Origin of the sequence: Winogradskyella psychrotolerans, assembly GCF_018860565.1 — a bacterium.
In the GTDB taxonomy this organism is placed as follows: domain Bacteria; phylum Bacteroidota; class Bacteroidia; order Flavobacteriales; family Flavobacteriaceae; genus Winogradskyella; species Winogradskyella damuponensis.
The window spans coordinates 578,894-809,579 of the sequence record NZ_JAHKPS010000022.1; the positions used below are offsets into that span (position 1 = coordinate 578,894).

The window sequence follows — 230,686 nt, forward strand, 5'->3', positions numbered from 1 at the left end:
AAAAGAATTAAAAAACTAATGTTTTTAAGTGAAAATGAATCATTTTTCTTTAAAAATGCAATAAATTCATTGAGTTGTAAATTCTCATTTTCAGAAAGTTTAGAATAGATAAAATAAAATGCACTAAAGACAATACTCAATTTAATAAGTACAAACAAGAATTGTTTAGTTTTGTAAGGCGCATTAGAGTACATATTACAAATAAAACCAAAAACTTACAGATGCAACATTATTTTAAACATTACCTTTTCTTTTTTATTGTCGTTTTTATAAGCTTTAAGAGTCAGGCACAATTTAAAGATACAGCCAAGTGGAAAGCACTTTTTGCAGTGGGTGTTAATTACCCAACAACCGATGGTTTTGTGAAAGGCTCTTATGCTAAATCCGTAAATTTTCCAACGATAAATTTAGGACTTCAGCATATGTTAACTAAACGCTATGGTGTAAAATTAGATTACGGATTTAATCGGTTCTCTAATGATGATAGTACGCCAGAATTTAAAATCAACTATTCACGTATTAATGCACAATTTGTATATGATCCTACAGAATATTTTACTTTTTTGCCAATGCGATTACGCACAGTTGCACATGCAGGACCAGGTATAGCAATGGTAAAACCGTTAGGTACATTGCGCGATAATAAACAGACGTATTTAAATCTTAATGCAGGATTAGAAGTGCATTATGCCATAAACGAAAAAGTAGCTATTTACGCAGATATGGCTTATTTATACGGAGTAACGTCTTTAGATGATTACAATCCGGTGTTAAGTGGTTTGGGAGCTTTTAATGGAAGCGTTTTTAACCTTACCTTTGGCTTGGCAGTTTCATTAAGTGGTTGCCAGTATTGCGATTAATTATATGAGCAAAGAAAAAATTATTTTAGGCATAGATCCAGGTACAACAATTATGGGCTTTGGACTCATAAAAATTGTAGGTAAAAAAATGGAATTTCTGCAACTTAATGAACTGATGCTCAAAAAGTATGACGACCATTATTTAAAACTCAAACTTATTTTTGAACGTACGGTAGAACTCATAGATACCTATCATCCCGATGAAATAGCAATTGAAGCTCCATTCTTTGGTAAAAATGTACAAAGTATGCTCAAATTAGGTCGTGCACAAGGTGTTGCTATGGCAGCAGGCTTATCTCGCGAAGTGCCGATTACAGAATATGCTCCTAAAAAAATTAAAATGGCGATTACCGGAAATGGAAATGCCAGTAAAGAGCAAGTCGCTAAAATGTTGCAAAGTATGTTAGGGCTTAAAACAATTCCTAAGAATTTAGATTCTATGGATGGTTTGGCTGCCGCCGTTTGCCACTTTTATAACGAAGGACGTGTTGAGGTAGGTAAAAGTTATTCGGGTTGGTCTGCTTTTGTGAAGCAGAATGAAGGTCGAGTTAAAAAATAAGCCAATTGCAATCGGATTATTCCGTTAAAAACAGAACATGAGAATCATCATTTTACTTGTTGTATTACTTCAATCTTTAGTAGGATTCAGTCAAGGGCAAGTTGAAATGAATGATATTGCTCATGAAAACTATTATCAATCTCAAAAATTAAAAGATTCATTAGTTATTGAATTGAAGCTTATAAATAGTGAGGATTCTACATTTATAACAGCTTTTAAAACTTCAGAAAAACTTTGGGAAACTTTTGTTGAAGGCCAGTTTCAATTGAAATTTCCAGAATATGAATCTTGGGAAACGAGACGAGAAATTTATGGCAGTCAGTTTGATATGCTCTATTATAATTTTTTGAAATTGTACAGCGATTTAAGGATTTCAACCTTATATGACTTGTTTGAAGAATAAGATAAAATTTGAATGTAATTGATTTTTAAAATCTGATTGAATACTAAAAATTAAAATGAGCGGCATCTACATCCACATACCATTCTGCAAGCAAGCGTGTCATTATTGCGATTTTCATTTTTCCACTTCATTAAAGAAGAAAGATGATCTTGTTAATGCTTTTGCCAAAGAATTAGAACTCAGAAAAGACGAATTTAAAAACACTACAGTCGAAACCATTTATTTTGGAGGAGGAACACCTAGTATATTGACGAATGACGAATTACAATTTTTGATTGATTCGGTTTATAAAAATTATAACGTTACTGAAAATCCAGAAATTACGCTTGAAGCGAATCCAGATGATTTGTCTAAGGATCGCATCATTGCATTGTCTAAAAGTCCAATCAACCGACTTTCAATTGGCATTCAATCCTTTTTTGAATCCGATTTAAAGCTCATGAATCGTGCTCATAATGCAGAAGAAGCGAAAACTTGTTTAGAAGAAGCTACAAAATATTTTGAAAATATTTCCCTTGATCTCATTTACGGCATTCCAGGAGCCTCAAACGTGCAATGGTTGGCAAATATAGAAATGGCTTTAAGTTTTGGAGTACCTCATATTTCAAGCTATGCATTAACCGTTGAGCCTAAAACGGCTTTGGCGTCTTTTATTAAAAAAGGCATTATAGATAATGTGGATGACGAGCAAGCGCATGAACAATTTCATATGTTGAAAGAGAAACTAGAAGCTTCAGGTTTTGTACATTATGAATTATCTAACTTCGGAAAAGACGGGTATTTTAGTAAAAACAATTCGGCCTATTGGCAAGGGAAATCTTATCTCGGAATTGGACCGTCGGCACATTCGTTTAATGGAAAACAACGTGGATGGAATGTGAAAAATAATTCTAAATACATAAACGCTATAGCACAACATGAGTTGCCCATTGAGATTGAAACGTTAACACAAACCGATCAGTACAATGAATATATAATGACAGGTTTGCGTACTATTTGGGGAGTTTCATTTCGTAAAGTAGAAGAAGACTTTGGTCTTGTTTTTAAAGATTACTTAATTGAGCAATCAGAAGTTTTTATAAATCAACAATTATTGTATATTGATGATGGACATTTACGCGTCACAAAAAAAGGACAGTTTTTGTGTGATGGTATTGCCAGCGAATTATTTAAAATCAATTAAGCGTGTTAGCAACAATACAATTCAAATCGAAAAAAAGAACTATAGATTTATCACAACCTTTAGATATTTCAATACCTCTAACAGGAAAACCTAATAATGTAAATGCATGGTATTTAGATCCTCCTAAAATTGAACCTGAAATTATAGATGGTGAAATTGTAAGTGTGGCTAATGGCGCTGTGGTAAATTTTAATACCATTACTTTTAATCCGCATTCGCATGGTACACATACAGAAACTGTGGGTCATATTACAGAAAAAGTCTATTCTATAAACCAACATTTAAAACAGTTTTTCTTTTTAGCGGAAGTGGTAACGGTTGCTCCAGAAAAGCAAGGCGACGATTATGTGATTTCTAGAAAACAATTACAGTTTGCCTTAGGCAATAAAAAACGCGAAGCCATTGTGATTAGAACCATGCCCAATACACGTGATAAATTCACCAAACAATATTCTAATACCAACCCAACGTATTTGTTAGAAGATGCCGCAGAGTATCTAAAAAACAAAGGAGTAAAACATCTTCTTATTGATTTGCCTAGTGTAGACAAAGAGCAAGATGGAGGCGAACTCTTAGCGCACAATGCGTTTTGGAATACTAAGGGGAAATTACGATTAGATGCTACAATTACAGAATTTATTTATGTGTCTAATAAAATATCAGATGGTTGTTATATGCTTAATCTTCAAATTGCACCATTTGAGAATGATGCGAGCCCGAGTAAACCTATTTTATATAAAGTTATAGACTAATATACATGTGACATTAGCCTTAAGCTGGTGTCATATATTTAAAGACGCATGGAAACATTTTTTATAATCATTATTAGCATTTTAGTGACTTTAGGTTTAGTAACCATATATAAACAATGGAAGACTAAAAAAATCACTAATGAACAGTCCATTTTAATATTAGACAAAATAAAACGCGTCTGTAAATTTGTTACCGTTGAAGGTGATTTTGCAGAGATCTATCATTATGAAGATGTAAAAGAAAAGTTCTTAAAATTAATTTCTAGTCGAAAAAAAGCTTTAGTCGTCATTAATGCTAAAGCGCATGTTGGCTTCGATTTGGGTAAAGTACAAATGTCTTCAAACGCTAAAACAAAAACAGTTCATTTAACACATTTTCCACAGCCAGAAGTACTATCTATTGAGAGCAATATAAATTATTATGATAAGCGAGATGGTATGTTTAATAAGTTTGAAGCTGCCGATTTAACGGAGTTACAGACTAGAGCTAAAACGCATATTATGGAAAAAATTCCAGAAAGTGGTTTGTATAATATCGCAAAACAAGAGGCTTTAGAAGCCATTCATCTTATTGAAAATTTAGTAGAGACTATTGGTTGGAAATTAGATTATACGGCATTAAAAATTGAAGGTGGAGACGACAATAAACTATTGAAATGAATATAGAAGACTACAGAAATTATTGCCTAAATAAAAAAGCAGTCACCGAACATTTTCCTTTTGATGAAGATACCCTTGTGTTTAAAGTTTTAGGAAAGATGTTTGCTTTAGCATCTCTAAAGCGTTGGGAAAATGGGGAAGCCTTTATAAACTTAAAATGTGATCCCGAATACGCTCAAGAATTAAGAGCAGAATACGACAGTATAAAACCAGGTTACCACATGCACAAACAACAATGGAATAGCGTCTATGTGCATTCTGGAGAGCTCTCGGTCCAACTTATTAAGGAATTAATAGACCATTCCTATGATATGGTAGTGAAAGGACTACCAAAGAAATTGAGAGAAAGACTGTAAAGGTGGCCTTTCCATTCGTCGACACTTATCTACCATCCGTCTACACTAAATGGCCCTCAACCGAATTATAAAATGCAATCTCGTTAATTGAATTATCTTGCCATGATACATAAAAATTAGTTGTAGATGAAAACCCTCAATATTTTGTTAATAGAAGATGATATGATAGAAGTGATGAAGCTCAATAGAGCCATCAGTTCACTTCAATTACACCATAAAATCACCGAAGCTAATAATGGAGAAGAAGCTTTAAAATTATTAGAGCATAAGGACAGTTTACCAGATATCATTTTGTTAGATTTAAACATGCCAAAAATTAGCGGTCTAGAGTTTTTAAAAATTTTAAAGGCAGATGATCGCCTAAAATATATACCAACCATCATTCTAACCACCTCTAATAATCAAAGAGATTTACTAGAATGTTATAAAATTGGGATTGCCGGTTATGTACTTAAACCTTTAAAATATGAGGATTATGTGTCTAAAATCGAAAAATTATTGTCATATTGGAGTATTAATGAATTAATAACAGTGTAATGAAAGGAATTGTTTTTACTGAGTTTTTAGATCTTGTAGAAGAAAAGTTTGGCTTAGAAATGGTCGATAGAATTATTTCAAGTTCAGAGTTAGAATCAGAAGGTGTTTATACATCTGTTGGGACGTATAGCTTTTCTGAAATGTTGCAATTACTTCAGCATCTTAGTGAAAACACAGGGATTTCAATTGATAATTTATTACTGGTCTATGCCGAACATTTTTTTAGTGTGATTGAAAAAAGTTATCCTGGACTTTTAGCAACCTATAAAGATCCTATAGAAATGATTTCATCTATAGAAAATCACATTCATGTAGAGGTAAGAAAGATTTATCCAGACGCAGAACTGCCAACGTTTGAGGTCATAGAGAAAACCGAAAATTCCTTAATAATGGACTACACTTCAAGTAGAGCTATGCATCATTTTGGACTCGGTTTAATGAATAAAACTTTTGAGCATTTTAATGCTACGGCAACTATAGCATTAGAAAAAATAAAAGAGGATGGCACTCAGGTACGGTTTATTATTCATAAAAATTAATGAGCCAAGACCAAATCGATATACTAAAAAGAGCCCTCGAAAGGGAAAAGAAAGCTCGAAAAGCTGCTGAAAAAATTCTTGAAGAAAAATCAAGAGAACTCTACTTTACATCGCAGAAATTAGAAAATTTATTAGACGAAAAATCATCACAATTAGAAGGTGTTTTTGAGAATATTGTAGATGCCTATGTCGTAATGGACATTCAAGGGGATATTATAAAATTTAATGAAGCGGCAACCCGATTATTTGGTTACGATATCGGTAGAGATAACGTCAATGTTAAAGACCTCGTATTTAAAGACGATCATGAGTACGCTATGGCTAGCTTTATGCAGCTTCATACGCAAGGTTTTTTTAAAGATTACGAAGCCAGAATTTACACCAAATCTAAAGAAGTCAAATGGGTGCATATCAATGCTAGTGTGGTTTATGATAAAGATAAAAAACCAATTGCAGCCCAAGGTATTGTTAGAGATATTACCGCAGAACGCGCTTCTGAAGAAAAACTGATAGAATCTGAAAATAGATTAGCAACATTAGTTTTAAATTTAGATAGTGGTATTATTCTCGAAGATGAAAATCGAAATATTGTACTTACCAATAAAAAGTTTTGTGAGCTTTTTAATATTGATGCAGAACCAAGCGATTTATTTGGAATGGATTGCACAGATGCCTCAGAACAAAACAAATTATTGTTTAAAAATCCGGAAGCATTTATACAGCGGATGGACGAAATAGATAGCGCTAAAAAGGTCGTTATTGGTGACGAGCTCGAAATGGTAGATGGTAAGATTTTAGAACGTAACTATATGCCTATCACCATTGGTAAGAAATCGAAAGGATTTTTATGGACATTTACAGATGTGACTCTAAAACGTACTTATCGTAAAAGTTTAGAGGTTCAAAAACAAAAATATTACAGCATTATAGCCAATATGCATTTAGGTTTGGTTGAGGTCAATAACCATGATGAAATCTTAATGATTAATCATAGTTTTTCTGAAATGTCTGGCTATAGTGAAGAGGAATTGCTAGGTAAAAAAGCAGGAGAGATTTTTCCAATAGAAGGAGGTTCAGAAATCATTGCTATTGAAAATGAAAAACGGAAAAACGGAGAATCTAATTCTTACGAAATAAAAATTGAAACCAAACAAGGTGAGGTGAGGTATTGGCTTATTAGTGGAGCACCTAATTACGATATCAATGGACATGTTGTCGGATCAATTGGTGTTCATCTTGATATTACTAACTTAAAAGCTTTAGAACTTCAGAAAGAAAAATTACTGTTGAAGCTCGAAAAAAGTAATGATGAACTGCAGGAATATGCCCATATTGTATCTCACGATTTAAAATCACCATTACGAAGTATAGATGCTTTAGTGAGCTGGTTAAAAGAAGACAATAAAGGGAAATTAGATGCGACGAGTCTAAAGAATTTTGAACTCATTGAAGCGACTCTAGAAAAGATGGAGCAACTCATTTCAGATGTACTCGATTATTCAAGCGTAGGAACAGATACCACTGTAAAAGCAGATGTTGATCTTAATAAAATGCTTCAAGACCTAACCACGATTTTATACATTCCAGATCATATAAAAATTACAGCATTACAGCAATTGCCAATTATAAAAGGAGATGCGACCAAGTTGCAGCAGTTGTTTCAGAATTTAATCAGTAATGCAGTTAAATTTATTGATAAAGAAAAAGGGAGTATCACTATCGATTTTGAAGATTTAAAAAGTCATTATAAATTTTCAATTCAAGACAATGGTATCGGTATAGAAAAACAATTTCACGATAAAATATTTAAGATTTTTCACGCTTTAAACAAAAGCAAAGACTCTACAGGTATTGGTTTGTCTATTGTTAAAAAAATTGTCGATTTACACGAAGGACAAATCTGGTTAGAAAGTCAACCTAATATAGGAACGACCTTCTATTTTACACTTAAAAAATAACTATGAAAACAGTACAATTAGTAAAACAAAACAACAAAGATTGGACTTATGTTGGTAAACAACAGCAATTAAATCAACCTTTGGTGTTAGTTTTTGGTAATCGTTATATGCTAGAATCACCTTCAATTTACGAAGAGATAAAAGCGCTATTTCCAGATGGTCATATTGTGTTTGGTTCGGCTTGTGCAGAGATTTCTTCGAGTACGGTAAATGAAGATAGCATTACGATTACGGCTATGGAATTTCAGAAAAGTCAATTTGCAATTAGAACGAGTAATGTCTTAGATGCCGATTTAGATAGTTTTAAAACAGGAAAAGAATTGATTCAACAATTTCCTGCCGAAGGTTTAAAATGCGTGTTCGTTGTCTCAGAAGGTAGTTTTATTAATGGGAGTCAACTTACCAAAGGTATGAGTTCGTCTAATGACGATAATTTATTAATCACAGGAGGACTTTGCGGTGATGATACCCGTTTTGAAAAAACATTAGCATCCTACAACGAAAATCCAAAAGAAGGTGAAATTGTTGCTATTGGTTTTTATGGAGAGAGCTTAGAAGTCACATTTTCCATTCACGGCGGATGGACGCCTTTTGGACCAGAGCGTACAGTAACCAAATCGGAAGGCAATATACTTTTTGAATTGGATGGTCAACCAGCTTTAGATTTATACAAAACCTATTTGGGTGATAAGGCTAAAGATTTACCTGGTGCGGCATTGTTATATCCATTGAACGTAAAATCAGATGATGAAGAACAATCTATTGTCCGTTCCATTCTTAATATTAATGAAGATGACAATAGCGTTATTTTGGCCGGAGATATTAAAGAAAATTCAAAGGTGCAGCTTATGATGACTAACGTCGATAATATCGCCAATGCTTCAGAACGTGCAGCCAGACAAGCTTTAGAATACAGAAAAAACAAACCAGAAATAGCCTTTTTAGTCAGTTGTATTGGTCGTAAATTAGTTTTAGATCAACGTGTAGAAGAGGAGATTGAAGAAGTTATCGAGGTTTTAGGTCAAGGCACTACGGTTAGTGGATTTTACTCTTACGGAGAAATAGCACCTTTCCATGGTGAAATGGCTTGCCAGTTACACAACCAAACCATGACCATAACTTTAATAAGTGAATAATGAATTCATTACTTAAACGCCAAATACGAAAATATTTAAGTGAAGAATTAGAACACAGTGAAGACTTAACAAAATTTCTTGAAGCTGTTAATCGGTCCTACGACAATTTTGACGAACAGTCATCAATGATTCAACGCGCTATGTCTATTAGCTCTGATGAATTGTACAATGCCAATAGAAAACTACAAAAAGAAGCTAAAGCGCAAACCGAATTAATTGATAAACTAAAAGACGTCATTAATACGCTCAAATTTTATAATTTAAAAGAAGAAGAAAAGGCAGATGCTGTAGAATTAACAGGATCTGATTTGGTGGCGTTTATTGATAATCAAACCAAGGAGATTATTGAAATGAACAAACAAAAAGAAGCGCTTCTAAATGAATTGGCACATCAAAACCAAGAGCTGAGCGACTATGCACATATGGTGTCTCACGATTTAAAATCACCGCTACGAAGTATTGATACACTGACTGCGTGGTTAAAAGAAGACTATAAAGAAGCCTTTGATGCAAATGGACAAAACACATTAAACCTCATTAGAAATAATGTGGAAAAAATGGATACTTTAATTAACGGTATTTTAGAATATTCTACAATTGGTAAAAATCAAGTTGAGGTGTACGATGTGGATCTTAATAATCTTATAGATAATATTTTAACCATTATAGAAGTGCCTAAACATATTAAGATTTCAAAAGCTGATTTACCAATTATTCAAGGAGATAAATATCGCTTACAGCAACTATTTCAAAATTTAATAGGCAATGCCATTGCTTATAATAACAAAGCTAAGGGAACGGTTGATATTGGAGTAGAAGATCAAGGTGCGTTTTGGCAATTTCATATAAAAGATAACGGAAAAGGTATTGAAGCCAAGTACTTCGAAAAAATCTTTAAAACCTTTGAAAAGCTTGAAAATAACGTAGAATCTTCAGGAATCGGATTATCTATCGTTAAAAAGATTGTAGATTTATATGGTGGTAAAATTTGGTTAACTTCTAAAATTAATGAAGGCACTACCTTTTATTTCACTTTAAAAAAACAACGTCATGGAGAAGCCTAATATGTCTTACATTCAGAGTATGTCTGGTGGAGACAACGCTTTTGAACAAAAGTTAATTGCAATTATAAAGGCTGAGTTTCCCGAAGAAAAGAAGGTGTATTTTAATAACCTTGAAGCTCAAAACTATAAACTTACAGCAGAGAACGTTCATAAACTTAAGCATAAAATTAGTATTTTAGGCCTTGAGAAAAGTTATGAGACTGCAGTGGCATTCGAAAATAATTTGCTAGAAGGCAGTACAACACTTCAAGACGAATTTGAATCTATTTTAAGGATCATGACTAATTATTTACAACAGTTATAATTAGGAAGGCATGAATTGTATTATTATCGATGATGAAGCTACAGCAAGAGCAATCATAGGGCAACTGTGCTCTAACGTAGATAGCTTAACCGTTTTAGAAGAATTTCCAAATGCAATGCAGGCTATAAAATATTTAAATCAGAATGAAATTGATTTAATATTTTTAGACATCCACATGCCCGATTTTACAGGTTTCGACTTTATTGAAACATTAAAAAATCCACCGAAAATAATTTTAACCACTTCCGATCCTAATTTTGCAATTCAGGCTTTTGAATACGATTGTATTGTCGATTATTTAGTAAAACCAATTACACCAGAACGTTTTAAAAAAGCCATACAGAAAGCCGAAGCAACACCAAGTAAATCTTCAAAATCATCAGCATCTGCTTCAGAGAAAGTAGAAAGTACTTCAGGTAACGATTTGTATGTTAATATCGATAGACGTTTAATAAAAATAGATATCCCAAGCATTTATTTGGTAGAAGCAAAAGGCGATTACATTCATGTGAAAACCGAAGATAAAAACTACACAGTTCATTCTACATTAAAGAAAATAGCAGATAAGCTACCAGACGATTTATTCTTAAAAGTGCATCGCTCTTATATTATTAATGTCGATAAAATTATTGATATTGAAGATAATAGTGTGCTTATCAAAAAAGACGTGATTCCTGTGAGTCGTTCTAACCGACCAGAACTAATGAAACGTCTTAATTTACTATAACCCTTACAAGTCCATTTTAGAGCTACTTCGTCAAAGGATTTTCTGCTTTGATTAGACGATTTATTTATAAAAATAAACGGTACTACATTTAATGAGGTAAACGATATGTTTTGCTTTTTTTATAATTTGGAGCATTTACAAACTACTATTCATCGTTATAAAACCGCAAGCGACCTTAGCGAATGGTGACGTCATCGAAAAAAATATTAATAGAAATCATAAGCTATATTTTTGTTCTTTCATCATGTGTTGAATGATTGATGATTAGTGATTAAGTTTGAGGCAAGAGAGAAATCTTTTGCCTCTTTTGTTTTTAGCAGTCGTCATTAAAAATGGCCTTAAAACCACTCGTCGACAGTAAAATGTAAACTAACGTTGTATAGCTTGCTTCAATCGAAAAACTAAAAATAAGGCTAAGTTATCAAGTAGTTTTGCTTCAGAATCTAAATAAGAAACTGAAGATGAATACACTTTACACTTTAAAAAATCAATTACTACTTATCGTTTTAGCATTATGTAGTTTTAGCAGTACAGCACAAGATGTACCGTTTAATTGCGATTTCAATGCTTATCTATTTCAGTATAACGATGTTTATGCTATTGATTTAGCATCTGGTAATTCGTATCAGGTTGCTACAGATGTAACGCCAGGAAGTATCAATGCTACGGCTTACAACCCTGCAGATGGTTTTATTTGGGGATCATTAAATACACCGGCCAAATCAATTGTAAGAATCGGAAAAGATTTTAATACTACAACTTATTATATAGATGAATTGCCAACAAGCAACCGTTATGTTGGTGATGTAAGTTCAGAAGGTATTTATTATTTAAAAGCTGGTGGAACCACCTATTATAAAATAGATCTAAATCCAGACTCAGAAAATTATACCCAATATCAAGCTACAGGGAATTTATCTCAAAACATTAGTATTCACGATTGGGCGTTCAATGCCGTAGATGGGCAATTGTACGCGGTAGAAAAAAACACCAATATTTTATACCGTATTAATCCTGAAAATGGTGACGTTTTAGTTTTGGGTGTGGTGCCTATTCTTTCGGGTTTAAGCTATACTTACGGAGCGGTTTATTTTGATAATGAAGGACGTTTTTATATTTCAGCTAATCAAACTGGAACTATTTATGTAGTTCAAGCTGTTCAAGATTTAGATGGGATTAATCTTATAGACGCTAACTTATTTGCCTTCGGACCGTCTAGTGCTAGTAATGATGGGGCGCGTTGCCCAACAGCACCAGTATTACAAGAAATTTGTGATAATGGTATTGATGATGATGGAGATGGTCTTATAGATTGTGAAGATCCATCCTGTTCTGGTTTTGGAATGTGTGATGTGATAGTTGCACCAACATCGAGCTCTAATGCAGGTGGTTTAGAAAGTAATAGTAGATTATCTGAGCAAATTAATGCACGTAACTTTAAAAGAGCTAAAACCGGTTATAAGTTTAATGCCGCAGCAGCACCTAGAGTAGAGCGCGGATTGATGTATGCAAGAGGAATGAACTCTAGTTTTACATTACAAGATTTTGTACCACTGACAAGTATTAACGAAGATGAAGCTATTGAAGCATCGCCTTCAGACTTAATTGGGATTACTAATGCTACTGAAATCTACGCGGTAGATTACTTAAAAAATAATAGTGCTGTCGCTTCTGTATTAGCCTTAAAAACTGAAAACGGGGTTTATGAACATACCAAATACATTTGCGACCGTTTGTTAGGAGCCGAGTTGATCTCGGTATCTACCATAGATATCAACGAACAGCAATTTATAAAATCCATTATTAAAAACGCAGATGGTACCTATGAATTTGTATTAAGCTTATCTGCTAAAGTTGTAAACAACGATGCTAATTTTGCGATAGAGAGCCACTGGAATCTCGATCAGTATGAGGAGAATGTTACCTTTTATAATTTTCAAATTTGGTCTAATACTATAGATGATTTATATGTGTTAGGACAAGAAGTATTGAATTTGCTAGAGGTTCAAAAACCGATTGAAAGTTATAACAACTCAACACCACCAACAGTATTTGTTAGAAAAGGAAGCTACACTAACGGAGGTTTAGATTTACAAATTATTAATACCAATGCTACGGAAAGCGTCACTTTAGATGCGGGTTATAGAGGTACTGAAACGGAAGATTTTGATAATCTTAATGCTATCATCGATTTAAACGGTAGTTATATTACGAATATTAGAGTGGATACAGGAAGTCTTTTTGATATCGGATTTAGAATTGGAGATGGTATGGCTACACCAGATGATTTGTTTATGTCTGATGGCCCTTGGGGAATTGATGATTCGCAGGATGGTACTAATGTTAGCTTATACAATGTTACGCGCAATGACTTTGATTTTGAAACCGCAGATTACCCAATAGAACGTAATGTGCAATTAACAGCTACGACCAATAGCTACGTTGGTGCTTACAGAGCATTAACACCACGATTTAAAGCTGTAGATCTTACCGATTATAACAGTTTCAAATTTAGTGCGCAAGGCACCGGAAACCTAGAAATCACTTTTGTAAAACAAAGTATTACCAACTGGGAATCACAGTATAAAACCACAGTGGTTCTAACGAATACAACTCAAGATTTTACAATTAATATAAACGATTTACAAAACAATACTACGAATGCAGCCAGCTTAAACGATGTGGTAACCTTAGTCTTTACGATGGTTGCCGATAATGGAGTAACAACAACCAAAACAATGGAGTTAAGTAACCTACGCTTTTCTCAAACAAGTGCTCTGTCTATAGACGAGTATAACACAGATTTAAATAGAATAATTGCAAGCCCAAATCCAATGACAACACATACCACAATAAACTTTACAGCCAATTACAGCGAAGATGTACAGTTTGTTATTTACGATCAAACCGGCAAAATAGTATATACCGCACCTTATACGGTAAAGCCAGGAAAAAACACTATAGAAGTTAATAGAGGTAATTTAAGCTCAGGCTTATACTTCTGTAAAATTCTGAGTAGTCAGTTTAACTACGATACATTTAAATTAATTATTAAATAACCCTTGATTTATAACCCTTGCATTAGGCAAAAGCGAAAGCTTTTGCCTTTTGTTTTTTTTATATATTTAGCTTATGAAAGAAGCTCCTGATGAATTAAAAGAATTCTATAACTCAATTGAGAATCTCAATTCATTGAACACTTGGAATATTCATAGAGAAGTTAAACAAACAACAAGAGTTGATGGAGACTGGGAGGATAAGTTAATCATCGAAAGAAAATCATTAAACTATAATTTAAATAAAGGTGAACTAAAAACTAATGCTCAAGTCACGGATACGAAAGGTCAAATTGTAAGGTTTGGATTAGAAAAGAAAGACCTAGAATATTTAAAAAACAGATTAGATGAAACTCAAAATACTTGGCTAAAATCTAGATATTCACATCTATTGTGGCAAGAAACAAAACACAATAAATATGCAGAAATAGCAATTGAAAATTATATTCAAACTATAAACAGAATAAAATCAGAGGAAGCTAATGAATTACCAATTATTCTTTCTGCAATTCTGTACATATCAAAAAGGTCAAAGAAGAAAATAGAACAAGCTAAAGAAACTGCGATTATATTAATTAATGACTTACCAAATCGGTTTAAACCGAATATTCTAAATTCAATTTTAGATAATAATATACTTTCAAGTGAAGAATTAAATGACCTAGCACAAGAATTACCGTATTGGATAGAAGGTGACAAACCTGTTTCATATTTTTCTAATAAAAGAACACTAGATTCCGGAATTAGACTTTATAATTCTCTTGAACTTCCATTGAATAAATTATATGAGTTATTAGCTAAAAATGAAGATATCATTATCGAGCAACATCCTGAAGATACTGACTGTGTAAAATACACAACAATTGGAACTAAAGCTAAATATTTAAGACTAGCAGGGAAATTAGATGAAGCTGAAGAAGTTTTAAAAGAATATAATAAATTAAAACAAACTGTAAAACTTGGAAAAGTAAGTTGGCAACTTGGTGAAAAAGAAACAGATATGTTTAACGAATATCTTAATATGAAATCTAAAATCATACTAGATATGCCAACAGAGGATATTCTTGCTTTCTTTTCAATTAATGAAGACATACTTGTTGATCCAATTGAGAATGAAGAAAACGCAAAAAAATCAATAAAAAAATCAATTAGTCATCTCTTTAGTACAAGTGTTTTTGATATAAACAGCAACTTTAAGGACTTAAAAGATTCAGAGAAAATTGACAAAGAAATAATTCAAAGCTATACCATTTCTCACGGAGTTAAATGTTCTAGTCTTTTTTTAAAAGTATTTGTTGATGGTATCTTAACAGGTAAATTAAATTATTACAAAATATTTGAGTTCTTGGAAACTCATACTTGGTATGGTCTTAAATTTAAGAGAGGAATGACTGACAATGAAATTGATCAAAACTCATCTTGGTTGACAATGCTTGCACCCGGAATTCATAATTTATTCGCCCAATTTGAACTATCAGTATTGATGAGTACTAATAAAATCAATAATTTTATTTTGGCTATGGATTCTTTGACAGTGAAATTTGAAGGAGCTTTAAGAGATTTTATTCGTTTATCAGGTGGAAATACGTCTACATCAAAAAGAGGAGAAATCAAGGAGCAACTTCTAGAGGAATTACTTGACAACCCAACAACAAAAAAGTATTTCACAATAAAAGATATTGAGCTTTTTAAGTACACATTCACATCAAAAGGTAAAAATTTACGGAATAGTATAGCACATTCATTTTTACAATACTCTGATTATAACTTACAAGCTGTTATTTTAGTTTTTTTCTGTATCCTTAGACTTGGCAAATATACATTTGACGAAAATCCTACTTCCTAAAACCCGCCTTATTCAAAAACTGCCATTTAAAACGTAAGCCAACTTCGGTGAATGTAAAACCAGCAGCCGTTGCAGAAGCAATATTACTATGGGTTCCGTACACATTTAATAAACTACGCTCAGAGAATTTATAGCCAAAAGCTCCTTGAAAACGGTACGTGGTTTGTTTGGCATCGTCTTCAATAAACTGGTAACCATAAGCCGCCGTTACATTGTAAAACCATGTGTTTGGTTTGGCGCTGTCTTCATTCTTAATCACATTCATAAAAACTTCATACACGTTAAATTTTTCTGGACTAAAATAAATCGTTGGTACTTGGTCCTTAAATGTAATATGTTGGTAATTTACACCGACTTTTAAAGCTGGTTTTGGCAGAAGATTATAATATAATGAGGTAAATAATAGGTTTCTTTTATTGCCATCATTTTGTGACGTATGCATCAACTGTGTAAACCATCCTAAGTTAAAATTAGTACTTAAATTATAGTTAGCGTAATAATTGTTTTGTACCAATTCGCGGTCTAATAATTCGGCATTAAAACTTTCTATTTGGCGTTTGTATCCAATATCTAAAGTTTGAAGTTTAAAGGATTTAATATGAAAAGAAAGATCGGCTAAAAGTTGTGTGTAATCTGTGCTTTCGACTTTTGCAGATGTCATACCAGCTGTGCCTTTAAACGTAATGTTAGGTAAGAGTTGGTAACCCAATCCTAAGGATAAATTGCTAGAGGTGGCACTAATATCGGTAACCGTGTTGTTGGTCGTTCTGTAATTGTAATTTCCTAAAAGTTTAAATTTAGTTGATAAAGGGTATTCTACCGTATTAGAAAATGCAAAGGCTTTGTTGTCTCCATTATCAAACGTGTGCGAGGCGTTGGATTCTAAAACTGGTGCAAAGTTAATATCTAATTTATTAATAAAGTTAACCGCATCTTTTTGGTTGTCGTAAAACTTTAAAGTGTTTTCGGCTGAGGTGTAAGCATCGTCATAATGACCTAAGGCTTTTAGCACGTTGGCTTTTCCAAGGTTACCATCAAAAGATGTACTGTCGTTTGCTAGTATGCTATTGTAATCACTTAAACTTTCTTTAAAATTACTCTTGTAAATGTTTAAGGTGGCGCGTAAGGCTAAAACCCAATTTTCGTTTGGGTGCTCCGTAATTAAAGTATCAATTAAGTTGGTTGCCGCTTTATATTTCTTGTTCCAGATTAAAGCTTGTGCGTAACGTTCGGTGGTTTGCTTAGTGATCGCTTTGTCTGTGTCTTTGTTTAGGCTATTAAACGCTTCAGTACTGATGCTTAACGCTTGCTTCTCTTTACTGTTTAAGTGTTCTACCAAAGCCAAACCGTTTAATGCCAAAATTTTGTGTTCAGGTTGTTCAGCTAAACGATTATACATGGTTTTTGCACTCTCAAGTTGGTTCCATATTAAATACAAATTTGCAAGATTTAATAAGGTGTCTTTATCGTCTCCGTATAATTCAAGATTTTTGGTTAAAAGTAGTTCAGCTTTATCATAATTCTGTGCTTGTTGATTTTGGTAAGCATACCCTAAATAGATGTATTTTTTAGAGACTAAAGCATTTGGATTTCCTGGTGAAACTTCTAAAGCGTTATTCACCATGGTTAAAGCCGCCTCATATTCTTTTAAGTTAGAAAGGGTGTTAGCAAAACCTAATAGTGCAGCAAAACTTGTTGGATCTTCATTTACTAAACCTTGGTAATACACTTTAGCGTCGGTAAAGTTGCTGTTCCATAATAAAGACTCACCGTAATTTAGTTTTACTTCAAAATCATTTGGGTAATCCGCAAGTAAGTCAGTGAATAAGGTATAGGCTGCTTCGGGTTGTCCATTCAGTCCAATAGCACGACCATAACACAAACGTGCCGTCTTATTATTAGGAAAGTCCTTTAATATGATATTAAAAAATGTTTCGGCCTGCTTATATTTTCCGGTTTCTAAATAGGTAAAACCCTCTTGCATGTTTTGTGCCGACACACTACATACGATAAAAAACAAGGCTACATTAATAAGTGATTTCAAAGTCATAATTTCTCTTTGTTTAACTAAGTGCAAGTTACGGAGCATATGTCTCCCATTCACCTACAGCAACATGCCATCCATCGAAATATAAAGAGCGTACATGGAAATACCTTGGATATTTGCGTCAGATTTAAACGAATACCTAAAGAAAATATGCAATTATTAAGCGTCATAAAATCGAGAAAATTAACACCAGAACAGCTATTTATGGTCAGTGTTTTGGCCGTTAATGGTGGTAACTATCTATACAATCTTATATTGGGGCGTGTACTTGGGCCAACACAGTTTGCCGATGCTGCTGTGCTCATAACATTTTTATTGGTGCTCTCTTTTATGGCCATGACGTTTCAATTGGTAACGGCAAAATTCTCGGTGTTGTTTGAGAACGCTGTGTTTACAAATTTTATAGCCAAAGTATACAAACAAGCTTTTGCTGTGGGTGTAATTCTAGGCCTATTGATTATCGCATTTTCCTCGCAATTAAAAGCGTTGTTTAATACCTCATCGTCTACCATGTTTATCATTTTTGGTTGTGGTGTACCACTTTACTTTTTAATGAGCGTGAATAGAGGGGCCTTTCAGGGAAAAAAAGCATATAAATCTTTATCAATAACCTATCAAGGGGAAATGTTAAGCCGATTGATCATCACTTTGGGTTTAATATTTCTATTTAGTATACAATCATCAGCAGTGATTGCTATAGGTATTGTAATTTCTTTTGTTTTTGGAATGTTTCCTTTTAAAATGAAAGACATCACGCTAAAGAAAACAAAACCACTAGCGCAAGATTATAGCAAACAAATTAAAAATTTCTTTTTGCTAACAGCGTTTTACGAGCTGACTCAAATCATTATTAACAACAGTGATATACTATTAGTAAAGCATTATTTTGAATCTTACGAAGCAGGTTTATATGCATCCTTAGCCTTAATTGGTCGTATTGTATATTTTATAGCTTGGATGTTTGTGATGTTATTATTGCCAGCTGTCGTTGAGTTGAAAAAAGAAGGCAAAGAAACGGCTTCCGTATTGTTTAAGTATGTTGGTTATATTGCTGTGATCTCTATCGTTATTGTATTAACCTGTTTAAGTTTTCCAGAATTAATAATTAAAATACTTTTTGGAGAGCAATATATTGCCATGGCACCGCTTTTATGGAAATATGCTATTGCCACTTCTATGTTTGCTATCTCTAACATCTTTGCGTATTACTATTTGTCTTTAGATAAATATGTGCCAGTTATTATTTCTGGTGTCTTCGGTATGCTACAAATGCTATTAGTCATCTTTTTTCACGAGAGTTTAGAACAGGTGGTAGATATGCAAATTGTGACTATGACTTTGTTGCTAATCATACAGTTAGTGTTTTTTAAGCTCGAAATAACGACGCAGAAAAAAGCTTTATCTAAGGATTAATTCCATTCGTCTACACTAAAAGTCGCCCTATCGAAACTCTCAAAAATCTGCCGAATAAAATCCCAAATTTGCATTGTAATTAATTAAAACATTTAAAAATACCATTATTATGAAACTAGCAATTGTAACCGCATATCCACCAAGTAAAGTCACTTTAAACGAGTATGCTTATCATTTAGTAAAGCAGTTTAGACAAAAGGAAGCTGTTACAGAATTAATCTTATTAACCGACAGAACTGAAGGAGCAAAGGATATAGAATTTACGGAAGAAGGTTGTAAGATTACTATAAAAGAATGCTGGTCGTTTAATAGCTACAAAAATTTGTTTTCAGTAACAAAAGCCATCAATACCACAAAGCCAGACGCTGTATTATTCAATCTACAGTTTATGAAATTTGGTGACAAAAAGATAGCAGCAGCCTTAGGGTTAATGTTACCATTAGTATGCAAGTTGAAAAAGATTCCTAACATCGTGTTACTACATAATATTCTAGAAGAAGTCGATTTAGGAAGTGCAGGATTTACCTCAAATAAAATCATGCAGAAGATCTACGGATTTATTGGAACCACTTTAACCAAGCTTATTTTAAAAGCTGATATCGTTGCAGTAACCATGCAAAAGTATGTGAATATTTTAGAGATAAAATATTTGTCACCTAATGTAAAATTAATTCCACATGGCACCTTTGAAATACCAGAAGAACCAAATTATAGGTTACCAAAAGGACCATTACAAATTATGACCTTCGGAAAATTTGGAACCTACAAAAAAGTAGAAGGTATGATTGAAGCTGTTGAAATGGTGAGAGCTAAAACAGGTTTAGATTTAGAAGTGGTTATTGCCGGAACAGATAACCCAAATGTACCAGGATATTTAGCTAAAGTAGAAGAAGATTATAAACATGTGCCTCAAGTCCGTTTTACGGGTTATGTTGAAGAGCACGAAGTCCCAACCTTATTTAACGAAAGTGCTGTGGTTGTTTTCCCCTATACGTCTACAACTGGAAGCTCAGGCGTATTGCACCAAGCCGGAAGTTACGGAAAAGCCGTAGTAATGCCAGATTTAGGCGACTTAGCCTTATTAGTCAAAGACGAAGGTTATAGAGGAGAGTTTTTTGAACCTACAAGTGTTGAAAGTTTGGCCTCTGCTATAGAAGCGATAGTAACAGATGAAGCATATAGAGTTAAGCTTTCTAAAATTAATTACGATGCTGCAACAGCGCATCCAATGTCTCAAATTGCAGATATGTATTTAGAGCATTTTCAAGATATCATAGATGAAAAATGCATAACATTCCCTAATGTTAATGCTGCTGCGCAGAAGGCTTCTTATTAGTAATAAATAAAAAAGAAGGTTTTCTAATTCCATTTTTATCTATAAATCCAAAGTGCTTTTGAGCATTTTGGCGCCAAGGAAGTCTCCCTACGACTTCTTTTGGTATTTTACCAAAGTCGTAAAGTGTCCACGACATAAATTGAATATCATGTTCAGAAAACATAGATTGTATCGTTTTATGATATTCGGCTTGGCCTTCTTCCGAATTACCAAAAGGATTCCATAAACCATGATAAGACGACATTCCATATTCAGTAATGACGATTGGTTTATCGGTAATCTTAGTTTTTAAAGTTTCAAAAGTGGCATCAAGCGCCTCTAAATCTTCGTAATAGTGAAAAGACACCAAATCTAGCTTGTCTTTTAGAAGGGTTGCGCTTTCAGCATTAGACCATCCTATCGTAACGGCATGATTAGGATCTTGCGCTTTTACAAAATCAATCATATGCGCTAGCCAAGCGGTAACTAAAGATGTACCACGTGATTCAAAATCTAAATTCGGTTCATTTTTAATGTCCCAAACTGCCAATGCCTTATGGTCTTTTAAAGCTTGTATAATGGTTTTGGCATGACGTTGCGTAAGTGTCCAATCGAGGACAGAATAATCACCATAGAAATCAAAAAGCGTTACCATCACCTTTAAATTAGCAGTTTCTGCAAGATCTAAAAGTGTGATTAGTTGGGTTAATTTGTTTTGGTCAATATCCGATTTTCCAAAATCTTCATAAGGCACAAATACACGAATACTATTAAGTCCGGTTGATTGTATCAACTCAAAATCTGACCCTATAATATCAGCATCAAAATTATCGCCAAACATAGCCCAAGGTGTGGCTTGTGGATAGTAATTAATACCGTTTATTGTAGTTGTATTAATAGGTTGAGACAGCTGTGAAGCTGTACATGGTTCCGATTTTATTTTTACCATATGGCGTACACGCCAAAAGCCATCTTCTAATAACAGCGTGACTTTGTAACTTGATTTTTCGGTAATTTCCGTGATCAGTTCGTTGTCTTTAAAGATTTGTTTATATTCTATAACGTCATTGTCCGTGAGAACCACAAGTTGGCCGTCTTCACTAAAAAACTCTAAAGTAGGATGATGCTCTAAAGTCGTACCAACAACAGTAGTGTTGTTCTCACTATTAATCGCGATAATGTTAAACAGGTTTTGTCGTGCACTTTCGGTGTAATAATCATCAATACCAATAGTCGTATTGGTTTTGTAAGCTACATGTTTTACAAACCAACCGTCTAAGTAATCATTTTCAATAGCAGTTAATGTTTGTGTATCTACTGGTCGTCCTTCATTGGTTAGAGGTTGCCATGTGATTTCAGGAAGATATTGATCGATTTGTTTAACTTCAGTATGAAGCATTTTACTACGATCGGCACCAGTGTTGAGGTAACTGTAAACCGCGCCAAAAGCGTAAATCACCAATGCTATTATTAAAACATAGGAAAACAAAAGTGCGCCTCTTAATATGTTTTTGTTAATCTTACTCATAGATTAATTGTTTTGTAAGATTTAACAATGCCAGCAGTTTTAAGCTCAACGTCATACACACCTTTTGGGTAACGATCCTTGTCTAAATAAAATTCAGCCATACCATTAAAGGTGTCTTTTGTGGGTTGGTGTACTAACATACCATCTTTGTATATCGACAACTTTATCGTTAAACCATCTGGCACACGTTGATTCATAAAACTTTGTATAGGGCCAAGCGTTAGCGTTCTGTTATCTTCAGAAAAGGCGACTTCAAAATCTGAAATGGCTTGTTTGTAATTTAAAACGATCGTATCACTATTTGCCATACCTTCAACATAAGCTTTTATACTCCATTGGTCTTCAAAATCTGGATGTAACATTTTTGCACTCGCTATACCATTGATGGTGGTGCCAGATGTTTTTGATTTATAACCTGCTGTATTGGTAATAAAAAAGGTGACAAATGTCCCATCGCTTATAATATTATCATAGCGATCTTTAATTACCGACGTTTTAAAAGTCGTTATCTGGTTGCCATCTGCATAATCATGAATGCGTTCCGAAGCGATTTTAAAATTCGTTGGAATAGCAGGCATTACATTAACATCAAATTCTTTAGAGTTGAGGTCTAGACATGCTGAACTGATAAGCATTCGTCCTTTTTTAGTTTCAGAATAAATGTTTTTATAAGCAAAACCATTTTTTGTTATGACGTCTGAAGCATACGTATTGGTTAGAAATTGATGCTTTATTGTAACGCTGGTATTATCTGCTAATGGATTGTCTAAATCATCTGTTGGAATAACGACGAGCATGGTGTAATCCGTGCCTCCAGCTTCAACACTTGGTGGCCCTAAATAACTTTCTATTGCTTCGATTTTCGATTTTGGATGAATGGTTATGTGTCCGGAAATTGGATGCGATGTTGTTTGTAATTGCCAGTTGAACACACCCGATTTATTAGATATAACTCTAGGTAACACAAACGTGAGTTCTTGGTCATTAACCTCAGGTTCTAATAAAATAGAGCCATAACTGTTAGAACCATAGAGTAAGATTTCTGGGTCGCCTGTAAACGCAAATCTTAAGGTAATAGATTCGCCAGCAATAAATTCACGCTTTGTTGTAAGAAGTGTATATGTCGCATCGTTTTCTATGGTATTAACAACTATTGTTGAAGTTAGCAACAGTAAAGAAATGAATGATATGTAGAGATACTTAAATGTCATTAATTAGGGTTTCCGATATAAGTATTGATTTCTAGTTTTATAAATTTATAAATAGGATGATCTATCTTCTGAAATTCGTCATCGTGATGATTCCAGATTCGATTCGGTACAATTTTACTCGCAATAGCCGTATTAGGTAAGCCATTGACAAAACAATTACTCATATCTTCATTAATAACCCGAACGGTTTCATTCGTCAATAAGGGGAAATCAAAAGTCTGCGACCGCTGTTGTCTAATGCCTTCTTTTACAAAAAAGTGATCTACCCAAACTAAATTTTTGTCGGCATCATAATACGACATTAATAATTGCGGAATCGTGACTTCTTCAATACCAGTATTAAATAAGGTTCCTGAAACATGTGTGTCGTTACTTTCAGAAATTGTAATAGTGGTATTTTTAAATAAGTCGGATCCCGAAATATTCCCAGCAACCTGAAGATTAAATTTTGTGGGTTGTTCTTCTAATTCAATGGGTGTAAACTCATCGGGATTAAAGGTCTTCGGAATAGAATCTTGAGTCTTAGACCAGGCGATGCCTTCAAAATTAATTCGAAACGAACTGACTTCTTTTGGCATCAGCTTATGGTTAACGTGATATTTGGCATTGTAAGTGGCTAAAAATTTGTTGTCATCATTATACAAAGTCCCTTTTAAAACCACATCTGCTGGGACATTGTCTATATTCTGAATTTCTCCAATAATGGCATAATGATTTTCAAACTTAACGAGCTTCGCTTTTAAGATTTCTAAAACGGGTTGCTTTAAAATGTCCTCGTGATGTGTTTCTTCTGTCGTGATGCGTCGTCTACCTTGATTAAAATAATTTGTAGAATTACTAGAATACAATTGGTCTGGTGGTAAATCTAAATCGATATCCTCGGGTTGAATGTACCATTTGTTATCGAGTTTGACTAGGGTTTTATAATCGACACGTTTAATTTTTTCGAGCGGTGTAATCCAATCGGTAAAGACTTTTAAACTGGCTAAGCTATCTGTTTTGCTTAGTGTTTCGGTGGTAATAGCATCTAACTTTGCATACGAACTTAATAATCCATCAGTAACCGATATTTCTAACATATACTGCGCAATTGGTATATCACTTTTAGGGTTGATTAAACTGTGAGCGGTTTCAAACTCTTTAAAATCTAAAGCATCGTAATAGGCAAGTATGGCATTTTCGGGAGAATGATGCGATTCATTTTTTATGTAAAATATGTAAGTGCCATAACATACAATTAAGGCAAGAATGAAGGACCAAATATGTGTAATTTTTAAAACACCACTAGAAAATTTTGAGTAATCATTTTGAAACTTAAGATACGCCGGAAGTTTTTTAGCCTTCGTTTTTAGAAGTCTAATCCAAAGCATTTGTATGTTTAGGACAAAAGCGATTAAAACCGTTAGAAATGGTATAATTCCCCAGAGGATTTTTTGCCACGTAGACACATCGTCTTTGGGCAATATGGATGATAAAGGTGGAACGTTTAATTTTTCCCAAACCATAATGCCGTTTTCGAGTTGTCGTAAGCGTTGCCAACCGCAGAAATACAAAATAGGGTCGTAGAATTTATCGTTAGAGAAGATATATTTAAAATTATACTTCTCTGGTGTGGTTAAAAATTGTTGTAACGAGCCAATACCTTCAACTCCTTTAAATTTCGAATTTTCTAAACGTTCAATTGGTCGAGTGGTTAATTCTGGTAATCGTCTTGCCGAGTGGTAATTTCCATCTACAGACATGGCATTGGTTTGTGCCGATAGCCAAGCCATTTGATCGCCAAAGCCTAAAGTCATGTACCTCCATTGATCGTGATTATCTTGATTTAAAAAATTAACAATAGGAAGCATCTCGATGCGCTGCGGTTGTGAGGGTTTAAAGTAGCTTAGACTCATGGTGAAAATCGTCATGAATAAAAAGAGTCCAGCTAAAAGTCCACCTATTAACCGATGGTAAATAGCACCAAATTTATTTTGAATTAAGGTTTTTAAATCTCCTTCAACAAACCGATACGTAAACTCACCAAATAAAGGCAGTGACATAATAGAAGCCCAAAGTGTAAAACGATCTAAGGTTAAGATATTAAAAGCCGTTTCGCCAAGTAATAGTCTTGGAATTGGAGTGGTGCCACCAGTGCCTAAAACAACAAGAATTGTCATCGATAAACCAAAAAACAAATAGCGTTTGGTATAATATCTGTAAAAAATATACGGTAATAATATGAGTAAAATGCCCCAAGGAATTAGAAAGAAGACCAATCCGGAAGAAGTGATTTCTAAAAAATTATCTCTCGAGCCATGCGGAATTGGCACCTGTGTTATAGGGTTGTTTTTAGAGTTAATCCAATACGGCAAAATACAACCCACAATGATAACTAAAGACAGCATCCCGAAACTAATAATACGTTTAAAGAGTTTAAAGAAACTATTTAAAAAGACTTTAAAGGTTATGGCTTTTACAGAATCGACTTGGTCTCTAGAATGATCCATAATCACCATGCCTATTAAAGGAAAGATAAAGAATATCATCCCAAATATAGGGGTTACATGATGTGATGTTACGGTTACGGCAATTAAGGATAAAGAAGTGGCTAAATAACTCCATTTGCCTGTTTTTAACCATAAATAGATTTCAGGCAAAGCATGCATTAATACGGATATGCCAATGATACTAGGTAGTTGACCAAAGACATGAAGTGTTTCAACAAAAGACGAAGAAAACACGGCAAGTAGTGCGGCATAACCAGCAGCTGTTCTATTAGAGGTGATTAATAATGAAAAGCGATAAACACCAGTTATAAATAAGACAATGGCGAGTAAGGCTACGGTAAACATGCCAAACTTTAAACCACCAATTAACGATAACACAGCAATAGATTGATGTACCAAAGGAGGATAGCTCATTACGGTAAAACCGGTGTACCATTTATAATTCCAAGGTTCAAACCAGCTCGTTGCATAATGATCTGCAAAAAACAAATGTATTAAGGCATCATAAGTGGTTTCTAAGGTGAAAAATATAGACGTACCATGAAATGCAATACCTATAAGTAAAGCTGCAATTAAATATTTGTTTGAAGTGTTTTTCATGTAAAACCTTGACAAGGCTATCAATACTGTAAAGATATATAATTTAAATAGGGCTTCGTTTTTTAATTATCTATAGCAATCTGCCATTCGTCTACACTTACCTATGGGTTAAGCTAAATTAAAAAAATAAAGACGTCATCTCAGGTACTTTTGTGCTGTAAATAACAAATAAAAACAATTATTATGAAAGTTTTAGCCATAGATGATCAACAGTTAGTATTGCTTCCGCTTGAGAAACGATTATTAGAATTAGGATACGAAGTAAAGATTGAAACGGATGCATCAAAAGGATTAGAATTATACGATACGTTTCACCCAGATTTAGTTATTGTAGATGTCAATATGCCAGGTGTTTCGGGTTTAGATGTTGTAAAATACATCAGAATTGCAAAGCACTCTGATACACCAATTATGATTTTATCTGGAAATACTAAAGATGATACTATTACTGAAGCTTTCGAATTAGGGATTAACGATTATATGAAAAAGCCGTTAAGTCTCAATGAAATCTGTGCTAGAGTAAAACGATTAATAGGTGTACCACAAATAGATAATGCGATTCATTCTAATAGCAATGTGATGATTCAACAACGTTGTGTTGGAGTTGTTATTCCTTGTTATGACGAAGAAGAGCGATTATTAAGTAATGAGTTTTTGAATTTCGTTGATGAAAACTCAGGATATCATTTGTGTTTTGTCAATGATGGTAGTAAAGATAAAACCTTAGAAGTGCTCCATGAATTACAAAAAGGAAGAGAAGATTTTATAACGGTTTACGATTGTGAAAAGAATGGAGGCAAAGCAGAAGCTGTACGTTTAGGAATGCTTCATATGGCTAAAAAAGAGGATTTAGATTATATAGGATTCTTAGATGCAGATTTATCTACGGACTTAACCGATTTTGATGATTTAGTCAAGACGATTGAAAATTCAGATTTTAAAATTGTGAGTGGTTCTCGTATTTCTAGAATGGGAGCAGATATCACTAAAGAGTCGGCCAGAAAAATAATCAGTTTAACCATCAACTTTATTATTAGAAAAATCTTAAGAATGGATTTTAAAGACACACAATGTGGTGCTAAAATTTTTAGTAAAGATGTTATTGGTATTGCGTTCGCTGAAAAGTTTGTAACACAATGGATTTTTGATGTGGAAATCTTTAAAAGAATGACTATTCATTTCGGACTTAAAAAAGCAAAAGCAATGCTTTGTGAACAACCTTTAAAACGTTGGATTCATGCAGATGGTTCTAAATTATCGATGAAAGATTCTGTAAAAATTGTTGGGCAATTAGCGCAAATAGCTTGGGTGTATCGCTCTAAAAAGGAAAACATAAAAGCAACAGCATCAAACAACTTAAAGGTAGCCTCTTTATAATCTTTATTAAATGCCTTAATCATGAAAACAGGTATCATTATAATCTTTCATAATAATGAAAAAGAAATGGACACGGCATATTTTATTGAACAAATTAAGCAGACTTCAAATTTAGAATTGTGTTTAGTTAACAATGATAGTAAGGATAATACCTATGATTTGTTAAAGGATATAAAAGACGAGTGTAATAATGTTTCTATAGTTAATGTTAGAAAGTTTAAGTCAGATATAGCTGCAGTAAAAGCAGGCGCAAGATTTATGTTTAGTGAATTTGATTTAAAGCATTTAGGTTATGTTTCTATTAATATGTTAAACATTAAATACCATGGGTTAAATGGTTTAATTGAAGTTATAACTGAAAATCAAGATGCGATTTTAAATTATAAAATCAAGACTCTAAAAAAGAAACAAACCTTGTTTCAAAGCTTATTTTCATTACTGGATTATTTAAAAAAGCTCACAGAAAACAACCACTTTATTAACCTTCAATATGAAAACAATCTTCTAAAATAAAAAACTCATGCAAGCATATCCAATAAAATTTAGTCCAATATTAAAAGAAAAAATCTGGGGAGGCGAAAAGCTTTCTAACATTTTAAATAAAACATCAGATTCTAAAAATCTTGGTGAAAGCTGGGAAATTTCTGGAGTAGAAGATAATATTTCAATGGTTTCTAACGGGCTTTATAAAGGCAAATCCTTAAATGACCTTATTAAATCTTACAAATGTGAGTTCCTGGGAAAGGATAATATTGCTGCTTTTGGTGAAAACTTCCCGCTATTAATTAAGTTTCTAGATGCTAAAACAAGCTTATCAGTGCAAGTACATCCAGATGATGAAATGGCAAAAGCAAATCATAACGCTTTTGGTAAAACCGAAATGTGGTACATAATGGATAGCGATGATAATGCTGAGATTGTTTTAGGATTAAAAGAAAATGACTTAGATAAAAATGTATTAGGTGATATTAACGCTTCTAATGTTAATGCGATTTTTAACACAGAAAAAGTAAAACAAGGCGATAGCTATTTTATACCAGCCGGAAAAATACACGCTATTGGTGCAGGTGTTTTAGCAGCAGAGATTCAGCAAACCAGCGATATAACTTATCGTGTTTATGATTGGGATAGAACAGATACTAATGGTCGTCAAAGAGATTTACATACAGCAGCTGCCATAAAAGCGACCAAATCGTTTCCTTCTAACGGAAAACGTAATTACCAATTAGAAGCAGATAAAACAAGTAATTTAGTGGATTGTGATTTTTTTACAACAAATATTTTTGAAGTGAAATCAAATCAAAAGAGAGATTATAGAAATTTAGATTCGTTTGTTATATTTATGTGTGTTGAAGGCACTACTGAAGTAACTATAGGTAATAAAACCGAAATTGTAGCTATGGGTGAAACCATTTTAATACCAGCAAATACTGATGCTGTAACCTTTAATTCAGAAGGGTCAAAACTCCTCGAAGTCTTTATATAAACGAGTTTGTGCTATAGTTGTAAAAGGCTTTCTGAAAAAAGGAGAAAAAGTCTTAATTAATTTTACATTTGCATAATAATTATACTTTATTATGTCATTAGAAAGAGAACTACAAAAGCGCAGTGGCTCCAAATGTGAGCTTTGCGGCAACGAAGAAAAATTATCGGAATATACAGTTTCGGATATTAAAGAAAACGGATTAAAAACAGTTCTATATGCATGCAATGTGTGTACAGAGCAAATGAACGATTCAGATGCTATTGACGCCAATCATTGGAGATGTCTTAACGATAGTATGTGGAGTGAGCACGATGCCGTAAAAATTATGGCTTGGAGAATGCTAAACAGAATAAAAGCAGACTGGACACAAGATTTGTTAGGTATGATGTATATGGAAGAAGACATCTTAGAATTAGCAAAAGCCTCTGGAGATGGTGAAGATGAAGAGAATAAATTAATTCATAGAGATGTTAATGGTGTTATCTTAGAACATGGAGACTCTGTAGTTTTAATAAAAGACTTAAAGGTTAAGGGTTCTAGCATGGTAGCTAAACAAGGTACAGCCGTTAGAAATATAAGATTAGATCACGAAAATGAAACCTATATTGAAGGTAGAGTAGATGGACAGCAAATTGTTATTATTACAGAATACGTTAAGAAAACTTAATCCGAATCTTTTTTGTTAAAAAAGTCAAAGCTTAACGGAATTAAACACACCATAAATAAGTACTGCCCAGTTACTAAACCATAAATTGTAATTCCGGCCAGTAGTACCATTAATATTACTTTGTACTTGTATTTCATGTGTTAGTTTTTATTTTTTATAACGTTATATCTTGTAAAAATAGAAATTTTGCGGTGTACTTATATAAAAATATACGGTTTCATAAGTGTGGTTTCTAAACTAGGAAATCTAAATACGCATTTTGATATGCTTGATTATAACTGATTTATCCTTTATTTTTCCTACATTTTTGTTGTTAAAAAACGTGTAGTTGGTCGAAAAAATAGACAGACCTATTCGAATAATCTAGTCAAATTACCATTTATCGATTATATGGCTAGTGACCTAAGGATATGTTAGATATTGTGGTCATCCCTCTAAATAATAGCACAAGTTTTACTGATTAATAGCTCAAATTAGTATTAACAATTTAACATTATTTATTATGGATTTAGAAATTACAAACTACAATAACCGCTATCAAATAAAAGGAACTTTAAATAAGTTAAGTTTAAAAACTTTTAATGAGCATTTTGCTAACATTTTTGATAAGTTAGACGACGTGTTACTAGATATAGAGCGTGTAAAAGGTATAGATAGAGCTGGAGTTATGGCATTAGCTAAACTGCATAATGAATCTATTACTAAATCTAAACGATTATCTATTATAGGATTAGGATGTAAAGAATTATATCAGCATTTTAAATCTGAAGATCAACCACAACGATCAGAAGAAAATGATACAATGGCTAGTGCTATTGTAGCAGCTTAAGTCTATTTCTATTATACATTTAATAAAGTGTTTCCAATTCATTTATGGTGATAGATAAATGTTTCGGACACACTTTATTTTTTAATGTTCACTTGTGTTTTTAGCAAGACATATCAGCTACAATTTTCCATTTCCCATTTATCTTTTTGAAGATAATAATGAATACTCCATTCGCATCACCAATTTTACGTTTTAGGTGATACTCACCCATTACCCAATAATTATCTCCTTCAATTTTTGAAATATCATTAATAACAAATTTTAGCGTACCACTTTCTGATTTTGTAGGATAAGCTTTTTTATAATTAGCTAATGTTTGCTCCCATCCTTTGGTGAGTCCATTACTTCCGTAGAATTTTAGTGAATCACTTTTCCAATAGCCTTGCATAAAACCTTCCATATCGTGATTATTCCACGCGATTTCTTGGTCGTGCATTACTAAACGTATGCCTGCCTCAGCAAGTTCGTTAGATTTACTTTTGTGCGTTGTTTCTGTGATAACATCAGCCTTTATACTAATACAGCTAAAACATGATAAGGCTATGGCAATGGCGGCAAAATATTTCATAAGAATTGGTTGTTATTTATCATCTAAAAATAAGAACAATTTAGAGAACACTATTTAAATTAATTTTCGCGGTTTGTTCAGGGAATAACTAAACACCCCTAAGAGCTTCGCTCGGTAGTTTCAAAACAAAAAATATTTTGTTTCTCACTAATCCTCTAGGGGACAATCCACTCAATATAAATTATTAGAAAATTACAATTTAAAAAATCAATGGATAGACGGTTTACGATGAAAGCAAAAATAGTCTAGGTTACAATTGTCCCCTTGAGGGGACTTTAGGGGTGTAACATTATAGTTTACAGGCTAAAAAAGATTGATTAAACCTTAACAAGTTTAAAGGCGTTTTATAAAATACCCTTTTGTTGTTTTAAAAACGCATCTGCTTGATTTTGCATGAGAATTCTTGCCTGCTTTCGCTTATAGTTCATCACCGCTTCTTCATCAGCAATTTCAGTGTAGACTTTATTGTTAATTTCATTATCGGTTTTTAAAAGGAGTTTACGTTCAGCAACCTTTTGCATGGTCCACGTTTTAATTGTTGTTTCTTGGTCTTGTAATCTATAATCAAATTCTCCTTTTGGTGTCAATAATTTTGCAATGATTGGTGAGGTCTCAATAGCTAAAAACAAAAGAAAAATAAAAAAGGACGGTAGCCAAGGTAATTCACCCAAAGCGGTAATACGTGCCATAAGACCATCAAAATTATCAATAACAGGCTGTGTCTTTGTAATATTAGTGGTGTAATCTTTTTGAAGCATTGCTATTTGTGTTTCAATCGCTTCTATTTTTGTTTTATTATCGGATTTTAACTGTTGTAATTCGGCCAAACTAGCATCATGTTTATCTCGTTTTTCTTTATAAACAGGCCCTTTTCCTAAACGTTTAGAGCCAGCGGTGCCTTCGGCTTCCGAAATGTAAGTATTGTATAACCCATTGACTTCTGCTTCTTTTAAGTTTATTTGAGCGTTTAAGCCTAAAATCTCATTTTCAAGTTCTGCAATTTTAGGATTAAACTGTTTAGCGATTTGGTTTTGATTGGCTAGAGTTAAATCATTTTTTTGCTCTAAAAGCACTTGATTAATTTCTTTTTCAAAAATCTTTAATTCTAAAGGTTTTGAAATGACTATGGCAATAATAAGTGCTAATAAAATTCGAGGTGTAGCTTGAAGAATTTCGTCTAAAATATTGTCGCGTTTTTTAATAGTTGAAACAATATAACGGTCGAGATTCAAAATGAGTAACCCCCAAATTAATCCAAAAAATATTGAAGTATAGAGATTGTCAAAAACGGTAAAGAGCGCATAGCTGGCAGCTATAGTTGCCATAACGGCTGTAAAGAAAACGGTAGCTCCAATACCAGCATATTTGTTCTGTTCGCCAATAGAACACTTGTTTAAAATATCGGTGTCAGCGCCAGAGCAAAGGATAAAGAATTGCTTTAACATAAGTGATTGATTTTTGATTGATTACCTATTAGAACGCTAAAAGTTTCCATTTGTTACAATAAATGGCTAATTTGGATGAAAATTTGTCATCGTATTGTATTTGATAATGATGATTTATTAATAGAATTTAGCGAAATACAGATTTATAACCAATCATAAAATACGAGAGATGAAAAAACAATTATTCATTAGAAAAAAGCGTCAATTCCGAGCTTTGCTTAAGCAAATTGAGACTTTGAAACAAGAAGGGTCTTGGGGGGATTTAGCTTCTAAAACGCAAACCAATTTATTACATAAATTAAACAGACTTTATAAAGTATTGAAGTCGCATTTTACATTCTCAGAATGGAGACGATGGGTGTACCCAAGTTTTGCGATGTTAGGTTTTTTATCCATGTCAAATTCACTTTCAGCGCAAACACTAAACACGTTTGAAGCAGGTGTTGTATTGCAATCAAACGGAGCTGATATCAATGCTGCTGCGGCAAATCCTACTTTTGCAGATTTAGATAACGATACAGATTATGAACTGTATTTAGGTCAGTTTGGTGATGCTGCAATTATTGTAGAAAACTATGGAGAGTTTGATGTTAATACGATGGAGTTTGGTGCGCCAACAGGTTTAATAAATGCTACAAGTTCAAGTTGGTACGATTATAGTTCTCCTGTATTTGCTGATTTTGATGCTGATGGTGATTTAGACCTTTTAGTGGGTGTTTATGGTGGAGGTATAGATGTGTTTCTTAATGACGGAAATAATGCTTTTACATTTGATTCAGCATTATCAGCAGACGGATTAGCTATTAGTGCTGGTAACGAAGCAAAACCTGCAATTGCAGATTTTGATGGCGATGGTGATTTAGATTTAATTGTTGGTGTACATACAGGTACGCTTTCGTTTTTCGAAAATACAGCAGGTTCAGGTAATGCAATGGTTTTTGCAGCAGGAGTAAACGTTCAAGCTAATGGAGTAGATATTGCTTTTGAACCCAATGGTCCTGTTCAAGCTTATCCATCACCAGATTTTGGAGATTTAGATGAAGATGGAGATCTAGATTTAATTGTTGGTGAAAATGCTGGGTTTGTAACTTTCTTTGAGAATACAGCAGGCGCAGGTAATGCTATGGTTTTTAATGCAGGTGTTAAATTACAGGCAGCTGGAGTTGATATTGAAACAGGTCTTGCCACAGTAGCGGTTGTAGATTTGGATAAAGATGGTGTCGTAGATTTGGTTATAGGAGAAGCTTTAGGTGATGTAACTTTCTATAAAGGAGTGAGTTCTAATTTAAGTGTTTCAGACTTTGATAGTCAAGCATTATTACATATATTTCCTAATCCTGTAAAAGATGTTTTTACTATTGAAACAAGCCTTGAAATCAGTAGCGTAGAGCTATTTGATATTTCTGGTAAACAAATAGAAATTCAACTGGCAAACACTAATGAAGTTGATATTTCTAATTTGGCTTCAGGTATTTATCACATTAAAATTTATGATAATAACAACAGAACGACGACAAGAAAACTAATAAAAAATTAATTTTCATTTTTAACTTTTAATAAGATGCTACTCTAATTTGGGGTAGCTTCTTTTTTGTTTAAATATTTACAAAGAATGAATCCAGAACAACCTATCTCACCATTTCAATTAGAACATACACCTCAAGTTCCTGAGCTTTTATATAAGTTACAATGTAGTATTGTCCTTTCTACTTTTCAAGCTGGTAAAATTGTGACATTATCTCCTATCAATGAAGATAGAATAACACAATTGGCTAGGAATTTTAATAGACCCATGGGTATTACTTTTACAGATAATTATGAAAAATTAGCTATTGCATGTGAAAATGAAGTTATTCAGCTTAAAAACTCAGAAATACTAGCTAAAAACTATCCTAAGAAACCCAATACGTATTCTAATATGTACTTTCCTATGAGTACAAATTATACAGGGAAATTAGATTTACACGATTTGTCGTACGGAACAGACAACGAGCTATATGCGATTAATACCTTGTTTTCTTGTATCTCTACGTTTGATAATGATTACAACTTTAAGTCATATTGGAAACCTGATTTCATTACTGAATTAAAACCTGAAGATAGATGTCATTTAAACGGTATGGCGATGAAGGATGGTAAGCCAAAGTATGTCACAGCATTTAATACCGGAAATACAGCCAAGAGTTGGCAGAAAGATTTAACTAAAACAGGTGTGTTAATAGATGTAGACACTAATGAAATTATTTTATCTGGTTTAGGTATGCCACATACACCAAGATTTATAAACGGAAAACTGTATTTGCTATTATCTGCAACTGGTCAATTGGTAGAGGTTGATATTGAAAACAAATCGTATACAGAAGTTATTAATTTAAATGGCTTTGTAAGAGGGATGTCTTTTTATAAAGATTATATATTTATTGGTCTCAGTAAGTTACGTCAAAACTCCTCTAGTTTTGCACATTTAGATGTCGCAAAATTTTCTAATTATGCAGGAGTTGCTATAGTCCATTTACCAACTAAGAGCTATCAAGGGCTATTAAAATACAAAACATCAGTAGACGAAATCTACGATTTAGAGATTCTACCAGACTTTTTACGGCCTAATATTTTAAACAATTTCACTGAAACGCATAGGCAAGCTATACTTGCAGACGATAGCTGTTATTGGATTGGATAATGTCGTTTTTTTAAGAAGAATAGCAATATAAGAATTAACGGTTAGAATTAAACAATCCATATACTTAATATCAATGCATAGAAAAGCCTCGGTAATCGAGGCTTAGCTTATTCTATGTTATGGTTTTTAAACCTTAATAATTCAATCCGTGACAGTAATAACCATAGGTGCTATCTTTGAGTTAGAACCATCTTTGAGCGCAAACAGAGCAAGCAGATCATCTTTTTTTGCATTTTCAAGATTTTTTATAGCATCAATATCTAGCATATCACTCTTTATATACTGCGTTGGTTTACCAGGAATTTTAAACTTAAATTCGGTTACTTTTCCATTTTTAGTACTGAGTATTATATCCTTAATCTCATTTCTTGTCAAAGCTATTTTTCCTGTTTTAATTATTTCACCATTAACAATTGGTAAGATACTTTCTTGTTTTTGAGGCTGAGGGTCTTCTACAACTTCGATGATTTCTCCACTTTCGGTTTTAAATTTATAAGTTTGCTTTTGTTTAGTTGATGGAACTGGTGGAGCTGGTGGTGGAGGCAGTCCTTCCGATTTCTTTTGTTGCTCTTCTGTCATTAGGTTATAAATGCCTGTGAAGTATTCATAATGTTCTTTTTTAACCATGAGATGGTTGCCATTTGGGTCTTTTAAACTTTTAACCCAATTATTGTATGCCTCAATTTGGCTGTCACTTACCTTTCCCGTTTTAATAGTTGGTGGTGGAGGCGGAGGTGGGGATTGAGGAAAAGGTTCAGCAATTTTTTTCTGTTCCGTTGTCATAGAATTATAAATACGCTTGTGTTTGTCAACATCTTTTTGTCTAACGATAGGGTAAGTGTTTTTATTAGGGTTTGCCTTTGCCTTTGCGACAGCAGTATTTATTTTCTTAGCCCAAGCATTATATTCGGCGATTTGTTTTGCTGATGGTGTTTGTTGGTCTGAAAAATGGCTTTCAATTGCAAAAGGCGTGTTGCCTTTAGCTCTGTTTATTTCCTGATTTGGTGTAACAATGCGATAAAATCCGTAATCTTGAAGTGAATTGTAGATAAACCATGTTTCCTTATTAGAAATTTCTTTGGTAGATTTTACATGAATATTCATCATATTATTTCGAATTTCAGGCGTAATGTCTTGATGTAATTGATTAAATACATCTACAAATGTGCGTTTCGTTGCTTTAATACCATCAATTAAGTAAGAATCGTTATTTAAAATTTTTAGCTCAATACTTCTAGCGTAGATTTTCTTATTCTCAGCACTAGATAGTTTTACTATATAGTTACCATTAGAATCTTTTTGGGTTGTCATTTCTGTACGCTTGTCCTGATGGTTTGTGGCAATAGATTTTGCTTCTTTAGCAGAAATTTTTTCATCATCTAAATAGAAAGACGCACCTTCTTGTTCCATTTCAATAATGTATTCTAAAAAAGAAGGGTTGTATGTACGCTCGGTATCTCTTATGTTTGGACCTCCTTTAGATGTTTGTTGCGTTGCAGGTGCTGGAGGTGGAGGTGGAGGTGCTATTTGAGATGCATCTGCTTGAATCATTTTAAAGTTGTACTTTTTAATTAAAGATTTAACGTCTTTAATGATTTTATATGAGTTTTCTGTACCATCATATTTAATATAAACAGCTCTAGACTTATCAAAAGATTTCGATAATGTTTTTAGTTTAGATTCAATATCTGAAATTGATTCTTGTTCGTCATTTATTAATAAATCTCCTTCCCTATTTATTAGAATTACCATTATAGGTTTCTCTTGGATTGAAATGTAAGATTGAGAGTTTTTAGCAGGAGGTGGAGGTGGTGGTAAAGTGGCTTTTTCTTCAGCTGTTAACTCCTTATACTTTTTGTAATATGTTTTATCTTTAAGTGTAATCTGAACATAAGGTTTAATAGGTGAAATAGGTCGCTTTACTTTTGCTTTATTCTCTTTAGACATTCTAAAGTATATACCTCCTAGATCTGAGAACAAATCTTCCATTTGATTTTTTTCTGATTCAGATTTGTGGATATAATGTGGTTTATCATTTCTTAAAATTTCATATTGGTTGAATTTTTCCAAATAAATTTCAACAATATTGTCTCCAACATACTGATGCTTATAAACATCTACTTCTTTTAATTCCTCTTTAATAGCATCAGCAATATCTGTTGTTTCTTTTTCAACATATTCTTTTTCAGCAAAACTGTAAAAAAGAATCGCAATAATTGGCAATACAAATAAGGTACTTAGCCAAATTCTGGTTTTTGATGTTTGTGTTTTCATAACTGTAAATCGTTTTTTGATTGATGAATAATTGATGGCACTCGATAGGTGATGATTTTGAGTGTTTGATGAAAATTGTAATAAGATGTTCTGATAGGTTTTAGCATCAGAACCATGTTTTAAAACGGCTTGATCTGCTAAAAATTCGTGATTGAGTTTTACATGATGTTTCAAAATGTAAATTAAGGGATGAAACCAAAATGCAATTTGAAGTAATTCTAAAATAATAATATCTAAACTATGCAGTTGCCTGGCATGCGTTTCTTCATGAAGCATTACTTCTTTTGGGATGTTATGAGATTCGTATCGATTTTTATTATAAAAGATATATTTAAAGAATGAATGCGGAATGAGATGTTCTTTTAATAGAACATAAACAAAAGAACGTTTGACTATATTCTCATTGGAAGAAATTCTTTGCTGCATTTTTACGATATTAATCACAAATCGAATTGAAAATAGCAAAACACCAATACCATAAATAAACCAAAGTGTAGTTTCTAGATTAAAAAAGGACCTGTCTTCAATAGGCATTTCAACAAATGACGGTTCTATTGGGATAAATAGTGGTGCAGTTTCTAAATTGCTAATTACAGGAGCAATGTATTCTGTTACTGTTAATGTTGGAATAATTAAGGCTAGAGCGACTGTTCCTAAAAGATAAAAACGTTTAAAATGATGCATGTTTTGCTGCTCTAAAATAAGAACATATACTAGCCAGAATACTAACAAACAAGCCGAAAATTTTAGCACAAAGATTTCCATGATTATTTATTTTTAATTTCTTTATCTATGATAGCCTTTAAAGCTTCAAGCTCTTCTTTTGTTAGATCCGTTTTACGCGTAAAAAAAGAGGCAAATTGAGAAGCGCTATCATTAAAAAAGGTTTTAATAAGCCCATTAACATGTTTAGAAAAATAATCTTCTTTTTTAACTAGTGGATAATACTCTCTAGATTTACCATAGGTTTTATAATTTACAAAGCCTTTGCCAATCATGCGTTTAAGTAGTGTTGCAACAGTTGTTGTTGCTGGTTTTGGTTCAGGATAGCTATCTAATAAATCTTTCATAAACGCTTTTTCCAGCTTCCATAAATATTGCATTAGTTGTTCTTCGGTTTTTGAAAGTTGCATGCTCTACATTTTTAGAATTAACTCTACAAATGTAGAATTAAAAAATGAATTATCAAAATTTTCAATTCTTGAGGGTTCTAATTGGCTATATTTGCTAAGTATGAAAACCCAAGTTTCAATGAATTTTAGAGTTATTTTCCCCTTTTTAGTAGCATTTCTTTTTTTTAATGTTTCATTTTCACAATCTATTCAAAACATTATAAATGAAGTGAGTAACGCTAATTTACAATTAACGGTTAATGAGCTTACTGGCGAACAACCTGCAGTAATTAACGGAACCTCACAAACAATTATAAGTCGTGTACAAAGTTCTAATGATTTGGCTGCAAATTATATTGAAGAACGACTTGCAGCTTTTCCAAATCTTACGGTTGAGCTTCAAAATTTTAATACAACAGGAAAAAATATTATTGCAACACAGCTAGGTAAAACCAATCCAGAAAATATTTATATCGTATGTGCGCATTATGATTCTGTTGCGGCATATTGTGCAGATGATAATGCTACAGGTGTTGCAGCTGTTATAGAAACTGCAAGAATATTATCACAGCAATGTACAGATAATACTATTGTTTATGCCCTTTGGGATGAAGAAGAAATAGGTTTGCGAGGTGCTAATTATTACGCAACGCAGGCAGCAGATGAAACTAACGGAAACACTAGAGATAATATTTTGGGTGTGATAAATATGGATATGATTGGTTATGATGGTGATGCACCAGGAACCACAGGTGATAATGATTTTGATATTGATGTGCGTAATATTTCAAATTCTCTTGAGATAAAAGATGATTTATTAACCATTTTAAATACGTATACACTAGACTTAAATGCTATAGTTGTTAATCCAGGAACAACTGCAAGTGACCATTCTAGATTTTGGAATCAAGGCTATCCTGCTGTTTTAGTAGGTGAGTCATGGGAAACGGATGATGTAACCCCTAATTATCATTCTTCTAATGATAGAGCAGAGGATATCGACTTTCAGTATATGACAGAATTGACCAAACTAGTCACAGCTTATATGGCAACAAAATCTGGATTGCTAGCATTAAATAATACAGTTACAAAAGTAGGCACCAATTTAATTGCAAACGAGACTTCTGCGACATATCAATGGTATAATTGCGATACTGAAACTGAGATTTTAGGTGCAACTAATCAATTATTTTCTCCAACAGCCAATGGTAATTATGCGGTAGAAATTTCTACTGGACTTTGTACAGAAATAAGCAATTGCATTACTTATAATGCCTTATCTACTGAAGAATTTACAGAAGAAGACCTCTCATTTTATCCAAATCCTGTAACTTCAGTTTTAAATATTGACAATCTAAAACAAAAAGAACTCATCATTACAGTGAATGATGTTTCGGGTAAAATGATTTACAAAAATACCTTTAGACAAGGAAGCTTTGAAATTGACTTTAAAAATAAACCTTCTGGTGTTTATTTTATTAATGTTGTTTCTAAAACAAAGGCTTCTACCTTTAAAATTGTAAAAGATTAATTAGCTTTTTAATTCTGTAAAATATTTATAAAACCAAGGAATAGTTTCAATACCTTTAAGGTAGTTCCACACCCCAAAATGTTCATTAGGTGAATGAATAGCATCGCTATCTAAGCCAAAGCCCATTAAAATAGTTTTACTTTTTAGCTCTTGTTCAAAAAGAGATACAATAGGAATACTACCACCACTTCTTTGAGGAATTGGTGATTTTTCAAAAGTTTGTTCATAAGCTTTAGAAGCCGCTTTATAACCCACACTATCAATTGGAGTAACATACCCTTGTCCACCATGATGAGGTGTAACTTTTACTTTGACACCATTAGGCGCAATGCTTTCAAAGTGCGATTTAAATAATTGTGTTATGTCTTCCCAACCTTGATTTGGTACTAAGCGCATAGAAATTTTTGCATAGGCTTTACTTGCAATAACTGTTTTAGCACCTTCACCAGTATAGCCACCCCAAATACCGTTGACATCTAATGTAGGTCTAATTGAATTACGCTCGTTGGTAGAATAGCCAGCTTCCCCATAAACGGCATCTATATCTAATGATTTTTTATACGCATCTAATGAGAATGGAGCTTTTGCCATTTCTGCACGTTCTGTATCTGAAAGATTTTCAACCTTATCATAAAAACCAGGAATTGTAATATGGTTGTTCTCATCGTGAAGCGATGCAATCATTTTTGTTAGTACGTTAATTGGATTTGCTACTGCTCCTCCATAAAGACCAGAATGTAAATCTCTATTTGGTCCTGTAACTTCAACTTCAACATAACTTAAACCTCTTAAGCCTGTAGTAATTGAAGGAACATCTTTTGCAATCATCCCTGTATCTGAGATAAGAATAACATCATTAGCGAGTTTTTCTCTGTTAGATGCCACAAATTTTGCCAAGTTAACACTACCAACTTCTTCTTCACCTTCTATCATAAATTTCACATTACAAGGTAATTCATTATTAGATGTCATATATTCCATGGCTTTCACATGCATATACATCTGGCCTTTATCATCACAAGCACCTCTTGCGAAAATAGCTCCTTCAGGATGTAGTTCTGTTTTTTGAATCACGGGTTCAAAAGGAGGTGAGTTCCATAAATCTAAAGGATCTGGTGGCTGTACATCATAATGACCATAAACTAAAATAGTTGGTAAATTTTTATCTATTATTTTTTCACCATATACAATTGGATATCCTTCGGTTTCGCATATTTCAACATGGTCGCATCCTGCTTTTTCAAGACTAGTCTTAATAGTATCAGCAGTTTTTAGGACATCAGATTTGTAAGCTGAGTCAGCACTGATAGATGGGATTTTTAAGAGTTCAATAAGTTCGTCTAAAAATCGTTGTTTATGTTCTGTTATATAAGAATTAATACTTTGCATATGTATTTTGGTTTGTATCAAAAGTAAGAATTATAAGAGTAATAAATTAATGAGATAGGAATTTTAAGTTTTTATTTAGAAAAAGATTTAAAATAAATTAAGACTTAAAACCACTAGAAATGCGGTTATTCTAAGAATATGAGAAATATTATTTATTGATTTGTAATTCTTGAAAATTTACTATTTGTATATTCAAACTATTGTTTATATTTGCAACCCAATATTTATTGGATAGTTGCAGGCGTGGTGGAATTGGTAGACACGCTAGACTTAGGATCTAGTGCCGCGAGGTGTGAGAGTTCGAGTCTCTCCGCCTGTACAAAGAAGAAAAGACTCTAATGTTTCATTAGGGTCTTTTTTATTTTAACGAACTTCAATTTTTGTTGAAACTCAACGTATTGCTATTATTTAGTATGGCATTTAATTTCCCAATCTAGACTATAGGTTTTTTCAGGTTCTAAAATTTGTAAACCTATCTTATTATTAAAACTATCTGATACTCCTGTCATGGGTTCAATAGCTATTGTATTAGCTCTTGAAGGTGTGAATAATTGTAAAAAAGTTTCGCTTGACGATGTATGTATTTCCATATCGTAACTTGGCGTTGTGAATTTTACCGTATTAGTATTTAAAATAAAACAGTCGTCTAAGGTTTTGTTTTTAACTTTAAATGGTTCTTCGTTTTTAAAGTCTTTGACTCTTGTTGTAATTAATTTGTTATCTAAAATCAATTTTTTATTACTATCAAACTCTAAACTACTTTCATATAAATTTTTACTTATAAAATAAGGATGCCAACCCAAAGTGAAAGGAAATGCTTTTGAGTCCGTATTCTCTAATAAAACATTCAGTTTTAATCCATCTTTATTTAGAATGTAATTTAACCGAATGGTATACGTAAAGGGGAACCCTTTAGGTTTGTTTAATTCTTCATACTCAAGTTGTATTGAAGCTTCATTTTCTGATGCGTTTTTGTTTAAAATTTTAAATGTTTTATTGTAAACCAATCCATGTATCGCATTATTTTCTTCTTCCTGATTAATTTCTAATTGATAGTCTTGATTATTATAAGTGTAAAACCCATCTTTAATTCTATTTGCAAAAGGGAATAGTATAGACGACGCATACATGTCGTTATATTGTAAAGGAGATAGGTCTTCTATTATTACAGTATTATTTATACATAATTCTTGTAAACTTGCTCCATCATTTAAGGCTATTTTGGCGTAAGAGGAGGTGTTACTATTTGTTAACTTAATATGGTTTGACTGGCTGTCTTTTATGTGTTCTATTTTGTACATTTTGTAGTGTGATTGTAGATTGTTTATCTATTTCCCCTTCAAAAGGTCCATACATTTCCTAATTGTTAAAAATGATTACCGTTTCTTATTTAGAATTGTCAAAGTTTAAAAATTTCAGATTTGGATTGTTATTAAATGTCTAGTTTTTTTACATATGAAAACTTCTCTTGTTTTGGTGTTAGAAATAAATGCCAATAGCTGATTTAAATATAAATGAGAAGTGAACTCGGATTATACTTAGTCATTTAATGAAGCATTATAAAATTTCATACCAAGAGTAGCTTGGTTATTGTTGTCAAATAATGTTGCATTATCCCAATGCGATCCTTGTGCCCATAAGGTAGAACAATCTGTAGAAACCCAAGCAGGTTCCCAATAGACTAAACCCTGTCCGCCAGCATTTTTAATAACTAATTTTAATTGATTAAGATAATCTAGTTGACCTTGTTGAGAAGCAGGATAACCATTAATAAGGGCATCAGGCCCTAAAATATTATTGGCATTATCTACATTATTTAAAGTAAAAGGATATGCTGTTTCTACAATCATTAATTTTTTGTTGTACGTGTTTTTTAGAGTTGTAAGTGGTGTTTGTACATCATCTAAGCTGTAATCAGACCAAATAGGGTAATATGAAAGTCCAATCCAATCAAAATCTATAATACCATTAGCAGTGGCTTGCTCAAACCACCAAAGTCCGTTTTCTGGTTGTGCAATATGAAGCATTATTTCAATGGTTTCATTGTTATCATTTGCCATTGTTCTTACAGCTTCAATGCCTTTATTAATTAAATGTGAATTTCGATTCCAATCTATAGGCCAAACTAAATCACCATCCTGAAGAATCATAGAATTAATCTCGTTACCAACTTGTACTATATTAGGTAATAGGTTTTCATTAGATAATTCTACTAAGGTGTTATAAGTGTAATTATATAGTAAATTTCCTAGGGCTTCAGTATCGTTTATAGAATTAATCCAAGCTGCAGGTATTTGTTGCTGAGTCGGGTCTGTCCAAGTATCGGAATAATGAAAATCTAAAAGTACCTTCATGTTGTGGCTTTTAGCGTGCATAATGGACCGTTTTACATCTTGTAGATTAGAATAGTTGGTCCACGTAGGATTATGCCATAATCGTAAACGTATCAGATTTGCTCCTTCATTTTTAAAAATTGAATACGGATCTTTTTCAATCCCGTTACTGTTTTTATAAATGGCGCCACAGTCTTCCATTTCATTCACATAAGATAAGTCTGCGCCATAATAAAATGCAATAGGAGTGTCTAGTATATCATCTGAAGAATCCATAGTAGAATTGCTATTGTTACATGAAAGATTAAAAAGAATAGCGATGATAAAAAGAAACCAATAATTTTTTTTTAATGCTGAATTTAAAACTGTCATGAAATTGATTTTTTATAAACCGTAGGCCAATTTATGGATTATGATAATTACACCCTAGAAGTAGCTATTAGTTTTTGCTTTAAAACATACCACAAAAAAAGAGTTTCTCGCTAGAGAAACTCTTTTATGCTCAAAAAAGACTCAATTTTAGAGCTTGACTAACTTAGTTGTTTTAATTTGGTTATTATTGTTTTCTACTTTTACGATATACATTCCTGTATTTAACTGAGAGATATCAAAACTATCTGTTCTGTTAAACTCACCTTTATAAGATTTAACTAGTTTTCCTGTTAAATCATAGATTTCAATATCAGAAACATTTGTACTTACATGAAAAGAAGTTGTAGCAGGATTTGGATAGATTGAAAATCCTAATAGAATTTCTTCATCTATACTTAATGCTTCAGCTTGTTTATTTCCTAAGATTCTGAATTGACCAGCAGGAATTGTTATTGTAGTTGTTGAGTTACTTACAGTTGTATTTCCTGATGGGTCCATTAAATCGTACCAAGTCGCGGTAACACCAGAAGGGAAATTAGTGTTCACAGTTTGAGAAACAACATCAAAATTAGCTAGGATAATTACATTTCTTAATTCTGTAGAAGGAATTGTAGTATCAAAAATATCAATTCTTGGAGTAAAATCTCCAGAAGTAATGCTATAGTCACCTTCAAAAACAGGTTCATTAATTTTAAGGGCATGTAGCCTAGACCAATCATTGTAGATTTCGCTTCTAAGTGCGTCGGTTATCCAGTTATTCGTCCATTGAGGTTGAGGTTTAGTATCTAGTTTACATCCATCATTGTTATAAGTACCATTAAAACATGTAAATATTGAGTTTTCCATTCCTAATTCACCAAAATGCCAAATCATTTTTGGTCCAGGAATCATTACAGATACGGCGCCTAATGCAGACATTCTGGATAAAGCCGTATTTAGATCTCTAACGTCATGTGAAGAATTACTATTATTTCCATATTGTAAATTCTTGTACATTAAACGTTCTTCATCATGACTTTCAGCATAACCAACAACTCTTGGTCCGTTAAAGCCTGAATGAGCTGTGTGTCCCATTCTGCTAATGTTTTTATTACCACTTTGTCCCATTGTAAGTTCATTATAAACGGAATTCATAATGCCCCACATCATAACTCCTTTACCTTCATCGAGACGATAATTTGCCCATTCTTTTTCTTCGTTATCTTGTCCTAAATGTTCGAAAATAACATAATGTGTTGGGTCTACGCTCCAAGAAAAATCAGCATATTGTTTTAAGATATCTACGCGGTCTTGTTGATAGCCATTGGTACAACCGTCATCACTAGAGGCACAATTTTGTGTAAATCCTTTGGTTAAATCCCAACGGAAACCATCAATTTTAAACTCTTCTATCCAATGTTGTACAACACGTTCAGTGTAATATTGGGTTCTTGATTGTTGGTGATTAAAGTCTGAACCAACACTATAACTGTGTGTAGCCACTTGATTAAAATAAGGGTTCTCACTACTAGGTTCTCCCCAGCCATCACCATCTGGATCATCCATCCACATTCTATTCATTGGGTTTCTTCCAAAAGCATGGTTAAGTGCTAAATCTAATATTACAGCAATGTCATTTTGGTGGCATAAATCAACAAATTCTTTGAATTTTTCTTCAGTACCATAAAATTTATCAAGAGCCATATGAAATGAGGTATTATATCCCCAACTTTCGTTGCCTTCATATTCCATTATAGGCATTAATTCTATGGCATTAATATTTAAGTTTTTAAAATAATCTATCTTATCAATTAAATCTTGAAAATTTCTATCTTGATCAAAATCACGTATTAATACTTCATAGATAATTAAGTCTTCCTTTTTAGGTTTTTCAAAATTTGTTACCTGCCAATTGTATGGTGTCTGACCTGTTTGTAAAACGGTTACTTCACGTTCTTGACCACTAGGATAATCGGGTAAGTTAGGATACGTTGATGCCGAAATATATGGATCATCAAAAGGCGATAATACTAGAGTAGAATAGGGATCAGCTGTTTTTACTAGTTTTGGTGAATTTGTAACAGGTGATATTGCACCAACCCAATACTGATAAGTTTCAATTTCTCCAGATGTTAAGCCTGTTAGCTCTAACCAAAACTTACTAGTAGCAGTATCTTTTTTCATTGCATAAGAACTCGTGGGAGTCCAGTTATTAAAGCTACCAGCGACATAAACAAAGTCTTTATTTGGAGCATCTATAACTAAAGTTGCTTTTGTAGGATCATTAGGATTATAATTAATACCATCTTCCATATTTGCAGGCATGGCAGTCGGAGTTGTATTGTTTACTATAATTGTAAACTGTTTTGTAATAGTTGATGCTCCTTGTGTAATTACTAATTCGCAAAATTGATTTTCAGTTAAGCTTGAAAATAAATAGCCATTATAAAACGTGGTATTATTTTGCGTATGAACACTAGATCCATTTGCAAATAGTTCATAATTAGCAGGTCCTCCAGTGTTTTGAGCTAAAATTTGAGTATTAGCACCACTATCTACTACAATTATTCCATTTCCACTTGGAGAAGGGTTAATCATGTTCACTTGAAATGCTCCAATATTAAAAATAAAATTGGTACAACCCGTTGCTTTTAGTTCTTGGGTACCATCAGCATTTCTAAACACCATTCCCATTTTAGTAACAGTGCTTTCTTCTGCACTAGTTAAGCTAAAATACGTATTAGGTGTAAAAGTAATACTCCATGTACCATCTCCATTATTGGTCATTTCACCTATACCATCATCTTGTCCCCAGTTTCCGACTACAGCTATTCCATATTCGTCAGAATCGTTACCAACTCCTAAGTGGGCATAAACTTTTGTTGGATTACTGATACCATTACAATCTGTTTCGGTACTATTTATATCTACTGTTATTGTTAGAGACTGATCAACAATTATAGGACTTGGGTTGGTTGTAACTTGTGCTAAGGCTACTAAAGGAAGCAGCAATAAAAAATTAAGTAATATTTTTTTCATAGTATATTTTTAAAAATCTAAAAAAGGCTATGATAATTCATAGCCTTTTTTGTTGTTATTAAAATTAAATTATTCTACAGGTATTAGGATATAACCACCATCTAGATCGTTAAACCAAATGTTGTAAGTACCTCCTGTGACAGGTATATTTGCGCCATCTTGAGTACCAAAACCACTATTAGCAGTATCGCTACCCCAATTTATAGGCCAATCATTATCTGCTCTGAATTTTAATTCACCATCTACTAATTCTACACCGTTAATATTCCAAATGTGTGGGTCAAAAGTTGATTGCGTCATGTCTGTATCTGCATCCCAGCCACCTGGTGTTGAATCTCCAATAATACCAATAGTTGTTTGTGTAACTGCAGCAGATGCATCATAAGCTTCTAAACTATAAGTCATGTCTTCAATGTTTATAGTAAATGAATAATAACCATCTGTAGCTATAGGAAATGCAGAAGGATCTTCTCCTGTACCGTCATTTACAGCAGCTTCGCCAGTTGCAGCACCAACACCCCATTGTGGTTGCCATTGTCCTAAAGTTTCTAGTAATTTAAATCCTTCACCTCCTCCAACAAAATAAGCTTTATAGCTATATATGTTTTCGTTATCAGGATGTCTAATTATAGCTGGGTTGTTATTGTTTTCACTCCAACCTGGTGCAGTTGCATCACCAACTAAGAAAAGATTTTTTAACGGCTCTTCCACAACAACATCATCTCCACCAATAAGTCTTAGTGTTAAGGCTTGTGCTTCAGAAATTATATCTAAAGAATTTTCTGTACCAACAGAAGCTTTAACTCTAAAATAAACATTTCCAGTATCTGGCATGTCTTCAGTACTAGGGTCACTATCTAAGCCTGCTTCCTCAGCATATTCTAATAAATTACCTATAGTAACAGCATAGTCATTTTCACCTGTAGTACCTACAACTTCCATGTCACTAAAATCACCAGTGATAGATTTTTGTAATTCATAGTTGATACTTGTTTCTATATCAAAATCAGCATCATTCCAAGTGAAACGCTCACCTAAGTTTCCTGCAGCAGAAGGAATTAAAATATATTCTGCTAAAAATGAATTTGTAAAGGCTAATTCACCGTTTGGTTGCGCTGTATATGTTAAGCTGTCATCGCTTTCACATGCATTAAAGCCAATTACTGTTATTAGCAATAAAGCTAGAAATTTTATTGTTTTCATTGTTTTATTTATTTTATTAATATCCTTCATTTTGAATTAAATTAGGGTTAGTTAAAATGGTATTAGTAGGAATAGGGAATATGTTCCTAAATGGGCTCACAGATGTTCCATTTATTTGATTTCCTTTAAATGGCCATAGGTAATTGCTTGTTGTAAAATAATTATAACGGATTAAATCGGTACGTCTTTGACCTTCCCAATATAATTCTCTAGAGCGTTCATCCAATACAAAATCTAAAGTTAAATCGCCAGAAGAAATATTTCCGCTAGTATTGCCATAAGCTCTTTCTCTTAATTCATTTATATTGTCAACAGCTGTTGCTAAACTACCTCCGCCACCTCTTAGATGAGCTTCTGCATAGTTTAAGTATATTTCAGCAAGACGAATAATAGGCAAGTCTGTATCCACAAATTCCCCAGTTCCATCATTCCCCTGATTACCATTAGAATCAATATTTTTAAACTTGGTTACTGCATAGCCTTGATCAAATGGAGGAATATTTTCAATTTCTAAGCTTTGTCCGTCTGTATAAAACATGGCTCTTTTATCTCCTTCAGCAACAACTTCAGTAAGCTCATAAGTTAAATTGTCTAGATCAAAAGTAACTAAGTACGTACCTGCGGTTACTTCAATATTTGCTCCACCTGCTTCTAATATACCATCAGCATCATTATCTCCATAATTAACACCCCAATCTTCGTTAAACCTGAATTTAAAGAATCCATCAGCTAACTCTATATATATAGCATATTGATTTGTTGAAGTTTCATACATTTCTATATCAGCATCTTCATCAGGATTGCCATCTTCATTTGGATCTCCCCAATTATTTAAATCCCCTACTAACCCCCAATCAGATAAGGTACCGCCAAGACTACTGTTTAATGCTGGAAGATCAATTTCTCCAGTTTCAAACTTTTCCACTAAAGCTTTGGTTGTTCTGTAACCTCCCCAGCCACCGTTAACTCCTGAAGCTAGTGGGTCCATACTTCCTCCAATTGAACCATGAACTAAAAATGTTGAACCACCATAGGTTTGAGACTGTATACCATCAAAGTTTAAAGCGAAAATAAATTCGTTTTGTGAACCATTACTACCATTATCTGCTAAAAATAGCTCATCATAAGCAGAGCCGTTTCCATTAAGATCAGTGGTGTTTATAATGTATGATGAATTTATTACGTTTTCAGAATATGTTACGCAGTCTGAATAGCGAGGTGTACCTGTCCATACTTCAGCATTCAAATATAATTTAGAAAGTAATGCCCATGCAGCTACTTTGTCTACACGTCCATATTCATTTGAATCTAATAGTAGATCTTGAATATCTAATAATTCAGATTCTACAAAATCAAATAATTCTGTTCTAGAGCTTTGAGATGGTAATTCAGTTGCAATTTCTGTGGTTAAAGGCACATTTGCATAAAAATCTATAAGATTATAGTATGCAAAAGCTCTTAAAAACCTTGCTTCAGCAATAAAACTTTGGGCTTCTTCACTTGGTAAAGCTGATGCATTTTGAATAAAGGCATTCGTGAAAGATACCTCTTGTGCTAGACGAAGATACATAGCTCCCGTAAAGTCATTGCCAGCAGACCAATATAAACCATGTAAATCTGGTAGTCCTGCATCACCCCAACCTACAACAGCATGGTCTGTAGTTAATTCATTTAGATTGAATAACATACGTGTGTATTGTGAAAACCCTTCATCAATTCCTGATATATCAGCATCTCCAGCAGGACCTTTCTGCCCAGTTAATGCTAAGCTGGCATACAATTTAGCTAATGCATTTTTCGCTTCCGCTGCATTAGCAAAAACATCTTGCTCTGTAAAACTATCTGGATCAATTGGGTTTTGATCTAAATCATCATGACATGAGGTCATAAAAAATGAGATAGAGACGATAAAAATTAGTTGTTTCATTTTATTTTTCATAATTCATTTTTTTAAAAATCTACATTAACTCCAAATACAAATGATCTTGGTCTAGGATAGAAATTACTATCTATACCGCCAGTGATTTCTGGATCTAAACCGTTGTAATCTGTAATAGTTGCCACATTTTGAACTGAGCCATATAGTCTTAATGTTACATTTTTAATAGCGTTATCTAAGGTGTATCCTAAGGTAATATTATCAATTTTAAAGAATGAAGCATCCTCTATGTAGTGACTACTTCTGAAGGTGTTTTCATTAGATTGACTAATAAATCCATTGTCTAAATAACTCGAATGTAAATTTGATAAGAAGTTGTTCGATGTTGGAATAACCCCATTTAAATAAGAATTTCCAGCAGAAACATCATTGTAAGCATAATTACCAATATTGGCTCTAGTGACTACAGCTAAGTCCCATTTTTTATAACTAAGATTGGTGTTTAATCCCATGATAATATCTGCATAAGGGTCTTTATAGATGTACTTGTCAGAATCGTTAATTACATTATCTCCATTTCTATCTACAAAGGCTCCTTCAATTGGGTTTCCGCTTGTATCATAAACTTGTTGATACACATAAAAACTATATGGTGCTTCTCCTTCTGCATGTAATTGTACATTATTTCCAGTTCCGGCAGAGACACCACCAGTTTCTTGTACAAATGGAAGATTCGTTATTTCATTGTCGTTAAATGCTATATTGTAATTAACAGACCATTCAAAATCTTCAGTTTTAATAGGTACTAAGTTTAAGGCGAATTCAATCCCTCGGTTTTCCATGTCACCTATATTTGATTTAACTTCGGATCCAAAATTTGTAAATGGGTCTACAGATGCAGAGGCAATTAAGTCTTTAGTAAGTTTTTGATATACATTAACAGAACCAGATATTCTTCTGTCAAATAAACTGTAGTCTAAACCTACGTTAAAAGTATTACCTACTTCCCATCTTAAATCTTTATTAAAAGGATTTGGTCTATAGGTTTGGTAGAATGTGTTTCCAAATTGGTAATTCGCAGACGATTCACTCCCTGTATATCGGGTTAAAAACAAGTAAGGATCTAAGCCATTTACATTACCTACTTCACCGTAACCTAGACGTAGTTTAAGTTCATTAATATTTTTACTATTAAAAAAATCTTCATTGTTTATATTCCAAGCTAATGCTACAGAGGGGAAATAGCCCCAACGATCCTCGGGGTTAAGAACAGAAGATGCATCTGCTCTTAATGTTGCTGTTACTAAATATTTACCATCATAATCGTAATTTAACCTTCCGAAATAGGATAGTAATACATTTTTAGACTTGTCAATAAATTCGAAATCTATACCAGCACTAGGATCTGCTATTGCGCGTTCTTCTGCTTCACTATCATAACTAAAATTATCATATTCAAAAGATTGGTATGAATAACCCGCAACAGCAGTAATATTATGTTTATCATTTAAGGATTTGTTATACGTTAAATAGGCATCAAATAATTTATTTGAAGATTCATTGACATAAGAACTTCTTGAGCCATTCCACGTAAGGTTTGATGTCGGAATAAGTTCCGAAACAATCGTTCTGCCATGGCTATTAGATTCATCAATACCTGCGCTTAATGTAGCTGTTAAATCAGGAAAGAAATGGAATTTATAATCTGCTTTAACATTTAAAATATAACGTCTTACTTCAGAAGTGTCATCCCTTAAATTTAATAATGCCACAGGGTTAGTTCCTGCTAAATTTGGTTGTTGTCCTGTAGAACTATCAATCCAAGAGAAATACCCACCATATTGAGAACTAGAGTCATAAACGGCTTGTGTTGGGTCAAACGTATTAGCATTGCCAATAGCTCCTCTATCAGCAAAGACATTTTCAGTATAATTCCCTCTAGCAGAAATGTCAAGTTTAAGATGATCATCAAATAATTTTGGTGAGAAATTAAGAGAAGCTGTAGTTCTTTGGAAGTTATCACCAATTAAATTTCCATCGTGATCTGAGTGACCTATAGATGCTCTCATAGGCACACCATACAAGCTACCTAGCGCACTAAAGGAATGGTCTTGGCCAAATGCTGTTTGGTATATTTCATCTTGCCAATTGGTGTTTGAATTTCCTAAAAGCCCAATTGTAGTAGCATCTGCATTAGGATGATTAGTAACAATATCTCTAAATTGATTGGCATTTAAAACATTAACTCTATCTACAGAAGTATGAACTGTTGTAGAGGTTGTAGCATTAAATTTAAATTCGCTGTCTTTACCTTTTTTTGTGGTTATAATTATAACACCATTTGCACCTCTAGAACCGTATATAGATGTAGCAGAAGCATCTTTTAAAATGGTCATGTTTTCAATATCATTAGGGTTGATAAGGTTAAGCGGATTTCTAGATCCACCTACACCACCATTATCCAAAGGTATTCCGTCTAAAACGATTAATGGATTACTCGATAAAGATAATGAACCATTACCTCTAATAAGGATGTTTTGACCTTCTCCGGGTGCTCCACTTCCAGAGGTAACTGATACACCTGCTATTTTTCCGGAAATTAATTGTTGTGCAGATACAACAGGACCTTGATTAAAATCTTCAGCTTTTATTAAGTCTACAGCTCCTGTAACATCTTCTTTTTGTACGGAACCGTAACCAATTAAAACAACTTCGTCTAGTATGGAAGCATCTTCTTCAATAACGACATCAATACGAGTTTGACCAGTGAATACAATCTCTTGTGTGGTATAGCCAACATAAGAAAATACAAGAACTTCACCATCACTTAGTTCTATTGAATAATTACCATCGAAATCTGTAACGGTTCCTCTGGAAGTACCTTTTATAATAACATTTACGCCTGGCATAGGCATGGCATTTGCTTTATCTGTAACAGTACCTGTAGCAGTAGATTGCGCTAGCAATGTTGCTGGTAGCATTATGAGACAGAATAGTAAAGCATTTAAAACTGTTTTCATACAATGTTTTTAAGTTAATTGCTTAGTTAATAGATTTATATTTTCACTTCTCGGGTTAAATCTATGTAAAAATAATGTGTTTCTACTGTTAAATAATATGACGAAAGTCACGAAAACGTTTTCGTGTTAAAAACTTTTCTTTAGATATTGAGATTAGTATTAAAATAATGAAAAACTAAGAATATTTAAATAATGTGTAGCTGAAATTGTGAAATCGAAAATCGTAAAACTAAGTTTTTAACTTATATTCGTTTTCTCATAAAACTAATTATGAAATAAGCGTGTTAAAAATTTTATCGTCAAATTCGATAATTATATAGGGATAAAAAATTAATATTACCACATGAAACGAAAGATAACCCTTAAACAGATTGCAAGAGAACTAGATGTTTCTATCTCTACAGTGTCTAAAGCATTGCGTAATAGCGCTGAAATTAGTGAAGATACTAAGCAGAAAGTTCAAGCTTTTGCAAAACTGTATAATTACAGGCCTAATAACATAGCATTAAGCTTAAAAAACAGAAGAACTAATACTATTGGGATTATAATACCTGAGATAGTTCATCATTTCTTTTCTAAGGTTATTAGAGGTGTAGAGCTAGTTGCTAATAAAAGAGGATATAATGTTATTATTGGGTTGTCTAATGAGTCGTTTTCTAAAGAGGTAATCAATATGGAAATGCTTGCCAATGGTAGTATTGATGGTTTCATATTGTCTATGTCCAAAGAAACATTAAAACTACAAGACTACCACCATTTTAATGAAACGATGACGCAAGGTATGCCTATTGTAATGTTTGATAGAGTGGTATCAGATATTAAATGTGATAAAGTTATTGTTGATGATTTTAATGGTGCAAAAAAAGCAGTCGAAAAATTAATAGATAATGGATGTAAATCTATAGCCTTAATTACTACCAAAGACTATGTTAGTGTTGGTAAGCTTAGAACACAGGGATATCTTGAAGCCTTAGAAGAACATAAAATTGCGCCAAAGGCTGAATTGATTTTAAAAATAGATGATTCGCTTGATTATGAAGTGCATTTAGAAGCTTTAGAAAAAGAAATTGAGCAACTTTTTAAGTTAAATTCTGCGATTGATGGAGTATTTGCGGTTAATGAATTATATGCGTTATGCGCCATGAAGGTTGCTAGAAAGTTAGGGTTAGAGATTCCTGGAGATGTTCAGGTTATTGGGTTTACAGATGGTGTGTTGTCAAAGCACGCAACGCCTAGTCTTTCTACGGTTAGTCAGCATGCTCAAGATATGGGAGAAAAAGCTGCAGACTTATTAATAGATAAGTTAGAAAGTGAGTTTACTACCCATGAAGAGGAGTTTCAGATTGTTGTAATTCCAACAGAATTAATAGAGCGAGAATCTACCAAATAGAAATTTGTTATTGTTAGTTTAAAATCTTTTTTATCTTTACCGCATATTCAAAACTTATATTTTCACTTCTCACATAAGTTTTGATAAGCTAAGCTTGTCAGAATAGTATTAATTTAAATATACTATTTTATGAAAAAGCGTATTCTCGGGTTCTGGGAAATTTGGAACATGAGTTTCGGGTTTTTAGGAATTCAATTCGGTTTTGCTTTACAAGGTGGCTTCATGTCACGAATTTTTCAAACACTTGGTGCAGATAAGCATGATATTCCACTTTTATGGATAGCAGCGCCTTTGACAGGTTTACTTGTACAACCCATAATTGGTTATATGAGTGACAGAACTTGGAGTCCAAAATGGGGAAGGCGACGACCTTATTTCTTAGTTGGCGCCATTTTAAGTTCAATAGCCTTATTTTTTGTGCCTTATTCACCAACGTTATGGATTGCTGCTGGTTTTCTTTGGATTCTTGATGCGTCTATTAATGTATCAATGGAGCCCTTTAGAGCTTTAGTTGCAGACAAATTAGATGAGTCACAAAGAACCTACGGTTTTGTAATGCAAACTTTAATTATTGGAATCGGTACTTGGGTAGCCAGTAATTTACCTTGGTTGGTTTCAGAAATGGGAGTGAGCGATGCTGCAGATTTGGGTGTTGTCCCAGATTCTGTGAAAATTGCATTTGCCATAGGCGCATTTGTATTCTTAATAAGTATTCTCTATACCGTTTTTACTACAACTGAATATCCGCCAGAGGATATGGAAGAATTCGAAAGAGAGAAAGCTCAAAAAAGTAGTTTCGTTTCAGATATTACTAATAATATAGGAAATATGCCTTCTACAATGAAGAAATTAGGTGTTATCCAATTCTTTAGTTGGTTTGCCTTTTTTACCATGTGGAGTATGGCTAATCCTGCTTTAACGGAGCATGTTTATAACACACCAGCACCAATTGAAGCTAACTTTGATATGACAAATGCTGCGGATAAAGAAGCATTTGATATTCAGAATACGGCTTTTCAAAAAGCATCAAATTCAGTGGGTTCTGCGATGGGAGTTTATGGATTGTCATCAATGGCTTTTGCTTTATTATTTGTGTTTTATACTAGAAAACGAAATATCAATAGAAAATATGTGCACATGTTATCCTTGTGGATTGGTGGAGCAGGATTTCTATTAATGATGGTCGTTTCTCCTGAGCAGCTCAAATACTGTTTTATGTTAATAGGTATTGCTTGGGGAAGTATTCTTTCCATGCCGTATGCTATGCTATCTAGCTCAGTAGACCCAAAGAAAATGGGCATGTTTATGGGGATTTTCAATATGTTTATTGTAATCCCTCAAATTATTGCTGCACTTGGAGGTATTAATTTTGTTTCCGGACTTTTAGGAGACGATGCCATTAATGCTATGATTATTGCAGGCTTAAGTTTAATTATCGCTGGTTTATGTAATTTCTTAATCACTGAAAAAGCAGCAATCTCATATCAACCTACAGAATAAAATATTAAAATGAACAAAAAAGGATTCATATTCGATCTTGATGGTGTAATAGTAGATACCGCAAAATATCACTTTTTAGCATGGCAGCAGCTGGCTAAAGGTTTAGGTATCGATTTTACAGAAGAAGAAAACGAACAATTAAAAGGAGTTAGCCGTGTGCGCTCTTTAGAAAAAATATTGGCTTGGGGAAATAAAACCATTTCCCAAGAGTTGTTTAATGAACTTATGGGTAAAAAGAATGAAGAATACCTGAGCTATATCGCAGAGATGGATGAAAATGAAATTCTACCCGATGTTCCAAGAGTTTTACAAACACTAAAAGAAAATAATCAACCGATCTCTTTAGGCTCTGCAAGTAAAAATGCAAGAACCATTTTAGAGCGTGTCAATTTATTAGCAGACTTCAACGCTATTGTAGATGGTAATGATGTCAGCAAAGCAAAACCAGATCCAGAAGTGTTTTTAATTGCTGCTAAGGAGATACATATAAAACCAGAAGACTGTATTGTCTTTGAAGATTCTGTTGCTGGAGTTGAAGCAGCAAATGCAGCTAATATGATATCTATAGGTATCGGAAGCAAAGACGTATTAGGTCATGCAGACTACGTATTCAATGATTTTACAGAAATATCAGATGATTTTATAAAATCATTAATAGAAAACTAAACATAAAAAAATGTCTTATAAAGAGACTTTTAAATAATATTATAAATGAACCTAGATTACATCATCCCAAACAACTGGTCAATTTTAGAAGAAGGATTTGAGCCAGATCAGGTTAAAGCATCAGAAAGTTTATTTAGCATTGGAAATGGTGCTATGGGACAACGTGCTAATTTTGAAGAAAAATACTCAGGCCCTACATTTCAAGGGAGCTACATTGCAGGCGTTTACTATCCCGATAAAACTAGAGTTGGTTGGTGGAAAAATGGGTATCCAGAATATTTTGCTAAAGTTTTAAATGCACCAAGTTGGATAGGGATTAATGTCATTATTAATAACGAACAACTCGATTTATTTACTTGTAAAAGCGTAAAAAACTTTCGTAGAGAACTAAACATGAAAGAGGGTTGGTTGTCTCGTAGTTTTGTTGCAACGCTTCAAAATGATATTGAAGTTGAAGTGAAAACGACCCGATTCCTAAGCTTAGATTTAGATGAAGTTGGAGCGATTAATTTCAACATTACACCTCTAAATGCAGCTGCAGAAATTACCTTCGAACCATATTTAGATTCAAGTATAACAAATGAAGATACCAATTGGGACGATAAGTTTTGGGATACTTTAAAGGTGAGCCATGAGAATCATCAAGCCTTTATAGAGGCTAAAACCATGAAAACCGATTTTTATACCTGTACGTTTATGGAATCTGAGGTGTTTATTGACGGTAAATCCGTTTTAACAGAACCAGATTTTACCTCAGATGCCAATTTAGCGTCTTTTAAATATTCGTATAACGTAAAGCAAAACGAAACCTATACCATTCATAAACTTGGTGGGTATACTGTAGATCGTGATCATAACAAAAATGAATTAGTGTCCGCTGCAAAAAACACCTTAGACAAAGCGAAATCAGCTGGCTATTCAAAGTTATTAGATGATCAAAAGCAAGCTTGGGCTCAAATTTGGGATATGGCAGATATTACTATCGAAGGAGATGTCAAAGCACAGCAAGGTATTCGATTTAATATTTTCCACCTCAACCAAACATATCTTGGTACTGATGAAACGTTAAATATTGGTCCAAAAGGATTTACTGGAGAAAAATACGGAGGAAGCACCTATTGGGATACCGAGGCCTATTGTATTCCTTTTTACATGGCTACAAAAGATCAAAGCGTAGCCAGAAAATTATTAGCATATAGACATAACCACTTACAAAAGGCTATAGAAAACGCCGAAAAATTAGGATTTACTAATGGAGCAGCATTATATCCTATGGTAACAATGAATGGCGAAGAATGCCATAACGAATGGGAAATTACCTTTGAAGAAATCCATAGAAATGGGGCAATTGCTTTTGCTATATTTAATTATTATAGATATACAGGAGATTTTAGTTACATTCCTGAAAAGGGACTTGAAGTCTTAATTGGAATTTCACGTTTTTGGCATCAAAGAGTTAATTTCTCTTCACAAAAGAATAAGTATGTAATTCTTGGAGTAACCGGACCAAATGAATACGAAAACAACATTAATAATAACTGGTACACTAATTACATTGCTAAATGGTGTATTGATTACACTTTGGAAACCATTGAAAAAGTGAAAGAAGGTTATGCTGATGATTATGAAAGAATTTTAGGTAAAACAAAAATCACACACGAGGAATTAGCACTTTGGAAAAAAGTTGCAGATAATATGTATTTTCCTTATTCGGAAGAACATAATGTATATCTTCAACAAGATGGTTTCTTAGATAAAGAATTAATTACAGTAGCCGATTTAGATAAATCACAACGCCCAATTAATCAAAAGTGGTCATGGGACAGGATTTTACGTTCTCCTTATATTAAACAAGCCGATTTGTTACAAGGGATGTATTTCTTTGAAGATCAATTTACCAATGAAGAATTAGAACGTCATTTCGATTTTTATGAACCATTCACAGTTCATGAAAGCTCACTCTCTCCTTGCGTGCATAGTATTCAGGCAGCGAAGTTAGATCGCATGGATCAAGCTTATACGTTCTATTTAAGAACATCGCGTTTAGATTTAGATGATTATAATCACGAAGTTCATGAAGGTTTACACATTACCTCAATGGCTGGTACTTGGATGAGTATTGTTGAAGGGTTTGGAGGTATGCGCGTTAAAAATGATACCTTATCTTTTGAACCTAAAATTCCAAAACAATGGGAGGCGTATTCGTTTAAAGTGAATTTTAGACATCAAATTATCACTGTAAGTGTTAGTCAAAACGAAACACAATTTATATTAGAAGGCGATAAAGATTTAACCATTTACGTGGATGGAAAAGAAGTGGCTATAAGTCCTAATAATATGGTTACTGTTTAATTTAACTGACCTTGCAGGTTTTAAAACTTACAAGGTCTAAAATAAAAAATAAATATCCTGCAAGGCATGTATTGAACTTGATTCAGTATCTAACTTGTAGGTATTTGTTTAAGGTTACAATAACAACTTGTTTCTTTTTTAAAATAAAATACAATGAAAACACTAAAATTAACTCTATTAACGCTACTAGTTGCAATCGTGTTTTCGTGTCAAGAAACCACATCTGAGGAAAAAGTGGTTTCAGAACCTATAACTGAAATTCAAAATGATATTGAAAAAGTTGAGCCACCTCATTGGTGGATTGGCTTCAAAAATCAAAGCCTTCAACTTTTAGTTAAGCATCCTAATATAGGGAAGGCTACACCTAAAATGTCTTATCAAGGTGTTTCTATAATTAAAGTTCATAAAGCAGACAGTCCTAATTATCTCTTTCTAGATTTAGAGATTTCTGAAACGGCAAAAGCAGGGCAATTCAATATTAAATTCCAACAAGAGGACGGTTCAGAATTAATTCAAACTTACGAACTAAAATCTCGTGAAAAACCGGCAGAAGATTACGTTGGTTTTGACAGTTCAGATGCCATTTACTTAATCACTCCTGATCGTTTTGCGAATGCCAATCCTCAAAATGATAGCGTAGAAGGATTACTTCAACAAGGCATTGATAGAACAGATAATTATGCAAGACATGGTGGAGATATTCAGGGCATCACTAATCATTTAGACTACATTGAAGATTTAGGATTTACTGCCGTATGGCCGTGTCCACTATTAATTAACGATATGCCAAGTGGATCCTATCATGGTTATGCCATGACGGATTTTTATAAAGTAGATCCACGGTTTGGGACCTTAGATGACTATCGAAAATTAGCTGATGATTTAAGGTCGCGAAATATGAAACTCATCATGGATCAAGTCGCTAATCATTGTGGATTAGAGCATTGGTGGATGAAAGATTTACCATTTAAAGATTGGGTAAATTACCAAGATCTATACGAAGAAAATATAGATAACTGGGATTGGAAAGTTACTAAAACCTCAAATCATAGACGGACTACAAATCAAGATCCGTACGCGTCTCAAATAGATCATCGCGAGATGTCCGATGGTTGGTTTGTATCTAGTATGCCAGATTTAAATCAACGCAACCCGTTTATGGCCAACTATATTATTCAAAATAGTATTTGGTGGGTAGAAACATTAGGTTTAGGAGGCATTCGTCAAGATACTTATCCCTATCCAGATAAAATATTTATGAGTCATTGGGCAGGAGCTATTATGACCGAATACCCTAATTTTTCTATAGTAGGTGAGGAATGGAGTTATAATCCACTACTAATTGGGTACTGGCAAGAAGGCCATGAAAATAAGGATCAATACGATTCTAACTTAAAATCGACTATGGATTTTGCCATGCAAAAACATATAGTTGACGCCTTAAACGAAGAAGAGTCGTGGGACAAAGGTCTTGTTAAAATGTATGAAGGCTTAGCTAACGACTTTGCTTATAAGTCGCCAAAAGATATTATGGCATTTTTAGATAACCATGATAAGAGTCGTGTGTTTACAGAATTTAATGGTGATGTAGCGAACACCAAAATGGCATTGAGTTATCTATTGATGATGCCAAGAATTCCACAGATTTATTACGGAACAGAAATCTTAATGGACGATTTTGATAATCCTGGAGATCATGGTTTAATCCGCACAGACTTCCCAGGAGGTTGGGAAGGTGATACTGTAAATGCGTTTTCAGGCGAAGGGCTAACTGCAGCACAAAAAGATATGCAAGTCTATCTCAAGCACATCTTAAATTACAGAAAAAACAGCAAGGCCATTCACAATGGAAAAACCATGCATTTTGCACCAGAAAATGGAGTTTATGTTTTAGCTAGAATTTTAGACAATGAAACCATTGTGCATATTATTAATAAAAATGAAAATCCGCTAGAACTAGATTTAGATAGATTTGAAGCGTTAGGTTTAAATGGAAAGAGCTTAAAAAATATTATTTCAGATGAAATAATAATTTGGGATACTAGCATAAAAATAGCTAATAAAGGAAGTGTTATATTAACTACCAAATCTAATTAAGATGAGAATTGTAATATTAATTTTGCTGTGTAGTTTATTCATGGTTTCATGTAAAGAAGACACAAAAACAACTGAGGTTAATGATACTGAATCTGAAATTGTCGTAAATACGCCAACACCAAATTTTATACACGTAAAGAGTGCGACCCTTTTTAAAGGAGAAATTTTGCGTGTCGATAGTTTTCCTTCTAAATATATTCAACCAAGAGCGGTAGATATTTGGATACCTGAAAGCTATGTTGAAAATAAAAAATATGCCGTATTGTATATGCACGATGGTCAGAATTTATTCGATGCTACTACCACTTGGAATAAACAAGAATGGAAAGTAGATGAGTGGGCATCAAAGTTAATGGATGAAGGAACAGTAAAAGATTTTATAGTTGTTGGGATTCATAATATTCCTAAAATCCGCTGGCAAGATTTGTTTCCTGAAAAGGCATTTGAAATGTTAGATGAATCTGTTCAAGAAAACTTATTAAAGGAGGCTGTGAATGCTAATGCAGATTCAGAATTTAATGGCGATAATTATTTGAAATTTATAGTAGAAGAATTAAAACCTGCTATTGATAAATCCTATCCCGTTGCTACAGACAAGAACAATACGTTTGTAATGGGGTCTAGTATGGGAGGTTTAATGTCTATGTATGCTGTGAGTGAATATCCAGATGTTTTTGGAGGTGCAGCATGTTTATCTACACATTGGGTTGGTGCAGCACCAAGAGAAAATAACCCTTTTCCTGAAGCTATTTTTAAATATATGGAAGCCAACTTACCACAAGCGGGATTGCACAAATTATACTTTGATTATGGTAATAAAACCTTAGATGCCCATTATCCACAGTACGCTCAAAGAGTAGATGGCATTTTAAAAGCAAAAGGCTATACAGAATTAGATGCTAAGAACTTATTTTTTGAAGGTACAGATCATTCTGAAAATTCTTGGAATAAACGATTAGATCAACCTTTAGAATTTTTACTAGGGACATTAACCAAGAAAACGAAATAGATATGAAGATGGATGGAATGCGTCTGTCAGAATTCAAAAACTTAAAAATGAAAAACATAATTTTATTTATTGTAACCCTCTTTTCATTTACTCTTTTAAATGCTCAAAATACTAATAGGGTTTTTAAAAGCGCTGTAAAACAGGGCTTAGATTTAAAAGTTGAAGTCAACGATGGCTATTATATTATCAAACCCTATTCTTCAAATATTATTGAGACCACTTTTGTGCCTAAAGGCGAATACTTAAAAGCACAATCTCATGCTGTAGTTGCAAAGCCTTACAATTCGTATTTTGAAATGACCGACAGAGGCAATGATGTTGTTTTAAAAACCAAAGGTTTATACGTTTCCATTACAAAAAGCCCTTTTCAAATTTCATATTATTACAAAGACAAATTTATTGTTTCAGAAAAAGAAGGTTATGTGAAAAATGACAGTTTAGAAACTATAGATTTCAATCTTACAACAGATGAAGTTTTATATGGTGGAGGTGCCAGAGCATTAGGAATGAATCGTCGTGGCAATCGTTTGCAATTATACAATCGCGCACATTATGGATACGAAACTCATAGTGAATTAATGAATTATACCATGCCAATTGTGATATCATCAAAACAATATATGTTGCATTTTGATAATGCACCAATTGGTTTTTTAGATTTAGATAGTAACGGAGATAATACCTTAAAATACGAAACCATTTCGGGTAGAAAAACTTACCAAGTCATCGTTGGTGATTCTTGGTTAGATATGATAGATCAGTATACTAATTTAACCGGAAAACAACCTATGTTACCACGTTGGGCATTAGGTAATTTTTCAAGCCGTTTTGGCTACCATTCTCAAGAAGAAGTAGAACAGACCATCGCTAAATTTAATGATGAAAAAATTCCTGTAGATGCTATTATTCTCGATTTATATTGGTTTGGAAAAGAATTAAAAGGAACCATGGGGAATCTGGAAGTCTTTAGAGATTCTTTTCCAGATTTTGAAGGCATGGTAAAACGCCTCAATACTAAAGGTGTAAAAACAATAACCATCACAGAGCCGTTTATTTTATCAACGTCTAAAAAATGGGATGAAGCTGTTGAAAAAGGCATTTTGGCCAAAGACTCTATTGGAAACCCTGCAAAATATGATTTCTATTTTGGGAATACAGGGCTCATTGATATTTACAATCGTGATGCTGAAAAATGGTTTTGGAATATTTATAAAGGATTAGCCGATAAAGGAGTTGCTGGAGTTTGGGGCGATTTGGGAGAGCCAGAAGTACACCCAAACTGGGTACAACATAAAACAGGTAGTGCAGATGAAGTTCATAATATTTACGGCCATGATTGGGCAAGATTAGTTTTTGAAGGTTACCAACGCGATTTTCCAAATACAAGACCTTTTATTTTAATGCGTGCGGGTTATTCTGGTTCACAACGTTATGGATTAATTCCTTGGTCTGGAGATGTAAATAGAACTTGGGGTGGTTTACAAAGTCAACCTGAAATTGCACTACAAATGGGAATGCAAGGTTTAGCCTATATGCATAGTGATTTAGGTGGTTTTGCAGGTGCTAATTTAGATGATGAGCTTTATGTGCGTTGGTTGCAGTACGGAGTATTTAATCCAATATTTAGACCACATGCGCAAGAAGATGTACCAAGCGAACCTATTTTTAGAGGTGAAAAAGCAAAAGCATTAGCTAAGGAAGCTATTGAGTTACGTTATAAGTTATTGCCATATAATTACAATCTGGTATACGAAAATAATAAATATGGTAAACCTTTAATGCGACCATTGTTTTTTGAGGAAAGCGATAACTCAGAACTGTTTAACTATTCAAAAACCTACTTATGGGGAAATGATATGTTAATCTCACCTGTTTTAGAAGCAGCGATAACAGAACAAGACGTGTACTTCCCAAAAGATAATGTATGGTTTGATTTTTATACGGATGAAAAAATAAGCGGCGGACAAACAAAATCGGTAGCATTAAAAGAAAACTCAATTCCGACATACGTAAGAGCAGGAACTTTTCTACCGCATACAAATGTGATTCAAACCACTGCAAAATATGATGATACGGTTTATAAAATTGATTATTATCATGATGCATCAGTTTTAAAAAGTAGCCGACAAATTTATATCGACGATGGACAATCCGCAAATGCCATTGCTAACGAAGATTATGAAATTTTAAATTTAGAAATGAATACTAAAGGTTCTACGCTAGAATTTACTATAACTGATAAAACAGGAAAGAATTTTAGCCCCCAATCCAGAACTTATTATCTAACCATTCACGGATTAGATAAAAAACCCAAACGCGTTATGGTTGGAAGATATGACGATTTTGATTGGTCTGAAACATTAAAAACAGTAAGAATTCCAATAGAAAAGAGTTATGATGAAATAGCTGTAATTACAGTTAAACTGAAAAAATAATCCTAATGAAAAATAGTAAAAGAATCATAGCATTGTTAATTGTATTAAGCTTTTTTGCGTGTAAGAATGAAACGAAGAAGCTAGACATTGATCATAGTCGTAATGAAAGTGAAATAAAAGAAAGCATGAAGAAGAAAGAAGTCGTATACCAAGTGTTTACACGTTTATTCGGAAACACAAATACTACTAATAAACCATGGGGAACACTCGAGGAAAATGGAGTTGGAAAATTTAATGACTTTACAGATAAAGCTTTAAATGAAATTAAAGATTTAGGAGTTACATATATTTGGTATACAGGGGTGCCACATCATGATGTAATTACTGATTATACAGCATTCGGAATTTCAAACGACGATCCAGATATTGTAAAAGGCAGAGCAGGTTCGCCTTATGCAGTTAAAGATTATTACAATGTTAATCCAGATTTAGCTGTAAATGTAGACAACAGATTAGAAGAATTTGAAGCTTTAATAGAGCGCTCACACAAAGCCGGATTAAAAGTGATTATTGATATTGTTCCAAATCACGTAGCGCGTAATTATCAAAGTTTAACTAATCCTGAAGGCACAACCGATTTTGGAACCGAAGATGATACAACTAAAACCTACGACGTCAATAATAATTTTTACTATAATCCAGGTGAAGCATTTAAAGTGCCAGAATGGAAAAATGGCTACCAACCATTAGGAGGTGAGCAACATCCTTTAGCAGATAGTAAATTTGAAGAAGTGCCAGCAAAATGGACAGGAAATGGTTCAAGAGCATCGCAACCAGACATGAACGATTGGTACGAAACGGTAAAAGTTAATTATGGAGTAAGTCCTGACGGAAGAAAAGATTTTGATGAGTTACCAGATGGTTTCGACAGTGAAGATTATAAAAAGCATTTCGAATTTTGGAAAGATAAAACCGTTCCAAGCTCTTGGATAAAATTCAAGGATATCGCTTTGTATTGGACGGCTAAAGGTGTCGATGGTTTCCGTTATGATATGGCGGAAATGGTGCCAGTTGAATTTTGGAGTTATATGAATTCAGCTATAAAAATGGAAAATCCAGATGCGTTTTTATTAGCGGAGGTTTATAATCCGAGTTTATATAGAGATTATATCCGAAAAGGAAAAATGGATTACCTCTACGATAAAGTTCAGTTATACGATACCTTAAAACACGTGATGCAAGGTCACGGTAGCACCAATAATGTGCCACCAATTTTAGATGAATTACGGGATATTGAACATCACATGCTTCACTTTTTAGAAAACCATGATGAGCAACGTATTGCAAGTCCAGATTTTGCAGGTAATGCAGAAAAAGGAAAACCTGCAATGGTCGTTTCTGCAACGTCATCCACAGCACCAACGATGATTTATTTCGGTCAGGAATTCGGAGAACCAGGCGCTGAAGATTTAGGCTTTGGCGACCCAACAAGAACGTCTATTTTCGACTATGGTTCAGTGCCTAGCTTAGTCCGTTGGGTTAACGATAAAAAGTTTGATGGCGGCCAATTAACTGAAGCAGAAAAAGAACTTCGTGATTTTTATAAACGACTGTTGAATTTTACGATAAATAGTTCGGCTTTAATGGGAGACTATCAAGATATTCAACATTACAATCATCAACATACAGAATGGTATAATGATAAAGTCTTGTCGTTTGTGCGTTGGAGTGATAATGAAAAATTGATTATTATTTCAAATTTCAATGCAGAAAACACCTATGGCTTCGAATTGCAATTACCAGAAGATTTGGTTCAGAAATTAGGACTTCAAGATGGTGAATACGACGTAAAAGACCAATTGTATAATCAATATACGTCAACCTTAAAAGTTGAAAACGGAAAAGCGCAGGTAAGAATAGATATTAAACCATTGGAGTCATTTATTTTAAAAATTAACTAAGTCCTAGCGGGATTTATAAACCTAGCAGGACGCACAATAATAAAATAAGCAATCGTCACTTCGAGTGAATTTGCGAAGTATGAGCAAATTTGTATCGAGAAGTCATTAAAAAAATATGCAAGACTTTGCAGGTTTTAAAAACCTAGCAAGTCTAAAACTATAAAACATGAAAAAACTAATTTTATTAACCCTAATCCTATTCACTTTGAGCTGCAAAAATAAGGAGACGGAACACAAAATCGCTACTGTAGAACCAGTGCAAACTATGGAAACACCTTTCGTTTGGGAAGGAGCTAATCTCTATTTTTTATTAACAGACCGCTTTAATAACGGAGATACGACTAATGATGTTAATTTCGATAGAACCAAAGAAACAGGAAAACTTCGTGGTTTTGAAGGAGGAGACATTAAAGGAATTACTCAAAAGGTAAAGGAAGGTTACTTTACAGATTTAGGTATTAATGCCATTTGGATGACACCAATCGTTGAACAAATTCATGGAGGTACTGATGAAGGTACAGGGGTTACATATGGTTTTCATGGCTATTGGGCTAAAGATTGGACAAAAATTGATCCAAATTTTGGAACCAAAGAAGATTTACACGAGCTTGTAAACGAAGCACATGACAGAGGTATTCGTATCGTTTTAGATGCTGTTATTAATCATACAGGTCCTGTAACAGATAAAGATCCGGTTTGGCCAGAAGAATGGGTAAGAACCGATAAACAATGTAGTTACGATAATTATGAAAACACCGTTAGCTGTACTTTAGTTGCCAATTTGCCAGATATTAGAACGGAAAGCAATGAAGATGTCGCATTACCATCACAATTAGTAGAAAAATGGAAAGCCGAAGGTCGTTACGAACAAGAGGTAAAAGAACTTAATGAATTCTTTGAAAGAACAGGGTATCCAAGAGCTCCACGTTTTTATATTATGAAATGGCTAACGGATTACATCACAGAATTCGGTGTCGATGGCTATAGAGTAGATACTGTAAAACATGTTGAAGAATACGTTTGGGAAGAGTTTAAAGTAGAATGTGATTATGCATTTGCCGAATACAAAAAACAAAATCCAGAGAAGGTGTTAGATGACAACCCTTTTTACCTCCTTGGCGAAGTCTATAATTATGGTGTAAGTTCTGGTCAGGAATTTGATTTTGGTGATCGAAAAGTAAATTACTTTAATCCACCTAGTTTTCAAAGTTTGATAAATTTTGAGTTTAAATACAATTCAAAAGATAAAAATTATGAAGAGTTATTTAAACACTATAATACCATATTAAATGATGAGTTAAAAGGCTTTGGAACTGTAAATTATTTAAGCTCTCATGATGATGGAAGACCATTTGATGCTCAAAGAAAAAAGCCTTTTGAAACAGCTAATAAATTATTGTTATCGCCAGGAACATCTCAAGTTTATTATGGAGATGAATCATCGCGTTCTCTCATAGTAGAAGGAACCGAAGGGGATGCAACATTACGCTCAATGATGAATTGGGATGCTATTGCTAAAAGACAACATACCAAAGACGTATTAACACATTGGCAAAAATTAGGTCAATTTAGAGCAAAACACCCAGCAATTGGTGCCGGAAAGCATCAAATGATTACAGCTTCTCCATATTATTTTTATAGAAGCTATCAAAAAGGAAATTATAAGGATTTGGTCGTAGTTGGCTTAGACTTAGAGCAAGGAGAAAAAATAATCGATGTCTCTAAAGTTTTTGAAGATGGAGACACTTTACATGATGCTTATTCAGGACAAACTCAAGTGGTAGAAAAAGGAACAATTACGATTCAATCACCATTGGAAATAGTGTTGTTAGAAAAGAAATAATCTACGAACTAGATCTCTAAGGTTTTAAAAACTTGGTAGATCTTAAATAATATTGTTCAACTTATGAAGACGTATTTATTAACCTTAGTTGTCGCATTTGCATTGCTTTCTTGTAATGATAATGTAATACAGGCTACAGAAATCACATCGCCAAATAAAAAGGTCGTTGTGAATTTTAGTTTGAACAAAGCAGGACGACCATTTTATAAGGTTAAATTCAATACTAAAACAGTTGTAGATACTTCGTATTTAGGATTTGAATTTAAAGATATACCAGCATTTCATAAGAATTTCATTATTAAAAATACAAGCACTTCAACTTTTAATGAAACTTGGCAGATGCCTTGGGGAGAACAGTTAGATGTGGTTAATAATTATAATGAATTAAGAGTTGAGCTTCAAGAGAAAACCACACCAGAGCGTTTTCTAAATATTGTATTTAAAGTTTACGATGATGGTATTGGATTTAGATACGAATTTCCAGAACAAGCACGATTAAAAGGAGAGGTTTTAATTACTGAAGAACACACCGAATTTAACCTAACAGAAGACTATAAGACCTTTTGGATTCCCGGAGATTGGGATATTTATGAGCATTTATATAGTACTACAAAGCTTTCTGAAATTGATGCATTACAATTTGCTAACCATAAAAATCTAGCACAGACATATATTCCAGAAAATGCGGTGAATACACCAGTAACTATGGTTGGAAACGATGGAATACATCTAAGTTTTCATGAAGCTGCCTTGGTTGATTATTCCGGTATGACCTTAAAAGTTGATACAGAAAACCTTAATCTAAAAAGCAATTTAGTAGGTTCCAAAAACAACGATTATAAAGTAAAACGTACGGTTCCTTTTCATACTCCATGGAGAACCATTCAAATTACAGATAATGCCCCAGATTTAATTGAATCTAAGCTTATTGTTAATCTAAATGAACCCAATAAACTCGGAGATGTGTCATGGTTTAAACCTATGAAATATACCGGAGTTTGGTGGGAAATGCATTTAGGGAAATCGTCTTGGGATTATGGTATGGAAAAGGTGGATGCTAAATGGACAGATACAGGGAAAGCACATGGCAAACATGGAGCAACGACAGAAAACGTTAAGAATTTTATTGATTTTTCTGCCAAAAATAACATTGGAGGTGTTTTAGTTGAAGGCTGGAATACAGGTTGGGAACATTGGATTGGATTTGAAGATAGAGAAGGCGTTTTCGATTTTGTAACTACATATCCAGATTATGATATTGATGAGGTGGTGCGTTACGGAAAGAAAAAGGGGGTCGATATTATTATGCATCACGAAACTTCCGCAGCTACAGAAACCTATACCAAACAACAAGACACCGCTTTTACGTTGATGCAGAAATACGGTATGCATACGGTTAAAACAGGTTATGTTGGTAAAATATTACCAAAAGGCGAATATCATCATGGGCAATACATGGTGAATCACTATAATCATACAGTAGAAAAAGCAGCAAAGTATCAAGTTGCTATCAATGCACATGAACCTATAAAAGCAACGGGTTTAAGAAGAACCTATCCAAATACAATTTCGCGAGAAGGTTTAAGAGGTCAAGAATTTAATGCTTGGTCTAGTGATGGTGGTAATCCTCCAGAGCATTTACCCATTGTAGCTTTTACAAGAATGTTATCTGGACCAATAGATTTTACGCCAGGTATTTTCAATATAAAATTCGATGAATATAAAAAGGATAATCAAGTCAATACAACCATAGCTCAGCAATTGGCTTTGTATGTGGTAATCTATAGTCCTGTGCAAATGGCAGCCGATTTAGTAGAACATTATGAAGCTAACCCAAAACCTTTGCAGTTCATCAGAGATGTTGGTGTAGATTGGGATAAATCAGTAGTTTTAAATGGTGAAGTCGGTGATTATGTTACTATTGCAAGAAAAGAAAGAGAGACAGGGAATTGGTTTGTAGGAGGTATTACAGATGATAATGCAAGATCTTTAAAATTAGATTTTAGTTTTTTAGACGAAGATCAATCCTATGAAGCTATAATTTATAAAGATGGAGAAAATGCCCATTGGCATAATAACCCTTTAGATATTGAAATAGAAAAATTAGAGTTGAATCGTAATTCAAAGTTAGCTATAAAATTAGCTGAGGGTGGAGGTTTCGCTATCAGTTTAAAAAAGAAATAATATTAATGTAATTTTTTATCCCTTATGAAAAATATACTTCTAATAATCGTATTAACATTTTGTTTTAATAGTATTAATGCTCAAGTGGGCATTGGGACAACAGATCCTAAAAGCACTTTAGATATTAATGGTAATTTATCAATTAAAGTTGTTGATTATAATGGAGGTCCTAATGGTGCTGCAACACCAATTGATGATGGTGTTTATATTAATTTATCACCAACAGCATTCAATGTAGAGTTCATATTACCCAATGCGACAACCGTTCCAGGTAGAATATATGTGCTTAGAAATATTTCTGACTCAGAAAATGCTGTTATTTATACATTTGGTGCTAATGCTACAGCAGGTGCTGGAGTAGAGTTTTTTCGTGGAGATGGTAGAAATAGTCAAGGGCCTTTGGGTTCGGTAACAATGACAGCAGATGTGGGAAATGATGGAGGAGATATTACTAAAACTCTAATTTTTATTAGTGATGGTGCTAACTGGACTTATGGACATTTGGGACTTTAGTATTTCTTTTTTTTATCATTAAAAAAAGTATTAGTCTATTGACGTATAAGATTGTAGTTTTATCTTTTTTAAATCACAACATTGAATAATCACAAAGATATCATTATCATAGGAGGAGGAGCTGCAGGTTTTTTTGCTGCTATTAACATTGCAGAACAACATCCAGACTTATCTGTTGCCATATTAGAACGTGGTAAAGAAGGTTTGCAAAAAGTAAAAATTTCAGGAGGTGGACGATGCAATGTGACGCATGCCGAATTTATTCCATCTGAATTGGTCTTAAATTATCCAAGAGGAGAAAAAGAACTTTTAGGCCCTTTTCATAGGTTTATGACAGGAGATACTATTACTTGGTTTGAAGAACGTGGAGTGGAGTTAAAAATTGAAGAAGACGGCAGAATGTTTCCGGTTTCAAATTCTTCACAAACCATTATAGATTGTTTTTTAAACGAAGCAGAAAAGCATCGTGTTGAGGTATTGTATAATCATGCTGTAAAATCTATTGACACTTTAGCCGATGGTTTTAAAATTGAAACATCGCAAGGAGTTTTTCAATCTAAAAAGGTATTAATGGCTACAGGAAGTAATCCTAAAATCTGGAAATTACTCGAAGATTTAGGGCACACCATTATACAACCAGTACCATCGCTATTCACTTTTGATATTAAAGATGAACGCATTAAAGATATTCCTGGAGTTGTAGCAAAACAGGTAGAAGTTAAAGTTGTTGGTACAGATTTAGAGTCTAATGGACCATTACTAATTACACATGTTGGTATGAGTGCGCCAGCGATTTTAAAGCTGTCTGCGTTTGGTGCTGTGGAATTAGCAAAGCGGAATTACAACTTTCAAATCGAAGTTAATTTTATAAGCTTGGCTACTGAGAGCTGTTTAGACGAACTCAAAAATTACAAACAACAATATGCCAAAAAGACCCTTATTAATTCAACACAATTTGACTTGCCAAAACGCCTTTGGAAACAGTTAATTCTGGCAGCCAATATTGGAGAAAATGAACGTTGGGCAGATATTAATAAACAGCAATTAGAAGATTTAGCAGAGCAATTAACAAAAGCGATTTTTCAGGTTACAGGAAAAAGCACGTTTAAAGAAGAGTTTGTAACAGCTGGAGGCGTAGATTTAAAAGAAGTAAATTTTAAAACTTTTGAAAGTAAACTAATTCCTAACCTTTACTTTGCAGGCGAAATTATTAATGTAGATGCCGTTACAGGTGGTTTTAATTTTCAAAATGCATGGACGGGAGCTTATATTGCTTCTGCATCTATAATATTGGATTGATTATACATTGTGCGATAAGATAGAATTATAGCTTTAAAATCTTCAAAAATATAAGGTTTGGTAATAATTTGGTTTATTCCTGAAGTTTCAGCTTTTGCAGAAATTTCAGAAGAATTTAAAGCTGTAAGTGCTAAAATAGGAATGTAAGGATTAAACATTCTTATATGCTTTGTTACTTCATAACCATCCATATCTGGCATGTTAATATCCATCAATATTAAATCAAAATCTTTCTCTTTTACAAGACATATCGCTTCTTTACCATTAGAGATTGTTTGACAACTGTAACCTTCAATTTTTTCAATATTCTTTTTTGTGATTAATAGATTAATTTTGTTGTCATCAACAATTAAAACACGCATGTCTCTATGTGTGAAAAGTGTGGGTGTACTTTTATTTTCTTTAGACATAGAAAGCTGAAATGTTATTTCAAAGAAAAAGCAAGAGCCTTTATTAGGTGTAGATATAAAATCGATATCAGCATTGTGGCTTTTTAATAAGGTCTTTACAATATATAATCCTAAACCAGAACCACTGCTATTTTTATTTAAAAACGTCTTGTTTTCAAAAGCACTAAAAACAACAGATCTGTGTTCCTCTTTAATGCCAATACCAGTATCTTTAACTTCAAAGCGTAAAGTGATTTCTTCATTATTTCTGCTTTTTTCTATAACATTAATCGTAATAGAACCCTTTTTTGTGTAACGTATAGCGTTATAAGCCAAATTGATTAATATTTGACTAAAAGCTACTTTATCGACCAAAATATTTTCATTTTTGTCTGATTTGTCAATATTAACAATCAATTCTAAATCTTTATTTTTAGCCGCTACTGCAATTGTGCTCACAACGTGACTAACAATTTTTTCGATTTTATCTGGTTTTAATCTAAGGGTTTTATTGTCAAATTTAAGTCTGTTGGCTTGTAAAATATTGTCTATTAATATGGATAAATAGTTGCTTGACGATATTAATGAATTTAAATACGATTGCTTTTTAATAGCATCATTTTCTTGATCTATAAGTGTTGCTAAACCACTAATACCATAAATTGGCGTACGTAATTCATGGCTGAGTATTGAGAAAAACTCTAAGCGGTCTTTGTCAATGGCAATAAGTTTAGAATTAGAAGCTTTTAATGCTTCGTTAATCTTTACAATATTTTTTCTGGCCTTAAAATAAAAGTAAAAAACAGTAAGTATTATGGCTAAAGTAAGGCTCATAATAATAGTACTTACTAAGAATATTTGTGAGTTTAGTGCTTCTTTTTTACGGGTTTCATTTGCTGTAGCTAGCTTTTGCTCAGCATTAATAATTTTATCTACTAGCTCACCATTTCTAATATTCTTTAGCTCTATATTATTAAGTGCGGTGTATTTATAGGTATCAGATTTTAAAAGATATTTATTGGCAGAATCTAAATTTTTATTGCTATTGGTATAATAAAGGTATTTGTAGTAATTTAAAGATGCTATTTTTCTATAGGAATTAATATCTGTAGAAAGAGAAGCTTTTAGCTCATCTTCGTTTATTAAAAACAATGGTTTATAATCTTCTTCTACTTTAAAGTTAGATAATTTAACATGTGCAATAGCATTGTAATATTGGTAAGATTGATGTAAATTCTTTTTCAGATTTTCTATTCTATAATTCTTAGAATAATTTAAGGAATCAAAATTAGTAGTTTTTAAAGCTCTTATGCCTATGTTGCTAGATTCTAACATGCTAGTATTATCAAAGCTGTAGTAGTCTTTTTTTATTTTGTACCTAAGATTTATAAAATATATTTCACTGTTAAGTTGTTTTGATATGTCTTGAGCTATTGGATATAGACTATCAAATTTTGAATAGTTCTTTCCTGAAACATATGAATTTAGTATGCCTGAGTAAGAGAGGTCTCGTCCTTTGTCTTGGCTAAGAGAATCGTATATTTTTAATGCTTTTACATGGTAGCTTTCAGCCCTCTTGAAATTAGACATTTTGGTTAATACTTGCCCTAAAGCATTGTAGGATTTGGCTTCAGTGTCCTTAAAATTGTATTTTTTAGAAAAACGTATGGCATCATTAAGTAGAACAGTTGCCTTATAAAGACTGTCGTTTTTTACGAGCATATCCAGCTTATAACTGTTAAAGGTGCAAGAACTGTTATTTATGTTTATAAGTGATTCTTGTGCTTGTGCAAAAGAAACATTTGTAATTAGGGCTATAAACAAAATAATAACAGTGTTCAATTTGGGGAAACACATGTAATTAGTCTATTAGTGGGCAAAATTACACTTTTTCACAAAACTATTGTTACTTAAACGTTTTTTATTGCTTTTTATAGATTTTTTTTGTTGTGTTAGTTTAAGTTATAGCAAACCTTCTTTTTTTCTAATTCCATTCTATTGTTTGTTTAACATTGTAAGAAGCGCTAGTATTATTACATTTGTTTACCAAGCTTAAGACTATTAATTTATGATTACATATATCGCATTGTTACGAGGGATAAACGTTGGTGGACACAAAAAAGTTGTAATGGCTGAGTTAAGAGAATTACTTTTAAAATCAGGATTAAAAAATGTAACAACTTATATTCAAAGTGGAAATGTTATTTTTCAATCTTCAAATAATAATGCAAAAGCTTTAGAAGAAAGTATTCAGAAATCTATTTTAAATCACTTTGGGTTTGTAGTTCCTGTTACAGTTAAAAGTAGAGTTGAATTATCTGTGATTTTTGATAATAATCCTTTTGAAACAATTAATAAAGCCGAAAGTTATTTTATAGTACTTAATAAAATTCCGGAAAACCATTTAGTAAAAGAAGCATCTCAAAAAATATATCCAGATGATGAGTATATTATTTTCAATGATTGTATCTATCTGTTTTGCCCAAAGGGGTATGGGCGAGCAAAATTCAATGTTAATTATTTTGAAAAAAAATTGAAAGTCAATGCAACGTCAAGAAACTATAAAACAATGGTAAAACTACTTGCATTGTCAGAAGAATAAAGTAAGAACCTTTAGAATTTACTTATTTTTGCAGATAATTATAAGATGCAATTGAAAAGGCTGCCTCTAGGCAGTCTTGGTCAGATATTTAGTACGCAATGACAGAACAAGACTTTATTCTTAAATCCTACAATTCCAATATTGATAAGGGTTCCGTAAAATGGGCTTCACCAAGTAATATTGCTTTGGTGAAATACTGGGGAAAGCAAGCACATCAAATTCCCGAAAATCCGTCTATTAGTTTTACACTTTCAGATTGTAAAACCATTACCGAAATGACTTATACAAAGAAGGATAACCAAGGGTTTAGTTTTGATATTTATTTTGAAGGCGAAAAAAACGAAGCTTTCAAACCAAAAATTCAAACCTTTTTTGAGCGTATTGAAATTTATATGCCTTTTTTAAAGGATTATCATTTTAAAATAGAAACATCAAATACCTTTCCACATAGCTCAGGTATTGCGTCTTCAGCATCTGGTATGAGTGCTATTGCCTTATGCTTAATGAGTATTGAAAAGGAGCTTTCTGTACCTGAGAGCGACAATGTAGAGTCCCAAGATTATTTCAATCAAAAAGCATCATTCCTTGCGCGTTTAGGTTCAGGAAGTGCATGTAGAAGTATTGAAGGAGAACTTGTGGTTTGGGGAAAAAATGAAAGTATTGAAGATAGTTCTGATTTATATGGTGTAAAATTTGAAGGAGATGTACATGCAAACTTTAAAAATTATCAAGACACTATTTTATTAGTAGATAAAGGAGAAAAACAAGTGAGCAGTACGGTCGGTCATCAATTAATGTATGGTCATCCATTTGCAACAAAACGTTTTGCCCAAGCGCATGATAATTTAGCAAAACTGAAAACAATTCTAGCTTCTGGAGACCTAAATGCCTTTATCAAAATTGTAGAAAGTGAAGCCTTAACGCTACATGCTATGATGATGACAAGCATGCCTTATTTTATATTAATGAAACCAAATACATTAGAAATTATTAATAAAATTTGGGCATTCAGAGAAAAAACAGATTCAAAAATTTGTTTTACGCTAGATGCAGGAGCAAATGTTCATGTTCTTTATCCGGAAAAAGAAAAGGATGATGTCTTGCAATTCATTAAGAATGAATTAGCTAACTATTGCCAAAATGAACATTATATTTGCGACCAAATTGGTTTAGGCGCCAACCAATTATAATTTTAATACGTATATTTGTTAAAGTAATAGTTTGCAATACATGAAGGGACCACTATTTTATTCTAAAATTCTTTTATTCGGTGAGTACGGAATTATTAAAGATTCTAAAGGCTTATCTATTCCATATAATTTTTATAATGGAGCATTAAAAGCAGAAAATAATTCTACACCAGAAGCTATAAGCTCAAATGAGAGTTTAAAGCGTTTCGCATTGTATTTAAAGGAGTTAGATAAAGATTTAGTGACTTTTGATATTGATACATTACAAGATGATGTTGAGGCAGGAATGTACTTTGATTCTTCCATTCCACAAGGATATGGCGTAGGGAGTAGTGGAGCGTTAGTAGCTGCGATTTACGATAAATATGCCAATGATAAAATTACTGTTTTAGAGAATTTAACACGAGAAAAACTGCTAAAGTTAAAAGCTGTTTTTTCTGAAATGGAATCATTTTTTCATGGTAAGTCTTCAGGATTAGATCCTTTAAACAGTTATTTGAGTCTTCCAATTTTAATAAATTCTAAAGATAATATAGAAGCTACCGGAATTCCGTCTCAAAAGACTGAAGGAAAAGGAGCGGTATTTTTAATAGATAGTGGTATTGTTGGTGAAACAGCACCTATGGTTAGTATTTTTATGGAAAATATGAAAAATGAAGGTTTCCGTAGTATGCTAAAAGACCAATTTATCAAGCATACTGATGCTTGTGTTGATGATTTCTTAAAAGGCGATATAAAATCGTTATTTAAAAATACAAAGCAATTATCTAAGGTTGTATTAAACAACTTTAAACCTATGATCCCTTCTCAATTTCATGAGCTTTGGAAAAAAGGTATTGAAACTAACGATTACTACTTAAAATTATGTGGTTCTGGTGGTGGAGGCTATATTCTTGGATTTACTGAAAATATAGATAGAGCCCAAGAAGCTTTAAAAGGCCAAAAGTTAGAGGTAGTCTATAATTTTTAAGTCCAAATGTTGCCACAACACTGAGCACAGTCTAAGTGTTTTCTAAAAATCAGTCATGTTATCAAGACGACAGAAACACATTCTTCTCAAATTTTTTAGCCTATTTTCAGTAGTTAGGGGATACAATATTTTAGTTGTTGTAATTGCTCAGTATTTAGCTTCAGTTTATATTTTTGCTCACGATAAGCCCTTAAAGTCGGTTCTATTAAGTCTTAACCTTTTAATGCTAGTGCTAGCTTCTTCTGCTACCATTGCAGCAGGTTATATTATTAATAATTTCTATGATTCTGAAAAAGATTTAATAAACAAACCCAGAAAAACCATGTTAGATCGTTTGGTGAGTCAAAACACCAAACTGTCCTTTTATTTTGTACTTAATTTTATTGCCGTTGTTTTTGCTAGTTATGTGTCGTTTAAAGCCGTAATATTTTTTGCAGCATATATTTTTGCTATTTGGCTGTATTCGCACCGTTTAAAAAAGCAACCAATAATAGGTAATATTGTATCAGCAATTTTAACAGTAACTCCATTTTTTGCTGTATTTATTTATTATCAAAATTTTGAAAAAGTTGTTTTTGCCCATGCTATATTCTTGTTTTTATTAATCTCAATGCGAGAACTTACTAAGGATTTAGAAAACATTAAAGGAGATTTAGCACTTAATTATAGAACGGTACCTGTTGTTTATGGAGAAAAAGTATCTAAGGTTATGCTTACCGTAGTCGCGATTTTAACTATAATTTCAGCAGCCATTCTTGTCTTATTTTTTAAGATTGGGTATATGTATTATTTCTTTTATCTCAGTATTGTGTTGCTCTTCATCTTTTTACTCATTCTGTGGAAATCTGAAAATAAAGCCCATTATCTTATTCTTCACAACATGCTTAAGTTTATTATTGTTGCTGGTGTGTTTTCTATTTTATTGATTGATGTATCTATTGTTCTAAATAGGATATAAACTTCATTAATAGTGCTTTGTACTTTTATATCAATACCTAGTATTTAAACTACTCTACTATTTAAGTAAAAAATGTGAACTATTGTTATACCTTTGCAAAAATTTATATACCATGAGCAAACAACAAGATAGCAAAGGAAAAGGAAAGACTTCAGGAAGAGGAAACGCTAATAGCAAAACAAGAAGTTTTGCTAAAGGAAATGCTCCTTATAAAAAGAAAACGAAGTCTGAAAAACCATCTAATTCAGATGAAATCCGTTTAAATAAATACATTGCTAATTCAGGCATGTGTTCACGACGTGAAGCAGATGAAAATATAGCCATTGGTTTGGTTTCTGTTAATGGTAAAGTCGTAACCGAAATGGGTTATAAAGTAAAACGTACTGATGAAGTTAGGTTTGATGGTAGTCGTATTACACCAGAAGCCAAAGCGTATGTATTATTAAATAAACCTAAAGGGTTTGCAACTACAACTGCAGAAAGCAAAGGTAAAACGGTTATGGATTTGGTAGCCAATGCTACAAATGCAAATATAAAGCCAATTGGCCGTTTGGGCAGAAACTCGTTAGGTCTATTATTATTTACAAATGATGATAAGATTGTGCAAAAATTCACCAATTCTAAAAATGGTGTCGCAAGATTATTTCAGGTAGAATTAGATAAGAACCTAAAATATGAAGATTTAAAAAAGATTCAAGAAGGTTTTAAAGTCGAAGGCAAATTAATTACAGTAGAGGAGATTAGCTATATTCAAGGTGAGTCTAAAACTCAAATAGGAATCAAAATTAAAAACACGGGAAATACCATTTTACGTACCATATTTGACCATCTCAATTATGATATTGTAAAAATTGATTGTGTAGCTATTGGTCATTTAACCAAAAAAGATATTCCTCGCGGTCACTGGAAACACCTAACAGAACAAGAGGTGAACACCTTAAAAATGCTTTAATTTTTAAACGACATTTTTTTAAATAATTGCCGTTTATCGAATAAATAGTACATTTTAACGACTGAGTTATTTTTTTTTCTATATTGCAGCCCCAAATAGAATGAAAAATAACCTACTTATGAAGAATGTAAAACTACTTTTAGTGCTTTTACTTATAGTAAATTGTACAACAAACTTACCTAATGAAGTTAATGAAACTTCAGAAATCTTAGCCCCTGAAGCACAAAATTGTTTTGATGATTTGCCCCAAGTTAGAATAACTAACAATGGAGTGCATGGCTACAATTTTCTTATTTACGATATAGATGATAACTATACCACGCTATATTCTGGGAGTATTCCTCTTGGATCAGATAGTGATTGGATTGAATTGTCTAGCGACAATGTTGTAGTTATAGCCTCTAATGAATTTGATTATGGTCAAAAAGTACAATTAAGCTTAGAGAATTGCGATACTATTGAGGTAGAGATAGATACTAATGATACCTTGACAGTATTATAATCAAAATATCATTTTATCAATCCAAACAATCGTTCGTTTTACTCTAAATAGTAAAAGTTAAAACAATTAAGTGACCTCTCAAATAAAGGTGAAAATTATAAAAACCATGTATTAAAAATTGGTGTTTTAGGATTAATAATTCGCTTTAAATTGGAGTTAATACTGTATTTGTTTTAAAATTATTAAAACCATTATCAACTAGAAGACTCATGTGTTCTAGTTTAATGGTTTTTTTTATTGGTGTAAAAAAAAATAAAAAAAAGTTTTCCATATTAAAAAATAAATTACATTTGTTCCGCATTTAGCTGAACAATTGAAACGTGTTTTTACGTTCGGGTTTTTGAAAATTAGGAAGTCATATTCAAAAGCCGCTTATAAGATAAGTAACCGAATTTTAGAGCTAACTTCCGCTTCTACAATTGCTGCCAGTCAGCATATATATGGTTTTGTTCCTACGACACAAAGCCAAATTCAAGTATGATATAACGTCAATACAACTTGTACCACGCTTATATTTTATTAATCTATACTTGACATTTTTTACAACATGAACAATAAATACATTGATCTTATCGATCAATCTTTCGATTTTCCTCAGCCAGAATTTAAGCTAGAGGATAAAAACTTACAGTTTCACGATATTGATCTTATGAAACTAGTAGAGCAATATGGAGCACCATTAAAATTTACGTATTTGCCACAAATCTCTAATAACATTCAACGGGCTAAAAAATGGTTTGCTGATGCATTTGAGAAGTACGATTACAAAGGCAAATACAATTACTGCTATTGTACTAAAAGTTCGCATTTTAAGCATGTGTTAGATGAAGCATTAACTAATGATATTCATATTGAAACCTCTTCTGCTTTCGATATTGATATTATTAAAGCACTTAAAAAAGAAGGTAAAATCACCAATAAAACCTACGTATTAAGTAATGGCTTTAAACGCGAACAATACATTACTAATATTGCAGACCTTATAAATGATGGACATAAAAATGCCATTCCTATTATAGATAATTATGAAGAAATAGATTTATTATCTCAAGAAATTAAAGGCAAGTTTCAAGTAGGTATTAGAATTGCTTCAGAAGAAGAACCAAAATTTGAATTTTACACCTCACGTTTAGGTATTGGGTATAAAAATATTGTGCCTTTTTACAAAAATCAAATACAGAAGAATAAAAAGGTAGAGCTTAAGATGCTACACTTTTTTATTAATACAGGTATTAGAGATAATGCCTATTACTGGAACGAATTGCACAAATGTTTAAAAGTCTATACAGCTTTAAAGAAAATTTGTCCAACTTTAGATAGTTTGAATATTGGTGGAGGATTTCCAATTAAAAACTCATTGGCTTTCGATTTTGATTATGCCTATATGGTAGATGAAATTGTAAACCAAATTAAAATTGTTTGCGAAGAGGAAGAAGTAGCTACACCAAATATTTTTACAGAATTTGGCAGTTTTACAGTTGGAGAAAGTGGAGGAGCGATTTACAAAATCTTATACCAAAAACAACAGAACGATCGTGAAAAATGGAACATGATTAATTCTTCTTTTATCACAACACTACCAGATACTTGGGCTATTAACAAACGTTTTGTGATGTTACCAATAAACCGCTGGCAAGATAGTTATGAGCGTGTGCTTTTAGGAGGGTTAACTTGTGATAGTGATGATTACTACAATAGCGAGCAACACGTAAATGCTATTTATTTGCCAAAATACAATAAAGACAAACCTTTATATATTGGCTTTTTTAATACAGGAGCTTACCAAGAAACCATTGGAGGATTTGGAGGGTTACAACATTGTTTAATACCTACACCAAAGCATGTTTTAATTCAAAAAGATGCCGACGGTAATTTAAATACTAAGGTATTTGCAGAGCAACAGAAAAGTGAGAACCTACTCGGTATTTTGGGCTATGAGCCAGAAGAAAAGGTGAAGTAACTTTTCGAAAATAAAATTTAAAAGAAAAGATAAAGTCCTAGTTTAAATGGTCCCATTGAGCGGATTTTAGGGGTGTTTTTTCGAAAATAAAATAAGTATAATTTAATAAGATTCCCGTTTTCACGGGAAATAAACATGAAAACAAAAACTTACGCTGGTATTCCAGAAGAATTAGCAAAATTAGAAACGGCTAAAATTGTATTAATTCCTGTACCTTATGATGGTACAAGTACATGGCAAAAAGGAGCAGACAAAGGTCCTGATGCGTTTTTAGATGCTTCGGCAAACATGGAACTTTACGATATTGAAACCGATTCTGAAGTGTATCAACAAGGTGTGTTTTTAGCAGATGCTGTCACAGAAAATGATTCTCCAGAAGCTATGGTAGAAGCAGTTCATCAAGCAACAAAACAATACATTAAGAAGAATAAATTTGTTACTGTTTTTGGTGGTGAACATTCTGTGTCTATCGGAACCATTAGAGCATTTAATGAAATGTTTGATGATTTAACGGTTTTACATATTGATGCACATGCCGATTTACGTGAAAGCTACGAAGGTTCTACATGTAACCATGCTTGTGCCGTTTATGAAGCGAGTCAAACGACAAACTTAATTCAAGTGGGTATTCGTTCTATGGATATCCTTGAAAAAACGATTATGGATGATGAGAAAACTTATTTTGCTCATGAAATGGCAGAAGATGATAGTTGGATGGATGCTGCAATCGATCAAATGACAGATAACGTGTTTATTACTTTTGATTTAGATGCTTTTGATCCTTCAATTATGCCAAGTACGGGCACACCAGAACCAGGTGGTTTACTATATTATGAAACATTAGAATTCTTAAAACAAGTGTTTGAAGAAAAGAACGTAGTTGGTTTTGATATTGTAGAGTTATGTCCTAATGAAAAGGAGAAATCTTCAGATTTCTTAGCGGCTAAATTGTATTACAAAATGTTAAGTTACAAATTTCAAGATCAAAATATAGAAGATGATTTTGAAAGTAATTTTAACAATTCAACTAACGAAGGAAACAAAAAATCTAAATTCAATACAGAAGATGACTACTAATAAAGGAGAAATTTCAAAATTTATAGAAAAGTATTACTTACACTTTAACGCAGCAGCTTTAGTTGATGCGGCAAAAGGGTATGAAGAACAACTCAATTCTGGTGCAAAGATGTTAGTCTCTTTGGCTGGAGCTATGAGTACTGCAGAATTAGGTAAGATTTTTGCTGAAATGATTCGTAAAGATAAGGTGCAAATTGTGTCTTGTACTGGTGCAAATTTAGAAGAAGATATCATGAATTTAGTAGCACATAGTCATTATAAACGTGTGCCTCATTATAGAGATTTAACACCTCAAGACGAATGGGATTTATTAGAAAAAGGGTTAAATCGTGTTACAGATACTTGTATTCCTGAAGAGGAAGCGTTTAGACGTATTCAAGAACATATCGTTAAAATATGGAAAGATGCCGAAGCTAAAGGAGAGCGTTACCTGCCGCATGAGTATATGTACAAATTATTGTTATCTGGTGTTTTAGAGGAGCACTATGAAATAGATTTAAAAGATTCTTGGATGTATGCAGCAGCAGAAAAAAACCTTCCTATTGTATGTCCAGGTTGGGAAGACAGTACTATGGGGAATATTTTTGCTAGTTACGTTTTAAAAGGCGAGTTAAAAGCAAGTACCATGAAATCTGGAATAGAGTACATGACATTTTTAGCAGATTGGTATACCGATAACTCTGAAAATGGTATTGGATTTTTTCAAATAGGAGGAGGTATTGCAGGAGATTTTCCTATTTGCGTAGTACCTATGTTATATCAAGATATGGAACGTACAGATACACCATTTTGGAGTTATTTCTGCCAAATTAGTGATAGTACAACCAGTTATGGATCTTATTCTGGAGCTGTTCCAAATGAAAAAATAACATGGGGAAAATTAGATATTAACACCCCTAAATTTATTATAGAAAGTGATGCGACCATTGTAGCACCATTAATTTTTGCTTATCTTTTAGATATGTAATGGAAGAGCATAGAATTGAAAATATAGAATTAAAGTTTTTAACCGTTGATGATTTTGAGGAATTAAAATCTGCAACCTTAGAATCTTATGGAGGTGTTTTAGATTCCTATTGGAAAAAACACCACATAGAGCGCTTAACATCTATTTTTCCTCAAGGGCAAGTGGTAATAAAAATTGATGGTAATATTGCAGGTTGTGCCTTGTCGCTTATTGTTGATTATGATAGTATTGATGACGAACATACGTATGCAGATATTATAAAAGGCGATTCGTTTAAGAAACACGACCCAAATGGTGATGTACTTTACGGAATTGATGTTTTTATAAAACCAGAATATAGAGGTTTACGTTTAGGAAGACGGTTATACGATTACAGAAAAGAAATCTGTGAAAACCTAAATTTAAAAGGTATTGTTTTTGGTGGTAGAATGCCAAATTTTCATAAATATAAAGAGCTTACACCAAAAGAATATATTGAAAAAGTAAAGCGCAAGGAAATTCACGATCCGGTTTTAAATTTTCAAATTTCTAATGATTTTCATCCCGTTAGAGTTCTAAAAGGCTATTTAGAAGGAGATACAGCTTCAAATGAATATGCAGTTTTAATGGAATGGGATAATATTTATTATACCAAAAAAAGTAAAAGAGCAAGTGCTATAAAAACAGTTGTTAGATTAGGCCTTATACAATGGCAAATGCGTACCTACAATAGTTTGGACGAATTAATGCAGCAGGTAGAATATTTTGTAGATAGTGTTGCGGCCTATAGGTCTGATTTCGCCTTGTTTCCAGAATTTTTTAACGCACCATTAATGGCTAAGTACAATCACATGTACGAACCTGATGCAATTAGAGAGTTGGCAAAATATACAGCTATTATTGTTGAAAAAATGCAACAATTATCAATCTCTTATAATATCAACATTATTACAGGTAGTATGCCAGAATTAATTGATAACAAGTTGTTTAATGTTGGGTATTTGTGTAGAAGAGATGGGAGTTTAGAGCGTTATGAGAAAATTCATATAACACCAGACGAAGCTAAAGTTTGGGGAATGCAAAGAGGCCATAAACTACAAACTTTTGAAACTGATGCAGGAAAAATAGGGATTTTAATTTGTTACGATTCAGAATTTCCAGAATTATCAAGGTTATTGGCAGAAGAAGGTATGGATATTTTATTTGTACCATTTTTAACCGATACACAAAATGGCTATTCTAGAGTACGCTTATGTGCTCAAGCCAGAGCTATTGAAAATGAGTGTTATGTTGCCATTGCTGGTAGTGTAGGAAATTTACCTAATGTAAATAATATGGATATTCAATATGCACAGTCGGCAGTATTTACACCATGTGATTTTTCATTTCCTAGTAATGGAATAAAAGCAGAAGCGACTACTAATACAGAAATGATTCTAGTTGCAGATGTAGACTTGAGTTTATTAAGAGAATTACATTCCTTTGGAGCTGTAAAAAATTTAAAAGATCGAAGAAAAGATGTATATGATGTTATTCGTGTAAATAAATAAGTATTATATTTAAAAAAAAAATAGCTTCAGAAATAGTATTAAAGAATGACATATCCATTGCTAAAAGTTTATCATGGAAAATCATTTTTAAAATGGATATAACATCTGATATATAGAAAAAAATAGAATTTACCTAATGAAACCAAAAGACGCACATTTAAAACGAGTTATAGTTGATTTTAAAAAATTAACACCAGAAATTTTAGCACTTCTGGTAGAGAAATATCCTGATGGCTATGACGACGATAATGTTATCTCGTTTAAAAATGCAAAAAACGAAACAGTCGAAGCCGTAGAAGTCACTACAGAAGACACTAAGTATTTAGTAAAAGTAAGTACTAAGTTAGAACAGACGATGGAAAACTATGATGAAGATGATTATGAAGACTTTGCAGATGATGATCCAGATGCTGTAGTTGACCCAGATTTAGAGCCAGGAGCCGAAGGTGAAGATTTTGACTAAATTAGTGTTGCTACGTTAAGAATATGTTGTAATTTACTGTATATTAAAATGTTATAAATTTTAAAATGGTTGAATTATGGAAACATCATTTCACATGTCGTTACCTTGTTTAAGTGTAGAAGAAACTAAAAATTTTTACATTAATAACATTGGAGCTTCCTTGGGAAGAGCTAACGAAAATTGGATAGATATAAATTTATTTGGTCATCAACTAACATTTATTCAAGCCGAGAAATTCAATTTCAATAGCCCAAATTATGTCTTTGAAGGTAAGATGTTGCCTTCATTTCATTTTGGTGTTATTGTAGATGTTGAAAAATGGGGAGAACTCTATGCAAAACTGAATAATCTGAATTTAAAAGTGGTAACTCAAACCACGTTTTTAAAAGATCAAACAGGTGAACATTTATCGTTTTTTATTAAAGATTCAAACGATTATATGTTAGAATTTAAGAGTTTTAAAGACTCTGATGATATATTTAAAGTATAATGAATTACTTTTTATTTTAAAACAGAAATAGACAAAAAATAACGTCTTTTAAAGTTCCACAGTACTTATAACCAAGAGGTTGTAATCTAAAAGCATTTGGGCTTGAGGTGGCAAAATCCCAAAACCACAAACTGAAAATTTTAATTATTACTGAATTATTTCAGTATAAAATTTAATGCGATGAATACTAAAAAAATAACAGTATTTGTGCTTATGGTAATGGTTTTAAGCGCAAATGCATTTTCAATTACAAATCAAATTAATCAAAATAAGATTAAAGTAACTAAGGTTGCGACTTTTGATGGTTACGATGCAGAAGATGGCTATGCTTTTATTATTAGAGAAGATGAAGATGATGAAGACAGTGAGGCAATTGTTTATTTTACTGAAATCACAGAAGCTGCTCTAAAAGCAGTGAATCTAAAATCTAATGACCTTATTGGTAAGCGTTTTGAGATTATATATGAGGTTACAGAATATGAAGAAGAAGATGAAAACGGTTTTATAGAAACCTATGAGAGTTATAAATTAATACAGGTTAAGAGGTTGTAATTATAACATCAAACCAATAGCCAATAAAAAAAGACTGCTAGGAAACTTGCAGTCTTTTTTGTTTTAAAACTTCCCCAACAAAAACGGAAATTACAATACTGTATTCTAAAGCAATAACCCACAAATTTTCAGAATTGTTAGTATTAGAATAGGCCAAATAACTTAGTACAATTACCAAAGACCAAACTAGTGGAAACTTATAATTGGTAAAAACACTTAATATTATTAAGGTTGCAATGTACCATGGGTGAACAGTTGTGCTTAAAAAAAAGTATAGGGTAAGTACTAAAAGCATTGAGGTTATTAAGTTTGGTAAATTAGTATTCTTTTTAAAGAATGTAAATCCTAAAATAATAAACACTGAAATTAAGGGTAGAATTTTTCCAATAATGGCAATTTCATTATAACCCGTTATAGCATAACCAATGGCTCTTGCCAGATAATAAACACTAGCATTGAATTCAAAATTTCCAAACCAAAGTCCAACAGTTTTTGAGTAGTTATTCAAAAAATCCATAGAAAAGAACGGTAAGAATAATAGCAATGTAGTTGCTCCTACAATGGCGTAGAATGTAATTAATTTTATGAATCCTAATGTATTATTTTGTTTATCTATGGTATTAGATGTAAACCATCCAAAAAATAAGGGCAACAACATTAGGGGGATTAATTTTACAGAAATAGAACAAGCCAAAACTACAGCAGCCCATTTCCATTTTCCAGAGAGTAATAAATACAATGACCAAATGAAAAAGAAAATCATGACACCTTCAAAATGAAGATTCCCCGTTAATTCTATGATAATAAACGGATTTAAAATGTACCAAAATATTCTACTTGAAGGTAATTTTAAGCGTTCTAAAAGTTTCTTTCCAAAATATAGTGTGCCAAGATCAGCTGCTATAATAACGAGCCTTAATCCAATAACTGAGCTTAGAATACTCTTTCCTGGTAATAGGTTGGCCAGAACAAAACAAAATTGATTTAAAGGAGGATAATTAGAAAAGTGAGAGGAGCTTAAGCTTCCCATGCCATTGTACAACTCTTGAGCTTGATTTATAGGGAATTTTAGATTATTAATAAAAGAATCAGGTGTGTATAGGTAAGGATTAAAACCTTCTAAAATCATACGGCCATCCCAAATAAAGCGATAAAAATCTTGAGATAAATTAGGGATAGCAAAAAGAAATAGCAATCTAAACAGAATAGAAAAACCAACTAAAAGTTTAAAGTTAAAACCGGTTTTCTTAATTATTTGAAAAGCTAAAAAAAAGAGAGTAATGTAAATTAATAATAGTTCTATGGTGTCCCAACGCATTAAATCATACGCAAACCAAGCATAGAAAGCACTACTAATAATAAAAAATAGAAATGGAATTTTGTGATATTTCCAAAGCGCAATCACACTTTAGATCTTAATGATTTAAAAAATACATACCCAAAGCCAATAAATAACATTAAGTGAAACGGAAACAGTCCAAAGTCACCACCTTGGTCACCAACCACAAATGCACTGTACATACCAAAAGCAAAATAAAGCATTAAAATGCCTTCAATAATAACATGAGGAGACATCTTTTTTATAATGTATTTGTTGCCTTTCCATGAATCTCTAATAGTGCTAATATTAAATTTAGGAGTCCTTACAAACTCGCTTCGTTTCCCTATGTGGCCTTCGATTACAGCAATAGAATTATGTAAAGAAAAGCCCATGGCAATAGAGAAAAAGGTAAAAAACATTCCTATATAACTAAAGAATTTTTTAAAACCACTACCATAAATGTTACGGTACATAAACCAATAACACACAAAGAAAATAATAGTACTCATTACAAAGAAACTCATAATATAAAAGTAGTTTCTTAAATGCGCATATTCATTTTTTATATATAACATTGGAATACTTAAAATAGCCACTGTGAATATGCTTAAAAACATTGTACTATTTAATAAATGTAGTAAACCGTGAACTTTTGTTTTTGTAGAAATATTATCAGACTTTATAACACGCCAAAGCATTTTTCTAAAGTTTTCTGCTCCACCTTTATTCCAACGAAATTGTTGAGAACGTGCAGCACTAATAACAACTGGTAATTCAGCTGGAGTTTCTACATCTTCTAAATATTTAAATTCCCAGTTTTTTAGTTGTGCTCTATAGCTTAAATCTAAATCTTCAGTAAGGGTGTCACCTTCCCAGTTACCTGCATCTATAATGCAAGTTTTTCTCCACACACCAGCGGTGCCGTTAAAATTTATAAAATGGCCTTTACTATTTCTACCTACTTGTTCTAAAGTGAAATGAGCATCTAAAGCAAAAGCTTGAATTTTGGTTAATAAAGAATAATTTCTATTAATATGTCCCCAACGTGTTTGTACAACACCAATTTTTTCATTTTTAAAATAAGGAATGGTACGTTTTAACCAGTTAGGTTGTGGTAAAAAGTCAGCATCAAAAATAGCAATATACTCACCTTTAGCTATTTTTAAACCTTCTTTAAGCGCACCAGCTTTAAATCCGCTTCTATCTGTTCTCGTAATATGTGTAATATCTAAACCTGTTTTGGCCAACTGCTCTACATGTGCTTTTGTAGTTGCAATGGTTTCATCAGTAGAATCATCTAAAACTTGAATTTCTAATTTATCTTTTGGGTATTCTAAAAGCGCAATATTATCTAATAAACGCTTCATTACATACATTTCGTTATATACGGGAAGTTGAATGGTAACGAAAGGAATTTCTTCAGAATTGGAAAAATCAAAGGTTTCACAATCTTGCCTTTTCTTTTTCGAAGATAAATAATTATAAAGTAAATTTAGTTGCGCCAAAGCGTACATAAATATAAGTACAATGGCAATGGTGTATATAACAATAACGATTGATTCGAGAATCATTTTTTAAAACTGTATTTAAAAATCCAACCTAAGATTTTTATGCCTGCAAAGATAGCACCTTTTATCGTTCCTGAAACTTTTGAGACACCTATTCTGTTTCTATAATTAACAGGAATTTCCCTATAGTTTAATTTCTGTTTTAAAGCTTTTAATTGCATTTCAACAGTCCAACCATATGTTTTATCTTCCATATTTAAGCCTAAAAGGCTCTTGTATGTAATGGCTCTAAAGGGGCCTAAGTCTGTAAATGTTGAGCGGAAAAACAAGGCCATTAAGTTTGTTGCTAGCCAATTACCAAAAATTTGCGGAGAGGTCATAGAGCCTTCTTCTCGTAATTCTTTAACACGAGCACCAACTACAAAATCAATATTATCCTCTAAGATAGGTTGAATGATTTTTGTTAATTCTTCAGGGTAATCACTGTAGTCACCATCTAAAAAAACAACGATATCTGGTTTTTTTTCTAGTTTAGAAATATAATCCATGCCTTTTAAGCACGCATAACCATACCCTTTTCTGTTTTCGACTAAAACTGTTGCACCTGCATTTTTGGCGTTAATTTCAGTGTTGTCAGTAGAATTATTACTAACCACAATAATTTCATCGACAATAGAAGGTATGTCTTTTATGACGAGAGGAATTGATTCTTCTTCGTTATAAGCAGGAATAATAACTTTTATGTTGGGCATTTAGTGTATTTGAAAGTGCAAAAGTAATCTTCTTATTTTTGATTTACTAAATCCATTAAATCAACATCGTTTCCTAAAAGGACTTCTGTTGGATTAATACGGCCTTTCATAGAGTCATTTTCTAATTTTAAAACACCTCTTGGACAAACAGCAGAACAAATACCACAACCCACACAACTAGAGCGTACGATGTTTTCTCCTTTTTGCGCATAGTGTCTTACATCAATACCCATTTCACAACTGTTAGAACAGTTACCACAAGAAATACATTGTCCACCATTAGTCGTAATCCTAAATTTTGAAAATAAACGCTGTTGGAATCCAAGAATTGCTGCCATAGGGCAACCAAAACGACACCAAGAACGGTTTCCTAAAATGGGATAAAATCCTGTACCAATAACTCCAGAAAAAATGGATCCAATATAAATGCCATACGCAGATCTTAAGGCGCCAGCTTTAATATAAAATAGATGATCTGTGGTGCCTGTAAAATGCATAATCAGTAAAAGAGCAATGACAATGAAAAATCCTATAGCTCCGTATTTTGCATCTTTTCCTAATTCTTGTCGTTTAAAGAACATCACTGCGGCAAATACTAAAGTTAAAAAGCCAATGACTAAGCTTATAAAAACACCTCTGGTTAGCCAGAAATCATTTTTATCATAGCCTAAGTAGGTGTACACCATGGCAACAGTCATTACAATAGAAAATACTAAAACGGTATGGATTAACCAACGTTCTAATTTCCAAGCCGACATTTTTTTAGACGATAATTGTCTAAAAGAATCACCCGCAGTTTCTGCTAAGCCACCACAACCACAAACCCAAGAGCAGTACCAACGTTTTCCATATTTATAGGTTAAGATTGGAGTTATAACAAAGATGGATAGGATACCAAATATGAGTAACGCCAAACCAATATTTCCATTAGATAAAAATCCTTTTACAGACCATTCATCAAAAATGTAATAATTAAGAGGCCATATACTTTTAAGGTCGTAGTATGGTAAATCATTGTTCATAACGTACATAAATTCAGGAATCAAAAAGGCAAAACCCAATTGAAAAAACATTACTGAAACGGTACGTAATTGTTGGTAACGATTATGTCTGTATTTTAGAATAAATTTATATCCAAAAGCTAAAATAGCAACGGTATACAAGGTGCCGTAAACAAACCATTGGCTCGCATTTCTGCCACTTAAGAGTTGACTTAAAGGGTCAAATAAACTAATTAAACCCGTGTTTTCTGCTCCATCTGTACCCAAACCTAGATATTTAGGAAAGAAATAAAGTACAATATAGAAGGTGGTTAAAATTACACCAACAATCCAACCCCAAACTCCACGAGAGGAAATAGATTTAAACCAAACACCATCATTCTTTATGCCTTCTAGTTTTGTAAGGTAAGCTTCTCTAGAATACATGATAATACCGCCAATTATAGATCCTAACGACAGTGTAAGAAATAAACCTTTATTGGGGAAATTAGTATTAAAAAGTGCTAAGGCTAAAATAAATAAGCCAATAACACCTATGGCAAGAGCTACTTTTTGTTTGTTATTAATATCTAAAGCATCCGGTTTTGCTAAAGACATACTGTGGTTTAATTTATTGCTCATTTTTATACTGGTTGTAACTGGTTAGTGTAGGCTTTTAAAATTTTGGTTTCAAATCTTGAGTAAAATTCAGGATCAAAGTTGGCTTCAGAGAGGTGATTCATCACGTAATCTACATCGCGTTTCTCAGTAAGCCATTGATCAAAAACGTCATGGCGCATTCTAATGCCGAAGGTATTGATACCTAAAAATTCGTTAGTGTCTTTATGATAAGCAACAGTTATACATTTGGTGTCGTCTTCATGTTTCCAATGAAAATGTTGTTCGTATTCTGGTCGTCCGCGTTCGCCAAATACCCAACCATAGGTTTGATATTCGATATCTAAAAATTTAGCAGAATTAAACCAATGACCTGGTTTGTATTCCATTTTATTTCCGCAAATGGTTTGTGCTAAGGTTTCACCCATCATACGGCCAGTGTACCAAACGGCTTCAATTGGTCTTCGGTTTCCAATGGCTTCATGCTGTTCGGCACAATCACCAATAGCATAGACATCTGGAATGTTGGTTTCTAAAAAACGATTCACTTTAACACCACGCCCTATTTCAATATCAGAATCTTTTAAAAAATCAATATTTGGTGTAACTCCTGCAGTTAAGCCAACCACATTACATTCTAGTTCTTCTCCGGTTTCTTCAATAATAACCGATTTTACATTGCCATTATCGTCTGAGTTAATGGCTTTCAGATTTGTAGAAAGTCGTAAATCGATATGATGATTTTTAATGTGCCTGTTAATCATTTCACTTTCTCCTTTGGGCAATACACCATTCCAAAAGCTGTCTTCCCTAACCAGAAATGTTACAGGAATACTTCGGCTATTCAACATTTCAGCCAATTCAATACCTATTAATCCACCTCCAACAATTACAGCACGTTTGCAGACCTCATTATTGGGTGCATGTACTTCTAGATTTTCTAAATCTTGCTTGTGGTACATGCCCATAACACCGTTTAAATCTTGTCCTGGCCAACCAAATTTATTGGGTTTACTTCCTGTTGCAATAATTAATTTATCGTATTGCAAAGTGTCTCCTTCAGCAAAATGAAGGGTTTTAGTATTTGTTTCAACCTGTTTTACATACCCTTTTTTAAGTTCAATTCTGTTTTTTTTCCAGAACCAATTCTCGTAAGGTTGTGTGTGTTCAAACTTCATATGTCCCATATAAACGTACATTAATGCGGTACGAGAGAAGAAATAATCGGCTTCGGCAGAGACGATGGTTATTCTTTTATCGGATAGTTTTCTGATGTGTCTTGCAAGTGTAACTCCAGAAATGCCGTTGCCAATAATAACGATGTGTTCCATATAATTGAGGTTGTTGATATGGACTATAGGTCGAAGCTTTTGTTAAAACCTTAATCTATTAGTCGAATTTCTTTAAATTTAGGCATAATTTTATAGTATGCGATATCTTATTTACTTTCTTTTGAGCGTTATTGTTATAAGTTGTGCTGCTGCAAAATACAAGCCTTTAAAAATAAATGGTGTCAGTTTTGTTGCAGCTAAAGATGCTATTGATAGTACACATACCAAACCTGTTGTTAATATAAATGCTAATGCTGCAGCCGTTATGCCTTTTGGTTTTATAAAGGATGTTAATCACCCTGAAATAATTCATAATACAGACCGTCAGTGGTTTGGTGAGACTAGAGCTGGTGCTAAGCAATACATAGAAACGTTACATAAAGACCATGTTGAGGTGATGATAAAACCTCAAATTTGGATTTGGCATGGAGAATTTACAGGTTTATTAAAAATGAATACTGAAGCAGATTGGAAGTTGTTAGAGTCCTCATACTCTAGTTTTATTCTTGAATATGCAGAATTGGCAGAAGAGCTAAACGTAGAAGTGTTTTGTATTGGTACTGAACTTGAAGAATTTGTTAAAAATAGACCAGAGTATTGGCAGCAATTAATTAAGGAGATTCGAGCAGTTTATTCAGGGAAACTAACTTACGCTGCTAATTGGGATGAATTCTGGACCACACCGTTTTGGTCAGAATTAGATTATGTAGGCATTGATGCTTATTTTCCGGTGAGCGATATGCAAACACCAACAATTGAAGATTGTATTAAAGGCTGGGAAAAACATAAACAAGGTTTAAAAGCATTTTCTGAAAAATTAGACCGACCTATTTTATTTACAGAGTTTGGTTATAGAAGTGTTGATTATTCTGCTAAAGAACCTTGGCGCTATGATCGCTCTATGACTTCTGTGAATTTTGAAGCTCAAAACAATGCCACCCAAGCTTTATTTGAAGCCGTATGGCAAGAAGATTGGTTTGCTGGTGGTTATTTATGGAAATGGTTTATAGAACATCATAAAGCTGGAGGATTGGAAGACAATCAGTTTACTCCACAGAATAAGCCCGTTGAAGACATTATAAAGGCGCATTATAGTCAGTTTTAATTTAAAGTTTTGTAATGCTATAAGGTATTTAACGTCTGAGAGTTCAATTACTAATATGTATGAACTTAAAATCAATATTATTTATAGTAATACTTTGTTTAGGGTGTTTAAGCTATTCACAAGATATCGTCATTGCTGAAGTTGAAATTGAAGGCAATAAACGTACTAAGACTAAGTTTTTAAAACGTTTAGCTTTTGTAAAGAAAGGAAGCATGGTAGATTCTACTATAATAGCTGCAGATGTAAGACGTTTTAAGTTGTTAGCTTCTGTTGCTAGTGCCTCGTCAAAATTAGAAAAAATTGAAGATGAAAACTACAGACTTATCTATACGATTGTTGAAAATTTTGCTATTATTCCTGGGCTAAATGTATCTCAAGATAATAATGATGATTTTGCATTTAGAACATCTGTTTTCGATTTCAACTTTCTTGGGCAAAACCAAATATTGGGTGGGTTTTATGCGAGAAATGTGTTTGATTCTTATGGGTTTTATTGGGAGGCACCCAATTTATTTACAAGAAAATTAGGAGTCGGTATTAATTACCAAAACAATGTATTACAAGATCCTATCTTTTTTGAAGATGGACGTGATGTTAATTATAAATCCACAAGTAGTGCCTTTGAATTAAGATTGATGTATGAACATAATTTTAAGAATAGATTCGAAATTGGTATAAACGTCGCTAATGAAGATTATAATTATTTGAGCGGAAATCTACCTCAAAGCATTCCAGAAAAATTAGGTGTCGATAGGGTAAGGGTTGTTGGTGAGTATGAGCATAACAATATTACCAATGAGTATCAATACATAGATGGGTTTAGAAGTGTTTTTACTTACAGTTTTACATTGCATTCTAATGGTGACAACGCATTGTTACGTAACTTTTTTATTGGTAGAAACGATTTTGAATATTTTAAACGTATTGGTAATAAAGGAAATTGGGCTAATAGACTTCGTTTAGGATATGCTACTAATGATACAACTCCATTTGCACCATTTGCATTAGATAATCAACTTAACTTAAGAGGAGTTGGAAATACCATTGATAGAGGTACGGCCTCTGTAGTATTAAATACAGAATACAGACATACAATACTAGAAAAAGGATGGTTTGCCATGCAAGCGAATGCATTTATCGATGCTGGTACGTGGCAAGAGCCAGGTGGTAATCTCGGAGATTTAATTGAAGGAGAAAAAGCAAGCGGATTCACTGGTTTAGGTGTTCGGTTTATTCACAAGCGTATTTTTAATGCTGTCTTTCGTATAGATTATGGTGTTGGAATAGGAAAAAAAGCGAATAATGGTATTGTCTTTGGAATAGGGCAGTATTTTTAACGAGACTCAAAACAAGCAAGAGCTCTGCTCGAAGCTTGTTTTGTTATCTCAATGTATTGTTCTTATTTATTACTCGATATCAATGGCCTTAAAATCTTTTAAAGCTTTATTAGGTTCAATAATATTATAACCCTTCCAAAACTCAGGATCGTATTGGTTTAATTGGGTTGGAGTAACAAGTGATTTTTCTTTGAAATTTTTAAAATCTGATTCAGATATAGCATCAGTTTCAAAAACTACAAGTTCTGTTTTTTCAATATTTCTAACGATAAAGTGAATGTCTCCTTTTAATTCATTTTGTTTACGTCTGCCTTTTACATTTTTATTTTTCTCTACAATTTTAAAAGGTCGTTTAATGCCAACGCGTTCGCCTAAAGACTCATCTCTGTATTTTAAAGTGTATTTATCATTGTCATTTTTTTGAAAGATTATTGTGCCTTCCTTTAAGTATTTTTTCATGGAAATGCCAAGAAGAGAAAACTTACTTAGTGGTTTTACATTTTTATAATCAACTCTTACAACTGCAAAATCTTCAGTATTCACATACATGGTGCCAGAAAAGTCTTCACTGCGTTTGGGCTTAAACGGAATCACATACACAAACATATCATTGATATACGCATAATCTGCAATTTCAAATTCATAACGTCTCGATTTATGAATAAAGTTAAGATCATTATCTTCATCAATAAAGTTGTTGTTTTCAAAATTATGAATCATCATTTTTCGCCAATGTAAAAAGCCAATTTTACGAATAGAATCTCTTTTCTTTTGTTCGGCAAGTAAGGCATCTGTCGCGGCTTCATTTTTTTTATTTGTATCTCCAAATAAAGAAGAATCCATTTCCTCTTTTACACTAAACCAACCCGATTTTATTTTAAAATACGAATCGCGTTTTACATACTTTTTAAAGATGTCATTAAAACGTTTTTCATAATTATCTAGGTTAATGTCTTTAGATTTATCATATAAACGACAAGCTTTTAGAATCTCCATTTTTTGAGAGGCCTTTGGTTCAATTTCACCGTAGATCTCACCTAAAATTTCAGTGTGATTACTATTGTTTTTAGGCATTATATGAAGCAAACTATCTATGAATTGCTGGTTAAATTCTGGTATGGTCGATTTTTCTAAACTCACATCGTATTTGTCCATTTCAGTATAATAGGATGTCCTATAAAAGAGCTTGCGTTTGTTATAGCTGAAGTCATAATTTACCGTTAAGCCTTCTTTTATTTTATCTAAAACTTCGTCGATGGTGTAATTTTTATTGGTGACTAGCACTTCCGATAAATCCACAGATTTTGACTCTAAATAAATAGAAGAATTGTTGAAGTTAAATAGTGAAATTCGTTTTTCTTCATACCCTAAACAACTTATCATTAATGAGTCTGTTGCTCTAATAGCACGTTTAATTGTAATATTAAATTCCCCATTATCATTACTAATAACACCTGTTTTTGAGTTAAATTGAATAGTTGCAAAAGGAATGGGTTGTTCTGTTTTTGCATCTAATAATGTTGAAGAAAAAGTTTCCTGTCCGTAAGATTGCGACACTATGCATAGGATAATCGCAATGATGATTTGATTGATTTTCATGATGAAGGATTGATTGGTTGATTTACAGCCAAAGTATAAGATTGATAGATTTTATAAACCCGATTTAAACTTTTATTAAGTAAGATTTATCTTAAATTTAACAACTTTAAGAATATTTAAGAGTGATTTTTAATTAAAATGAACTTTCAGCTTTAATAAAAATAGAAATAAAATGCGAACATTAGCCGTTGGAGATATACATGGAGGATTAAGAGGTTTAATTCAAATTATAGAAAGAGCAAACGTTAGCTCAGAGGATACATTGATTTTTTTAGGAGATTATGTTGATGGTTGGAGTCAATCGGCTCAAGTCATTCAATATTTAATTGAGTTGTCTAAAACCAATACCTGTATTTTTATAAAAGGAAATCATGATGTATGGTGTCAAAATTGGTTGGCTTCGGGTGTTGTAAATGATATTTGGTTTAATAACGGAGGAAAAGAAACTATTGAAAGTTATGAGACATTTTCTAAAGAAGAAAAACTAATACATCTCGATTTTTTTGATGCTATGGCCTTATATCACATTGATGCCGAAAACCGCCTATTTCTTCATGCTGGTTTTACATCTATGCATGGTGTGGAGCGCGAATTACATAAAGAAAACTTCTATTTTGATAGAACGCTTTGGGAAATGGCATTAACGCTAGATAAAAATATCCAACAAGGTTCAGTGCGTTATCCTAATCGCTTAAAGCATTATTCTGAAATTTATATTGGTCATACACCAACCATTAATTTTGGTGAAAACCAACCAATGCATTGTGCTAATGTCTGGAATGTTGATACAGGAGCCACCTTTACAGGGAAATTATCTGCTATTGATATAGATACAAAAGCCATTTTTCAAAGTGATAAACTAATGGATTTGTATCCAAATGAAATAGGACGAAATAAGAAAAAGTAAGCAATACTTAACAAATATTTTTTTTGTAATAATAGAGTAGGTCTTGAGCAGACGCACCAAACCATTTCTTTACATAAATCGTCCAAAAATGATATTGTAGTTTCCAAACTCCGTGCTTACGATAAAGTCGTGCTGAGGTTGTCAATTTTTTATTGATGACTGTAAATTCATTCCGAGCGTACAATTCATTAATCAGAATATTGTCTTCGTAGATAATATAGTTCTCGTTATAACCACCAATATCGTAGAACAGTGTTTTTGTAATAAACTGACTTTGGTCGCCACCTCTACTAGCACGCCAAGAAAATTGGGTAAGCCAACTGGCTAAACGTAACCACCAATGGTTACTGTCAAACTGCATTCTAAAACAACCTGCTTGATTACCTTTTTGAACTTCATTTAGAATAAATTGATCAAAATCTTTAGGTGGAAAAGAATCGGCATGAAGAAAATATAAAATACTTCCAGTTGCATGCTTTGCACCAAAATTCATTTGTTTTGCTCTTCCTTTGTCTGAAGATAGTAACTTTATGTCTGGTCGAGCGCAGTCGAGACCTTTTAATTGGTTTGAATTCACTTCAGACCTGTCAGGTTTCAAAAATCGGACAGGTCTAAGTATGTCCAAAGTACCATCTGTACTACCTCCATCAACCACAATAATTTCAGAAATGTTCTTAGACGACGAATTCTCTATTAAATGTGTTAACAAACGGCTAATAGTATCAGCCTCATTTAAAACAGGAATAATAATACTAATCATACAGTACTTACGATAAGTTAATGATCATAGTTTTAATCATTTAAATTCCAATTGTAATCGGTATAGCTTTTTTTAGCAGATGAAGAAATGGTAATGTCTGAGTATTGATTTAAGAAATCAATTAAGCTACTATCTTGCTCAAAATCCTTTTTAAACCACTTAAATATTTTTGAAATCTTGATGTTGTCTTTAGACAATTCGTTTTTAGACGTATCCGCTAAAAATTCTTTTGTAGCATGGGTTAATTGTGCATCTAAGTTTGAAGCTGTAAATGCTGTATTCTGAAGTTTAGGACATGATACAGAAGCACAAACAATAGCAAAATGAATTCTAGGTTCATTCATTTTTCTTAGTATTTTATGCTCAATATCGTTTAGATTTTGCCAAGTATCACCCAATTTCCAAAGCCTTTGATCCCAAGGATCTTTAATGTCTTTAATACTTTTTGTTGGGTAATTTCTGAGGATTAAATCTATGGTTAAAGCGTTGTAAGCATTAATCCAATAGGCGAGTTTGTCGTTCTTAGTCCAATCATCATTAGGTTGATGTGATTTTAATAAATCAATATAACGTTGTAATGTTTTTGATTCAGCTTTAAGACCTTTGTAATTTACATTTCCATTCTCTGAAACATACTTTTTTAACAATGCATTAAAAATAGCATGATCAAAAGCTTCCGTATAAATAAGCTCTGTAGTTATTGTAATGCCATCATTACTGATGCTACCATCTTCTCCTAAGTTTCTTTTAGTATAATTATTGTCTTTTTTTTGTTCTGTAAAAACAACATCAGAAGCATTCGCTTCTATAGCTTTATCTTGAGTTATCTGCTGCAATCCACTACACGATAACGTAAATATTAAAGTGACAATTAAGGCTGATAAATATTTCATGTATGGTGTTTTTAGGTGTTAGATTTACTATTCTGAACTCTTGATGTCCTGTTTTTTTGAAAACGCAGGATACAATTCTTGTTTTAAAAAATCTTTAGGAAAATTTTCATCACCTTCAAAACCGAGTTCAATATCTCTACCATCGTGTGGTATATAATCGGTTTTAAAAATGTAATCCCATAGACTTAACGTTAGTCCAAAATTTACACCATACCTTACATCTTCAGGTAATTCTTTGACATGATGCCAAATATGCATCTTAGGATTATTAAAAATGTATTTTAAAAATCCATAATCCCAACCCAAATTAGCATGGTTAAGATGACCAATAGCAATACTAAAGAAATAAACAATAGCCACATCTTGTGCGTCAAAACCACCAATGATAGCAATAGGAATATAAAGTATAGATTTATAAACCACAGGTTCCATCCAGTGGTAGCGCAAGTGTGCCGCAAAGCCCATTTCTTTTACAGAATGATGCACTTTGTGGAAATTCCAAAGCCATTCAAAACGATGCAAAAGGCGATGCGTATTCCATTGTACAAAATCTGAAACAATAAAAAAGATAAATAAGCCTAACCATTTAGGAAGTTCATCAACATCAAAAAGTTGAAAGTTAGAAACAGATAGTCCAATAAGCCCTAAAACATCATTAAATAGTTCTGAAGCCGTATTAGATAAGGCAATAAAAACAATTAGATTCAATAAAAAGAAATTGAAAAACATGTAAAAGGTATCTAACCAGAAATCTTTTCGGAATAAGGCTTGGTCTTTACGCCAAGGAAATGCAATTTCAAGAATCCAAACTAAAACAGAAATAAGGATAAGACCATAAAAAAAGTTGTCCCAATGATTGAGGTCAATGAGTTCGTATTTGAGGTAATTCCAGTATCCTGAATAGGAATTTTTAATGAGGTCTATATACTTTTCCATAGGTGCTTCCTGAGTAGGCAGGAATGTCTTTTGTTATCCTGCAAGGTTTTTAAATCCTTGCAGGTCTTTTTTTATAAGGTCTTAATCAGTTCTTTAAAAAGCGTAATCATATTTGGTTCTGCTTTTTCGGCCATAGCAATGATTTCAGAAATATCAACGGGTTTTAAATTATCTGGATCACATTCGTCTGTTAATACAGAAACGGCAGCAACTTTTAAATTCAAGTGATTTGCCACAATAATTTCAGGAACCGTACTCATGCCAACAGCATCAGATCCCATGATTTTCAACATGCGATATTCGGCACGTGTTTCAAGTTGAGGGCCAACCACACTAGTATAAACACCTTTGTGTAATGTTATATTGTGTGCTTGAGCAATGCTTTCAAATTTCGCATTAATTTCGGCATCATAAGGAGCACTCATGTCTGCAAAACGTTCTCCTAATTCTGAAACGCCTTTAAACGCTAAAGGTGAACCTCCTTGAAGGTTAATATGATCGTCAATAAGCATTAATTCTCCTTTTTTATAATTGAGATTAATGGCTCCGGAAGCATTAGAAACCAATAAGGTTGTTATACCCAACTTCTCCATAATTCTTACAGGAAACGTTACATCTTGTAACGTGTAACCTTCATAAACATGAAAACGGCCTTGCATAACAACTACCTTTTTACCTTCTAAAATGCCGTAAATAAGTTTGCCTTTATGAAACTCTACGGTTGCTGTAGGAAAGTTAGGAATGTGATTATAACTTGCTTCGGCTATGATTTCAATTTCATCAACTAATTGTCCTAAACCGGTACCTAAAATGATGCCGATTTCGGGTTGATCAAAGCCTTTACTTTGTAAATATTCTGTGCTTTCTGTTATTTGGTTAATCATTGAGTTGCTGTATTTTTTCTTGTAATTTGATGTTCGATTTATAAAAGTCTGAAGCAATTAAATCTTCATAGGTGTCAATATCGTTTAAAGTGTCCAAGATACCAACTGAAATTTGATTACTCTGTAACTCTTGTAAGGTTAACTGAAATAAATTGGGTTGACTCCATGGTTTGTTGGTGAAAATTTCGGTATTCAATTTAGACATGCCTACCAAATAATAGCCGCCATCTTCTGCTGGACCAAAAACCACTTCATTCGTATTTAAGGCTTCTAATCCATTTTTTATATGCGTAGAATGAATGTCTGGTAAATCAGAACCAATCAATACGATATTGTTATAGCCAGCATCAAATCCATCTTTAAAAGCATTAAGCATGCGCTCACCTAAATCAGCTCCATGTTGCACTGCTTTAAATTCACCTTTCCATTGGTCATCTACAATAGCATTAGAAAAATAAATGCGTTTATCTATGTCTAATTGTTTGGTTGCTTTTTCAGTAATTTTTACCAATTCGGTGTACACTTCAAACGCACCAAAATCGCCAATAGTTTTAGCGAGTCTTGTTTTTACAGTTCCTAATTTTATGTTTTTGACAAACACAATAACAAGTGATTTATTCATAGATTTTAATGCCTTTTAATAACCATTTACTCCAGTCTTTAGAGTAAGCGTGTACGTGATCTGTTTCCTTTTCTTCAGAATTATATACGGGAAAATTGTTGTTCTTCCATTCAAAAATACCACCAAATAAATTGTAAACATTGGTGTAGCCTTTCTTTTTAAGTTGTTCCGCAATGTCTTCAGAACGAATTCCTAACGAACAATACACCACAATAGTTGATGTTGTGTCAGGTAGTGTTTTTACAACAGTATCTAAATCGAAATCATCATAACCAACATAAGTTGAGTTAGGTATATGACTTACGTTATATTCTTTAAGTTCTCTAGCGTCCAATAAAATAGCATCAGTTTTTGGCATGGCCAATTCTTTAACAGAGATATAAGGAACACTTTCTTTATTATGAGCTTTTAATAACTCATGAAGGGTTTCTTGGCTATTTCCAAAGCAACTTAAGAGTAAAAATGATAAGATAAAGAGGTTTCGCATTTCTAATTAGTATAAATAATTTGGTTAACCTTACAGTTCTAGTGGTTTTCCTTGTTGCTGTTTTTCGGCTTCAGGTAAAATTTCCATGTTGTCCCAAAGACCAGAAACGATTGTTTTTGCATAAGATTCTGGAAGTAATCTGTTTAGCATTAATTTGTTAGTGAGCGTATGGTTGTAGTCTAACTTACGAAAATTTATTTGTAAGGGTTTTTCTGAGTCATCTAAAATAGCAAACCAAACATTAGGTTTTCCGTCATTGGCAGGCATACCAATCACACCAGGATTTATCCAAAGTTTATCACTGTTTTTGTGTTCGAAAGGTAGACCACAATGGCCCGCAATAATGATATCACTTTCGGTAGCTTCAAAATTAGATTGCTTAGTAGCCCAAGGTGTCGATTTGAAAATAAATTCTGAAACATTGAAATACGAACCATGTACAACAGTCACCTTTTGATTTCCCATGGTGAATTGTATATGATCTGGAAGCGTGTCAAGATAGTCAAGTGAATCTTTTGAGAGTTTGCTCTTGGCATACGGATACCATTGTTGTGAAAAACCATCGCATCGCGACCCTTCTCTAAAATCACAACCGCAATCGTCTTCATCATCACGTAATTGTATTTCAACATTACCAACAATGCTTCTGGCATTCCAGTTTTTAAAGGTCTGAATGGTTTCTTCAGGTTGTGCGCAATAGCCTATAATATCGCCAGTGCAAATACAATTTTCAGGTGGAATACCTTCAGATTCTGCCACAGCAATTAGTGCTTCAAGTGCTTGAAGATTACTGTAAACACCACCAAAGAGTAGTACTTTACCTGATAATTTTCCTATGTCAATTATGTTTTTATCCATAACATTTTCCACGAAAGTGGACATCTCATTTTTTTGATTTCAACCATTTCGGTATGAAATATAAAATATTACAACTTAAAATGCCCCAAATATTCACCCAAAGTAAATCGGCATACTTGCCTTCTGTAAAAATTAAGGCTTCTGGAAACACCTCAAATACGAGTAAAAATCCAAATACGAGTCCTGCAATCACACTAAGATAAAAACTCAATTTTGGAACTTTAATATTCCAGAATAAAAAAACCGGTGTTAAACCAATGACCATCGTTCCTGATATGGTGGTTGCGGATAAAATTTCGGCTTCAAGAAAAACAGGAAGTGTGCCTAAAATCGCTATGGCAGCCATGGATGCTCTTCCAAAGGTTAAATCGTTAACCATGCCTAAATCAATCGCCAATAATTTTGAAAAGGACGAAAACGTAGAGTCTAGAGTGGAAGCTGCCGAGGTAATCATTATAAAATTAATGACTAATAAAATAACCACACCAAAGGCTTTGCCAACTTCTACGGCGGCTTGACCTTTAAAACCTTGGGTTTGCGCATAGACACCAATGACGCTAAATAGTATAATGCAAATCGCACCTAATAAACTCGCCCATAAAAAACTTTTTCGGGTGACTTTAGGTGAACTGATAAAGGCTCTATCGGTTAAAACCGGATCGTGAAATGGATAACTAAAGGATTGGATAATGGCTGCAAAAAACAAATTTAAGCCCAACTCAAAACTCCAAGTCCCAGATGTAACGACATCAGTAACGCTAAAAGTGTCTATTGAAAAGATATTCCATAGAATTACCATAAGTAGAATACCAAATAATACCATTTGAATCACATCAGTAAAAATAGAACTACTTAAACCTCCTTTAATCGCATACGCTAAAGTTAAAACAGTAAAAACGATAATGGCCCAATAATAATTGGAACTTCCTGTTTTACCAAAATAACTACCAATAACCATAGTGTTACTCCAGACTTCATTAAATAATCTGATGGCAATTAATATAGAAAACAAAGCCATAGCTCCTTTTCCGAATTTGGTGATTAAAAATTGATGAATACTTTTAAATCCGCCAACAACGCGCATTTTGTAAATCAATAAACCAGCGACAGCAAACGATACATAATAACCAGCATAAGCCACACCTCCAACAATACCAAAGCTTAAACCTAGATTTGCGGCATTGGTAATGCTCTTGGCAAAAATCCAAGAAATAATAAGGCTTCCGGTAAGCACTAAAGCGTTTGGTGCTTTCTTTTTATGAACCGCCTTAAAAAATTCCTCCGTTGTCTTTGCTAATGGAGATAATATAAAGAGTATTAAACTCGATGCAATTATCAATGTCCATTGCCAGTTAATTATATCCATATTCCATTATTCATTCCACCAAACCGGCACGTTTATACTATTGTTGTCTGTTGCGGTTGCAGCAACAGTGTAATTTTCAAAATTTAAAGCTGCTTCTTCAGCAGGATAAGGCATTCTAATCGGGATTAAATCATTGTTTAAACTTGCAGAAATGGTTTGCAATTCTGGGAAACCTGTTCTTCGGTATTCTATCCAACCTTCGTAACCATTAATCACATTGGCTATCCATTTCTGCGTTAAAATTTGTTCCATCGGACTTGTCCCAAAAGCATTATAAGCAGCAGGACCAGAAAGGTAATCTGTAGGTAGTTCCGTGTTCCAATACTCAAATGCTAACGTAACTCCAGCGTTGTATAACGTCTGTGTATCTGCAGAAATAATGCCTTTGGCAGCTGCTTCGGCTAAGGCGAATTGTACTTCCCAAGCGGTTATAAAATTAGCATCTAAAGTTGACGTATCTTCTCTGAAAGCTGTGCTTGCTAAAGAATAATCTGCTAAAGCAATAGAGGTCGAAGATGCATCAATACCATTTAATAAACCATTAAATTCATTAGTGCTTGAATTTGAGAACGGACGAAATAAACTTGAAAGTCTCGTGTCATTCAAGCCAATTAAAATATCTTCCATAGTTTCGGATAAGACAAAATTGTTGAAATCACCAATGCGTAATTGTGCTAGCCTAAAACTGTTTGGGTCTGTGTTGGTAAAATTGAAAATAGCATTTTCACTGTTTGAAGTGATATAATTGCCTTCATCAAAAAGTGTTTGCAATTGACTTGAAACATCTACTTTATCCGAAATACGAACTAAATGCTTAATTTTTAAAGCATTCGCGAATTTTATCCAAGCCTCTAAATCGCCGTCAAATAAAATATCGCCTTCCAATGGAATCAGATCAGAATAGGCTTCAATTGCAGCAATACCTTTATCTAAATTATCTAATATACCGTTTTCATTAAGATAGATGTCTTCTTGTGAATCGTATGATGGTGTTACGGTGCCTTCAACACCATTGAACGCTTCAAAATAGGGAACGTCTCCAAATAAATCAGTTAAACCAGCAGCCATATAAGCCTTGAGAATTAAAGCAGGACCTTCATAAACAGCAAAGGTTTCTGTTGTTCTAGCTTGATTTAGGATAATTTCATTATCTCTCAAATTGGTATAAAAAATAGGCCAAGGATTACCTCCTAATTGTGGTGATTTTAAAGCATGTCTATCAAATAAATTGAAATCTAAAGCGGTTCTATGTTGTGCTAGTAAATCGCCAGCAACAAAGCCTTCGTAACTCATGTTTTCTCCAAAATCGTAAATAACCTGTCTTAGCAACAAACTCGGTTGGATCGAACTGGGTTGGTTTGGATTGGTATTTATGTCTTTAAAATCTTTGGTACAACTCATTGTTGTTGCAATAAATAAAACCGAAAGTATATAGGTGAATTTTTTCATTTAAAATTTTATTTTCATTCCCTTAAAAAAGGGAAGCTTATTATTTTTGTTTTCTCTTCTTGAGATTCCCATTCTTGTGAGAACTAGAAGTTAAATCCGGCTTTAAAACCAATACTTCGTGTTGTAGCATAACTCATATCTTCAACACCACTTACAAATCCATTGCCTTGAACGGCCAATTGTTCTGGGTCAAAATGCGGATTCTCAGTAATGGCAAATAGATTATTTCCAACTAACGAAAGGCTTAAATCAGCACCTTCTTTCAAACTTAAAAAGCCATTTTTTAAATCAAAAGTATAGCCAATAGCGAATTGGCGTAGCTTTAAAAAGGAAGCGTCATAAACGTTATTCTCTTCGTGATTTCTATCGTAAAATTGTCGGTAATAACTTTCTGCAGTAATCGCAACGGTATTTACTTGTCCAGTATTTACATTAACACCTTGTGCAACAATTCCGGCATCTGGTCGGTAACTGGTTTCAGCTAGTTGACCACCAACATTTCCTAAAGCGCGTGTTCTCGAAACGATTTCGCCTCCTTGTCGCCAATCGAATAAAAAGCTCATATTCCAATTTTTATAATTGAAATTATTACTCCAACCTAATGTGAAATCTGGATTATAATTTCCTAGTTTTTTTAAGTTGTCATCGGCAATGTAGTTACCATTATCATCAATTAAAAATTCATCATTTTCATTTTTTAGATAACCAGTTCCGTAGAAATCTCCAACACGTCCACCTTCTTCCATCTGAAACCAAACCGTTTGGTTGGCGCTATCATAAATCCTGCTATAAGCAAGTGTTAACCTTCCGTCCGACTGTGGTAAGTTTTTAATAACAGAGCGATTAGTGGCGAAGTTAAATGTGCTATTCCAATTGAAGTAATCCGTTTGAATTGGTGTAATCCCTAAAACAATTTCTACACCTTGTGTATTCACGTTTCCGCCATTAACTACTTGTTGACTGTAGCCTGAAGAAATGGCAACAGGTAATGAAATAATCTGGTCTTTTGTATTGGCATTGTAATATGTAAAATCGAATCGTAATCGATTATCTAAAAATCGTACATCTGTACCAAATTCATAAGAGGTGGTACGTTCTGGTTTTAAATTGGCATTGGGAATAAAGTCTTGGTCGCTAAAAGTAGGTTCGCTATTGTATGGTGTTTGTGATACAAAAGCACCAGAAGTTTGGTAAGCACTTGTGTCGTTTCCAACTTGTGCCACACTCGCTCTCAGTTTTGCGAACGATACAGCATTTGGTAATTCTACAACATTAGATAAAATAAAACTTGAAGAGATAGAAGGGTAGAAAAACGAAGTGCCATCTACCGAAAAAGGTGTGGCTAATGCACTAGACCAATCATTCCGTCCTGTAATATCTAAGAATAAAAAGTCTTTATAGCCCAGTTTTGTAATACCGTAAAATGAGTTGATACGCTTTTCACTTTCAAATTGAAAGACTTCAATAGGTGAAGCTGCATTGTTTAAATTGTAAATTCCGGGTTGTGCCAAACTAACCGTTTGTGATTGTTTAGTGGTTGCGATTTGATTCAATCTATTTCCACCTAAAAACACATCTACAGAAATATTATTAAACTGATTTTTATAGTTGATTAAAAAATCGGTATTCACTTCTCTAAACATGACATCGTGTTCGGCATATGCACCATTACTAAAACGATTACTACTGTAGGCTCTTCGTAATTGTCTAGTTTCGGTACTGTAATCCATTCCTGTTCTAAGAGAAACACTTAAGTTTTTAGTTAGGTCTTGGGTAATGGAAATATTACCGAAAATACGGTCGCGATTAAAGGAATTGGTATTCTCATTTAAAATGAAATACGGATTATCAAAAAACGTATAGTTAAATGAATATTGTTGCGTGCCTTCTAAACCAGGTTGCCAATAATTTTTAAGATTTTCAATGTTTAAAGAACGTGGTCCCCAAGCTACTAAAGAGTAATTCGCATTTTCACTTCCATAACCATTAGAAGGTCTATCGTCACTATTAGAATTTATATAACTGAAAGATGAATTGATTTCGGTATTGTCACTTGGTTGAAAGTTTAATTTAGCAGCAATGGTTTGTCGGTCTAAATTCACTCCAGGAATAATCGATTCACTTCTCAAGTCGGTAAAAGATAATCGGTAATTTCCAGAATCAAACCCATTAGAAACTGAAATATTATTAATAGTTGTAACGCCAGTTTCATAGAAATCTTTCAAGTTATCCGGATTCGATTTAAAAGGTGTTGCTGTGATGTCTAAGCCATCATAAAGTGCAGTATCTCCACCTCTCACAAAAGTGCCGTTAGGTAATTGCACAGGACTGTCAAATTGTGGAATTAAAAGTCCAGCATCTAAACGTGGTCCCCAAGAATAGGTGATATTATCATTGATACCACCACCAAGACCGTCACCATATTCAAACTGACCAGAATTACCTTGACCGTAAGAATTTTGAAAATCGGGCAACCTAAAAGCAGTGTCCACAAAAAGCGAAGAATAAAAACTAATGCCTAAACCTCTTTTGTTTTTTCCGTTTTTGGTTTCAATAACAATAACACCATTAGATGCTCTTGTGCCATATAATGCGGCAGCACTTGGTCCTTTTAAAACGGTAACAGAACCAATATCATCCGGATTGACTTCCATGCCACCATTACCAAAATCAATTTCTTGAAATCCGGCAGCAGCTTCATTGGTGAAATTAAAAACCGTTTCGTTGTTAATCGGCACGCCATCTACCACAAATAAAGGATTGTTGTTAGAAAAGGACGCTTCGCCTCTAATCGTGATTTTAGAAGACGAACCAACACCTGTAGCACCTTGTGTAACCGTTATTCCAGCTAATTTACCCTGTAAATTGTCTAAAAAATTGACTGTTTTTACTTCCGTTAGTTTTTTAGAAGAAATGGCTTGCACAGCATAACCCAATTCTTTGGTATCGCGTTCTAAACCTAGTGCGGTAATTACGACTTCGTCTAAAGCAGCAGAATCTTCTTGTAATTTAATATTGATAATTGTTTGATTTGCGACCTCAATAGTTTGTGTTTTAAAGCCTAAAAATGAGTAGGTGAGTTTATCTGTAGTTGAATTAACGACTATTGTGTAGGTGCCATCATCACTTGAGGTCGTTCCATTGCCGTTGCTAGATGAAATGTTTACAAAGGGCAAAGGTGTTTTAGAACTAGCTTCCGTAACTGTTCCGGTAATTGTAATTTGGGCATTACTGAAAAAGCAAAAGCATAACAGTAAGCATAAGTAAATGTGCTTCATATGTAGACCACAAGCATGGCTATTTTTTAAAATGTGAGATTATTTAGCTGAAAAAATCTTTAGGTATTAATGACATTAAAACCCAATTTTAAATATGAAGTAAGGCAGGTGAGCCTTTATTGTAGTGTTTGTTGAAAACGGTTCTACCTTGAAAAACAGACGCGACTATTGCAATTGTTTTTACTTTTTTTAGAATTTTTAAAAGCAGTTTTCTAATATTGAAATCTAAAGATTTAAAACTCTTTAAGACCAATTCTATATCTGAAGTGTCATCAATATCGGTTAGCGTTTCTAAATAGGAAACACTTTCGTTTTGCTTTAGTAATTTTTGATGTAAACAACGTCTTAATTTAGATGTTTGCCAAGGTAAATTTTGGATGTCTGTTTTACTGAAATGTGCTTCCTTGAAACCCATTAAATAGAAACCTCCATCGGTTGAAGGTCCTAAAACAAAATCTGAATTCTCTAATTTATCTTTAGCTTTTAAAATAAGATTAGCGGTAAGGTTGGGAATGTCATTACCAAGTGTAATCACATTTTGAAACCCTTTATTAAAAACGGTTTCAATAGCGTTGGTAAAACGTTCTCCAAATGAATGTCCTTTTTGCGCTTTCTCAGAAATATGAAAATAAGGTAAACTCGCTTTTTTTACTGTTTTTACAGTATCAGAATCAAGCAAATTAAAGAAGTCAGAAGAAACAACTGATTTTGAAGTCAATTCTTTTTCTGCAGAATTTGCAAAGATTAATATGGCGGTTTTGTTATTCATATGTTATTCCTGCGAAAGCAGGAATCTTAATTTGTTTAAGTCTGAGATTCCTGATTTGGCAGGAATTTGTTTATGCTACAACACCTTGACAACTACTTCCTGCACCAGCAGTACAGCCATAACAATGTTGAGAAATAACGATATTACGTCCTTCTAATAATTCTTCGTTAAAATCAGAGATATGTCTCGATTTACTATTTACAGGTAACTCTAACATTTGATTAAAATCGCAATCAAATAAATAACCATCCCAACTAATCGATAAGGTATTGGTACACATCACATTTTCTACGGCAGCCGGATTATAAGCCTCGACTAAAGAATACATATAATCTTCATAGTTTTCTGAAGCAATTAAATAATCTAAAAAACGCGCGATAGGTAAATTCGTAATCGCAAATAGATTATGAAATTCAATTCCAAAATCTTCCATTAAGGCCTTTTTAAAATCCTTTTCCATAGCAGCTTGGTCACCTGGTAAAAAAGCGCCTGATGGATTGTAAACTAAATCTAATTTTAAATCACTTCCTGGCATGCCGTAACCCACAGCATTTAATTCTTGCAACGCTTTTATAGATTTATCAAAAACACCATCTCCACGTTGTTTATCCGTTTTTCCACGTGTCCAGTGTGGCATAGAACTTACCACGTGTACATTGTGCTTTTTAAAGAATTCTGGTAAATCGTAATATTTTTTATTGGCTCTAATAATAGTTAAATTAGAACGTACTATAAAATCTGTAATACCAACCTTTGAAGCTTCTTCTACAAACCATCTAAAATCCGGATTCATTTCTGGTGCTCCACCTGTTAAATCTAGCGTGTGTGCTCCAGAGTTTTTGATTACCTCAAGACATTGTCTCATGGTGTCTCTAGTCATTATTTCTTTTCGGTCCGGACCAGCATCTACGTGGCAATGGTCGCAAACTTGATTACACATGTAGCCAACATTAATCTGTAGAATTTCTAGTTTTTTTGCTTTAATTGGAAATTGACTCGTTTCTGAAATTTTATCTTTAAAGGTTGGTAATTCACCACTTTTAAAGATACCATTAGAGAGTATTTCTATTTGTTTATTGCTTTGAGCTAAATCGTTTCCGAGTTTTTTTAGGGACTTTGTTGCCATTAATCGTTTCTCTTGTTTGTAATTCTTACGAAATTAATGCGGTTGAGGTTTTTATCTTAACCGTCTAATTTGTTGACTTTATTCATCATTTGTACACCATGTACTAAAGTGGCGCCGCTTTTTATGGCTGCACCAACATGTATGGCTTCCATCATTTGTTCTTTGGTAATCCCACGTTGTAATGTGTCTTTTGTATAGGCATCAATACAATATGGACATTGTTCGGTATGCGCTACAGCTAAAGCTATGAGTGATTTTTCACGAGCAGTTAAAGCGCCTTCTTCAAATACTTTTCCGTAATAATCGAAGAATTTTGTTCCTAATTCTTCACTCCATTCTGTGATTTTTCCAAATTTGCGTAAATCCGCAGCATCGTAATATGGTTTTGACATATAGTTGTATTTTGATTAAAAAAATCAATATACAATCTTATGTCGAAGTTAAATCTTAAAGATTACAGAAAATTTTAAAAGTTTGACTGCTATTAAAAGGTTTGACGCTAGTTTTAAAAATAGAAGAGCATTTCAATCAAAAAACCTTACTTTTAAATTCTCTTTTTTTATTAGAAATGCAAAATTGGATTGAATTACTTTCTGAATTTAAACAAAAGCAAATACCTGTTGCCTTTATAACGGTAACGAAGTGTTTAGGGTCAACACCTTGTGTGGTGGGTTCGCGTATGCTTGTGACTGAGAACAAAGATATTCACGGAACCATAGGAGGAGGGAAGCTTGAATTTAAAGCCATAGACGAAGCTATCGTTGCTTTAAAAGAGAATAGGATTATTGAATCTACCTATACTTTAGGTCCGGAATTTGAACAATGTTGCGGAGGAAAAGTAGAATTTATCATAGAACCCATGAATCAATCACCAGAATTATTTTTATTTGGAGCAGGACATATTGGTGTTGAAATCTGCAAACTTCTAGTCGATACACCTTTTAAGGTGACCTTAATAGATTCGCGTGACGATTGGTTTTCTAATTTAGAATTAGACAGCAGTGTAACAACACATCAAGCGACCGAAACCGATTTCAAAACCTTTAAAGATGCTGTGAAATGGGGATCTAATTGTTATGTTTTAGTGCTGACACATAATCATGCCATCGATTTTGATTTGATAACTATGGCTTTGCAAAACGAAACTAAATTTTTAGGACTAATAGGAAGTAAAACGAAAAAAGTACGGTTCAATACTATGTTGATTAAAGAAATGGATATTCCAGAAGGGATGACAAATGTGGTTTGCCCAATAGGATTAGATATCGGAGGCGATACACCAAAAGAAATCGCGATTAGTGTGGTCGCCCAATTACTTCAAGTGCATTATAAATGTACCATCGAAAAATAAATGTTATTTGAATAAGATTGTCCCCTAGAGGATTATTGAAATAAAAGCATAGCTTTTGATGAAGATAGCGAGCGAAGCTCATTAGGGGTGTTTTTGAATAATGAAAAACTTAAAAAGATTCCCGTTTTCACGGGAAGTATGCATGAAAAACAACAAATATATCATAGAAAAACTAACAGCACTTTGGGCTTTAAACGAGTCGGGTTTAGGCGGTTTCTTGCATGTATTTAACTCACCATTTACAGGATTGATAGTAGGTGGAGTGTCCATTTTACTCATAAGTTTAATTGCCTATTATGCCGAAAATAAATGGCAAGCCATCTTAAAAGCCTTGGTGATTGTTTTAATTATTAAAATGGCAGTGAGCCCATATTCTCCATTCGGAGCTTATGTTGCGGTGAGTTTTCAAGCGGTTTTAGGAGCGGTTTTATTTTCTAATTTCTCATGGAAAGGAGCGACGATAATGGTTTTAGGCATGGTAACCTTTTTAGAATCGGCCCTTCAAAAATTATTAATACTAACCATTGTTTACGGAACAAACCTCTGGGAAGCCATTGATATTTATGGAGCTTGGGTTCAGAAAAAGTTAGATTTTGTTTCAGTAACGTCAACAACTTCGGTTTTAGTCACCACCTATCTTTTGGTTTATGGGATTTGCGGAATTTTAGCAGGAATTTTTATTAAAAACACCATTAAGATAATTTCAAATAAAACAGAATCAGAATTTTATCTTCATCTTGAAACAAATAAACTTGATAAGAAAACCAAAAAAGTAGCTTTTAAAACGAAAGTCATTTGGGTGTGGTTAAGCACTGTTGCGGTTATGGTTTTAGCCTTTTCAATATTTGGAGATCCGCTTTTGGGGTGGCAAAAAGCCATTTATATTGTATTGAGAAGTTTCTTGATTTTAATGCTTTGGTATTTAGTAATTGGTCCTTTTTTGTTGAAAGTGGTTCAGAAGTATCTTCGAAAAAAAGAATCTAAATATCAAGAGGATATTGCGAATGCGATGGACTTGTTTCCGTATTTCCGTCAAATTATTGCATTTACATGGAAAGACACAAAACACTTAAAAGGTTATACGCGATTTCAGTATTTTATGGCGAATAGTATTTCTAATTGTATTCATTTTAAAGTGCCTTCAGAATGATATATATCCTCACAGGTGCTATACAAACAGGAAAAACAACGGCATTACTCGAATGGTGTAAAAACCGTGATGATGTTGATGGGGTATTGTGTCCGGATAATGCCGAAGGAAAACGCTATTTTCTGGAAGTAAAATCTAAGAATGAATTTGAACTTGAAACTGAACTTGACACTGAAGCCATCATTGAAATAGGAAACTTTAAATTTTTAAAATCGGCTTTTGAAAAAGAGAATGCTTATTTACTAGCTGTCGCTTCTGAAAACGAATCGCAGTATCTTATTATTGATGAACTTGGGAAGTTGGAATTGAAGAAAGAAGGTTTGCATTTGTCGGTAGAAAGATTGATTCCTAATTATGAAACTAATGAAAACAAGCACCTCATTCTTGTTGTTAGAGATTATTTATTGGATGCTGTTTTGGCGCATTATAGTATTTCTGAATATAAAATTCTTGAAAGGGAAGGGTTAAAATACTTAATGTAGTTTGAAAAAACACCCCTAATGAGCTTCGCTCGCTATCTTCATCAAAAGCTATGCTTTTATTTCAATAATCCTCAAGGGGACAATAGTACTAATGTTTATTTTTTGGAATGTCCCCTTGAGGGGACTTTAGGGGTGTGAAGATATAAGTGGATTATGTAAAAATAGTCTCACTCAAAGCGTAATATATCGCCATTAAAGCAGAAAAAACAGCCGATCCAAGAAACCTCCATTTCAGTTGGAATCGATTTTGAATAATATAATTTGCCATAAAAGAAATAGGAATATTTACTAAAAACGACCAAAACGCAATCTCTAAAAGGTTAAAATCAATTGCTTCAAACTGACCAGAAAATAATTTAATAAACAGTAAATGTCTGGCAATCCACAAGGGATTAAAATAGGCTATTGCTAAAATAGTTTTACTTAATGTGGCTTTAGAGCCTTTTCGAAACTGTGTCGTTTTTACAATCCAATCAAAATAATTAGGGATTTCAAACGCATAAAAAGTAGCGCCAATGAACATCATGCCTAGTAAGCGATACCAGATGAATTCACCAAGTAAAAGAGCAGCAATAGTATCACCAGCACTGTAAATTAGTGCGCCTTTAAGGATGTTTTGTTTTTTGTAATGTAGTGCGATAAGGCGTTTATTTATTGTGATTATTTACACCCCTAAAGTCCCCTCAAGGGGACAATAGTACCAATGTTTATTTTTGGGAATGTCCCCTTGAGGGGACTTTAGGGGTGTTCTTTGTTCATTTTTTATTTTCATACAACCCCATCAAAACCTTTTCAGGTGTCATCGGTGCATGAAATTCTAAATCATAATTAGAATTAAAAGCCTTTATTGCATTTTGAAGCGCAAAATAAGCGCCAATACCATACATTAATGGTGGCTCACCAACGGCTTTCGATTTTAGAATAGCCATGTCGTTTCCTTCGGTTTCTACAGGAATCACTTCCACACGTTTTGGTACAGAAAATATATCAGGTACTTTATAGGTTGATAGTGCATTCGATAATAATTTACCATCATCATTATAGGCGATTTCTTCCAAAGTCATCCAACCGATACCTTGTATTAAAGCACCTTCTACCTGACCCAAATCAATACCTTCACTCATGCTTTTTCCGTAATCGTGCACAATTTTAACGGAGTCAAATTCGTAAGTACCACGCGTGCAATCTACAGTCACCGTTGTAATCGCTGTGCCGTATACGTGATAAGCAAAAGGATGTCCTTTTTCTTTGGTTTTATCAAAGTGAATTTCTGGTGTGGCGTAATGGGAGTTTTCAGTTAAAGCGACACGTTTTAACATGGCACTACTGATGAGTTCTGCCCATGATAATTCTGATTTTTTATCATTTATAAAGACAGATTCATTTTTTAAAGTAATGTCCTTTTCTGATACATTTAAATCTTCCGAAGCCACTAGTTTTAAACGTTCCACCAAAGCATTACAAGCCATTAAGGTGGCTTTTCCGTTTAAATCTGCCGTAGAACTCGCAGCAGAAGGTGAGGTGTTTGCTACTCTGGTAGTATTGGTCGTTTCAATCTTAATTTTTTCAATAGGAATCGAAAATACATCCGCAGCAATCTGCATCATTTTAGTATTCACACCTTGACCCATTTCTACAGCCGCTGTACTTATGCCGACACTACCATCTAAATAAATATGAACCAAAGCACGTGCATGATTCATTGGTGTATTGGTAAACGAAATACCAAAGGTAATTGGCATAAACGAAAGCCCTTTTTTGAAGGCTGTATTATTTTTGTTGAAATCAGCAATTTCTTGTTCTAAAGCATCACTATTAAATATGTTTTTAGCAGAATGCCATGTGTTTTTGGCTTCTACTTTTTTAGCAATTTGTCCGTAAGAGAACGTGTCATTTTCATCTAGTAAATTCGCTTCCTGAATTTGTCTAGCTGAAACCCCAATTTCAGAAGCCGCTTTGGCAATTGCAGATTCAATTACAAACATACCTTGTGGTCCACCAAAACCTCTAAAGGCCGTATTTGGTGGCAAATTGGTTTTGCAACTCAATACTTTTGTGGTCACATTTGGTACGTAATAACTGTTGGTGGCATGAAATAAGGTGCGCTCAGCAATCGCAGGTGATAAATCTGCAGCAGCACCAGAATTTTGTAAAAATTCGGTTTGGTAAGCTAAAATTTTTAAGTCCTTAGATAATCCAATTTTATAGGTGCTTTCATAAGGATGACGCTTCCCTGTCATGCGTAAATCATCATGACGGTTCAGTATTAATTTCACCGATTGATTTAAATGATAAGTCGCTAAAGCAGCCATAACTGCCCAAGGTGTGGCTTGATCTTCTTTTCCACCAAACCCACCACCAAGACGTGTGACATCGACTTCAATTTTATGCATTGCTAATCCTAGAACTCTAGCTGTTGTGGCTTGTACAGCTGTTGGACCTTGCGTAGATGAAGTGATTTTTATATTGCCATTTTCCATTGGTTCAGCGTAAGCTCCTTGTGCTTCAATATATAAATGTTCTTGTCCGTTGGAAAAGGTTTCTCCTTCAAAAACATAGTCACAGTCTGCAAATGCTTTTTCAGTATCACCTAAACTAAAAGAGCGTGGTGCGTTGATAAAACTACCTTTTGCTTTGGCTTCTTTTGCTGTGGTGATGACTGGTAAATCTTCAATTTCAATCTCGATTAAATCTCTTGCTTTTCGTGCAATAAATTCTGATTCGGCAACGATTAAAGCAATTGGCATGCCCCAAAAGTGGACTTCGTCTTCTGCAAATAACGGTTCGTCTGCAATGATGCCTCCAATTTCATTTTCGCCAGGAACATCTTTGTAGGTAAAAATACGTTCGACACCTTCCAAAGCTTCTGCTTTAGAATAATCGATATGTTTTATTTTGCCGTGTGCTTTTGGTGAATCAAATACGACTGCGTGAAAGGTGCCTTGTCTAATATTAACATCATCAACATACAAGGATTCACCACGAACATGCGTATAAGAATCTAAGTTTTTAATGCTTTGTTTTAATGATTTTGAAACCGCATCTAATTTAGTGTCGCGAACTGTATTTGTCTTGTTATTATGCATACTGAACAAAATCGTTTAAGGTGAAATGATTGGGGAACAACTCCGTAAAATGTGCGAAAAATAATTGTCTTGCGAGTAAACGCTTATAGTCGCTAGTCCCACGAACATCACTAATTGGACTAATTTCCTTTTGAAGCATCTCGTTAGCTTCTAATATCGTTTCTGAAGTCAGTGTTTTTCCTGTTAAAAATGCTGAGGTATCGTGTAAATATTTCGGAATAGCAGCAACACCGCCCAGAGACACATGCGCTTCTGCAATGGTACCATTTTCAACGGATAAATGTATCGCTGAATTGACACTTGCAATATCCAAATGGGTGCGTTTACAAACTTTTTCAAAATTGAAAAAGGACTGCGCTGTTGGTAACTTAAAGTTGATGGCTTTTAGAAGTTCATCATCTTTTAAGTCGTAAGTTTTATAACCTTGATAAAAGTTATTTAGTGCAACACTACGCTCTTCGTCTTTTTTATTGGTAATTGTAAGATCACTATTAAGTGCTAAGAAAAATATGGTCATATCTCCAATAGGCGAAGCATTGGCGATGTTTCCACCTAAGGATGCCATATTTCTAATTTGTTCAGAAGAGACTAGTTTTAAGTGTTTTCTTAAATTGGGTAAAATGCTGTTTAATTCTTTGTGATTCCATAAATCAGAAACGGTAGAGTTGGTTCCAATAGTGCAAATTAAGTTTTCAATTGAAATACCTTTTAGATACTCTTTTTCAGCAATGAGATGCACGTCGTTACCTGCTAAATGATCTGCTTTCTGGACGTATAAATCCGTTCCGCCAGAAACATATTTTCCTTTAGGTTGATTTAAATCTTTAGCTTCAATATCTTTTAAACGTTGTGGAATGCTTTCGAAATATTCTGGAATAAATCCATTGTCAATTAACCATTTAAAAGAATTTTTTTCTTGATGCTCTAGTTTTTTAACCACTTGATGAGCGGCTTTTTCAATGGCTTTATAACCTGTGCACCTACAAATGTTTCCACTAATAGCGTCAATGGCATTACTATAATTTTTATCTGAATTTGATAATGCAAAGCCAGTTAAAGCGACCACAAAACCAGGTGTGCAAAATCCGCATTGGGTAGCGTAATTGGTTTTCATGGCTTCTTGAGCTGTGGTGAGTGTGTCTTTTAGATTGGTGCCTTCAACCGTTACAATATGTTTGCCATGTGCGTTTCCTAATGGTGAAATACATGAGGTGATACTTTGGTATTCCATCGTATCGTCGTTTAGTGTACCGACCAAAAGAGTGCAAGCACCACAATCGCCTTCACGACAACCAATTTTGGTGCCAGTTAAGCGTTGTTGGTAACGTACAAAATCCAATAACGTCATACCAGAATGCTCCGATGTTTTAATGGTTTTGTTATTTAGGATGAAGGTGATCATGTTAGTTATTTCAATTATAAATGAATTAAAAATGTAACGATAGTGTCACTTTGAGCGAAATTTCCTTTTCGGAATTTTCTATCGAGAAGCTTTTTTTGTGACAAAAGTTCTCGATACATTTCGACCCAATAGTCGAAACACTCGAACTGACGTATTGGATTGTTTAGTATTCTGTCTTATCTTCTTTTTTAGTCCATTCCTGAAATGGCTCTAAAGCAATCTCACGAGCTAATTGTTCAAAAGGAATGCTACGTTCTGAATATGGTAATGGAATTTCTTTGTAAATAAATTCATCATCAAAGCCAATATTTGCAGCGTCTACTTGGTTACTTCCATAATATACTTTGTCTGGTCTCGCCCAATAAATGGCGCCTAAACACATAGGGCAAGGTTCGCAAGAGGTGTAAATTTCGCAACCATCTAGTTGAAAAGAATCTAGGTTTTTACAAGCGTCTCTAATTGCTGTAACTTCAGCATGAGCTGTTGGGTCGTTAGTAGAGGTAACTTTGTTATTTCCGCGTCCTACAATTTTTCCGTCTTTAACAACGACACAGCCAAATGGTCCGCCTTCGTTGTTGTTCATTCCTTTTAAAGCTGCGTTTACAGCTTCTTTCATGAATTGTTCTTTATTGTTCATATATAATTTGTGTCTATTTTTAGTTTTGAATAAAGGTATTAAAATTTTGATAATAGAATGAAAACTGATTCAATTTAAGAGCTAAGAGCTAAGAGCTAAGAGCTAAGAGCTAAGAGCTAAGAGTCAATAGTTGTGAGTCGTGAGTCAAGATGTATTGTGAATTTAAAATTTCAGTTTCAGTTTTAGTTTCGAGTTCAACTTCAACTTCATTTAAAACGAATAGCCAATAGCGAAGTTAAGCACAGGTTCGTCATATTTAAAATCGTAGCGTTTTCCTGGTGCTAATGAAGGATCGTGAAAAGGTGCAGCCAAATCGAAACGAATAACAAAACCTTGTACATCAATATGCAACCCAAATCCGGCTCCCATACCTAATTCATTTATGAAGTTAGAGGTGAATTTATCTTCACCATCAAACACAGAATTGGCTTTAGAGTTCCAGACATTTCCAGCATCGGCAAATACCGCACCTTTAAAATATGAAACTATAGGAAAACGATATTCTACATTGGCTTCTAGTCTAATATTTCCGGTTTGATCCCAATAGGTTACGTCGTCGTTATTACTATCGTCATTGTAAGTTCCTGGTCCTAAAGAGCGCGTTTTAAAAGCTCTAACACTATAAGGTCCACCTGAAAAGTATTGCTTTACATACGGAATAACATCCGAGTTTCCATAAGGTAAGCCGTAGCCAGCGAATAATCGTGTTGCTAAGGTTTGTGCTCTGTCTTTACCGAAATTAAGATGGAATCTTAAATCCAAATCGGCTTTAGCATATTGCGCATATTGCAATCCTAAAAATTCTTTAGGTTCGCCAGAAGTGGCTTCTTTTCCTAGTAAACTAATTGAATTACCTGCAACATCTAAAGTTGTGTTTAGGTAAAACTGATTAGGATCGTTGGCATCTACCATTTCGTTATAAGTAAATGAAAAGGTCATACCTGAAATAAATTGCTGATCGAAACTTTGTTGTAAGTATGAATTTTCGTCTAAAATAGCTTCAAATTCAGCAGTGGTATTTGAAAGTCTAGTGTAGCTTACGGAAATAGGATTAAACTGATAGGTTATAAATCTATTAGCATTCCAAGAGTAGCCAAACTGTCCAGTTCCTGAAAGTAAAGTATATAGTTGACTTCGACTCAAATAATTAAGTCCAACACTTGTCTTTGTTTTTGGGATAGAATATTTAAAGAAATCTGTATTGATTTTTACAGGAAATAAAACACGAGGAAAAATGAGTTCCGTTGTTAGACCCAATTCTATACTGCTAAGTCCTGTGTTGTTGCCACTGATAAATTGCGATTCGTAACCAACATTTGTACTAATGTTAAACGTTTCACCACCTTTAAAAACATTTCGATTACTGTAGGTTAGTGCTAAATGAGGTCCTGTGTAATTATTGGATTTGGTGACGGCTTGCAATTCGGCACGGACGGCACGTTTAGTTAATGGTGATAAAAAAATATTGGTTTCAAGAATCCCTAAACTGTCTGTGAGTAGCGAATCAACTTCTTTATATTGAATGTTAACATATTTATACGTACCAATTTTTGATAAACGTCTGGCGGTATTTTTAGAATTTTCAGGACTGTAGAAATCTCCTTCATTTAGTGTAATAAATTCATCGAGATATTTAGGTTTTATAAATAGTGTATCTTGTATGTAATTCTTATTGTTGAACCGTTCTGTTTTGGCGTATGTGGAATCTTGTAAGTCGTAATTAGCAAATACATTTATCTTTGAAATACGGTAAGGAATAGTCGCTTTTTTAGGAACTTCGACTTTCAATTTCAAAAATAAATCGAAGCGTTTATTGTCGTATTGATTAGTGTCTGCTTCAAAAATAAAAAAATCGGGATTGAGGTTATAATAGCCTTTTTTCTTTAGTTGCGCATCAATACGTTGTCGTTCTAATTTCATATTAGACAAATCGAAACGCATGCTTTTTTGAAATGGGGATTTATCAGTTTCCTTTTTTACATCTTCATAGAGTGGTAACGGCATAGAATCGATCTGGAAACCCTCCATTTTATAAGGTTCTGTGATTTTTAATGTATAATTAATGGACGCCTCAATCTCTTTTTCTTCAAAAGCGGAAGTTGCAGTGCTATAGAAAAATCCTTTATTTTCTAGGCGATTTCTTAGTACGTCTTCAATCTCAAAAGGTTCGACGCTAGATTGATAAATAGGTTTTTCTCCTATTTGTTTGTATAGCCATCTGTTGAGGAACCCTGGGTTTTTCTTTTGCATTTTGTAATAATAATACAAGCCTAAATGCATTCCCAAGAACTTAGAATTTGGTTCAGGTCTTAAAATGGTTTCTAATTCTGTTTTTAGTTCTTCTTCATTTTTTATAATCGAATCCGATTCAATTTCAATTTTAGCACCAGTATATAAACGTTCGCCTTCAGGAATGTGTTTTTTTATACTACAGGAGTATAAAATCATTCCGAAGAAAATAAAAGAGATACTATGTTTTAAGATTCTTTTCAAGTTTAATTGGTTTTCTGTTCCATGCTTTCGTCCGTTGCTTCTTGCTGTTTTTCTTGAGTTTCTTTCTCGGCTTCGGATTTTGCTTTCTTTTCTTTTTTAGAGCGTAAAATAGCATCCCAAAGTTCGCTAAATTGGTTGAATTCTTTTGTAAATATTAAACTAATACCACTCACTATGGTTTGGCCATCTATTACATTTTCAAATTCACTTTTTCTAAAACCCTTTAGTCGGTATCTGCCGTCTTCTGTTAATGCATATTCTAAGCTTACATTACCAATTACGGGTGTTTCCTCATCAGTGCTACTGCTGCCTTGTATATCAACGTCACTACCAACACTAACCGTTAATCTGTCGTTAAACAATTTTTTCTTTGCTGCGATTTCTAACTCGGTACGGTCGGTTGGTGAATCGCCTTGATAATCGGTGTAGCTGTTAAGTCCAAAATCGAGTTCGATACCAGTACTACCTAATACTTTATCAGAAAATGTATTCAGCTGATCGGATACCGCATCATTTAAATTGTCTCTTGCAATAGTGGCAAAGCCTCCATCGCTACCATCACTACCAGAATCTGGATAAAAACGATTGAGCACTAAAAGTGAAAAGACTTGGCGATTCAATTCTCCTTCTTGCTGGTTGACTTGTTGTACTCTCGAATATACTTGTCCGCTAATGGCACCTTGCTCTTCTTCCGGCATATCTAAACCAAATGAAATTTTTGGTTGTAATAATTCGCCATCAATATTGAGGTAGACATTAAAAGGTAAAACTTCTTGGTATTTGCTTTTTACGGATGAATCTGCACCAGAAATTTGCGATGCCATCAATCCGTAAGCTGAAGTTTCTAAATTGTATATGGCGCGTATATCTAGTTTCGCATCAAACGGATCGCCAGACCAAGTGACACGACTGCCTTGAGCAATTAAGAATTTTCGATTCACTAAATTGTAAAGGTTCAGTTCGTAATGGCCTTCTGAAATTTCATAAGCACCAGTAAGTGTGATTCTTCCGTTGGGTTTCATGGTGAACACAAAATCACCTTCGCCTGAAATTTTAAAATTATCTCCGGTTTCCTCATCTATAATTATAGTGACTGCTGCGTTTTTTCCAACGTTGAATAACACCCTAATATCAAAGCCTTTTATCGTAGCGGTTTGTTCTTTAGTTTGGGTGAGAATAGCATCTCGATTTTCACGATTAACAAATACAACAACTCCATCGCGTTCCTCCACACTGGCTACTGATGATGGTAGTATATAAGTGAGATCGGTATCGGAACCTAAAGTAAGTTTGGCATCTAATTTTGGGATTTGTAAATCGCCAGTTAGTTTTGCATTGGCGTCAAAAGTGACCTTGCCGTAAAATTCTTCGTTATCTTCTTTTGTAGCGTTTAAGACTTGAAAATTTGTAGTGTTTACACTTAAATCGAAGGTTGGATTGATGAAACTCTCGGTACCAACCCTACCAGAAAGCACTAAGGCGTTATTGTTTTCATCACGAATGGTGAAATCTTTCATTGAAAGTCCTTCATTATTGATGTTTAGCGTTTCTTTAGCCATGCTAAATTTAGTGTTCAATTTAGCGACATTGAAACCAGCATTATTAAATGTTATGGAACCATCATATTTTAAATCTGATGTTGAACCTGTAACTTTAAAAGCACCAGAAAAACTACCGTCAGCATCTTTAATTTCACCCATAGATAAGGTGTTGAGTGCTTGTATTTTGAATTCGTTGATATTAAAATCGAGATCGAGATTTGCTATGTTATTAGTAACAGTGTAATCGCCAACGAGATCAAAATCAATATCACCACCTTTTAGTCCAGCATTAAAAGCATAACTATTATCGTCCAATGAATTTCCATTCACGCTTAAAGTCCCTAAATCGGTTTTAAGCATGTTTAATTGTTCAATACTTAAATCGGCTAAAATACCAGCATTGGTAAACGGATCTTCAAGAATAAAATTACCATTTAGTTGTCCGGTTGCTAATTCGGCTTCTGGGTTTAGGTAATTAAAGACCGCGTTGATATCAAAATTCTCGAATTCAATAGCAATATGTTCTTTCGAAATTTGCTCTAATTTGTCCGTAAGCGCGATAGATTGATTGTTTTGGTTGATTTTAAAGTTATTAAATTCGAGATGCTTATCGGTTAAGAGGATTTCATTGTCTTCAGGAATTAACCATTTCTCTTTATTGAGAATTAAGCTATCCGGATTTACTGTAAATCTTAAACGCTCTCTGCTGCCAGTGATTTTGGTGTTGACATTCATGAGCTGCTCTCCTTGATGATAGCCCAAAAAGTTGAGTGCTAATTCGTTGTTGGTTTGGTGGCCAGTTATGATGGTTTTAGGCACATCTAACGGACCAGCAGTGATATTTTTAAAACCTAGATTAAAATTGAAATTTTCTTTGTCTGTATCCATAGAAAAAGCAAGACTGTCCAGTTTATTGCCACTATAATTAATATGTGGTGCTGTAATATTTGCTTGTAGTTGTCGTGCTTTTTCGTTAAAATCTACAGCCACGTTAATGGTGTCTAAACCTTGAACATTAACTAAGAAGACGTCATTCAGTAAAGGGGATTGCGAAATTTTACCTTTAAGGTTTAGGTTTACAAAATCACTAATTGTGTCTGAGACATTTTCATCCCTATAAAAATAACTTAAAACGTGGCGTTTAATCGCTTTACTAAACGTTTGAGGATTGGTATTTGACTTTAAATCAAGATCTAAAATGTTGTTTTTAAAAGAAACCGAAGTCGTGTCTGTATCCACATGAGCAAAGGCTTTAATATCACCTATTAAATAACTTCTATTGTCATACACAACAACACCGTTGTTAATGTTAGCGCTAGCATCGTAGGTTTCATTATTACCTTTAAAATCTACAGTGACATTCATGGCCGTTTTAATATTACGACTCATTACACCAAGCGCTTCTAGGTTGGCTCCAATAACGTTAATTTTAACTTTAGCTTCAGGTGAAATAGAATCTAAAACCACAAAAGCATCTAGGTTGGCATTGAGATTACTGTCTTTATATTGCGACTGAATATTTCCTGTCCCGTTTTTAATATCACCATTAAGATGAAGATCTTTTATGGCATAATTATTAAGTTGAAATTCAGAAATAGTAGCATCTAAAATGGCATCGAGTGTGTTGATGTTGTTTCCGCTTCCTTCAGATGTAAGGGTAAGACTTAGTGTCCCAAATTGCGGATTGTTAAGCAATTCATTTACTTTATAATCTTCAATTGCAACAGTAGCGTTAAACGCAATTTTATCTCCGTTTTTAAAGCTGCCATTAATAGTCGCAAGGCCTTGAGAACTTGTTAGTTTTGCTTTTGCTGAAATGTCTTGTGGGTTACCTTTGAGTTGTGCCACAAATTTCACGTCATTTGGAAAGCTAATTCCTAAGTCTTCCTCATTTACAAATTGAATTAAATCAGAGCGTTTTGTAATTGCTGAAAACTGTGGAATATCAAATTGAAGTGTTTCAGGATTGGTGACGTTTTGAAGTGTTCCTTTAGTGGAAATTTTTGTTGAATTTCCCCAGTTAAGTTCCGCTTTATTCAAATTAATTGATGCTAAAGTTCCGGAAGCATTTAGTTTTCCTAAAACTAGTTTTTTGCTTAATTTATTGAGGTATTCGTTATTTTTTAAATCAGGTTGAAATTTGAAAATCTCTGTCAATGAGAGTTGAAAAGCTGGCAGGTTTAAGTTGACTTTAGTGGTTTCGGGCGTTTCTATTAATTTTGAAAGTGACTGATACTCTAAATGCGCATCACCTGAAATTGAATTGTTATTTAATTTGAGTTGTAAATCATCCAAACGCATATTTTCGTCTGTAGCGTTAAAATTAACAGCGAGTTGATTAAGGCTTAATCCTGAAAATTCATTAAAATTCAATTGCTCTAAATCTAGTGTCGCTTTTTTATCTTTTAAAGAAATATCTTTCGCTTGAAGCGTAAAATTTGAAAGTGCGATGGCATTCGGGTTGAAAATGTCTTGTTTTGGTTTTGCGTTACCTACACTATAATTAATGTGATTGTTTTCAAAATCAATGGACGCAATATTAATTGTTAGTTGCGGCCATTCAAACGTCGTGATGTCCGTTTTTACTTCTTCAGTAACTACCTCTATTTTTTGTGTTAAGCCATTAATTTCAGCATCTGTGGTTAAGCTGATTTTAGAATTTTTAAGCGTGATATTTTTAAGATTGAAATCACTAGCCGCTAAATTTATAAGTGGTGATTCTGTAGCGAATTCTGAAATGTCAACATCTGCAATCAAACGGTCAGGTTGCGATTCGTAATAAGCAACGACATTATTTAGCGCAATAGTTTCAAAAGCTAATTTCGGTAAAGGAGTGTTTGAAGTTGTGGTGTTAATCGCAACCGGTTTTTGGATAAACTTGATATTAGCATCATTAAGTTCAATAGTTGAAGCATCAAAAATCATGTCTTCAATATTGGTGGTTTTCATATTAGCTTTCAACTTGCCAATTATAAACCTTGAATCAATGCCTGCAACCGCATCATCAAAAACAATATCAAAATTATTGAAATTTAAGTTGCCTAAAACTAAATTAAGTGGAGTAGAAGTGGTGTCTGTTGCAACGGTTGTAGTGTCAGTTGAAGCAAACGCATCAATTAGAAATTGAAAGTTATAACCTTCAATACTATCTTTTCTAATTACATTGGCACGTAAACCATCCCAATCTAAAGCGTCTACTCCGATGCCATTACCGCTTATAATTTTAATTAGAGGGATGTTAGCTTCCAATGATTTTGAATAAACTAAGGTGTCTCCTTTTTTGTCTTCGAGATATAAACCATCGAGTTGTATATCACCGTCAAACGTAATAAAGAGTTTTTCTATGGCAACTTTTGTTCCTGTTTTATCTGAAACGAAGCTAACGGCTTTGTTCACAATGATACCTTGTCCCCAAGGGCTACGAACAAAAAGAATCACCAAAAATAAAAACACAAGAATTCCTAACAGTACGCGTAAGGTTCTGCGCAACCAACGAAATTTTCGTTTTCTTGGTATTTGGGGTGCTGTGTCTTCTGTTTTGTTCAATACGTAAAAATATACGAGTAAAAGTATTACAATTGTCGTTATTGCTAATAATATTAACGCTCATACTTTAATTTTGGCTAAAATTATAACGTAAAAAAGCCAAACAGGTCGTTTGGCTTTATATTTATAAAATGTAAGTATGTTCTACGCAACTTGCTGTACTAATTTATCCTTTGATTTCAATGCTGTCGAAAAAATAGGTTTCAAAAAGCGAGCTAATTGGTCAAATTCTATTAAAAAAGCATCGTGGCCGTGTACGGATTTAATTTCATGAATATGAACGTTGTCTTTCACACCTTTTAAATCCACATAAGTATTCCAATTTTCATCTGCTTTAAAGAACAAATCAGAATTAATGGTGATGATATGAATATCACTTTCAATATTTGACGCAACTTCTAAAAAATCAGTTCTATTTCTCGTAATATCTATAGTACGCAAAATCTGATTCATCAGTTTATAAGCCGCAACCTGAAAACGATTGTCAAGTGCATTTCCATGATAACTCAACCAAGATTCAATATTGTAAAGGGCATCGTTTTTCTTAGTACGTTCAAATTTTTGTGTTAACGATTCTGGTGTGCGATATAAAGTCATGGCATGCATTCTAGCATCCACTAGTGGTTGTGAAGAATTATTCAATATCGCATCTTGAATGTGGCAATTCGCAATGACCCAATCCGTCGATTTCCAGTCGGTCGCAATAGGAATTAAATGTTGAATTAATTGGGGTTTTAATGCGGCTAATTCCCATGCAATTCCGCCGCCAACAGAACCACCTATAACGGCAAATAAATTTTCGATTTCTAATTGTTCTATAGCCAAAGCAAATAGTTTGGCTATATCTCTTGCTGTAAAATCTTTATAATTTTCAATGCAGTTATCTGCAATATTATCGTAGCCATTACCAAGAATATTAAAGGCTAAAATAGTATAATCATTAGTGTCAATACATTTGTCGTCTCCAATAATATCATTCCACCAGCCGTCTTCTCCAACCACATTTGAGTTTCCGGTTAGGGCGTGGTTGACTAAAATTATGGGTGCAGAATGTAATGCTTTACCAAAAGTTTGGTAAGACAATTTAGGATTGATTGTCTTACCACTTTCAGTAACGTAATTAGTTAGGGTTATGTAGTGTAAATGTGCCATTACAAATATTTATATAGCTGTATATTCTTTTTCTACGGAAATTTTTAAAGGTGTCTTGTTCTGTAAATTATCTTTTACAGGACAACGTTCTTCAACAATTTGAAGCCATTTCGTTAAAACTTCAATACTGGCATCGGTCTCTGGAATAAGGTTGAGATTAATGGTTTTAAAGCCTGCACGTTCTTTGGTAGATGTCCCTAAAAACCGATCTGGATTTAATTCGCCTGTTACTTCAATCTTTAAATTTTTAATTGTAAAACCTAATTCCTTAGCTACCAGATGTCCAACAACATTGGCGCAACCAGCAAAGCCTGCTAAAATGTATTCTACAGGATTGGCATCTTCATCTGTGCCACCTAAAGCTTCAGGTTCATCTACAACTAAAGTAAATTGTCTTGTTTTTCCTATAAATTGGGTTGCAGAAGTACTGTCTCCTACAACGGAGAATTTTAAATCACTCATGTTTTTTGTCTTTTTAGTGTTGAATACTATAAAACAGATGTCTTTACAATTAAAGACATCCATTTTACTTCACAATTTAAATTTAATTTTGAAGGGCTTTTTTCTGTTTAACAACAGCAAAAGTTTCTTTTAAATCATCTTTTAAATCTTCTATGTTTTCAATACCAACAGACAAACGAATTAAATCTTTAGTAACACCTGTGGTTTCTTGCGCTTCATCACTTAATTGTTGATGTGTTGTACTTGCAGGATGAATGATGAGTGATTTTGTGTCTCCAATATTGGCTAATAATGAGAATAGTTTGGTTGTGTCAGCAATGGTTTTTGCTGCTTCGTAGCCACCATCCACTCCAAAAGTGACGACTCCACTTTGGCCTTTTGGTAAATATTTTTTAGCAAGTTCTCTGTATTTGCTACTTTCAAGTCCAGGGTAATTCACCCATTTCACTTCAGGTTGAGACTCTAACCATTTTGCTAATTCAAGGGCGTTTTCACTATGTTTTAAAATACGTAGTTCTAAAGTTTCTAAACCTTGAATAATTTGAAAGGCGTTAAATGGACTTAAGGCTCCACCATAATCTCGTAGACCTTCAATTCTAATTTTTGCTATAAATGCAGCTGCTCCTATGGCTTCGCTATAGACTAAACCATGATAACCTGCAGATGGCTCTGTAAATTCTGGGAATTTTCCGTTAGTCCAATCAAATGTTCCGGCATCAATAATGATACCTCCTAGTGATGTTCCGTTTCCAGTGATATATTTGGTTAACGAATGAATAACGATGTTAGCACCATATTCTATTGGATTTAATAAGTAAGGCGTAGCCACGGTATTATCTACAATTAAAGGCACTTTGTGCGCTTTAGCTCCTTTTGAAATTGCTTCAAGATCTAAAACATCTAATTTCGGATTCCCTAAAGATTCTACAAAAAAGGCTCTTGTGTTTTCTTGTGCTGCTTTTTTAAATTCTTCTGGGTTTGACGCATCAACAAATGTTGTGGTAATACCATGTCTTGGTAAGGTGACGCTTAATAAATTGTAGGTGCCTCCATACAAACTACTCGACGCCACAATGTGGTCTCCAGCTCTTAAAAGTGTTAGTAAAGTTGTTGCAATTGCTGAGGTTCCAGAAGCCGTAGCCACTGCTGCAATTCCTCCTTCTAGCGCTGCTAATCGCTGCTCTAAAATGTCGTTTGTGGGATTGTTTAAACGTGTGTAAATAAAGCCAGGAACAGAAAGGTTAAATCGTCCGGCTGCATCATCTGAATCATTAAAGACATACGATGATGTTTGGTAAATAGGAACAGCTCTTGTTCCTGAAGTTTGTGTTGTGTCGTGACCTGCGTGCAACGCTTGTGTTGCAAATTTTTGTGTACTCATTTTTCTAAGTTTTTGAGTTAATAAATGATTAAACCAAAAGCCAAATAAGCCTCGTTAGAAGCGTACTTAATAGAAAAATATTATAAAGAAAATGCTAATTACAGATGGGTAATTAGTCTTGAGTTATCTATCCAATTTTCCGATTAATGAATCGGATAATTAAGTAGAATTTAGCACCTTCTTAGTAAATCTAAGGGTTGCTAAGGCTTCATAGGGTCATTCCCTCCACCTTTCTTGATAACATTTCAGTAAGTGTTTGAACTTTGTGAGCACAAATATTGCAACACAAAAATTAGAAATCCAAATTATTTGTAGATTTTGTGAGTTTTTTATGAATTTCGTAGAATTACGAACTTTTCTTTGCTAAATACTTAATTTGGATGATTTTGCTAACAGGTTTGTTTTCAATTTTGCTTTCTAGCCAAGAAATAATATCGAGATATAAAAAGGCACGTCGTTCGTACGGATGGTCTTCAAAAGTCTTTAGTGTTTTGTGTAATTCTTTAAACGCATTTTTAAGATCGTGTGGGTAAATATCCTGAAGTCCTCTAATGAATTTTATCATTTCTTTTTGCACTTCATGTAGGTCATTCATCTTAATTAAAAACTTGTATGTGCTTCGTAAAAGGGTTTCTAAATGGTAATCTAGTCCAGCTTCATAATGCGCTACAAGGTTTAGAACTCTCGAAAAACAGAGTAAATCTTCGCGCATCGAAAGAGTTTTGTTTGAGATAATTTTATCTAAGTATTTTATGCAAGCTTTGTTGTTGCCGGCACCAAATTGTAAACTCGCAAACTTATAATAAAAAACCATTTTATGGTGAGGGTCAATTCTGTCATTAAACGGAATTAAGTCGTTTTCAATTTTTGGAATTAGATGAAGTCCGTCTTCAAAACTACCATCAATAAAGTGTTGGTTAATGCTGTGGAAATTAGTGTATAAAAAAACTAGAGTAGCTACATTTTCATCGGTTGGAAACGTCGATTTTTGAACAGTCGCTTCAAACTCAGAGAATTTTTCTAAAAATTTTGATTTGTTACCAATGAAAAATAAGGCTTCTAAGAGGTAATTATTGCCTTTTAAAAAGAACACGGGATTCAGATTAATCATATTTGGGTTTTGATAAAATAAATCTACCCATTTTGAAGCGTATTTGTAACAATTCAAAAAATCTTGAAGCAAAAAGCTTTGCCATAAATTGGCTTTATAAAGCCATAGTTTCTCTCTAAACCCTAATTTTTCGATTTTAACTTTTGGAAGGCTTTTGTTGAAATAATTAATAACCATATTGGCTTCTTCCTCATTTCTTATATAGCCTGTTTTTAGAATAGTACTATAGAGTTGTAGTGATAAATTAGAGAGTTTACTGGCGATAAGATTAAGAGAACTCAGTTCTTTGGCTTGTACAGCTAACTCATCTGCTCGAGTATTTATACTTCGCGTAATGTATTGAGATTCAATTAATTTTTCGAGTTCTACAATCTCAAAAGCTGAATTTTTTTCTTCGTTAATAATTGCGAGCTCCTTGGCCTTATCTAAAATTTTTAAGCTTTGTTTATATAAGCCTTTGTGATACAAAATAGAAGCAAAATCGAGTTGTTCTCTAATTTGTGAGCGTACATTTTGATGTGATGGATTGAGCTTAAGACTGATTAAAATTTGCTTATATAAATGTGCTTTGACATTGGCAAGTTGTTGCTTTTTTACGATGCCACTTTTTAAAATAAAAGCTTCATTGTAGGTTTTAGCTTTGTCCAAAAGATTGAATAAATTCAAGAATTTAGAATCTGAATTTACTCCAAGTCGCCCTACGTAAAGTTTAAATTGCCGTTTTTCGGATTTTGTTAAGGACTTTACAAGTGAAAATAAATTATCTTTTTGGTCTTTAGTTATCAATAGAAAATAGATTTATAAATCTGTAAATCAGTTATTTAAATTGTATTTTGGCGACTGAACATCGTAAACTAACTATATCAATAATGTTTAAATCTAAATCAAAACATACATTCGTTAGACAATACTATAAAATATATTTTGATATATGTCAAATAACAACATACAAATCTTCGATACAACACTTCGCGATGGAGAGCAAGTTCCGGGTTGTAAACTCAACTCAGAACAAAAAGTAGTCATTGCAGAACAGTTAGATCAACTTGGGGTGGATGTGATTGAGGCAGGATTTCCGGTCTCTAGTCCAGGTGATTTTAAATCGGTAGAAGCAATTTCAAAAATTGTTAAAAATGCGACTGTTTGTGGATTAACTAGAGCCGTAGAAAATGATATAAAAGTAGCGGCAGAATCTTTAAAATATGCTAAGAAGCCAAGGATTCATACAGGAATAGGAACTTCAGATTCGCATATCCTTCATAAATTCAAATCGAACAGGGAGGCGATTATTGAGCGTGCTTTTGAAGCGGTAAAATATGCAAAATCATTTGTTGAAGATGTTGAGTTTTATGCTGAAGATGCAGGAAGAACAGATAATGAATATTTAGCAAGAGTTTGTGAAGCTGCAATTAGATCAGGAGCAACCGTATTGAATATTCCTGATACAACAGGGTATTGCTTGCCTAGTGAATATGGTGCAAAAATAAAATACTTAAAAGAAAATGTAAAAGGTATTGAAAAGGCTATTTTGTCTTGCCACTGCCATAATGATTTAGGATTAGCAACAGCAAATTCTATTGAAGGAGTTATTAGTGGAGCGCGTCAAATAGAATGTACCATAAACGGTATTGGTGAGCGTGCCGGAAACACAGCTTTAGAAGAAGTAGTGATGGTATTAAAACAACATCCTTACCTAAATTTAGACACCAATATTAATACATCGATGTTATACGGAATGAGCCAGTTGGTTAGCGATAGTATGGGGATTTATACACAACCAAACAAAGCGATTGTTGGAGCAAATGCTTTTGCGCATAGTTCTGGGATTCACCAAGATGGTGTAATAAAAAATAGAGCAACTTACGAAATTATCGATCCTAAAGATGTCGGTGTTACGGAGTCGGCTATTGTGTTAACCGCAAGAAGTGGAAGAGCAGCCTTGGCTTACAGAGCAAAAAATGTAGGTTATGAACTGACCAAATTACAGTTAGATGATGTGTATGCAAACTTTTTAAGTTTTGCAGATCGAAAGAAAGAAATCAATGATAATGATATTCATCAAATTATCGAAACGAGCAATGTGTATCAACAAATAATTTCAGCATAAGATAGATGGGTAAAACATTATTTGATAAAGTTTGGGATTCTCACGTGGTCAGTACTATAGAAAATGGGCCACAAATATTATATATAGATAAACATTTAATACATGAAGTAACAAGTCCGCAGGCTTTTAACGAGTTAGAAGACCGTGGTATTCCTGTTTTTAGACCCAATCAGATTGTAGCTACAGCAGATCATAATACTCCAACATTACATCAAGATCAAACGATAAAAGATGCCTTGTCTAGAAAGCAATTGGAGCAATTATCTGAAAATTGTAAAAAAAACAATATAACCCTATACGAATTAGGGCATAAATATAACGGTATTGTGCATGTAATGGCTCCAGAGTTAGGGGTGACACAACCAGGCTTAACCATGGTCTGTGGTGATAGTCATACGTCTACACATGGTGCGTTTGGGGCCATTGCTTTTGGCATTGGGACAAGTCAGGTAGCGCAAGTATTTGCGAGCCAATGCTTGTTGCTTACAAAACCAAAAAGTTTAAGAGTGACCGTTAATGGTAAGTTGAAAAATGGTGTTTTACCAAAAGATGTAATTCTGTATATCATTTCAAAATTAGGAACCAATTCTGGGACAGGGTATTTCTGTGAATATGCCGGAAACGTGTTTGAAGAAATGAGTATGGAAGGTCGAATGACAGTCTGTAACATGAGTATTGAAATGGGCGCAAGAGGAGGCATGATTGCTCCGGATGAAACGACTTTTGAATATGTAAAAGGTAGAGAATTTGCACCAAAAGGGGAGGAATTTGATAAGAAAGTAGCCTATTGGAAAACCTTGCCAACAGACAGCGATGCTAAATTTGATAAAGAATACAGCTTCGATGCAGAAGATATAGCGCCAATGATTACGTATGGAACGAATCCGGGAATGGGAATTAAAATTTCTGAAACGATTCCTGTAGATGAAAATCCATCGTTTAAAAAATCTTTAGCTTATATGAATTTTGAAGCTGGAGAAAGCTTGATTAATAAGCCCATCAATTTTGTGTTTATAGGAAGTTGTACTAATTCTAGAATTGAAGATTTTCGAGTCGCAGCCAATTATATAAAAGGCAAGAAAAAAGCCGCTAATGTTACGGCTTGGTTAGTACCAGGAAGTAAGCAAGTAGAAACTCAAATTATTGAAGAAGGTCTAAAATCTATTTTTGATGACGCAGGTTTTGAACTGCGTCAGCCTGGTTGTTCAGCGTGTTTAGCAATGAACGATGATAAGATTCCTCAGGGAGAATATTGTGTGTCAACCTCCAATAGAAATTTTGAAGGTCGCCAAGGACAAGGTTCAAGAACGATTTTAGCAAGTCCTTTGGTCGCTGCAGCAACAGCTGTGGAAGGTAAAATTATAGATATTTCAAAGCAATTAAATTGATATGATCCTGCAAGGTTTCAAAAACCTTGTAGGTGTTTAAAATGAATTAAAAGAAAATACCCACTTTCGTGGGCGTTACTATGGAAAAGTTTACAACATTACAATCAAGAGCCATTCCATTACATATAGAGAATGTAGATACGGATCAAATTATACCTGCTCGTTTTTTAAAAGCGACAGATAGAGAAGGATTTGGAAACAATGTATTTAGAGATTGGAGATATCACAAAGACGGAACAATTAATACGGATTTTGTGTTAAATGATTCAAAATACTCAGGAAGTATTTTAGTTGCCGGAGATAATTTTGGCTGCGGATCCAGTAGAGAACATGCTGCTTGGGCCATAACAGATTTTGGATTTAAAGTTGTGGTGTCTAGTTTTTTTGCTGATATATTTAAAGGAAATGCCTTAAATAATGGCTTGTTGCCAGTACAGGTTTCGCCAGCTTTTTTGAGTGACTTAATGCAGAAAATAGTGTCCAATCCAGAGACAGAATTAGTGGTTGATCTCGAAAAACAGACCATCTCAGTAAAAGATTCAGAATTATCCGAAAATTTTGAAATCGATGCCTACAAGAAAACATGTATGATCAATGGTTATGATGATATTGACTATTTGATTAATAATAAAGAACAAATTGAAGCTTTTGAAGCTCAAAAAATATATTAATAACTAAAATAAGATTTTCGTTAATTCGGGAATTGATTTTTCTTCGATGAAATTAAATATAGCAATTTTACCAGGTGATGGTATTGGTCCGGAAGTAACGAATCAAGCTGTAAAAGCTTTGAAGGCGATTGCTTCAGAGTTTAATCACAATTTTAAATTTACAACAGCCGATGTTGGTGCTGTTGCCATTGATAAGCATAATGATGCTTTGCCAGAAAAAACATTAGAACTTTGTAAAAAAAGTGATGCCATTTTATTTGGAGCTATTGGTGATCCTAAATATGATAATAATCCTTCTGCAAAAGTACGACCAGAACAAGGTTTGCTGAAATTGCGCAAAGAGTTGGGATTGTATGCTAATATTAGGCCTGTAAAAGCTTATAAAACATTGCTAGATAAATCTCCTTTAAAGAAGCATATCATTCAGGGAACAGATATTTCTATTTATAGAGAATTGACTGGTGGTATTTATTTTGGTGAAAAACAGACGTCAAAAGATGGTGATTATGCTTCAGATTTATGTAGTTATTCACGTGAAGAAATAGAACGTATTGCACATTTAGCATTTGTTGCTGCTGAACATAGAAATCATAAAGTGACTTTGGTAGATAAGGCTAATGTGTTAGAAACATCTCGACTTTGGAGACGTGTAGTAAAAGAGGTTGCGGAGCAATATCCAGATGTTGCACTCGACTTTTTATTTGTAGATAATGCAGCAATGCAAATGATTTTAAACCCAAAACAGTTTGATGTGATTTTAACAGAGAATATGTTTGGTGATATTATTAGTGATGAAGCTAGTGTTATCGGAGGCTCTATAGGATTGTTAGCGTCTGCCTCAGTTGGAGATAAATATGCGATGTTTGAACCTATTCATGGCTCATACCCTCAAGCGGCCAATAAAGGTATTGCGAATCCGATTGCGTCAATTTTATCTGCTGCTATGTTGTTGAGTCATTTTGAATTACATAATGAAGCCGAATTAATTAGGTTAGCTGTAGAAAAATCGTTAAAATTAAACATTACAACACCAGATATAAATTCGGTGGTAAATACAGTGACGACCTCTAATGTTGGTGACTTTGTTGAAGATTTTATTTACAATCCAAAAGATACTAATCTCAATTTTAAGAATATCCATTTAGGGCAGTCTACAATAATATAATTTAAGATAATGTCCATACAACCAAAATTAACACGATTTAATCAAAATGTATTGTCTAAGTATCAGATATACAATAGTATATTTATGACTTTACCTTTTGATGCGGTTACAAAAACAGGAGCGCTTTTGCCTTTGTTTCACGAAACTTGCCATAAAGGATTTGAAAATAAAGAAGATCCTACAACAATCGTTAATACCTTTTTTAAAAAATACCAAGCCAGACGTTCTTCTGAGAGTCAGGTGAATCTGTTGTTTCGATTTATTCAATATATCGAAAGACAGGTCGTTTTGTTCGATGCTATTGAAGACGCTGCTTTTCCTATTGTAAATAATATGGATGGTATTGGAACTTTGCGAAGTTTGAAAGAAACTGTTTCTGCGGATAATAAGTTAGAGACACTTCAGAAATATTTAGAAGAGTTTAAAGTTAGGATTGTGCTAACGGCTCACCCAACACAGTTTTATCCTGGTTCTGTTTTAGGAATTATTACCGATTTAACGGAAGCTATACGTGAAAATGATTTATTACGAATTAATGATTTGTTAGCGCAATTAGGAAAAACACCATTTTTTAAACACGAAAAACCATCTCCATTTGATGAAGCTGTGAGTTTAATATGGTATTTAGAGAATGTATTTTATAAGTCCTTTGGAGGTATATACGATTACATTCAACAGAATATATTCGATGGTGAACAAATAGAAAACAACATTATTAATATAGGTTTTTGGCCAGGAGGTGATAGAGATGGAAATCCTTTTGTAACACCAGAAATTACGCTGAAGGTTGCCGATAGATTGCGACTTTCAATTATTAAAAATTATTATAGAAATGTAAGACAATTAAAGCGGAAGTTAACGTTTCAAGGAGTCGAAGATCGTATGGGTAATTTAGAGCGTGAGCTTTATGGTATTATTACAAATGAAGCTTCTGATTTAACGTTGAAGACTTTTGTTTCAGAATTAAAAGCGGTGAAGCAAATTATTATCGATAAGCATCAGTCTTTATATGTTGATGAGCTGAATAGTTTGATTAATAAAACTCATTTATTCGGATTTCATTTTGCGAATTTAGATATCAGACAAGACAGCCGAAAACACGAGCAGTTTTTTAATGATATGGTAAATGCGTTGCTTGAGAGCGGTAGTGCTATTTTTCCAAAAAATTATCACGACTTACCAGAACATGAACAAATTCAAATTTTATCTAAAGTTGAAGGGTCTGTAGATTTATCTCTAATAAAAGATGAAGAAACTTTAATGGCTTTAGAGACTATTAAAGCTATAAAAACCATTCAAGAAACCAATGGAGAGCAAGCTGCAAACCGTTATATAATTAGTAATAACCAATCGACTTTGCATGTCATGCAATTGTTTGCGATGTTAAAATTAGTGGCATTCCAAGACGATTTAACAGTGGATATTGGACCATTATTTGAAACTATTACCGATTTAGAGAATGCTCCAAAAGTAATGGAGGAATTATATTCTAATCCTGATTATGCGAAGCATTTAAAAGCAAGAGGTAATAGGCAAACCATTATGCTTGGTTTTAGTGATGGTACTAAAGATGGTGGTTATTTAATGGCAAACTGGGCTATTTATCAAGCTAAGGAAAATTTAACCAGAGTATCTAGAGAACATGGTATCAAAGTAATTTTCTTTGATGGACGTGGTGGGCCGCCGGCACGTGGTGGCGGAAAAACACATAATTTTTATGCGTCTTTAGGTCCGACAATAGAAGATGAAGAAGTACAATTAACAATACAAGGTCAGACGATAAGTTCTAATTTTGGAACTTTAGAATCTGCGCAATATAATTTAGAGCAGTTGATTAGTTCTGGTATTGGTAACAGTTTAAGTGATGCCGATTTAAGTATGCAGCCAGAAAACAGAGAGGTTATGACGGACTTGGCGAATCGTAGTTATGAGGCGTATGTGAATTTTAAAGCGCATCCTAAATTCATCTCGTATTTAGAGCACATGAGCACGCTAAAATATTATGCTAAAACTAATATTGGTAGTCGTCCTTCGAAACGAGGTAAATCTGAAGGTTTAGTTTTTGAAGATTTAAGAGCCATTCCATTTGTTGGATCTTGGAGTCAATTGAAGCAAAATGTGCCAGGCTTTTTTGGTGTGGGTACAGCGTTGAAACATTATGAAGATATTGGTGAGTTTGATAAAGCACAGCATTTGTTTAAAACATCTGCGTTCTTCAAAACTTTAATTGAAAATAGTATGATGTCTCTGTCTAAGTCTTTTTTCGACTTAACACGTTATATGTCTGAGGATGAAGAATACGGTGAATTTTGGAATGTAATTTATAAAGAATATGAAGTTTCAAAACGTTTAATTTTAAAACTTACGGGTTATAAGGAATTGATGCAAGAAGAGCCTTCTGGAAAAGCATCAATTGCCGTAAGAGAATCTATTGTGTTACCGTTATTAACGATTCAGCAATATGCTTTAAAGAAAATTCAAGAGCTTGAAAAAGCTGAGGTACGAGATGAAGAGCAGATTAAAATCTTTGAGAAGATGGTAACTAGATCTTTATTTGGTAATATAAACGCGAGTCGTAATTCAGCATAAAAAAAAACAACTAGTTTAGAATATTATAAATCCTCAGAGGTGTTAAACTTCTGAGGATTTTTTATGCAATTATACAAAACTGCATTAAAGCAAAAACCCCCGAAGATTAGGCTTCGAGGGTTTTCATTCTAACAACTAAATTAAAACTTATGTGAAAGAATACAGCAAGTTGATTAGCGTTCTCTTTTTCCTGGATAAGCAATTTCACCATGTTCGGAAAGGTCAAGTCCAACAAGTTCTTCTTCTTCACTAACACGAAGACCCATTGTAGATTTTAATATTTTTAGAATAATGAATGATAGGACAACTGCCCATACGCCGTAAGCTAAAGCACCAGTTGCTTGAACTCCTAATTGTGAAAATCCACCACCATTAAATAGGCCTATTCCTGTTTCGCCATCGATTCCCCAAAGGCCAATAACAAGTGTTCCCCAAACTCCGGCAACACCATGAACAGAGGCTGCACCAATAGCATCATCAATTTTAAGTTTCTTCTCTATAATCTCTATAGAGAATACAACGATGATACCACCAATTAGTCCAGCTAAAATGGCACCTAATGTCGACATGTTTCCGCAGCCAGCAGTAATACTTACTAAACCAGCTAAAGCTCCGTTTAAAGTTTGTGGTAGATTTGGTTTTCCGTACCAGATCCATGTCGTTATTAGTGCTCCTAAACCACCTGCAGCTGCTGCTAAATTTGTTATTAAAACAACATTAGAAGCTGCGATAGAATCTGCGCCTCCCCAAGCAAGTTGAGAACCACCGTTAAATCCGAACCATCCTAACCATAAAATAAAAACACCTAAAGTTGCAAGTACTTGGTTGTGGCCTGGAATTGGCATTACTTTTCCATCTATGTATTTTCCTATTCTTGGTCCTACCATATAGGCGGCAACTAAAGCGGCCCATCCTCCAACAGAGTGTACAATTGAAGATCCTGCAAAGTCAATAAATCCGAGTTCGGTTAACCAACCAGATCCTTGCCATTGCCATCCTCCAGCAATAGGGTAGATTAAGGCAGTCATTACGATTGAAAATATAGCATAAGTAGAGTATTTTGTTCTGCCTGCAATTGCTCCTGATACAATGGTTGCGGCTGTAGCGGCAAACATAGTTTGGAATAATAAGTCAGCTCCTTCACCTTGCATTATGCCGCTCCAGAAAAACCATCCGTTAGATGTGTCTCCGTACATTAAAGAATAACCAATAAACCAGTAGGTTAATGAGCCAACGCAAATGTCAAGTAAATTTTTCATTGCAATATTGGCGGCATTCTTGGAGCGAGTCATTCCAGTTTCAACTAGCGTAAATCCAGCTTGCATAAAGAATACGAGTATGGCAGAAATCAGCATCCAAAGCATTCCCATATCTCCGTTTATAGCGGCAACAGCGGCTTCGACTTCGGTAGGTTCTGCGGCATCTTGCACTGCCGCTAGAGTTGGTAGTATTGTTAAAAAATTATATATCATAATAATAGAAATTAGTTAGTGTTGTGATTTAGAATGTGTAAATAGCTGCTAAAGTAAAAGCACTTAGACTGCTAGCTGCTAAGCCATCATTGTCTACAACATTACCGTAAATACCTCCATCTGCATCAGTTAAAGAATCTAATCTAAACTCAGGTTTAATGATTAAGTTGCTATCTACGGTATAGCTACCTGTTAAGGTTGCGCCGATTACGCTTGGTAAATCTTCCCCTTCTTCAGCATGGTATCCAAAAAACTCGCCTCTTAAGCCAAGAGCAAAATCTTCAGATAATGTGTACTGTGGATATAAAGCAGCTCCATAGAATCCGTTTTTAAAATCATCATTTAATACATCTCCATTATCATCAAAAACATAAGAAGTGGTTTGGTAAGCCGCATTGATTCCTAAGAAAAAATTGTCAGATACATCAAATCCGCCAGTATAATCGACTTCAAATCCTAAGCCAGAATTAGCACCGCTATCATAATATAGGTTTAAGTATTGTCCTTTGTATCCTAATTGAGCGCCAAAAGAATATTCGCCAGTTGTAGAAGTGTTGTTAGTATCCCAAGGATTCATAACGGCTAACATTAAGCTAAAATCATCAGATAAAGCGAAATCTGCTTTTAATCCCATATGAGAGAAAGGTCCGCTAGAAAATAAATAAGATGTGCTGTAGTTGAAGTTGGCTGCAGGTGCAATAACTTCATAGCCTAAATATGTATTAAAACGTCCCATGGTTAAAGTGGTGTTCTCAGAAACATTCCAGTAAACGTATGCTTGGTTGACGATGCCATCAACAATATCACTATTAAAAGTTGCTGCAGCACCTCTTGGTCCTGTAACTAAATCAAGAACAGCACCTACTTTACCACTTTCGTAGCTAGCGATGATGTTTCCCATGCCTAAGGCAAAACCTGTTTGATCTGCGAAAGCAGTGCCAAAAGACGCCCCAACGTCGTCAGGTGCAGATATATAAGTTTGAAAATAAGCGTCAACACTTCCGCTTACTGTAAAAGACTTTTCTTTAGTCTCTTCTGTTTCTTGAGCAGTTAAAACTACTGACATCGCAAGTAGTGTTAGAGTGAAAATTTTTTTCATAATGATGAATTTAATATAGTTAGTTCGTTTCAAATCTATATAATCTTTGTGTATACCCTATTAAAATGAGGGGTAAAAAGTTAATTTTTATGAAATTATAATTTTTAACCCTATTAATTTTGGGGTTAAAATTAATTTAAGCTATATTTTTGTTATATCAATAATTGAGGTTTTTTTATTTTTCATTAAAAAGCGTGTTTTTGTGATTTATTTTTAATGTTTTATTTGTTTTTAAATTGTTTTCTTATTGTATTAGGATTTTTGTTGATGATTTGTTATTATTGATTTAGCATTCAGATGTCGTGTTAATTAGATTTACCGCAATCATTTTAAGGCTTATTGTGAATTCTTGAAAAGTGTTTCTACTTTTTTTTTAATCGAATTATAGCTTCTATATTAGAGATGTAATAAGGGGTAAAAACCTTTAAAATTTTTCTGAATTATGTTTAAGAAGCAAGGACTTTATTTACCAGAATTTGAACACGAAAATTGTGGTGCTGGATTCATCTGTAATCTAAAGGGAGAGAAGACAAATCAAATTATACATGACGCCTTAGAAATACTGGTAAAACTAGAGCATCGAGGAGGTGTAAGTGCTGATGGAAAAACAGGTGATGGAGCAGGTCTTTTGATAGATATTCCTCATGCTTATTTTAAGCGTGTTTGTGGGTTTAAAGTGCCAGTAAAAGGGAAGTATGCTGTAGGTATGGTTTTCTTGCCAAAAAACAGAAATCAATATAAGTTTTGCAAGGATACTTTTGAGAAAGAAATTATAGCTCAAGGACTCTCTGTAATTGGATGGAGAGAAGTGCCTGTAGATTCCACACAATTAGGTGAAATCGCCTTAGCATCAGAACCTAATATAGAACAACTTTTTGTTGGAAAATCTAACGAAGTTTCTGAGGCAGATTTTAAAGCAAAACTCTATGCAGCACGTAAGATCACAGAGCATTCCGTTAGAAAATCTAAGATGTCGCAAAGCTCTTATTTTTATGTGTCTAGTTTATCAATGAATACATTGATATATAAGGGTATAATAATGCCAGAAGATATAGGTCCTTATTATAAAGATTTACAAGAAGACGATTTAGTAACACGTTTGGCTTTAGTACACCAACGTTTTTCTACGAATACCATGCCTACTTGGGAGTTAGCGCAACCATTTCGATTTATGTGTCAGAATGGAGAAATAAATACCCTTCGTGGAAATATTAGTAGAATGCGTGTGCGTGAAGAAATTATGAAAAGTGACGTCTTTGGTCCGCAAATAGAAAAATTATTCCCAATTATCTTACCAGGAAAATCAGATTCAGCTTCTATGGACATGGTGGTAGAATTGTTAACACACACAGGGCGTTCATTACCTGAAGTCATGATGATGATGATTCCTGAAGCATGGGAAAAACACAAAACCATGTCGCCAGAACGAAAAGCATTTTACGACTATAATGCATGTATCATGGAGCCTTGGGATGGACCTGCTTCCGTACCGTTTACAGATGGTAATTATATTGGTGCATTACTCGATAGAAATGGCTTAAGACCTTCAAGATATACCGTAACTAAAAGCGGAAAACTTATTATGTCTTCAGAAATTGGAGTTGTAGATATTGCTCCAGAGGATGTAGAAAGTCATGGTCGTTTAGAACCTGGAAAAATGTTTTTAGTAGACATGAACCAAGGTCGTATTATTAATGACGAAGAAATAAAAAGTAAGATTGTTAGAGAAAGACCTTATCAAGAATGGTTAGATAAGACCAGGTTGCACTTAAAAGATATTCCGTATACTGGAGAAACATGTCCAATTGAAACTCTAGATATAAAAACAAGACAACGTTTATTTAATTATACGTTTGAAGATATTCAAGAAGTTATTACACCAATGGCTCTAAAAGCTAAAGAAGCTTTAGGATCTATGGGGACGGATACTCCATTAGCGGTTTTGTCTAATAAACCACAACTGATTTCTAACTATTTTAAGCAATTATTTGCTCAGGTTACCAATCCGCCTTTAGACGGTATTAGAGAAGAGATTGTAACCGATATTAGTTTGTCTTTAGGTAAGGATCGAAATATTTTTAGCATTACAGAGCGACAATGTAGAAAGTTAAAAATTCAGAATCCCGTAATTTCAAATGACGATTTAGAAAAAATACGACATATTTCCGTTGAAGGTTTTAAAGCTGAAACGATTGAAATTTTATATCAAAAAGATAAAGGTCTTAACGGACTCGAAGATGCTTTGGATGATATTATTGTCCAAATTGAAAAAGCATTAGCTCGAAAAACAAATATTATCATCTTGTCAGATAGAAGAGTAAGTAAAGAAATGGCACCAATTCCACCATTGTTAGCTTGTTCTTATGTGAGTCATCAAATGAATCGTTTGCGTAAGCGTTCGTATTTCGATATTATTATAGAATCCGCAGAACCTAGAGAGCCACATCATTTTGCAACTTTATTTGGTTATGGTGCAAGTGCTGTAAATCCTTATATGGTCAACGAAATTATTAGAGCACAAGTAAAAGAAGGCTTTATTACAGGAATGGACGAGCAAAAAGCCGTCGATAATTTCAATAAAGCTATCGGAAAAGGAATACTGAAGGTGATGAACAAAATAGGAATCTCAACCTTGCGTTCTTACAGAGGTTCTCAGATTTTTGAAATCGTAGGTTTTAATTCACAATTTGTAGAAAAGTATTTTCCTTATACAGCTTCAAGAATAGAGGGTATTGGGTTATATGAAATCGAAAAAGAGATTGATAAACGCTATAAATATGCTTATCCAGATATTGAAATAGATAAACGATTGGGTTTAAATATCGGTGGAGATTATAGATGGAGACGTAATGGTGAAAAGCATTTATTTAATCCTACAACCGTTGCAAAATTACAACAAGCTGTGAGATTGAGTGACCAAGCGAGTTATGATGTGTATGCAAAAGCTATTAACGAACAATCGGAAAATTTAATGACCATTCGTGGGTTGTTTGAATTTAATAATATCGATCCAATTCCTATTGAAGAAGTCGAACCTTGGACCGAAATTGTAAAACGATTTAAAACAGGTGCTATGTCTTATGGTTCTATTTCTAGAGAGGCACATGAAAATTTAGCCATTGCGATGAATAGAATTGGAGGGAAATCTAATTCTGGTGAAGGAGGAGAAGACCGAAGACGTTTTCAACCCGATGTCAATGGTGATAGCAGAAATTCTGCCATTAAACAAGTGGCTTCTGGTCGTTTTGGAGTAACATCTCACTATTTAACCAACGCTAAAGAGATTCAAATAAAAATGGCTCAAGGTGCAAAGCCTGGTGAAGGTGGTCAGTTACCTGGTGAAAAAGTATTGCCATGGATAGCTGCAGCAAGGAATTCGACACCATTTGTAGGTTTAATTTCACCGCCACCACATCACGATATTTATTCAATTGAAGATTTAGCACAATTAATTTACGATTTAAAAAATGCAAATCGTGACGCTAGAATTAATGTAAAATTAGTGTCAGAAGTTGGAGTAGGTACCATTGCTGCAGGTGTTGCAAAAGCAAAAGCAGATGTGGTACTTATTTCAGGATACGATGGCGGAACAGGAGCATCACCTTTAACCTCTTTAAAACATGCAGGCTTGCCTTGGGAATTAGGTTTAGCAGAAGCACAACAAACCTTAGTACTTAATAATTTAAGAAGTCGAATTGTAGTTGAATGTGATGGTCAATTAAAAACAGGTCGTGATGTTGCGATTGCGGCATTATTGGGAGCAGAAGAATTCGGATTTGCAACGGCTCCTTTAGTGGCTTCAGGATGTATTATGATGCGAAAATGCCATTTAAATACTTGTCCTGTTGGAATTGCAACCCAAGATAAAGAGTTACGTAAAAACTTTAAAGGGACACCAGAGCACGTTATTAATTTCTTCTATTACATCGCAGAAGAATTGCGACATATTATGGCAGAACTAGGTTTTCGATCTATGGCAGAAATGATTGGTCAGACACATAAAATTAATGCGAATAAAGCCATCAAGCATTATAAAGCTAAGGGCTTAGATTTATCTTCTATTTTATACCGACCAGAAGCTTATAGTAAGATGACGGTTAAGAATACTGAGAAACAAGTACATAATTTAGATAATGTCTTGGATTTTAAAATCTTAAAAGATTCGCATCGTGCATTATATCGAAAAGAGCAGATGTCGTTAGCTTATCCAATAAAGAATACGAATAGAACGGTTGGTGCGATTGTAAGTAATGAGATTTCAAAAATTTATGGACATTTAGGATTACCTGAAGACACCTTAAATATCAATTTTGAAGGTTCAGCTGGACAAAGTTTTGGGGCGTTTGGAGCCCATGGATTGACGTTTAAGCTAGAAGGAAATACAAATGATTACTTAGGAAAAGGCTTGTCTGGAGCTAAGTTAATTGTTAAGAAACCAACGAAAGCAGACTTCAAAGCAGAAGACAATATCATTATTGGTAATGTTTGCTTATTTGGTGCGGTTGAAGGACAAGCGTATATCAATGGAATAGCAGGAGAACGTTTTGCAGTAAGAAACTCGGGTGCAACAGCTGTTGTAGAAGGTGTAGGTGATCATTGTTGTGAATATATGACAGGTGGAAAAGTGGTTGTTCTTGGTAAAACAGGACGAAATTTTGCAGCAGGAATGAGTGGAGGAATAGCATATGTATATGACCCAGAGAACAAATTTGTTAATGGATTATGTAATACCGAAACCATAGAATTTGAAAAGATTCTAAAGAAAGATGCTAATGATTTAAAAACAATAATTGAAAAGCACGTAAAATTTACAGATAGTAAACGAGGTGTTGCATTATTAGCGGATTGGGAAACAAGTTTGAAAAATTTTGTACGTGTAATGCCAACAGAATACAAACGTGCTTTAAAACGTTTAGAGACAGAAGAACAAATGGTTGAAGAATTGGTGTAAGCTAAGGGAGAAGATAAAAGTGATAATACAATTAAATTTAGAATGCAGGATGAGATTCCTGCCTTCGCAGGAATAAAATGGGAAAAGTAACAGGTTTTAAAGAATTCGAAAGAAAAGATGAGTCATACAAGCCAGTAAAGGATCGTGTAAAGCATTATAATGAATTTACTGTGCCTTTAAAGGATAAAGACATGACCGAACAAGGGTCGCGTTGTATGGATTGTGGGATTCCATTTTGTCATAGTGGTTGTCCGCTTGGTAATCTAATTCCAGATTTTAATCATATGGTACACCAAGGCGAATGGCAAAAAGCCTCTTGGATATTGCACTCAACAAATAACTTCCCAGAGTTTACAGGTCGTTTGTGTCCTGCACCTTGTGAGCAAGCATGTGTTTTGGGTATTATAGAAGATCCTGTTTCTATAGAAAATATCGAAAAAAATATTGTTGAACGTGCCTTTAAAGAAGGTTGGATTAAACCGCAGCCACCTAAAACGAGAACAGGAAAAACAATTGCGATTGTGGGTTCTGGTCCTGCAGGTTTAGCTGCAGCACAACAATTAAATAGAGCTGGTCATACAGTAACGGTTTTTGAACGTGATGATGCTATTGGTGGATTATTACGCTACGGAATTCCAAATTTTAAAATGGAAAAAGGCATTATAGATCGTCGTTTAGCCATTTTGGAAGCTGAAGGTATTGTGTTTAAAACCAATGTTAATGTTGGTGTAAATTATGATGTTGAAGATTTAAAAAAGTTTGATGCTGTCGTACTTTGTGGCGGTGCAACTGAAAGGAGAAGTTTACCAACACTAGGTATCGATGCTGATGGCGTAGTACAAGCGATGGACTTTCTAACGCAACAAACTAAAGTGGTTTTCGGTCAGAAAGTAAAAGATCAAGTTTTAGCAACTGGCAAGAATGTTATAGTTATTGGAGGTGGAGATACAGGATCAGATTGTATAGGTACATCGAATCGTCAAGGTGCAAAATCGGTAGTTAATTTTGAAATTATGCCAAAACCACCAGGACATCGTTCACCGGCAACACCTTGGCCATATTGGCCGTTGCAATTAAAAACATCATCGTCTCATAAAGAAGGTGTGGAGCGTAATTGGTTAATCAACACTAAAGAGTTTGTAACAAATGCTAAAGGTAAATTAACCGCTTTAAAAACGGTGAATGTAGAATGGGAAATGGTTCCAGGAGAACGTCCTAAACTGATTGAGGTTGCAGGTACAGAAAAAACATGGAAATGTGATTTAGCATTATTAGCGCTTGGTTTTACAGGTCCAGAATCTACAATCGCAGATAAACTAGGTTTAGAAAGAGATGTGCGTTCTAATTACAAAGCAAGCTACGGAAAATACCAAACCAATATTCCAAATATATTCACAGCTGGCGATATGCGCAGAGGACAATCCTTAATTGTTTGGGCAATTTCTGAAGGTAGAGAAGCTGCTCGTCAAGTTGATATTTATTTAATGGGTAAATCCGATTTAGCCACTAAAAATGAAGAAGGCGATTTAGTTGGAGTTTAATTATATAAAATCATTCTACTGCTATCAATTTCTAAGGGTAAGTCTAATTTTAGGGTAGAAGTTAAAAGCATCTGTTTTCAGATGCTTTTTTTGTGTTCTAGAAAGGTTTTGAAAACCTTGCGGGATTTTTTTATTAGATGATGATTCAATCAATAAATATATAAATAAAAGGACTTATCGTTGTCGGCTTTCCAATACACTCTCAATATCTTCAAGCGTAAACCCTTTAGCTTTCAGCAAAATTAAATAGTGATACATTAAGTCGGCTGCTTCGTTCTTAAATAAATCAGCATCATCATCTTTAGCTTCAATAACTAATTCTACAGCTTCTTCTCCTACTTTTTGAGCGACTTTATTAATGCCGCGTTGGTAGAGTTTGTTGGTGTACGAATTCTGATCGTTGGTATCAATACGTTCACTTATTGTTTTCTGTAATTCATATAAAAACCCTTTGGCAGTTTCTTCTTTAAAACAAGAGGTGCTTCCGGTATGGCATGTTGGTCCTTTCGGTTCTGCTTTTATTAAAATGGTATCGTTATCGCAGTCAATTTGAATGTCTTTTACTATTAAGAAATTACCAGATGCTTCGCCTTTGGTCCAAAGTCTGTTTTTGCTTCTGCTAAAAAAAGTGACTTTGTTTTCAGCTTTAGTTTTGTTGAATGCTTCCAAATTCATGTAACCTAACATTAATACTTGTAAGGTATTATTATTTTGAATAATGACAGGGACAAGTCCGTTGTCTTTTGAAAAATCTATGTCCATCGTATTGCTATATTTTCGTTTTTTAAATATTGTTTTAATTCGGGAATTGGTATTTCACCATAATGAAAAATACTGGCTGCCAATCCTGCACTTGCTTGCGTAGTTTCAAACAAGGTTTTAAAATGTTGTTTAGTTCCTGCACCTCCAGAAGCAATTACAGGAATGTTAACTGATTTGCTCACTGCTTCTGTAATATCAAGAGCAAAACCAGCTTTGGTACCATCATTATTCATAGAAGTAAGTAAAATTTCGCCAGCTCCTAAAGCTTCAACTTGTTGTACCCAATCTAGTGTTTTTAATGGTGTTGCTGTTCGTCCGCCATGCACAAATACGATCCATTCACCATCTAAAAATTTTGTGTCGATGGCAACAACCACACATTGACTTCCAAATTCGTTTGCGATTTCAGTTATCAATTCTGGGTTTTTAACAGCTGAAGAATTTACACTCACTTTATCTGCACCTGCTTTAATGATTGCAGACACATCTTCAATAGAATTGATGCCTCCACCTACAGTAAACGGAATATTAATTTCTTCGGCAATATGAGTCACCAATTCTACTAAGGTTTTACGTTTTTCAACGGTTGCTGTAATGTCTAAAAATACCAACTCGTCTGCACCATGAGCTACATATTGTTTGGCGAGTTCAATTGGGTCGCCAGCATCTCTAATACCAACAAAGTTAATCCCTTTAACTGTTCTGCCATCTTGGATATCAAGACAAGGTATAATTCGTTTTTTTAGCATAATTTCTGAAGTTCTTTAAGTGTTATATTGCCTTCGTAAATGGCCTTTCCTAGAATTACTCCTTCGCAACCTATGGCATTTACCAATTCTAAATCTTGCATAGAAGAGACACCTCCACTTGCAATTAGTTTTACATTCGATTTTGAAATAATTTCGGTGTATAATGCGTTTGAAGTGCCTTGTAACATGCCATCTTTTGCGATATCTGTACAAATTACATGTTGAATGCCTTTAGATTCATAATCGTTTATAAAATCAACAACATCTAATTCTGAAGCTTCTAACCAGCCATTAGTTGCAATTTTTCGGTCTTTGCAATCCGCTCCTAAAATTATTTTTTCAGAGCCATAGGTTTCTAACCATGCTAAAAATATATCCGGATTGTTGGCTGCAATGCTGCCTCCTGTGATTTGATTGGCACCACATTCGAAAGCAATTCTTAAATCGTCATTGGATTTTAATCCTCCGCCAAAATCAACCTTTAAATTGGTTTTGGTAGCTATTTGTTCTAATATCTTATGATTAACAATATGCTTCGATTTGGCACCATCTAAATCTACTAAATGTAAATATTGAATGCCATTGGCTTCAAATTCCTTAGCGACTTCCAAAGGGTTTTCGTTGTAAACTTTCTTAGTGTTATAATCTCCTTTGGTGAGTCTTACACATTTTCCGTCTATAATATCTATTGCTGGTATGATTCTCATCTTAATTCCTGCGAAAGCAGGAATCTCTTCCTTACTTCCTTGTTTTTGTTTTAATCCTTCTTTTTGTTACTTGATTAGACCTGCTAAGTTTTAAAAACTTGCGAGATCTGCATTATCTTTTTACAACTCTAAAAAATTCTTTAATAATTGTGTGCCAACATCAGCCGATTTTTCTGGGTGAAATTGTGTGGCGTAAAAATTATTGTGCTGTATTGCTGTAGCAAATGGTTTTATATAGTTGCAAACGGCAATAGTCTGCTCATTTTTTTCGGCATAATAACTATGTACATAATACATGTCGCTTTCGGTTTGTATATGTTGAAAAAGTTCACCTTTTACTTCAGCAAAACTATTCCAGCCTATATGAGGTACTTTCTCTTTTGGTGGAAATTTTTTTACTTGTGTATTAAAAATGCCTAGACATTCGGTGTCTCCTTCTTCACTATAATCACACATTAATTGCAAACCCAAACAAATGCCAAGCATCGGTTTTTCAATAGATCGAATGACGTCATCAAGGCCTTTATCTTTTAAATATTTCATTGCAGAGCTCGCTTCTCCAACACCCGGGAAAATGACTTTATCAGCATTTAATATTTTGGTTTTATCGTCTGTAATTATACTGTCATAACCCAAACGGTTTAAGGCATTTTGAACCGAGCGAATATTGCCTGCGTTGTATTTAATAATTGCAATCATCTTTTTTTTTCCTGATTATAAAACACCCCTAAAGTCCCCTCAAGGGGACAATCCTAGCATTTAACATTATTTTCGTTTTTCAACTTTTAATTTACATACACCTGCTAAAGACTACCTTTAGTACTTGGAATTGAAAAATTATTCGTTTTTGAAACAGCCATTTTTATTGCTTTTGCAAAAGCTTTAAAAATGGATTCAATTTTGTGGTGTTCATTGTCACCTTCGGCTTTTATATTTAAATTACATTTAGAGGCATCGCTAAAGGATTTAAAGAAGTGCATAAACATCTCTGTTGGCATTTCTCCAATCATTTCGCGTTTAAATTCTGGTTCCCAAACCAACCAAGGTCTTCCTCCAAAATCAATAGCAACTTGTGCTAAACAATCGTCCATAGGTAATAAAAAACCATAGCGTTCAATGCCGCGTTTACTTCCTAAGGCTTCAATAAAAGCTTCACCAAATGTTATGGCAACATCTTCAATGGTGTGGTGTTCATCTATTTCTAAATCGCCTTCAACTTTTACAAACAAATCAATATTTCCATGTTTTGAAATTTGTTCTAACATGTGGTCAAAGAAGCCTAATCCTGTAGAAATATTACTTTTTCCAGAACCATCTAAATTAATGTCAACCTGAATATCAGTTTCATTGGTTTTTCTAACAACGGTTGCGGTTCTCGGAATCGCTTTGAGATAGTTATAGATGTCTTCCCATGATGTAGTATTTAAAACAGCATAATCAGTACCTTCTTCATTCATGTAAATACCTTTACTTCCTAGGTTTTTAGCCAATTCAATATCTGTTGCTCTGTCGCCAATGACAAAAGAATTTTTTAAATCGTAATTGCCGTGAATGTATTTGTTAAGTAAGCCTGTTCGTGGTTTTCTGGTTGGTGCATTGTCTTCAGGGAAACTTTTATCAATTAGTATTTCTGAGAATTCTACACCTTCATTTTTAAAGGCTTGGATAATCTTATTTTGTGCTGGCCAAAAGGTGTCTTCAGGGAACGAATCTGTTCCTAAACCGTCTTGATTGGTTACCATGACCAATTCGTAATCTAGTTCTTTGGCAATTCGTGACAACCATTGAAAAACACCTGGATAAAATTCTAATTTTTCTAAACTATCGAGTTGAAAATCGATTGGTGGTTCTATGGCTAATGTGCCGTCTCTGTCTATGAATAGTACTTTCTTCATTATTTGGTCTTTTGAGACCTGACAGGTTTTAAAAACCTGTTAGGTCTGTTAGTGCTTTTATTAATTTTTTATTCTCTTCAGGTCTCCCAACCGTAATTCTAATACAATTCTCTACCAGACTATTTCTGTTTCTAGTAATTACTTTTTGTTCCACTAAGTTTTTGTATAATATATTAGCATCTTCAACTTCAACCAATAAAAAATTAGCATCAGATGGATATATTTTTTTTACAATATCTATGTTTTTCAACTTTTGAATCAATAGCGCTTTCTCATCAAGAATGATTTGCTTATTGGCTTCAAAATCTTTTCGATTCTCTAAGGCTTCAATAGCAGCAGTTTCATTTAACTTACTAATATTGTATGGCATCTTAACATTATTGAGCAATTGAATAATCTCGTCGTTAGCGTATGCAATTCCGATTCTTGCCGCTGCTAAAGCCCAAGCTTTACTAAATGTTTGGATAACGATAAGGTTAGGATAGGCTTCAAAAGAATTTTGCCAAGATTGCTGATCACTAAAATCTGCATAAGCTTCATCTATAATCACAATACCCTTGAAATTTTTTAAGATGAATTCAATGTCTGATTTATTAAAACAATTTCCTGTAGGATTGTTTGGTGAGCAGATGAATATGAGTTTTAGATTTTCATCTTCGAAATATGATGTTAAATCATTTCTGTTAATCTGAAATTCATCATTTAGCGGAAGTGTTATTAATTCAATATTATTGATGTCTGCAGCGACTTGATACATGCCAAATGTTGGTGTAAACGTGAGTGCTTTATCTTTTCCTGGATTGCAAAAAATGCGATAAATAAGGTCTATAATTTCGTCACTACCATTTCCAACAAATGTATTGTTGTTCGCTATGCCATTATATGCTGTTAGCTTTTGTTTTAGGTTTTTTTGATCCGAATTTGGGTAGCGATTCAAAGTGCCAAACGGATTTTCGTTGGCATCTAAAAATACACCTTCATCACCTTTAAATTCATCGCGAGCGCTAGAATACGGTTTTAACGCTAAAATATTTGGTCGGACTAAAGTTTTTAAATTAAACATTGTTAATTGCTTTTAATCTTAATGTTACGGCATTTTTGTGAGCATCTAATCCTTCGGCTTCAGCCATTAATTCAATAGCTGGACCAATAGTTTTTAAGCCTTCTGTATTTAAATTCTGAAAGGTGATTTTCTTTACAAAACTGTCTAAGGATACTCCACTATAATTTCTGGCAAAACCATTTGTTGGTAAAGTGTGATTGGTGCCACTTGCATAATCTCCTGCACTTTCGCAACTGTATTTTCCTAAAAATACCGAACCTGCATTTGTAATGTGTTCAATATAATCTGAAGCATTCTCAGTTGCAATGATTAAATGTTCAGGTGCATATAAATTACTAAATTCGATGCATTCGTTTATTGAATTTAATTGAATAGCACGACTTACTTTTAAGGCTTTTGATGCAATGGCTTTTCGGGGTAATTGGCTAAGTTGTTTGTCTAATTCTGCGATGGTTTGATTGATCATATTTTCATCATCTGATACTAATATCACCTGACTATCTGCTCCATGTTCTGCCTGCGATAATAAATCTGCTGCTACAAAAGCAGGATTGCTAGTTTGATCTGCAATAACTAGAACCTCACTCGGGCCAGCAGGCATATCTATAGCAATTCCCTGTTGCTGAATCAATTCTTTTGCCTTAGTTACAAATTGATTTCCTGGTCCAAATATTTTATAAACTTGAGGAATAGTTTCTGTCCCAAAAGCCATAGCGGCAATAGCTTGTGCGCCCCCAACTTTATATATTTTTGAAATACCAACAAGATTTGCGGTATATAAAATGGCAGGATTTATATTGCCTTCCTTATTTGGTGGAGAACATAATATAATTTCTTTACAACCAGCTAATTGAGCCGGAATACCAAGCATTAAAATTGTTGAAAATAGGGGAGCAGAACCTCCAGGAATGTATAAACCTACTTTTTCAATTCCAACAGATCGTCTCCAACACTTAACTCCTTTTGTGGTTTCAATGATTTGTTCTTTTTCTTTTTGACTTTTATGAAATGTTTCAATATTCTGCTTCGCTAAATTGATGGCATTTTTCAAATCTTGAGATAATTGATTTTTTGCAGTTTCAATTTCGTTAGCATCAATTTGAATAGTGTCTAATTTCGTTTTGTCAAATTTCTCAGCATATTTAAATAAGGCTTGATCCTTATTGTTTTTAACATCTTTTAGAATGTCAATTACAATATCATCAAGATCTTGTTGTTCTAAAATGGGACGCTTTACTAGCGTATTCCAGTCTGATTTGTTTGGATTTTTATATACTCTCATTATAGCACCATTTTATCAATAGGAACGACTAAAATACCTTCTGCTCCTGCGTTTTTAAGGGCGTCAATATTATTCCAAAATTTTTCTTCTTCAATTACAGAGTGTAATGAACTCCAGCCTTCTTGTGCTAGAGGTAGTATCGTTGGACTTCTTAAAACCGGAAGAATTGCAGTGACTTCATCAATCTTAGAAGTTGGTACATTCATTAACACGTAGCGCGAATTTTTTGCTCTTAAAACCGCTTGAATTCTGAATATGAGCTTTTCTAAAATAGCTTCTTTTTCCGCATTAAGATTGCGATTTTTTGCTAAAACGGCTTCGGATTTTAGTATCACTTGAGTTTCTCTTAAACCGTTTTTAAAAAGTGTACTTCCAGAACTTACGATATCACAAACACCATCTGCTAAGCCAATATTTGGCGCAATTTCTACCGAACCAGAAATGACATGAATGTCGGCTTCAATATTGTTTTTCTTTAAATAGGTCTGAAGTGTGTTAGGATAAGAGGTTGCAATTTTTTTTCCATTGAAGTAAGCGGCTTCATCGATTTCAATCCGCTTGGGAACAGCTAGTGAAACTCTACATTTGGCGAAGCCTAGTTTTTCAACGACTTCCGCTTGTTTCTGTTTTTCAATCAGAATGTTTTCACCAATAATAGCGATATCTACAACACCATCTTCAATATACTGTGGGATATCTGAATTTCGTAAATACAAGACTTCTAAAGGGAAATTACGTGCTGAAACTTTCAGTTGATCTTTTCCGTTGTCTATTTTTATACCACAATCTTTTAAGAGTTCTAGAGAGTCTTGGTTTAATCTTCCGCTTTTCTGAATAGCAATTTTTAATTTACTCATTTTTAGTTTTTTAAATCTGAATAAACCAAACGTGTAGAACTAAAAAACCCGTCTGAATTTATTCAGACGGGTTTTGAAATATTTTTAAATTACATATATCAATTCCTGCTCGCCTGAATGCAAGTATGAAAATGATGATGATGTAATTGACTTAATGTCATTTGTTTCTTATTTGAGAATCAAAGGTAACATTAATTTTTAATTGAAGACACTATTCAAAAATCATTTTCAAAATTTTAACATCATTTAGGAAACTTAGCTCTAATGTTATCCAAACACAGATTATGAATACTACCTATATGCGAATGTTCTTTTCCTAAATCTGGTTTATAAGTTCCTGCTTGTACTTCGCTTCCAATTTTTTGATAAGCCTCTCTAAAGCTCATACCTTCAACCACTAAATTATTAATGCTGTCTACGGTGAATAGGTATTGGTATTTCTTATCAGTGAGGTCAATATCCTTCACGATGATTTGCTGAATGGAATAATTAAAGATGTCCAAAATATCTTTTACATCTTCAAAGGCATTGATGATGTTTTCTTTCAACAATTGAAAATCTCTATGGTAACCACTTGGTAAATTATTGGTGATTAACAACATCTCAGAATGTAAAGCCTGAATTTTGTTGCACTTACCTCGAATCAATTCGAATACATCAGGATTTTTTTTGTGCGGCATAATGCTACTTCCTGTGGTTAATTCATCTGGAAATGTGATAAACCCAAAATTCTGACTCATATACAAGCAAATATCCATGGCAAAACGTGCCATTGTATTACATAAGCCTCCTAAAGCACTGGCGATAGCACGTTCGCTTTTTCCTCTACTTAATTGTGCAGCAACTACGTTATATTTTAGTGTAGAAAACCCTAATTTTTTAGTGGTTATATCTCTATCAATAGGAAAAGAACTGCCATAGCCAGCAGCCGAACCTAATGGGTTTTGGTCTGCGATTTTTGATACCGCATTTAAGACGTAAACATCATCAATTAATAATTCCGCATAAGCAGAAAACCATAAGCCAAAAGAGGAAGGCATGGCTACTTGCAAATGCGTATAACCTGGTAAAAGTTGTGTTTTATGTGTTTCGGCTAAATTTAAAAGGGTATCGAAAAACGTTTTTGTTTTACTGTTTATGATTTCAAGATTCTCTTTGTAGTAGAGTTGAAGGGCTACTAAAACTTGGTCGTTTCTAGAACGTGCGGTGTGGATTTTCTTTCCAACATCGCCTAGTGTTTTGGTGAGTTCGTGTTCAATTTTAGAATGCACATCTTCAAATGATTCTTCAATGATAAACGTACCATCTTCGATAGATTCTGCTAAAATATTTAATCCTGATTTCAATTGTTCTAACTCTTCCGAAGTTATGATTCCGATAGATTCTAACATCACAGCATGCGCTCGTGAAGCTTCTACATCATATTTTGCAATATGCATATCGATTTCTCTGTCGTTGCCGACGGTAAATAATTCTATTTTTTTATCTATAGAATAGCCTTTGTCCCAAAGTTTCATCTTATTCCTCGTTTTTGTCATTCCTGCGAAGGCAGGAATCTAGTTTTAATTTTAAGACCTGCTAGGTCTATTATCTTTTTATAATACTTTTTCTAACAATTTAATATACAAATCAATACCTTCTTCAATTTCGGCTAGATAAATAAATTCATTAGCCGTGTGCGACCTTGTGCTATCTCCTGGTCCTAATTTTAACGACGGACAAGTTAAAACCGATTGGTCAGAAAGTGTTGGCGAACCATAAGTTTCTCTTCCAAGTTCAATTCCGGCTTTAACTAAGTCGTGATTAATAGGAATAGAAGACGAATTTAATCGTAAGCTACGTGGTGTAATGCTTGAGCAAGGTGATTTCTGAGTTAAAATATCCGCAATTTCCTGATTTGAGTATTTGTCATTCACCCGCACATCGATGACCAAATCAACTTCTGCAGGAACCGCATTGTGTTGCTTACCAGCATTGATTTGGGTGACCGTCATTTTTACATCACCTAAAACTGGTGATTTACGTTCAAACTTATAATCTTTAAACCAATTTAAAACGTCGATGGTGTTGTAAATTGAATTGTCATTATTAGGGTGTGCTGCATGGCTAGCGGTTCCTTTTACTTTAGCATCAAAAACAACTAAACCTTTTTCAGCAACGGCTAAATTCATTAGTGTTGGTTCTCCAACAATAGCGACATCAACTTTAGGAATGATAGATAACATGCTATTCAGGCCTTTTGGTCCACTGCTTTCTTCTTCTGCAGAAGCCACAATGACTAAATTGTAGTTGAGGTCTTTCTTATTATAAAAATACGTAAAGGTGGCTATTAAAGAGACCAAGCATCCACCAGCATCATTACTTCCTAAACCATATAATTTACCATCTTCAACAATCGCCTTAAAAGGGTCTTTTGTGTAACCGTTGTTGGGTTTTACGGTATCATGATGTGAGTTTAATAATAAGGTGGGTTTGCTCTCATCAAAATATTTGTTGGTTGCCCAAATGTTGTGATTGTTTCTTTTAAATGGTATGTTATGCGATGTAAACCAATTTTCAATAAGCAAAGCTGTGTGGTCTTCCTCTGATGAGAATGACTGTGTTTCTATGAGTTGTTTTAACAAGTCAATGGCTTTTGTGGTAAGTCTTTTTATCATTTTGTGATGGTTGTATGTTTGTTGTTGGTATTGAAAAGCATGTCTGATTTTCCGATACAAACTTTTTGAACGTTTTGATTTATAGCATGAAAACAGTTGTCTAATTTTGGTAACATGCCTTCGAATATGATATGGTTATCTTTTAATGCTTTATAACTTTCTGTGTTGATGTTTTCAATGACAGAATCATCATCTTCTACACTTTCTAGAACACCATTTTTTTCAAAACAATAATATAATTCGGTGTTGAAAATAGACGACAAGCCAATGGCTAATTCTGAAGCAATGGTGTCTGCATTTGTATTTAGTAATTGTCCGTTTTCATTATGAGTTATAGCGCAAAAAACAGGTGTGACATTGTTACTTAGTAATATATTTAATACCTCTGTATTTACTTTTTTTACATCACCAACAAAGCCATAATTAATGGTTTTAACAGGTCTTTTTTCTGAAACAATAGTATTGCCATCTGCACCAGAAAGTCCAATAGCATTACATTGATTAGCTTGTAATTGCGCTACTATATTTTTATTGATTTTTCCAGCGTATACCATAGTGATAATATCTAAAGTATCTGCATCAGTAATGCGTCTACCTTCAGTCATTTTTACAGGAATATTCATTTCAGTTGCTAACTTGGTGGCTAATTTTCCGCCTCCATGAACCAAAACTTTAGGACCTGCAATAGTTGAAAAATCTTTAATGAAGTTAGCTAGTGCGTCTTCATTATCGATGATGTTTCCTCCTATTTTTACGACTTTTATTGTTTTCATCTCGTGCTCGCGAAGGCGAGTATCTTTAAGTTGAAGACCTGCTAGGTTTTTTAAACCTGAGAGGTCTAATATATTTTTTGTATCCTCGAGCGCAGTCGAGAGGTCTTTAACGTTAATAGGTCTCGACTGCGCTCGACCTGACATAAATTATAAATTCTCCAAAATCTGTTTTAACACAATTTGTGCTGCATAAGTTCTGTTATTCGCTTGCTTAATCACCACAGATTGTTCACTGTCTAAAACCGCATCTTCAACCACAACATTTCGTCTTACAGGTAAACAATGCATGAATTTGGCGTGACCTAATTTGGCTTTTGTCATCATCCAATTTTTATCTTGATTATTAACTTTTCCATAGTCTTTGTAGCTACTCCAGTTTTTTACATAGACAAAATCAGCATCTTTTAAGGCTTCTTCTTGGTTATAATTTATTGATGTGTCTTTAGTGATTACTTCATTTAAGTCGTAGCCTTCAGGATGAGTGATGGTTAAATCTACTTCTAAATCTTGCATCATTTCTACAAACGAATTTGCAACTGCTTGCGGTAAAGCTTTTGGATGTGGTGCCCAAGACAACACGACTTTTGGTTTTACTTTTTCTGCAAGTTCGGTAATGGTAATAGCATCAGCCAATGCTTGTAAAGGATGCGCAGTAGCACTTTCCATATTTACAATGGGTACTGTTGCATATTTTTTAAAGTTGTTGAGAATGTATTCCGATTCGTCCTTAGTTTTATCTTGTAATGTTGGGAATGCTCTTACAGCAATGATATCTGCATATTGAGAAATAACACGCGCTGCTTCTTTAATGTGTTCAGATTTGTTAACGTTCATAATGGTGCCATCCTCAAATTCTAAATTCCAAGCGTCATTCACGTTTAAAATCATCACTTCCATACCTAAGTTTTTTGCTGCTTTTTCAGTGCTTAATCGTGTTCTTAAACTCGAATTGAAAAATAGCATGACTAAGGTTTTGTGTTTTCCTAAGTCTTCAAATTCAAAAGGATTCATTTTTAATAAAATGGCCTCCTTAATGATTTCAGAAAGGTTAGAAATATCTTTTATTTTAGTGTAGTTTTTCATCTTCGTGCCCACGAAAGTGGGTGACTTTTAGTTTGACTTTCTTTGCGTTTACACCCCTAAAGTCCCCTCAAGGGGACAATTGTCCAATTCGTCTGAGTGGATTGTCCCCTTGAGGGGACTTTAGGGGTGTTTTTTCACGGTTTCATGTTATAATTTATTTAATTCTATTTCTAAGGCTTCAAAAAATACATCAATGTGTTTTTTCTGAATTGTTAGAGGCGGAAGTATTCTAATTAAGTTAGGATTCTTTGCACTTCCTGTAAATATATGATGGTCAAAAATCAGTTTTTTACGCAAATCTGCAATGGGAAAATCGAACTCTAATCCCAACATTAAACCACGTCCTTTAATCGATTTTAAATGTGGTAATGATTTCGCTTTCTCTTGAAAATACTCTGAAATGTTTTTAGCATTTTCCATTAATTGTTCTTCTTCTAAAACTTCTAAAACCGAAAGGGTCGCTGCACAAGCCAAATGATTACCTCCAAAGGTTGTTCCTAATAATCCAAAAGTCGCTTTAATTGAAGGATGGATTAAAATCCCACCAACCGGAAAACCATTGCCCATGCCTTTGGCGATAGAAATAATATCTGGTGTGATGTTATGTTTTTGAAAAGCAAAAAAGTCGCCAGTTCTGCCAAATCCTGATTGTACCTCGTCTGCAATAAATGCTGTGTTGTATAGTTTGCAAAGTTGTTCTAATCCTTGATAAAATTCGGTTGTGCTTTCATCTAATCCTCCAACACCTTGTATTAATTCTATGATTACAGCACAAGTCTCGTTTTGTTTTAAAATGGTTTCAACAGCTTCTAAGTCACCTAATTCTGCAAAGTCAACTTGTTGTTGCGCATTTATAGGTGCTACAATCTTTGGATTATCAGTTGCAGCAACTGCAGCTGAAGTTCTACCATGAAATGAATTTTTAAATGATAAAACTTTGGTTTTACCATTATGAAACGATGCTAGTTTTAAAGCATTTTCATTAGCCTCAGCACCAGAATTACATAAAAATAATTGGTAGTCTTTACAGCCAGAAAGCGTTTCTAATTTATCGGCTAATTCTATTTGTAATGGATTTTGAATTGCGTTACTATAGAAGCCTAGTTTTTCAACTTGATTAGAAATTGCCGAAACATATTTTGGATGGGAATGACCAATAGAAATTACTGCATGTCCACCATAAAGGTCTAAGTATTCTACATTTTTATCATCATAAACGTAAATGTCTTTCGCGCTTATTGGTGTGATATCAAACAGTGGGTAAACATTAAATAAACTCATATCTGCTCTTTTTTAATGTTACTAATTTTATTGAATGAGGCTACCATACCTTGAATTAAAGACGAGCTTAATCCTTTGTGTTCCATTTCGTTTAAACCTTCAATAGTACAGCCTTTAGGTGTGGTAACGCGGTCGATTTCTTCTTCCGGATGATTACCGTTTGTAATTAATAAATTGGCAGCTCCTTCACTGGTGTACATAGCTAATTCTTGTGCTTCTTTAGCGTCAAAACCTAATTGTATTGCGGCTTGTGTTGTAGCACGAATCAGTCGCATCCAAAAAGCAATGCCACTCGCGCAAACCACTGTAGCGGCTTGCATTTGCGATTCTGGAATGGCTAAGGTATGACCTAATCTATCGAAAATAGCTTCGGCAATTTTAATACGTTTAGCACCTTTTTCATTACTACACATACAAGTCATAGATTTACCAACCGCAATGGCTGTATTTGGCATGGCTCTGATGATAAATTGGTCAGTCCCAACGATACCTTCGATTTTAGGAATTAGAAAACCTGTAATCGTTGAGATTAAAACGTGTTTTTCTGTTAAATACGGTTTAACGTCGTTTAATATGTTTTCGAAATGTCTAGGCTGAATAGCAAATATTAAAAGATCTGATTGCTTTACTGCTTCAATATTGTCGGTTGTTAATATGACGTTTTTATAGCCATCCAAATCTTGAATATCATCCAGATTTTTTTTGGTTAAATAAAGAGTCGTTATGGCGTTGTTAGTGATGAGCCCTTTTGCGATGGACTTTCCTAAGTTTCCTGTTCCTATGATTGCTATTTTCATCTTAATGACCGCGAAAGCGGTTATCTTGTTAATTAAACTTTCTTTTTGTCATTCCTGGGAAGGCAGGAATCTATATTTTGGTTTAGACCTGCTAGATTTTATAAACCTGCAAGGTCTATGTTTGTTAAAAGTAATTCGCTTTTAATTGTAACCCTTCAGTTTCTTCAAAGCCATACATTAAATTCATGTTTTGAATCGCTTGTCCTGATGCTCCTTTTAATAAATTATCAATGATACTTGTGACTAATAATTTATCGTTGTGTTTATGTAAATGAAGGATGCATTTATTGGTGTTTACCACTTGTTTTAAATGAATGTCTTCATCGGAAATAAAGGTAAATGCAGCATCTTTATAAAACTCCGTATACAATTGTTTTGCGTCTTCTAAACTGCCTTCATATTTCGTATAAAGTGTTGCAAAAATGCCTCTTGAAAAATCACCGCGATTCGGCATAAAAATGATTTCAGAATTAAAGTCTGATTGTAGCGCATTTACGGTTTGATTTATTTCTCCTAAATGCTGATGTGTAAATGCTTTGTAGTGTGAAAAATTATTATCTCGCCAAGTGAAATGTGTTGTCGCAGATAATGAAGTTCCTGCACCAGTGGCACCAGTTACAGCATTGATGTGAACATCGTTTTGCAAAATTTCGGCATTAGCTAAAGGTAATACTGCTAATTGAATTGCTGTAGCAAAACAACCTGGATTAGCAATATAGTCGGCTTTTTTAATCGCTTTTTTATGTAATTCTGGTAAACCATAAACAAAGGTTTTGGCATTGAAAACGTCGTCTTTAGTTAATCTGAAATCATTACTTAAATCAATGATTTTAATGCCTTCAGAAAATGTATTTTGTTCTAAAAATGCTTTTGAATTGCCATGACCTAAACACAAGAAAAGTACATCAACATTGGTATTGATTTCATTTGAAAACACCAAATCAGTTGAGCCTAATAAATCTTGATGCACCTTACTAACTTTGTTTCCTGCGTTAGAAGTACTGTAAATAAAATCGATTTCTACCTTAGAGTGATGAATCAATAATCGTATTAATTCTCCTGCTGTGTAACCAGCGCCTCCAATGATTCCTATATTTAATTTTTTCATTGTGCTAACATTTTGAGACCTACGAGGTTTTGAAAACCTGTGAGGTCTTATTTAGTTGTTTACTTGCTGATAAATCTTGTTTTGATTGCCAAATAGTTTAATAAACCCTTTGGCTTCATCTGCGGTCCAACCTTTGTTTTCTTCACCATAACTTCCAAACTTCGCACTCATTAAATCGTGTTTAGATTTTATGCCATCTAGCGTGAAGTGGTAAGGTTTTAGTGTTACAGTTACATCACCAGAAACTTTATCTTGACTACTTTGTAAAAAGGCGTCCATGTCCCGCATTACTGGGTCTAAATATTGCCCTTCGTGTAAATGCATACCATAAAAATTAGACATATAATCTTTGTGCTGTAATTGCCATTTCGTTAAGGTGTGCTTTTCGAGTAAATGATGTGCTTTGATAATAATTAAAGCTGCGGCAGCTTCAAAACCAACACGACCTTTGATACCTACAATCGTATCGCCAACATGAATATCTCTGCCAATAGCATAAGCAGAAGCTAAGTTGTTCAGCACTTCGATATTGACTTCAGGATTATTTTCTACACCATTTAAAGCTACTAATTCACCTTTAGAAAATGTCAGTACTACTTTTTCAGGATCTGAATGTTTTAGTTGTGAAGGGTAAGCGGAATCTGGTAATGGTTTTTCAGATGTTAAAGTTTCTTCGCCACCAACACTCGTTCCCCAAAGGCCTTTGTTTACTGAGTATTTTGCTTTATTCCAAGACATGTCGATGCCGTTTTCTATGAGGTAATCAATCTCCTGTTGTCTCGTTAATTTGCCATCTCTAATTGGTGTAATAATTTCAATTTCTGGTGCTAAAGTTTGAAAAATCATATCAAAACGCACTTGGTCATTTCCTGCGCCTGTGCTGCCGTGTGCAATATATTTAGCATCTATGCTTTTGGCGTATTGAACAATTTCAATCGCCTGAATAATACGCTCTGCGCTAACAGATAAAGGGTAGGTGTTGTTCTTTAAAACATTTCCGAAGATTAAATACTTAATCACTTTATCGTAATAGGAAGCGATCGCATCAATATTCTTGTATGTCGAAACACCCATTTTATAGGCATTACTTTCAATAGTTTTAATTTCTTCTTGAGTAAATCCGCCAGTATTCACACTTATGGCATGAACATCATATCCTGCTTTACTTAAACTTACTGCGCAGTATGAGGTGTCTAAGCCTCCACTATATGCTATAACTAATTTTTTACTCATCTTTTTTGTTTTTTATTAAAAACATATTCTGTTTTATCAATTTTAATCGTGTCCATACTTTTTTGTCATAAGGACGTGTTTTAGCTTTTGATGCTTCAGCTTTAGAAGGATCATATAACATTCCTGTGCATAAGCACATTTTTTGTTCTGTTCTCGTTAATACATCGAAATTTTTACAAGTTTGACAGCCTTTCCAAAAGGATTGATCATCTGTTAATTCTGAAAACGTCACAGGTTTGTAGCCTAATTCGCTATTCATTTTCATAACCGCTAAACCTGTCGTAATACTAAAGACTTTGGAGTCGGGGAATTTTGTTCTAGAATGATTAAAAATTACTTTCTTAATCTGTTTTGCGAGGCCAAGATTTCTAAAATCAGGATGTACAATTAAACCCGAGTTAGCGACGAATTTACCATGACTCCAAGCTTCGATATAGCAGAAACCTGCGAATTTGTCTCCGTCTAGGGCTATTACCGCATTGCCATTTTCCATTTTAGTAATAATATACTCTGGTTGGCGTTTTGCAATACCAGTACCTCTAACTTTAGCAGCTTCTGCAATGGTTTCGCAAATAAGTTCTGCGTATATGCTATGTGATTTATCAGCAATAACAATTTTCATTGTAATTGATTTTTTGAATTAAAAAATATGATGTTGTGATTTTGAAAGTGGAACCGGACACACCTGAGTTCCATAAATAGTAGCATACCCTTACGGGCGACGAGGAAAAATACGGCGCACAACATTAGCATTATCTTTTAGGATAATTAATGATTGAGAGTAGTATTTAAAATTTAAGTGGAACACAATAAAATAAGTAAAAATGAATATAGATTTTTGCTGCTAAATTAAAGAATTAGCTACGGCGTTTTTCCAGATTAAGCTCTGTTGGTCTGGGTGTTCTATATTTGTGTCTCAGTGTAAACATAGTACTAATCTACATATTAAATTATTAATAACAATAGCAATACTATTGTTTTTAGAGATATTTACGAATTTCTAAAAAATAATCTTTTTTAATTGTAAATATCTCATTTTAGGCTTCTTAGTTAAAGAATATAATCTGTGCTCACAAAATTTGAAGCTCTAGAATCTAGTAAATCTTTTAAGATGGCATTGTTGTAATCGTTGTCTTTTGACGCCACAAAGGTTCTTATTGAAAATGAACGTAAGGCATCATGCACACTTAATGTTGCTACAGCCGAATCTTTTCGTCCAGTAAATGGATATACATCTGGTCCACGTTGACAAGAACTATTTAGATTCACACGGCAAACTAAATTCACAAGAGTATCAATTAGTGGAGCTAAAGTTTTAACGTCGTTTCCAAATAAACTCACTTGTTGTCCGTAATTAGATGCTGCCATATCATCTAAGGGTTCTTCAATATCATTAAAAGGGACTACTGGAATTACAGGTCCGAATTGTTCTTCTTGAAAGACGCGCATATCCTTAGTTACTGGATATAAAACCGCTGGAAAAATATAGTTTTCTGTGGTGTTTCCACCTTTCTTATTAATGATGTTGGCTCCTTTTGCAATGGCATCGTCAATTAAATCTTGAATATATATTGGTTTATCGGGTTCTGGCAACGGAGTTAGTTTTGCGCCATCTTCCCATGGGTTTCCGAATTTAAGCGCATCGACTTTAGCTGAAAAACGTTTGTTAAATTCTTCAATTATATTTTCATGTACATATAGAACTTTTAAAGCTGTACAACGTTGCCCATTAAAAGAAGTAGTTCCTGCAATACATTCATCAATGGCTAAATCTAAATCAGCATCTGGTAACACAATAGCAGGGTTTTTCGCTTCAAGACCTAAAACTAAACGTAACCTGTTACTTTTTGGATGTTGGTTTTGTAAAGCATTTGCGGATTTACTATTCCCGATTAAAGCTAAAACATCCACTTTACCAGATTGCATAATTGGAGCCGCTACGGTTCTTCCTCTTCCGTAGATAATATTTACAACTCCTTTTGGAAAACTATCTCTAAAAGCTTCCAATAAAGGTGTAATTAATAAAACTCCATGTTTTGCAGGTTTAAAAATGGCTGTATTACCCATGATTAAAGCCGGAATCAATAAAGCAAAGGTTTCATTTAAAGGGTAGTTATAAGGGCCTAGACACAAAACAACACCTAAAGGTCCTCTTCTAATATGAGCGTTAACGCCAGAACTTTTTACAAATTTAGCGCTATCGCGATCCATTTGTTTGTAGTCTTCAATAGTATCGTAAATGTATTCCACAGTTCTATCGAATTCCTTTTCAGAATCAGGTAGGGTTTTTCCAATTTCCCACATTAATAATTTGACGACTTCCTCACGTTTCGTCTTCATCTGTTCTACAAACTTTTCCATGCAAGCTATACGGTCTACAACTTTCATTGTTGGCCACAACCCTTGTCCTTTATTGTAGGCAGAAACAGCAGCATCTAATGCTCTAATAGCTTCTTTTTTTCCTAAAGTCGGAATAGTTCCAAGTAATGTGGGTTTATAATCTTCAGTGGAAGAAATTGTAGAATATACTTTAGAAGTTTCTCCGCGCCAAGGTATCAGTGCTCCGTCTACTAAATAGGTGTTCTGGTCTACTAAATTTTTAATTTGAAACTGTTCTGGAATATTCACAAATGCTGAAGTCATACTAACTTGTTTTGAACTGTTAATTGTAAGTAATAAAGATACTATATCGCATCTCTTGTGTGGTTATGGTTATGTTAAGCTATACTAAAAACTGAAATAAATCGGGTTTATCATTTAGGTAATCTCCATAGAAGTTATTAAGCTTCATTTTGGTAATTAAAGGTTCTAAATCCTCTGGTGATTTTAACTGTAAACCAACGACTGCGACATCATTTTCGCGATTGACTTTTTTAGTGTATTCAAAATGTGTAATATCATCTGTAGGTCCTAAAATATCAACTACAAAATCACGTAGAGCTCCTGCGCGTTGTGGAAACTTGATGATAAAATAATGTTTAAGATTGGCATAAAGAAGCGCACGTTCTTTTATTTCCGCCATTCGCGTGATATCGTTATTGCTTCCGCTAATCACACAAACCACGTTTTTACCTTTGATTTCTTCAGAAAATTGGTCTAAGGCACAAAGACTCAAAGCTCCTGCAGGTTCAACTACAATAGCATCTTTATTATATAGGTCTAAAATCGTCTGGCAAATTTTGCCTTCGTCTACTGTAACGACACGATGCAGTGTTTCTTTACAAATAGCAAAACTTAAATCTCCAACACGTTTAACAGCAGCACCATCTACAAAACTATCGATGGTACTTAATTCTGTATTTCGATTAGCTCTAATAGAGGTGAGCATTGCTGGTGCTCCTTTTGGCTCAACGCTAATAATTTTAGTTTGAGGAGATAAGATCTTAAAAACAGAAGATAATCCTGCAGCAAGTCCACCACCACCTACTGGTACAAACACATAATGAATGGGATGTGTTTTGGCTTGGTCTATAATCTCTAAGCCTACGGTTGCTTGGCCTTCAATAACTTTTTCGTCATTAAAAGGGTGTACAAAGGTTTTATTGAGTTCCTCACTTTGTTGCATTGCTGCATGGTAAGCATCGTCAAACGTATCTCCAACTAAAACAACTTCAACAAACTCTTCCCCAAACATTTTTACCTGTTCAATCTTTTGATTGGGAGTAGGAGAAGGCATAAAAATGGTGCCTTTTATTTTTAAAAGTTTACATGAAATAGCCACACCTTGTGCGTGATTCCCTGCACTTGCACACACAATCTCATTTTCAATTTGAGAAGGACTCAAAGAGGCTATTTTATTATAAGCACCACGAATTTTGTAGGAACGCACAACTTGTAAGTCCTCTCTTTTAAAATAAATATTAGCATCAAAATCTTTAGAATATCGTGCATTTTTAATTAAAGGTGTTACGGATGCAATGCCTTGTAATTTTTCTGCTGCAGCTTCAATAGCTTTTAATGTTGGTCTGTATGTGGTTTTGGTTTCTTCCATATTTAGTTCCTACGAAAGTGGGAATCTTTTTAATCTATAATTATGTCTAGTCTAGCACAATCGAATTATTTATTAACCTCTCGATTGCGCTCGAGGAGACAAGTTGTATGTTACGCTAAAACAGATGCTTTTACATCTTCAGTTTTAATCACTTTCATAGCAGTCATTGCTGCACGTAAACGTTGACCAACAGCTTCGATAGGGTGATTTCTAATCGCATCATTAACAGCGATTAATTCTATATTGTCAACTCCTGCTGTTTTTGAGAATGATTTTCCAATGATAGATGTATCCACTGTTTTCATGAAATCCGTTAATAAGGGCTTGCAAGCATGATCAAATAAATAACAGCCATATTCTGCCGTGTCAGAAATGACGCGATTCATTTCAAATAATTTTTTTCTTGCGATAGTGTTAGCTATTAATGGTAACTCATGAAGCGATTCATAATAAGCTGAGTCTTCAATAATACCTGCACTTACCATAGTTTCAAAAGCGAGTTCTACACCAGATTTTACAAAAGCGACTAATAATACACCATGGTCAAAATATTCTTGCTCTGTAATATGATCTGAAGTCAATTTTGTTTTTTCAAAAGCAGTTTCACCAGTTTCAGCTCTCCAGGTTAATAAATTAATATCGTCATTAGCCCAATCTTCCATCATGGTTTGAGAGAAGTGACCTGAGATAATGTCGTCCATATGCTTTTCGAATAATGGACGCATAATCACTTTTAATTCTTCTGATAAGTTGTGGGCTTTTATTTTTGCAGGATTAGATAAACGATCCATCATGTTGGTAATACCTCCATGTTTTAAGGCTTCTGTAATGGTTTCCCAGCCAAACTGAATTAGTTTAGCTGCATAACCAGGTTCAATACCTTCTTCAACCATCTTATCAAAAGATAAAATAGCTCCGGTTTGTAACAGACCACACAATATGGTTTGTTCTCCCATTAAATCTGATTTTACTTCAGCAATAAAAGAGGATTCTAAAACACCAGCACGATGTCCTCCAGTTGCAGCGGCATATGCTTTTGCTTGCGCCCAACCTTTACCTTCTGGATCATTTTCAGGGTGTACAGCAATTAATGTTGGGACTCCAAATCCACGTTTATATTCTTCTCTTACTTCGGTTCCAGGACATTTTGGTGCCACCATAATTACGGTTAAATCCTCTCGGATTTTAGTGCCTTCTTCAACAATATTGAAACCATGAGAGTAGCTTAACGTCGCTCCTTTCTTCATTAAAGGCATTATGGCTTTTACGACATTGGTATGTTGTTTGTCTGGAGTTAAGTTTAAAACTAAATCGGCTGTAGGAATTAATTCCTCATAAGTGCCTACTGTAAATCCATTAGACGTTGCATTTTTATAAGATTCGCGTTGTTGGTCAATGGCAACTTGGCGAAGCGTGTATGAAATATCTAATCCAGAATCGCGCATATTTAAACCTTGATTAAGGCCTTGCGCTCCACAACCCACAATAACGATTTTCTTTCCTTTTAATGCGTTGACGCTATCTTCAAATTCTGAAGCGTCCATAAAACGACATTTTCCTAATTGACCTAATTGTTCTCTTAATGGTAATGTGTTAAAGTAATTTGACATTTTTTCTTGTATTTTAATGTTCTAATGCTAATAGCATTGTTGATATTTTCATTTCGTCTTTAGTTACAGCAATACGGCCTGAGCGTGTAAACTGCATAATGCCAAAGACACTTAATTCTCTATGTAATAAATCTATTTCTTCTTTTCTACCTGATTTTTCTATAACGAAGAAATTGCGATTAACAGTGACAATTCTAGCATTGCTTTCTTTAATGATATTCTGAATTTGACGTTCATCAAACAATAAATTAGATTTCATTTTGAAGATGCATGATTGCTGATAAATGATTTCTTCTTCAGTATGATAATAGGCTTTTATGACTTCGACTTGCTTTTCAATTTGGCCTTGAATCTTTTTCATTTGAGATTCTGTAATATTGACGACAATCGTAAATCTAGAGACTCCTTCAATTTCAGATGGAGAGGTGTTTAAACTTTCAATATTGATGTGTCTTCTTTGGAATATTGCAGAAATTCTGTTTAATAATCCGATGTTGTTTTCCGTATATATAGAAACGGTAAATTGTTTTATTTCGTTTTCCATAGTTAGTCTAGTCTTATATCTGAAACACTTGCGCCTGTTGGAATCATTGGGAAGACATTACCTTCCTTTTCTACTCGGACTTCTAAGAAATATGGGCCTTCACAGTCAATCATTTCTTTTACAGCTGCTTTTAAATCTTTTCTTTCGGTTACTTTTTTAGCTTCAATAGAATAGCCTTTTGCAATGGCTATAAAATCGGGGTTTGTCATTTCTGTTGATGCATAACGTTTGTCAAAAAATAACTGTTGCCATTGGCGAACCATGCCTAGGAATTCGTTATTTAATACCACGATTTTGACTGGTACTTTTTGTTGAAAAATAGTACCTAACTCTTGAATCGTCATTTGGTAACCACCATCTCCTGCAATCATTATGACTTCTCGGTCTGGAGCTGCCATTTTTGCACCTATGGCTGCTGGTAATGCAAATCCCATAGTCCCTAAACCACCTGATGTAATATTGCTTTTGCTTTTATTGAATTCGGCATAACGACAAGCAATCATTTGGTGCTGACCAACATCACTTACAATAGCAGCATCTCCTTTGGTTTGAATGTTGATTTCTTTCAACACTTCTCCCATGGTTAGGCCTTCTTTGGTTGGGTGTAAATCATTTTTAATAACTTTTTCGAATTCAATGTTATATAAATCTTTGAATTTTTGATGCCATTCAATATGAGAATTGGCATTTAATAAGGGTAGCAAAGCTTCTAAACTTGCTTTTGCATCTCCAAGAACGGCAACATCTGTTTTTACGTTTTTATCTATTTCGGCAGGATCAATATCAAAATGAATAATTTTTGCCTGTTTTGCATAGGTTTCTATATTTCCGGTAACACGATCATCGAATCGCATGCCAATTGCGATTAAAAGATCACATTCGTTTGTTAATACATTTGGCGCATAATTTCCATGCATGCCAACCATACCAACATTTAATGGATGCGAAGTTGGGATGGCAGAAGCACCCAAGATTGTCCAAGCCGAAGGGATTCCTGCTTTTTCAATAACCGCTTTAAATTCTTGTTCTGCTTTACCTAAAATGACGCCTTGTCCCCAAACGATTAATGGTTTTTTTGCATTATTAATAAGTTCGGCAGCTGCTTTTAGTGTGTTTTTATCAGTGTCTGGTACAGGTTTGTAGCTTCTTACGCCTTTACATTTTTCATATTTAAAGTCAAATTCTTCAAATTGAGCATCTTTAGTGATATCTATTAAAACCGGTCCTGGTCGTCCGCTTCTAGCAATATAAAATGCTTTAGCAATAGCTTCTGGGATTTGGGAGGCTTTAGTAACCTGACAATTCCATTTGGTTACAGGAGTTGAAATTCCAACAATATCAGTTTCCTGAAACGCATCGCTTCCTAATAAATGCGAACCGACTTGGCCAGTGATGCAAACCATTGGAGTCGAATCGATTTGGGCATCAGCAATACCTGTAATTAAATTGGTAGCTCCAGGGCCAGACGTTGCCATGCAGACACCAACTTTACCTGAAATACGAGCATAACCTTGTGCAGCGTGTGTTGCGCCTTGTTCATGACGCGTTAAAACATGATGGATTTTGTCTTGATACTTATATAGTTCATCATAGACTGGCATAATGGCACCTCCAGGATATCCGTAAAGAATATCAACACCTTCGGCTAATAGGCATTTTATAATGGCTTCACTTCCAGAAATACGTTCTGTAGCTTCAGTGTTTTTGGTGTTGTTTTGTACGGTTTGAGTTTCTTTCATGTTTTTACTTCCCACGACAATGGGAATCTCATTTTAAAATCTGTACGTCTCGAAGGAAGCATAGATTGGTTATTCAATACTTATATTATAGTTCTCTTTTTTTATGGATTGGCTTTCTGCTTTTCCGACTTAGAGATTCCTTTTTTGAGAAATTAGTTAAAACTCGTCAGTCACACATCCTTTAGATGCTGACGATACTGTTTTGGCATATTTATAGAGGACCCCACGTTCAAATTTTAATTCTGGTGCTTTCCATTGTTGGCGTCTTTTCTGAAGTTCGACTTCAGAAACTTCTAATGAAATGGAATTGGTCTCAGCATCAATAGTAATAATGTCTCCATCTTTTACGACGGCTATTGTACCTCCTTCTTGCGCTTCAGGTGTAATATGACCTACCACAAAACCATGCGTTCCACCAGAGAAACGACCATCTGTAATTAGAGCAACATCCTTACCTAAACCAGCTCCCATAATTGCAGCAGTAGGTTTTAGCATTTCGGGCATTCCTGGTCCTCCTTTTGGCCCTTCATATCTAATGACAACAACATCTCCTTTTTCAACTTTGCCATCTCTAATACCATCATTAGCGGCATATTCTCCTTCAAAAACTTTGGCCTTTCCTCTAAAGCATAAGCCTTCTTTTCCTGTAATTTTAGCCACACTGCCTTCGGTTGCTAAATTGCCATAAAGCATTCTTAAATGTCCAGAGATTTTTATAGGTTCTTCAATAGGTTTAATAACATCTTGCCCTGCTTTAAGGTCAGGAACATCTAATAAGTTTTCAGCAATTGTTTTTCCTGTAACGGTTAAACAATCACCGTGAATCATGCCTTTCTTTAAAAGGTATTTTAATACCGCTGGAATACCTCCAACAGCATGCGCATCTTCCATTAAATATTTTCCGCTAGGTTTTAAGTCTGCTAAGAATGGCGTGTTATCACTAATATCTTGAAAATCTTTAAGTGTAAAATCTATTTGAGCAGCTCTTGCTATTGCTAAAAAGTGTAGGACGGCATTGGTTGATCCTCCTAAGATCGTTACAAGTCTTACGGCATTTTCGAGTGACTTTCTTGTAATAATATCTGAAGGTTTAATATCTTTTTCTAATAATAAACGTAAGGCTTCACCAGCTTTTACGGATTCGTTTTGTTTGGCATCACTTAGTGCTGGGTTTGAAGAATTAAACGGTAATGTCATTCCCAAAGCTTCAATTGCAGAAGCCATGGTGTTTGCGGTGTACATACCACCACATGCGCCAGCTCCTGGACAGGCTTTTTCAACAATATTTTGGTATTCTGATTCATTCATTGTACCAGCCACTTTACTTCCCCAAGCTTCAAAAGCAGAAACAACATCTAGTTTTTTGCCGTTATGACAACCCGAATCAATAGTGCCACCATAGACTAAAATACTTGGTCTGTTTAAACGAATCATAGCCATTAAAGCGCCAGGCATGTTCTTGTCACAACCGACTACAGTTACTAAGCCGTCGTAGCTCATGGCTTGGACTACGGTTTCCATAGAATCTGCAATAATGTCTCGCGATGGAAGTGAGTAGCGCATGCCTGGCGTTCCCATGGAAATGCCATCACTTACACCTATCGTGTTGAAAATTAATCCAACGATGTCTTCATTTTTTGTGCCTTCTTTTACCAATTTGGCTAAGTCGTTAAGGTGCATGTTACACGGATTACCCTCATAACCTGTACTTGCAATACCAACAATAGGTTTAAAAAAATCTTCTTTTGTTAATCCAATGGCATGTAGCATAGCTTGAGCTGCAGGTTGTGTTGGATCTTGAGTGACGGTCTTGCTGTATTTGTTTAATTCGTTCATAGTTTTATTATGGCAAAAATGATTTGCTGAATCTAAATTACTTGTTATGCAGCGTTTGTATATTAATATTCTATTTCTTAATCTAAATTCAATAGAACTGACGAGGTTCTAAATTACTGTTAATCAGTATTTTGTTTTGAAATAAATATGATGTCCAAGTGTGCTATTTTTTTGCATAAAAAAAGCCTTCTCGATGTAAGGAAGGCTTAAAATAAAATTATAGTTTCTAGAATGTTCATGCTTTTATTCTTTGTTGTTGGGTTTGTCCGAATAGGTTTTAATCTTTTTATCTAATTCGTTTCAGATAAATCTTGGTTTGATACATGAATAGTTTCAGTTGGTATTAAATACCCAATAACAGGTATTTTAGAGTTCACATTGCACACAACATCTTCTTATGAACTTTATGGCACTTTTTATACTTTTTATGTTTTGAATAAGGTGCGTTTTAGTACGCTATTGTCGTTTTGTAAAGTTATGCAGACCTGATTGTATTGTTTTATTTAAAAGTAATAAGTGTAAAATGAGTAGAAATACCTCACAGTGGTAATTTTTTTGATTTTATCAAAAATGATGACAGAGCTGAAATAAATATTAAAAAACGGTATATTTTTCTAGGAGTTATGCGGGAATATAAAAACCAAAAAAGCCTTAAATCATTTGTAATCAAATGTTTAAGGCTTTTTGGTGGTGGTGCCTCCAGGAATCGAACCAGGGACACAAGGATTTTCAGTCCTTTGCTCTACCAACTGAGCTAAGGCACCAGTTGCTTAATTAAGCGGGTGCAAATATAAATGCATTTTTTATATACGCAAAAAGAATTTGATAAAATTTGATTTTATAAATTTGCAATTAACAGAATTGATATGAATCTTATTGTAGATGTAGGGAATACATATGTTAAATTTGCTGTCTTTGATGATGAAAATTTAATTTATAAACTAAGTTTTAAGCTTAATACGTTTAAAATGCAGTATGAAATATTGAAAAAAGACTTTCCAAAGTTAAAAAAAGCAATTATTTCATCTGTTGGTAACTTGTCAAGTGAACAAGTTACACTCATAAGAAATGATTTTAATACGGTTGAGTTAACTTCAAAATTAAATTTCCCGTTTATAAACGATTATCAAACACCAACCACATTGGGTGTAGATCGAATTGCTTTGGTTTGTGCTTCTGTAAATCAATTTCCAAATAAAAATGTACTAATTATAGATGCTGGTACATGTATAACTTATGATTTTGTTACAAAAGACAATCATTATCTTGGTGGTGCTATTTCGCCAGGATTGAGGTTGCGTTATGTTTCACTAAATAATTTAACAGCAAATCTTCCGTTATTAGAAACAAAGTTGCCTCATACTATTGTTGGAAACTCTACAGAATCATCAATTCATTCTGGTGTGGTAAATGGTGTTATTAAGGAAATAGATGGAATTATAGATCAATATCTAACAGATTATTCAGATTTAACAGTTATTTTAACAGGAGGAGATGCCAATTTTTTGTCAAACCAATTAAAAAATAGCATATTTGCGAATTCAAATTTTCTATTGGAAGGTTTGAATTTTATTCTAGAATATAATTCAAAATAATGATAAAACGATTCATTGTAATTTGTATTACAATTATAAGTTCTGCTGCTTTTGCACAACAAGGAACGGGTTCTCCATATTCATTTTATGGTATTGGGAGTCTAAAGTTTAACGGTACTGTAGAAAACCGTAGTATGGGAGGTATTGGTGTTTACTTAGATAGCATTCACGTTAATTTAAGAAACCCAGCGTCATATGCAGGTAAGAATGTTGAAGCATTTCCTTTTGATGGAGAAAGTAGACCTGTAAAGTTTACTGTTGCCGGAACCATGTCAGATGTGACATTAAAAAGCAATTCTGGTGAAGCAAAAACAAATAGTACAATCTTTGATTATATAGCCATGTCAATACCGGTTGGTAAATTTGGTTTTGGTTTTGGTTTAATGCCTTATACATCTGTTGGCTACAAACTAGATGATATTAATAGTGATGGTTTTTTAGTAAATCGTTACAATGGTGAAGGTGGTGTCAATAGAGTTTTTGCTGGTTTGGGTTACCAAGTAACAGACAAATTAAGTTTTGGTGTAGACTTTAATTATAATTTTGGAAATATTCAGAATACAGGTCTTGAAATAAAATACACACCAGAAGGAGATTTGGTGCAATACCAAACTAGTGAGTTTAATAGGTCTGATTTAAGTGGTTTAAACTTTAATTTTGGTGTAGCTTACAAAACCATGATTAATGATAAGTTAGAGCTGTCTACAACCTTAACTTATGCTCCAGAAAGTAAATTAAAGTCAGATAATATCAGGTCTTTTTCAACAGTTTCTTTAGATGCAACTACGTTAGAAATTTCGGGTGTGTCTAGTGAAATAGATGCGGACTTAGAGGCTCAAAACCTTGACCGTACCGATTTAACATTGCCGTCTACCTTATCTTTTGGTGCTGGTATAGGTGAACCTCAATCTTGGTTTGTAGGTGCAGAATATACATTTCAAAATTCAAGTAATTTTTCTAACCCTGTTTTTTCTAATCAAATTTCTGCTTTTGAAAATTCATCAAAAGTTGCTATTGGTGGGTTCTATATTCCAGATTACAAAGCGTTTTCAGGGTATTTTAAACGTATAGTTTATAGAGCTGGTTTTAACTTTTCAAATACCGGTTTAGTAATAAAAGATGAGTCAATTAATGAGTTTGGCATGTCTTTTGGTTTAGGTTTACCAGTTGGAAACCGAAGTTTATTTTCTAATGCCAATTTAGGCGTAGAGTTTGGAAGACGAGGAACAACTAATCAAAATTTAATTCAAGAGAATTTTGTAAACTTTAATGTAAGTTTATCTTTAAGCTCTAGATGGTTTAAACAAAAGAAGTATAACTAACAAAATTAATAAAAATGAAGACGAGAATTACAATACTACTTTTAGCGCTTTTTGCAAGTGTTAACATAGGAATTGCTCAGGATAATGATCAAGAAGAATGTATGAATAATCTATCAATATTTGATAGTTATGTGAAAAGTAAAAAATATGATGATGCTTACGGGCCATGGAAAATAGTTAGAGAGAAATGTCCTAAATTTAATAGAGCGATTTATGTACATGGTGAGAAAATACTGAAGGATAAAATAGAAAAATCAACAGGTGCAGAACAAATAGCTCACATTGAAGATTTAATGTTGTTATATGATCAAAGTAGAGAGCATTTTGAGTCTAAATATGATCTTGGTGAAATATTAGAAGATAAGGCAAACTTAGCATATAAGTATAGAAAAGAGTTAAATAAGTCAGATCAAGAGTTATATAATATGTTTGACGAGGCATTTAAAAAAGATGCTAAAAACTTTGATAGTGCGATAGGTCTTTATACTTATTTTTCATTAGCTGTAGATTTATACGATGCTGGCGCAAAGACACCTGCAGATGCTCAAAAATTGTTTGATAAATATGATGATGTAAGCGAGCTTATTGAAAATTTAATCAACGGTTATACTAAAAGATTAAATGTATATGCCGAAAAAGAAGAAGCTGGAGAAGCTTTGTCTAAAAAGGAACAACAATATAAAAAGAGTTACGAGTCTAATATAGATGTGTTTGAAACTAAGATTTTAACAAGCATGGACAAGAAGCTTGGAGACAGAGCTAATTGTGAAGTCTTAATTCCTTTATATCAAAAAGATTACGAGCAAAATAAAGATGATGCTGTTTGGTTACAACGTGCCATGAATAAAATGGGGGAAAAGGAATGTACAGACGATCCTTTATTTGAAAAATTAGTTGAACAAAAAAATAAAGTTGAGCCAGATGCTAAAACAGCGTATTATTTAGGTGTTTTAAAAGAAAAGCAAGGTAAAATGTCTGAGGCTGATAAGTATTACAACCAGTCTTTTGATTTGGAAACAGATCCGCTTAAAAAATGGAAGCTTGTAATGCGTGTAGCTGAAAAGAATTACAAAAGAGGTAACTATGGTAAAGCAAGACAGCAATATATGGAAGCTTTAAAATTAAATCCTTCTAATGGTGGACCATATTTGAGAATAGCAGCTATGTATGCTAAAAGTGCAAACAACTGTGGAGACACTAACTTTAACAAAAGAGCTGTATTCTGGTTAGCTGCTAACGAAGCAGAAAAAGCTGGTAGAGTTGATGGAAGATTAAAATCTGTAGCCGCTAAAACAGCAGCTAGTTATAGAGCTAGTGCACCTACTAAACAAGAAATTTTTAGCGCTACTAATGCTGGTCAAACTATTAAAATAGGATGTTGGATAGGTCGTTCAGTAGTTGTACCAAAAGATTAATGAGAAAACAGTATTTACATATTATTAAAAACTTAGTCACAGCAATTGTTGTGACTTTGTTTTTTTCATGTAAAAACGATTTTGACGATGTTCAAAAAGTCGGTGTTTTACAAAATCAACCCATTGGTGAAACAGAGCATATCGATTTAAAATATACCGAGTTCAAAAAAGATACAGTGAGGTTGTTAGCCAATCTTTTAAGTCCTAAGATGTTAGACTATTCTAATAGAGATTTTGCATTTTCAGAATTTCCTAAAGGTATTGAGCTTAAGATTTATGACGAAAACAATAACCAAACTACTATAACGTCTAACTATGCTATTGCCTATACCGAAACTGATATTATAGATTTACGAGGTAATGTTGTAATTGCAACACCTGGAAAGGATACGTTATTTACAGAGCAATTATTTTATAATCAAAAGTTAGAATGGCTATTTACTAATGAGCCTTGGTTGTTTAAGCGTGCTGTTGGTCCAATGCATGGTATTGGTTTTGATTCGGATAAAGAGTTTAAGAATTTTCAGATGTTAGAAATGGGAGGTGACTTTCAATTTGATAATTAACTATCTTTGTTTCTTAACCATTTTACTAAACACATGATTCTAGCGCATCATAAAATTGCAATGTTTTATAAATTGTACCATGCGCGAACAGGATGTGACAAATAAAAAACAATACATCAACACATGAAAATACAGAAGATTTTTCATTACGCTTACATTATTTTTGCTGTACTATTTTTATACGATGCCATTTCAAAGTGGTCCGATAATAGAAATGGAGCATACATGTCATTGCTTTTTGCCGCATTGGCTACCTTTATGTTTTTCTTTAGAAAACGCTTCAGTAAAAAGTTTGAAGATCGTAACAATAAATAATCTATGACTGCTGATATAGTCATAATTATAAGTACACTAATACTTTCTGCTTTTTTTTCTGGTATGGAAATCGCATATGTCTCTGCGAATAAAATTCATATTGAGTTAGAGAAAAAACAAGGTGATTTTCTAGGGCAAATCTTAGGTAAACTTACAGCCAAACCTTCCAAGTATATTGCTACAATGCTTATAGGTAATAATATTGCCTTAGTTATTTATGGCTTTAAAATGGGTGATGTCCTTGTGCGATGGTTTAATACGATGTTACCTTCTGATAGTGCTGCTTTAAACTATTTATTTAATGACTTACAGCTGTTAACACAAACTGCAATTTCTACTCTGGTTATTCTATTTACTGCAGAGTTTTTGCCAAAAGTGTTTTTTCAAATCTATGCAAATACCTTATTAAAGGTTTTAGCATTTCCTACCTATATATTCTATGTGCTGTTTTCTTGGATTTCAGATTTTGTTATTTGGATTTCAGATGCTGTTTTAAAATATATATTTAAAGCAGAAGGAGAAGATGTTGTATTAGCAATGACTAAGGTTGAGTTAGGAAACTATATTACAGAACAAATGGAATCGGTTGAGAACCATGACGATGTAGATAGTGAAATTCAAATTTTTCAGAATGCTTTAGAGTTCTCAGATGTGAAAGCTAGAGAGGTTATGGTACCTCGTACAGAGATTACTGCTGTAGATATTTCTGAGTCTTTAGAGAATTTGAGGCAGTTATTTATAGATTCTGGTAGAACCAAGATTATTGTTTATAAAGATAGTATAGATGATATTTTAGGTTATGTACATTCTTTTGAATTGTTTAAAAAGCCAAAATCTCTAAAATCTATAATTATTCCGGTAGGTTTTGTTCCTGAAACAATTCTGATTAAAGACGTTCTTAATATTTTAACTAAAAAGCGTCGTAGTATGGCTGTGGTTATTGATGAGTATGGAGGTACCTCTGGAATTATGACCGTTGAAGATATTATTGAAGAATTGTTTGGAGAGATTGAAGATGAGCACGATACTATTGAAATGGTTGAGGAACAAATTAATGAAAACACCTATAAATTTTCTGCAAGGTTAGAGGTTGATTATATTAATGAAACCTATAAAATAAATCTTCCAGAAAGTGAAAATTACGAAACCTTAGGTGGTTTAATTGTTAATGCTACTGAAGAAATTCCACAAGAAAATGACGATGTGCAAATCGATAACTTCAAATTTACAATTACAGAAGTGTCTTCAACAAAAATAGATGAAATCATCTTAAAAATACTTGAAGTAGATTAATGCATTTCTAACACTCATAAAAACTGCACTTCTCCTTTTATTATTTACAATAAAATACTATTTTCGCAGACTTATTTACACCAAAATTATACTATACAAAAAAGACTATGGCAGTTTTAAATAAAATTAGACAACGCTCACTGGTATTAATATTAGTAATCGCATTAGCGTTATTCGCATTTGTAATTGGAGATTTATTCAAAAACTCTGATGCCCTAACAGGTAGTTCGCAAGATGTTGTTGCTACTATTAATGGTACAGATATCAATCGTGCAGAGTTTCAGCAAAAAGTAAAGAACTATCAAGAGAGAGCAGGTGGAAGACAAACGTCTACACAAGCTATGAATGCAATTTACAATCAAGAGCTTCGTAGTATTGTTTTAAAATCTGAGTTTGAAGAATTGGGATTGTCTGTTGAAAAAGACGAAATGAGAGATTTATTGAAAAATAGTTTTTCTTCTTATCCAGAGTTTCAAGATGAAAACGGAAACTTTGATGTTAACCGTTTAAATGCTTTTATTTCTAACTTAAGAGATCTAAATGGTCAAACTGCGCCATTAGGTAACTTTATGGTTAATTATGATAGTTGGACAAATAATGAGCAGACTATTGCTGCAAATGCAATTCAGCAAACGTATTATAACATGATTAAAGCTGGAGTTAGTACAACTATAGCAGAAGCACAAGAAGAGTATTTTGGTGATGCAAAAACGATAGATGTTCGTTATGTGCAAGTTCCTTATACAACAATTGCAGATAGTTTAATTGACGTTTCTAAAAGTGATATTCAAGCGTATATGAATAAGCATAAGGATACGTACGAAACAGATGCAACTAGAGAGGTTATATATGTTGAGTTTAAAGAAGAGGCTTCTAAAGCTGATGAAGATAAAATAAAAGCAGACCTATTAGCTTTAAAAGCTGATAAAACAGAATACAATGAAAGCAGTAAGAATACTGAAACAATTCCGGGATTTGATTCAGCTTCAGATATTGAAGAATTTGTAAACTCTAATTCAGATATCAAATACAATGACTCATTTTTAAGAGCAGATCAATTACCAGCTGTAGCTAAGGATACTTTAATTAAATTAAATGTTGGTGATTATTATGGTCCATATAAAGATGGCGAATACTACAAGTTATCTAAAGTTATTGCAAAAAAGCAAATGCCAGACTCAGTAAAAGTTCGTCATATCTTAATTCCTAATGTTGGTGGTACAAGAGCAGATGCATCTGTAACAAAGACGCCAGAAGAAGCAAAGAAAACGGCTGATAGTATTTTAGCTAAAATCAACAGTGGAACTAAATTTATGGATTTATTAGAATTATCTTCTGATAAAGTAAGTAATGAGCAAGATGGTGAAATTGAATTTGATTACAAAGCAGGTATGGCACCAGAATTTAAAGCTTACGCTTTTGATAACAAAGTAGGTGATGTAGATGTTGTTCAAACATCTTTTGGATATCATGTGATTGAAATCTTAGAGCAAAAGAGCTTTAACCAAACTGTAAAAGTTGCAACTATAGCAGATAAAATTGAGCCATCAGATCAAACACTTCAAGATGTGTTTAATAAAATGTCTAAGTTTGAAATTGCTTCTAAAGATGGTGATTTTAATGCTTTAGCAAAAGAACGCGAATTAACAGTTAAGCCAATTACATTTAATGAGCTTGATGAAAACATACCAGGTTTAGGAAGTCAGAGAGAAGTAGTGCGTTGGGCATTTGATGATGATACTGATACTGGAGAGTTTAAGAATTTTGCAATATCTAATTTCGGATTTATTGTTGCTAAATTAGTTGAGAAAAAAGAAAAAGGTTTAATGAGTACAGAAGATGCTTCTATTACTGCACTACCAGAAATAAGAAAAGAAAAGAAAGCGAAAATGATTCGCGAAAAGATAACTGGAACAACATTAGCAGATATTTCTAAAAACCAGGGTCAGAGTATAAAGACTGCTGCAGCTATCACAATTAAAAATACAACTTTATCAGGAGCTGGTGTTGAGCCTAAAGTTGTAGGAGCAGCATTTGGATTAGCCCAAGGTGAAACGTCTAAGCCAATTGATGGCGAAAAAGGAGTTTATGTAGTTGAGGTAACTAAAGTGAACGAAGCAACAAAATTAGACAACTATACTGCTATTATGAACAGGTTAAATACTGAACGTAGAAATAAAGTACAGACTAAAGTTTTTACAGCTTTAGAAAATGCAGCAGAAATAGAAGATAATAGAGCTAAGACCGTTTATTAATCGACTTTAACTAAATTATTTAAAAAGGCTTAACAGAAATGTTAAGCCTTTTTTTATGAGTACACCTTTGGTTATTATGTATGTCATTTATAAAACGATGTCTGTATAAGGAATAACAGTCTCAAATCCTTTAGTATTAAAATAAGATGTAGGATTGTCTTGAGAAGCCACTAAAACGAAATCACCTCCCCAAGCCCCTAAACTTTTTATTGCGCCTTTAAAATCTATAAATAATCGGTCTTTAATAGGAGTTTGTTCTATAAGGTTAGCAATGATATGTTCATGAGATTCAATTAGATTTTTAAATTCTAAAAACGAATTACATTTAATCATTTCTTCTGTAATAGCATTGAGCTTTGCTATGCTGTCAGTGTTAATTTTACCTAATGTTTTATAGGCCGATATACCATCTCTACTATTTTGTTTTTGGTTGAGATATACAAAATAGAGATGCTGTTTAAATTCTGGGTGAAAATTTACAGGTTTTACTAGAGGGCTTTGTTTAGGTTGTAGCTGAAATGTAATAGGAGTCTCATTTTGAGCACAGGCAATATCATATCCACTACCGCCAAAAGTTTTTTCGAGTAATTTATAGGCATCAACATTTGCCCAAATAGCTATATTGTTAATTAAGGTAGAAGAGGTGCCTAATCCCCAAAGTCTATTAAAATCTTGATAAGTGGTAATATTGTAACCTTGGTTGGACGCTAAAAACTCAGGATTTAAGTTTTTAGTCGCTTTTAAAATTTGTAATAAACGTGCTTTGATGTCATCAGCAGGCTTATTTTTTTGAATACTAACGGTAATCTCATCATAAGTAATTGAGCATTGAAACCAAATTTCTTCAAGTTCATTAAAACTCTTCCAATGTATTAGATTAGAATGATTTGGTTCAATAACCAAACTCTGTCCATATTTAGTAGGAATAGCTAAAGCTTTTGCTCCGTCTAAAACAGCGTATTCAGCTGTGAGTAATAATTTTCCGTTACTTCTATATGTTGTAGCCTTTGGGTTCAAAGTTTTGGTTTTAGGATTTCTCTACGCTCTTATGTTTTTTATAGCTTCAACAACAGCGCTATGAGTAACGACATTAGTTTTAAAATGTTCAACAAGTTTTATTTTTTCATCATCTGTAGCTTCAAACTGATTTAGAATATTCATCAAATGCATTTTCATATGACCTTCTTGTATCCCAGTAGTGGTTAAAGATTTTACAGCACCAAAATTTTGAGCCAATCCTGCAACAGCAACAATTTTCATTAGGTCTTTTGCAGTTGGTTTCTGTAGCATCTCTAATGAGAATTTGACTAAAGGATGTAAACTCGTTAAGCCACCAACAGTTCCTAAGGCTAATGGGATTTCAATCCAAAATTTAAAAATATCATCAGTAATTGAACAATGTGTTAAGCTAGAATAGCTGCCATCTTTTGCAGCATAGGCATGTACTCCAGCTTCAACAGCTCTAAAGTCATTTCCGGTAGCTAAAACAACGGCATCAATACCATTCATAATACCTTTATTGTGTGTTACGGCTCTAAAAGGTTCTATTTCTGCAATATTAATGGCCTGTTTAAATTTTTGTGCAAATTCTTCAGGATTAGGAATATCTTTACTTTTTAAATCTTCTATTTTACAAGATACTTCAGCGCGTACTAAACATTGTGGGACATAGTTAGAAAGAATGCTCATTACAACAGAAAGATTTTTCTCTTCAGCATTAAAATCATCAAACTTCAACGCTTCGTTTTTAAAAGTTGTAGCAAACTGCTCTAAACAGGTATTGATGAAATTGGCTCCCATCGCATCCAGAGTTTCAAAAGTGGCATGTAGCTGGTAATAATTAGGTAAATCTTGAGATTTGTTTCGTAATTGAATATCTAATATACCACCTCCTCGGCGTTCCATACTTTTAGTCATGGAAGCTGTGTCACTAATGAGTTTAGGTTTTACATGTTTAAAAAAGGCTTTAAGTTTGTTAAAATCGCCTTTATATATAAAATGAACTTGACCAATTTTTTCGGTAGATAATACTTCGGCTTTAAAACCACCGCGATCTAGCCAAAACTTAGCAGCTTTACTTGCGGCAGCAATAACAGAGCTTTCTTCAATTGCCATTGGGATGGTGTAAGTGGTCTCATTAATTAAGAAATTAGGAGCAACACCCAATGGTAAATAGTAATTAGTAATGGTGTTTTCAATAAATTCATCGTGTAACTTTTGAAGTTTATCGTCTGAGTTCCAATACTGTTTTACAAGTGCTCTTGCATTATCTTTATCTGTGAAATACGTGTTTAAAAGCCATTCGATCTTTTGGGATTTAGAAAGCTTAGAAAAGCCAGAAATGGTATTTGGCATGTTGGTTCTTATTTTTGAAAAAACAAAGATACTAGGATTGGTGTAAAATGTGTGCATAAACCATTGTAAATGCCGATTTACTGTTAATAATAGCGATTTTTTGCATAATTTTTAGTAAACTTGGCATTGCTTTATTAAAACATAAAATTTATAAATTGAGCATGCTAAAAATGTTATCGCACAAAAGAATGATTAGTAGCGAATCACGTGCAACTTTTTATAAATAATAAATACATATACATGAAATTAAGACACCTTGCAGCTGTTTTTTGCTTTTTAATGACCTCTTTCGTTTTTTGTCAAGAAAAACAAATCACACTTCAAGATATTTGGAGTGGGACTTTTAGAACAGAAGGGATGCAAGCCTTACACTCAATGTCTAATGGAAATCAGTATTCAGTGTTGAATTTCGATAGGCAAAGCAGAACATCCACCATAGATATTTACGATTATAAAACTTTAGAAAAAGTAAAAACCTTAGTGTCTTCAGCTGATATTTCTGAGATTCAAGGTTTTTTTGATTATTCATTTAGTGAAGACGAATCTAAAATAATTCTAACTACAAAATCACAACCCGTTTTTAGACGCTCTACGTTGGGTGAATATTATATTTATGATGTCGCATCAAAAAAAGTGACTAAAGTATCAGAAGATTTAGTCCAAGAACCAACATTGTCGCCAGACGGAACTAAAGTAGCTTACGGATTTGAAAATAATTTATTTGTAAAGGATTTAACATCTGGAAACGTAGAACAGTTAACTACAGATGGCGAAAAAAACAAGATTATTAATGGTATAACGGATTGGGTTTACGAAGAGGAATTTAGCTTTGTTAGAGCTTTTGATTGGAATACAGATAGCAATCAAATTGCATTTATAAGATTTGACGAGTCTGAGGTTCCTGAATTTTCTATGGATGTTTATGGTTCAGATTTATACCAAACACAACATGTTTTTAAATACCCAAAAGCAGGTGAAGCAAACTCTAAAGTGTCTTTACATCTGTACGATTTAGATTCTAAAAAACTAACAGAGTTAAGTGAAGATAGGCCTGATGATTTTTATATTCCAAGATTAAAATGGACCAATGAGGCTAATGTTTTGAGTGTTCAGTTTATGAACCGTCATCAAAATGAATTAGAACTTTGGTTGTTTGATACCAAGGATAAGTCTATGACTAACGTATTGAAAGAAAAAGATAAAGCTTATATAGATGTGACTTTTAATTTAACGTTTTTAAAGGACAACAGTTTTATTTGGACAAGTGAGTTAGATGGTTTTAATCATATTTATCATTATTCAAAAGAAGGAACATTAATAAATCAGGTGACTAAAGGCACTTGGGAAGTTACCAATTACTATGGTTTTAATGAAAAAGCGAATACTATTTACTACCAATCTACAGAAAATGGTTCTATAAATAGAGATGTATACTCCATACAATTAAACGGGAAAAACAAAAAGCGTCTTACTAATAAAACTGGAACAAATAGCGCTTCATTTAGTGCAGATTTTACATATTTTATTAATACGTTTTCTAGTGCAACAGTACCGTATGAATATACTCTGCACACTTCAAAATCTGGTAAATTGATAAAATCTATTAAAGATAATAGAAGTTTAGCAAAACAATTAGAAGGCTATATCATGTCTAAAAAAGAGTTCAGTACTATTTCTGTAAATGGTAACGATTTAAATATGTGGACTATTAAACCTAAAGATTTTGATGCCAATAAAACCTACCCTTTGTTTATGTACCAATATTCTGGACCAGGCTCACAACAAGTGGCTAACCGTTGGAATAGTGCAAACGATTATTGGTACCAAATGTTAGCACAGCAAGGTTATATTGTGGTTTGTATTGATGGTAGAGGTACAGGGTTTAAAGGTGCAGCTTTCAAGAAAGTTACTCAAAATGAATTGGGGAAATACGAAGTCGAAGACCAAATTGAAGCGGCAAAACAATTAGGTGAATTGGATTATATTGATGCTGAAAGAATAGGGATTTGGGGATGGAGTTATGGAGGTTTTATGAGTAGCAATGCACTATTGAAAGGGAACGATGTTTTTAAAATGGCTATAGCAGTCGCTCCAGTAACGAGTTGGAGGTTTTATGATACAATTTACACCGAGCGTTATATGACTACTCCGCAAGAAAACCCGAGTGGTTATGACGAAAATTCTCCAATAAATCATGTAGATAAATTAAAAGGAGATTATTTATTGATTCACGGTACAGGCGATGATAATGTTCATGTACAAAATACCATGCGAATGGTTGAAGCTTTAATTCAGGCAGATAAGCAATTTGAATGGATGATTTATCCAGATAAAAATCACGGCATCTATGGTGGAAACACTAGATTACATCTCTATAAAAAGATGACAGATTTTATTCATCGTACATTGGGTGAGTAATTAGATTAAGTAAGCGCTTATGTGAGTGAAAAAAGGAACTAATCTGCTTTCTTACAAAAGCAAATTATGAGAAGAAAATAAAAATTTGATTTAAAAAAGAATAAACTAACTAACTGAAATTTTATAAACCTAAAAATTAAACTTATGAGCCAAGAAAATGATCCGTCTTTAATCAAGCATCTCAAAAAGCAAGGTATTGATGACTCTATGGTAATGGGACATCCTGCAGGATTGTTCGTGTTGTTTTTTACAGAAATGTGGGAACGCTTTAGTTACTATGGAATGCGAGCACTGTTAACGGTATTTTTAATAACAGAAATTGGCAAAGGAGGCTGGGAATGGACAAATGCTGATGCAATGCAGTTGTATGCTTGGTACACAGGTTTGGTTTATTTAACACCACTTTTAGGAGGAATATTGGCTGATAAATTTACTGGGTTTAGAAAAGCAATCTTATTAGGTGCATTAATTATGACTTTAGGACATGCTTCTATGGCTTTTGAAGGTGTAAGCCCTAATTTTTTCTACGCAGGACTTGTAATGATGATTTTAGGAAATGGTTTATTTAAGCCAAATATTTCATCAATGGTAGGAAATTTATATCCAGATTCAAGTTCTAAAAAAGATGCTGGTTATACTATTTTTTATATGGGTATTAACGCTGGTGCTTTCTTAGGTATGTTGCTTTGTGGATACATTGGAGAAAAAATAGGATGGCATTATGGATTTGGATTGGCAGGTGTATTTATGCTTTTCGGTATGTTACAATTCTATTTTGGGCGTAATATATTTGGTGTTGTTGGTGAAACACCTAAAAAACAATTTGAAGCAGAGTTAGATAAAATTGTAGATGATGAAGATGAAATAGAAACACCTGCTCATATTGTAAGAGATAGATTAGTGGTTGTTGGTGTGTTAATGGTAGCTAGTATTTTCTTCTTCTTTGCTTTTGAGCAAGCAGGTGGATCTATGACGGTGTTTGCAAAAGATTATACTCAGAGAGTTTTAGAAGGTAACTCAGGTGTTATTTTTAAATGGATAGATGCTATTTTAACTATTTTTCCAATTATAATAGTGTCTTGGGTACTATATGGCTTAGGAAAGAAAATATATAAGACGTATCCATTAACAATTATTTTCACTGGATTATCTTTTGTGATTATTTGGTTTTTAGGTGGTTGGAAAGTATACAGAGAATTTAGTCTTGAACAGACAGAAGTTACTGTTTCTTGGTTTCAAATTTTGAATTCCTTTTTTATTATCACTTTAGCATCCTCATTTAGTAAAATGTGGGAAAAAGTATGGAATCCTTCTGGTCCAGTTAAATTTGCAATGGGCTTAGCTTTAGTAGGTATCGGGTTTGTAGTTTTATCTGTAGGTTCTAATAGTATCCCTCAAGGTGCAACTAGTGCATCTGTAAGTATGGTATGGTTAATAATGGCCTACTTTTTTCATACAACGGGTGAATTGTGTTTGTCACCAGTAGGACTGTCTTATGTTTCTAAATTGTCGCCTAAACGTTTAGCAGGATTGTTGTTTGGACTTTGGTTTACAGCTTCTGCAATTGCCAACTTCATTGCCGGAATGACAGGGTCGTATATTGATCAAATCTCTCAGAAATATTCGATGTCTACCTTTTTCTTAATTATTGCAGCAATACCTATTTTTGCAGCAGTGATTTTATTGATTTTAAATCCGAAATTGAAGAAAATGATGCATGGAATCAATTAATTATTGCAACTAATTATAATCTATCCTATATATAATGAATACAGACATCGAAAATTTATTTAAAGATAAAGTTCTTGGTCATCCGGCAGGACTTTTTGTATTATTTTTCACCGAAATGTGGGAGCGTTTTTCGTTCTACGGTATGCGTGTGTTATTGGTGAATTTTCTTACTATGGCAGCTATTGGCTACAATCCAGGTTGGGAATGGACGGTTGAAAATGCAGGTGCACTTTTCGGAACTTATGCCATGTTACTATATATTACACCGATTATAGGTGGTTGGCTAGCAGATAAATATACAGGCTATAGAGCAGCAGTTATTATTGGATCTTTAATTATGACGGCAGGTCATGCCTCTATGGCCTTAGAGACAGAGTTCTCATTATACTTTGGTTTGTTTCTATTAGTTGTAGGAACAGGTTTCTTTAAGCCTACAATGACGTCTATCATTTCTGATATGTATAAAAAAAATCCTGAGAAAAAAGATGGTGCTTATACTATTTATTATATGGGAGTAAATGCAGGGGCGTTTTTTGGGATGATGTTGTGTGGGTATTTAGCAGAAAAAGTTGGTTGGGCCTATGGTTTTGGTTTAGCTGGAATTTTTATGCTTTTAGGAACTATTCAATTTTGGTTGGCAGGACCATTATTTGGGAAAATAGGAGCAAAGCCATCGGAACAGCACGAAGTAGAATTGCCACAAAATATTAACGAAGAAAGTGTTGAAGTTACAGAAGAGACTCAAGAAGAACGTCCTAATCCTTTTACAACTTTAGATAAAGTGCTAATCGTTATTTCATCGATCATTGGTCTTGGTTATGCTATTAACGACCCAATGTCTAAAATTGCAGGTATCGATATGTTTGCATTTTTACAAGTAGGCGATTTTGAAGGGCAATACACAGCCGTTCTATTTGCTCTAGCTTTATTCTTAGTACTTGTAATTGGAAGAATAATGCGTTATACAAGAGTCGTTAGAGATCGTATGATTGCCTTTATCATTTTTGCATTTTTTACAGTATTTTTCTGGATGTCCTTTGAGCAAGGAGCATCGTCTTTAGTGATTTTTGCCCGAGATAATGTGGACAGAATGTTAAGTGGTAGTGCTGCAACATTCTTTAATATTGTAAATACCTTACTTACGGTTATTCCTTTAATTATTATTTCTTATGTGTTATTTATCCTATGGAAGAAAACATTTAAGAAAATACCAGGTTCTAATATTGTATTGGTGGTTTGTTTCTTATTAATGTGGGGAATTGTAGGTTGGATGTTAAATAGAGATTATAACACTGTAGCTTATGACGTGGAATACTCTGCAATTGAAAAACCAGATTTAGACGAAAATGGAAAACAGAAGGTAGATGAAGAAGGTAAAATGAAATTTATTTACATTCCGGTTTCTGAGAATACCAAATCTGATCCAAACCATAAAGTAGTAACCCGAACGACAAAAATAGCAGAACCATTAACATTTACTATTGGTGATAAACTAAATATTACCCCTAAAAATAATGATGGATCTGAGTTTGGCTTCTTAGATGATGTGCGTCTAGAAATGACAAAACAAAAAGGAGTAGAGCTAAATAGAGATAACGGTGTTGTAGCTGCAACCATTACCAAAGTAAGAGATAAAGAAGTGGAGATTACGGTATCTTGGTTTAGTATTTTAAATTCATTTTTTATTATTGTATTTGCCTCATTCTTTTCTAAGTGGTGGGAAAGTAAATACAATCCGAGTGCAGCTACCAAATACGCTTTAGGACTATGTACCATGGGTCTAGGTTTTGGTTTGTTGGCTTTTGGAGCTTTTGGTCTTGTGGAAGGCGTTAAAGTGAGTATGGTTTGGCTTATTTTGGCCTACTTATTCCATACGCTAGGAGAGCTCTGCTTATCGCCTGTAGGCTTGTCTTATGTCAGTAAATTGGTGCCAGGACGAATGATTGCCTTAATGTTTGGTATGTGGTATTTAGCCATTGCAATTGGTAATAAACTAGCCGCTGTTGTTGGTGGCCAAATTGAAAATATTACTAAAGAATATAGTTTGTCTACATTCTTCTTAATATTTACCATTGTACCAGTTATTGCAGGACTAATAATATTCGTTTTAAATCCTGTGTTGAAAAAATTAATGCATGGTGTTCGTTAACAAAAACCGTTAAAAACATATAAAATGCTCCTGTTTAGGAGCATTTTTTGTAAGTTCGACTCACTATTTGCAACAAAACAAATATGATGAAAAAAATAATTTTAGGATTAATAGCTGTTTTTGCTTTATCATGGACAGCAATGGCACAAGAGATTAATTGGGTAACCTTAGAAGAGGCTTTAGAGCTTCAAAAAAAAGAACCTAAAAAAATATTTATGGATGTATATACCAACTGGTGTGGTCCATGTAAAATGTTAGATAAAAATACGTTTCAGAATGCAGATGTGGCTGCTTATGTTAATAAACATTATTATGCGGTAAAATTTAATGCTGAAGGTAATGAAGAAGTAACTTATAAAGAGAATACATTTGGAAATCCAAATTACGATGCCACAAAGGCGAATAGAAGAAATAGCGCACACGAGTTTTCTAGATATTTGCAAATTAGAGCTTATCCTACTATGGTGTTTTTTGATGAAGAAGGAGGTGTAATTTCTCCTATTCAAGGCTATCTAAAGCCGCAACAATTAGAATTGTATCTAAAGATATTTCAAAGTGATAAGTATAAAGAAATGACTACGCAAGAACAGTTTAATGAATATTACAAATCATTTGAGCCAACCTTTAAAGAATAAAAAGTTATTCAATTATAAAAGCTCCCTTTTCGTTAGTTTGATGGAAAGGGATTTTTTTATGCCTACAAGTCGCTTTCCAACGTTTTAAATAAGATTTGTAATTGCTTGCATCTGCAATGATTAGTTGTGGTTTTAGGCTGTCAATTACTCTGTTGAGATTGAGCTTTGGAGAATTTCGTAATAAGATATAATTGGGCTGAAAAGTAATGCCTTTATAGATGCCCAAACTATCTATGGCTAGAATTACCTTGTCTTTGTATTGGTAAACAGATTGTAAACTGTCAGAAATTATAAAGTTTAACGATTCACCTATTTTATAATTCTTTATTGCATAATCTGATTCTAGTTTTGTAGAATCTAAATTATGATATATGGTTAATTTTTTATGTTGTTTTAGGCCAATCACTGTTTTACGACTTTTATTAAATATAACGAAAGCGTCGTTTTGAATTTTATATTTGTTGTAAAAGTTAACTCCCTGAAGTATAATTATAGCAATTAAACTAGTTGCTGTCCATTTAAAATTTCTGAATTTGTAAAGCTGGACTAAGCCTACAATTATTATATAACAAACAATAACTTGAGGCATTGTAAACGGAATATCTCTAAATAGAAAGTTTTCAAATTGAGCTACCCAAGCTATGAATCCATTTAAACTATCAATTATAAAACTATAAATAGAGACTATAGAGCTATGAAGCATATTCATAAGAGCGAGAGCAATAACAAGCAATCCCAATCCGAGTATTATCCCTAAAAACGGAATGACAACTAGATTTGAAATAAAAAACAAACCAGGAAACTGATGAAAATAAAACAAACTAATTGGTACAACTCCTGCTTGAGCAGCTAAAGTAACTGTAAAAATTTGCCAAGGTTTATCTATAATCCAATATTTGGGTTTCCAAAGTTTATAAATAATAGGTTGGATACTTACAATTCCAAGTACAGCTAAATAACTCATTTGAAATCCAACAGCAAACAAAAATGTAGGTTCAATCAGTAATATCCAAAATGCAGAAATGACCAAAGTATTATAAATATTTGTCCGTCGTTTTAGGTGCATGGCAATACTAATAATGCTAAACATTGTTACTGCTCTTGTAACAGATGGAGATAAGCTAGCAATAACTGCAAAACTCCATAGTATAATGACTAAGACAAAAGGTCTGATAAAATGGCCATACTTAAGATAGAGTAGTGGTTTAAATAATGCATTTAAGATCCATAAAATAAGACCTACATGTAAGCCTGAAACGGCTAAAATGTGAATGGTTCCTGAGTTGACATAATTATTATATATTGTTTTGTCAATTGTTTGTCGTTGGCCTAATAACAGTGCATTCATAATACTAAGCACTTCATCTTCAAATCCGGCTTTAGCTAGATTAATATTGATTTTTCTTCGCAATGCATCTGCATAACCATATATGGTAGATTTAGAATCAGATAATTGTAAAATAGTTGTAGAATTTAGATATAATTGATGGTGTACCTGTTGTAGTTCTAGGTACTTATTATAATCAAATTGATGAGGGTTTAATGGTTTTTGAATTTGTTTTAATTCTGAAGAAGTAAAGAAAATGTCATCAATACTTATGTGTTTTTGAATACTGTCGCGCTTAATATTAATTAATAAACGACCTATTGCTGTTTTATCATTAAATGATTTTATGGTTGCAATATATTTATCGTTATAAGCATCTGGTTTTAGACGTTCTTTAATTCTAAAAACAATAGTGTTATAGTTTTCAGAAGAACTTAAATTTGTGTAGTGTTGTGGCCTTAATTTTTCGTTTTGGATATTGTAGGAGGTCATTCCAACTCCTGTCATACATAGATATGCTACAATTCCAAAAAGAGGAGAGCGGTTAATTTTTGATTTTAACATTAACCAATAAATGCCAAGTAAACTTACTAAAGCAATGGTTGCATATAAAACATATTGGAAATTCAATTTTAGATGATGAGCTAAAAGAATCCCAACGGCCAAACAAATGGTCAGTTTTATTATGGTAAAATTTAGTAACTTCATGATTATGAGTTACTAAGATAAAAATAAAAAATGTAATTACAGCACGCGTCTTGCCTGTACAAAAGAGTAATACCAATATTTTTCAGCTAACGAAGAAATCATAACACCTCTACTGCTCGAGGCGTGAAGGAATTCAACATTTCCTGTTCTTACATTGGTTACAATACCAACATGATTCACTTTTCTACTGTTTTTATTAGTAGCAAAAAACACTAAATCTCCAACATTAACTTCTTTTAAGTCTATCCAATCTCCCGTACTTTTAAGTCCAGATGTGGTTCTTGGTAAGGTAACATTGTATTTTTTATAACTCGTGTAAATTAAACCAGAGCAATCCATGCCTTTTTTGGTAGTGCCGCCATATTTATAACGTGTGCCATCAAAGGTCTTGGCATATTTTACAATGGTTTCTGCTTCGGCAGAAGGTTTTGTTTTGGTATTAACTTTTACAGTATGGGTTTGGCTTTTTTTACTAGAGTATGATTTTTTAGATTTACAGCTACTTACAAGTAAAATAAGGCATATAAGTGTAATTGTTTTTTTCATTTATTCTTTTTTAGTCTTTAGTTTTAACCGCGTCATAAATTAGTTTAGCGGTTTGTGCACTAGCTCCTCGTCCGCCCAATATTTGCTCTAATTCGTAATAATCTAAAAAGAGTTGTTCTCGTTTTTTGGTATCTAAAATAGCAGTTAATTCTTTTTTTAGTCGTGTTTTGTTTAAATCTCCTTGAATGAGTTCTGTTACGACTTCCCTGTCCATAATTAAGTTCACCAGCGAAATATATTTTAAAGTAATAATTCGTTTAGCAATTTGATATGAAATAGCATTAGCTTTATAGCATACAACTTGTGGTACTTTAAATAATGCGGTTTCAAGGGTTGCAGTACCTGAAGTCACTAAAGCTGCCGTCGAAATACTCAATAAATCATAGGTTTTATTAGAAATAAATTTAATGTTTTTCTTTTTAATAAAACTTTTGTAAAACTCGTAGTCTTGACTTGGAGCACCAGCAATTACAAATTGATAATCTTTAAAATCATCAACTAAACTTAGCATAACACCAAGCATTTTTGTGATTTCTTGTTTTCGACTTCCAGGTAATAATGCAATAATAGGTTGGTCGTTAAGATTATGTGTCTTTCTAAAAACGCTGTCATCAACTTGAGGTCTATCTGCAATAGCATCAATTAAAGGATGTCCAACAAAATGAACATCGTAGTTGTATTTTTTGTAGAATGCTTTTTCAAAAGGAAGGATGCAATACATCGCATCTACATACTGCTTTATTTTTTCAACTCTACTTGCTCTAGAAGCCCAAACTTGAGGGGAAATATAATAATGCGTTTTAAAATTAAGTGCTTTTGCCCATTTTGCTATTCTAAGATTAAAACCGGAATTGTCAATAAAAACAATAACATCGGGTTGAAATGTTTCAATATCAGCTTTGCAAAATTTTATTTGACCTAAAACTTTCCTGAGGTTAAGAATCACTTCAGCAAACCCCATAAATTGACGCTCTTTATAATGCATTACCAATTCCCCTCCAACGCTTTGCATGAGATCTCCACCCCAAAATCTGATGTTGGCTTCCTTATCTTGTTTAAATAAGGCTTTCATAAGATTAGAACCATGTAAGTCTCCTGAAGCTTCTCCAGCAATGATATAATACTTCATTTGTTTAAATTAGGTTTGTGTTGTTTTAATCATTCAAGTTCCAAGTATTTAATTTTTGAATGGTGTGGTGCGCTGTTAAATCGAAATGAACAGGAACAACAGAAACATAACCGTGTTCTAAAGCCCATTCGTCCGTATCTTCACCTTTGTCCATATTTACAAATTTACCTGTTAGCCAATAATATTCGCGTCCAGATGGATTAGTACGCTTGTCAAACTCTTCTTTCCAATTCGCTTTTGCTTGTCGGCAAACTTTAATACCTTTTATAGCCTCTTTTTCAAGATTTGGAAGATTGACGTTTAATACAACGCCATCTGGTAAACCATGTTCCAAAACTTGTTTCGTTATGGTTTCTATAAAAGGCTTACAGTGTTCAAAATTAGCATTCCAATTGTAATCCAAAAGAGAAAAACCGATGGCAGGAATACCTTCAATACCAGCTTCTAAAGCAGCACTCATTGTGCCAGAATAAATAATATTTATTGATGAATTAGAGCCGTGGTTAATTCCTGAAACACAGATGTCTGGTCGTCGTTCTAAAATTTCATTTACTGCTAGTTTTACACAATCTGCAGGAGTTCCTGAGCAACTGTATTCGGGTTGTTTGCCATCAATCGTTACTTTTTCCATGTGTAAAGTAGAATTAATGGTAATGGCATGTCCCATGGCGCTTTGTGGACTATCTGGCGCAACTACGACAACATCTCCAATAGTATGCATTACTGAAATTAAGGTTCTAATTCCTGGGGCTGTAATACCATCATCATTGGTAACTAAAATTAAAGGGCGTGCAGACATTTCGTACAAAGAATTAATGAGTTGTAAAAATAGTAAAAAGCTTTGGTTTTATACATTATATCGTGTTTAACAAAAAATTAGTGTCTCGTTTTTTTATGGCACGATTTTTTCATCTATTTTAGTGAAAAATTGAAATCTACTTAAAATAGATATTTAAAATAATAAAAATGAATTGCTTCTTTCTAAAGTTTTTTAATGGAAACTATGAGGTAAAAGCAAAACTCATTTTTACCAAATCAAACAATAAATAAAAGAAGAATGAAAGGGAATTATAAGTTTTTACTGCTAGCGTTGTTAATAGCGTTCGCTTCATGCAGTTTTACAACTAAGAAATTTGAAGATCCAGATAAAGATAAATTGCTTATACAACTTATTACGTATCTCTTAGATCAAGGTCATTTTGATCCAAAAGATATTAATGATGATTTTTCAACGCATGTTTTTGACGTTTATTTAAATAATTTAGATCCGTTTAAACGTTATTTCTATGAATCAGATATCGAAGAATTTGAAGCATATAGGGATAAAATAGACGATCAAATTAAAGCTTATGACGTCTCGTTTTTTAACCTTACACACGAACGCCTGTTGCTGCGTATTCAAGAATCTAAAAAGATTTACACAGATGTGTTAGAAAAGCCTTTCGATTTTTCAAAAGAAGAAAATTATAATGCAGATTATGAAGCACTCACTTATGTTACAAATAAGCGAGAAATGAAAGAACGTTGGAGGCAACAACTTAAGTTTTCTACTATTGCTAATTATGATGATGCTCTTTCTCAGCTTTCTTCTGATGAAGAGTCAGGTGAAGAAGTAAAACCAAAAGAGAAGAAGTCAATTAAAGAAGTAGAAGCTGAAGCACGATTGACAACCAAAAAATCATTAGATGAGCTTTACGATTACATTGAGGACAGAAGACGTCAAGATTGGTTTTCTGTATATATTAATGCTATTGTAGAAGAGTTTGATCCACATACGTTTTACTTTGCGCCAGAAGACAAAGAGCGTTTTGATAGAGATATTTCTGGGAAGTTTGAAGGAATAGGCGCACGTTTACAAAAGAAAGTTGACGGTATCATGGTCAATGAAATTATAAGTGGTGGACCTGCTTGGAGAGCCAATGAATTGGAGGTTGGCGACCAGATTCTTAAAGTGAAACAAGAGGATGAAAAAGAAGCAGTTAACGTCGTTGGTATGCGTTTAGATGATGCTATTAAATTTATTAAAGGACCAAAAGGAACTGTTGTAACATTAACTTTAAAGAAAGTAGATGGTACTATTCAAGATATATCTATTAAGCGAGATGTTGTAGAGTTAGAAGAAACCTATGCAAAATCGTCTATAGTAGAAAAAGAGGGTAAAACCTTTGGGATTATCAATTTGCCTAAGTTTTATATCAGTTTTGAAGATTATAACGAAAGAAATGCAGCTTCAGATATTAAACAAGAAATTTTAAGATTAAAAGAACAAGGTGTTGAAGGTTTGGTGATGGATTTAAGAAATAATGGAGGTGGTTCTTTACAAACAGTTGTAGATATAGCAGGCTTATTTATTGAAGAAGGTCCTGTTGTGCAAGTAAAAACTACAGGTGAAGCTAAAGAAGTGCTTAGTGATAAAGATAAATCAATAGTTTGGGATGGACCGTTAGTTATTTTAGTTAACGAATTATCGGCTTCGGCTTCTGAGATTTTGGCGGCAGCAATGCAAGATTATAAAAGAGGAATTGTTATTGGTAGTAAACAAACCTATGGTAAAGGTACTGTGCAAACTGTATGGGATTTAAACCGAATGGTAAGGAATAATACGAAAGGAGATATGGGAGCCTTGAAGTTTACAACTCAGAAATTTTATAGAATAAATGGTGGTTCAACGCAATTAGAAGGAGTTAAGAGTGATGTGGTGGTTCCGGATCGTTATAGCTATATTGATATTGGTGAAAAAAACCAAGAAAACCCATTACCATGGGATAAAATTGATGCAGCAGATTATGATGTTTGGGAAAATTATTTTGATTATGAAACCACAATTAGCAAGAGTAAAGCGCGTATGGCAGCAAATGAGCAGCTAAAACTTATAGATGCTAATGCGCAGTGGGTTAAAAAAATAAGAGACCGTGAAAATTATTCGTTAAACTATGATGCCTATAAAAAGGAAATGGAAATTAATGAAGAAGAAGCCAAGCGTTTTTCGAAATTATCAGAATATAAAACAAACCTAACTTTTAACTCTTTGCCTTACGAATTAAAATTGATGGATAAAGATTCTGTGTTAATGGAAAAAAGAAACCGTTGGCATACAGCTTTATCAAAAGACGTATATGTTGAGGAAGCTATAAATGTACTTAATGACTTAAGAATGACTTATGCTATTAAAAATAAAGTAGCAAATTCTGTGAAGAATTAATGTTATAAATGAGCAATCAAAGTAATTCATTATCAAAATTGGCGCTTCAAAAGTTCAAAAAAAACTTTTGGGGCGTTTTTAGTATGGGAGTTATTGCTTGTATTGGGTTAATTTCTGTATTTGCATATCTGTTTGCTCCTGATGCTTCAAAAAATGCAAATCAGATGCATTTGTCTATTCATTCTAAACCACCTGGATTTCAAGTTCAAATGTTAACTATTCCATCAGGAATTGAAACAGAACAAAACTTTTTTTCAAAATTATTTTTAGGATCTAACAATACTGATACTGAAATCCCTATTCAATCTTACAGCTTAAAAAATGGTGTTTTACATTATGTGGAATATGCTTCTGATGGATTACAAGGTATAGAAAAGCAAATAGAGTTATCAAGGTTTCCAGATTCCAATTTCAATGATTATATAGAGAATAGAAGCTTTGTTTTTGGTACGGATAAATATGGAAGAGATTATTTAAGCCGAGTTTTAATAGGTTCTCGTATTTCTTTCTTTATTGGTTTTGTCGCTGTTTTTATATCGTTAATAGTTGGGCTGTTAATGGGAAGTTTGGCTGGTTATTACGGTGGTAAGGTCGATGCTTTTATTATGTGGATTATTAATATCACATGGTCTATTCCAACCTTATTATTAGTTATTGCTATTACTTTAGCCTTAGGTAAAGGTTTTTGGCAAGTTTTTATTGCTGTAGGGTTAACAATGTGGGTAGAAGTGGCAAGAGTAGTAAGAGGGCAGATTATAAGTGCTAAGGAAATGCAATATGTAACCGCAGCAAGAGCTTTGGGGTATAATGATTACAGAATTATAACAAAGCACATCTTACCTAATGTTTTTGGTCCCTTAATTGTGATTTCAGCGGCTAATTTCGCTGCTGCAATTTTAATAGAAAGTGGATTGAGTTTTTTAGGTATTGGTGCGCAACCGCCAATGGCAAGTTGGGGTGCTATGATAAAAGATCACTATAATTATATCATATTAGGAAAACCATATTTGGCTTTAATACCTGGCTTTTGTATTATGGTATTAGTAATGGCTTTTATGTTGGTTGGTAATGCGCTTAGAGATGCTTTAGATGTAAAGGCCTAGTTTTTTATATTACAGATTAGACCTTAATTGTTCAATCTCTTCATTTGTCGTTGCAATAAACTCTAAAACGTCGTCTTTGCCAATGCTTTTAGAAGAAGATGTTATAAAATAAGGAGGTAGTTCTTCCCAGAATTTAAGCAATTCTTTGCAATATTCGTCAACTTGTCGCTCTATGGCCTTAGGTTTTAATTTGTCTGCTTTGGTAAATATAATACCAAAAGGAATTTCACTTTCTCCTAAATACTGCATAAATTCTAAATCAATAGGTTGCGGTTTGTGTCGCACATCTACCAATACAAATGCAGAAACGAGTTGCTGGCGTTGTTCAAAATAATTAGTAATAAACTTCTGAAACTTTTGCTTAGAACTCTTAGAAACACGAGCATAACCATAACCAGGTAAATCTACCAAATACCAATCTTCATTAATAATAAAATGATTGATTAATTGTGTTTTTCCGGGTCTTCCAGATGTTTTTGCTAAACTTTTCCTGTCGGTTAGCATATTTATAAGTGAAGATTTTCCAACATTACTTCTGCCTATAAAAGCGTATTCTGGTAAGTTGTTTTTAGGACACTTTTCCACTTCGGAATTACTAACTACAAATTCAGCTGATTTTATTTTCATCTCTCGTTCCTAACAAAGTAGGAATCTTTTAAATTAAACTTAAGGTAATATATATGCGATTTATACTTTTTGCAAAAAAAAACGTCAAGCGGTTTTAAAATCCGCGTTTTTCAAGCCAAGCATTTAAAATTGTATTAAATTCTTCAGGGTGTTCCATCATAGCGGCATGTCCACACTTATCAATCCAGTGCAATTCAGAATCTGGTAACAGTTCATGAAATTCTTCAGCAACCTCAGGTGGTGTCACGGTATCATTCTTTCCCCAGATAATACAAATCGGAGTTTCCATCTTAGGTAAATCCTTAGCCATATTATGTCTAATAGCGCTTTTTGCAATCGCTAAAGTTTTTATTAGTTTGTTTCTGTCGTTAACCGTTTCGTAAACTTCATCTACAATGTCTTTTGTTGCAACTGCTGGATCGTAAAAAACATCTTGGGCTTTCTTTTTTATAACTTCGTAATCACTACGTTTAGTGTAACCACCTCCCATAGCGCTTTCGTAAAGCCCTGAGCTTCCTGTAATAATAAGGGCTCTTACTTTTTCAGGATTTAGTTTTGTGTAGTATAAGCCAATATGTCCACCAAGAGAATTTCCTAATAAAATAACATCATTTAAGCCTTTAAACTCAATAAAAGCTTTTAAGTAATTGGCAAAGCTTTTTACGTTAGTTTTTAGTAGTGACATGGTGTAAATAGGTAGTTCTGGAATAATAACCTTATAGCCTTTTGAGCTAAAGTGTTTAGTCACAGCATCAAAATTACTGAGCCCACCCATTAATCCATGCAACACGATAATTGGTGTGCCTTCGCCTACTTCAATATATCTATAATCCTTTTCTTTTTTTAAAAGGTGTGTCATTTGCAAGTTAGTGCTTATGTGTTAAAAACAAATATAACCAAATCCTTTAGAATATAAATATTATCAATAAAATATCAATTTTTTTTATCTGAGAACTTCTAGGTTAACGATGTTAATAATTCCCACTTTGAAAATTATAGTACGTAAGTCGAATTTACTGGCTTTAAAATAATTTGAATGTATTTCAAATCAAAACTTATCAACAAATGTGGTAGAATGTGGTAAAAAGTGGTGATTTTTTCAATATCTTTGAATATTAATCGTTAAAGTGGTAAACGAAACCTTTTGAATTCATTTATAGGAACATACGAATGTAAAGCTGATGCCAAAGGAAGGCTAATGATACCTGCTGTGCTAAAAAAACAGTTGTCATCGGCCTTACAGGATGGTTTTGTTTTAAAGCGCGCTGTATTTCAGCCGTGTTTGGAGCTGTATCCAATGTCTGAATGGAATAAGATGATGGAGAAAATAAATAAGCTCAACCGTTTTAAGAAAAAGAATAATGATTTTATTAGACGTTTTACTGCTGGAGTTAAAATAGTAGAGGTAGATAGTGCTGGGCGATTATTAATTCCGAAAGATTTAATCGGTTTTTCTGGTATTACTAAAGCGGTGGTTTTGGCCTCTGCGGTAAATATTCTTGAAATCTGGGATAAAGATAAATACGAACAAGCTATTGATGATGCGGCTTCAGATTTTGCTGATTTGGCCGAAGAAGTCATGGGACAAGAGGAAGATGACAATGGATTATCATAATGCAGTATTACTAAAAGAAACCGTTGATGGTTTAGCTATTAAACCAGATGGAGTATACGTCGATGTTACGTTTGGTGGTGGTGGTCATAGTAGAGAAATTTTATCTAGGTTAGGACCTAACGGAAAATTGTATGCTTTTGATCAGGATAAAGATGCTTTAGCAAATGCAATTGATGATAATCGTTTTGTGTTGATTAATGAGAACTTTAGATTCATAAAACGGTTTTTAAGATTTTATGGAGCTAAAGAGGTTGATGGTGTTTTGGCAGATTTCGGAGTGTCGTCGCATCAGTTTGATGTTGCAGAGCGTGGTTTTTCTACGCGTTTTGAAGCGGATTTAGATATGCGAATGAATCAAGATAGTAAGTTGTCTGCTTTTGAAGTTGTTAATAATTATGATGAAGAGCAGTTAAGAACGGTCTTGTTTCAATACGGTGAATTGCGACAAGCTCCAGCAATGGCGAGGGTCATTGTTGAAGAACGTAAGCAAGCGGAAATAAAAACAAGCGAACAATTAAAGGCGGTTTTAAAACCGTTTTTAAATCATCAAAAAGAGAATAAGGTTTTGGCGCAAATCTATCAAGCAATTCGTATTGAAGTGAATCAAGAAATTGAAGTGTTAAAAGAATTGTTGCTTCAGACACCTGAAATCTTAAAAAAAGAGGGGCGTTTGAGTTTTATCTCATACCATTCTTTAGAGGATAGATTGGTGAAACGTTTTATTAGAAATGGACTGTTTGAAGGAGAACCTGAAAGAGATGTGTTTGGGAATTTTGAAGTGCCTTTAAAAAAAGTGGGAGGTTTAATTGTGCCTTCCAAAGAAGAAATAAAACAAAACAATAGAGCTAGAAGTGCGAAACTGAGGATTGCTAAAAAAATATGAAAAAAAACATATACGGCATATTAAAAGGGAAGTTTCTAATCAGTGATGATTCGTTTAAAAATTGGCGTATCATCATTTTTATTTCATTTCTAGCAATCATAATGATTGCAAGTTCGCATAGTGCGGATCAAAAAGTATATGAAATCGCAAAGTTAACTAATGAAGTAAAAGAGTTGCGTTCGGCATTTGTAGATAAAAGAGGAAAGCTTATGCAGCTTAAAAAAGAATCTTTTGTAGAAGCCGAAATGAAAGATAAAGGAATTGGGATTTCTTTAAACCCACCAACAAAAATAATAGTAAAATCACAAAAGCAAGAACGATAAGCTTTGGCAATAACAGAAAAAAACATATTGAACAGATTGTACTTCGTAGCAGGCTGCATGTTTGTCTTTGCCTTGGCAGTGGTGTTTAAGCTGGTTAGTATTCAGTTTGTTCAAGGTGATGAGTATAGGGCTCTTGCCGAAAAGAATACAACTAGAGATTTTCCAATCCCTGCAAATCGTGGAAATGTGTATTCTGCAGACGGAAGTTTGTTGGCGACTTCAATACCTAAGTATGATATTAGAATTGATGCTATTCAAGCTAAAGACGCAACATTCGAAAAGTATATCAATGCTTTGGCTGATTCGCTTCATGTTTATAAAGGGAAACCAGCATCTTATTATAAGAATATTATTAGGAAAGCAAGAAAAAATAAGAACAGATATTTCCTTTTAGCACGAAATATTAGTTATTCTGATTATATCCGAATGCGCAATTTTCCTTTGCTAAATCTAGGAGCAATTAAAGGAGGTTTAATTGTAGAGCAAACAACAAGACGTGAGCATCCAATGGGAGGTGTAGCCGAGCGTACAATTGGCTATGAAAGAACAGATGAGAATGGAGATGTTACAAGGCCAGGAATTGATGGTGCTTTTGGGGTGAAGTACTTGCAAGGAACAAATGGTAAGCAGCTCAAACAAAAAATAGGTAATGGGCAATGGAAACCCATAAGAGATGGTAATGAAATTGAGCCAAAAGACGGCTATGATGTTTATACCACTATAGATGTTAATATTCAAGATATAGCACACCATTCTTTGTTGAAGCAATTAGAACTTTATGAAGCAGATCATGGTTGTGTGGTGGTAATGGATGTTAAGACTGGCGAGATAAAAGCAATTTCTAACTTAGGAAGAAATAAAAAAGGTAAGTATTACGAGCGTTTAAATTATGCGGTTGGAGAAAGTCATGAGCCTGGTTCTACATTTAAAGTCATGGCGGTAATGGCTGCTTTAGAGGATAAGGTAATTGATACAGCAACAGTTGTTGATACCAAAAAAGGACGAAAATCTTTTTATGGTAGAGTGATTACTGATTCAGGAAGAGGATATGGTGAGATTTCAGTGGCAAGAGCTTTGGAGGTGTCTTCAAACATAGGAATGGCAACGATTATAGATAGTCATTATTCAAAACAACCAGAAAAATTCTTAAATAGATTGAGCTCGTGGAAGCTTGATAAAACTCTAGGTGTAGCAATTATTGGAGAAGGAAAACCAGATATCCCAAAACCTGGTGCTTCAAACTGGAGTAGAAATGCTTTGCCATCTATGGCTTATGGTTATAATTTAAGAATGACACCACTTCAAACCTTAGCTTTTTATAATGCAATTGCAAATGGTGGTGAGTTGTTGAAGCCTCGTTTTTTGAAGTCTGTAAAGTCTTTTGATAAAAATATTGAAGTGTTTGATAAGGAAGTGCTTGTTGGTAAAATATGCTCTGATAAGACTTTAAATGAAATTCAAGACATATTAAAGAATGTTGTAATTCGTGGCACAGGTAGACGAATGTATTCTGAAACATTTTCTATGGCAGGAAAAACAGGAACCGCTAGAATAGACTATGCAAATTACGAAAAGTGGAAAAAAGACAAAAAATATGTGTCGTCTTTTGCCGGTTACTTTCCGGCTGACAATCCAAAATATTCTTGCATTGTGGTTATTCATGAACCAAGTACCAAAGTAGGATATTATGGAGCTGATGTAACTGGTCCAGTGTTCAAAAGAATTGCTCAAAAAATTTACACAGATACACCAATTGTAGATGAAATTGATACGCTCAATTTTGAAGATAATTTGGCAAATGAAGAGTTCGAAAGTTATTTTGAAAATTCTCGAAAATATAAAGAGTTAATGCCTAGTGTAATTGGAATGCCAGCAATGGACGCTATCGCATTATTAGAAAATTTGCAAGTTGATGTAAAAATAAAATTAACAGGAAGTGGCATTGTTAAAAAGCAGTCTGTAGAGAAACATCAAAAATTACAAACCAATCAAACTATTGTTTTAGTGGCATCATGATGGTATTAAAAGATATATTATATAAGGTTACAATTAATGCTGTCGTAGGTAGTACAGGTATTACTGTGGGTAAAATAGAATTCGATTCGCGTCAGATTCAAACCAATGATGTTTTTGTGGCAATTTCAGGAGTGGTTACAGATGGTCATAAGTATATTGAAAAAGCAATTAAGGATGGTGCGACAGCTATAGTTTGTGAGTCGCTTCCAGAGCAACTTCATGATGGGATTACTTATGTTGAAGTCGCAAGTTCTAATGAAGCTTTAGCTTATATGGCTAATAACTTTTATGGGCAGCCTTCTGAGAATTTAAAATTAATTGGAGTTACAGGTACAAACGGAAAAACAACCGTTTCGAGTTTGTTATATCAATTATTTAAAAAAGCAGGTTATAAAGTTGGTTTGTTGTCTACGGTAAAAATTATGGTAGACAATACGAGCTATAAAGCTACACATACCACACCGGATTCATTAACCATCAATAAGTATTTAAAAATGATGAACGCTGAAGGTGTAGAGTTTTGCTTTATGGAAGTGAGTTCGCATGGTATTCATCAGAGCAGAACAGCGGGTTTAAGGTTTGAAGGTGGCATTTTTACAAATCTGTCTCACGACCATTTAGATTATCATGATACGTTTGCTGAGTATAGAGATGTTAAGAAAAAGTTCTTTGATCAATTGCCAAAAGAAGCCTTTGCCTTATCTAATATAGATGATAAAAATGGCTTGGTTATGTTTCAAAATACACAAGCTAAAAAATATACCTATGCTTTAAAAAACTATGCAGATTACAGAGCGCAGATTTTAGAAAGTGAATTTAGTGGTTTGTTGTTAAAGGTTAATGATAGTGAGTTATGGACGCGTCTAATAGGCAGTTTTAACGCTTATAATATTCTTGCAATTTATGGTGCAGCTGAATTATTAGGCTTAGAAAAAGATGAGATTTTAAGGCTTATCAGTGAGCTCGAAAACGTAGCTGGACGCTTTCAGTATTTTATTTCAGGAAAACAAGTGACTGCGATTGTAGATTATGCGCATACGCCAGATGCTTTAAAAAACGTATTGGAAACTATTAATGACATCAGAACTAAAAATGAAGAACTGATTACAGTTGTGGGTTGTGGAGGAAATAGAGATAAAACAAAACGACCTAAAATGGCGCATATCGCTTCGGCTTTAAGTACAAAAGTGATTTTTACAAGCGATAATCCACGTAATGAAGTGCCTGAAACCATTATTGAAGATATGGAAAAAGGGGTTGAACCTCAAAATTTTAAAAAAACATTGGCTATAACAGATAGAAGGCAAGCCATTAAAACAGCTTGTCAAATGGCAGGGCCAAAAGATATAATCCTAATTGCAGGAAAAGGCCATGAGAATTACCAAGAAATTAAAGGTGAACGCTTTGATTTTGATGATTATAAAATTGTTCAAGAGTATTTAAAACAATTACAAGAGTAGCTTATTCTGCAGGGCGTCAAAAAAAACTTGCAAGCACTAAAAAAAAGTAGAAAACAAACAATAATAAAGAATGCTGTATTACCTATTCGAATATCTAGAAGAACAGTTCCAATTGCCTGGCGCATCGCTGTTTGGGTTTATAACCTTTAGAGCTGCTGTGGCAATCATATTGTCATTGTTAATTTCTACGATATATGGTAAGCGTATTATTAAGTTTTTACAGAAACAACAAGTAGGAGAAACGATTCGAGATTTAGGATTAGAAGGTCAAGTAGAAAAGGCAGGAACTCCAACAATGGGTGGAATTATCATAATACTAGCCACGCTTATTCCTGTATTGCTACTAGCGAAGCTTGAAAATATTTACATCATTCTGCTAATTATTACAACGCTTTGGATGGGAACCATTGGATTTATTGATGATTACATTAAAAAATTCAAAAATGATAAGGAAGGTTTAAAAGGGAAATTTAAAGTATTGGGTCAAGTAGGATTAGGAATTATAGTTGGAGCAACATTGTTTTTTCATAATGATGTCACTATAAAAGAAAAATTACCAATTCAACAACAGAATGAGTTAAGGGCTGAAAACCCAGATGTACAAGCATCAAAATTATTTAAGCCTGAAGAGAAGTCAACCAAGACAACGATTCCTTTTGTAAAAGATAACGAGTTTGATTACTCTGATTTAATCACTTGGATAAGTCCAGATTTAGAAAAATACGCATGGATAGTTTTTATTTTGGTCAGTATTTTCATCATCACCGCAGTGTCAAATGGAGCTAATCTTACAGATGGCATTGATGGTCTTGCTGCAGGAACATCGGCCATAATTGTGTTAACCTTAGGCATTTTTGCTTGGGTGTCAAGTAATATTGTTTTTTCAGAATACTTAGATATAATGTATATCCCAAGAGCAGAGGAAATAACTATTTATATCGCTGCATTTGTTGGTGCTTTAGTTGGTTTTCTGTGGTACAATACTTATCCAGCTCAAGTTTTTATGGGAGATACAGGAAGCTTAACCATTGGTGGAATTATAGCTGTAATAGCCATTGCTGTTAGAAAAGAATGGTTAATTCCAGTATTGTGTGGAATATTTCTAGCAGAAAACTTATCGGTTGTTTTACAGGTGAGTTATTTCAAGTATACACGAAAAAAGTTTGGAGAAGGACGACGCATTTTTAAAATGTCGCCTTTGCATCACCATTATCAGAAGTCTGGCTATCATGAGAGTAAAATTGTAACCCGTTTTTGGATTGTTGGAATTCTACTAGCTATTATAACTATAGTAACCTTGAAAATTAGATAATGAAAAGGCTGGTAATTCTTGGTGGAGGTGAAAGTGGAGTAGGAACAGCGCTTTTAGGAAAAGCAAAAGGATACGACGTATTTGTATCAGATAAAGGAAAGATTAAAGAAAAATATAAAGACGTTCTTTTAAATAATGAGATTGAATTTGAAGATGAACAGCATACGGAATCAAAAATTCTGAATGCAGACATCGTCATGAAAAGTCCTGGTATTCCAGATAAAGTGGCTTTGGTGAAACAAATTCGTGAAGCAGGAATTACAGTGGTTTCTGAAATTGAATTTGCTTCCAAATTTACGGGGGCGACTTTAGTTGCAATTACAGGAAGTAATGGCAAGACCACAACGGCAACCTTAACACATCACTTGTTAAAACAAGAATTAGATGTTGGGTTAGCTGGGAATATAGGTGATAGTTTCGCGAAGCAAATTTTAGAAAAAAATCATGATAACTATGTGTTGGAGATTAGTAGTTTTCAATTAGATGATATCATGGATTTTAAACCAAAAATTGCGGTTTTAACCAATATTACACCAGATCATTTAGATAGATACGATTATAAGTTTGAAAATTATATCGCCTCAAAATTTAGAGTGGTAGAGAATCAAACAGAAGACGATTATTTTATATATGATGCTGATGATGAGGTTATTTCAGACTATATGAAAACGCATCAAATTCGATCAAAAAAATTGCCTTTTTCATTAACAAAAGTTATTGAGCAAGGCGCATATTTAGACAACAATAAGATAATAATAACAATAGATAATAATAAAATCATTATGCCAACAAAGAATTTAGCATTAGAAGGAAAGCACAACGTGAAGAATGCAATGGCAGCTTCTACTGTGGCACATTTACTTAAAATTAGAAAACAAACTATACGAGAAAGTTTGGAGAATTTTCAAGGTGTTGAGCATCGTTTAGAGCATGTATTAAAAATTAATAAAGTGCAATACATTAATGATTCAAAAGCAACAAATGTAAATGCTACTTATTTTGCTCTTGAAAGTATGGATGCTCCAACGGTTTGGATTGTTGGAGGTGTTGATAAGGGCAATGAATATAGAGAATTGTTTCCTTTTGTAAACGAAAAAGTTAAAGCTATTGTTTGTTTAGGAGTAGATAATTCAAAGCTTATAGAGTCATTCGGAAAAATGGTTGATGTAATTATTGAAACGCAATACATGAGTGAAGCGGTAAAAATAGCATATAAGCTTGCTCAAGCTGGAGATAATGTGTTGTTATCACCTGCATGTGCTAGTTTCGATTTATTTGAAAATTATGAAGATAGAGGACGTCAATTTAAAAATGCCGTTCGAAATTTATAAATGAGATATTAGAGATGAATTAGGGGCTCATCTATAAAAGGTTAAGCATGCAAAACATATTTAAACAAATAAAAGGAGATAAAGCTATTTGGGCAATAGTCGCGCTATTGGCTATATTTTCGTTTATGCCTGTTTATAGTGCTGCGAGTAATTTGGCAAATATTGGAAATACAAATACATTTTCATTGCTTGTAAAACACTTTATGCACTTGCTTTTAGGTTTTGTAATTATGTTTGGGGTTCATAAAATACCATATAAATACTTTCGTGGGTTATCTATGGTTATGATTCCCATTGTGTTTGTGCTGTTGCTTGTTACTATGTTGCAAGGGACAACCATTGATGGTGCAAATGCGAGTCGTTGGATTCAGATTCCTATTGTGAATATGTCTTTTCAAACTTCAACGTTGGCAGCTGTTGTTTTGATGGTTTATGTGGCAAGATATTTGTCAAAAATAAAAGATAAAGAAGTTAGTTTTAAGGAATCGTTGTTACCGCTTTGGGGACCAGTTTTTCTAGTCTTAATTTTAATTTTACCTGCCAATTTTTCTACAACAGCAATCATTTTTACAATGATAATGATGCTGGCATTTATTGGTGGTTATCCAATAAAGTATCTTTTAATTATTGTAGGGACAGGCTTATTAGCTCTTACAATGTTTGTTCTGGTAGCTAAAGCATTTCCAGATGCGATGCCAAATAGAGTAGATACATGGATGAGTAGAATTGAAAATTTTACTAATGATGGAGATACCGAAGCTGATTATCAGATTGAAAAAGCAAAAATAGCTATTGCTACTGGTGAAATTAAAGGTTTAGGACCAGGAAAAAGTATTCAGAAGAATTTCTTACCTCAGTCGTCTTCAGATTTTATTTTTGCCATTATTATAGAGGAATATGGTCTTATAGGTGGAGTGTTTATACTGATTTTGTATTTATGGTTCTTGTTTAGAGTAGTGGTGGTGAGTCATAAATCGGATACCATATTTGGAAGGTTATTGGTTTTAGGTGTTGGTTTGCCAATTGTATTTCAAGCCTTAATAAATATGGCAGTTGCTGTTGAGTTATTTCCGGTGACTGGCCAGACCTTGCCCTTGATTAGTAGTGGAGGAACATCTATTTGGATGACATGCTTGTCCATAGGAATTATTTTAAGTGTTAGTGCTAAACGTGAAGAATTAAAGGAGAAAGAAGATGCAGAAGATAATCCATTAGCCATATTAAGCGAAGCAATTTAAATGAAAAAATAAAAGAGAGTTAAGAGTCAAGAAAAAAATGAATTTAGAGTAATTTGAATTGAGTTATTGTCTCCTTGAGGGGATTTTAAGGCTGTTTTTACTAAAGTTAAAACGTTGGAATTTTAAAGATTGAAAAATAATAAGACATATCGATTTATCCTATCAGGAGGAGGAACAGGAGGGCATATTTATCCTGCGGTTGCGATTGCAGACGAGTTAAAGTCGCGCTATCCTGATGCCAAGTTCTTGTTTGTTGGTGCTTCTGATCGCATGGAAATGGATAAGGTGCCACAAGCCGGTTATAAAATTGAAGGCTTATGGATTTCTGGGATCCAACGCAAATTAACATTGAAGAATTTAGCATTCCCGTTTAAACTATTAAGCAGTTTGCTGCGTTCAAGAAAAATTGTAAATGCGTTTAAGCCAGATGCCGTTATTGGAACCGGAGGTTTTGCTAGTGGTCCATTGTTGCAGGTGGCTTCGTCAAAAGGTATACCAAGTTTAATTCAGGAACAGAATTCATTCCCAGGAATTACAAATAAGTTGCTGGCAAAAAAAGTGAATACCATCTGTGTGGCTTATGAAGGGTTAGAAAAATTCTTTCCAAAAGCTAAAATTAGGTTGACCGGTAACCCAATTAGAAAAGATTTGTTACATGTAAAAGATAAGCATATTGAAAGTAAAGATGTCTTTAAGTTAACACACAATAAGCAAACACTTTTAGTTTTGGGCGGGAGTTTAGGTGCAAGACGGATCAATCAGCTTATAGAAGAAAATATCAATTTTTTTGAAGCACAAGATATTCAAGTCATATGGCAATGTGGAAAACTGTATTACGACCAGTACAAGCAGTATAACGAATTAGAGCATGTGCAAGTTCATGCGTTTTTAAATCAGATGGATTTGGCTTATGCCGCTGCAGATGTTATTATTTCTAGAGCAGGTGCTATTTCGGTTTCGGAATTATGTATTGTTGGCAAGCCAGTGGTTTTTATACCATCGCCAAATGTGGCAGAAGATCATCAAACTAAAAATGCAAAATCGGTTGCAGATAAAAATGCCGCTGTTTTAATACGAGAAAAAGATTTGAATACTGATTTTCAAAACGAATTTTCAGAATTAATTTCTAATAAAAATAAACAAAGCGAATTAAGTAAAAATATAGAAGCCTTAGCATTGGTAAATGCAACAAATGCTATTGTTGATGAAGTTGAAAAATTATTAAAAAGTAAATGAATTTCGGTAAAGTAAATAACGTCTATTTTATTGGTGTCGGAGGTATCGGAATGAGTGCTATTGCGCGTTATTTTGTAGCCAATGGTAAGCAAGTGTCAGGTTATGATAAAACACCTACTGAAATTACAAATTCGCTTGAGGAGGTAGGTGTTACTATTCACTTTGAAGATGATATTAAAGCTGTTTCAGAGGTCTTTTTAAATCCTGAAAACACACTTGTAGTATATACGCCTGCAATTCCTAAAAATCATTCAGAATTCAACTATTTTAAAGCTAATGGTTTTAATGTTTTAAAACGTTCTACAGTTTTAGGTGAAATTACCAAGCAAACCGTTTGTCTTGCTGTTGCGGGAACACATGGTAAAACAACTACAACAAGTATTTTAGGGCATTTGTTACATGTGTGTAATGTGCCTGTTACGGCGTTTTTGGGTGGAATAAGTGAGAATTATAATTCCAATTTAATTATTAACGGAACAGAAGTTACAGTTGTAGAAGCCGATGAGTTTGATCGTTCGTTTTTAACCTTGTCACCAGATTTGGCCTGCATAACATCAATGGATGCAGATCATTTGGATATTTATGGAAATGCAGAAGCGCTAGTAAGTACCTTTAAGGAATTTTCAGAGTGTATAAAGCCAAACGGAAAATTATTTATTAAAAATGGTTTGCCGTTAGAGGGGATTACTTACGGAATTGAAGACGATTCTGATTATTGTGCTCAAAATATCTCTATAGCAAACGGTAGTTATGTTTTTGATGTTAAGACACCAAGTGGGATTTATAAAAATTTCAAGTTTAGCCTGCCAGGCAGACACAACTTATCTAATGCAATAATTGCATTGGCTATGGCTGCAGAATATGGTTGCTCTTATGAAGAACTCGCTAAAGGTTTAGAAACTTACCAGGGTGTAAAGCGCAGATTTACGTATCAGATTAAAACAGATAATTTTGTGTTTATAGATGATTACGCGCATCATCCTGAAGAAATTAATGCAGTACATCAAGCCGTAAGGGAAATGTATCCAGATAAAAAGGTATTGGCTATTTTTCAACCGCATTTGTTTAGTAGAACAAAAGATTTTGCAGATGGATTTGCAGAAAGTCTTTCAAAATTCGATGAATTATTGCTGTTAGATATCTATCCAGCAAGAGAATTACCTATAGAAGGAGTAACGTCTAAATGGCTTCTAGATAAGATTGAAAATTCGAATAAAAAATTAATTCAAAAGACAGAAATAATTAATGAAATTAAAAAATCTGAAGCTCAAATCGTTTTAACAATTGGAGCTGGAGATATTGGAGTTGAAGTTAAACATATAAAAGAAGCTTTCTATGTTTAAAATAAATTATAACTACATAAAAATCATTGGTTTAATTGTTTTGGTGAGTTTTTTGTTTGCCTTTTCTAATCAAAGAAATAAAACTAGAAAAGTAAGCGAGCCTAACATCACATTCTTAGGAGAAAACAAATTGTTTATAACAGATGCGAATGTTAGTAAATTGTTAATAGTAAATCAGGAACCTGTTTCGGAGCAACCTAAAGAAATTATAGATTTGAATAAATTAGAATCTGCCCTGAAATCTAATCCAATGATAAAGCAAGCGGAAGTGTTTATGTCAGTAAACGGTGCACTTTCGGCTGAAATCGAACAGAAACGACCTATTGCAAGAGTGCACACAAATGCGTCATATTATATCGATGATGAAGGTGGTTATATGCCTTTGTCTTATAATTATGCAGCAAGGGTACCACTCGTTACTGGTAATATTGAGAAAAATAAGCTCGAAACAGTCTTTCAATTTGCAAAAACTGTAGATGAAGATGATTTCTTAAAGAAACATATCATTGAGATTCGTCAAAATGACGATAATACTATTGATTTTAAAATTAGAAAATGTGATTTTACGGTTCATGTAGGAACTTTAAAACAACTCAAAAAAAAGATGAATAATTTTAAGGCTTTTTATCAAAAAGCTTTAAAAGACCAAGTTTTAGATCATTATTCAAAAGTGAATTTAAAGTTTGATAAACAAGTTATTTGCACCAAAAAGTAAATTATGGACAAGCAAAACATTTCGGTAGGCCTAGATATAGGAACCACAAAAATTGTGGCCATGATTGGTCGCAAAAACGAGTATGATAAAGTAGAAATCTTAGGCTTAGGTAAAGCCAAAAGTATGGGTGTGCATCGTGGTGTGGTAAATAATATCACCCAAACCATTCAGTCTATTCAACAAGCAGTTCAAGAAGCTGAGGCTGCTGCTGGTGAAAAAATTGAAGATGTTACCGTTGGTATTGCAGGTCAGCATATACGTAGTTTGCAACATAGCGATTACATTACGCGCCCAAATTCTGATATGGTTATTGATGAAGAGGATATTGATCGTTTAATCAATCAGGTTCACAAATTAGTAATGCTTCCTGGCGAAGAAATTATTCATGTGTTACCACAAGAGTTTAAAATTGATGGTCAGGCCGAAATAACAGAGCCAATAGGAATGTATGGTGGACGTTTGGAAGCCAATTTTCATGTTGTAGTTGGTCAGGTATCATCGATTAGAAATGTTGGTCGTTGTATACAAAGTGCAGGCTTAAATTTAGAAGGTATTACGCTAGAGCCTTTAGCTTCGGCAAATGCTGTTTTAAGCAGAGAAGAAAAAGAAGCTGGTGTTGCGTTAATTGACATAGGAGGAGGAACAACAGATTTGGCTGTATTTAAAGATGGTATTATCCGTCACACTGCTGTTATACCTTTTGGAGGAAACGTAATTACTGAAGATATAAAAGAAGGCTGTTCAATTATAGAAAAACAAGCTGAACTTTTAAAAGTGAAATTTGGATCGGCGTGGCCAGGAGAAAACAAGGATAATGAAATTGTTTCTATTCCTGGATTAAGAGGAAGAGAACCAAAAGAAATTACATTAAAAAACTTGTCTAAAATTATCCACGCTAGAGTCGTAGAAATTATAGAGCAAGTTTATGTCGAAATAAAAAATTACGGTCACGAAGAGCAAAAGAAAAAACTAATTGGTGGTATTGTTTTAACAGGAGGTGGAGCGCAGCTCAAACACTTAAAGCAATTGGTAGAATATATCACAGGCATGGATACTAGAATAGGCTATCCTAATGAACATTTAGCTGGTGATAGTGACGAAGATATAGCAAGTCCATTATTTGCAACAGCAGTTGGTTTAGTTATGGATGGCTTAAAGCGTCAAGAACGTAAAAAAGTAGAAGCAATTGAAGAAGAAATGATTGCGGCTGTAGAAGAAGAACAAATGCAAGAGCCAGAAATGGATGTTGTAGTAGAAGAACCAAAAAAAGAACGACGTTCATTTTTAGATAAGCTGACGGAACGCGTAAAGGATTTTTTGGACAATGCGGAATAATACGCAATAACAAATTATCTAAATAGAATTAAAAATAGAATTGAAAACCCATAATCATAATTAAAATGAGTAATAGCAACGAATTTGGAAACATTTCATTTGATTTGCCAAAGCACCAATCAAACGTCATCAAAGTAATTGGTGTCGGTGGAGGTGGAAGTAACGCCATCAATCACATGTTTCAGCAAGGTATTAAAGGAGTTGATTTTGTAATCTGTAATACAGATTCTCAAGCACTTCAAAATAGTGGTGTTCCAAACAAAATACAATTAGGTGTTGCCTTAACAGAAGGTTTAGGAGCAGGTGCCAATCCAGATGTTGGAGAAGAAGCAGCAATAGAAAGTCTAGAAGACATTCGCAGAATGTTAGATACCAATACAAAAATGGTATTTATAACTGCAGGAATGGGTGGCGGAACAGGAACAGGTGCTGCACCAATCATTGCTAAAATGGCTAAAGAACTCGATATCTTAACGGTTGGAATTGTAACTATGCCATTTCAGTTTGAAGGTAAAATGCGTAATGCACAAGCCCAACGTGGTATAGAAAAATTGCGTTCTCATGTAGACTCATTAGTTGTGATTAACAACAATAAACTTCGTGAAGTATACGGAAACCTTGGGTTTAAAGCAGGTTTCTCTAAAGCAGACGAAGTATTATCAACAGCATCTCGAGGTATTGCAGAAGTTATAACACATCACTACACTCAGAATATTGATTTACGTGATGCTAAAACCGTATTAAGTAATAGTGGTACAGCGATTATGGGATCTGCTACTGCCTCTGGTCAAACTAGAGCACAAGAAGCTATTATGAGTGCTTTAGACTCTCCATTACTTAACGATAATAAAATTACAGGAGCTAAAAACGTATTGTTGCTAATCGTTTCTGGGTCTCAAGAAATTACTATCGATGAAATCGGAGAAATAAATGATCATATTCAAACTGAAGCTGGATTTGGAGCCAATATTATTATGGGTGTTGGTGAAGATGAAGCGTTACAAGAATCTATTTCTGTAACTATTATTGCTACAGGATTTGATTTGGATCAGCAGAATGAAATTTCTAATACGGAAACTAAGAAAGTTATTCATGCTTTAGGTGAAACAACAGAAACAAGTACACAAGAAAAAGAGCCTGCGATTATTACACCAGATATCGTTTTAGAAAAAGAAAAAGAGACACCAATTGTTCGTCACACTTTGCTTGAAGAAGAAGTCGAAGAAGAGGTAAAGAAAGAGCCAAAAGCGGAAGAAAACAATGGAACAGACTTAATCGCTACAACAGATTTATTGAAAAATATGAATGTGGTTTATGATGAAGTTTTAGATAAAAAACCAGAAGCTACAATTGAGCCTGAAGATTTTGTGATTACTCCAATTGTAAATAAAGCGGAAGTCATTGAAGAACCAAAAGAAGAGCAAATCACTTTTTCTTTTGATTTACCATTGGCAAATAAAGCAGAGGAAAAAGATGAAGAGCCTAAAGCTAAGGAAGAAAAAATGTTCTTTAGTTTAGAGGAAGAAGTTAAGGATATAGATGTTAATGCACCTGTAGAAATTATCTCAGTAACAGAGGTTAATGAGCAAGGTGAAAAACGTTATGCATTAGATGATTTTGAAACATTTCATTCCTCTATAAATACTAAAAAGGAAAAAACAGAAGTAAAAGAAGAAATTGTTTTTGAAAAGAAAACAATTCCTATGGATGAAGCAGCAGAAGTTAAAGAAGAAGAGATTGATCCAATGAACAGTCCTATCTCTGAGTTGCTTATTGCTCGTGCAGATGAACGTAGAAGAAAAATGAAAGATTTCAATTATAAATTTAATGATGCTAAAATAAACGAAATCGAAAAAGTACCTGCTTACAAAAGACAAGGTGTTAACCTGGAAGATGCACAGCACTCTTCTGAGATTAAAGCTTCTAGAATGTCTGTTGGAACCGATGAAAATGACGATATTCAATTAAGAAGTAACAATTCATTTTTACACGATAACGTAGATTAGTAGCAAGTTTAATTTATTGTGTTAAAGCACTTAAGTCAAGCCCAAAAAGTCCCTCAAACTTTTTGGGCTTTTTGTTTATAGCGGCTTTTGTTTTAGAGCTAATCTTACATCACGTAAGCAAAACTTTTTCTATCTTCGCATTTCTTTAAAAAGAATACAATTATGAGTTTACAAGTAGATATAATGACTGCTATGAAGGCAGCAATGAAAGAAAAAAATCAGATAGCTTTAGCTGCTTTGAGAGCTGTAAAATCAGAGATATTATTAGCGCAAACATCAGGTAGCCAAGACGGTTTGTCTGAGGAAGAAGAAATAAAAATTTTATCTAAGTTAGTAAAGCAACGTAAAGATAGTGCTGCAATATTTACGGAGCAGAATCGTAATGATTTAGCAGAACCAGAATTAGCACAAGCAGAAGTGATCAGTCAATTCTTGCCAGCTCAACTTTCTGAAGAGCAAATTACAGAAGAAGTAATGACAGCCATTGCAGCAGTTGGTGCAGAAGGTATGAAAGACATGGGAAGAGTTATGGGAATTGTAAGTCAAAAATTAGCAGGACAAGCCGATGGAAAGACGATTTCTAATATTGTAAAGGCAAAGTTGTCTTAGATGTAAATATGAATAAGACACCTGTTTTTACAGGTGTTTATGGCCTCGTAGTTCAACTGGATAGAATATCAGATTTCGGCTCTGAGGGTTGGAGGTTCGAATCCTCTCGAGGTCACGAATAAATAGTTTCAGAACGGAGCTTAAGGGATGCGTAGTAATCCTTGAGCTCCGTTTTGTTTTGTTAAAAATGAGAGTAAGCTTTATCTCTCATTTTAAGTCTATGTTTAAAGCTGGTTGCTTACAGTTTAATATGAAAATAGCAACATGAAAAAGACAATAATTTAACAATCATTTTGCATTCGATTTCAGAATTATAGATTTACTTTGTACTGTAATTTGAATTCAAAAATGTTTAAAACACTTTTTAGTATAGTATTGTTTATTGTTAGCATGAGTGCTTCTGCTAATACTATCAATATTCAATTTCTCAATAGTGATTTAGAATCTTCAAATAGTTATAAAGCCTCTTCTTCAGGTGAAGTCTATCAATTTTTGTCAACAGAGCATCTGTTTTTTGATATACAAATAGAGGATTACAGTGTTGTTAGTATTTCTTATGCAGAGCCTGTAATTTCGGATGAGCTTCAGGCAAAAAAACACAGTCTTAACAATCTTAGTAAACAGCTTACGGCGACACAGCGCTCACAATTTACTATTGCAGAGCGGCTTAGTTTTTACAATTTTCATTTACGGGAAACCCTTTTTCCATTTCATTCGTTTTGGTAAAATAAGTGTAAATAACATCATGTAAAAGTGATGTCGGAATATGGACTAAAACGCCATATTAATCTTTATACACTTAAAAATTATATCCAAAACAAATTATCATGGAAACAGGATTATTTATTATCGATGCGATTATTATCGCTATCGTTATTCTGCCTTTTGCATTATTTATAAACGGAAGAGCAAAAAGAAAAAAACAATTACGTAAAGCAATAGAAACAGAAGCAGCACAGCACAACTGTAAATTAACAAAACTTGAAATGTATAATAACTTTGCACTAGGTGTTGACACTGATGCGCAAAAGTTGTTTTTTTATAAAGCAACAACAGATGTCGTTTTTGCTAAAGTTGTCGATTTAAAATCAGTTGCTGTTTGTAAAATAATAAAAGAAACGAAGCGCGTTAAAAACAAATCTAAGCATTATGATGTTATTAATAAGTTACAATTATCTCTTATAAACCATAATCGAGATGATGTCACCTATTTAGAATTTTATAATAATGATGATGAAGTGACTTTAAGTGATGAGCTTAGTGTTGCGCAAAAATGGCAAGATTATTTAAATGAGCTTTTGGCTTCAAAGAGTGGGGTTTTAAGCTCTCAAAAAGAAGATCATATGGCTGTTGCAATGAATTGATTATAGTGTGATTTAATTATTTAATTAGTAAAACGTCTTTCAGTATTATATTGAAAGGCGTTTTTTTTATTTTGGTGGAGTAAAGTTGTTAGAAGTAATGCTATTTGGACCTAAACTTGGATGTTAACTTCAGCATTTTTTCACTTAAGCTAAACAACCAATACAATTGTTCCCAAACTAAATGAGCTTCCTTATTAGTCCGTTCGCTATGAGATTGTGAAATAGCTTCATTACTGATATGGTTGGTAGGAAAGTTAAATGGTTCTGGTTTAAAACTGGCGCCTTTAGGTTTTGGTTCTTTAAAATTAATACCCTTTAATTGAGAACAGACATTATTGAGGTTGCTATCAATTTTATCAGATATCATTTTAAAATCTTCTGAAGCTTTAGAAGTCGCATGGTTTTGAATGTATGTACTTAACGATGCTAAAGAGGCTAAGAAGCTATGATTAATAACAACAAGTTCGTAAATGTCTTCTATGTGGTTTTGTTTTGATTCTGGTTCTTGAGCCATTCGCTGAAAAGCAGAGCTTAAATTAGACATTTGTAAAAAAGCTTCTTTTCGATTTACTTTTAAACTTGTAGGTACATGCCCTTTTTTTTGATAAAAGTTGCTAATAGATTTAAAAAAGGCAGCATTGGCCTTTAAACTATCTTTAATATTATCTCCAATCTCCATAATTGACCATGCAGGCCATAGCCATCGCATGGTTATAAAAGACAATGCGGCACCAATTAAGGTATCAATAACTCTAAATTGAATAACGGTTAAAATATTAGGCTGTAAGATGGCATAAATAAAAATAACACTTAAGGTTATAAAGGTTGCTGAGGCTTTATAGTTCTTCTGAACCATAGAAAATGCCACGACTAAGGACAGTACACCTACTGCACCATAAATATAAGGGTCGTTAATTAGAAATACGAGGCCGCTTGCAAGAGTGGCACCTATTAATGTGCCAATAATTCGGTCTTTAGAACGTGTTTTTGTGAGTCCATAACTAGGTCGCATAATGACGATAATAGTTAGAATAATCCAATACGGATTTTGAAAATCGAAAAATAGACCAATACCATAACCTAGCATTACAGCTACAGATAATCGTAAAGAGTGTTTAAAAATAGTAGACCTAAAGCTTAGGTTTCTAAGTAATAACCTTGGATTGTAGTCTTGCGAATCAATAAAACGTTTTAGCTTGTCATTTTTAATATAATCGTCTGAAGTCAGCTCAGGATTACCTAATAACCATTTGATTTTTTTTAATTTTTCAAATTGCTTTTTTTGATAGTCTAGGAGATTTTGGAGCATTAAAAAGCGTTCGTAATCTTCAATATGGTTTTCGTTTTTAAACTTTAAAATATCATTTTCAAGCGTTTTAAAGGTTTCTGACAGTATGTTGTTAGAAGGGAATTTTTTCGACTTATTGAGATCTTGTGCAATAGCGCGTAATTGAAGAGAGAATTCAGAAAGCAACTTTTGAAAATCGGTTTTAAACTCAGGATGTGCATCAAAAAGCATATCCATTTTATTGTAGTTTACAGGATTTGCAATAGCAGTTTCTAATAGTTCTACCAATTGAATGAATATTAATAATCGTCTGCTTTGATAATTCGATTTACCAGAGCTTTTACGAGATAAGATTAATATTTCTCTTAAAGTATCATGATGTTCTGTTAATTCACTTTGTATATTTAAGAGTTGTACCTGTAAGTCGTCTCTGTTGGGTTGTTCGCCAATGAGCTGTCTTCTAATATCTAAAAAACTAGCTGTGAGTAGGAATGTTTGAGTTAGGGTTTCTTCGGTTTGAGCTTTGGGATTAATATAAAACCATAATGTTGAAAGTAATAAATACCATATACCGCCAAGACCAATTAATAAGGCATATTGATACACTTCTAAGGTGCTAGAAGTATGAGCAAAACTTAAAACCAATGCTAATAATCCTGAAAAACTAATTAGCGATGCTCTAAATCCGTAAATTGAAATAAAGGCAATACAAAAGGTTAGAAACCCTAGAATAGGAAAAAGTAAGAAGTTTGAAATGTCAAAATAACCACCAATAAAGCTTATTACTACCACAAGAATAGCCGAAAAAAGAATCCCGACTTGTTTGTGTTTTAATCTTCCGCTAACATCACTTGGTGAGCACCAAAAAGCACCAAAACAAATGGCCAAGCCAATTTCAAAATGGTTGGTTGCAATACCTAATATAATAGGAGTTGTCACTGCAATACCAATTAAAACGGCTTTTGAAAAGCTAGTGCTTTTAAAGAATTCTAATAATTCTTTAGCGTGTTTTAGGATAAAAGTTAAAATGAGATTTTATATTTTATAATTCAGTACAAAGATACAACTTGAATAAGGAAGACCTCATAAGTACTATTGACTATTGAATTATTTTAAGAAAAAAAAGCTGATAATTTTCGAGATTTTGAAAATTATCAGCTGCTTAATAGTGCTAAAAAAGTTTTTGTTATTTCATAATACGAGTCAGTTGGAAAAACTTTTTATAATCTTCCGGTATGGTATCTATGTTTAATAAACAACCTTCTTCAATAGGAGGATAAATATCATGATAGGTTTTTACGTCATATAAACCTACACGTTTACTTATATGATCTCTTGTTAATTCGGCCGGACTATTAAGTCCAGCGGCAGCTACAAGTTCTAAGAAACTATGAATTGTTGCTTCATGATAACGATTAGCTCTTGGTGCTTTATCATCTACAACCAAACCTTTAGCTAAAGAAGGGTTTTGTGTTGCTACACCAACAGGACATGTGTTTGTATTACACTGTAAGGCTTGGATACAACCAATAGAAAGCATCATTGCTCGTGCACTATTACAACCATCAGCTCCTAAAGCTATGGCTCTTGCCATGTGGAAACCTGTTATTATTTTTCCAGCAACAATCACTTTGATTTCTTTTCGTAATCCAAAGCCTACTAATGTGTCGTGTACAAAAATTAAGCCTTCACGTAGCGGCATTCCCATAGAGTTTGAAAATTCAACAGGCGCAGCTCCAGTTCCACCTTCACCACCATCTACGGTAATAAAATCTGGAAGAATTCCTGTAAAAATCATCGCTTCACAAAAATCCATAAATTCTTGCTTTCTACCTATACAAAGCTTAAAACCAATAGGTTTACCATCTGAAAGCTCTCTAAGTTTTTTTATAAAGTACATAAACTGAATAGGATCAGAGAATGCAGAATGAGACGGAGGAGAATGCACAGCTATACCAGGTTTTATATGTCTGATTTTTGCAATTTCTTCTGTGTTTTTTGACGCTGGTAAAATTCCACCATGACCAGGTTTTGCACCTTGAGATAGCTTTATTTCAATCATTTTTACTTCAGGTCTTGTCGCATTTTTTCTAAATGTCTTTTCATTAAAACTTCCATCGTCATGTCTACAGCCAAAGTAACCTGTACCTATTTGCCATATTAAATCTCCACCATGTTTTAAATGGTAATCACTAATGCCACCTTCACCTGTATTATGTGCAAAGTTCCCCATTTTTGCACCTTTATTTAAGGCCAGTACTGCATTGTCACTTAATGAACCAAAACTCATTGCCGAAATATTTAATAAACTTGAAGAATAAGGTTGTTTACAATCCTTACCGCCAATTATTAAACGTGGAAACTTACCAATGTTTTTTGGGTTAGTCTTGGCATACATTGAATGTTCTAACCATTCGTATCCAGAATGGTAAATGTCCATTTGAGTACCAAATGGTTCGGTATCGTTTTCGCCTTTAGCTCTTCTGTAAATTAAAGATCTAAGAATTCTATTAAGAGGTCTTCCCTGCGTATCAGTTTCAACAAAGTACTGCATTATTTCAGGTCTAATAGACTCTAGCATATATCTAAATCTTCCTATTAAAGGAAAGTTACGTCTGATGGTATGTGAGGTTTGTAGAATATCAAAAATCCCCATAATTACAAGTGGGCCTATTAATATAAAAATCCATAGTATGGGGGACCAAAAGAAGGCTATTCCAATAATAGCTAAAACTAAAATTGTAGAAATTAGTATAAACTTTTCACGAACTTTCATAGTACTGAATTTATTAAAGCGGCAAAGATAAGATTACCCAATCAAATAATAAATTAAAATTGTGTAGTTTGTGTTTTTATGCTAATTTTTTTTTTAAATCGATAATTATCTAAAGGTTTTTTTATAAATCTCTTAAAATATATGAAATTAAGAAATTGTAATTTTTACTAAAAAGCTACCTTTTTGAAGAATTCATAATTTAAAAATTATTAAGGCTATGGTTTCCAATAAAAATAAGTCAAAAACAACTTTCTACTAGTTTTGAAAACAGTTTAAAACTAATGATGACCATGCATTACTTTTGAGTGTTGTAGGTAGGTTTTCTTAGAAAAGATCAATTTTCTCAGTTTGAAAATTATGTGAAGTGTAATAAATTATAAAACAGCCTATTTTAAGTTAAAAAATCTTTAAATGACGAAAAAATTTAAGCTTTCATATCTTGAAATCTTATCTTTGGAATTAAACACACTTTATATCAAATTGAATTTATATGATTAAAAAAGTATTTCTCACACCATTCCAAAAATTTGTAAAAATAGAAAGCTCTAGTGGTATTCTATTAATGCTAGCTACAATTGTAGCTCTAATTTGGGCAAATTCGCCCTTTGGAGATGTTTATAGAGAAATATGGCAATATGATATTGGTATTGTAACCCAAACATTTGAGTTTAAAAAACCTTTAATTCTTTGGGTAAACGATGGGTTAATGGCTATTTTCTTTTTTCTAATTGGTTTAGAAATTAAAAGAGAATTGTTAATAGGAGAACTTAACTCTCCAAAAAAAATTGCATTTCCATTGGTAGGAGCAATTGGAGGAATGTTAGTGCCTGTTGCCTTTTTTTTATTGCTAAATCAAAATGCAGATACCTATAAGGGATGGGGAATCCCTATGGCAACTGATATTGCATTTTCATTAGCAATTTTGAATGTTTTAGGAAAACGTGTGCCATTAAGCCTTAAAGTGTTTTTAACAGCCTTTGCTATTGTAGATGACATTGGAGCAGTATTAGTCATTGCCATATTCTACAGTGGAACTATTAATATAACGTTATTGTTGATTGCCGTGGTAATGCTTATGTTTCTATATTACCTCTCATTTAAAGGTTACTACTCTCGATTTATAATGTTTTTCTTTGGAATTATTATCTGGTTTTTATTCTTAAAATCGGGTATACACCCAACAGTAGCTGGTATTTTATTGGCTTTTTCAGTTCCTATTAGGCAAAAAATTGATACATCAACATTTTTAGAGCAATTAGAAAATGTATATACTGATATTAAAAAATCAAGTGTATTGCAAAAGCCTATTCTCTCTTCAGAACAAATAGAGCTTATAGGTGATTTAGAAGATTGGTCATCTAAATTTCAATCTCCATTACAGCATTTAGAACATAATTTACACGGCTGGGTAGCCTACTTTATCATTCCAATTTTTGCATTAGCAAATGCAGGTGTACTTATAAGTGGTGCAGATAATTTAGATATTGCATTGGTTACTAATATCGTGATTTGTTTAGTGCTAGGAAAAGGTATTGGAATTACTTCAGTTGTAATGATTGCACAAAAAATTAAACTTATTGAAGTGCCAAATGAAATTAGTTTTAGGCAAATTATAGGTGTTGCGTTTTTAGCAGGTATTGGTTTTACTATGGCTATTTTTATTGCAAGTTTAGCATTTGCTTCTACACCAGAATACATAGATTCTGCTAAAATTGGTATTCTTATAGGCTCTTTTATATCAGCTATTATAGGTTATATTATATTGCGTTTAGATTCAAATAAAAGTACCAAGACTACTATTTAGTTTGTAAAATTTGATCCATTACCCAAGATGTATGTGCCGCAGACACACCTGTTGAAGGGTGTGTTGCGTGATGTAACAAATGTTTTTTTATGTTTTGAACATGATGAAGTTGAATGTTTTCGGGATGTTCAATAACTAAGCTTTTAGATACTCCGTTGCATTCTAAAATAATAGGTTTTTCATCAAAAACTGAAAACTCTATTTTGCCTTTGTTTCCATATATTTGAACGATGTCCTCACGCTTTTCAGTACCAAAATTCCAACTTCCAGAACCTGTAATTCCTGATTTATGAAGCCAATTTGCAGTAACGGCATCTTTTGCAGAGTATAAACCTTGTTGGTTTACTGAAATACCATTTGCTTGAATAATGTCTCCTAATAAAAAAGTAAATAAATCCAAACCATGTGATGCTAAATCATCAAAGTAACCTCCTGGTGCAATATGAGCATCGGTCCTCCAATTATATGTTTGTGATAAATCTATATTATTAGCAGGTTTACTTAGGTGCCAATTAAGATGTCTTATACTTCCAATAGCATGATTATCTATCCATGTTTTTATTTGTGTAAACCGAGGTAGTGAACGTCTATAATAGGCTACAAATAAGGGTAAATTTTTATCTTTAAAAGCATCGTTAATCCTAGTACAAGCATCATAAGAAGGAGCCATAGGTTTTTCAATACAACATATTTTTCCAGCTTTTGCTACTTTTAAAGCGTAATATTCATGAGAGTCAGGTGGAGTAGCTATATAAATAGCATCAATATCTACATCATAAATAAGATCGTCTGCATTTATATAATACTTTGGAACTCCATGTCGCTTGGCAAAACTTTCTACCTTTTCTAAGCTTCTTCTCATTACAGCAGATAGCATAAATCCTTCCGTTTTTTGGTAGGCAGGACCACTTTTTAATTCAGTAACTTTGCCACAGCCTATAATTCCCCAATTGTATGTTTTTATACTCATTACGTTAATTTAGCTTTTTTTATGAATGATGTTTTTGTGTTAATTTGTAATCCATAATCCATAATAGAAGATGTTAATATAATGTTTTAATTTTTTCTAGTCCTAGGCTTTAATTTGTATTTTGATAAAAAAGACCTCAATTTTCTATACATTTGTTTCTATAATATATGGTTTAGCAAACGTTTTAGTTTGCGCTAAAAGCTCATCAAATAAAAGCTTTTATAATTATTAGTGCGACTTATTAAATGCTATTACAAACTGAGCAAAAACTAATTGAATCGGAATTAATTTATAACAGCGTTATACCAATTGTAATTGGTCTTATAACGCTCTTTATCTTGTATCGATTGGCTAAGGTTTTTCAGTTTTATTATGTCTCATATTTTAAAAAGCCAGTATATGCTCATACGTATTTTAAGCTTAATAAACTTACTCCTGTACAGCATTCAATTTTAAAAAAAGAGTATTTATTTTTTAAAAAATTACCAGATAAGCATCAGCGTTACTTTGAGCATAGAGTGGCTACGTTTATAAAGAAGACCCAATTTATAGGTAGAGACGATTTAGTAATTACTGATGAGATGAAAGTTTTAGTCGCAGGAACCTCTACAATGTTAACTTACGGATACAGTAAGTATCTTTTAGAAATAATAAAAACAGTCATTATATACCCAAAGGCTTATTACTCTCATATTAATAAAACATACCATAAAGGTGAAACAAATCCTCAAATGAAAGCAATAGTGTTTTCTTGGGAAGATTTTAAACACGGTTATAAAATAGGAGATGATAACCTTAATCTTGGAATTCATGAATTTGGTCATGCACTGCATCTTAATGCAACTGTAAATAATGATGCTAGTAGTTTAATGTTTAAGCATGGATTTAATCGTTTGATGACATACTTACAGCACAATAAAACTATTAGAGAAAATTTAATTGCGTCAAAATATTTTAGAGCTTATGCTTATACGAATCATTATGAGTTTTTTGCTGTATTATTAGAGAATTTTATTGAGACACCTACTGAATTTAAGGCTCAATTTCCAGAGCTTTATAGATATATGAAACAAATGGTTAATTATAAGTTTACAGGTTATTAGTCACTATTTAAAATAAACCTTATTTTTGACCCACAAAAAGGAAAAATATGAAGAGAATTTTGGTAACTGGTGGAGCTGGTTTCGTAGGATCGCATTTATGTGAGCGCCTATTAAATGAAGGAAATGAAGTTATTTGTTTAGATAATTATTTTACAGGTTCTAAAAGAAATATAGAACATTTAATGGATCATAATTATTTTGAATTAGTACGTCATGATATTATTAATCCTTATATGGTTGAAGTTGATGAAATATACAACTTAGCCTGTCCTGCATCACCTGTTCATTATCAGCATAATCCTATTAAAACGGTAAAAACGTCTGTAATGGGAGCTATTAATATGTTAGGTCTAGCTAAACGTGTTGGTGCAAAGATACTACAAGCTTCTACTAGCGAAGTTTATGGAGATCCAAATGTGCATCCTCAAACAGAAGGTTATTGGGGAAATGTTAATCCAATTGGATTGAGATCTTGTTATGACGAAGGTAAGCGCTGTGCTGAAACGTTATTTATGGATTACCATAATCAAAACGATGTTAAAATTAAAATCATACGTATTTTTAATACTTATGGTCCAAGAATGCATCCTCAAGATGGTCGTGTTGTTTCAAACTTTATTGTGCAAGCTCTCCAAGGTGATGACATTACAATTTTTGGTAATGGTACTCAGACTAGAAGTTTTCAGTATGTTGATGATTTAATTGAAGGAACCCATCGCATGATGAATAGTAGAGATGGTTTTATTGGTCCAGTAAACATTGGTAATCCAATAGAGTTTACCATGTTAGAATTAGCTAAAGAAGTCATAGACTTAGTAGGATCCAAATCTAAAATTACATTCCTTCCTTTACCTCAAGATGATCCTTTACAACGACAACCAGATATTAGTTTGGCAAAAAAAGAGTTAGAAGGCTGGGAACCAAAGGTGCATTTAAAAGAGGGGCTTAAACACACTATTAATTACTTTGATAATTTACTTAAAGAATAATTAAGTATAGAGTACAAAAAAGGTTCACAATTAATTGTGAACCTTTTTTTATGATTATTTTATATGTACTTTTTTACAATTTAAAGACAGCTTGTAAGTGGTATTGAAAGTGGTTATTGTCAAACCCACTTTCGGAATGACTAAAGGCAAATTTAGCTATAGTTTGCGCTCTTAAGCCAAAAGTTCTACTTCCATTTAACCAAACAAGAGCACCACCACCAATATTGGCAGAAATATTTGTTTCATCTATATGAAAGAAACCAACACCTGCATTGGCATAAAAATCAATCCAATCAGCATTTCGTCCTAGAATATGTTCACCAAAATAATACTTTACGTGGGTGTCTAAAGATAAATAATTGTAATCTTCCTGTAAATCAACACCATCAATAAGCTTATCTTCATTAAATCCATTGAATGTAATAGCTTGTTCTATTGAGAAATTCTCACTCCAATTAAATTCAACTGCAGCAGAGACAGGGAACTGGAAACTCCAATCACCAGGGTGGTAGATAGGTGATCTTGATCCTAAACTGTTGATAGCGTTAACCCCAACGTTTAAATACCAATCATTATCACTTCTTTGAGCAAAAGACGATATACTAAATGCTACTAATAATACAATTAAAAATAATTTCTTCATGCTAAAATAATTTTGTTCAAAGGTAAACTTTATGGTTTATAAAACAAATATTACGAAAAGTTTTATAATAATACTCAAAAAAAATTAATTGTTGCTCAAAATAGATGTAAAATGAGCAAAAATTCGCTTTCTATCCTTAATTACGGCTTTTCTATAGGAACTATTTGACATAAAAAAGCACAATCGATTTGTGATAATTGGTATAAAGCTAATTAATTTTAAGAGTTTATTCCAATTTTTATAAAATTTAATATGGCTTAGTTTAAATAAGTAAAAGCCAGTTAAAACTCTTGTATATCTATGCTTTACAATAATTATGTCATTAAAGAATAGGCTAGAATATATAAAATATTTTTTAAATATCTTGTTTTTATACCATTCTTTATTTCCTTTATATTTTTGTTGTAATATAATTGTATCGTAAATAGATCTAAAACTTATACTGTTGTATAAAGCACCGTAATCATTAATTTGAAAATTAAGCACATTA

The 230,686-nt window shown here is 33.5% G+C and carries 181 protein-coding genes, 3 tRNA genes and 1 riboswitch (2 of these 185 cut by a window edge); of the genes, 98 read left to right on the forward strand and 86 right to left on the reverse strand.

Translation table 11 applies throughout. The annotated features are described in order from the left end of the window. On the reverse strand, nucleotides 1–158 hold the beginning of the coding sequence (locus tag KO504_RS11485) for a lysylphosphatidylglycerol synthase domain-containing protein (protein WP_252723672.1). The gene continues 775 nt to the left of window position 1, outside the view; 158 of the gene's 933 nt are visible here — the first part of the coding sequence; it begins with the start codon at nucleotides 156–158; the stop codon falls past the left edge of the window. A gap of 63 nt (nucleotides 159–221) precedes the next feature. Between KO504_RS11485 and KO504_RS11490 the strand changes: the two genes are divergently transcribed. The 16 genes from KO504_RS11490 (at nucleotide 222) to KO504_RS11565 (ending at nucleotide 15,940) form a co-directional block, all read left to right on the forward strand. Next, on the forward strand, nucleotides 222–860 hold the full coding sequence (locus KO504_RS11490; protein WP_215926983.1) for an outer membrane beta-barrel protein: 639 nt from the start codon (nucleotides 222–224) through the stop codon (nucleotides 858–860). Nucleotides 861–864: 4 nt separating this feature from the next. Further along, nucleotides 865–1,419 (forward strand): crossover junction endodeoxyribonuclease RuvC, encoded by a 555-nt coding sequence (gene ruvC / locus KO504_RS11495; protein ID WP_115808405.1) that lies wholly within the window; start codon nucleotides 865–867, stop codon nucleotides 1,417–1,419. A 37-nt stretch (nucleotides 1,420–1,456) separates the two neighbouring features. After that, nucleotides 1,457–1,822, forward strand: a complete 366-nt coding sequence (locus tag KO504_RS11500) for a hypothetical protein (protein ID WP_215926985.1) — start codon at nucleotides 1,457–1,459, stop codon at nucleotides 1,820–1,822. Between the two features lie 55 nt (nucleotides 1,823–1,877). Further along, nucleotides 1,878–3,005 (forward strand): radical SAM family heme chaperone HemW, encoded by a 1,128-nt coding sequence (hemW, locus tag KO504_RS11505; RefSeq protein WP_215926987.1) that lies wholly within the window; start codon nucleotides 1,878–1,880, stop codon nucleotides 3,003–3,005. Between the two features lie 2 nt (nucleotides 3,006–3,007). Next, complete coding sequence (locus tag KO504_RS11510) at nucleotides 3,008–3,757, forward strand: cyclase family protein (RefSeq protein WP_215926988.1); 750 nt, start codon at nucleotides 3,008–3,010, stop codon at nucleotides 3,755–3,757. Between the two features lie 48 nt (nucleotides 3,758–3,805). Beyond that, nucleotides 3,806–4,417: a DUF4230 domain-containing protein gene (locus KO504_RS11515; protein ID WP_215926990.1), complete on the forward strand. Its 612-nt coding sequence runs from the start codon at nucleotides 3,806–3,808 to the stop codon at nucleotides 4,415–4,417. Then, nucleotides 4,414–4,773 carry an MmcQ/YjbR family DNA-binding protein gene (locus KO504_RS11520; RefSeq protein ID WP_215926992.1) on the forward strand — a complete coding sequence of 120 codons (360 nt, stop codon included), beginning with the start codon at nucleotides 4,414–4,416 and terminating at the stop codon, nucleotides 4,771–4,773. Before KO504_RS11515 ends, KO504_RS11520 begins: the two co-directional genes overlap by 4 nt. Nucleotides 4,774–4,899: 126 nt before the next feature. Beyond that, on the forward strand, nucleotides 4,900–5,310 hold the full coding sequence (locus KO504_RS11525) for a response regulator (RefSeq protein WP_215926994.1): 411 nt from the start codon (nucleotides 4,900–4,902) through the stop codon (nucleotides 5,308–5,310). Continuing rightward, nucleotides 5,310–5,849 (forward strand): heme NO-binding domain-containing protein, encoded by a 540-nt coding sequence (locus KO504_RS11530; protein ID WP_215926996.1) that lies wholly within the window; start codon nucleotides 5,310–5,312, stop codon nucleotides 5,847–5,849. Before KO504_RS11525 ends, KO504_RS11530 begins: the two co-directional genes overlap by 1 nt. Further along, the gene (locus KO504_RS11535; protein WP_215926998.1) at nucleotides 5,849–7,807 is read left to right on the forward strand and encodes a PAS domain-containing sensor histidine kinase; all 1,959 of its coding nucleotides are present in this window, start codon (nucleotides 5,849–5,851) and stop codon (nucleotides 7,805–7,807) included. Before KO504_RS11530 ends, KO504_RS11535 begins: the two co-directional genes overlap by 1 nt. Nucleotides 7,808–7,809: 2 nt before the next feature. Continuing rightward, entirely contained in the window at nucleotides 7,810–8,943 is a 1,134-nt protein-coding gene (locus tag KO504_RS11540; RefSeq protein WP_215927000.1) for an FIST signal transduction protein, read from the forward strand. Beyond that, nucleotides 8,943–10,007 carry a sensor histidine kinase gene (locus KO504_RS11545; protein ID WP_215927002.1) on the forward strand — a complete coding sequence of 355 codons (1,065 nt, stop codon included), beginning with the start codon at nucleotides 8,943–8,945 and terminating at the stop codon, nucleotides 10,005–10,007. Before KO504_RS11540 ends, KO504_RS11545 begins: the two co-directional genes overlap by 1 nt. After that, nucleotides 9,994–10,311 carry an Hpt domain-containing protein gene (locus KO504_RS11550; protein ID WP_215927004.1) on the forward strand — a complete coding sequence of 106 codons (318 nt, stop codon included), beginning with the start codon at nucleotides 9,994–9,996 and terminating at the stop codon, nucleotides 10,309–10,311. Before KO504_RS11545 ends, KO504_RS11550 begins: the two co-directional genes overlap by 14 nt. Nucleotides 10,312–10,321: 10 nt before the next feature. Continuing rightward, nucleotides 10,322–11,038 (forward strand): LytR/AlgR family response regulator transcription factor, encoded by a 717-nt coding sequence (locus KO504_RS11555; protein ID WP_215927006.1) that lies wholly within the window; start codon nucleotides 10,322–10,324, stop codon nucleotides 11,036–11,038. Between the two features lie 461 nt (nucleotides 11,039–11,499). Beyond that, on the forward strand, nucleotides 11,500–14,097 hold the full coding sequence (locus KO504_RS11560; RefSeq protein ID WP_215927008.1) for a DUF6923 family protein: 2,598 nt from the start codon (nucleotides 11,500–11,502) through the stop codon (nucleotides 14,095–14,097). Between the two features lie 73 nt (nucleotides 14,098–14,170). Further along, nucleotides 14,171–15,940: a DUF4209 domain-containing protein gene (locus KO504_RS11565; protein ID WP_215927010.1), complete on the forward strand. Its 1,770-nt coding sequence runs from the start codon at nucleotides 14,171–14,173 to the stop codon at nucleotides 15,938–15,940. Here the strand turns inward: KO504_RS11565 and KO504_RS11570 are convergent. After that, nucleotides 15,930–17,990 (reverse strand): tetratricopeptide repeat protein, encoded by a 2,061-nt coding sequence (locus KO504_RS11570; protein ID WP_215927012.1) that lies wholly within the window; start codon nucleotides 17,988–17,990, stop codon nucleotides 15,930–15,932. The two genes, KO504_RS11565 and KO504_RS11570, sit on opposite strands and share 11 nt — an antisense overlap. Nucleotides 17,991–18,137: 147 nt before the next feature. On the opposite strand from KO504_RS11570, the gene KO504_RS11575 reads away from it, so the two are divergent. Next, nucleotides 18,138–19,400, forward strand: a complete 1,263-nt coding sequence (locus tag KO504_RS11575; RefSeq protein WP_215927014.1) for an oligosaccharide flippase family protein — start codon at nucleotides 18,138–18,140, stop codon at nucleotides 19,398–19,400. 109 nt (nucleotides 19,401–19,509) lie between these two features. Continuing rightward, nucleotides 19,510–20,736, forward strand: coding sequence for a glycosyltransferase (locus KO504_RS11580; protein ID WP_215927016.1), 1,227 nt, complete (start codon nucleotides 19,510–19,512; stop codon nucleotides 20,734–20,736). On the opposite strand, the gene KO504_RS11585 is transcribed toward KO504_RS11580, so the two are convergent. From KO504_RS11585 to KO504_RS11595, 3 genes are read right to left on the reverse strand one after another with little or no spacing between them, the layout of a single operon-like run. Next, on the reverse strand, nucleotides 20,705–22,243 hold the full coding sequence (locus KO504_RS11585) for a glycoside hydrolase family 2 TIM barrel-domain containing protein (RefSeq protein ID WP_215927018.1): 1,539 nt from the start codon (nucleotides 22,241–22,243) through the stop codon (nucleotides 20,705–20,707). The two genes, KO504_RS11580 and KO504_RS11585, sit on opposite strands and share 32 nt — an antisense overlap. Next, nucleotides 22,240–23,454 carry a hypothetical protein gene (locus KO504_RS11590; RefSeq protein WP_215927020.1) on the reverse strand — a complete coding sequence of 405 codons (1,215 nt, stop codon included), beginning with the start codon at nucleotides 23,452–23,454 and terminating at the stop codon, nucleotides 22,240–22,242. Before KO504_RS11590 ends, KO504_RS11585 begins: the two co-directional genes overlap by 4 nt. Beyond that, on the reverse strand, nucleotides 23,454–26,543 hold the full coding sequence (locus KO504_RS11595; protein WP_215927022.1) for a hypothetical protein: 3,090 nt from the start codon (nucleotides 26,541–26,543) through the stop codon (nucleotides 23,454–23,456). Before KO504_RS11595 ends, KO504_RS11590 begins: the two co-directional genes overlap by 1 nt. A 183-nt stretch (nucleotides 26,544–26,726) precedes the next feature. Between KO504_RS11595 and KO504_RS11600 the strand changes: the two genes are divergently transcribed. From KO504_RS11600 to KO504_RS11615, 4 genes are all read left to right on the forward strand, one after another. Continuing rightward, nucleotides 26,727–27,920 (forward strand): response regulator, encoded by a 1,194-nt coding sequence (locus KO504_RS11600; protein ID WP_215927024.1) that lies wholly within the window; start codon nucleotides 26,727–26,729, stop codon nucleotides 27,918–27,920. 21 nt (nucleotides 27,921–27,941) lie between these two features. Next, on the forward strand, nucleotides 27,942–28,433 hold the full coding sequence (locus tag KO504_RS11605) for a glycosyltransferase (RefSeq protein WP_215927026.1): 492 nt from the start codon (nucleotides 27,942–27,944) through the stop codon (nucleotides 28,431–28,433). A 7-nt stretch (nucleotides 28,434–28,440) separates the two neighbouring features. Further along, entirely contained in the window at nucleotides 28,441–29,406 is a 966-nt protein-coding gene (locus tag KO504_RS11610; protein WP_215927028.1) for a type I phosphomannose isomerase catalytic subunit, read from the forward strand. Nucleotides 29,407–29,497: 91 nt separating this feature from the next. Continuing rightward, nucleotides 29,498–30,073, forward strand: a complete 576-nt coding sequence (locus KO504_RS11615) for a PhnA domain-containing protein (RefSeq protein ID WP_215927030.1) — start codon at nucleotides 29,498–29,500, stop codon at nucleotides 30,071–30,073. Here KO504_RS11615 and KO504_RS11620 read toward each other — a convergent pair. Then, nucleotides 30,070–30,210 carry a hypothetical protein gene (locus KO504_RS11620; protein ID WP_215927032.1) on the reverse strand — a complete coding sequence of 47 codons (141 nt, stop codon included), beginning with the start codon at nucleotides 30,208–30,210 and terminating at the stop codon, nucleotides 30,070–30,072. The two genes, KO504_RS11615 and KO504_RS11620, sit on opposite strands and share 4 nt — an antisense overlap. A gap of 365 nt (nucleotides 30,211–30,575) precedes the next feature. Between KO504_RS11620 and KO504_RS11625 the strand changes: the two genes are divergently transcribed. Then, nucleotides 30,576–30,902: a hypothetical protein gene (locus KO504_RS11625; RefSeq protein ID WP_215927034.1), complete on the forward strand. Its 327-nt coding sequence runs from the start codon at nucleotides 30,576–30,578 to the stop codon at nucleotides 30,900–30,902. Nucleotides 30,903–31,002: 100 nt separating this feature from the next. Here KO504_RS11625 and KO504_RS11630 read toward each other — a convergent pair whose 3' ends face one another. Then, nucleotides 31,003–31,470 (reverse strand): YybH family protein, encoded by a 468-nt coding sequence (locus tag KO504_RS11630; protein WP_215927036.1) that lies wholly within the window; start codon nucleotides 31,468–31,470, stop codon nucleotides 31,003–31,005. 344 nt (nucleotides 31,471–31,814) lie between these two features. Continuing rightward, nucleotides 31,815–32,915 carry a DUF4407 domain-containing protein gene (locus tag KO504_RS11635; protein WP_215927038.1) on the reverse strand — a complete coding sequence of 367 codons (1,101 nt, stop codon included), beginning with the start codon at nucleotides 32,913–32,915 and terminating at the stop codon, nucleotides 31,815–31,817. A gap of 169 nt (nucleotides 32,916–33,084) precedes the next feature. Between KO504_RS11635 and KO504_RS11640 the strand changes: the two genes are divergently transcribed. Together KO504_RS11640 and KO504_RS11645 are read left to right on the forward strand one after the other, a co-directional pair. Further along, nucleotides 33,085–34,452 carry a T9SS type A sorting domain-containing protein gene (locus tag KO504_RS11640; protein ID WP_215927040.1) on the forward strand — a complete coding sequence of 456 codons (1,368 nt, stop codon included), beginning with the start codon at nucleotides 33,085–33,087 and terminating at the stop codon, nucleotides 34,450–34,452. A 75-nt stretch (nucleotides 34,453–34,527) separates the two neighbouring features. After that, entirely contained in the window at nucleotides 34,528–35,595 is a 1,068-nt protein-coding gene (locus KO504_RS11645; RefSeq protein WP_215927042.1) for a TIGR03032 family protein, read from the forward strand. Nucleotides 35,596–35,736: 141 nt separating this feature from the next. Here the strand turns inward: KO504_RS11645 and KO504_RS11650 are convergent, their stop codons facing one another. Both KO504_RS11650 and KO504_RS11655 read right to left on the reverse strand, forming a co-directional pair. Further along, nucleotides 35,737–38,634 (reverse strand): M56 family metallopeptidase, encoded by a 2,898-nt coding sequence (locus KO504_RS11650; protein ID WP_215927044.1) that lies wholly within the window; start codon nucleotides 38,632–38,634, stop codon nucleotides 35,737–35,739. A gap of 2 nt (nucleotides 38,635–38,636) precedes the next feature. Then, nucleotides 38,637–39,002, reverse strand: coding sequence for a BlaI/MecI/CopY family transcriptional regulator (locus tag KO504_RS11655; protein ID WP_215927046.1), 366 nt, complete (start codon nucleotides 39,000–39,002; stop codon nucleotides 38,637–38,639). A gap of 100 nt (nucleotides 39,003–39,102) precedes the next feature. On the opposite strand from KO504_RS11655, the gene KO504_RS11660 reads away from it, so the two are divergent. Next, on the forward strand, nucleotides 39,103–40,512 hold the full coding sequence (locus KO504_RS11660) for a M28 family peptidase (protein ID WP_215927048.1): 1,410 nt from the start codon (nucleotides 39,103–39,105) through the stop codon (nucleotides 40,510–40,512). On the opposite strand, the gene KO504_RS11665 is transcribed toward KO504_RS11660, so the two are convergent. Further along, a complete protein-coding gene (locus KO504_RS11665) occupies nucleotides 40,513–41,901 on the reverse strand; it encodes a dipeptidase (RefSeq protein WP_215927050.1) in 1,389 nt (462 codons plus the stop codon). Between the two features lie 237 nt (nucleotides 41,902–42,138). Here KO504_RS11665 and KO504_RS11670 point away from each other — a divergent pair. After that, nucleotides 42,139–42,220, forward strand: a tRNA-Leu gene (locus tag KO504_RS11670). An 85-nt stretch (nucleotides 42,221–42,305) separates the two neighbouring features. Here KO504_RS11670 and KO504_RS11675 read toward each other — a convergent pair. The 6 genes from KO504_RS11675 to KO504_RS11700 all read right to left on the reverse strand — a co-directional run bounded on the left by KO504_RS11675 (nucleotide 42,306) and on the right by KO504_RS11700 (nucleotide 53,726). Then, a complete protein-coding gene (locus KO504_RS11675; protein WP_215927052.1) occupies nucleotides 42,306–43,202 on the reverse strand; it encodes an aldose 1-epimerase in 897 nt (298 codons plus the stop codon). Between the two features lie 237 nt (nucleotides 43,203–43,439). Then, nucleotides 43,440–44,606 (reverse strand): glycoside hydrolase family 53 protein, encoded by a 1,167-nt coding sequence (locus KO504_RS11680; protein ID WP_215927053.1) that lies wholly within the window; start codon nucleotides 44,604–44,606, stop codon nucleotides 43,440–43,442. A gap of 147 nt (nucleotides 44,607–44,753) precedes the next feature. Beyond that, entirely contained in the window at nucleotides 44,754–47,624 is a 2,871-nt protein-coding gene (locus tag KO504_RS11685; RefSeq protein ID WP_215927055.1) for an alpha-amylase family glycosyl hydrolase, read from the reverse strand. A gap of 69 nt (nucleotides 47,625–47,693) precedes the next feature. Next, nucleotides 47,694–48,827, reverse strand: a complete 1,134-nt coding sequence (locus tag KO504_RS11690) for a SusF/SusE family outer membrane protein (RefSeq protein ID WP_215927057.1) — start codon at nucleotides 48,825–48,827, stop codon at nucleotides 47,694–47,696. Nucleotides 48,828–48,843: 16 nt separating this feature from the next. Further along, nucleotides 48,844–50,766, reverse strand: coding sequence for a RagB/SusD family nutrient uptake outer membrane protein (locus tag KO504_RS11695; protein ID WP_215927059.1), 1,923 nt, complete (start codon nucleotides 50,764–50,766; stop codon nucleotides 48,844–48,846). A gap of 11 nt (nucleotides 50,767–50,777) precedes the next feature. Beyond that, nucleotides 50,778–53,726, reverse strand: coding sequence for a SusC/RagA family TonB-linked outer membrane protein (locus KO504_RS11700; protein WP_215927061.1), 2,949 nt, complete (start codon nucleotides 53,724–53,726; stop codon nucleotides 50,778–50,780). A gap of 343 nt (nucleotides 53,727–54,069) precedes the next feature. Here KO504_RS11700 and KO504_RS11705 point away from each other — a divergent pair, with 343 nt between their 5' ends. The 12 genes from KO504_RS11705 to KO504_RS11760 all read left to right on the forward strand — a co-directional run bounded on the left by KO504_RS11705 (nucleotide 54,070) and on the right by KO504_RS11760 (nucleotide 72,915). Continuing rightward, complete coding sequence (locus KO504_RS11705) at nucleotides 54,070–55,116, forward strand: LacI family DNA-binding transcriptional regulator (protein ID WP_215927063.1); 1,047 nt, start codon at nucleotides 54,070–54,072, stop codon at nucleotides 55,114–55,116. Nucleotides 55,117–55,245: 129 nt separating this feature from the next. After that, nucleotides 55,246–56,616: an MFS transporter gene (locus KO504_RS11710; RefSeq protein ID WP_215927065.1), complete on the forward strand. Its 1,371-nt coding sequence runs from the start codon at nucleotides 55,246–55,248 to the stop codon at nucleotides 56,614–56,616. Nucleotides 56,617–56,625: 9 nt separating this feature from the next. Next, a complete protein-coding gene (gene pgmB / locus KO504_RS11715; protein ID WP_215927067.1) occupies nucleotides 56,626–57,282 on the forward strand; it encodes a beta-phosphoglucomutase in 657 nt (218 codons plus the stop codon). Between the two features lie 45 nt (nucleotides 57,283–57,327). Then, a complete protein-coding gene (locus KO504_RS11720) occupies nucleotides 57,328–59,634 on the forward strand; it encodes a glycoside hydrolase family 65 protein (protein ID WP_215927068.1) in 2,307 nt (768 codons plus the stop codon). A gap of 153 nt (nucleotides 59,635–59,787) precedes the next feature. Further along, nucleotides 59,788–61,731 carry a glycoside hydrolase family 13 protein gene (locus tag KO504_RS11725; RefSeq protein WP_215927070.1) on the forward strand — a complete coding sequence of 648 codons (1,944 nt, stop codon included), beginning with the start codon at nucleotides 59,788–59,790 and terminating at the stop codon, nucleotides 61,729–61,731. A gap of 1 nt (nucleotide 61,732) precedes the next feature. Continuing rightward, nucleotides 61,733–62,740: an alpha/beta hydrolase gene (locus KO504_RS11730; RefSeq protein ID WP_215927072.1), complete on the forward strand. Its 1,008-nt coding sequence runs from the start codon at nucleotides 61,733–61,735 to the stop codon at nucleotides 62,738–62,740. A 47-nt stretch (nucleotides 62,741–62,787) separates the two neighbouring features. Beyond that, the gene (locus KO504_RS11735; protein ID WP_215927074.1) at nucleotides 62,788–65,175 is read left to right on the forward strand and encodes a TIM-barrel domain-containing protein; all 2,388 of its coding nucleotides are present in this window, start codon (nucleotides 62,788–62,790) and stop codon (nucleotides 65,173–65,175) included. A 5-nt stretch (nucleotides 65,176–65,180) separates the two neighbouring features. Continuing rightward, on the forward strand, nucleotides 65,181–67,076 hold the full coding sequence (locus KO504_RS11740; protein ID WP_215927076.1) for an alpha-amylase family glycosyl hydrolase: 1,896 nt from the start codon (nucleotides 65,181–65,183) through the stop codon (nucleotides 67,074–67,076). A 166-nt stretch (nucleotides 67,077–67,242) separates the two neighbouring features. Further along, on the forward strand, nucleotides 67,243–68,919 hold the full coding sequence (locus KO504_RS11745; protein ID WP_215927078.1) for an alpha-amylase family glycosyl hydrolase: 1,677 nt from the start codon (nucleotides 67,243–67,245) through the stop codon (nucleotides 68,917–68,919). Between the two features lie 63 nt (nucleotides 68,920–68,982). Further along, nucleotides 68,983–71,103: a glycoside hydrolase family 97 protein gene (locus tag KO504_RS11750; protein ID WP_215927081.1), complete on the forward strand. Its 2,121-nt coding sequence runs from the start codon at nucleotides 68,983–68,985 to the stop codon at nucleotides 71,101–71,103. Nucleotides 71,104–71,127: 24 nt separating this feature from the next. Then, nucleotides 71,128–71,616: a hypothetical protein gene (locus KO504_RS11755; protein WP_215927084.1), complete on the forward strand. Its 489-nt coding sequence runs from the start codon at nucleotides 71,128–71,130 to the stop codon at nucleotides 71,614–71,616. 81 nt (nucleotides 71,617–71,697) lie between these two features. Then, nucleotides 71,698–72,915 carry an NAD(P)/FAD-dependent oxidoreductase gene (locus tag KO504_RS11760; protein WP_215927085.1) on the forward strand — a complete coding sequence of 406 codons (1,218 nt, stop codon included), beginning with the start codon at nucleotides 71,698–71,700 and terminating at the stop codon, nucleotides 72,913–72,915. On the opposite strand, the gene KO504_RS11765 is transcribed toward KO504_RS11760, so the two are convergent. Then, a complete protein-coding gene (locus KO504_RS11765; protein ID WP_215927086.1) occupies nucleotides 72,882–75,026 on the reverse strand; it encodes a response regulator in 2,145 nt (714 codons plus the stop codon). The genes KO504_RS11760 and KO504_RS11765 overlap by 34 nt on opposite strands. Nucleotides 75,027–75,372: 346 nt before the next feature. On the opposite strand from KO504_RS11765, the gene KO504_RS11770 reads away from it, so the two are divergent. The 13 genes from KO504_RS11770 to KO504_RS11830 all read left to right on the forward strand — a co-directional run bounded on the left by KO504_RS11770 (nucleotide 75,373) and on the right by KO504_RS11830 (nucleotide 87,516). Continuing rightward, nucleotides 75,373–75,906, forward strand: coding sequence for a DUF1697 domain-containing protein (locus tag KO504_RS11770; RefSeq protein ID WP_215927087.1), 534 nt, complete (start codon nucleotides 75,373–75,375; stop codon nucleotides 75,904–75,906). Between the two features lie 98 nt (nucleotides 75,907–76,004). Further along, on the forward strand, nucleotides 76,005–77,096 hold the full coding sequence (locus KO504_RS11775; RefSeq protein WP_215927088.1) for a diphosphomevalonate/mevalonate 3,5-bisphosphate decarboxylase family protein: 1,092 nt from the start codon (nucleotides 76,005–76,007) through the stop codon (nucleotides 77,094–77,096). Nucleotides 77,097–77,136: 40 nt separating this feature from the next. After that, on the forward strand, nucleotides 77,137–78,066 hold the full coding sequence (locus KO504_RS11780; protein WP_215927089.1) for a mevalonate kinase family protein: 930 nt from the start codon (nucleotides 77,137–77,139) through the stop codon (nucleotides 78,064–78,066). Between the two features lie 55 nt (nucleotides 78,067–78,121). Next, a complete protein-coding gene (locus KO504_RS11785) occupies nucleotides 78,122–79,024 on the forward strand; it encodes a geranylgeranylglycerol-phosphate geranylgeranyltransferase (RefSeq protein WP_215927090.1) in 903 nt (300 codons plus the stop codon). A gap of 112 nt (nucleotides 79,025–79,136) precedes the next feature. Continuing rightward, nucleotides 79,137–79,976, forward strand: a complete 840-nt coding sequence (locus tag KO504_RS11790) for a pseudouridine synthase (protein WP_215927091.1) — start codon at nucleotides 79,137–79,139, stop codon at nucleotides 79,974–79,976. A 118-nt stretch (nucleotides 79,977–80,094) separates the two neighbouring features. After that, a complete protein-coding gene (locus tag KO504_RS11795) occupies nucleotides 80,095–80,478 on the forward strand; it encodes a hypothetical protein (protein ID WP_215927092.1) in 384 nt (127 codons plus the stop codon). Between the two features lie 547 nt (nucleotides 80,479–81,025). Beyond that, entirely contained in the window at nucleotides 81,026–82,438 is a 1,413-nt protein-coding gene (locus KO504_RS11800; protein WP_215927093.1) for an arginine decarboxylase, read from the forward strand. A gap of 135 nt (nucleotides 82,439–82,573) precedes the next feature. Then, a complete protein-coding gene (speB, locus tag KO504_RS11805) occupies nucleotides 82,574–83,515 on the forward strand; it encodes an agmatinase (RefSeq protein WP_215927095.1) in 942 nt (313 codons plus the stop codon). Next, nucleotides 83,505–84,482 carry a deoxyhypusine synthase family protein gene (locus tag KO504_RS11810; protein ID WP_215927097.1) on the forward strand — a complete coding sequence of 326 codons (978 nt, stop codon included), beginning with the start codon at nucleotides 83,505–83,507 and terminating at the stop codon, nucleotides 84,480–84,482. Before speB ends, KO504_RS11810 begins: the two co-directional genes overlap by 11 nt. Beyond that, the gene (locus KO504_RS11815; RefSeq protein ID WP_215927099.1) at nucleotides 84,482–86,011 is read left to right on the forward strand and encodes a bifunctional GNAT family N-acetyltransferase/carbon-nitrogen hydrolase family protein; all 1,530 of its coding nucleotides are present in this window, start codon (nucleotides 84,482–84,484) and stop codon (nucleotides 86,009–86,011) included. Before KO504_RS11810 ends, KO504_RS11815 begins: the two co-directional genes overlap by 1 nt. A 136-nt stretch (nucleotides 86,012–86,147) precedes the next feature. Next, nucleotides 86,148–86,474 carry a hypothetical protein gene (locus KO504_RS11820; RefSeq protein ID WP_215927101.1) on the forward strand — a complete coding sequence of 109 codons (327 nt, stop codon included), beginning with the start codon at nucleotides 86,148–86,150 and terminating at the stop codon, nucleotides 86,472–86,474. Nucleotides 86,475–86,550: 76 nt separating this feature from the next. Next, a complete protein-coding gene (locus tag KO504_RS11825) occupies nucleotides 86,551–86,964 on the forward strand; it encodes a VOC family protein (protein ID WP_215927103.1) in 414 nt (137 codons plus the stop codon). A 180-nt stretch (nucleotides 86,965–87,144) separates the two neighbouring features. After that, nucleotides 87,145–87,516 (forward strand): hypothetical protein, encoded by a 372-nt coding sequence (locus tag KO504_RS11830; RefSeq protein ID WP_215927105.1) that lies wholly within the window; start codon nucleotides 87,145–87,147, stop codon nucleotides 87,514–87,516. A gap of 37 nt (nucleotides 87,517–87,553) precedes the next feature. On the opposite strand, the gene KO504_RS11835 is transcribed toward KO504_RS11830, so the two are convergent. From KO504_RS11835 to KO504_RS11855, 5 genes are read right to left on the reverse strand one after another with little or no spacing between them, the layout of a single operon-like run. Next, nucleotides 87,554–88,921, reverse strand: coding sequence for a mannosyltransferase (locus KO504_RS11835; protein ID WP_215927106.1), 1,368 nt, complete (start codon nucleotides 88,919–88,921; stop codon nucleotides 87,554–87,556). Further along, nucleotides 88,918–90,408 (reverse strand): cellulose synthase family protein, encoded by a 1,491-nt coding sequence (locus KO504_RS11840; RefSeq protein WP_215927107.1) that lies wholly within the window; start codon nucleotides 90,406–90,408, stop codon nucleotides 88,918–88,920. The genes KO504_RS11835 and KO504_RS11840 overlap by 4 nt, the downstream gene beginning before the upstream one ends. After that, nucleotides 90,405–91,097: a glycosyltransferase family 2 protein gene (locus tag KO504_RS11845; RefSeq protein ID WP_215927108.1), complete on the reverse strand. Its 693-nt coding sequence runs from the start codon at nucleotides 91,095–91,097 to the stop codon at nucleotides 90,405–90,407. The genes KO504_RS11840 and KO504_RS11845 overlap by 4 nt, the downstream gene beginning before the upstream one ends. A gap of 32 nt (nucleotides 91,098–91,129) precedes the next feature. Beyond that, the gene (locus tag KO504_RS11850) at nucleotides 91,130–92,719 is read right to left on the reverse strand and encodes a 4Fe-4S binding protein (RefSeq protein ID WP_215927109.1); all 1,590 of its coding nucleotides are present in this window, start codon (nucleotides 92,717–92,719) and stop codon (nucleotides 91,130–91,132) included. A 2-nt stretch (nucleotides 92,720–92,721) separates the two neighbouring features. Beyond that, nucleotides 92,722–94,026 carry an NAD(P)/FAD-dependent oxidoreductase gene (locus tag KO504_RS11855; protein ID WP_215927110.1) on the reverse strand — a complete coding sequence of 435 codons (1,305 nt, stop codon included), beginning with the start codon at nucleotides 94,024–94,026 and terminating at the stop codon, nucleotides 92,722–92,724. 97 nt (nucleotides 94,027–94,123) lie between these two features. Here KO504_RS11855 and KO504_RS11860 point away from each other — a divergent pair, with 97 nt between their 5' ends. Together KO504_RS11860 and KO504_RS11865 are read left to right on the forward strand one after the other, a co-directional pair. After that, nucleotides 94,124–95,131, forward strand: coding sequence for a glycoside hydrolase family 113 (locus KO504_RS11860; protein WP_215927111.1), 1,008 nt, complete (start codon nucleotides 94,124–94,126; stop codon nucleotides 95,129–95,131). Between the two features lie 59 nt (nucleotides 95,132–95,190). Continuing rightward, a complete protein-coding gene (locus KO504_RS11865) occupies nucleotides 95,191–96,468 on the forward strand; it encodes a hypothetical protein (protein WP_215927112.1) in 1,278 nt (425 codons plus the stop codon). Between the two features lie 69 nt (nucleotides 96,469–96,537). On the opposite strand, the gene KO504_RS11870 is transcribed toward KO504_RS11865, so the two are convergent. After that, nucleotides 96,538–98,067 carry a carboxypeptidase-like regulatory domain-containing protein gene (locus KO504_RS11870; protein WP_215927113.1) on the reverse strand — a complete coding sequence of 510 codons (1,530 nt, stop codon included), beginning with the start codon at nucleotides 98,065–98,067 and terminating at the stop codon, nucleotides 96,538–96,540. A gap of 172 nt (nucleotides 98,068–98,239) precedes the next feature. Between KO504_RS11870 and KO504_RS11875 the strand changes: the two genes are divergently transcribed. Further along, complete coding sequence (locus KO504_RS11875) at nucleotides 98,240–98,974, forward strand: metallophosphoesterase family protein (RefSeq protein ID WP_215927114.1); 735 nt, start codon at nucleotides 98,240–98,242, stop codon at nucleotides 98,972–98,974. 7 nt (nucleotides 98,975–98,981) lie between these two features. Here KO504_RS11875 and KO504_RS11880 read toward each other — a convergent pair whose 3' ends face one another. From KO504_RS11880 to KO504_RS11940, 13 genes are all read right to left on the reverse strand, one after another. Next, nucleotides 98,982–99,734, reverse strand: a complete 753-nt coding sequence (locus KO504_RS11880) for a TIGR04283 family arsenosugar biosynthesis glycosyltransferase (protein WP_215927115.1) — start codon at nucleotides 99,732–99,734, stop codon at nucleotides 98,982–98,984. A gap of 32 nt (nucleotides 99,735–99,766) precedes the next feature. Beyond that, entirely contained in the window at nucleotides 99,767–100,627 is an 861-nt protein-coding gene (locus KO504_RS11885) for a DUF547 domain-containing protein (RefSeq protein ID WP_215927117.1), read from the reverse strand. 27 nt (nucleotides 100,628–100,654) lie between these two features. Beyond that, on the reverse strand, nucleotides 100,655–101,563 hold the full coding sequence (locus KO504_RS11890) for a sterol desaturase family protein (protein ID WP_215927118.1): 909 nt from the start codon (nucleotides 101,561–101,563) through the stop codon (nucleotides 100,655–100,657). 71 nt (nucleotides 101,564–101,634) lie between these two features. Then, nucleotides 101,635–102,447 (reverse strand): purine-nucleoside phosphorylase, encoded by an 813-nt coding sequence (locus KO504_RS11895; RefSeq protein ID WP_215927119.1) that lies wholly within the window; start codon nucleotides 102,445–102,447, stop codon nucleotides 101,635–101,637. After that, entirely contained in the window at nucleotides 102,440–103,069 is a 630-nt protein-coding gene (locus tag KO504_RS11900; RefSeq protein ID WP_215927120.1) for a TIGR04282 family arsenosugar biosynthesis glycosyltransferase, read from the reverse strand. Before KO504_RS11900 ends, KO504_RS11895 begins: the two co-directional genes overlap by 8 nt. Then, nucleotides 103,062–103,556, reverse strand: coding sequence for a rhodanese-like domain-containing protein (locus KO504_RS11905; RefSeq protein ID WP_215927121.1), 495 nt, complete (start codon nucleotides 103,554–103,556; stop codon nucleotides 103,062–103,064). Before KO504_RS11905 ends, KO504_RS11900 begins: the two co-directional genes overlap by 8 nt. A gap of 30 nt (nucleotides 103,557–103,586) precedes the next feature. Then, nucleotides 103,587–104,414, reverse strand: coding sequence for a metallophosphoesterase family protein (locus tag KO504_RS11910; RefSeq protein ID WP_215927122.1), 828 nt, complete (start codon nucleotides 104,412–104,414; stop codon nucleotides 103,587–103,589). Between the two features lie 25 nt (nucleotides 104,415–104,439). Further along, complete coding sequence (locus tag KO504_RS11915; protein ID WP_215927123.1) at nucleotides 104,440–105,780, reverse strand: sodium:solute symporter family transporter; 1,341 nt, start codon at nucleotides 105,778–105,780, stop codon at nucleotides 104,440–104,442. Between the two features lie 6 nt (nucleotides 105,781–105,786). After that, nucleotides 105,787–107,229 carry a SusD/RagB family nutrient-binding outer membrane lipoprotein gene (locus KO504_RS11920; RefSeq protein ID WP_215927124.1) on the reverse strand — a complete coding sequence of 481 codons (1,443 nt, stop codon included), beginning with the start codon at nucleotides 107,227–107,229 and terminating at the stop codon, nucleotides 105,787–105,789. A gap of 83 nt (nucleotides 107,230–107,312) precedes the next feature. Beyond that, nucleotides 107,313–110,507 (reverse strand): SusC/RagA family TonB-linked outer membrane protein, encoded by a 3,195-nt coding sequence (locus KO504_RS11925; RefSeq protein ID WP_215927125.1) that lies wholly within the window; start codon nucleotides 110,505–110,507, stop codon nucleotides 107,313–107,315. A gap of 88 nt (nucleotides 110,508–110,595) precedes the next feature. Further along, the gene (locus KO504_RS11930) at nucleotides 110,596–111,276 is read right to left on the reverse strand and encodes a TIGR04282 family arsenosugar biosynthesis glycosyltransferase (RefSeq protein ID WP_215927127.1); all 681 of its coding nucleotides are present in this window, start codon (nucleotides 111,274–111,276) and stop codon (nucleotides 110,596–110,598) included. A gap of 70 nt (nucleotides 111,277–111,346) precedes the next feature. Then, nucleotides 111,347–112,402, reverse strand: coding sequence for an arsenosugar biosynthesis radical SAM (seleno)protein ArsS (gene arsS / locus KO504_RS11935; RefSeq protein WP_215927129.1), 1,056 nt, complete (start codon nucleotides 112,400–112,402; stop codon nucleotides 111,347–111,349). Between the two features lie 56 nt (nucleotides 112,403–112,458). After that, nucleotides 112,459–112,794, reverse strand: a complete 336-nt coding sequence (locus KO504_RS11940; protein WP_020895861.1) for an arsenosugar biosynthesis-associated peroxidase-like protein — start codon at nucleotides 112,792–112,794, stop codon at nucleotides 112,459–112,461. A 176-nt stretch (nucleotides 112,795–112,970) separates the two neighbouring features. On the opposite strand from KO504_RS11940, the gene xdhC reads away from it, so the two are divergent. From xdhC to KO504_RS11955, 3 genes are all read left to right on the forward strand, one after another. Then, on the forward strand, nucleotides 112,971–113,753 hold the full coding sequence (gene xdhC / locus KO504_RS11945; RefSeq protein WP_215927131.1) for a xanthine dehydrogenase accessory protein XdhC: 783 nt from the start codon (nucleotides 112,971–112,973) through the stop codon (nucleotides 113,751–113,753). Nucleotides 113,754–113,895: 142 nt separating this feature from the next. Next, nucleotides 113,896–114,903, forward strand: a complete 1,008-nt coding sequence (locus KO504_RS11950) for a hypothetical protein (protein ID WP_215927132.1) — start codon at nucleotides 113,896–113,898, stop codon at nucleotides 114,901–114,903. Beyond that, nucleotides 114,900–115,385 carry a nucleoside-triphosphatase gene (locus KO504_RS11955; protein WP_215927133.1) on the forward strand — a complete coding sequence of 162 codons (486 nt, stop codon included), beginning with the start codon at nucleotides 114,900–114,902 and terminating at the stop codon, nucleotides 115,383–115,385. Before KO504_RS11950 ends, KO504_RS11955 begins: the two co-directional genes overlap by 4 nt. A gap of 151 nt (nucleotides 115,386–115,536) precedes the next feature. Here KO504_RS11955 and KO504_RS11960 read toward each other — a convergent pair whose 3' ends face one another. From KO504_RS11960 to KO504_RS12005, 10 genes are all read right to left on the reverse strand, one after another. Beyond that, complete coding sequence (locus KO504_RS11960) at nucleotides 115,537–115,911, reverse strand: hypothetical protein (RefSeq protein WP_215927134.1); 375 nt, start codon at nucleotides 115,909–115,911, stop codon at nucleotides 115,537–115,539. 229 nt (nucleotides 115,912–116,140) lie between these two features. Further along, the gene (locus KO504_RS11965) at nucleotides 116,141–118,471 is read right to left on the reverse strand and encodes a xanthine dehydrogenase molybdopterin binding subunit (protein WP_215927135.1); all 2,331 of its coding nucleotides are present in this window, start codon (nucleotides 118,469–118,471) and stop codon (nucleotides 116,141–116,143) included. After that, entirely contained in the window at nucleotides 118,464–119,873 is a 1,410-nt protein-coding gene (locus KO504_RS11970) for an FAD binding domain-containing protein (RefSeq protein WP_215927136.1), read from the reverse strand. Before KO504_RS11970 ends, KO504_RS11965 begins: the two co-directional genes overlap by 8 nt. Nucleotides 119,874–120,036: 163 nt before the next feature. Then, a complete protein-coding gene (locus tag KO504_RS11975) occupies nucleotides 120,037–120,510 on the reverse strand; it encodes a nucleoside deaminase (RefSeq protein ID WP_215927137.1) in 474 nt (157 codons plus the stop codon). Nucleotides 120,511–120,720: 210 nt separating this feature from the next. Continuing rightward, nucleotides 120,721–123,003: a BamA/TamA family outer membrane protein gene (locus KO504_RS11980; protein ID WP_436840197.1), complete on the reverse strand. Its 2,283-nt coding sequence runs from the start codon at nucleotides 123,001–123,003 to the stop codon at nucleotides 120,721–120,723. Nucleotides 123,004–123,005: 2 nt separating this feature from the next. Beyond that, on the reverse strand, nucleotides 123,006–128,090 hold the full coding sequence (locus KO504_RS11985) for a translocation/assembly module TamB domain-containing protein (protein ID WP_252723673.1): 5,085 nt from the start codon (nucleotides 128,088–128,090) through the stop codon (nucleotides 123,006–123,008). Between the two features lie 144 nt (nucleotides 128,091–128,234). After that, nucleotides 128,235–129,242 carry an alpha/beta fold hydrolase gene (locus KO504_RS11990; protein WP_215927139.1) on the reverse strand — a complete coding sequence of 336 codons (1,008 nt, stop codon included), beginning with the start codon at nucleotides 129,240–129,242 and terminating at the stop codon, nucleotides 128,235–128,237. A gap of 9 nt (nucleotides 129,243–129,251) precedes the next feature. Continuing rightward, nucleotides 129,252–129,704, reverse strand: coding sequence for an OsmC family protein (locus KO504_RS11995; protein WP_215927141.1), 453 nt, complete (start codon nucleotides 129,702–129,704; stop codon nucleotides 129,252–129,254). An 82-nt stretch (nucleotides 129,705–129,786) separates the two neighbouring features. Further along, nucleotides 129,787–131,085 (reverse strand): O-acetylhomoserine aminocarboxypropyltransferase/cysteine synthase family protein, encoded by a 1,299-nt coding sequence (locus KO504_RS12000; RefSeq protein ID WP_215927143.1) that lies wholly within the window; start codon nucleotides 131,083–131,085, stop codon nucleotides 129,787–129,789. 120 nt (nucleotides 131,086–131,205) lie between these two features. Further along, nucleotides 131,206–131,329: riboswitch (SAM riboswitch) on the reverse strand. A 102-nt stretch (nucleotides 131,330–131,431) separates the two neighbouring features. After that, nucleotides 131,432–132,979: a hypothetical protein gene (locus tag KO504_RS12005; protein WP_215927436.1), complete on the reverse strand. Its 1,548-nt coding sequence runs from the start codon at nucleotides 132,977–132,979 to the stop codon at nucleotides 131,432–131,434. A 148-nt stretch (nucleotides 132,980–133,127) separates the two neighbouring features. Between KO504_RS12005 and KO504_RS12010 the strand changes: the two genes are divergently transcribed. The 5 genes from KO504_RS12010 (at nucleotide 133,128) to KO504_RS12030 (ending at nucleotide 140,116) form a co-directional block, all read left to right on the forward strand. Continuing rightward, nucleotides 133,128–134,303, forward strand: a complete 1,176-nt coding sequence (locus tag KO504_RS12010) for a 2-isopropylmalate synthase (protein WP_215927145.1) — start codon at nucleotides 133,128–133,130, stop codon at nucleotides 134,301–134,303. Nucleotides 134,304–134,308: 5 nt separating this feature from the next. Then, nucleotides 134,309–135,691 carry a 3-isopropylmalate dehydratase large subunit gene (gene leuC, locus KO504_RS12015; protein WP_215927147.1) on the forward strand — a complete coding sequence of 461 codons (1,383 nt, stop codon included), beginning with the start codon at nucleotides 134,309–134,311 and terminating at the stop codon, nucleotides 135,689–135,691. An 80-nt stretch (nucleotides 135,692–135,771) separates the two neighbouring features. After that, nucleotides 135,772–136,362: a 3-isopropylmalate dehydratase small subunit gene (gene leuD / locus KO504_RS12020; RefSeq protein WP_215927149.1), complete on the forward strand. Its 591-nt coding sequence runs from the start codon at nucleotides 135,772–135,774 to the stop codon at nucleotides 136,360–136,362. Between the two features lie 46 nt (nucleotides 136,363–136,408). Continuing rightward, nucleotides 136,409–137,527, forward strand: coding sequence for a 3-isopropylmalate dehydrogenase (gene leuB, locus KO504_RS12025; RefSeq protein ID WP_215927151.1), 1,119 nt, complete (start codon nucleotides 136,409–136,411; stop codon nucleotides 137,525–137,527). 9 nt (nucleotides 137,528–137,536) lie between these two features. Next, nucleotides 137,537–140,116: a phosphoenolpyruvate carboxylase gene (locus tag KO504_RS12030; RefSeq protein WP_215927153.1), complete on the forward strand. Its 2,580-nt coding sequence runs from the start codon at nucleotides 137,537–137,539 to the stop codon at nucleotides 140,114–140,116. A gap of 173 nt (nucleotides 140,117–140,289) precedes the next feature. Here KO504_RS12030 and KO504_RS12035 read toward each other — a convergent pair whose 3' ends face one another. Continuing rightward, nucleotides 140,290–141,585 carry an ammonium transporter gene (locus KO504_RS12035; protein WP_436840199.1) on the reverse strand — a complete coding sequence of 432 codons (1,296 nt, stop codon included), beginning with the start codon at nucleotides 141,583–141,585 and terminating at the stop codon, nucleotides 140,290–140,292. Between the two features lie 31 nt (nucleotides 141,586–141,616). After that, nucleotides 141,617–142,687 (reverse strand): outer membrane beta-barrel protein, encoded by a 1,071-nt coding sequence (locus tag KO504_RS12040; RefSeq protein WP_215927156.1) that lies wholly within the window; start codon nucleotides 142,685–142,687, stop codon nucleotides 141,617–141,619. Between the two features lie 442 nt (nucleotides 142,688–143,129). Between KO504_RS12040 and gltB the strand changes: the two genes are divergently transcribed. Together gltB and KO504_RS12050 are read left to right on the forward strand one after the other, a co-directional pair. Next, nucleotides 143,130–147,638: a glutamate synthase large subunit gene (gltB, locus tag KO504_RS12045; RefSeq protein ID WP_215927158.1), complete on the forward strand. Its 4,509-nt coding sequence runs from the start codon at nucleotides 143,130–143,132 to the stop codon at nucleotides 147,636–147,638. Nucleotides 147,639–147,715: 77 nt separating this feature from the next. Next, nucleotides 147,716–149,179 carry a glutamate synthase subunit beta gene (locus KO504_RS12050; protein WP_215927160.1) on the forward strand — a complete coding sequence of 488 codons (1,464 nt, stop codon included), beginning with the start codon at nucleotides 147,716–147,718 and terminating at the stop codon, nucleotides 149,177–149,179. A gap of 174 nt (nucleotides 149,180–149,353) precedes the next feature. On the opposite strand, the gene hisIE is transcribed toward KO504_RS12050, so the two are convergent. The 24 genes from hisIE to KO504_RS12170 all read right to left on the reverse strand — a co-directional run bounded on the left by hisIE (nucleotide 149,354) and on the right by KO504_RS12170 (nucleotide 175,910). Further along, the gene (gene hisIE / locus KO504_RS12055) at nucleotides 149,354–149,941 is read right to left on the reverse strand and encodes a bifunctional phosphoribosyl-AMP cyclohydrolase/phosphoribosyl-ATP diphosphatase HisIE (RefSeq protein ID WP_215927162.1); all 588 of its coding nucleotides are present in this window, start codon (nucleotides 149,939–149,941) and stop codon (nucleotides 149,354–149,356) included. Then, nucleotides 149,932–150,690, reverse strand: a complete 759-nt coding sequence (gene hisF, locus KO504_RS12060; RefSeq protein ID WP_215927164.1) for an imidazole glycerol phosphate synthase subunit HisF — start codon at nucleotides 150,688–150,690, stop codon at nucleotides 149,932–149,934. The genes hisIE and hisF overlap by 10 nt, the downstream gene beginning before the upstream one ends. Then, the gene (hisA, locus tag KO504_RS12065; protein WP_215927166.1) at nucleotides 150,684–151,397 is read right to left on the reverse strand and encodes a 1-(5-phosphoribosyl)-5-[(5-phosphoribosylamino)methylideneamino]imidazole-4-carboxamide isomerase; all 714 of its coding nucleotides are present in this window, start codon (nucleotides 151,395–151,397) and stop codon (nucleotides 150,684–150,686) included. Before hisA ends, hisF begins: the two co-directional genes overlap by 7 nt. 120 nt (nucleotides 151,398–151,517) lie before the next feature. Then, nucleotides 151,518–152,096 (reverse strand): imidazole glycerol phosphate synthase subunit HisH, encoded by a 579-nt coding sequence (gene hisH / locus KO504_RS12070; RefSeq protein WP_215927168.1) that lies wholly within the window; start codon nucleotides 152,094–152,096, stop codon nucleotides 151,518–151,520. 104 nt (nucleotides 152,097–152,200) lie between these two features. Further along, a complete protein-coding gene (hisB, locus tag KO504_RS12075) occupies nucleotides 152,201–153,292 on the reverse strand; it encodes a bifunctional histidinol-phosphatase/imidazoleglycerol-phosphate dehydratase HisB (protein WP_215927170.1) in 1,092 nt (363 codons plus the stop codon). 28 nt (nucleotides 153,293–153,320) lie between these two features. After that, entirely contained in the window at nucleotides 153,321–154,355 is a 1,035-nt protein-coding gene (hisC, locus tag KO504_RS12080) for a histidinol-phosphate transaminase (protein WP_215927172.1), read from the reverse strand. Next, a complete protein-coding gene (gene hisD / locus KO504_RS12085) occupies nucleotides 154,348–155,637 on the reverse strand; it encodes a histidinol dehydrogenase (RefSeq protein WP_215927174.1) in 1,290 nt (429 codons plus the stop codon). The genes hisC and hisD overlap by 8 nt, the downstream gene beginning before the upstream one ends. Then, on the reverse strand, nucleotides 155,637–156,494 hold the full coding sequence (hisG, locus tag KO504_RS12090; RefSeq protein WP_215927176.1) for an ATP phosphoribosyltransferase: 858 nt from the start codon (nucleotides 156,492–156,494) through the stop codon (nucleotides 155,637–155,639). Before hisG ends, hisD begins: the two co-directional genes overlap by 1 nt. Nucleotides 156,495–156,736: 242 nt before the next feature. Further along, complete coding sequence (gene argH / locus KO504_RS12095) at nucleotides 156,737–158,011, reverse strand: argininosuccinate lyase (protein WP_215927178.1); 1,275 nt, start codon at nucleotides 158,009–158,011, stop codon at nucleotides 156,737–156,739. A 78-nt stretch (nucleotides 158,012–158,089) separates the two neighbouring features. Continuing rightward, on the reverse strand, nucleotides 158,090–159,151 hold the full coding sequence (locus tag KO504_RS12100) for a M20 family metallo-hydrolase (protein WP_215927180.1): 1,062 nt from the start codon (nucleotides 159,149–159,151) through the stop codon (nucleotides 158,090–158,092). Then, nucleotides 159,148–159,924 (reverse strand): acetylglutamate kinase, encoded by a 777-nt coding sequence (argB, locus tag KO504_RS12105; RefSeq protein ID WP_215927439.1) that lies wholly within the window; start codon nucleotides 159,922–159,924, stop codon nucleotides 159,148–159,150. The genes KO504_RS12100 and argB overlap by 4 nt, the downstream gene beginning before the upstream one ends. A 147-nt stretch (nucleotides 159,925–160,071) precedes the next feature. After that, the gene (locus KO504_RS12110; protein WP_215927182.1) at nucleotides 160,072–161,007 is read right to left on the reverse strand and encodes an acetylornithine carbamoyltransferase; all 936 of its coding nucleotides are present in this window, start codon (nucleotides 161,005–161,007) and stop codon (nucleotides 160,072–160,074) included. 147 nt (nucleotides 161,008–161,154) lie between these two features. Then, nucleotides 161,155–162,288: an aspartate aminotransferase family protein gene (locus KO504_RS12115; RefSeq protein WP_215927184.1), complete on the reverse strand. Its 1,134-nt coding sequence runs from the start codon at nucleotides 162,286–162,288 to the stop codon at nucleotides 161,155–161,157. Continuing rightward, nucleotides 162,285–163,085, reverse strand: coding sequence for a pyrroline-5-carboxylate reductase (gene proC / locus KO504_RS12120; protein ID WP_215927186.1), 801 nt, complete (start codon nucleotides 163,083–163,085; stop codon nucleotides 162,285–162,287). The genes KO504_RS12115 and proC overlap by 4 nt, the downstream gene beginning before the upstream one ends. A 124-nt stretch (nucleotides 163,086–163,209) precedes the next feature. After that, entirely contained in the window at nucleotides 163,210–164,193 is a 984-nt protein-coding gene (argC, locus tag KO504_RS12125; protein WP_215927188.1) for an N-acetyl-gamma-glutamyl-phosphate reductase, read from the reverse strand. 51 nt (nucleotides 164,194–164,244) lie between these two features. After that, a complete protein-coding gene (locus tag KO504_RS12130; protein WP_215927189.1) occupies nucleotides 164,245–165,426 on the reverse strand; it encodes an argininosuccinate synthase in 1,182 nt (393 codons plus the stop codon). Continuing rightward, nucleotides 165,419–166,048 carry a GNAT family N-acetyltransferase gene (locus tag KO504_RS12135; RefSeq protein ID WP_215927191.1) on the reverse strand — a complete coding sequence of 210 codons (630 nt, stop codon included), beginning with the start codon at nucleotides 166,046–166,048 and terminating at the stop codon, nucleotides 165,419–165,421. Before KO504_RS12135 ends, KO504_RS12130 begins: the two co-directional genes overlap by 8 nt. Nucleotides 166,049–166,476: 428 nt before the next feature. Further along, entirely contained in the window at nucleotides 166,477–168,069 is a 1,593-nt protein-coding gene (locus KO504_RS12140; RefSeq protein WP_215927193.1) for an NADP-dependent glyceraldehyde-3-phosphate dehydrogenase, read from the reverse strand. 79 nt (nucleotides 168,070–168,148) lie between these two features. Then, nucleotides 168,149–169,417 (reverse strand): threonine ammonia-lyase IlvA, encoded by a 1,269-nt coding sequence (gene ilvA / locus KO504_RS12145; RefSeq protein WP_215927195.1) that lies wholly within the window; start codon nucleotides 169,415–169,417, stop codon nucleotides 168,149–168,151. A 110-nt stretch (nucleotides 169,418–169,527) separates the two neighbouring features. After that, nucleotides 169,528–171,027, reverse strand: a complete 1,500-nt coding sequence (ilvC, locus tag KO504_RS12150) for a ketol-acid reductoisomerase (protein ID WP_215927197.1) — start codon at nucleotides 171,025–171,027, stop codon at nucleotides 169,528–169,530. 13 nt (nucleotides 171,028–171,040) lie between these two features. Further along, complete coding sequence (ilvN, locus tag KO504_RS12155; RefSeq protein WP_215927199.1) at nucleotides 171,041–171,571, reverse strand: acetolactate synthase small subunit; 531 nt, start codon at nucleotides 171,569–171,571, stop codon at nucleotides 171,041–171,043. A 2-nt stretch (nucleotides 171,572–171,573) separates the two neighbouring features. Beyond that, nucleotides 171,574–173,310 carry a biosynthetic-type acetolactate synthase large subunit gene (gene ilvB, locus KO504_RS12160; RefSeq protein WP_215927201.1) on the reverse strand — a complete coding sequence of 579 codons (1,737 nt, stop codon included), beginning with the start codon at nucleotides 173,308–173,310 and terminating at the stop codon, nucleotides 171,574–171,576. Between the two features lie 156 nt (nucleotides 173,311–173,466). Continuing rightward, on the reverse strand, nucleotides 173,467–175,146 hold the full coding sequence (gene ilvD, locus KO504_RS12165) for a dihydroxy-acid dehydratase (RefSeq protein ID WP_215927203.1): 1,680 nt from the start codon (nucleotides 175,144–175,146) through the stop codon (nucleotides 173,467–173,469). A gap of 688 nt (nucleotides 175,147–175,834) precedes the next feature. After that, a tRNA-Phe gene (locus KO504_RS12170) sits at nucleotides 175,835–175,910 on the reverse strand. 102 nt (nucleotides 175,911–176,012) lie between these two features. On the opposite strand from KO504_RS12170, the gene KO504_RS12175 reads away from it, so the two are divergent. From KO504_RS12175 to KO504_RS12205, 7 genes are all read left to right on the forward strand, one after another. After that, nucleotides 176,013–176,741, forward strand: coding sequence for a type III pantothenate kinase (locus KO504_RS12175; protein WP_215927205.1), 729 nt, complete (start codon nucleotides 176,013–176,015; stop codon nucleotides 176,739–176,741). After that, nucleotides 176,741–178,063: an outer membrane protein transport protein gene (locus KO504_RS12180; protein ID WP_215927207.1), complete on the forward strand. Its 1,323-nt coding sequence runs from the start codon at nucleotides 176,741–176,743 to the stop codon at nucleotides 178,061–178,063. The genes KO504_RS12175 and KO504_RS12180 overlap by 1 nt, the downstream gene beginning before the upstream one ends. A gap of 14 nt (nucleotides 178,064–178,077) precedes the next feature. Beyond that, a complete protein-coding gene (locus tag KO504_RS12185; protein ID WP_215927209.1) occupies nucleotides 178,078–179,478 on the forward strand; it encodes a tetratricopeptide repeat protein in 1,401 nt (466 codons plus the stop codon). Then, nucleotides 179,478–180,044 (forward strand): LPS export ABC transporter periplasmic protein LptC, encoded by a 567-nt coding sequence (gene lptC / locus KO504_RS12190; RefSeq protein ID WP_215927211.1) that lies wholly within the window; start codon nucleotides 179,478–179,480, stop codon nucleotides 180,042–180,044. The genes KO504_RS12185 and lptC overlap by 1 nt, the downstream gene beginning before the upstream one ends. Before the next feature lie 123 nt (nucleotides 180,045–180,167). Then, nucleotides 180,168–180,359, forward strand: a complete 192-nt coding sequence (locus KO504_RS12195; RefSeq protein ID WP_215927213.1) for a hypothetical protein — start codon at nucleotides 180,168–180,170, stop codon at nucleotides 180,357–180,359. A 3-nt stretch (nucleotides 180,360–180,362) separates the two neighbouring features. Beyond that, on the forward strand, nucleotides 180,363–181,652 hold the full coding sequence (locus KO504_RS12200) for a hemolysin family protein (protein ID WP_215927215.1): 1,290 nt from the start codon (nucleotides 180,363–180,365) through the stop codon (nucleotides 181,650–181,652). Nucleotides 181,653–181,759: 107 nt separating this feature from the next. Next, nucleotides 181,760–183,907, forward strand: coding sequence for a peptidylprolyl isomerase (locus KO504_RS12205; RefSeq protein ID WP_215927217.1), 2,148 nt, complete (start codon nucleotides 181,760–181,762; stop codon nucleotides 183,905–183,907). 87 nt (nucleotides 183,908–183,994) lie between these two features. Here KO504_RS12205 and KO504_RS12210 read toward each other — a convergent pair whose 3' ends face one another. Then, complete coding sequence (locus KO504_RS12210) at nucleotides 183,995–184,924, reverse strand: GYDIA family GHMP kinase (protein WP_215927219.1); 930 nt, start codon at nucleotides 184,922–184,924, stop codon at nucleotides 183,995–183,997. Between the two features lie 21 nt (nucleotides 184,925–184,945). Next, nucleotides 184,946–186,319 (reverse strand): hydroxymethylglutaryl-CoA reductase, degradative, encoded by a 1,374-nt coding sequence (locus KO504_RS12215; protein ID WP_215927220.1) that lies wholly within the window; start codon nucleotides 186,317–186,319, stop codon nucleotides 184,946–184,948. A 183-nt stretch (nucleotides 186,320–186,502) separates the two neighbouring features. Here KO504_RS12215 and KO504_RS12220 point away from each other — a divergent pair, with 183 nt between their 5' ends. The 4 genes from KO504_RS12220 (at nucleotide 186,503) to KO504_RS12235 (ending at nucleotide 193,195) form a co-directional block, all read left to right on the forward strand. Then, nucleotides 186,503–188,680, forward strand: coding sequence for a S9 family peptidase (locus KO504_RS12220; RefSeq protein WP_215927222.1), 2,178 nt, complete (start codon nucleotides 186,503–186,505; stop codon nucleotides 188,678–188,680). 207 nt (nucleotides 188,681–188,887) lie between these two features. Next, entirely contained in the window at nucleotides 188,888–190,411 is a 1,524-nt protein-coding gene (locus KO504_RS12225) for a peptide MFS transporter (protein ID WP_252723688.1), read from the forward strand. Nucleotides 190,412–190,445: 34 nt separating this feature from the next. Next, entirely contained in the window at nucleotides 190,446–192,560 is a 2,115-nt protein-coding gene (locus KO504_RS12230) for a peptide MFS transporter (RefSeq protein ID WP_215927226.1), read from the forward strand. An 83-nt stretch (nucleotides 192,561–192,643) separates the two neighbouring features. After that, a complete protein-coding gene (locus KO504_RS12235) occupies nucleotides 192,644–193,195 on the forward strand; it encodes a thioredoxin family protein (protein ID WP_436840198.1) in 552 nt (183 codons plus the stop codon). A gap of 4 nt (nucleotides 193,196–193,199) precedes the next feature. Here KO504_RS12235 and KO504_RS12240 read toward each other — a convergent pair whose 3' ends face one another. The 4 genes from KO504_RS12240 to surE are packed head-to-tail and all read right to left on the reverse strand — an operon-like array spanning nucleotide 193,200 to nucleotide 197,704. Then, a complete protein-coding gene (locus KO504_RS12240; RefSeq protein ID WP_215927228.1) occupies nucleotides 193,200–195,230 on the reverse strand; it encodes a ComEC/Rec2 family competence protein in 2,031 nt (676 codons plus the stop codon). A gap of 36 nt (nucleotides 195,231–195,266) precedes the next feature. Then, nucleotides 195,267–195,776, reverse strand: coding sequence for a C40 family peptidase (locus tag KO504_RS12245; protein ID WP_215927230.1), 510 nt, complete (start codon nucleotides 195,774–195,776; stop codon nucleotides 195,267–195,269). Between the two features lie 10 nt (nucleotides 195,777–195,786). Further along, the gene (gene lpxB, locus KO504_RS12250) at nucleotides 195,787–196,905 is read right to left on the reverse strand and encodes a lipid-A-disaccharide synthase (protein ID WP_215927232.1); all 1,119 of its coding nucleotides are present in this window, start codon (nucleotides 196,903–196,905) and stop codon (nucleotides 195,787–195,789) included. 25 nt (nucleotides 196,906–196,930) lie between these two features. Beyond that, complete coding sequence (gene surE, locus KO504_RS12255; protein WP_215927234.1) at nucleotides 196,931–197,704, reverse strand: 5'/3'-nucleotidase SurE; 774 nt, start codon at nucleotides 197,702–197,704, stop codon at nucleotides 196,931–196,933. Between the two features lie 258 nt (nucleotides 197,705–197,962). Between surE and KO504_RS12260 the strand changes: the two genes are divergently transcribed. Then, nucleotides 197,963–200,107, forward strand: a complete 2,145-nt coding sequence (locus KO504_RS12260) for a carboxy terminal-processing peptidase (RefSeq protein ID WP_215927236.1) — start codon at nucleotides 197,963–197,965, stop codon at nucleotides 200,105–200,107. 8 nt (nucleotides 200,108–200,115) lie between these two features. Next, nucleotides 200,116–201,210 carry an ABC transporter permease gene (locus KO504_RS12265; protein ID WP_215927238.1) on the forward strand — a complete coding sequence of 365 codons (1,095 nt, stop codon included), beginning with the start codon at nucleotides 200,116–200,118 and terminating at the stop codon, nucleotides 201,208–201,210. 9 nt (nucleotides 201,211–201,219) lie between these two features. On the opposite strand, the gene yihA is transcribed toward KO504_RS12265, so the two are convergent. Next, nucleotides 201,220–201,837 (reverse strand): ribosome biogenesis GTP-binding protein YihA/YsxC, encoded by a 618-nt coding sequence (gene yihA / locus KO504_RS12270; protein WP_215927240.1) that lies wholly within the window; start codon nucleotides 201,835–201,837, stop codon nucleotides 201,220–201,222. A 94-nt stretch (nucleotides 201,838–201,931) separates the two neighbouring features. Next, the gene (locus KO504_RS12275; RefSeq protein WP_215927242.1) at nucleotides 201,932–202,696 is read right to left on the reverse strand and encodes an alpha/beta fold hydrolase; all 765 of its coding nucleotides are present in this window, start codon (nucleotides 202,694–202,696) and stop codon (nucleotides 201,932–201,934) included. Between the two features lie 285 nt (nucleotides 202,697–202,981). Here KO504_RS12275 and mraZ point away from each other — a divergent pair, with 285 nt between their 5' ends. The 17 genes from mraZ to KO504_RS12360 all read left to right on the forward strand — a co-directional run bounded on the left by mraZ (nucleotide 202,982) and on the right by KO504_RS12360 (nucleotide 220,623). Further along, the gene (gene mraZ / locus KO504_RS12280) at nucleotides 202,982–203,452 is read left to right on the forward strand and encodes a division/cell wall cluster transcriptional repressor MraZ (protein ID WP_215927245.1); all 471 of its coding nucleotides are present in this window, start codon (nucleotides 202,982–202,984) and stop codon (nucleotides 203,450–203,452) included. Beyond that, entirely contained in the window at nucleotides 203,439–204,335 is an 897-nt protein-coding gene (gene rsmH, locus KO504_RS12285; protein ID WP_215927247.1) for a 16S rRNA (cytosine(1402)-N(4))-methyltransferase RsmH, read from the forward strand. Before mraZ ends, rsmH begins: the two co-directional genes overlap by 14 nt. Further along, nucleotides 204,332–204,658 carry an FtsL-like putative cell division protein gene (locus KO504_RS12290; protein WP_215927249.1) on the forward strand — a complete coding sequence of 109 codons (327 nt, stop codon included), beginning with the start codon at nucleotides 204,332–204,334 and terminating at the stop codon, nucleotides 204,656–204,658. Before rsmH ends, KO504_RS12290 begins: the two co-directional genes overlap by 4 nt. A gap of 57 nt (nucleotides 204,659–204,715) precedes the next feature. After that, complete coding sequence (locus KO504_RS12295; protein WP_215927443.1) at nucleotides 204,716–206,674, forward strand: penicillin-binding protein; 1,959 nt, start codon at nucleotides 204,716–204,718, stop codon at nucleotides 206,672–206,674. After that, nucleotides 206,671–208,134, forward strand: a complete 1,464-nt coding sequence (locus KO504_RS12300; RefSeq protein ID WP_215927251.1) for a UDP-N-acetylmuramoyl-L-alanyl-D-glutamate--2,6-diaminopimelate ligase — start codon at nucleotides 206,671–206,673, stop codon at nucleotides 208,132–208,134. The genes KO504_RS12295 and KO504_RS12300 overlap by 4 nt, the downstream gene beginning before the upstream one ends. A gap of 70 nt (nucleotides 208,135–208,204) precedes the next feature. After that, complete coding sequence (mraY, locus tag KO504_RS12305) at nucleotides 208,205–209,446, forward strand: phospho-N-acetylmuramoyl-pentapeptide-transferase (protein ID WP_215927253.1); 1,242 nt, start codon at nucleotides 208,205–208,207, stop codon at nucleotides 209,444–209,446. Next, entirely contained in the window at nucleotides 209,446–210,777 is a 1,332-nt protein-coding gene (murD, locus tag KO504_RS12310; protein ID WP_215927255.1) for a UDP-N-acetylmuramoyl-L-alanine--D-glutamate ligase, read from the forward strand. The genes mraY and murD overlap by 1 nt, the downstream gene beginning before the upstream one ends. Nucleotides 210,778–210,824: 47 nt before the next feature. Further along, on the forward strand, nucleotides 210,825–212,015 hold the full coding sequence (locus tag KO504_RS12315) for an FtsW/RodA/SpoVE family cell cycle protein (RefSeq protein WP_215927257.1): 1,191 nt from the start codon (nucleotides 210,825–210,827) through the stop codon (nucleotides 212,013–212,015). Nucleotides 212,016–212,144: 129 nt separating this feature from the next. After that, on the forward strand, nucleotides 212,145–213,251 hold the full coding sequence (gene murG / locus KO504_RS12320) for an undecaprenyldiphospho-muramoylpentapeptide beta-N-acetylglucosaminyltransferase (RefSeq protein ID WP_215927259.1): 1,107 nt from the start codon (nucleotides 212,145–212,147) through the stop codon (nucleotides 213,249–213,251). Continuing rightward, a complete protein-coding gene (gene murC / locus KO504_RS12325; RefSeq protein ID WP_215927261.1) occupies nucleotides 213,248–214,594 on the forward strand; it encodes a UDP-N-acetylmuramate--L-alanine ligase in 1,347 nt (448 codons plus the stop codon). Before murG ends, murC begins: the two co-directional genes overlap by 4 nt. Then, nucleotides 214,587–215,309, forward strand: coding sequence for a cell division protein FtsQ/DivIB (locus tag KO504_RS12330; protein ID WP_215927263.1), 723 nt, complete (start codon nucleotides 214,587–214,589; stop codon nucleotides 215,307–215,309). The genes murC and KO504_RS12330 overlap by 8 nt, the downstream gene beginning before the upstream one ends. Before the next feature lie 3 nt (nucleotides 215,310–215,312). Then, nucleotides 215,313–216,644 carry a cell division protein FtsA gene (gene ftsA / locus KO504_RS12335; protein ID WP_215927265.1) on the forward strand — a complete coding sequence of 444 codons (1,332 nt, stop codon included), beginning with the start codon at nucleotides 215,313–215,315 and terminating at the stop codon, nucleotides 216,642–216,644. A gap of 65 nt (nucleotides 216,645–216,709) precedes the next feature. Then, on the forward strand, nucleotides 216,710–218,650 hold the full coding sequence (ftsZ, locus tag KO504_RS12340; protein WP_215927267.1) for a cell division protein FtsZ: 1,941 nt from the start codon (nucleotides 216,710–216,712) through the stop codon (nucleotides 218,648–218,650). 162 nt (nucleotides 218,651–218,812) lie between these two features. Then, a complete protein-coding gene (locus tag KO504_RS12345) occupies nucleotides 218,813–219,259 on the forward strand; it encodes a GatB/YqeY domain-containing protein (RefSeq protein WP_215927269.1) in 447 nt (148 codons plus the stop codon). Between the two features lie 41 nt (nucleotides 219,260–219,300). Next, nucleotides 219,301–219,374, forward strand: a tRNA-Arg gene (locus tag KO504_RS12350). A gap of 233 nt (nucleotides 219,375–219,607) precedes the next feature. Beyond that, the gene (locus KO504_RS12355; protein WP_215927271.1) at nucleotides 219,608–219,985 is read left to right on the forward strand and encodes a hypothetical protein; all 378 of its coding nucleotides are present in this window, start codon (nucleotides 219,608–219,610) and stop codon (nucleotides 219,983–219,985) included. A gap of 101 nt (nucleotides 219,986–220,086) precedes the next feature. After that, nucleotides 220,087–220,623, forward strand: a complete 537-nt coding sequence (locus tag KO504_RS12360; RefSeq protein WP_215927273.1) for a hypothetical protein — start codon at nucleotides 220,087–220,089, stop codon at nucleotides 220,621–220,623. Nucleotides 220,624–220,723: 100 nt separating this feature from the next. On the opposite strand, the gene KO504_RS12365 is transcribed toward KO504_RS12360, so the two are convergent. Both KO504_RS12365 and KO504_RS12370 read right to left on the reverse strand, forming a co-directional pair. Further along, nucleotides 220,724–222,850 (reverse strand): FUSC family protein, encoded by a 2,127-nt coding sequence (locus tag KO504_RS12365; protein WP_354667395.1) that lies wholly within the window; start codon nucleotides 222,848–222,850, stop codon nucleotides 220,724–220,726. Between the two features lie 247 nt (nucleotides 222,851–223,097). After that, a complete protein-coding gene (locus tag KO504_RS12370) occupies nucleotides 223,098–224,687 on the reverse strand; it encodes an FMN-binding glutamate synthase family protein (RefSeq protein ID WP_215927275.1) in 1,590 nt (529 codons plus the stop codon). Between the two features lie 490 nt (nucleotides 224,688–225,177). Here KO504_RS12370 and nhaA point away from each other — a divergent pair, with 490 nt between their 5' ends. Next, entirely contained in the window at nucleotides 225,178–226,491 is a 1,314-nt protein-coding gene (gene nhaA / locus KO504_RS12375; RefSeq protein WP_215927277.1) for a Na+/H+ antiporter NhaA, read from the forward strand. Here nhaA and KO504_RS12380 read toward each other — a convergent pair. Further along, the gene (locus KO504_RS12380) at nucleotides 226,484–227,461 is read right to left on the reverse strand and encodes a Gfo/Idh/MocA family protein (protein WP_215927279.1); all 978 of its coding nucleotides are present in this window, start codon (nucleotides 227,459–227,461) and stop codon (nucleotides 226,484–226,486) included. The two genes, nhaA and KO504_RS12380, sit on opposite strands and share 8 nt — an antisense overlap. Before the next feature lie 245 nt (nucleotides 227,462–227,706). Between KO504_RS12380 and KO504_RS12385 the strand changes: the two genes are divergently transcribed. Together KO504_RS12385 and KO504_RS12390 are read left to right on the forward strand one after the other, a co-directional pair. Continuing rightward, entirely contained in the window at nucleotides 227,707–228,564 is an 858-nt protein-coding gene (locus tag KO504_RS12385) for a zinc-dependent peptidase (RefSeq protein ID WP_215927281.1), read from the forward strand. A 47-nt stretch (nucleotides 228,565–228,611) separates the two neighbouring features. Continuing rightward, nucleotides 228,612–229,553, forward strand: coding sequence for a UDP-glucuronic acid decarboxylase family protein (locus tag KO504_RS12390; protein WP_215927283.1), 942 nt, complete (start codon nucleotides 228,612–228,614; stop codon nucleotides 229,551–229,553). 73 nt (nucleotides 229,554–229,626) lie between these two features. On the opposite strand, the gene KO504_RS12395 is transcribed toward KO504_RS12390, so the two are convergent. Together KO504_RS12395 and KO504_RS12400 are read right to left on the reverse strand one after the other, a co-directional pair. After that, on the reverse strand, nucleotides 229,627–230,196 hold the full coding sequence (locus KO504_RS12395) for an outer membrane beta-barrel protein (RefSeq protein ID WP_215927285.1): 570 nt from the start codon (nucleotides 230,194–230,196) through the stop codon (nucleotides 229,627–229,629). Nucleotides 230,197–230,280: 84 nt separating this feature from the next. Beyond that, nucleotides 230,281–230,686 carry the final stretch of a nucleotidyltransferase family protein gene (locus KO504_RS12400; protein ID WP_215927287.1) on the reverse strand. 668 nt of this gene lie beyond the right edge of the window, so the window shows 406 of its 1,074 coding nt (coding positions 669–1,074); the start codon falls outside the window, past its right edge — the gene reads right to left on this strand; the stop codon is at nucleotides 230,281–230,283.

What these genes read in the sequence shown, in the direction of transcription:
- KO504_RS11490 (WP_215926983.1), top strand. Translation starts at nt 222, where the DNA reads ATGCAACATTATTTTAAACATTACCTTTTCTTTTTTATTGTCGTTTTT.
- ruvC (WP_115808405.1), top strand. Translation starts at nt 865, where the DNA reads ATGAGCAAAGAAAAAATTATTTTAGGCATAGATCCAGGTACAACAATT.
- KO504_RS11500 (WP_215926985.1), top strand. Translation starts at nt 1,457, where the DNA reads ATGAGAATCATCATTTTACTTGTTGTATTACTTCAATCTTTAGTAGGA.
- hemW (WP_215926987.1), top strand. Translation starts at nt 1,878, where the DNA reads ATGAGCGGCATCTACATCCACATACCATTCTGCAAGCAAGCGTGTCAT.
- KO504_RS11515 (WP_215926990.1), top strand. Translation starts at nt 3,806, where the DNA reads ATGGAAACATTTTTTATAATCATTATTAGCATTTTAGTGACTTTAGGT.
- KO504_RS11520 (WP_215926992.1), top strand. Translation starts at nt 4,414, where the DNA reads ATGAATATAGAAGACTACAGAAATTATTGCCTAAATAAAAAAGCAGTC.
- KO504_RS11525 (WP_215926994.1), top strand. Translation starts at nt 4,900, where the DNA reads ATGAAAACCCTCAATATTTTGTTAATAGAAGATGATATGATAGAAGTG.
- KO504_RS11530 (WP_215926996.1), top strand. Translation starts at nt 5,310, where the DNA reads ATGAAAGGAATTGTTTTTACTGAGTTTTTAGATCTTGTAGAAGAAAAG.
- KO504_RS11535 (WP_215926998.1), top strand. Translation starts at nt 5,849, where the DNA reads ATGAGCCAAGACCAAATCGATATACTAAAAAGAGCCCTCGAAAGGGAA.
- KO504_RS11540 (WP_215927000.1), top strand. Translation starts at nt 7,810, where the DNA reads ATGAAAACAGTACAATTAGTAAAACAAAACAACAAAGATTGGACTTAT.
- KO504_RS11545 (WP_215927002.1), top strand. Translation starts at nt 8,943, where the DNA reads ATGAATTCATTACTTAAACGCCAAATACGAAAATATTTAAGTGAAGAA.
- KO504_RS11550 (WP_215927004.1), top strand. Translation starts at nt 9,994, where the DNA reads ATGGAGAAGCCTAATATGTCTTACATTCAGAGTATGTCTGGTGGAGAC.
- KO504_RS11555 (WP_215927006.1), top strand. Translation starts at nt 10,322, where the DNA reads ATGAATTGTATTATTATCGATGATGAAGCTACAGCAAGAGCAATCATA.
- KO504_RS11560 (WP_215927008.1), top strand. Translation starts at nt 11,500, where the DNA reads ATGAATACACTTTACACTTTAAAAAATCAATTACTACTTATCGTTTTA.
- KO504_RS11565 (WP_215927010.1), top strand. Translation starts at nt 14,171, where the DNA reads ATGAAAGAAGCTCCTGATGAATTAAAAGAATTCTATAACTCAATTGAG.
- KO504_RS11570 (WP_215927012.1), bottom strand. Translation starts at nt 17,990, where the DNA reads ATGACTTTGAAATCACTTATTAATGTAGCCTTGTTTTTTATCGTATGT.
- KO504_RS11575 (WP_215927014.1), top strand. Translation starts at nt 18,138, where the DNA reads ATGCAATTATTAAGCGTCATAAAATCGAGAAAATTAACACCAGAACAG.
- KO504_RS11580 (WP_215927016.1), top strand. Translation starts at nt 19,510, where the DNA reads ATGAAACTAGCAATTGTAACCGCATATCCACCAAGTAAAGTCACTTTA.
- KO504_RS11585 (WP_215927018.1), bottom strand. Translation starts at nt 22,243, where the DNA reads ATGAGTAAGATTAACAAAAACATATTAAGAGGCGCACTTTTGTTTTCC.
- KO504_RS11590 (WP_215927020.1), bottom strand. Translation starts at nt 23,454, where the DNA reads ATGACATTTAAGTATCTCTACATATCATTCATTTCTTTACTGTTGCTA.
- KO504_RS11595 (WP_215927022.1), bottom strand. Translation starts at nt 26,543, where the DNA reads ATGAAAAACACTTCAAACAAATATTTAATTGCAGCTTTACTTATAGGT.
- KO504_RS11600 (WP_215927024.1), top strand. Translation starts at nt 26,727, where the DNA reads ATGAAAGTTTTAGCCATAGATGATCAACAGTTAGTATTGCTTCCGCTT.
- KO504_RS11605 (WP_215927026.1), top strand. Translation starts at nt 27,942, where the DNA reads ATGAAAACAGGTATCATTATAATCTTTCATAATAATGAAAAAGAAATG.
- KO504_RS11610 (WP_215927028.1), top strand. Translation starts at nt 28,441, where the DNA reads ATGCAAGCATATCCAATAAAATTTAGTCCAATATTAAAAGAAAAAATC.
- KO504_RS11615 (WP_215927030.1), top strand. Translation starts at nt 29,498, where the DNA reads ATGTCATTAGAAAGAGAACTACAAAAGCGCAGTGGCTCCAAATGTGAG.
- KO504_RS11620 (WP_215927032.1), bottom strand. Translation starts at nt 30,210, where the DNA reads ATGAAATACAAGTACAAAGTAATATTAATGGTACTACTGGCCGGAATT.
- KO504_RS11625 (WP_215927034.1), top strand. Translation starts at nt 30,576, where the DNA reads ATGGATTTAGAAATTACAAACTACAATAACCGCTATCAAATAAAAGGA.
- KO504_RS11630 (WP_215927036.1), bottom strand. Translation starts at nt 31,470, where the DNA reads ATGAAATATTTTGCCGCCATTGCCATAGCCTTATCATGTTTTAGCTGT.
- KO504_RS11635 (WP_215927038.1), bottom strand. Translation starts at nt 32,915, where the DNA reads ATGTTAAAGCAATTCTTTATCCTTTGCTCTGGCGCTGACACCGATATT.
- KO504_RS11640 (WP_215927040.1), top strand. Translation starts at nt 33,085, where the DNA reads ATGAAAAAACAATTATTCATTAGAAAAAAGCGTCAATTCCGAGCTTTG.
- KO504_RS11645 (WP_215927042.1), top strand. Translation starts at nt 34,528, where the DNA reads ATGAATCCAGAACAACCTATCTCACCATTTCAATTAGAACATACACCT.
- KO504_RS11650 (WP_215927044.1), bottom strand. Translation starts at nt 38,634, where the DNA reads ATGGAAATCTTTGTGCTAAAATTTTCGGCTTGTTTGTTAGTATTCTGG.
- KO504_RS11655 (WP_215927046.1), bottom strand. Translation starts at nt 39,002, where the DNA reads ATGCAACTTTCAAAAACCGAAGAACAACTAATGCAATATTTATGGAAG.
- KO504_RS11660 (WP_215927048.1), top strand. Translation starts at nt 39,103, where the DNA reads ATGAAAACCCAAGTTTCAATGAATTTTAGAGTTATTTTCCCCTTTTTA.
- KO504_RS11665 (WP_215927050.1), bottom strand. Translation starts at nt 41,901, where the DNA reads ATGCAAAGTATTAATTCTTATATAACAGAACATAAACAACGATTTTTA.
- KO504_RS11675 (WP_215927052.1), bottom strand. Translation starts at nt 43,202, where the DNA reads ATGTACAAAATAGAACACATAAAAGACAGCCAGTCAAACCATATTAAG.
- KO504_RS11680 (WP_215927053.1), bottom strand. Translation starts at nt 44,606, where the DNA reads ATGACAGTTTTAAATTCAGCATTAAAAAAAAATTATTGGTTTCTTTTT.
- KO504_RS11685 (WP_215927055.1), bottom strand. Translation starts at nt 47,624, where the DNA reads ATGAAAAAAATATTACTTAATTTTTTATTGCTGCTTCCTTTAGTAGCC.
- KO504_RS11690 (WP_215927057.1), bottom strand. Translation starts at nt 48,827, where the DNA reads ATGAAAACAATAAAATTTCTAGCTTTATTGCTAATAACAGTAATTGGC.
- KO504_RS11695 (WP_215927059.1), bottom strand. Translation starts at nt 50,766, where the DNA reads ATGAAAAATAAAATGAAACAACTAATTTTTATCGTCTCTATCTCATTT.
- KO504_RS11700 (WP_215927061.1), bottom strand. Translation starts at nt 53,726, where the DNA reads ATGAAAACAGTTTTAAATGCTTTACTATTCTGTCTCATAATGCTACCA.
- KO504_RS11705 (WP_215927063.1), top strand. Translation starts at nt 54,070, where the DNA reads ATGAAACGAAAGATAACCCTTAAACAGATTGCAAGAGAACTAGATGTT.
- KO504_RS11710 (WP_215927065.1), top strand. Translation starts at nt 55,246, where the DNA reads ATGAAAAAGCGTATTCTCGGGTTCTGGGAAATTTGGAACATGAGTTTC.
- pgmB (WP_215927067.1), top strand. Translation starts at nt 56,626, where the DNA reads ATGAACAAAAAAGGATTCATATTCGATCTTGATGGTGTAATAGTAGAT.
- KO504_RS11720 (WP_215927068.1), top strand. Translation starts at nt 57,328, where the DNA reads ATGAACCTAGATTACATCATCCCAAACAACTGGTCAATTTTAGAAGAA.
- KO504_RS11725 (WP_215927070.1), top strand. Translation starts at nt 59,788, where the DNA reads ATGAAAACACTAAAATTAACTCTATTAACGCTACTAGTTGCAATCGTG.
- KO504_RS11730 (WP_215927072.1), top strand. Translation starts at nt 61,733, where the DNA reads ATGAGAATTGTAATATTAATTTTGCTGTGTAGTTTATTCATGGTTTCA.
- KO504_RS11735 (WP_215927074.1), top strand. Translation starts at nt 62,788, where the DNA reads ATGAAAAACATAATTTTATTTATTGTAACCCTCTTTTCATTTACTCTT.
- KO504_RS11740 (WP_215927076.1), top strand. Translation starts at nt 65,181, where the DNA reads ATGAAAAATAGTAAAAGAATCATAGCATTGTTAATTGTATTAAGCTTT.
- KO504_RS11745 (WP_215927078.1), top strand. Translation starts at nt 67,243, where the DNA reads ATGAAAAAACTAATTTTATTAACCCTAATCCTATTCACTTTGAGCTGC.
- KO504_RS11750 (WP_215927081.1), top strand. Translation starts at nt 68,983, where the DNA reads ATGAAGACGTATTTATTAACCTTAGTTGTCGCATTTGCATTGCTTTCT.
- KO504_RS11755 (WP_215927084.1), top strand. Translation starts at nt 71,128, where the DNA reads ATGAAAAATATACTTCTAATAATCGTATTAACATTTTGTTTTAATAGT.
- KO504_RS11765 (WP_215927086.1), bottom strand. Translation starts at nt 75,026, where the DNA reads ATGCTCGTAAAAAACGACAGTCTTTATAAGGCAACTGTTCTACTTAAT.
- KO504_RS11770 (WP_215927087.1), top strand. Translation starts at nt 75,373, where the DNA reads ATGATTACATATATCGCATTGTTACGAGGGATAAACGTTGGTGGACAC.
- KO504_RS11775 (WP_215927088.1), top strand. Translation starts at nt 76,005, where the DNA reads ATGACAGAACAAGACTTTATTCTTAAATCCTACAATTCCAATATTGAT.
- KO504_RS11780 (WP_215927089.1), top strand. Translation starts at nt 77,137, where the DNA reads ATGAAGGGACCACTATTTTATTCTAAAATTCTTTTATTCGGTGAGTAC.
- KO504_RS11785 (WP_215927090.1), top strand. Translation starts at nt 78,122, where the DNA reads ATGTTATCAAGACGACAGAAACACATTCTTCTCAAATTTTTTAGCCTA.
- KO504_RS11790 (WP_215927091.1), top strand. Translation starts at nt 79,137, where the DNA reads ATGAGCAAACAACAAGATAGCAAAGGAAAAGGAAAGACTTCAGGAAGA.
- KO504_RS11795 (WP_215927092.1), top strand. Translation starts at nt 80,095, where the DNA reads ATGAAGAATGTAAAACTACTTTTAGTGCTTTTACTTATAGTAAATTGT.
- KO504_RS11800 (WP_215927093.1), top strand. Translation starts at nt 81,026, where the DNA reads ATGAACAATAAATACATTGATCTTATCGATCAATCTTTCGATTTTCCT.
- speB (WP_215927095.1), top strand. Translation starts at nt 82,574, where the DNA reads ATGAAAACAAAAACTTACGCTGGTATTCCAGAAGAATTAGCAAAATTA.
- KO504_RS11810 (WP_215927097.1), top strand. Translation starts at nt 83,505, where the DNA reads ATGACTACTAATAAAGGAGAAATTTCAAAATTTATAGAAAAGTATTAC.
- KO504_RS11815 (WP_215927099.1), top strand. Translation starts at nt 84,482, where the DNA reads ATGGAAGAGCATAGAATTGAAAATATAGAATTAAAGTTTTTAACCGTT.
- KO504_RS11820 (WP_215927101.1), top strand. Translation starts at nt 86,148, where the DNA reads ATGAAACCAAAAGACGCACATTTAAAACGAGTTATAGTTGATTTTAAA.
- KO504_RS11825 (WP_215927103.1), top strand. Translation starts at nt 86,551, where the DNA reads ATGGAAACATCATTTCACATGTCGTTACCTTGTTTAAGTGTAGAAGAA.
- KO504_RS11830 (WP_215927105.1), top strand. Translation starts at nt 87,145, where the DNA reads ATGAATACTAAAAAAATAACAGTATTTGTGCTTATGGTAATGGTTTTA.
- KO504_RS11840 (WP_215927107.1), bottom strand. Translation starts at nt 90,408, where the DNA reads ATGATTCTCGAATCAATCGTTATTGTTATATACACCATTGCCATTGTA.
- KO504_RS11845 (WP_215927108.1), bottom strand. Translation starts at nt 91,097, where the DNA reads ATGCCCAACATAAAAGTTATTATTCCTGCTTATAACGAAGAAGAATCA.
- KO504_RS11850 (WP_215927109.1), bottom strand. Translation starts at nt 92,719, where the DNA reads ATGAGCAATAAATTAAACCACAGTATGTCTTTAGCAAAACCGGATGCT.
- KO504_RS11855 (WP_215927110.1), bottom strand. Translation starts at nt 94,026, where the DNA reads ATGGAACACATCGTTATTATTGGCAACGGCATTTCTGGAGTTACACTT.
- KO504_RS11860 (WP_215927111.1), top strand. Translation starts at nt 94,124, where the DNA reads ATGCGATATCTTATTTACTTTCTTTTGAGCGTTATTGTTATAAGTTGT.
- KO504_RS11865 (WP_215927112.1), top strand. Translation starts at nt 95,191, where the DNA reads ATGAACTTAAAATCAATATTATTTATAGTAATACTTTGTTTAGGGTGT.
- KO504_RS11870 (WP_215927113.1), bottom strand. Translation starts at nt 98,067, where the DNA reads ATGAAAATCAATCAAATCATCATTGCGATTATCCTATGCATAGTGTCG.
- KO504_RS11875 (WP_215927114.1), top strand. Translation starts at nt 98,240, where the DNA reads ATGCGAACATTAGCCGTTGGAGATATACATGGAGGATTAAGAGGTTTA.
- KO504_RS11880 (WP_215927115.1), bottom strand. Translation starts at nt 99,734, where the DNA reads ATGATTAGTATTATTATTCCTGTTTTAAATGAGGCTGATACTATTAGC.
- KO504_RS11885 (WP_215927117.1), bottom strand. Translation starts at nt 100,627, where the DNA reads ATGAAATATTTATCAGCCTTAATTGTCACTTTAATATTTACGTTATCG.
- KO504_RS11890 (WP_215927118.1), bottom strand. Translation starts at nt 101,563, where the DNA reads ATGGAAAAGTATATAGACCTCATTAAAAATTCCTATTCAGGATACTGG.
- KO504_RS11895 (WP_215927119.1), bottom strand. Translation starts at nt 102,447, where the DNA reads ATGATTAACCAAATAACAGAAAGCACAGAATATTTACAAAGTAAAGGC.
- KO504_RS11900 (WP_215927120.1), bottom strand. Translation starts at nt 103,069, where the DNA reads ATGAATAAATCACTTGTTATTGTGTTTGTCAAAAACATAAAATTAGGA.
- KO504_RS11905 (WP_215927121.1), bottom strand. Translation starts at nt 103,556, where the DNA reads ATGCGAAACCTCTTTATCTTATCATTTTTACTCTTAAGTTGCTTTGGA.
- KO504_RS11910 (WP_215927122.1), bottom strand. Translation starts at nt 104,414, where the DNA reads ATGGATAAAAACATAATTGACATAGGAAAATTATCAGGTAAAGTACTA.
- KO504_RS11915 (WP_215927123.1), bottom strand. Translation starts at nt 105,780, where the DNA reads ATGGATATAATTAACTGGCAATGGACATTGATAATTGCATCGAGTTTA.
- KO504_RS11920 (WP_215927124.1), bottom strand. Translation starts at nt 107,229, where the DNA reads ATGAAAAAATTCACCTATATACTTTCGGTTTTATTTATTGCAACAACA.
- KO504_RS11925 (WP_215927125.1), bottom strand. Translation starts at nt 110,507, where the DNA reads ATGAAGCACATTTACTTATGCTTACTGTTATGCTTTTGCTTTTTCAGT.
- KO504_RS11930 (WP_215927127.1), bottom strand. Translation starts at nt 111,276, where the DNA reads ATGAATAACAAAACCGCCATATTAATCTTTGCAAATTCTGCAGAAAAA.
- arsS (WP_215927129.1), bottom strand. Translation starts at nt 112,402, where the DNA reads ATGGCAACAAAGTCCCTAAAAAAACTCGGAAACGATTTAGCTCAAAGC.
- KO504_RS11940 (WP_020895861.1), bottom strand. Translation starts at nt 112,794, where the DNA reads ATGTCAAAACCATATTACGATGCTGCGGATTTACGCAAATTTGGAAAA.
- xdhC (WP_215927131.1), top strand. Translation starts at nt 112,971, where the DNA reads ATGCAAAATTGGATTGAATTACTTTCTGAATTTAAACAAAAGCAAATA.
- KO504_RS11950 (WP_215927132.1), top strand. Translation starts at nt 113,896, where the DNA reads ATGAAAAACAACAAATATATCATAGAAAAACTAACAGCACTTTGGGCT.
- KO504_RS11955 (WP_215927133.1), top strand. Translation starts at nt 114,900, where the DNA reads ATGATATATATCCTCACAGGTGCTATACAAACAGGAAAAACAACGGCA.
- KO504_RS11960 (WP_215927134.1), bottom strand. Translation starts at nt 115,911, where the DNA reads ATGATGTTCATTGGCGCTACTTTTTATGCGTTTGAAATCCCTAATTAT.
- KO504_RS11965 (WP_215927135.1), bottom strand. Translation starts at nt 118,471, where the DNA reads ATGCATAATAACAAGACAAATACAGTTCGCGACACTAAATTAGATGCG.
- KO504_RS11970 (WP_215927136.1), bottom strand. Translation starts at nt 119,873, where the DNA reads ATGATCACCTTCATCCTAAATAACAAAACCATTAAAACATCGGAGCAT.
- KO504_RS11975 (WP_215927137.1), bottom strand. Translation starts at nt 120,510, where the DNA reads ATGAACAATAAAGAACAATTCATGAAAGAAGCTGTAAACGCAGCTTTA.
- KO504_RS11990 (WP_215927139.1), bottom strand. Translation starts at nt 129,242, where the DNA reads ATGGCACATTTACACTACATAACCCTAACTAATTACGTTACTGAAAGT.
- KO504_RS11995 (WP_215927141.1), bottom strand. Translation starts at nt 129,704, where the DNA reads ATGAGTGATTTAAAATTCTCCGTTGTAGGAGACAGTACTTCTGCAACC.
- KO504_RS12000 (WP_215927143.1), bottom strand. Translation starts at nt 131,085, where the DNA reads ATGAGTACACAAAAATTTGCAACACAAGCGTTGCACGCAGGTCACGAC.
- KO504_RS12010 (WP_215927145.1), top strand. Translation starts at nt 133,128, where the DNA reads ATGTCAAATAACAACATACAAATCTTCGATACAACACTTCGCGATGGA.
- leuC (WP_215927147.1), top strand. Translation starts at nt 134,309, where the DNA reads ATGGGTAAAACATTATTTGATAAAGTTTGGGATTCTCACGTGGTCAGT.
- leuD (WP_215927149.1), top strand. Translation starts at nt 135,772, where the DNA reads ATGGAAAAGTTTACAACATTACAATCAAGAGCCATTCCATTACATATA.
- leuB (WP_215927151.1), top strand. Translation starts at nt 136,409, where the DNA reads ATGAAATTAAATATAGCAATTTTACCAGGTGATGGTATTGGTCCGGAA.
- KO504_RS12030 (WP_215927153.1), top strand. Translation starts at nt 137,537, where the DNA reads ATGTCCATACAACCAAAATTAACACGATTTAATCAAAATGTATTGTCT.
- KO504_RS12040 (WP_215927156.1), bottom strand. Translation starts at nt 142,687, where the DNA reads ATGAAAAAAATTTTCACTCTAACACTACTTGCGATGTCAGTAGTTTTA.
- gltB (WP_215927158.1), top strand. Translation starts at nt 143,130, where the DNA reads ATGTTTAAGAAGCAAGGACTTTATTTACCAGAATTTGAACACGAAAAT.
- KO504_RS12050 (WP_215927160.1), top strand. Translation starts at nt 147,716, where the DNA reads ATGGGAAAAGTAACAGGTTTTAAAGAATTCGAAAGAAAAGATGAGTCA.
- hisIE (WP_215927162.1), bottom strand. Translation starts at nt 149,941, where the DNA reads ATGGACATAGATTTTTCAAAAGACAACGGACTTGTCCCTGTCATTATT.
- hisF (WP_215927164.1), bottom strand. Translation starts at nt 150,690, where the DNA reads ATGCTAAAAAAACGAATTATACCTTGTCTTGATATCCAAGATGGCAGA.
- hisA (WP_215927166.1), bottom strand. Translation starts at nt 151,397, where the DNA reads ATGAGAATCATACCAGCAATAGATATTATAGACGGAAAATGTGTAAGA.
- hisH (WP_215927168.1), bottom strand. Translation starts at nt 152,096, where the DNA reads ATGATTGCAATTATTAAATACAACGCAGGCAATATTCGCTCGGTTCAA.
- hisB (WP_215927170.1), bottom strand. Translation starts at nt 153,292, where the DNA reads ATGAAGAAAGTACTATTCATAGACAGAGACGGCACATTAGCCATAGAA.
- hisC (WP_215927172.1), bottom strand. Translation starts at nt 154,355, where the DNA reads ATGTTTAATTTAAAAACTTTAGTCCGACCAAATATTTTAGCGTTAAAA.
- hisD (WP_215927174.1), bottom strand. Translation starts at nt 155,637, where the DNA reads ATGAGAGTATATAAAAATCCAAACAAATCAGACTGGAATACGCTAGTA.
- hisG (WP_215927176.1), bottom strand. Translation starts at nt 156,494, where the DNA reads ATGAGTAAATTAAAAATTGCTATTCAGAAAAGCGGAAGATTAAACCAA.
- argH (WP_215927178.1), bottom strand. Translation starts at nt 158,011, where the DNA reads ATGAAACTTTGGGACAAAGGCTATTCTATAGATAAAAAAATAGAATTA.
- KO504_RS12100 (WP_215927180.1), bottom strand. Translation starts at nt 159,151, where the DNA reads ATGATAAAAAGACTTACCACAAAAGCCATTGACTTGTTAAAACAACTC.
- argB (WP_215927439.1), bottom strand. Translation starts at nt 159,924, where the DNA reads ATGAAAACAATAAAAGTCGTAAAAATAGGAGGAAACATCATCGATAAT.
- KO504_RS12110 (WP_215927182.1), bottom strand. Translation starts at nt 161,007, where the DNA reads ATGAAAAACTACACTAAAATAAAAGATATTTCTAACCTTTCTGAAATC.
- KO504_RS12115 (WP_215927184.1), bottom strand. Translation starts at nt 162,288, where the DNA reads ATGAGTTTATTTAATGTTTACCCACTGTTTGATATCACACCAATAAGC.
- proC (WP_215927186.1), bottom strand. Translation starts at nt 163,085, where the DNA reads ATGAAAATAGCAATCATAGGAACAGGAAACTTAGGAAAGTCCATCGCA.
- argC (WP_215927188.1), bottom strand. Translation starts at nt 164,193, where the DNA reads ATGAAAAAATTAAATATAGGAATCATTGGAGGCGCTGGTTACACAGCA.
- KO504_RS12130 (WP_215927189.1), bottom strand. Translation starts at nt 165,426, where the DNA reads ATGAGTAAAAAATTAGTTATAGCATATAGTGGAGGCTTAGACACCTCA.
- KO504_RS12135 (WP_215927191.1), bottom strand. Translation starts at nt 166,048, where the DNA reads ATGAAAATTGTTATTGCTGATAAATCACATAGCATATACGCAGAACTT.
- KO504_RS12140 (WP_215927193.1), bottom strand. Translation starts at nt 168,069, where the DNA reads ATGACTTCAGCATTTGTGAATATTCCAGAACAGTTTCAAATTAAAAAT.
- ilvA (WP_215927195.1), bottom strand. Translation starts at nt 169,417, where the DNA reads ATGGAAGAAACCAAAACCACATACAGACCAACATTAAAAGCTATTGAA.
- ilvC (WP_215927197.1), bottom strand. Translation starts at nt 171,027, where the DNA reads ATGTCAAATTACTTTAACACATTACCATTAAGAGAACAATTAGGTCAA.
- ilvN (WP_215927199.1), bottom strand. Translation starts at nt 171,571, where the DNA reads ATGGAAAACGAAATAAAACAATTTACCGTTTCTATATATACGGAAAAC.
- ilvB (WP_215927201.1), bottom strand. Translation starts at nt 173,310, where the DNA reads ATGAAAGAAACTCAAACCGTACAAAACAACACCAAAAACACTGAAGCT.
- ilvD (WP_215927203.1), bottom strand. Translation starts at nt 175,146, where the DNA reads ATGAACGAATTAAACAAATACAGCAAGACCGTCACTCAAGATCCAACA.
- KO504_RS12175 (WP_215927205.1), top strand. Translation starts at nt 176,013, where the DNA reads ATGAATCTTATTGTAGATGTAGGGAATACATATGTTAAATTTGCTGTC.
- KO504_RS12180 (WP_215927207.1), top strand. Translation starts at nt 176,741, where the DNA reads ATGATAAAACGATTCATTGTAATTTGTATTACAATTATAAGTTCTGCT.
- KO504_RS12185 (WP_215927209.1), top strand. Translation starts at nt 178,078, where the DNA reads ATGAAGACGAGAATTACAATACTACTTTTAGCGCTTTTTGCAAGTGTT.
- lptC (WP_215927211.1), top strand. Translation starts at nt 179,478, where the DNA reads ATGAGAAAACAGTATTTACATATTATTAAAAACTTAGTCACAGCAATT.
- KO504_RS12195 (WP_215927213.1), top strand. Translation starts at nt 180,168, where the DNA reads ATGAAAATACAGAAGATTTTTCATTACGCTTACATTATTTTTGCTGTA.
- KO504_RS12200 (WP_215927215.1), top strand. Translation starts at nt 180,363, where the DNA reads ATGACTGCTGATATAGTCATAATTATAAGTACACTAATACTTTCTGCT.
- KO504_RS12205 (WP_215927217.1), top strand. Translation starts at nt 181,760, where the DNA reads ATGGCAGTTTTAAATAAAATTAGACAACGCTCACTGGTATTAATATTA.
- KO504_RS12215 (WP_215927220.1), bottom strand. Translation starts at nt 186,319, where the DNA reads ATGCACACATTTTACACCAATCCTAGTATCTTTGTTTTTTCAAAAATA.
- KO504_RS12220 (WP_215927222.1), top strand. Translation starts at nt 186,503, where the DNA reads ATGAAATTAAGACACCTTGCAGCTGTTTTTTGCTTTTTAATGACCTCT.
- KO504_RS12225 (WP_252723688.1), top strand. Translation starts at nt 188,888, where the DNA reads ATGGTAATGGGACATCCTGCAGGATTGTTCGTGTTGTTTTTTACAGAA.
- KO504_RS12230 (WP_215927226.1), top strand. Translation starts at nt 190,446, where the DNA reads ATGAATACAGACATCGAAAATTTATTTAAAGATAAAGTTCTTGGTCAT.
- KO504_RS12235 (WP_436840198.1), top strand. Translation starts at nt 192,644, where the DNA reads ATGATGAAAAAAATAATTTTAGGATTAATAGCTGTTTTTGCTTTATCA.
- KO504_RS12240 (WP_215927228.1), bottom strand. Translation starts at nt 195,230, where the DNA reads ATGAAGTTACTAAATTTTACCATAATAAAACTGACCATTTGTTTGGCC.
- KO504_RS12245 (WP_215927230.1), bottom strand. Translation starts at nt 195,776, where the DNA reads ATGAAAAAAACAATTACACTTATATGCCTTATTTTACTTGTAAGTAGC.
- lpxB (WP_215927232.1), bottom strand. Translation starts at nt 196,905, where the DNA reads ATGAAGTATTATATCATTGCTGGAGAAGCTTCAGGAGACTTACATGGT.
- surE (WP_215927234.1), bottom strand. Translation starts at nt 197,704, where the DNA reads ATGTCTGCACGCCCTTTAATTTTAGTTACCAATGATGATGGTATTACA.
- KO504_RS12260 (WP_215927236.1), top strand. Translation starts at nt 197,963, where the DNA reads ATGAAAGGGAATTATAAGTTTTTACTGCTAGCGTTGTTAATAGCGTTC.
- KO504_RS12265 (WP_215927238.1), top strand. Translation starts at nt 200,116, where the DNA reads ATGAGCAATCAAAGTAATTCATTATCAAAATTGGCGCTTCAAAAGTTC.
- yihA (WP_215927240.1), bottom strand. Translation starts at nt 201,837, where the DNA reads ATGAAAATAAAATCAGCTGAATTTGTAGTTAGTAATTCCGAAGTGGAA.
- KO504_RS12275 (WP_215927242.1), bottom strand. Translation starts at nt 202,696, where the DNA reads ATGACACACCTTTTAAAAAAAGAAAAGGATTATAGATATATTGAAGTA.
- rsmH (WP_215927247.1), top strand. Translation starts at nt 203,439, where the DNA reads ATGGATTATCATAATGCAGTATTACTAAAAGAAACCGTTGATGGTTTA.
- KO504_RS12290 (WP_215927249.1), top strand. Translation starts at nt 204,332, where the DNA reads ATGAAAAAAAACATATACGGCATATTAAAAGGGAAGTTTCTAATCAGT.
- KO504_RS12295 (WP_215927443.1), top strand. Translation starts at nt 204,716, where the DNA reads ATGTTTGTCTTTGCCTTGGCAGTGGTGTTTAAGCTGGTTAGTATTCAG.
- KO504_RS12300 (WP_215927251.1), top strand. Translation starts at nt 206,671, where the DNA reads ATGATGGTATTAAAAGATATATTATATAAGGTTACAATTAATGCTGTC.
- mraY (WP_215927253.1), top strand. Translation starts at nt 208,205, where the DNA reads ATGCTGTATTACCTATTCGAATATCTAGAAGAACAGTTCCAATTGCCT.
- murD (WP_215927255.1), top strand. Translation starts at nt 209,446, where the DNA reads ATGAAAAGGCTGGTAATTCTTGGTGGAGGTGAAAGTGGAGTAGGAACA.
- KO504_RS12315 (WP_215927257.1), top strand. Translation starts at nt 210,825, where the DNA reads ATGCAAAACATATTTAAACAAATAAAAGGAGATAAAGCTATTTGGGCA.
- murC (WP_215927261.1), top strand. Translation starts at nt 213,248, where the DNA reads ATGAATTTCGGTAAAGTAAATAACGTCTATTTTATTGGTGTCGGAGGT.
- KO504_RS12330 (WP_215927263.1), top strand. Translation starts at nt 214,587, where the DNA reads ATGTTTAAAATAAATTATAACTACATAAAAATCATTGGTTTAATTGTT.
- ftsA (WP_215927265.1), top strand. Translation starts at nt 215,313, where the DNA reads ATGGACAAGCAAAACATTTCGGTAGGCCTAGATATAGGAACCACAAAA.
- ftsZ (WP_215927267.1), top strand. Translation starts at nt 216,710, where the DNA reads ATGAGTAATAGCAACGAATTTGGAAACATTTCATTTGATTTGCCAAAG.
- KO504_RS12345 (WP_215927269.1), top strand. Translation starts at nt 218,813, where the DNA reads ATGAGTTTACAAGTAGATATAATGACTGCTATGAAGGCAGCAATGAAA.
- KO504_RS12355 (WP_215927271.1), top strand. Translation starts at nt 219,608, where the DNA reads ATGTTTAAAACACTTTTTAGTATAGTATTGTTTATTGTTAGCATGAGT.
- KO504_RS12360 (WP_215927273.1), top strand. Translation starts at nt 220,087, where the DNA reads ATGGAAACAGGATTATTTATTATCGATGCGATTATTATCGCTATCGTT.
- KO504_RS12370 (WP_215927275.1), bottom strand. Translation starts at nt 224,687, where the DNA reads ATGAAAGTTCGTGAAAAGTTTATACTAATTTCTACAATTTTAGTTTTA.
- nhaA (WP_215927277.1), top strand. Translation starts at nt 225,178, where the DNA reads ATGATTAAAAAAGTATTTCTCACACCATTCCAAAAATTTGTAAAAATA.
- KO504_RS12380 (WP_215927279.1), bottom strand. Translation starts at nt 227,461, where the DNA reads ATGAGTATAAAAACATACAATTGGGGAATTATAGGCTGTGGCAAAGTT.
- KO504_RS12385 (WP_215927281.1), top strand. Translation starts at nt 227,707, where the DNA reads ATGCTATTACAAACTGAGCAAAAACTAATTGAATCGGAATTAATTTAT.
- KO504_RS12390 (WP_215927283.1), top strand. Translation starts at nt 228,612, where the DNA reads ATGAAGAGAATTTTGGTAACTGGTGGAGCTGGTTTCGTAGGATCGCAT.
- KO504_RS12395 (WP_215927285.1), bottom strand. Translation starts at nt 230,196, where the DNA reads ATGAAGAAATTATTTTTAATTGTATTATTAGTAGCATTTAGTATATCG.